225 protein-coding genes, 5 tRNA genes and 3 pseudogenes (1 of these 233 running past the window's edge) are annotated in these 227780 nt (G+C 57.1%); 91 read left to right on the top strand and 142 right to left on the bottom strand.

Annotated features, from left to right (window positions below):
* From FJW00_RS12140 to exaC, 16 genes and pseudogenes are all read right to left on the bottom strand, one after another.
* Positions 1-640, bottom strand: a pseudogene (locus tag FJW00_RS12140) (hypothetical protein); the annotation flags it as partial.
* A gap of 10 nt (positions 641-650) precedes the next feature.
* Positions 651-1442, bottom strand: coding sequence for a PP2C family protein-serine/threonine phosphatase (locus FJW00_RS12145; RefSeq protein ID WP_046101647.1), 792 nt, complete (start codon positions 1440-1442; stop codon positions 651-653).
* Positions 1439-3310 (bottom strand): type VI secretion system-associated FHA domain protein TagH, encoded by a 1872-nt coding sequence (tagH, locus tag FJW00_RS12150; RefSeq protein ID WP_140924259.1) that lies wholly within the window; start codon positions 3308-3310, stop codon positions 1439-1441. The genes FJW00_RS12145 and tagH overlap by 4 nt, the downstream gene beginning before the upstream one ends.
* Positions 3311-3745: 435 nt before the next feature.
* On the bottom strand, positions 3746-4105 hold the full coding sequence (locus tag FJW00_RS12155) for a T6SS amidase immunity protein Tai4 family protein (protein WP_009090747.1): 360 nt from the start codon (positions 4103-4105) through the stop codon (positions 3746-3748).
* A complete protein-coding gene (locus tag FJW00_RS12160) occupies positions 4102-4593 on the bottom strand; it encodes a type VI secretion system amidase effector protein Tae4 (protein WP_009090749.1) in 492 nt (163 codons plus the stop codon). The genes FJW00_RS12155 and FJW00_RS12160 overlap by 4 nt, the downstream gene beginning before the upstream one ends.
* Before the next feature lie 48 nt (positions 4594-4641).
* Positions 4642-5124, bottom strand: a complete 483-nt coding sequence (locus FJW00_RS12165; RefSeq protein ID WP_009090751.1) for an Hcp family type VI secretion system effector — start codon at positions 5122-5124, stop codon at positions 4642-4644.
* A gap of 661 nt (positions 5125-5785) precedes the next feature.
* Positions 5786-7285: a type VI secretion system contractile sheath large subunit gene (gene tssC, locus FJW00_RS12175; protein WP_140924263.1), complete on the bottom strand. Its 1500-nt coding sequence runs from the start codon at positions 7283-7285 to the stop codon at positions 5786-5788.
* Positions 7282-7815, bottom strand: a complete 534-nt coding sequence (gene tssB / locus FJW00_RS12180) for a type VI secretion system contractile sheath small subunit (RefSeq protein WP_009090754.1) — start codon at positions 7813-7815, stop codon at positions 7282-7284. Before tssB ends, tssC begins: the two co-directional genes overlap by 4 nt.
* Before the next feature lie 79 nt (positions 7816-7894).
* Positions 7895-8917, bottom strand: coding sequence for a type VI secretion system protein TssA (tssA, locus tag FJW00_RS12185; RefSeq protein WP_140924265.1), 1023 nt, complete (start codon positions 8915-8917; stop codon positions 7895-7897).
* A gap of 10 nt (positions 8918-8927) precedes the next feature.
* Positions 8928-9644: a type VI secretion system-associated protein TagF gene (gene tagF, locus FJW00_RS12190; RefSeq protein ID WP_009090756.1), complete on the bottom strand. Its 717-nt coding sequence runs from the start codon at positions 9642-9644 to the stop codon at positions 8928-8930.
* A gap of 14 nt (positions 9645-9658) precedes the next feature.
* Positions 9659-13288: a type VI secretion system membrane subunit TssM gene (tssM, locus tag FJW00_RS12195; RefSeq protein ID WP_140924268.1), complete on the bottom strand. Its 3630-nt coding sequence runs from the start codon at positions 13286-13288 to the stop codon at positions 9659-9661.
* Between the two features lie 3 nt (positions 13289-13291).
* Positions 13292-14530 carry a DotU family type VI secretion system protein gene (locus FJW00_RS12200; protein ID WP_046101641.1) on the bottom strand — a complete coding sequence of 413 codons (1239 nt, stop codon included), beginning with the start codon at positions 14528-14530 and terminating at the stop codon, positions 13292-13294.
* Positions 14531-14547: 17 nt separating this feature from the next.
* A complete protein-coding gene (gene tssK / locus FJW00_RS12205) occupies positions 14548-15888 on the bottom strand; it encodes a type VI secretion system baseplate subunit TssK (RefSeq protein WP_140924625.1) in 1341 nt (446 codons plus the stop codon).
* 5 nt (positions 15889-15893) lie between these two features.
* Positions 15894-16388, bottom strand: coding sequence for a type VI secretion system lipoprotein TssJ (tssJ, locus tag FJW00_RS12210; protein ID WP_009090760.1), 495 nt, complete (start codon positions 16386-16388; stop codon positions 15894-15896).
* A 23-nt stretch (positions 16389-16411) separates the two neighbouring features.
* Positions 16412-17005: an SH3 domain-containing protein gene (locus FJW00_RS12215; RefSeq protein WP_140924270.1), complete on the bottom strand. Its 594-nt coding sequence runs from the start codon at positions 17003-17005 to the stop codon at positions 16412-16414.
* Positions 17006-18072: 1067 nt separating this feature from the next.
* Positions 18073-19593 carry an acetaldehyde dehydrogenase ExaC gene (exaC, locus tag FJW00_RS12220; RefSeq protein ID WP_009090762.1) on the bottom strand — a complete coding sequence of 507 codons (1521 nt, stop codon included), beginning with the start codon at positions 19591-19593 and terminating at the stop codon, positions 18073-18075.
* 232 nt (positions 19594-19825) lie between these two features.
* On the opposite strand from exaC, the gene FJW00_RS12225 reads away from it, so the two are divergent.
* Positions 19826-20389 carry a class I SAM-dependent methyltransferase gene (locus FJW00_RS12225; protein WP_009090764.1) on the top strand — a complete coding sequence of 188 codons (564 nt, stop codon included), beginning with the start codon at positions 19826-19828 and terminating at the stop codon, positions 20387-20389.
* On the opposite strand, the gene FJW00_RS12230 is transcribed toward FJW00_RS12225, so the two are convergent.
* Positions 20377-21099 (bottom strand): glutamine amidotransferase, encoded by a 723-nt coding sequence (locus FJW00_RS12230; protein WP_140924272.1) that lies wholly within the window; start codon positions 21097-21099, stop codon positions 20377-20379. The two genes, FJW00_RS12225 and FJW00_RS12230, sit on opposite strands and share 13 nt — an antisense overlap.
* 163 nt (positions 21100-21262) lie before the next feature.
* On the opposite strand from FJW00_RS12230, the gene FJW00_RS12235 reads away from it, so the two are divergent.
* The 3 genes from FJW00_RS12235 (at position 21263) to FJW00_RS12245 (ending at position 24122) form a co-directional block, all read left to right on the top strand.
* Positions 21263-22147, top strand: coding sequence for a DMT family transporter (locus FJW00_RS12235; RefSeq protein WP_140924274.1), 885 nt, complete (start codon positions 21263-21265; stop codon positions 22145-22147).
* A gap of 43 nt (positions 22148-22190) precedes the next feature.
* Entirely contained in the window at positions 22191-23570 is a 1380-nt protein-coding gene (locus tag FJW00_RS12240) for a CoA transferase (protein ID WP_140924276.1), read from the top strand.
* A 186-nt stretch (positions 23571-23756) separates the two neighbouring features.
* Positions 23757-24122: a helix-turn-helix domain-containing protein gene (locus FJW00_RS12245; RefSeq protein ID WP_058958361.1), complete on the top strand. Its 366-nt coding sequence runs from the start codon at positions 23757-23759 to the stop codon at positions 24120-24122.
* Between the two features lie 81 nt (positions 24123-24203).
* Here FJW00_RS12245 and FJW00_RS12250 read toward each other — a convergent pair whose 3' ends face one another.
* From FJW00_RS12250 to ghrA, 5 genes and pseudogenes are all read right to left on the bottom strand, one after another.
* Entirely contained in the window at positions 24204-24770 is a 567-nt protein-coding gene (locus tag FJW00_RS12250) for a TorD/DmsD family molecular chaperone (protein ID WP_009090772.1), read from the bottom strand.
* A gap of 28 nt (positions 24771-24798) precedes the next feature.
* Positions 24799-24993 (bottom strand): annotated as a pseudogene (locus tag FJW00_RS12255) (phosphatase); the annotation flags it as partial.
* Positions 24994-25044: 51 nt separating this feature from the next.
* Positions 25045-25248: a hypothetical protein gene (locus FJW00_RS12260; protein WP_046101635.1), complete on the bottom strand. Its 204-nt coding sequence runs from the start codon at positions 25246-25248 to the stop codon at positions 25045-25047.
* A gap of 157 nt (positions 25249-25405) precedes the next feature.
* Positions 25406-26143, bottom strand: coding sequence for a phosphatase (locus tag FJW00_RS12265; protein WP_046101634.1), 738 nt, complete (start codon positions 26141-26143; stop codon positions 25406-25408).
* A gap of 38 nt (positions 26144-26181) precedes the next feature.
* The gene (ghrA, locus tag FJW00_RS12270) at positions 26182-27123 is read right to left on the bottom strand and encodes a glyoxylate/hydroxypyruvate reductase GhrA (RefSeq protein ID WP_140924281.1); all 942 of its coding nucleotides are present in this window, start codon (positions 27121-27123) and stop codon (positions 26182-26184) included.
* A gap of 210 nt (positions 27124-27333) precedes the next feature.
* On the opposite strand from ghrA, the gene treA reads away from it, so the two are divergent.
* The 3 genes from treA (at position 27334) to FJW00_RS12285 (ending at position 32258) form a co-directional block, all read left to right on the top strand.
* A complete protein-coding gene (gene treA / locus FJW00_RS12275; RefSeq protein WP_058958366.1) occupies positions 27334-29019 on the top strand; it encodes an alpha,alpha-trehalase TreA in 1686 nt (561 codons plus the stop codon).
* A 193-nt stretch (positions 29020-29212) separates the two neighbouring features.
* The gene (locus tag FJW00_RS12280) at positions 29213-31312 is read left to right on the top strand and encodes a TonB-dependent siderophore receptor (protein WP_140924283.1); all 2100 of its coding nucleotides are present in this window, start codon (positions 29213-29215) and stop codon (positions 31310-31312) included.
* 262 nt (positions 31313-31574) lie between these two features.
* Positions 31575-32258: a class I SAM-dependent methyltransferase gene (locus FJW00_RS12285; protein WP_140924285.1), complete on the top strand. Its 684-nt coding sequence runs from the start codon at positions 31575-31577 to the stop codon at positions 32256-32258.
* An 88-nt stretch (positions 32259-32346) separates the two neighbouring features.
* Here FJW00_RS12285 and FJW00_RS12290 read toward each other — a convergent pair whose 3' ends face one another.
* Positions 32347-32595, bottom strand: coding sequence for a GlsB/YeaQ/YmgE family stress response membrane protein (locus FJW00_RS12290; protein ID WP_009090782.1), 249 nt, complete (start codon positions 32593-32595; stop codon positions 32347-32349).
* 208 nt (positions 32596-32803) lie between these two features.
* Between FJW00_RS12290 and FJW00_RS12295 the strand changes: the two genes are divergently transcribed.
* Complete coding sequence (locus FJW00_RS12295) at positions 32804-33538, top strand: flagellar brake protein (protein WP_033736567.1); 735 nt, start codon at positions 32804-32806, stop codon at positions 33536-33538.
* Between the two features lie 96 nt (positions 33539-33634).
* Entirely contained in the window at positions 33635-34765 is a 1131-nt protein-coding gene (locus FJW00_RS12300; protein ID WP_046101629.1) for a mechanosensitive ion channel family protein, read from the top strand.
* A 65-nt stretch (positions 34766-34830) separates the two neighbouring features.
* Here FJW00_RS12300 and FJW00_RS12305 read toward each other — a convergent pair whose 3' ends face one another.
* From FJW00_RS12305 to FJW00_RS12315, 3 genes are read right to left on the bottom strand one after another with little or no spacing between them, the layout of a single operon-like run.
* Positions 34831-36318 carry an FGGY family carbohydrate kinase gene (locus FJW00_RS12305; protein WP_046101628.1) on the bottom strand — a complete coding sequence of 496 codons (1488 nt, stop codon included), beginning with the start codon at positions 36316-36318 and terminating at the stop codon, positions 34831-34833.
* Between the two features lie 2 nt (positions 36319-36320).
* A complete protein-coding gene (locus FJW00_RS12310) occupies positions 36321-37265 on the bottom strand; it encodes a transketolase family protein (protein ID WP_009090787.1) in 945 nt (314 codons plus the stop codon).
* Positions 37258-38088 carry a transketolase gene (locus FJW00_RS12315; protein WP_009090788.1) on the bottom strand — a complete coding sequence of 277 codons (831 nt, stop codon included), beginning with the start codon at positions 38086-38088 and terminating at the stop codon, positions 37258-37260. The genes FJW00_RS12310 and FJW00_RS12315 overlap by 8 nt, the downstream gene beginning before the upstream one ends.
* Before the next feature lie 398 nt (positions 38089-38486).
* Between FJW00_RS12315 and FJW00_RS12320 the strand changes: the two genes are divergently transcribed.
* Entirely contained in the window at positions 38487-39437 is a 951-nt protein-coding gene (locus tag FJW00_RS12320; protein ID WP_046101627.1) for a sugar-binding transcriptional regulator, read from the top strand.
* 36 nt (positions 39438-39473) lie between these two features.
* Here FJW00_RS12320 and emtA read toward each other — a convergent pair whose 3' ends face one another.
* Positions 39474-40103: a membrane-bound lytic murein transglycosylase EmtA gene (gene emtA / locus FJW00_RS12325; RefSeq protein ID WP_072215488.1), complete on the bottom strand. Its 630-nt coding sequence runs from the start codon at positions 40101-40103 to the stop codon at positions 39474-39476.
* A 166-nt stretch (positions 40104-40269) separates the two neighbouring features.
* Here emtA and ldcA point away from each other — a divergent pair, with 166 nt between their 5' ends.
* Complete coding sequence (gene ldcA / locus FJW00_RS12330; protein ID WP_009090791.1) at positions 40270-41193, top strand: muramoyltetrapeptide carboxypeptidase; 924 nt, start codon at positions 40270-40272, stop codon at positions 41191-41193.
* Positions 41194-41215: 22 nt separating this feature from the next.
* Positions 41216-41878 (top strand): MBL fold metallo-hydrolase, encoded by a 663-nt coding sequence (locus tag FJW00_RS12335; protein WP_140924288.1) that lies wholly within the window; start codon positions 41216-41218, stop codon positions 41876-41878.
* Here the strand turns inward: FJW00_RS12335 and FJW00_RS12340 are convergent, their stop codons facing one another.
* The 3 genes from FJW00_RS12340 to FJW00_RS12350 all read right to left on the bottom strand — a co-directional run bounded on the left by FJW00_RS12340 (position 41879) and on the right by FJW00_RS12350 (position 43067).
* Positions 41879-42292: a GNAT family N-acetyltransferase gene (locus FJW00_RS12340; RefSeq protein WP_058957481.1), complete on the bottom strand. Its 414-nt coding sequence runs from the start codon at positions 42290-42292 to the stop codon at positions 41879-41881.
* A 21-nt stretch (positions 42293-42313) separates the two neighbouring features.
* Positions 42314-42697 (bottom strand): hypothetical protein, encoded by a 384-nt coding sequence (locus tag FJW00_RS12345; RefSeq protein ID WP_009090796.1) that lies wholly within the window; start codon positions 42695-42697, stop codon positions 42314-42316.
* Between the two features lie 190 nt (positions 42698-42887).
* Positions 42888-43067 carry a hypothetical protein gene (locus tag FJW00_RS12350; RefSeq protein WP_009090798.1) on the bottom strand — a complete coding sequence of 60 codons (180 nt, stop codon included), beginning with the start codon at positions 43065-43067 and terminating at the stop codon, positions 42888-42890.
* Between the two features lie 214 nt (positions 43068-43281).
* On the opposite strand from FJW00_RS12350, the gene FJW00_RS12355 reads away from it, so the two are divergent.
* The 7 genes from FJW00_RS12355 (at position 43282) to FJW00_RS12380 (ending at position 47770) form a co-directional block, all read left to right on the top strand.
* Positions 43282-43611, top strand: a complete 330-nt coding sequence (locus tag FJW00_RS12355) for a hypothetical protein (protein WP_009090800.1) — start codon at positions 43282-43284, stop codon at positions 43609-43611.
* 61 nt (positions 43612-43672) lie between these two features.
* Positions 43673-44230: a hypothetical protein gene (locus FJW00_RS12360; RefSeq protein WP_046101621.1), complete on the top strand. Its 558-nt coding sequence runs from the start codon at positions 43673-43675 to the stop codon at positions 44228-44230.
* A gap of 23 nt (positions 44231-44253) precedes the next feature.
* Complete coding sequence (locus FJW00_RS12365) at positions 44254-45264, top strand: Ppx/GppA phosphatase family protein (RefSeq protein WP_009090803.1); 1011 nt, start codon at positions 44254-44256, stop codon at positions 45262-45264.
* Positions 45265-45420: 156 nt separating this feature from the next.
* A complete protein-coding gene (locus tag FJW00_RS12370; protein WP_046101619.1) occupies positions 45421-45669 on the top strand; it encodes an ElaB/YgaM/YqjD family protein in 249 nt (82 codons plus the stop codon).
* 166 nt (positions 45670-45835) lie between these two features.
* Positions 45836-46006, top strand: coding sequence for a YgdI/YgdR family lipoprotein (locus FJW00_RS22340; protein WP_181405378.1), 171 nt, complete (start codon positions 45836-45838; stop codon positions 46004-46006).
* A 364-nt stretch (positions 46007-46370) separates the two neighbouring features.
* Positions 46371-47432: a glycosyltransferase family 9 protein gene (locus tag FJW00_RS12375; protein ID WP_009090808.1), complete on the top strand. Its 1062-nt coding sequence runs from the start codon at positions 46371-46373 to the stop codon at positions 47430-47432.
* On the top strand, positions 47432-47770 hold the full coding sequence (locus tag FJW00_RS12380) for a DUF1493 family protein (protein ID WP_140924290.1): 339 nt from the start codon (positions 47432-47434) through the stop codon (positions 47768-47770). The genes FJW00_RS12375 and FJW00_RS12380 overlap by 1 nt, the downstream gene beginning before the upstream one ends.
* Here the strand turns inward: FJW00_RS12380 and FJW00_RS12385 are convergent.
* From FJW00_RS12385 to icd, 3 genes are all read right to left on the bottom strand, one after another.
* Positions 47698-48774, bottom strand: a complete 1077-nt coding sequence (locus FJW00_RS12385) for a glycosyltransferase family 9 protein (protein ID WP_140924292.1) — start codon at positions 48772-48774, stop codon at positions 47698-47700. The genes FJW00_RS12380 and FJW00_RS12385 overlap by 73 nt on opposite strands.
* A gap of 276 nt (positions 48775-49050) precedes the next feature.
* A complete protein-coding gene (locus FJW00_RS12390; protein ID WP_111207915.1) occupies positions 49051-49248 on the bottom strand; it encodes a hypothetical protein in 198 nt (65 codons plus the stop codon).
* A gap of 231 nt (positions 49249-49479) precedes the next feature.
* On the bottom strand, positions 49480-50730 hold the full coding sequence (icd, locus tag FJW00_RS12395) for an NADP-dependent isocitrate dehydrogenase (RefSeq protein WP_009090813.1): 1251 nt from the start codon (positions 50728-50730) through the stop codon (positions 49480-49482).
* Between the two features lie 104 nt (positions 50731-50834).
* Between icd and rluE the strand changes: the two genes are divergently transcribed.
* From rluE to FJW00_RS12435, 8 genes are all read left to right on the top strand, one after another.
* A complete protein-coding gene (gene rluE / locus FJW00_RS12400) occupies positions 50835-51497 on the top strand; it encodes a 23S rRNA pseudouridine(2457) synthase RluE (protein WP_140924294.1) in 663 nt (220 codons plus the stop codon).
* A gap of 44 nt (positions 51498-51541) precedes the next feature.
* On the top strand, positions 51542-52015 hold the full coding sequence (locus FJW00_RS12405) for an NUDIX domain-containing protein (RefSeq protein ID WP_140924296.1): 474 nt from the start codon (positions 51542-51544) through the stop codon (positions 52013-52015).
* A 42-nt stretch (positions 52016-52057) separates the two neighbouring features.
* Entirely contained in the window at positions 52058-53170 is a 1113-nt protein-coding gene (mnmA, locus tag FJW00_RS12410) for a tRNA 2-thiouridine(34) synthase MnmA (RefSeq protein ID WP_111207917.1), read from the top strand.
* A gap of 42 nt (positions 53171-53212) precedes the next feature.
* Positions 53213-53854, top strand: a complete 642-nt coding sequence (hflD, locus tag FJW00_RS12415) for a high frequency lysogenization protein HflD (RefSeq protein WP_009090821.1) — start codon at positions 53213-53215, stop codon at positions 53852-53854.
* A 44-nt stretch (positions 53855-53898) separates the two neighbouring features.
* Positions 53899-55269, top strand: a complete 1371-nt coding sequence (gene purB, locus FJW00_RS12420) for an adenylosuccinate lyase (RefSeq protein ID WP_140924298.1) — start codon at positions 53899-53901, stop codon at positions 55267-55269.
* A gap of 104 nt (positions 55270-55373) precedes the next feature.
* Positions 55374-56042, top strand: a complete 669-nt coding sequence (gene phoP / locus FJW00_RS12425) for a two-component system response regulator PhoP (RefSeq protein WP_009090826.1) — start codon at positions 55374-55376, stop codon at positions 56040-56042.
* 2 nt (positions 56043-56044) lie between these two features.
* Positions 56045-57505: a two-component system sensor histidine kinase PhoQ gene (gene phoQ / locus FJW00_RS12430; RefSeq protein ID WP_046101611.1), complete on the top strand. Its 1461-nt coding sequence runs from the start codon at positions 56045-56047 to the stop codon at positions 57503-57505.
* A 57-nt stretch (positions 57506-57562) separates the two neighbouring features.
* Entirely contained in the window at positions 57563-58687 is a 1125-nt protein-coding gene (locus FJW00_RS12435; protein WP_140924300.1) for a ribosomal protein uL16 3-hydroxylase, read from the top strand.
* Positions 58688-58746: 59 nt separating this feature from the next.
* Here the strand turns inward: FJW00_RS12435 and pepT are convergent, their stop codons facing one another.
* The 5 genes from pepT to lolC all read right to left on the bottom strand — a co-directional run bounded on the left by pepT (position 58747) and on the right by lolC (position 64297).
* On the bottom strand, positions 58747-59976 hold the full coding sequence (gene pepT, locus FJW00_RS12440; RefSeq protein WP_009090830.1) for a peptidase T: 1230 nt from the start codon (positions 59974-59976) through the stop codon (positions 58747-58749).
* Positions 59977-60176: 200 nt separating this feature from the next.
* On the bottom strand, positions 60177-61010 hold the full coding sequence (gene cobB / locus FJW00_RS12445) for a Sir2 family NAD+-dependent deacetylase (protein WP_140924303.1): 834 nt from the start codon (positions 61008-61010) through the stop codon (positions 60177-60179).
* A 146-nt stretch (positions 61011-61156) separates the two neighbouring features.
* Entirely contained in the window at positions 61157-62401 is a 1245-nt protein-coding gene (lolE, locus tag FJW00_RS12450; RefSeq protein WP_009090832.1) for a lipoprotein-releasing ABC transporter permease subunit LolE, read from the bottom strand.
* The gene (gene lolD / locus FJW00_RS12455; protein ID WP_111207919.1) at positions 62401-63105 is read right to left on the bottom strand and encodes a lipoprotein-releasing ABC transporter ATP-binding protein LolD; all 705 of its coding nucleotides are present in this window, start codon (positions 63103-63105) and stop codon (positions 62401-62403) included. The genes lolE and lolD overlap by 1 nt, the downstream gene beginning before the upstream one ends.
* The gene (lolC, locus tag FJW00_RS12460) at positions 63098-64297 is read right to left on the bottom strand and encodes a lipoprotein-releasing ABC transporter permease subunit LolC (protein WP_140924306.1); all 1200 of its coding nucleotides are present in this window, start codon (positions 64295-64297) and stop codon (positions 63098-63100) included. Before lolC ends, lolD begins: the two co-directional genes overlap by 8 nt.
* Positions 64298-64545: 248 nt before the next feature.
* Here lolC and FJW00_RS12465 point away from each other — a divergent pair, with 248 nt between their 5' ends.
* Together FJW00_RS12465 and mfd are read left to right on the top strand one after the other, a co-directional pair.
* Positions 64546-64755, top strand: a complete 210-nt coding sequence (locus FJW00_RS12465; RefSeq protein ID WP_009090835.1) for a hypothetical protein — start codon at positions 64546-64548, stop codon at positions 64753-64755.
* A gap of 225 nt (positions 64756-64980) precedes the next feature.
* Complete coding sequence (gene mfd / locus FJW00_RS12470; protein ID WP_009090836.1) at positions 64981-68424, top strand: transcription-repair coupling factor; 3444 nt, start codon at positions 64981-64983, stop codon at positions 68422-68424.
* A 135-nt stretch (positions 68425-68559) separates the two neighbouring features.
* Here the strand turns inward: mfd and FJW00_RS12475 are convergent, their stop codons facing one another.
* The 9 genes from FJW00_RS12475 to hinT all read right to left on the bottom strand — a co-directional run bounded on the left by FJW00_RS12475 (position 68560) and on the right by hinT (position 76027).
* On the bottom strand, positions 68560-69102 hold the full coding sequence (locus FJW00_RS12475; RefSeq protein WP_140924308.1) for a glycine zipper 2TM domain-containing protein: 543 nt from the start codon (positions 69100-69102) through the stop codon (positions 68560-68562).
* Positions 69103-69500: 398 nt separating this feature from the next.
* Entirely contained in the window at positions 69501-70064 is a 564-nt protein-coding gene (locus tag FJW00_RS12480; protein WP_140924311.1) for an Ail/Lom family outer membrane beta-barrel protein, read from the bottom strand.
* A 632-nt stretch (positions 70065-70696) separates the two neighbouring features.
* On the bottom strand, positions 70697-72001 hold the full coding sequence (locus tag FJW00_RS12485) for an NAD(P)/FAD-dependent oxidoreductase (RefSeq protein WP_009090841.1): 1305 nt from the start codon (positions 71999-72001) through the stop codon (positions 70697-70699).
* 213 nt (positions 72002-72214) lie between these two features.
* Positions 72215-72757: an alpha/beta hydrolase YcfP gene (ycfP, locus tag FJW00_RS12490; protein WP_140924313.1), complete on the bottom strand. Its 543-nt coding sequence runs from the start codon at positions 72755-72757 to the stop codon at positions 72215-72217.
* 40 nt (positions 72758-72797) lie between these two features.
* Entirely contained in the window at positions 72798-73838 is a 1041-nt protein-coding gene (gene nagZ / locus FJW00_RS12495) for a beta-N-acetylhexosaminidase (RefSeq protein WP_140028342.1), read from the bottom strand.
* 39 nt (positions 73839-73877) lie between these two features.
* Positions 73878-74660, bottom strand: a complete 783-nt coding sequence (gene thiK / locus FJW00_RS12500; RefSeq protein ID WP_140924628.1) for a thiamine kinase — start codon at positions 74658-74660, stop codon at positions 73878-73880.
* Positions 74661-74676: 16 nt separating this feature from the next.
* Positions 74677-75276, bottom strand: a complete 600-nt coding sequence (gene lpoB / locus FJW00_RS12505) for a penicillin-binding protein activator LpoB (RefSeq protein ID WP_009090848.1) — start codon at positions 75274-75276, stop codon at positions 74677-74679.
* Between the two features lie 11 nt (positions 75277-75287).
* A complete protein-coding gene (locus tag FJW00_RS12510) occupies positions 75288-75656 on the bottom strand; it encodes a YcfL family putative periplasmic lipoprotein (RefSeq protein ID WP_009090849.1) in 369 nt (122 codons plus the stop codon).
* Between the two features lie 20 nt (positions 75657-75676).
* Complete coding sequence (gene hinT / locus FJW00_RS12515) at positions 75677-76027, bottom strand: purine nucleoside phosphoramidase (RefSeq protein ID WP_009090851.1); 351 nt, start codon at positions 76025-76027, stop codon at positions 75677-75679.
* 359 nt (positions 76028-76386) lie between these two features.
* On the opposite strand from hinT, the gene FJW00_RS12520 reads away from it, so the two are divergent.
* On the top strand, positions 76387-77988 hold the full coding sequence (locus tag FJW00_RS12520) for an MFS transporter (protein ID WP_009090854.1): 1602 nt from the start codon (positions 76387-76389) through the stop codon (positions 77986-77988).
* Positions 77985-79124, top strand: a complete 1140-nt coding sequence (gene bglB / locus FJW00_RS12525) for a beta-galactosidase BglB (protein ID WP_140924315.1) — start codon at positions 77985-77987, stop codon at positions 79122-79124. Before FJW00_RS12520 ends, bglB begins: the two co-directional genes overlap by 4 nt.
* Positions 79125-79178: 54 nt before the next feature.
* Here the strand turns inward: bglB and ptsG are convergent, their stop codons facing one another.
* The 14 genes from ptsG to yceD all read right to left on the bottom strand — a co-directional run bounded on the left by ptsG (position 79179) and on the right by yceD (position 91389).
* Positions 79179-80615, bottom strand: a complete 1437-nt coding sequence (gene ptsG, locus FJW00_RS12530; RefSeq protein ID WP_009090856.1) for a PTS glucose transporter subunit IIBC — start codon at positions 80613-80615, stop codon at positions 79179-79181.
* Positions 80616-80907: 292 nt separating this feature from the next.
* A complete protein-coding gene (locus FJW00_RS12535; protein WP_111207925.1) occupies positions 80908-81699 on the bottom strand; it encodes a metal-dependent hydrolase in 792 nt (263 codons plus the stop codon).
* Between the two features lie 18 nt (positions 81700-81717).
* Positions 81718-82707, bottom strand: a complete 990-nt coding sequence (gene holB, locus FJW00_RS12540) for a DNA polymerase III subunit delta' (RefSeq protein ID WP_111207926.1) — start codon at positions 82705-82707, stop codon at positions 81718-81720.
* Positions 82707-83339 (bottom strand): dTMP kinase, encoded by a 633-nt coding sequence (gene tmk, locus FJW00_RS12545; protein WP_009090858.1) that lies wholly within the window; start codon positions 83337-83339, stop codon positions 82707-82709. The genes holB and tmk overlap by 1 nt, the downstream gene beginning before the upstream one ends.
* Positions 83329-84348 (bottom strand): endolytic transglycosylase MltG, encoded by a 1020-nt coding sequence (gene mltG / locus FJW00_RS12550; RefSeq protein ID WP_140924318.1) that lies wholly within the window; start codon positions 84346-84348, stop codon positions 83329-83331. Before mltG ends, tmk begins: the two co-directional genes overlap by 11 nt.
* A complete protein-coding gene (pabC, locus tag FJW00_RS12555) occupies positions 84345-85160 on the bottom strand; it encodes an aminodeoxychorismate lyase (RefSeq protein WP_009090860.1) in 816 nt (271 codons plus the stop codon). Before pabC ends, mltG begins: the two co-directional genes overlap by 4 nt.
* A gap of 91 nt (positions 85161-85251) precedes the next feature.
* Entirely contained in the window at positions 85252-86493 is a 1242-nt protein-coding gene (gene fabF, locus FJW00_RS12560) for a beta-ketoacyl-ACP synthase II (RefSeq protein ID WP_009090861.1), read from the bottom strand.
* An 84-nt stretch (positions 86494-86577) separates the two neighbouring features.
* On the bottom strand, positions 86578-86814 hold the full coding sequence (gene acpP / locus FJW00_RS12565) for an acyl carrier protein (protein ID WP_003849865.1): 237 nt from the start codon (positions 86812-86814) through the stop codon (positions 86578-86580).
* Between the two features lie 154 nt (positions 86815-86968).
* Positions 86969-87703, bottom strand: coding sequence for a 3-oxoacyl-ACP reductase FabG (gene fabG, locus FJW00_RS12570; protein ID WP_009090862.1), 735 nt, complete (start codon positions 87701-87703; stop codon positions 86969-86971).
* Between the two features lie 10 nt (positions 87704-87713).
* Positions 87714-88646: an ACP S-malonyltransferase gene (gene fabD, locus FJW00_RS12575; protein WP_140924321.1), complete on the bottom strand. Its 933-nt coding sequence runs from the start codon at positions 88644-88646 to the stop codon at positions 87714-87716.
* Positions 88647-88662: 16 nt separating this feature from the next.
* On the bottom strand, positions 88663-89616 hold the full coding sequence (locus FJW00_RS12580; RefSeq protein ID WP_009090864.1) for a beta-ketoacyl-ACP synthase III: 954 nt from the start codon (positions 89614-89616) through the stop codon (positions 88663-88665).
* Positions 89617-90657 (bottom strand): phosphate acyltransferase PlsX, encoded by a 1041-nt coding sequence (plsX, locus tag FJW00_RS12585; protein ID WP_009090865.1) that lies wholly within the window; start codon positions 90655-90657, stop codon positions 89617-89619.
* Between the two features lie 25 nt (positions 90658-90682).
* Entirely contained in the window at positions 90683-90853 is a 171-nt protein-coding gene (gene rpmF / locus FJW00_RS12590) for a 50S ribosomal protein L32 (RefSeq protein WP_003849870.1), read from the bottom strand.
* A gap of 14 nt (positions 90854-90867) precedes the next feature.
* Complete coding sequence (yceD, locus tag FJW00_RS12595; protein ID WP_009090867.1) at positions 90868-91389, bottom strand: 23S rRNA accumulation protein YceD; 522 nt, start codon at positions 91387-91389, stop codon at positions 90868-90870.
* Positions 91390-91529: 140 nt separating this feature from the next.
* Here yceD and FJW00_RS12600 point away from each other — a divergent pair, with 140 nt between their 5' ends.
* Positions 91530-92117 (top strand): Maf family protein, encoded by a 588-nt coding sequence (locus FJW00_RS12600; protein WP_140924324.1) that lies wholly within the window; start codon positions 91530-91532, stop codon positions 92115-92117.
* Between the two features lie 11 nt (positions 92118-92128).
* Here FJW00_RS12600 and rluC read toward each other — a convergent pair whose 3' ends face one another.
* Entirely contained in the window at positions 92129-93085 is a 957-nt protein-coding gene (gene rluC, locus FJW00_RS12605; protein ID WP_140924326.1) for a 23S rRNA pseudouridine(955/2504/2580) synthase RluC, read from the bottom strand.
* 572 nt (positions 93086-93657) lie between these two features.
* On the opposite strand from rluC, the gene rne reads away from it, so the two are divergent.
* On the top strand, positions 93658-97092 hold the full coding sequence (gene rne, locus FJW00_RS12610) for a ribonuclease E (protein WP_140924328.1): 3435 nt from the start codon (positions 93658-93660) through the stop codon (positions 97090-97092).
* Positions 97093-97271: 179 nt separating this feature from the next.
* Here the strand turns inward: rne and flgL are convergent, their stop codons facing one another.
* The 11 genes from flgL to flgB all read right to left on the bottom strand — a co-directional run bounded on the left by flgL (position 97272) and on the right by flgB (position 107239).
* Positions 97272-98237, bottom strand: a complete 966-nt coding sequence (flgL, locus tag FJW00_RS12615) for a flagellar hook-associated protein FlgL (RefSeq protein ID WP_009090872.1) — start codon at positions 98235-98237, stop codon at positions 97272-97274.
* Between the two features lie 14 nt (positions 98238-98251).
* On the bottom strand, positions 98252-99901 hold the full coding sequence (gene flgK / locus FJW00_RS12620; RefSeq protein WP_140924330.1) for a flagellar hook-associated protein FlgK: 1650 nt from the start codon (positions 99899-99901) through the stop codon (positions 98252-98254).
* 125 nt (positions 99902-100026) lie between these two features.
* Positions 100027-100986 carry a flagellar assembly peptidoglycan hydrolase FlgJ gene (flgJ, locus tag FJW00_RS12625; RefSeq protein WP_140924332.1) on the bottom strand — a complete coding sequence of 320 codons (960 nt, stop codon included), beginning with the start codon at positions 100984-100986 and terminating at the stop codon, positions 100027-100029.
* Complete coding sequence (locus FJW00_RS12630; RefSeq protein ID WP_009090875.1) at positions 100986-102095, bottom strand: flagellar basal body P-ring protein FlgI; 1110 nt, start codon at positions 102093-102095, stop codon at positions 100986-100988. The genes flgJ and FJW00_RS12630 overlap by 1 nt, the downstream gene beginning before the upstream one ends.
* Positions 102096-102104: 9 nt before the next feature.
* On the bottom strand, positions 102105-102815 hold the full coding sequence (locus FJW00_RS12635; protein ID WP_033736336.1) for a flagellar basal body L-ring protein FlgH: 711 nt from the start codon (positions 102813-102815) through the stop codon (positions 102105-102107).
* Positions 102816-102875: 60 nt separating this feature from the next.
* Positions 102876-103658 carry a flagellar basal-body rod protein FlgG gene (flgG, locus tag FJW00_RS12640; protein ID WP_009090877.1) on the bottom strand — a complete coding sequence of 261 codons (783 nt, stop codon included), beginning with the start codon at positions 103656-103658 and terminating at the stop codon, positions 102876-102878.
* Positions 103659-103675: 17 nt separating this feature from the next.
* Positions 103676-104431 (bottom strand): flagellar basal body rod protein FlgF, encoded by a 756-nt coding sequence (locus FJW00_RS12645; RefSeq protein WP_009090878.1) that lies wholly within the window; start codon positions 104429-104431, stop codon positions 103676-103678.
* A gap of 20 nt (positions 104432-104451) precedes the next feature.
* Positions 104452-105708, bottom strand: coding sequence for a flagellar hook protein FlgE (gene flgE / locus FJW00_RS12650; RefSeq protein ID WP_009090879.1), 1257 nt, complete (start codon positions 105706-105708; stop codon positions 104452-104454).
* Positions 105709-105734: 26 nt separating this feature from the next.
* Positions 105735-106406: a flagellar hook assembly protein FlgD gene (gene flgD, locus FJW00_RS12655; RefSeq protein WP_009090880.1), complete on the bottom strand. Its 672-nt coding sequence runs from the start codon at positions 106404-106406 to the stop codon at positions 105735-105737.
* 12 nt (positions 106407-106418) lie between these two features.
* Complete coding sequence (gene flgC / locus FJW00_RS12660) at positions 106419-106823, bottom strand: flagellar basal body rod protein FlgC (RefSeq protein WP_009090881.1); 405 nt, start codon at positions 106821-106823, stop codon at positions 106419-106421.
* 2 nt (positions 106824-106825) lie between these two features.
* A complete protein-coding gene (gene flgB, locus FJW00_RS12665) occupies positions 106826-107239 on the bottom strand; it encodes a flagellar basal body rod protein FlgB (RefSeq protein WP_009090882.1) in 414 nt (137 codons plus the stop codon).
* A gap of 154 nt (positions 107240-107393) precedes the next feature.
* Here flgB and flgA point away from each other — a divergent pair, with 154 nt between their 5' ends.
* From flgA to flgN, 3 genes are all read left to right on the top strand, one after another.
* A complete protein-coding gene (gene flgA, locus FJW00_RS12670; protein WP_009090884.1) occupies positions 107394-108053 on the top strand; it encodes a flagellar basal body P-ring formation chaperone FlgA in 660 nt (219 codons plus the stop codon).
* A gap of 104 nt (positions 108054-108157) precedes the next feature.
* Positions 108158-108460, top strand: a complete 303-nt coding sequence (flgM, locus tag FJW00_RS12675; protein WP_009090886.1) for a flagellar biosynthesis anti-sigma factor FlgM — start codon at positions 108158-108160, stop codon at positions 108458-108460.
* Between the two features lie 5 nt (positions 108461-108465).
* Positions 108466-108897, top strand: a complete 432-nt coding sequence (gene flgN / locus FJW00_RS12680; protein WP_009090889.1) for a flagellar export chaperone FlgN — start codon at positions 108466-108468, stop codon at positions 108895-108897.
* Positions 108898-108961: 64 nt separating this feature from the next.
* Here the strand turns inward: flgN and murJ are convergent, their stop codons facing one another.
* The 4 genes from murJ to rimJ form a co-directional block, all read right to left on the bottom strand.
* Positions 108962-110500, bottom strand: a complete 1539-nt coding sequence (gene murJ, locus FJW00_RS12685; protein ID WP_009090890.1) for a murein biosynthesis integral membrane protein MurJ — start codon at positions 110498-110500, stop codon at positions 108962-108964.
* 120 nt (positions 110501-110620) lie between these two features.
* Positions 110621-111541 carry a Gfo/Idh/MocA family protein gene (locus FJW00_RS12690; protein ID WP_140924334.1) on the bottom strand — a complete coding sequence of 307 codons (921 nt, stop codon included), beginning with the start codon at positions 111539-111541 and terminating at the stop codon, positions 110621-110623.
* A 1-nt stretch (position 111542) separates the two neighbouring features.
* A complete protein-coding gene (locus tag FJW00_RS12695) occupies positions 111543-112181 on the bottom strand; it encodes a YceH family protein (protein WP_140924336.1) in 639 nt (212 codons plus the stop codon).
* Between the two features lie 13 nt (positions 112182-112194).
* Positions 112195-112788: a ribosomal protein S5-alanine N-acetyltransferase gene (rimJ, locus tag FJW00_RS12700; protein WP_009090895.1), complete on the bottom strand. Its 594-nt coding sequence runs from the start codon at positions 112786-112788 to the stop codon at positions 112195-112197.
* A 295-nt stretch (positions 112789-113083) separates the two neighbouring features.
* On the opposite strand from rimJ, the gene grxB reads away from it, so the two are divergent.
* From grxB to FJW00_RS12745, 9 genes are all read left to right on the top strand, one after another.
* Positions 113084-113731 (top strand): glutaredoxin 2, encoded by a 648-nt coding sequence (gene grxB / locus FJW00_RS12705; RefSeq protein WP_140924339.1) that lies wholly within the window; start codon positions 113084-113086, stop codon positions 113729-113731.
* A gap of 115 nt (positions 113732-113846) precedes the next feature.
* Positions 113847-114410 carry a lipoprotein gene (locus FJW00_RS12710; RefSeq protein WP_140924341.1) on the top strand — a complete coding sequence of 188 codons (564 nt, stop codon included), beginning with the start codon at positions 113847-113849 and terminating at the stop codon, positions 114408-114410.
* A 134-nt stretch (positions 114411-114544) separates the two neighbouring features.
* Entirely contained in the window at positions 114545-115588 is a 1044-nt protein-coding gene (gene pyrC / locus FJW00_RS12715) for a dihydroorotase (RefSeq protein WP_140924343.1), read from the top strand.
* 62 nt (positions 115589-115650) lie between these two features.
* Entirely contained in the window at positions 115651-115896 is a 246-nt protein-coding gene (gene dinI, locus FJW00_RS12720; RefSeq protein ID WP_003849907.1) for a DNA damage-inducible protein I, read from the top strand.
* 145 nt (positions 115897-116041) lie between these two features.
* The gene (locus tag FJW00_RS12725; protein WP_009090903.1) at positions 116042-116314 is read left to right on the top strand and encodes a hypothetical protein; all 273 of its coding nucleotides are present in this window, start codon (positions 116042-116044) and stop codon (positions 116312-116314) included.
* A gap of 241 nt (positions 116315-116555) precedes the next feature.
* Entirely contained in the window at positions 116556-116810 is a 255-nt protein-coding gene (gene bssS, locus FJW00_RS12730; RefSeq protein ID WP_009090905.1) for a biofilm formation regulator BssS, read from the top strand.
* A 93-nt stretch (positions 116811-116903) separates the two neighbouring features.
* Positions 116904-118016, top strand: coding sequence for an N-methyl-L-tryptophan oxidase (gene solA, locus FJW00_RS12735; RefSeq protein ID WP_058957510.1), 1113 nt, complete (start codon positions 116904-116906; stop codon positions 118014-118016).
* Between the two features lie 294 nt (positions 118017-118310).
* Positions 118311-118886, top strand: a complete 576-nt coding sequence (locus FJW00_RS12740) for a cytochrome b (protein WP_033736338.1) — start codon at positions 118311-118313, stop codon at positions 118884-118886.
* Positions 118887-118890: 4 nt separating this feature from the next.
* Positions 118891-119463: a YceI family protein gene (locus tag FJW00_RS12745; RefSeq protein ID WP_009090908.1), complete on the top strand. Its 573-nt coding sequence runs from the start codon at positions 118891-118893 to the stop codon at positions 119461-119463.
* 47 nt (positions 119464-119510) lie between these two features.
* On the opposite strand, the gene trhO is transcribed toward FJW00_RS12745, so the two are convergent.
* Positions 119511-120560, bottom strand: coding sequence for an oxygen-dependent tRNA uridine(34) hydroxylase TrhO (gene trhO, locus FJW00_RS12750; RefSeq protein WP_009090909.1), 1050 nt, complete (start codon positions 120558-120560; stop codon positions 119511-119513).
* Positions 120561-120813: 253 nt separating this feature from the next.
* On the opposite strand from trhO, the gene FJW00_RS12755 reads away from it, so the two are divergent.
* From FJW00_RS12755 to FJW00_RS12765, 3 genes are all read left to right on the top strand, one after another.
* The gene (locus FJW00_RS12755; protein ID WP_009090910.1) at positions 120814-121737 is read left to right on the top strand and encodes a Kdo(2)-lipid IV(A) acyltransferase; all 924 of its coding nucleotides are present in this window, start codon (positions 120814-120816) and stop codon (positions 121735-121737) included.
* A gap of 542 nt (positions 121738-122279) precedes the next feature.
* Positions 122280-122546, top strand: coding sequence for a hypothetical protein (locus FJW00_RS12760; RefSeq protein WP_009090911.1), 267 nt, complete (start codon positions 122280-122282; stop codon positions 122544-122546).
* A 118-nt stretch (positions 122547-122664) separates the two neighbouring features.
* Positions 122665-123066 (top strand): MysB family protein, encoded by a 402-nt coding sequence (locus FJW00_RS12765; protein ID WP_009090912.1) that lies wholly within the window; start codon positions 122665-122667, stop codon positions 123064-123066.
* Here FJW00_RS12765 and FJW00_RS12770 read toward each other — a convergent pair.
* The 3 genes from FJW00_RS12770 to FJW00_RS12780 all read right to left on the bottom strand — a co-directional run bounded on the left by FJW00_RS12770 (position 123057) and on the right by FJW00_RS12780 (position 127507).
* The gene (locus tag FJW00_RS12770) at positions 123057-123296 is read right to left on the bottom strand and encodes a YceK/YidQ family lipoprotein (RefSeq protein ID WP_033736571.1); all 240 of its coding nucleotides are present in this window, start codon (positions 123294-123296) and stop codon (positions 123057-123059) included. The two genes, FJW00_RS12765 and FJW00_RS12770, sit on opposite strands and share 10 nt — an antisense overlap.
* A 130-nt stretch (positions 123297-123426) precedes the next feature.
* Positions 123427-125979, bottom strand: a complete 2553-nt coding sequence (gene mdoH, locus FJW00_RS12775; RefSeq protein ID WP_009090914.1) for a glucans biosynthesis glucosyltransferase MdoH — start codon at positions 125977-125979, stop codon at positions 123427-123429.
* Positions 125972-127507, bottom strand: coding sequence for a glucan biosynthesis protein G (locus FJW00_RS12780; RefSeq protein ID WP_181161904.1), 1536 nt, complete (start codon positions 127505-127507; stop codon positions 125972-125974). The genes mdoH and FJW00_RS12780 overlap by 8 nt, the downstream gene beginning before the upstream one ends.
* A gap of 268 nt (positions 127508-127775) precedes the next feature.
* Here FJW00_RS12780 and mdoC point away from each other — a divergent pair, with 268 nt between their 5' ends.
* Positions 127776-128906 (top strand): glucans biosynthesis protein MdoC, encoded by a 1131-nt coding sequence (mdoC, locus tag FJW00_RS12785; protein WP_111208047.1) that lies wholly within the window; start codon positions 127776-127778, stop codon positions 128904-128906.
* Between the two features lie 282 nt (positions 128907-129188).
* Here the strand turns inward: mdoC and FJW00_RS12790 are convergent, their stop codons facing one another.
* Positions 129189-130649: a phospholipase D family protein gene (locus FJW00_RS12790; protein ID WP_140924345.1), complete on the bottom strand. Its 1461-nt coding sequence runs from the start codon at positions 130647-130649 to the stop codon at positions 129189-129191.
* 155 nt (positions 130650-130804) lie between these two features.
* Here FJW00_RS12790 and FJW00_RS12795 point away from each other — a divergent pair, with 155 nt between their 5' ends.
* Positions 130805-131968: a glycoside hydrolase family 1 protein gene (locus tag FJW00_RS12795; RefSeq protein ID WP_046101584.1), complete on the top strand. Its 1164-nt coding sequence runs from the start codon at positions 130805-130807 to the stop codon at positions 131966-131968.
* On the opposite strand, the gene FJW00_RS22345 is transcribed toward FJW00_RS12795, so the two are convergent.
* From FJW00_RS22345 to FJW00_RS12900, 23 genes are all read right to left on the bottom strand, one after another.
* Complete coding sequence (locus FJW00_RS22345) at positions 131956-132129, bottom strand: hypothetical protein (protein ID WP_009090919.1); 174 nt, start codon at positions 132127-132129, stop codon at positions 131956-131958. The genes FJW00_RS12795 and FJW00_RS22345 overlap by 13 nt on opposite strands.
* Positions 132130-132169: 40 nt before the next feature.
* Positions 132170-132313, bottom strand: coding sequence for a hypothetical protein (locus FJW00_RS22350; protein WP_009090920.1), 144 nt, complete (start codon positions 132311-132313; stop codon positions 132170-132172).
* A gap of 133 nt (positions 132314-132446) precedes the next feature.
* Positions 132447-133682 (bottom strand): beta-ketoacyl-ACP synthase, encoded by a 1236-nt coding sequence (locus FJW00_RS12800; RefSeq protein WP_181405379.1) that lies wholly within the window; start codon positions 133680-133682, stop codon positions 132447-132449.
* The gene (locus FJW00_RS12805) at positions 133679-134410 is read right to left on the bottom strand and encodes a 3-ketoacyl-ACP reductase FabG2 (protein ID WP_111208049.1); all 732 of its coding nucleotides are present in this window, start codon (positions 134408-134410) and stop codon (positions 133679-133681) included. The genes FJW00_RS12800 and FJW00_RS12805 overlap by 4 nt, the downstream gene beginning before the upstream one ends.
* The gene (locus FJW00_RS12810) at positions 134407-134883 is read right to left on the bottom strand and encodes a hotdog family protein (RefSeq protein ID WP_009090925.1); all 477 of its coding nucleotides are present in this window, start codon (positions 134881-134883) and stop codon (positions 134407-134409) included. Before FJW00_RS12810 ends, FJW00_RS12805 begins: the two co-directional genes overlap by 4 nt.
* Positions 134873-136033: a beta-ketoacyl-[acyl-carrier-protein] synthase family protein gene (locus FJW00_RS12815; RefSeq protein ID WP_140924347.1), complete on the bottom strand. Its 1161-nt coding sequence runs from the start codon at positions 136031-136033 to the stop codon at positions 134873-134875. The genes FJW00_RS12810 and FJW00_RS12815 overlap by 11 nt, the downstream gene beginning before the upstream one ends.
* Complete coding sequence (locus FJW00_RS12820; RefSeq protein WP_140924349.1) at positions 136030-136602, bottom strand: DUF3261 domain-containing protein; 573 nt, start codon at positions 136600-136602, stop codon at positions 136030-136032. Before FJW00_RS12820 ends, FJW00_RS12815 begins: the two co-directional genes overlap by 4 nt.
* On the bottom strand, positions 136599-138905 hold the full coding sequence (locus tag FJW00_RS12825; protein WP_140924351.1) for an MMPL family transporter: 2307 nt from the start codon (positions 138903-138905) through the stop codon (positions 136599-136601). The genes FJW00_RS12820 and FJW00_RS12825 overlap by 4 nt, the downstream gene beginning before the upstream one ends.
* On the bottom strand, positions 138892-139500 hold the full coding sequence (locus FJW00_RS12830) for a LolA family protein (protein ID WP_058957989.1): 609 nt from the start codon (positions 139498-139500) through the stop codon (positions 138892-138894). The genes FJW00_RS12825 and FJW00_RS12830 overlap by 14 nt, the downstream gene beginning before the upstream one ends.
* Positions 139494-139907 (bottom strand): acyl-CoA thioesterase, encoded by a 414-nt coding sequence (locus FJW00_RS12835; RefSeq protein ID WP_009090934.1) that lies wholly within the window; start codon positions 139905-139907, stop codon positions 139494-139496. The genes FJW00_RS12830 and FJW00_RS12835 overlap by 7 nt, the downstream gene beginning before the upstream one ends.
* Complete coding sequence (locus FJW00_RS12840; RefSeq protein ID WP_058957990.1) at positions 139900-141609, bottom strand: glycosyltransferase family 2 protein; 1710 nt, start codon at positions 141607-141609, stop codon at positions 139900-139902. Before FJW00_RS12840 ends, FJW00_RS12835 begins: the two co-directional genes overlap by 8 nt.
* Complete coding sequence (locus tag FJW00_RS12845; protein ID WP_140924354.1) at positions 141603-141950, bottom strand: 3-hydroxyacyl-ACP dehydratase FabZ family protein; 348 nt, start codon at positions 141948-141950, stop codon at positions 141603-141605. The genes FJW00_RS12840 and FJW00_RS12845 overlap by 7 nt, the downstream gene beginning before the upstream one ends.
* Positions 141937-143256, bottom strand: coding sequence for an AMP-binding protein (locus FJW00_RS12850; protein ID WP_140924356.1), 1320 nt, complete (start codon positions 143254-143256; stop codon positions 141937-141939). Before FJW00_RS12850 ends, FJW00_RS12845 begins: the two co-directional genes overlap by 14 nt.
* Entirely contained in the window at positions 143253-143816 is a 564-nt protein-coding gene (locus FJW00_RS12855; RefSeq protein WP_140924358.1) for a COG4648 family protein, read from the bottom strand. Before FJW00_RS12855 ends, FJW00_RS12850 begins: the two co-directional genes overlap by 4 nt.
* 7 nt (positions 143817-143823) lie before the next feature.
* Complete coding sequence (locus FJW00_RS12860) at positions 143824-144078, bottom strand: acyl carrier protein (RefSeq protein ID WP_009090944.1); 255 nt, start codon at positions 144076-144078, stop codon at positions 143824-143826.
* A gap of 16 nt (positions 144079-144094) precedes the next feature.
* Positions 144095-144352, bottom strand: a complete 258-nt coding sequence (locus tag FJW00_RS12865; RefSeq protein WP_009090946.1) for a phosphopantetheine-binding protein — start codon at positions 144350-144352, stop codon at positions 144095-144097.
* 13 nt (positions 144353-144365) lie between these two features.
* The gene (locus tag FJW00_RS12870) at positions 144366-145166 is read right to left on the bottom strand and encodes a lysophospholipid acyltransferase family protein (protein ID WP_140924361.1); all 801 of its coding nucleotides are present in this window, start codon (positions 145164-145166) and stop codon (positions 144366-144368) included.
* Positions 145159-145890, bottom strand: coding sequence for a beta-ketoacyl synthase chain length factor (locus FJW00_RS12875; protein WP_046101573.1), 732 nt, complete (start codon positions 145888-145890; stop codon positions 145159-145161). Before FJW00_RS12875 ends, FJW00_RS12870 begins: the two co-directional genes overlap by 8 nt.
* A gap of 228 nt (positions 145891-146118) precedes the next feature.
* Positions 146119-146505 (bottom strand): hypothetical protein, encoded by a 387-nt coding sequence (locus tag FJW00_RS12880; RefSeq protein WP_009090952.1) that lies wholly within the window; start codon positions 146503-146505, stop codon positions 146119-146121.
* Positions 146506-146771: 266 nt separating this feature from the next.
* On the bottom strand, positions 146772-148154 hold the full coding sequence (locus tag FJW00_RS12885; protein ID WP_111208057.1) for an efflux transporter outer membrane subunit: 1383 nt from the start codon (positions 148152-148154) through the stop codon (positions 146772-146774).
* Positions 148151-149245, bottom strand: coding sequence for an HlyD family secretion protein (locus tag FJW00_RS12890; protein WP_140924363.1), 1095 nt, complete (start codon positions 149243-149245; stop codon positions 148151-148153). Before FJW00_RS12890 ends, FJW00_RS12885 begins: the two co-directional genes overlap by 4 nt.
* Complete coding sequence (locus tag FJW00_RS12895) at positions 149242-150927, bottom strand: MFS transporter (RefSeq protein ID WP_140924365.1); 1686 nt, start codon at positions 150925-150927, stop codon at positions 149242-149244. Before FJW00_RS12895 ends, FJW00_RS12890 begins: the two co-directional genes overlap by 4 nt.
* 2 nt (positions 150928-150929) lie before the next feature.
* Positions 150930-151361, bottom strand: coding sequence for a MarR family winged helix-turn-helix transcriptional regulator (locus tag FJW00_RS12900; protein WP_009090959.1), 432 nt, complete (start codon positions 151359-151361; stop codon positions 150930-150932).
* A gap of 145 nt (positions 151362-151506) precedes the next feature.
* Here FJW00_RS12900 and FJW00_RS12905 point away from each other — a divergent pair, with 145 nt between their 5' ends.
* The 4 genes from FJW00_RS12905 (at position 151507) to FJW00_RS12920 (ending at position 155089) form a co-directional block, all read left to right on the top strand.
* The gene (locus FJW00_RS12905; RefSeq protein ID WP_009090961.1) at positions 151507-152355 is read left to right on the top strand and encodes a helix-turn-helix transcriptional regulator; all 849 of its coding nucleotides are present in this window, start codon (positions 151507-151509) and stop codon (positions 152353-152355) included.
* 41 nt (positions 152356-152396) lie between these two features.
* Entirely contained in the window at positions 152397-152804 is a 408-nt protein-coding gene (locus tag FJW00_RS12910; protein ID WP_009090963.1) for a DUF2000 domain-containing protein, read from the top strand.
* Between the two features lie 379 nt (positions 152805-153183).
* Positions 153184-153438: a biofilm/acid-resistance regulator YmgB/AriR gene (locus tag FJW00_RS12915; protein ID WP_033736573.1), complete on the top strand. Its 255-nt coding sequence runs from the start codon at positions 153184-153186 to the stop codon at positions 153436-153438.
* 145 nt (positions 153439-153583) lie between these two features.
* Positions 153584-155089 carry a SulP family inorganic anion transporter gene (locus FJW00_RS12920; RefSeq protein WP_140924367.1) on the top strand — a complete coding sequence of 502 codons (1506 nt, stop codon included), beginning with the start codon at positions 153584-153586 and terminating at the stop codon, positions 155087-155089.
* 38 nt (positions 155090-155127) lie between these two features.
* Here the strand turns inward: FJW00_RS12920 and FJW00_RS12925 are convergent, their stop codons facing one another.
* The gene (locus tag FJW00_RS12925; protein WP_009090969.1) at positions 155128-155325 is read right to left on the bottom strand and encodes a DUF6404 family protein; all 198 of its coding nucleotides are present in this window, start codon (positions 155323-155325) and stop codon (positions 155128-155130) included.
* Positions 155326-155506: 181 nt separating this feature from the next.
* Here FJW00_RS12925 and FJW00_RS12930 point away from each other — a divergent pair, with 181 nt between their 5' ends.
* The 4 genes and pseudogenes from FJW00_RS12930 to FJW00_RS22585 form a co-directional block, all read left to right on the top strand.
* Positions 155507-155704 (top strand): hypothetical protein, encoded by a 198-nt coding sequence (locus tag FJW00_RS12930; RefSeq protein WP_009090971.1) that lies wholly within the window; start codon positions 155507-155509, stop codon positions 155702-155704.
* Between the two features lie 585 nt (positions 155705-156289).
* Positions 156290-157036: a glycosyltransferase family 25 protein gene (locus tag FJW00_RS12935; RefSeq protein ID WP_140924369.1), complete on the top strand. Its 747-nt coding sequence runs from the start codon at positions 156290-156292 to the stop codon at positions 157034-157036.
* 28 nt (positions 157037-157064) lie between these two features.
* The gene (locus tag FJW00_RS12940; RefSeq protein ID WP_140924371.1) at positions 157065-158144 is read left to right on the top strand and encodes an acyltransferase family protein; all 1080 of its coding nucleotides are present in this window, start codon (positions 157065-157067) and stop codon (positions 158142-158144) included.
* A gap of 382 nt (positions 158145-158526) precedes the next feature.
* Positions 158527-158731: pseudogene (locus FJW00_RS22585) on the top strand (site-specific integrase); the annotation flags it as partial.
* 104 nt (positions 158732-158835) lie between these two features.
* Here FJW00_RS22585 and FJW00_RS12945 read toward each other — a convergent pair.
* From FJW00_RS12945 to uvrY, 6 genes are all read right to left on the bottom strand, one after another.
* Positions 158836-158922, bottom strand: a tRNA-Leu gene (locus tag FJW00_RS12945).
* 10 nt (positions 158923-158932) lie between these two features.
* Positions 158933-159006: transfer RNA gene (locus tag FJW00_RS12950), tRNA-Cys, on the bottom strand.
* A gap of 40 nt (positions 159007-159046) precedes the next feature.
* A tRNA-Gly gene (locus FJW00_RS12955) sits at positions 159047-159122 on the bottom strand.
* 152 nt (positions 159123-159274) lie between these two features.
* The gene (gene pgsA / locus FJW00_RS12960) at positions 159275-159823 is read right to left on the bottom strand and encodes a CDP-diacylglycerol--glycerol-3-phosphate 3-phosphatidyltransferase (protein ID WP_140924373.1); all 549 of its coding nucleotides are present in this window, start codon (positions 159821-159823) and stop codon (positions 159275-159277) included.
* Positions 159824-159892: 69 nt separating this feature from the next.
* Positions 159893-161725: an excinuclease ABC subunit UvrC gene (gene uvrC, locus FJW00_RS12965; RefSeq protein ID WP_111208065.1), complete on the bottom strand. Its 1833-nt coding sequence runs from the start codon at positions 161723-161725 to the stop codon at positions 159893-159895.
* Positions 161718-162377 carry a UvrY/SirA/GacA family response regulator transcription factor gene (uvrY, locus tag FJW00_RS12970; protein ID WP_009090981.1) on the bottom strand — a complete coding sequence of 220 codons (660 nt, stop codon included), beginning with the start codon at positions 162375-162377 and terminating at the stop codon, positions 161718-161720. Before uvrY ends, uvrC begins: the two co-directional genes overlap by 8 nt.
* 430 nt (positions 162378-162807) lie before the next feature.
* On the opposite strand from uvrY, the gene FJW00_RS12975 reads away from it, so the two are divergent.
* Entirely contained in the window at positions 162808-163032 is a 225-nt protein-coding gene (locus FJW00_RS12975; protein WP_003849983.1) for a DUF2594 family protein, read from the top strand.
* A gap of 37 nt (positions 163033-163069) precedes the next feature.
* Here the strand turns inward: FJW00_RS12975 and FJW00_RS12980 are convergent, their stop codons facing one another.
* The 3 genes from FJW00_RS12980 to FJW00_RS12990 all read right to left on the bottom strand — a co-directional run bounded on the left by FJW00_RS12980 (position 163070) and on the right by FJW00_RS12990 (position 166385).
* On the bottom strand, positions 163070-163681 hold the full coding sequence (locus FJW00_RS12980) for an acyl-homoserine-lactone synthase (RefSeq protein ID WP_033736343.1): 612 nt from the start codon (positions 163679-163681) through the stop codon (positions 163070-163072).
* Between the two features lie 119 nt (positions 163682-163800).
* A complete protein-coding gene (locus tag FJW00_RS12985) occupies positions 163801-164523 on the bottom strand; it encodes an autoinducer binding domain-containing protein (protein ID WP_009090985.1) in 723 nt (240 codons plus the stop codon).
* A 1166-nt stretch (positions 164524-165689) separates the two neighbouring features.
* Positions 165690-166385, bottom strand: coding sequence for an extensin-like domain-containing protein (locus FJW00_RS12990; protein ID WP_140924375.1), 696 nt, complete (start codon positions 166383-166385; stop codon positions 165690-165692).
* Between the two features lie 287 nt (positions 166386-166672).
* Here FJW00_RS12990 and cycA point away from each other — a divergent pair, with 287 nt between their 5' ends.
* The gene (cycA, locus tag FJW00_RS12995; protein ID WP_046101562.1) at positions 166673-168073 is read left to right on the top strand and encodes a D-serine/D-alanine/glycine transporter; all 1401 of its coding nucleotides are present in this window, start codon (positions 166673-166675) and stop codon (positions 168071-168073) included.
* Positions 168074-168117: 44 nt separating this feature from the next.
* Here cycA and FJW00_RS13000 read toward each other — a convergent pair whose 3' ends face one another.
* Both FJW00_RS13000 and rutR read right to left on the bottom strand, forming a co-directional pair.
* On the bottom strand, positions 168118-169092 hold the full coding sequence (locus FJW00_RS13000; protein ID WP_058958002.1) for a metal-dependent hydrolase: 975 nt from the start codon (positions 169090-169092) through the stop codon (positions 168118-168120).
* 38 nt (positions 169093-169130) lie between these two features.
* The gene (rutR, locus tag FJW00_RS13005; RefSeq protein WP_009090993.1) at positions 169131-169766 is read right to left on the bottom strand and encodes an HTH-type transcriptional regulator RutR; all 636 of its coding nucleotides are present in this window, start codon (positions 169764-169766) and stop codon (positions 169131-169133) included.
* 306 nt (positions 169767-170072) lie between these two features.
* Between rutR and rutA the strand changes: the two genes are divergently transcribed.
* Genes rutA through rutG form a run of 6 tightly spaced genes read left to right on the top strand, consistent with a single transcriptional unit; the run spans position 170073 to position 175002 of the window.
* Positions 170073-171164 carry a pyrimidine utilization protein A gene (gene rutA / locus FJW00_RS13010; protein ID WP_009090995.1) on the top strand — a complete coding sequence of 364 codons (1092 nt, stop codon included), beginning with the start codon at positions 170073-170075 and terminating at the stop codon, positions 171162-171164.
* On the top strand, positions 171164-171877 hold the full coding sequence (gene rutB / locus FJW00_RS13015) for a pyrimidine utilization protein B (RefSeq protein ID WP_140924632.1): 714 nt from the start codon (positions 171164-171166) through the stop codon (positions 171875-171877). The genes rutA and rutB overlap by 1 nt, the downstream gene beginning before the upstream one ends.
* A 17-nt stretch (positions 171878-171894) precedes the next feature.
* Positions 171895-172290 (top strand): pyrimidine utilization protein C, encoded by a 396-nt coding sequence (gene rutC / locus FJW00_RS13020; protein ID WP_009090999.1) that lies wholly within the window; start codon positions 171895-171897, stop codon positions 172288-172290.
* The gene (gene rutD / locus FJW00_RS13025) at positions 172290-173096 is read left to right on the top strand and encodes a pyrimidine utilization protein D (RefSeq protein ID WP_140924377.1); all 807 of its coding nucleotides are present in this window, start codon (positions 172290-172292) and stop codon (positions 173094-173096) included. The genes rutC and rutD overlap by 1 nt, the downstream gene beginning before the upstream one ends.
* A gap of 18 nt (positions 173097-173114) precedes the next feature.
* Positions 173115-173627: an NADH-dependent FMN reductase RutF gene (rutF, locus tag FJW00_RS13030; RefSeq protein WP_033736345.1), complete on the top strand. Its 513-nt coding sequence runs from the start codon at positions 173115-173117 to the stop codon at positions 173625-173627.
* A 49-nt stretch (positions 173628-173676) separates the two neighbouring features.
* On the top strand, positions 173677-175002 hold the full coding sequence (gene rutG / locus FJW00_RS13035; RefSeq protein WP_058958004.1) for a pyrimidine utilization transport protein G: 1326 nt from the start codon (positions 173677-173679) through the stop codon (positions 175000-175002).
* On the opposite strand, the gene FJW00_RS13040 is transcribed toward rutG, so the two are convergent.
* Both FJW00_RS13040 and FJW00_RS13045 read right to left on the bottom strand, forming a co-directional pair.
* The gene (locus FJW00_RS13040; protein ID WP_140924379.1) at positions 175003-175917 is read right to left on the bottom strand and encodes a DMT family transporter; all 915 of its coding nucleotides are present in this window, start codon (positions 175915-175917) and stop codon (positions 175003-175005) included.
* Between the two features lie 98 nt (positions 175918-176015).
* Positions 176016-176189 (bottom strand): con-10 family general stress protein, encoded by a 174-nt coding sequence (locus FJW00_RS13045; protein ID WP_009091008.1) that lies wholly within the window; start codon positions 176187-176189, stop codon positions 176016-176018.
* Between the two features lie 301 nt (positions 176190-176490).
* On the opposite strand from FJW00_RS13045, the gene wrbA reads away from it, so the two are divergent.
* From wrbA to FJW00_RS13060, 3 genes are read left to right on the top strand one after another with little or no spacing between them, the layout of a single operon-like run.
* Positions 176491-177090, top strand: a complete 600-nt coding sequence (gene wrbA, locus FJW00_RS13050) for an NAD(P)H:quinone oxidoreductase (protein ID WP_009091010.1) — start codon at positions 176491-176493, stop codon at positions 177088-177090.
* Positions 177091-177110: 20 nt separating this feature from the next.
* Entirely contained in the window at positions 177111-177341 is a 231-nt protein-coding gene (locus FJW00_RS13055; RefSeq protein ID WP_009091011.1) for a YccJ family protein, read from the top strand.
* Positions 177342-177395: 54 nt separating this feature from the next.
* Complete coding sequence (locus FJW00_RS13060; RefSeq protein WP_140924381.1) at positions 177396-178769, top strand: NAD-dependent succinate-semialdehyde dehydrogenase; 1374 nt, start codon at positions 177396-177398, stop codon at positions 178767-178769.
* Positions 178770-178833: 64 nt separating this feature from the next.
* Here the strand turns inward: FJW00_RS13060 and agp are convergent, their stop codons facing one another.
* The 3 genes from agp to FJW00_RS13075 all read right to left on the bottom strand — a co-directional run bounded on the left by agp (position 178834) and on the right by FJW00_RS13075 (position 181078).
* A complete protein-coding gene (agp, locus tag FJW00_RS13065) occupies positions 178834-180564 on the bottom strand; it encodes a bifunctional glucose-1-phosphatase/inositol phosphatase (protein WP_140924383.1) in 1731 nt (576 codons plus the stop codon).
* 265 nt (positions 180565-180829) lie between these two features.
* Positions 180830-180917 (bottom strand) — tRNA-Ser (locus FJW00_RS13070).
* A gap of 73 nt (positions 180918-180990) precedes the next feature.
* Positions 180991-181078: transfer RNA gene (locus tag FJW00_RS13075), tRNA-Ser, on the bottom strand.
* A gap of 220 nt (positions 181079-181298) precedes the next feature.
* On the opposite strand from FJW00_RS13075, the gene yccA reads away from it, so the two are divergent.
* The gene (gene yccA / locus FJW00_RS13080) at positions 181299-181952 is read left to right on the top strand and encodes an FtsH protease modulator YccA (protein WP_009091017.1); all 654 of its coding nucleotides are present in this window, start codon (positions 181299-181301) and stop codon (positions 181950-181952) included.
* Positions 181953-182056: 104 nt separating this feature from the next.
* Positions 182057-182383, top strand: a complete 327-nt coding sequence (locus FJW00_RS13085; RefSeq protein WP_009091019.1) for a TusE/DsrC/DsvC family sulfur relay protein — start codon at positions 182057-182059, stop codon at positions 182381-182383.
* Here FJW00_RS13085 and yccX read toward each other — a convergent pair whose 3' ends face one another.
* Positions 182384-182662 (bottom strand): acylphosphatase, encoded by a 279-nt coding sequence (gene yccX / locus FJW00_RS13090; RefSeq protein WP_140924385.1) that lies wholly within the window; start codon positions 182660-182662, stop codon positions 182384-182386.
* Positions 182663-182747: 85 nt separating this feature from the next.
* Here yccX and rlmI point away from each other — a divergent pair, with 85 nt between their 5' ends.
* The gene (gene rlmI, locus FJW00_RS13095) at positions 182748-183938 is read left to right on the top strand and encodes a 23S rRNA (cytosine(1962)-C(5))-methyltransferase RlmI (RefSeq protein ID WP_009091023.1); all 1191 of its coding nucleotides are present in this window, start codon (positions 182748-182750) and stop codon (positions 183936-183938) included.
* 58 nt (positions 183939-183996) lie between these two features.
* A complete protein-coding gene (gene hspQ, locus FJW00_RS13100) occupies positions 183997-184314 on the top strand; it encodes a heat shock protein HspQ (RefSeq protein ID WP_009091024.1) in 318 nt (105 codons plus the stop codon).
* A 36-nt stretch (positions 184315-184350) separates the two neighbouring features.
* Here the strand turns inward: hspQ and FJW00_RS13105 are convergent, their stop codons facing one another.
* Complete coding sequence (locus FJW00_RS13105) at positions 184351-184764, bottom strand: CoA-binding protein (protein ID WP_009091026.1); 414 nt, start codon at positions 184762-184764, stop codon at positions 184351-184353.
* Between the two features lie 176 nt (positions 184765-184940).
* On the opposite strand from FJW00_RS13105, the gene FJW00_RS13110 reads away from it, so the two are divergent.
* Positions 184941-185582 (top strand): YccT family protein, encoded by a 642-nt coding sequence (locus FJW00_RS13110; protein WP_140924387.1) that lies wholly within the window; start codon positions 184941-184943, stop codon positions 185580-185582.
* Positions 185583-185650: 68 nt separating this feature from the next.
* Complete coding sequence (mgsA, locus tag FJW00_RS13115; RefSeq protein WP_009091029.1) at positions 185651-186109, top strand: methylglyoxal synthase; 459 nt, start codon at positions 185651-185653, stop codon at positions 186107-186109.
* 1 nt (position 186110) lies between these two features.
* Here mgsA and helD read toward each other — a convergent pair whose 3' ends face one another.
* Positions 186111-188165: a DNA helicase IV gene (gene helD, locus FJW00_RS13120; protein WP_140924389.1), complete on the bottom strand. Its 2055-nt coding sequence runs from the start codon at positions 188163-188165 to the stop codon at positions 186111-186113.
* Between the two features lie 123 nt (positions 188166-188288).
* Here helD and FJW00_RS13125 point away from each other — a divergent pair, with 123 nt between their 5' ends.
* Both FJW00_RS13125 and yccS read left to right on the top strand, forming a co-directional pair.
* Positions 188289-188729, top strand: coding sequence for a YccF domain-containing protein (locus tag FJW00_RS13125; RefSeq protein ID WP_009091033.1), 441 nt, complete (start codon positions 188289-188291; stop codon positions 188727-188729).
* A 1-nt stretch (position 188730) separates the two neighbouring features.
* On the top strand, positions 188731-190872 hold the full coding sequence (yccS, locus tag FJW00_RS13130) for a YccS family putative transporter (protein WP_370528393.1): 2142 nt from the start codon (positions 188731-188733) through the stop codon (positions 190870-190872).
* On the opposite strand, the gene FJW00_RS13135 is transcribed toward yccS, so the two are convergent.
* Complete coding sequence (locus FJW00_RS13135; RefSeq protein ID WP_058958010.1) at positions 190869-191498, bottom strand: TfoX/Sxy family DNA transformation protein; 630 nt, start codon at positions 191496-191498, stop codon at positions 190869-190871. The two genes, yccS and FJW00_RS13135, sit on opposite strands and share 4 nt — an antisense overlap.
* A 210-nt stretch (positions 191499-191708) precedes the next feature.
* On the opposite strand from FJW00_RS13135, the gene sulA reads away from it, so the two are divergent.
* Positions 191709-192200 carry an SOS-induced cell division inhibitor SulA gene (gene sulA / locus FJW00_RS13140; RefSeq protein WP_111208080.1) on the top strand — a complete coding sequence of 164 codons (492 nt, stop codon included), beginning with the start codon at positions 191709-191711 and terminating at the stop codon, positions 192198-192200.
* A gap of 351 nt (positions 192201-192551) precedes the next feature.
* Positions 192552-193622, top strand: coding sequence for a porin OmpA (gene ompA, locus FJW00_RS13145; RefSeq protein WP_046101549.1), 1071 nt, complete (start codon positions 192552-192554; stop codon positions 193620-193622).
* Between the two features lie 95 nt (positions 193623-193717).
* Here ompA and matP read toward each other — a convergent pair whose 3' ends face one another.
* Complete coding sequence (gene matP, locus FJW00_RS13150) at positions 193718-194185, bottom strand: macrodomain Ter protein MatP (RefSeq protein WP_009091043.1); 468 nt, start codon at positions 194183-194185, stop codon at positions 193718-193720.
* A gap of 53 nt (positions 194186-194238) precedes the next feature.
* On the opposite strand from matP, the gene FJW00_RS13155 reads away from it, so the two are divergent.
* Positions 194239-196107, top strand: coding sequence for an AAA family ATPase (locus tag FJW00_RS13155; protein ID WP_140924393.1), 1869 nt, complete (start codon positions 194239-194241; stop codon positions 196105-196107).
* Positions 196108-196175: 68 nt separating this feature from the next.
* Positions 196176-196694, top strand: coding sequence for a bifunctional 3-hydroxydecanoyl-ACP dehydratase/trans-2-decenoyl-ACP isomerase (gene fabA / locus FJW00_RS13160; protein WP_009091047.1), 519 nt, complete (start codon positions 196176-196178; stop codon positions 196692-196694).
* 68 nt (positions 196695-196762) lie between these two features.
* Here the strand turns inward: fabA and rmf are convergent, their stop codons facing one another.
* The 6 genes from rmf to rlmKL all read right to left on the bottom strand — a co-directional run bounded on the left by rmf (position 196763) and on the right by rlmKL (position 204725).
* A complete protein-coding gene (rmf, locus tag FJW00_RS13165; RefSeq protein ID WP_008925875.1) occupies positions 196763-196930 on the bottom strand; it encodes a ribosome modulation factor in 168 nt (55 codons plus the stop codon).
* Positions 196931-197208: 278 nt separating this feature from the next.
* A complete protein-coding gene (gene pqiC / locus FJW00_RS13170) occupies positions 197209-197778 on the bottom strand; it encodes a membrane integrity-associated transporter subunit PqiC (protein WP_009091049.1) in 570 nt (189 codons plus the stop codon).
* Positions 197775-199418, bottom strand: coding sequence for an intermembrane transport protein PqiB (pqiB, locus tag FJW00_RS13175; RefSeq protein ID WP_009091050.1), 1644 nt, complete (start codon positions 199416-199418; stop codon positions 197775-197777). The genes pqiC and pqiB overlap by 4 nt, the downstream gene beginning before the upstream one ends.
* Positions 199405-200673 (bottom strand): membrane integrity-associated transporter subunit PqiA, encoded by a 1269-nt coding sequence (gene pqiA, locus FJW00_RS13180; protein ID WP_140924395.1) that lies wholly within the window; start codon positions 200671-200673, stop codon positions 199405-199407. The genes pqiB and pqiA overlap by 14 nt, the downstream gene beginning before the upstream one ends.
* A gap of 14 nt (positions 200674-200687) precedes the next feature.
* The gene (locus tag FJW00_RS13185) at positions 200688-202604 is read right to left on the bottom strand and encodes an ABC transporter ATP-binding protein (RefSeq protein ID WP_058957434.1); all 1917 of its coding nucleotides are present in this window, start codon (positions 202602-202604) and stop codon (positions 200688-200690) included.
* 6 nt (positions 202605-202610) lie between these two features.
* Positions 202611-204725 (bottom strand): bifunctional 23S rRNA (guanine(2069)-N(7))-methyltransferase RlmK/23S rRNA (guanine(2445)-N(2))-methyltransferase RlmL, encoded by a 2115-nt coding sequence (rlmKL, locus tag FJW00_RS13190; RefSeq protein WP_140924397.1) that lies wholly within the window; start codon positions 204723-204725, stop codon positions 202611-202613.
* A gap of 111 nt (positions 204726-204836) precedes the next feature.
* Here rlmKL and FJW00_RS13195 point away from each other — a divergent pair, with 111 nt between their 5' ends.
* Positions 204837-205946 carry a YcbX family protein gene (locus FJW00_RS13195; protein ID WP_140924399.1) on the top strand — a complete coding sequence of 370 codons (1110 nt, stop codon included), beginning with the start codon at positions 204837-204839 and terminating at the stop codon, positions 205944-205946.
* Here FJW00_RS13195 and FJW00_RS13200 read toward each other — a convergent pair whose 3' ends face one another.
* The 4 genes from FJW00_RS13200 to FJW00_RS13215 form a co-directional block, all read right to left on the bottom strand.
* On the bottom strand, positions 205947-206489 hold the full coding sequence (locus FJW00_RS13200; protein WP_140924401.1) for a cell division protein ZapC: 543 nt from the start codon (positions 206487-206489) through the stop codon (positions 205947-205949). It lies immediately after the preceding gene.
* Between the two features lie 153 nt (positions 206490-206642).
* The gene (pyrD, locus tag FJW00_RS13205) at positions 206643-207653 is read right to left on the bottom strand and encodes a quinone-dependent dihydroorotate dehydrogenase (protein ID WP_111208088.1); all 1011 of its coding nucleotides are present in this window, start codon (positions 207651-207653) and stop codon (positions 206643-206645) included.
* Positions 207654-207787: 134 nt separating this feature from the next.
* Positions 207788-209089 carry a flippase gene (locus tag FJW00_RS13210; protein WP_009091062.1) on the bottom strand — a complete coding sequence of 434 codons (1302 nt, stop codon included), beginning with the start codon at positions 209087-209089 and terminating at the stop codon, positions 207788-207790.
* A gap of 101 nt (positions 209090-209190) precedes the next feature.
* A complete protein-coding gene (locus FJW00_RS13215) occupies positions 209191-210171 on the bottom strand; it encodes a glycosyltransferase family 2 protein (protein ID WP_140924403.1) in 981 nt (326 codons plus the stop codon).
* A gap of 738 nt (positions 210172-210909) precedes the next feature.
* On the opposite strand from FJW00_RS13215, the gene ssuE reads away from it, so the two are divergent.
* Genes ssuE through ssuB form a run of 5 tightly spaced genes read left to right on the top strand, consistent with a single transcriptional unit; the run spans position 210910 to position 215170 of the window.
* The gene (gene ssuE, locus FJW00_RS13220; RefSeq protein WP_009091065.1) at positions 210910-211461 is read left to right on the top strand and encodes an NADPH-dependent FMN reductase; all 552 of its coding nucleotides are present in this window, start codon (positions 210910-210912) and stop codon (positions 211459-211461) included.
* A 10-nt stretch (positions 211462-211471) separates the two neighbouring features.
* The gene (locus tag FJW00_RS13225) at positions 211472-212425 is read left to right on the top strand and encodes a sulfonate ABC transporter substrate-binding protein (RefSeq protein WP_009091067.1); all 954 of its coding nucleotides are present in this window, start codon (positions 211472-211474) and stop codon (positions 212423-212425) included.
* 9 nt (positions 212426-212434) lie between these two features.
* Complete coding sequence (ssuD, locus tag FJW00_RS13230; protein ID WP_140028305.1) at positions 212435-213583, top strand: FMNH2-dependent alkanesulfonate monooxygenase; 1149 nt, start codon at positions 212435-212437, stop codon at positions 213581-213583.
* Positions 213584-213593: 10 nt separating this feature from the next.
* Complete coding sequence (ssuC, locus tag FJW00_RS13235; protein ID WP_140924405.1) at positions 213594-214385, top strand: aliphatic sulfonate ABC transporter permease SsuC; 792 nt, start codon at positions 213594-213596, stop codon at positions 214383-214385.
* Positions 214382-215170: an aliphatic sulfonates ABC transporter ATP-binding protein gene (ssuB, locus tag FJW00_RS13240; RefSeq protein WP_009091072.1), complete on the top strand. Its 789-nt coding sequence runs from the start codon at positions 214382-214384 to the stop codon at positions 215168-215170. Before ssuC ends, ssuB begins: the two co-directional genes overlap by 4 nt.
* A 41-nt stretch (positions 215171-215211) precedes the next feature.
* Here ssuB and pepN read toward each other — a convergent pair whose 3' ends face one another.
* A complete protein-coding gene (gene pepN, locus FJW00_RS13245) occupies positions 215212-217827 on the bottom strand; it encodes an aminopeptidase N (RefSeq protein WP_140924407.1) in 2616 nt (871 codons plus the stop codon).
* 243 nt (positions 217828-218070) lie between these two features.
* Between pepN and pncB the strand changes: the two genes are divergently transcribed.
* From pncB to FJW00_RS13265, 4 genes are all read left to right on the top strand, one after another.
* Positions 218071-219276: a nicotinate phosphoribosyltransferase gene (gene pncB, locus FJW00_RS13250; protein WP_140924409.1), complete on the top strand. Its 1206-nt coding sequence runs from the start codon at positions 218071-218073 to the stop codon at positions 219274-219276.
* A gap of 158 nt (positions 219277-219434) precedes the next feature.
* A complete protein-coding gene (gene asnS, locus FJW00_RS13255; RefSeq protein WP_009091079.1) occupies positions 219435-220835 on the top strand; it encodes an asparagine--tRNA ligase in 1401 nt (466 codons plus the stop codon).
* Between the two features lie 300 nt (positions 220836-221135).
* Positions 221136-222305, top strand: coding sequence for a porin OmpF (gene ompF, locus FJW00_RS13260; protein WP_285064648.1), 1170 nt, complete (start codon positions 221136-221138; stop codon positions 222303-222305).
* Between the two features lie 233 nt (positions 222306-222538).
* Complete coding sequence (locus FJW00_RS13265) at positions 222539-223729, top strand: amino acid aminotransferase (RefSeq protein WP_009091082.1); 1191 nt, start codon at positions 222539-222541, stop codon at positions 223727-223729.
* A 62-nt stretch (positions 223730-223791) separates the two neighbouring features.
* Here the strand turns inward: FJW00_RS13265 and FJW00_RS13270 are convergent, their stop codons facing one another.
* The 4 genes from FJW00_RS13270 to mukB all read right to left on the bottom strand — a co-directional run.
* On the bottom strand, positions 223792-224421 hold the full coding sequence (locus FJW00_RS13270; RefSeq protein WP_140924414.1) for an MBL fold metallo-hydrolase: 630 nt from the start codon (positions 224419-224421) through the stop codon (positions 223792-223794).
* A gap of 39 nt (positions 224422-224460) precedes the next feature.
* On the bottom strand, positions 224461-225009 hold the full coding sequence (mepK, locus tag FJW00_RS13275; RefSeq protein ID WP_009091085.1) for a peptidoglycan L,D-endopeptidase MepK: 549 nt from the start codon (positions 225007-225009) through the stop codon (positions 224461-224463).
* Positions 225010-225194: 185 nt separating this feature from the next.
* A complete protein-coding gene (gene ldtD / locus FJW00_RS13280) occupies positions 225195-227006 on the bottom strand; it encodes a L,D-transpeptidase (protein ID WP_140924416.1) in 1812 nt (603 codons plus the stop codon).
* A gap of 149 nt (positions 227007-227155) precedes the next feature.
* A protein-coding gene (mukB, locus tag FJW00_RS13285; protein ID WP_140924418.1) for a chromosome partition protein MukB crosses the window boundary here: on the bottom strand, positions 227156-227780 show its 3' portion. The gene runs 3863 nt beyond the window's last position; only the last 625 of its 4488 coding nucleotides appear in the window; its start codon lies off the right edge, out of view; it ends in the stop codon at positions 227156-227158.

Consider the following 227780-nt stretch of genomic DNA (forward strand, 5'->3'; position numbering starts at 1 on the left):
GCCCCATGACCGGGAAGCCCTGCAGGAAGGTCACACCCACCTGCGCCGTCGCGCCGTTACCCTGCTGCGTCAGGCTGCTGTGTCCGCTGAGCCAGCCATCCGACCCGCAGACCAGCCCCTGCTTTGCCGGAACAAACAGCGCGCTACCCTGAGCCGGGTGCTGCCACCAGGTGCGGAAATGGCAGCCATCCAGCAGACTGAACTGCAGCCACGGCGAGGTGTCTGCCTGCGCGGCGTTGACCAGCGGATCGGCAGGCACGGCGGCGGCCGTGGCGGCCGGTGTCGCAGGCGGCGTAACCACGGTTTTCCACTGCTGCGCTCTGGCAGCGCTGCCGGTCGCGATTTCACTGCCCTGCGCGTCGGTGAGCTGCCAGTGCAGCTGTTGCAGCGGTTTACACTGGGACGCCATCAATCCGGCAACGCGCGGCAGGAAGGTTTTCAGCACCGCCGGGTCTTTTTCACCCAGCGTGACGATCCGCAGAGAGATCGTGCTGTTACACCAGCTCGACAGCTGATTGTTTTTTACGTTATCGATCCAGACATCCAGTTTCTGTGCCGGGGACTGGACGATGCGATAGTTTTCAGCATAAGCGTGCGTGCTGAGCAGCAGCGCTGCCAGACCCAGTAATCCATATTTCATGTTGGCGTTCTCAATCTCGCAGAGGGAAGAACTGCGCCGCTTCAGAGAGCGAGTGCAGTAAAGTGGTGTCCTGAGGTGACCCAATCCAGACGGCCAGCGCACTGAAGTTATCCTGCTGTCCTGCATCCGGCTGGTCGTTTTTAATGATCTGCTGCATCAGCGTCAGCCACTCTTCCGGCGTATTCACCATGTGCAGCGACTGCTGCATCTGCTCCAGCGACACGCCGTGCCAGAAACCGTCGGTGCAGAGCAGAAAGGCATCACCATCTTCAATCTCCACCACGTCGCTGTAGCTGGCGTCGCGCTGCTCATCACCCATCCCCAGCGCAAAATAGAGCAGATTGCTGTTGATCCCTTCGGTACGGTGTCCGGCATCCTTCATCTGCTGCACCAGACTGTGATCGGTGGTGACCAGATAGAGATAACCGCGCCGGAACAGATAGAGGCGGCTGTCCCCGGCGTGGGCCCAGCAGGCCAGATGGTAGTCCCGGTCGATAAACAGGCTGACCATCGTGGTCCCCATCCGGCTGTGTTCACTGCTGACTTTCTGCTGCTGACGAATGGCGTGGTTGGCGTGATTGACATAGCGGCGAATCGACTGCGCATCAAGATGCGCATTGCCATCAAAGGCCTCCAGCAGGCTGCTGCGGGCGATCGACGCGGCAATCTCGCCGCCGGGGAATCCCGCCACGCCATCACACACGACAAAGCAGGCGGAGCGCTTGCCGATCACATCACCGATTTGGTCCTGGTTACTGGCGCGATCGCCCTGATTCGACGTCGAGGCAATAGTGATATTCATGCGTCATCCGTGTGGGTTTGTGAGTCTTTGTACTGATTGACTTCCAGGTCATAGGCGTGCAGGAATGCTTCGCCAAACAGGGTGTGAAAATCGTCCTCGATTTCGCCCGCCGTCTCGCCGTAACGCTCAACAAAATGTTCCCACAGGGCGGCTTTGCGGCTGCCCGGCAGGCCGATACGTGACACCGATCCCGCCTGGCGCGCCTCCTCCTCCAGCTGTTCCGGATTAAAGGATTGCAGCATGGAGGCGATGATGGCGCGGATCCCGGCGATCATCCCCAGCTGGTGGGCCTGCAGGTCGATCAGCGCATCGCGCACGGCCTGACGCGGCGGCATAAAGCCCGGCATCCGGCTGCCGAACATCTGCATCAGGACGGTCTTGCCTGACGGCAGCAGCTTGAACGGGTTGTTAGCGTCGTCGAGGATCACCGTCATGTCGGCCTTGACGCCGCGCTTGAGGATCGAACGCGATGAGAGCAGCGCGACCGTCCCCTGCGAGAACATACTGAGCATCTGACCAAACTGCAGCATCTGTTCCCGGTCAAACTGGGGCGTCGGCTGCAGGTCACGCAGACCCATCCCTTCCAGCAGCGCATCCAGCAGTTCCCCCTTCAGGGCGTCGCCGCTGTTCTGGCCGGCGGTCAACGGCTGTTCCGTGGCGGCAGGCTGATATCCCGAGGCGACCGGATCGATACGCAGCCGCCCTTTTGGCGTCGGTGAAGGTGCGCGCTGTACGGCCTGCGGCGTAGGCAGCGTAATCCCGCCATACTCATTTTGCGGCGTGACCGCGTCGGGCTGAGCGGCGTCTTCATCTTCGATCAGGGGCGTCTGGCCCGGCGCTTCAGGGTGATGCTGGCTCTCTGCTGCCTGCTGAGGTGGTGGTGCGTCACTGAACAGCATCGAAAAATCCTGCGCATCCGGCGTGGCAGGCACCGCTTCCGGCGGACGTCCGGTCGCCGGTTTCACGCTGGCCGGGGCTTGCGGGGGCACATGCAGGGTGGCCGGTTTCGCGGTCTGCGGCTCCGGCTGTGCCAGTGGCACCGCGTTGCCCATCATCAGTCCCAGCGGATCGTCATGGTTGCGGGCATCCATGCTGCTTTCACCCTCAAACAGGCTCAGCGGGTCCAGTTCAGCGGCGGGCTTTTCAGCCTGAGGTGCCGCCGTCTTCGTCTGAGCAGAGAGCGTACTTGGCGTTCTGTCGTCAAAAATGCTTTCCCGGGCGAACAGCGCATCGCCTTCATCAAACAGGCTGCTGTTTTTAGGCTGCTGACCAAAATCGAGCGGCGCGTCATTAGCCAGCTGGGAGAGCGGATCTTCCGGATTACGCTCCGGCGCGGCAGGCGCGGTCAGCGGATGTGCCTCCGGCAGTTCCGGCGCGGCTTTGCGCTTAGAGAGATCATCCGAGATCGAAAACTCTTTCGCCAGGCTGTCCCAGATTTCGCTGGGAATGGCCGCCGTCGCGGTTTTTTCCACCGGCGGCTCAGGCACTATCGACGCAGGGCGCACCGGCTCAGGGCGCGGAGCCGTCCTCTCCGTCTGCGGCGGCTGCGCACTGTTGAGGTCACTGACCCGCAGCTGATAATCATCAATGCCCAGAATGTCCCCATCCTGCAGCTCGACCTGACGGCCACGCTCAAGCGGAATATCGTTGAGCAGCACCCGCGTCACATTGCCACGGTTGGTCAGGCGGCACTCACCGCTGGCGGTGATATGCACAATCGCCTGCAGTCGGGAGAGTGTACGGTCGTCATCTGGCAGGACCAGATTGTTGTCCACGCCGCGACCAATGGTGCCGCCGGGCGGAAAGAAGTCACAATGGGTCTGCGGCGGCTGTTGGCCCGGTTTAGTCGTTATTATCGTAAAGCGCATAACGGATTCCTGCGGTTAGCGGTTCGGCATCTATAGTGCGCACCTCTCAGGGAAAGGTGCGGGGTATAGGGAGCGGGAAGGTTTTTATTGGCAGACAGTATTAATCGGGAACGTATTGATGGCAGCACGGCTTACTGGGCAGAAAAATATATCGTCGTTAATTCATTACATAAATAAACAGAGACGATAGCGCCATCCATAATAAGCTGATTGTGAAAACGATCTGGGAAAGCACCCAACTCTCAGACATCCACGATGTATCAGCAGCAGGAGATTGCTGGACAACAGCATACGCCTCTCGCCTGACATTTTCAGTGCGAACGAAACGCATCATCTTTATTTTATATTCTGTTAGCAGCCTCATTAACAGGAAATAATACCCACTGTTTTCTTTAAAATGAGCACGGCAACATCTGTAATTTTTTGAGGGAATGCTTACTTTTTATATTTATTGTAGAGAGCGTTCGCATCCTGACTTTGAGACAGCAAAGTGCATTTCATCATATTAAAATTTCCTGCCACTGAGCCGGTCAGGTTCATCTTCAGATAAGCGCTAATCAATTTATCCCCGTCGGTGAATGCGTCCACGGGAAGATGACTTGCCTCCAGCCAGGCTGATGCGCTTTTAAAGGCATCATCAGTGAATGCTTTTTCAGCAGAAACCTTCCCTGCACAACGACTCAGCAGCCAGTTACTGAAAATTTGAGATTGCGTAAAGGAGTTGACAGCAGGTGGCGTGATTGCCAGCGCTGCAGGGGATGAGATCAAAGCCAGTAGTATCAGAACCTTTTTCATTTCAGTATCCACAGAGAGGCAACATCAGGAACAAAAGTACCATTTTCCGCACCCCCCAGGAAGTGACAGCTATCAGAGCAGATATTTCCGTTCCAGAGTGTTACGTGTCCCCGGGCATTGCTCCAGCCATTCCCCTGAAAGACAATCAGCCCCTGCTTACCATTAAATGAAGCGGGTTTCGGCGATCTTACAGTCAGGTCGGGTTTGCCAAAAACAGATACCAGAAAGTCCATCATATCGTTAACGCGAAACATGTATCGCTTTTTATCTTTTCCCGTCACGGTAGCGTAACGACTGTTAGCCGGAACAGGAACGCCCGTGTAATTAAGAACATAGCTCATTCTGATTGGGCATGCATTCTGGAAAATCCCGGAGGCAATGTTAGCTTCCACATTGCCACCCAACTTTTCCCCTACCTTTTCTACCGAAACATTGACTTCAGAGAAGCGGTTCCAGGCGGCAGAAAATTGAGGTCTTAAATGTGCCATAGCAAAACTCCTGATAAAGCCTCCCCGAGGGGAGGCGGCATAAAGCGATTACGCTTCTTTGTTGCCTTTGATGTCCCAGCCTGCGCTGCTTTCTGCGCCCTTGCCGCCGGAAGCACTCTGCTCCCAGTACTGCTGCTTCACTTTAGAAGCCTGGAAGGAGTAGGTCATGCCCAGCGTATCGCCGTTGTCAGAACCGTTGTAATTAACGGTGGTCACCAGCACATCTTCCAGAGTAATGCGTGCATACTCAACCTGAGTCCCACCCGCTTTACAGATAGAGAGTTCAACTTTAGCGAGATGCTTACCGCTGGCACAGTTCTTCAGCAGTGCCGTGGTCGATTTGTCGATCAGGGCGTTAACGTGCAGGTCGTTAAAGTTAACTTTACCGGCACCGCCGCCGCCGCCAACAGACATGTTGCCTGGCTGAGAGGCACCCCATGAGAAAGAGGTAATATCGGTCCAGCCAGTGTGGTTAGAGTCTTTAGACTCGCCGGTGACACCGTCAACCTTCATAAACATATCAATAGCCATTATCTTTCACTCTTTATTGGTTGAGATTATTGCTTTCAAAAAAGCAAGGATATGGCAAAAAGAAAAGCATGGGGCTGAATAAAACAGTCCATATTTTACCTTTGCCTTGCTTCTGAAATAGCGTCATTAACGCTATTTCAGACTTCTTGCTGCCCGTTTTTTAAATCGGACAAATACTTTTATTTCTCGCTTATTCATAGCGAAATCTGACATGCGAATTAATGTTCTTCCATTCGCCTGAGATTGCAGCCGGCCATTCTGTAGACAGTAATATCATGCAAAGTTTATAGTAGCGGGCCTGTCAATTGCTCAAAAAAGGAATGAGCGTGAAGAAAATCATCTTACTTTTCCTCGCCATATTAATGTCACTACTTTCACTTTATTCGATCACTGATCTTGTCGGGTCGCTATATCTCATTTCTCGCTATGAGCATTTCATTGCCTGTTCACTCGGATTGATTGCCGGTAAAGCCGTTTTCATCGCAGTTTGCGTCGCGGTGACTTTTATACTGGTAAAAATCGTACGCAGATGCACTCAGTCTGAAAAAGACCGGGCATAGCATTGCCCACCTGGCTCAGGCAAACATCCGGTTAATAGCCTCATCAGCAGGGAAGCGCGCGATGCGGATCCAGACTCCAGCATCGCGCCTCTTCTCACCCTTTAGGCGTTGTCATTTTTCAGTGACGGCAGCTTAGAAACCAGACGCAGTGACACCGTCAGTCCTTCCAGCTGGTAGTGCGGACGCAGGAAGAACTTCGCGGCGTAGTAGCCTGGATTATCCTCCTGCTCTTCCACATTGACCTCAGCCGCCGCCAGTGGCTTACGTGATTTGGTCTCCTGGGAGGAGTTAGCCGGATCGCCATCGACATAGTTCATCACCCAGTCGTTCAGCCAGCGCTCCATCTCATCGCGCTCGCGGAAGGAGCCGATCTTGTCACGCACGATGCACTTCAGGTAGTGCGCGAAGCGGCAGCAGGCAAACAGGTAAGGCAGGCGCGCCGCCAGACGGGCATTGGCCGTGGCATCCGCATCGTGATACTCCGTCGGCTTCTGCAGTGACTGCGCACCGATAAAGGCGGCGAAGTCAGAGTTTTTGCGATGCACCAGCGGCATAAAGCCGTTTTTCGCCAGCTCCGCTTCGCGGCGATCGCTGATGGCGATTTCGGTCGGACACTTCATGTCCACGCCGCCGTCGTCGCTTGGGAAGGTGTGGCACGGCAGGTTTTCAACCGCCCCGCCTGACTCCACGCCGCGAATCGCGGTGCACCAGCCATACTCTTTGAACGAACGGTTGATGTTGGCTGCCATCGCGTAGGCGGCGTTGCTCCACGCGTAGTTGCTGTGATCGGAACCGTCGGTCTGCTCTTCAAAATCGAAGCTGTCGACCGGGTTGGTGCGGATGCCATAGGGCAGACGCGACAGGAAGCGCGGCATGACCAGCCCCAGATAACGGGCATCTTCCGATTCACGCAGACTGCGCCAGGCGGCATATTCGGTGTTCTGGAAGATCTTGGAGAGGTCACGCGGATTCGCCAGCTCCTGCCAGGACTCCATCTGCATCACTTCCGGCGCGGTACCGGTAATAAACGGACAGTGCGCTGCCGCCCCGATACGTGCCATCTCACCCAGCAGCTCAACATCCTGCGGACTGTGATCGAAATAGTAGTCACCTACCAGACAGCCAAACGGCTCGCCGCCGAACTGACCATACTCCTGCTCATAAATCTTCTTGAACAGCGGGCTCTGGTCCCAGCCAGCGCCTTTGTAGCGCTTCAGGGAGCGACCCAGCTCCTGTTTGGAGATGCTCATGAAGCGGATTTTCAACATCTCGTCGGTTTCGGTGTTGTTCACCAGGTAGCTCAGGCCACGCCAGGCACTCTCCAGCGACTGAAATTCCGGATGGTGAATAATCTGGTTTACCTGCTGCGACAGCTTTTCATCAATCTCCGCGATCAGTGCCTGGATGGTGCGATAGGCATCGCTGGAGACGGTCACGGTATTTTCCAGCGCCTGCTGCGCCAGGGTTTTTACCGCGCTTTCCACGGCAGCGCGCGCCTGATCGCTTTTTGGCCGGAACTCTTTGTTCAGCAGCGCGCTGAACTCATCCTGACTGAAGCTGGCCGCGCCCTGGGACTGCGGCTGTTGTGAAGTCTGGGTCATGCTTTAGGCTCCTCTGCGTCAGTGGTGTCACCCTGCTTTGGCAGATGGGTCAGGGCCTGCAACAGCGTCGGGTCCTGCAGCACTTTACCAATCAGCTCTTCCGCGCCGTTTTTGCCATCCATGTAGGTCAGCAGGTTGGCCAGCTGGGTACGCGCTTCCAGCAATTTGCTCAGCGGCTCAACGTTGCGGGCCACGGCATCCGGCGAGAAGTCATCCATGCTGTCAAAAGTCAGATCAATGTTCAGTTTGCCTTCGCCGTTCAGGGTGTTATCCACCTGGAAAGCGGCGCGCGGCTTCAGGGCTTTCATGCGCTCATCGAAGTTATCAATGTCGATCTCAAGGAATTTACGCTCGTCGATGCCCGGTTGCGGCTCCAGCGGTTTACCGACCAGATCCGCCAGCACGCCCATCACAAACGGCAGCTGAATTTTGCGTTCCGCGCCATAAATTTCCACGTCATATTCAATCTGAACGCGAGGCGCGCGATTGCGGGCAATGAACTTCTGCCCACTGGATTTGCTTGTTGCCATGGTTTTCTCCATTAATGATGCGCGGATAAAGTGTCACAGCAGGCGCGCAGGTCCCGCTGTGTGAGTGCGTTATGTCTGCTTAATCGCGACGGCCGAAAATGGTTTCCAGCTGATGCACCCCATCAGGGGCCAGTTCACGAATGATCTCCAGAAAGTCGCGTTCGATTAAACGCTGAACCCGGTCGATCATCAGCGGTGCCGGATGGCTCGGCTCGTGCTGGGTAAAATAGAGCTTTACCTTTTCCAGCATCAGCTGAGCGTCGGCGCGGGAGCCAATCTGCACACTGCGCCAGTCAGTCGCCGCACGGGGTGCCGCCGGTGCAGGCGCTGCTGCGGTTTCAGCCGGCTGTTCCGTCGCCGCTGCCGTGGGGACCAGGGCGCTGAGGTCGGTGGCCTCGCCGCGCTCGGCGATCAGTGCAATCTGCCTGCGCAGCTGCGTCAGTTCCGGCACGGCGGCGTCGCCCAGCCGTTCGGCCACGGTTTCGCAGATGGTCTGCAGCCGCTCATGAATCTGCAGCACCGCCTCAATGCCGGGCTGATCGCCCCGCGCCAGTTCGTCGATCAGACGCGGCAGGCCACCCGGATAATCAGCCACCTCCGTTTTGCTGCCGTCGCACAGCGCAGCGGCATCACGCAGCGTGATCCCATCTGAGGGGTAGCGCAGCAGCCAGCTCTGGCGCACCGCGCTGCTCAGGGGCGACTTGTCACCCAGCAGCGCCAGCGCGTTGATGCGGTAGAAAGGATCCTGTTCGCCATACTCTTCCAGCCGCGGCCACAGCGGCTCCCAGTAAAGCAGTAAGGCCTGCTCAATCAGTTTCAGGCCCTGTGCGTAGCCCGGCAGCCCTTTCAGCTCGGTCCAGGCGTGAGTCAGCGCCAGCATCACCCGCAGATCTTTGCTGCGTTCCAGCAGCGCGATCGCCAGTTTCTCCACTTTGTTCCAGTCCGCCGGTTCCGCCGGAATGATCGTGCTGCCGAACTGCTGCTCCGCTTTACCGGCGCTGGCCTGCTCCATCGCCAGAAAATCGGCGTGATACTCCAGGTTATCCCCACCGGGATTGTCGTCGCTGACCGGAGCCAGCAAAGCCTCAATATTGGTCGTCATGCGTGTCGCCTCAGGATTCAAACATCGGGGGATAAAGTCCGTTTCGTCCCGGCTTTGCCCCACCGGCCGGATCAAACAGCAGGGAAAAAAGCTGGGCGGTGAAGTTACCGCTGTGCACCTGGGTATAAAGCGGAAACCCGTCGCTCTGGTTCGTCCACCAGAAGCTGGTGTAGAACTGCGGGTCAAAGTTCTCGCCCGGCAGCGTCCAGTTCAGCGTCGAAGGTGTATCGCCATGCCCGATCACGTTGAGAATGTCTGACGATTCGTCTGACGCCTGAGGAGGCTGCGGCTGCGGGATACTGAGCAGCGCCTGGTCCAGCTGCTCCGGTGAGCCGCCGCCCTGCACCACCCGCAACAGCGTATTGCCCACCTGCTGATACCACTCACCGGAACGCGCCAGCAGCGCGGGTGACCACTCGGCCGGGGTGAAATGACGCAGCGCACAGAGCGGGTAGTTACGCCCCACACTGTCACGCGCGGCAATCAGGCAGCCCATCTGGATGAGCTGGCTGCCGAGCATCGGGGGAACCACAAAGTTCCACACCGGCGCATTGAGAAACGGCCGTGAAGGCGCGTTATCGCCTTCCTGATTGCTCTGCCAGTGGTGGAGCCCCACCTGAAACCAGCTGGACCACTGGCGATAGAGCACGTCCGGAAAGCGGCGCTTTACAAAGTCACCCGCGCTGGGCAGTTTGCCGTACCAGCAGGGTGCAGCGTATTGAGTCATTGTCGGATCCTGTTTCAGGGGCAGCTAAAGCCGGGAAGCTGGAACGGGTTACGAATGCTGCCAGGGGTAAACGACAGCGTCACCTGATGGCCTTCCACGCTGAACGTTGCTTCGCGGGTCAGTCCGCCAGCCGCGGTCACCCGGGCACGGTCGAAGAAGCGATTGAGCGCCCACGGGCCGCTGGTAACCAGGGTGGACGTGGTGCCGTTGGTCAGACCGAGCTGCATCCGCACCTGGCTGGTGCCGCCGGGACCGGGCCAGCTGACCAGCTGAACCGCCTGCGGCCCGTGGCTGTAACGCAGAATCTGTCCATCCACATCCAGCGTCAGGTTAAGAATATCGTTGTCCATCCTGACGGTGCGCAGCGTCACGCGGAAGCCTGGGGTGGTTGCGCCGTTGGCAAAGAAGGCATCGCGAATCGACTGTGCCTGCTGGAAGGGACGCAGCAGGGCTTCGCCGCCTGGCAGGGTTTTACCGTCGATGCCCGGCGTAAAGCGCCACGCTGCGCGGGTGGTGTCCACCTTGCTCGCCAGGTTGTCACGGAAGAAGCTGTCCATCATGCCGCTGCCTGGCGCAAACATGCGGGCCAGGTCGTCGGGCGTTACCTCGCTGCGCGCAGAGCGCACCAGCGGATAGCGACCGGCAATCGCCTGACGGCAGAAGCTGCCGACCTCCATGGTGATGCGTTTGCGGACGTTATCCATGTCGCGACGCTGAGCATCGCTGCTGGCCCCCACGGCCATGCTGGAAACCATGTTCTGCAGCGACCCCGGCAGGCGACCGGCGCTGGCCTGCAGACGGCTGATGGCATCGCTGGCCGGTGGCGGCATCCCGCTGTTGGCGGCATCCTGCACCGCCGTGAGGTAACGATAAAGATCGTCAATCTGGTGCAGGAAATCATCGACTGCCAGCACCTTGCTGCCCTGCTGTAACGGCTGCGCCAGCTCCAGAATCGGCGCAAAGTGCAGCGCTACAGCCTGCTCCGGTGCGGCCTGCGCGGCAGCCTGGCCCCGCGCGGCGCTGGCGTCGGGCGAGGTAAACAGCGCTTCCAGCGTGCGGGTGGCGCTGTTATCTGACGGCTGCTGCGGCTGCGCAGTTTTCTCATCAGGCTGTGCCCGGTTCAGCGTCAGCAGTTTACTGAGGTTGATGACCATCTGGCGCAGCGGTGAGTGATTGCCTGAGAGCAGGCGCGCCGTGTTGATACGCTGTGACAGATCGGCGCTGCTGTTGAGCTGGATATCGCTGAGGAACTGCTCCCACTGGCGGATATAGTCCTGCACATAGAGCTGGCGCACCGCGAGGTCGATCTCCTCACTTTTCTGCTGCGGCGTGGCCCCATCCAGCACCCAGAGATCGTCCTTATAGAGCGCCTGCGTCACCGGCGCGATCTGCTTATCCACCTGCTGCCAGTAGCCGTCCGGCGTGTAGAGCCCCTCTACCCCGTCGTTGACCGACTTGCCGCTTTTGCGTGAAAACACCAGCTCGCTCTGCGGCCCACCCAGCGCCGACAGCGTGACCGGCTGTAGCGTGCCGTTGCGCTGCAGCAGTCGCTTCAGTCGGCCATAAACCCGCTGTGAGAGCGGCATCTGGTTAATCAGCGTCTGTTCGCGCCTGACCAGCGCCTCATCCTTCGCGTAAGGCGACGACTGGATCTGCGTCTCTAGCAGCTGTTGCAGGTGCCATGCCAGCTGTTTGACCTGCTGCTGGGTGACGTTCTGCGGCAGTTCGCGGGAGAGGTTAAGCATCAGCCACGCCTGCAGGAACTTGCCATCGTAATGCTTTGGCTGGTAGAGCATCTGATACGCCTTCAGCGCCTCATAGCTGTAATCAGCGTCGCTGCCATTGTCATTGCGCAGCCAGCGGGTAATGTTCTGTGCCACCTGCGGCAACAGCAGCTGCTTCAGCGCTTTGTCATAGAGCGCCCGGGTTGCATCGCTGACCTCGGTGCCGCGATAGAGTCCCATACGGCGCGTCAGCGGTGGCGAGTCGAGCGAGAAGTCGGCGCTCTCCGGCAGGTGCAACAGGGTGTTGAGATAGGGCACCAGCGCAAACAGATCGCCATTGACCTGCTGCTGTAACCGATCGCCCAGCTGCTCCACCTGCGGCGTTTTGGCAGCCATCTCCTGCAGATAGGCTTTGTTTTTGCTGTAGCTGGTGAGCCACAGCGCGCCAGCCACCAGTAACAGCACCAGCAGGGCCAGATAGCCCGACCACAGACCGGCGCGGTTGCGCAGCTCCCACCAGCGGTTGCTGCCCGCCAGACCAGACTCCTGGAAAATCACATTTTCCAGCACCCCTTTCAGGAAGAAGCTCTGCCCTTTGTTCTGCGGGATCGGCGCCTCTTTATCGACATGGTCCCAGCTTCCCGACTCACCCGCCTGCTGGTTCGGCAGATTGAGTGCGCGGTTCAGCTCCCCCATCACCCGGTCAAACGGCAGACCTTCCTGGGTGCCGCTGGCAAAATAGATACCGCGCGGGGCGAACTGGGTTTCAAAATCAGAGCGGGCAAACAGCGTGTCGAGCGCCTCTGCCAGCACCGGACGCAGTGCCGCAAACTCCTGCGGGAACAGATAGCTCTCGGCCCGCGCCTGCGCGTCGCTCTCCGTCAGCAGCCGATCCGCCAGCCCCGCTTCCAGCCGCTGCTGCAGCAGGGAGTACTCCTGCTGAAACTGGTTATTCAGCTCAAAATCGGCGGCGGAGGCCTGCGCCCACGGGAAGGTGAACCCCCACACCTGTTCACGCTGCGCTTTATCCAGCGCGGCAAAGTAGCTGCGGAACCCTTTGAGCAGGTCCGCCTTGGTCACCAGCACATAGACCGGGAAGCGGATGCCGAGACGGTCATGCAGCTCCATCAGGCGCTGACGCAAAGCCAGCGCCTGGTTGCGCAGCGCTTCAGGCGACTGGGTCAGCAGATCGGAGACGCTGAGGGTGACGACCACGCCGTTGATCGGCTGACGCCCGCGATATTTGCGCAGGAGTCCGAGAAAGTGGTGCCATTCGCTGGCGTCGCGCTCCTGCTGACTCTCCTGGGTGCTGTAACGCCCCGCCGTGTCGAGCAGAACAGCTTCATTGGTAAACCACCAGTCGCAGTTGCGTGTGCCGCCAATCCCGCGCAGCGCCGACTTCCCGAACTTATCCGCCAGCGGAAACTGCAGGCCGGAGTTGACCAGCGCGGTGGTTTTACCGGCACCGGGTGCGCCGATAATCATGTACCACGGCAGCTGGTAGAGATACTGGCGGCCAAAGCGCTGCGCCCAGAACGGTGTTCCTTTGCTGCTGTGACGCTGGAAGTGCGCCTTTTTCAGCATCTCTGTGGCTTCTGAGAAGCGCCCTGCCAGCACCTGCTCTTCGCTGGTCAGCCGCTGCCGGTCCGCTTCCGGGGCGTCACTCTTACCGGTTTCCAGGCTCGACATCAGTTTGCGGTTAAGCCAGAAGTTATAGAACCGCGGGATCGCCTGCCCCAGGCCCCACACCAGATAGAGCAGCGCAATACTGATGATGCGATTCTGCTCCGGCTCAAGCGGACGCGAGTCCACGATAGAGAAGACCGGGCCGATGACCCAGATGATAAAAGAGAGCGCGGTGATGCCGACAAAGCCCCACGCAAGGCGGCTGGTCAGTACCGCAAACAGGATATTCAGCATGGATCAGTTCCCTCTCGCCAGGCCGTTAAGTTCGGCATGGGTCGCATCCGGTGCTACCAGCAGCGTGATTTCAACCCGACGGTTACGTGCACGATTTTCTGCGCTGGTGTTTGGCACCAGCGGATTGCTTTCACCGCGCCCTTCCGCTTTCACCCGTGAAGGCTGCGCCAGCTGCTGTTGCAGCAGGCTCTGCACCGACTCGGCACGCGCCAGAGAGAGTTCAAAGTTGGAAGCGAAGCGCGCACTGCGAATCGGCACGTTGTCGCTGTAGCCAATCACCTGAATCTGGCCGCTGACGTTATTCATGGCGGCGGCGATACGCCGGATGACGTCGGTATAACGTCCGCGCACCTCGGTGGCCGCCGAGGCAAACAGCCCGTCCCCTTTCAGCGTCACGACGCTGCGGTCCGCCTCGTCGCGCACCGCCACCAGCCCGGCATCAATTTCCGGTTTCAGGAAGGCGCGCAGGTTCAGCGTGGCAGGCGGAGGCGGCGCCGGATTACCGATCTTCACTTCCGGCAGGGCCGTCTGGTAGATACGCGCCAGCACCGGCGAGGTGTAATCGCCCAGACGCCAGTTGAGCACGATATAAAACAGGCAGGCGGCCAGCCCCGCCACGGCCGCGCAGGCCCACAGCGGAATCATCGGTCGCCAGAGTTTGCGCAGTACCGGCTGATCGGTCGGGTGCGGTGACAGCGCCGCCGCGTAACTGCCGCGCACGCTTTTAATCATCTGCAGCAGCCGCTGTTTGATGGTCTCCAGCTGCGAACGCCCGTTGTCCAGCACCCGATAGCGCCCTTCGAATCCCAGCACCAGACAGAAGTAGATCAGTTCCAGCATCAGAATGTGACGACGCGGGTTCTGTGACAGCTTCGCCAGCAGCTGGAAAAACTTTTCGCCGCCCCAGGTTTCGTTGTGAAAGGTGACCAGCAGACCGTTGCTGGTCCAGACGCCGCGACTGCCCCAGGGGGTCAGCGCCGCCGCCTCATCCAGCGCCGTGCAGAGGCAGTAACGCGCGCCGATAATCACTTCATAGCCGAGCCCCGACTGCTGGCAGCTCAGTTCAAAGCGCCGGATCTGATCGATCAGCTGCTGGCGCAGTTGGGCCGGATCGTCATGGGTGACGGAATGTCGGATCTGGGGAATGGCATTAATCAGGGGATTCGCCGCCGCGACCAGCACATTCTGATGGCTGGCATCCGGCGCAATGTCGCTGTGTGATTTTTCGTGTTCCTGCATCATGCTGCGTGCTCAGTTTATTATTCTGACTGACTGCGGATGGCCCAGAACTCCATGTTCAGGCCCGGAAACTCACCGGCAAGGTGCAGCGCAAAAGCGCCTGAGCGCTCCATCTCTTTCCATAGCTCGCTGTTCTTATCCAGTTCGAAATAGTTGTAACCGGCATGCCACGGGATCTGCGGCGGCGCGCCGGGCATTGCCCGCAGGGCCAGCCCCGGCAGCTGCAGCTGCACCAGATCGCGGATTTTGCTGACCGGCGCGACTTTCATCTGCGCCGGGAAGTGAGTCTGCAGGGTGTCGGCCGGGACGCTGGCTTTAACCGCCAGCACAAAGCCAAACTCATGCACCATGCTGCTTTCCGGCACGGTCGCGACATTGAGACCGTGTGAGCGCTGGATCAGCGGCAGCTGAATGGCGCTCTCCTCCATCACCTGTGACAGTCCCTGACGCAGCAGCAGTAACAGGCGGCTGAAGCAGCCCTGCAGATCGTCATGATCGTAAAGCGGCAGCCCGTCCGGGGCGCGGGCGGGCGTCCAGGTGCTGAGTTCTGCCGCCAGTTGCACCCAGTGGCTGTAGAGCGTCTCCGGATGAAGCAGCGGCAGATGCTGCAGATGGCTGTGCAGGCCAAGCTGACGATTGAGCAGCGCCAGCAGCATAAAATCGACCATATCGGCGCTGTTGAAGCGGCCTGTGCCGGGCGCCCGCTGGCTCAGCTGCTGGCTGCGTTGCTGGATCAGCCCGTGCAGATCGTTGAACATGTTCTGCAGCGGACGGCTGCTGTTGAGGGTCAGCATCGGTGGAATGTAGTCGCTGTCGAGCCGGATATGGTTGTCGCTGCGTTTTTCAATCACCTGCGCCACGCCCATTGCGGTCCACTCAGCGGTCAGGTCCTGCTCCAGCATCAGACGCAGGCGCAGTTTGCCAAACTGCACGGTCGCGCTGCCCACCGCCTGAGCGTTGTCATCTTCCACTTCCGCTTCCCAGGCCAGATAGCGCGCCAGAGAATCCTGAGACTCCTGGAAGGCAACCGCCTCACGTCCGTTGCGGCGGGCCGGTATCGCCAGCACGACCTTGCTGCGGTCAATCGTGGCAGGCAGATCGAGCGGTGCCGGGCCATGCCGGGGCTGACTGAACGCAAAGAAGGTGCCGTCCGGCAGGCAGCCGCTGGCGGCACTCAGAGCCAGTTTGCCCTGACGCATCAGCGCCTCATCAAACTCCAGATCGTAAAAACCCCAGGTGAAGGGGCGCTGGGACTGACCCCATTCACGCAGGGTACTGAGAAGATAATTTTCTGACTGCTGGAAATGGTGAGGACGCAGAAACATCCCCTCGGTCCAGACCACCTTTTCGGCTCTGTTCATAGGCATCACTGTTTTTCCACTCGTAGGCCGTTAACGCCCGCGACGATGCGGGCATTCAGCTCGCCATCGTTACGTTTCCAGAACGCCCAGAATGCGGGGGCATCGCCTTCCGGGACCGGCAGCGACAGCCGCCAGACTTTGCCATCCAGCGCCTGGTATTCCGCCATGATGCCGATGAAGCGCGCCTCGGGCAGACTCCGGATGCGCAGCGTTTTGCTGCGCTGGTCCGGCGTCAGGAAGAACTGTTGCGTATTCAGTTGCGCACTACCCAGCGCGGTCGCCGGCTGGTTTTGCAGGGAGTAGAAATCGGCCGACATGAAATCCGCGTCGGAGGTCAGTAACATGACCCGCACTTTCAGCGGCGCACCGCCGTTGACCTGGTTCTGCGCCTGCACATCCAGGTTGTAGTAGGCCACTGGCGGCGTACTGCTGCTGCAGCCTGCCAGCAGCCAGGCCATCACGCCGATCAGCGCCGCGCGCAGTTGTCGTGTCATCATCATCCTGCCCTCCCTGCTCAGTGCGATTAGTTAATGATCCAGGTTCCGCTGCTGCTGTTCTGGCAGGCAGTGCTGTCACCGTTGACCGCGACGCAGGTCTTCTTCTTGCTGCTGCTGCGTGCACGGCGTTTTGGCTGATCGGCTTTCACGGTCTGATCGTAAAGCTCGCTTTTCACGACGGCGCGGAACGGCACATAGCCTGCCAGCTTAACGGTGGCCTGTGGCGCAGCCGGTGGCGTCGCCTCTTTCGCGATAGTGGCATCCTTTTCCGGTTCCGCAGCGGCCTGAGCCGGTTCACCCAGCGCCAGCCAGTTGTTCTCTACCTGACCAATGACGGTGTAGCTGTCACCGCTTTTCAGGGTCTCAACCACTTTGCCGCCAAAGCTGGGCTGACTCATTACCGAGGCAGGATAGAGCGCACGGTAGGGCTGATTCACCGGCGTGAACTGGGCTGGCGGTTTAATCGCATAGCGGTGGCTGATCGCCACGCCATCGACTGTGCTGGTCACCAGCGTGTCATCCGTCATTTTTGGGGGCGTTTTACAGCCCGCAAGAGAGAAAACAACCATCAGGCCTAATGCAATGCGGAGCTTCACCATATTTTTCATGTTGTGTTCCATTCGTACCTAGAAGAGTGGCCGGGGGCCGGGTGTCAGTAATGAAAATCGGAGGGTGTTAAATGTCTGGCCGCTGATTAGTACCAGACCAAAAAGCAATCATTAAGCAGATTGCGCTGAATTAGCGTCTGCACTGCTGAAAAACGATCAACAAAGATTAAGTATGAAAAGCGACTTCGGCAGGCTAAGGCAGAGACGGGAAGAAATTACGCCTGAATGCAAATGATCAAATTGTTGATCTATTTCTTTCCGACAAAATTCCTGAGGCAGGGTAAATCCAGAGATTACTTAAGCCATCCATGACAGAAAAACTTTCGCGCTGACAATTCAGACGTCGCTGAAAGTTTAAGCAGACCGCACCAGCCACCCTTCCCTGACCGCTGTTAGTTGTTCATTTTAAACACTTTATCAATCCATGATCTCTCATAGCTACCGCACGAGTCAGGAAAATCCTGCCCGTGAGCCTGAAACCAAAATCCATTTGTAAATATTAGCTGCAAGTTTACATAAGACTGACGAAAATTCAACGGCACGGTTTTGGTGCAAAAAACATCAGATTTAGTTAACTAATTTTGTTAATACAAATCTGCCTCACTTTTAACCATCTACATAGGAGTAATCTTAACAAGTTGCGTTAATATGAAGTATTTTTACTCAAAAATATGACAGGGCTGAAATCAGCATTAATACCTCTCATGTAATGAGTGGCGCTATTAAGGAAAGATCAGAATGATTCGTGCCCCGGAAGCAGAGAGGCATCGGGCGTAGGTTCGCAAAGGAGAATTCGTATAAATGCCAGTTTATCAATACGTTAATATATTGATGTAGTGCCTGGCTGCAGCCAGGCACCCGGCGTGAGGAGAGGAAAGTAAGCGAAACGTTAAATAAACATGTTAAATTTTTTAACAGACTGATTAATTGTTCTTTACCGGGCCGTCTGACGGTTCCCGAAGGCAAAAATCACCCGGTACATTACATCCTCTAATCGTACAAAAACCACGCCGTAGCGTGGTTCAGCGGTGATAGCGGAGACGTCGGGGAGCCGCAGGCAGCGGCTCCCCGCGTCAGGTTCAGAAGAAACCGAGCGGTTCGATACTGTAGCTGACCAGCAGGTTTTTGGTCTGCTGATAGTGATCCAGCATCATTTTGTGGGTCTCACGCCCAATCCCCGATTTCTTATAGCCACCAAAGGCCGCGTGCGCCGGATAGAGGTGATAGCAGTTTGTCCAGACGCGTCCGGCTTTGATTGCCCGGCCGACCCGATAAGCGCGGTTGATATCGCGGGTCCAGACGCCTGCCCCCAGCCCATAGATGGAGTCGTTGGCGATGCGGACGGCTTCAGCTTCATCCTTAAAGGTGGTGATGCCGATAACCGGGCCAAAGATCTCCTCCTGGAATACCCGCATGCTGTTGTTGCCTTTCAGCAGGGTCGGCTGAATGTAGTAGCCACTGTTGAGGGAATCATCCAGTTTCTCGACGCCTCCGCCCACCAGCACCTCCGCGCCCTCCTGCCGGGCCACGTCCAGATAGGAGAGGATTTTATCAAACTGCTGCTGTGACGCCTGGGCACCCACCATCGTCTCTGTATCCAGCGGATCGCCCCGTTTAATAGTTTTCACCCGCTTCATGACAGCCGCCATGAACGGCTCATATATCGACTCCTGTACCAGCGCCCGTGACGGGCAGGTACAGACTTCGCCCTGGTTCAGGAAGCCCAGCACCACGCCTTCGGCTGCTTTCTCAATAAAGCTCTCTTCCGCCTGCATGATATCTTCAAAGAAGATATTGGGAGATTTCCCCCCCAGCTCGACCGTAGAGGGGATCAGGCTCTTCGCCGCCAGCTCCAGAATATGGCCGCCGGTGGCGGTAGAACCGGTAAAGGCAACTTTGGCAATGCCGGCGTGGGACGCCAGCGCCTCACCCGCCTCTTTACCATACCCGTGCACCACGTTCAGCACCCCCGGCGGCAGCAGGTCTTTGATCAGATCGACAAACACGGTGATCGACAGCGGCGTCTGTTCCGCCGGTTTCAGTACCACACAGTTCCCTGCGCCCAGCGCCGGGGCCAGTTTCCAGGCCGCCATTAACAGCGGGAAGTTCCACGGGATAATCTGCGCCACCACGCCCAGCGGCTCATGGAAATGGTAGGCGGCGGTGAACTCATCGATCTCCGCCGCACTGCCCTCCTGCGCCCGGACGCAGCCGGCAAAATAACGGAAGTGGTCGACAGCCAGGGGCAGATCCGCCGCCAGCGTTTCGCGCACGGGCTTACCGTTATCCCAGGTTTCATAAACCGCCATCGTCTCCAGATTCGCTTCAAGCCGATCGGCAATTTTCAGCAGCAGCAGCGCGCGTTGCTGCGGAGAGGTTTTGCCCCAGGCTTCTGCGGCCGCCGCGGCCGCTGCCACCGCGTTATCCACATCAGCCACGTCTGAGCGCGGGAACTCACCGGCCTCAGACCCGTTTACCGGCGAGGTATTGGTGAAGTAGTTGCCGTTCACCGGCGCGACGAATTCACCATTAATAAAGTTGCCATAATTCTTTTGTAACGTGATCAGAGAACCCTGTTCTCCCGGGGCGGCATAACGCATGGTCATTCTCCTGACAGGTGACTGATGTAACAATGACGAAACTTATTATTAACATGAATGATCATCGCCAGCCTGTCAGTTCCGATGACCGGAAACTGTGACCGCGCCGAAGGAATCGTCGCTTCCGCTTCGTTTATAGAAAATTCCGACTTTTTTCGGAAAGGCTGGCAAATAAGAAACTAGTGCGTCACAAAGGGGTCAACGAGAGGATGAATTCATTCGGGAGATAAGCATGCTGGCTTCGGCTTTTACCCAGATGCGCGCTAAAGCCAATTTCGTGCATCAGTTTATCCGCAATCCGCGCATGATGGGCAGCATAACGCCGTCCTCAGAGGCGTTATGCCGCACCATGATTGCCTCGGTGGCGTGGCCTGAAACGTTACGGATTGCCGAGCTGGGCGCGGGCGATGGCGTCCTGACACGGCGGATACTGGCAGAGATGTCCCCTGACGCCACGCTGGATGCCTTTGAGATCAGCGCTGCGCTGGCCGACCAGCTCAGCGCGCTGGACGACACGCGCATGACCGTGCGCACCTGCTCCGCGGAGTACCTGAACGGGGAATATGATGCGATCTTCTCCGGCCTGCCACTGCTGTCCTTACCGCCCGCGCTGCGCGAAGCGATCCTGCGGGCGGTGTTTAATGCCCTGGGGCCGGATGGGATCTTCGTGCAGTTTCAGTACACCTCACTGACCCAGCCCGACCTGTCGCGTTACTTCACCTGGGAACGCGAGCGGGTGCTGAAAAATGTGCCACCCGCCTGGGTCTATCGCTGCCGGCGTCACTACGCGCCCTGAGCCTGCGCTGCGGCCGGGCGCGTCTGTTGCCAGAACTCTACCAGCAAGGCACGCGCCCAGTCTTTCCCTTCTATAACATCCCCGCCATCAGACAGCCCTTCCGGCAGACAGACGTTCATAATCTGCCGTGAAAATTCGGGATGAAACTGCACCGACAGCGCCTGCGGAGCGTAACGCACAATCTGGCAGCCATCCTGCGCCGACGCCGCCAGCACCTGCGCCTGAGGCGGCGGAGTGATGACCGACTGCCGGTGTGACAGCCAGACGCTGAACTCGGCTGGCAGACTTTGCAGCAGCGGATCGCGCTGCGCCTGAGCGCTGCAGCGGATTGGGAGCAGGCCGCGCTCCCAGCCATGCGGATTATCCGCCACCTCGCCACCCAGCGCATAGGCCATCAGCTGGTGACCATAGCAGACACCCAGCAGCGGCAGCTCCTGCTCAATGGCTGCCCGGACCCAGGCCGCACTGCGCTCACTCCACTCCTCATGATCGGTGACCATCGCCCAGGAGCCGCTGAGGATCGCCCCGGAGATCTCATCAAAAGCCGGTAACGCTTCACCGAGATGGGGCCGCACAATCAGGTACTCATGGGGTTGCAGATCGAGGGCGTCGATAAACCAGCGTGGCTGTTCACCAATCTGCGAAACAACGTTAGCGGGCGGGACTTCAAGCTGAATCAGGGCAAGGGGTAAAGCGGGCGTCTGGGTCATACCGAATCGGGTCCTTTTCAGAAGTCGTGTCAAATCAGTCTGCCAGCATCACGTCCGAAAGTCTCACCGCTGCGCGCAGAAAATTTTTTCCGGCATTGGCTGGAATGCCGCAGTTCGTGCCATCATTAGCGGGCTAAGCAAAAAACATCGAAAGGATATTATCGTGGCTGTGCGGCATTTTTTTCTGATTCTGATGGTGGTCTCTGTCTGGGCCTTCAACAATGTGGCGGTGAAATGGGGCCTGCTGGAGCTGCCGCCCCTGTTTCTGACCTTTATGCGTTTTCTGGTCGTCGCCGTGGTGCTGGTGCCGTTTTGCCGTATTGAACGTAAGCAACTGCCCTGGCTGCTGCTGCTGGCTTTCACCTTCGGGTTTATGCACTTCTCGCTGCTGTTCGTCGGCCTGCGCTATACCGATGCCGGCACCGGGGCAATTGTGGTGCAGCTGGGCACGCCGATTGCCATGCTGCTGGCGATGCTGGTGCTGAAAGAGAAGCTGAAGCTGGTGCAGCTGATGGGCATTGTGATCTCGCTGAGCGGTGTGGTGGTGCTGTCAGGCAGCCCGACGATTCCGTCGTGGTGGGTGCTCTGCCTGCTGTTGTGCAGCGCCACCGGCTGGGCTGTCAGTAACCTGATTGTGAAGAAGTCGCCGCCGATTAAGCCACTGACCATGACCGGCTGGATTGCCTTTCTGGCGATGCCGATTGTCGGTGCCTCCAGCCTGGTGATGGAGTCGAATCAGCTTTACGCCCTCGAACATGCAGGCTGGCACGGCTGGTTCGCCATTCTTTACAGCGCCATCGCCTCGTCAATTATTGCCTACACGCTCTGGTATGTGCTGCTGAAGAAATATAACGTCAACCTGATCATGCCCTACTCCCTGCTGACGCCGGTGTTGTCGGTGCTGATGGGCATCGTCGTACTGGGAGACAGTCTCAACCGCTTTAAGATTATCGGTGCCTCGCTGGTGATCCTTGGCACCGCCATCGCCGTGCTTAACCTGCGTAATCTGCGCATGCACGCCCGCTTCCCGCGCCTGCGGCGGCGTTAATCCGGCGTGCTATGCTTGAGAAAACGTACTCAGGGAGCACAACATGGATTCAGCGCGCACCGCCTCACTCTGGCAACAGATGGTGCAGGGATTGCAAGGCAGCGATAACGTCTGGCCTCTCCCCGCTTTTATTGATCGTTCAACATTCTCTTCCGCGTTTGCCGTCAGTGAACTGGCGGCCACCAGCCTGGGTCTGGCAACCCAGGCGGTGGCGGCGCTTCTCGCCACCGCCCGCCCGACTTATCCCTCCCCACCTGTTACCGTCAACGTCAGGCAGGCGTCACGCTGGTTTCAGCAGAGCTTTCATCCGTTAAACCGCCCGGGCCCGGCAATGTGGGATGCTTTTGCCGGAGACTACCGCAGTCGCGACGGCTGGATCCGCCTGCATACCAACGCGGCTCATCACCGGCTGGCGATGGAGCAGGTACTGGGCACCCACGCCGATCGCCCGGCGCTGGCGCAGCAGGTTCAGCAGTGGCAGGCCAGCGAACTGGAGCAGGCAATTATTGATGCGGGAGGCTGTGCCGCCAAAATGCGCAGCGCTGAAGCCTGGCAGCAGCATCCCCAGGGTCAGGCGGTGCAGCGCGAGCCGCTGTTTGACTGGCACACGACGGATGCAGCGCCTGCGCCCGCATGGCCGCTGGCTGAAGCGCGTCCGTTACAGGGGATCAGGGTGCTGGATCTGACGCGGATTATTGCCGGGCCCGTCGCCACCCGCTTTCTTGCCAGCCTGGGTGCCACGGTACTGCGCATCGATCCCCCTGGCTGGGCGGAGCCGACGCTGGATGAAGAGATGAGCTGCGGCAAGCGACGTGCGCTGCTCGACCTGACACAGCCGGTCGATCGCGACCGGTTTATCCGCCTGCTGCGGGACGCCGATGTTCTGGTACACGGCTATCGGGCCGATGCGCTGGAGCGGCTCGGTTTTGACGCCGAAACCCGCCAGTCACTCTCACCGGGGCTGGTCGATGCCAGCCTGAATGCCTGGGGCTGGCAGGGGCCGTGGCGCAACCGGCGCGGTTTCGACAGTCTGGTGCAGATGGGCTGCGGCATTGCCGAACGGGGCATGCAGTGGCAGCAGAGCGATAAACCGTGCCCGCTGCCGGTCCAGGCGCTGGATCATGCCACCGGCTATCTGCTGGCGGCCGCGGTGCTGGAGGGATTACGGCGGCGTCTTACCGGAGGGCACGGCAGCCAGGTCCGGCTGTCACTGGCCCGCACCGCATGGCTGTTGCAGCAGCATCCCGCAGGCCAGCACACCGGCTCGGGCATTGTGCCTCAGGTGAAGGACAACCTGCCCTTCCTGGAGCTGACGCCATGGGGGATTGGCGTCCGGCTGCGCGCCGCCGCCTGGCTGCCCGGCACACCACAGTTCTGCGCAACGCCGGGGTGTGTGCCGGGTACGCACCCGGCGGCGTGGTGAACGGCACGGATGAGCGCCTGACAAACCGGGCATTAGATAATTAGAAAATAACCTTGAAAACATTAGACTTTGCCATTATCCTCCTCCGGAACTCAGGGACGGTGTTTACAGGTATTGTGCCAGCCCGTCAGGATATGCCCTGCGCTACTGTTGCATTTGCTGCACAGAGAAAATCCCGGATAAATTATGTCAAAACAATATATTTATGATGAAAGCGGTAAACCACAGTTTGTGGTTCTGCCCGTTGCGGAGTACGAAAAGTTGCTTTCAGCCAGCGAGGGCGAGTGGGAATCGCTTTCTGCTGAGGCGGATGAGCATGATGACGAAACGATCCCCCATGACGTAGCAGGGATCATGATTGAGCAGGAAGTGAGCCTTCAGGCAGCCTGGCGCATCTATCGGGGTCTGAGTCAGCATGAGGTGGCTCAGCAACTGGGCACGACACAAAGTGCGATTTCGCAACTCGAACGACCCGACAGTAAGCCCCAGAAGAAAACACGCGAGCGACTTGCAAAGTTATACGCCTGCCGACCCGAGCAGCTGATTCTTTAAACTGCTCGGATAGCGACCACAGGGCCTTAGCAGAAACTCACATTCTCAGGCAGTCCCGGCAGAACCCGGCGACGCAGGCAATCAGGCGTCGGGCTGCTGTTCGTTACTCTCAAGCAGCTCGTTGTACATCACCTGAATGGCTTCGCGGCTCAGCATCGCCAGCGTGCGGTAAAACGCGGTGGTGGCATGCGCTTCCACTTTACCCAGGAAAGCCCCGCACCACGGCAGCAGATACTCTTCGAACAGCGCCAGCTGCGCCGCGCTCTCATCTTCCGCCGACTGATCTTCCAGCCATGACGCAGAGAGCAGCAGAACACCAAAGTGATCCGCGGGCGCATCGCTCAGTGGCATACCGCGCGAGGAGAGAAACGCCCGCACTTCCGGCTCGGTTTTTCCTTCAGGCCACTGTGAAGCGTAAGGCGGCACGTTACAGTCGCTGCCGACAAACAGCGCGTTGTAATCAGCGGCCAGCGCCTGAGGATCGCTGTTCTGTTGCAGACGGGTCAGCAGCTCATCCTGCTCCAGCGGCCACTGTGACTGCAGCTTACCCTCGCGTAGCAGGGTAAACAGCGGGACCAGCAGCGGGTCCTGCGGCTGACGATTAAACAGAGAGCCGATCACGCGGCACAGAATGGAAAACTCATTCATGAGTCAGATTTCCTTGAGGCAAAGTAAGTTAAAAGTCAGCCAGTTCAGCAATATGTTTGCCGCTGCGCTGCTCCAGAAAGTCGAGCAGGCGGCGCGGCGTGACATTTAACACCCGATCCTCCGGAAAATCCACTTTACGGGCGATGCGCAGGCAGTGTTCAAAATGGCCCAGCGTAAATGCAGTGTGGGAATCGGAGCCAAACACAAGCCATCCACCGGCATTATAAGAGACTATCTCACAGGGTGTTCAGGGGAAGGAAATAGCTATGCACTGTCATTCCCTGTGCTCCCCTCTGGCTTTACCAAGGAAATAAGCGGCTCCATACCCCATCAAAACAGAACCAAAAAAGCCGCATAGCTTCAGAGCCAGACTATCAAACAAAAATAGCGAAGCGAGAGCCAGGAAACTCATCGCTGCTGTTATCGTCCCCTCAAGAAGGTGTGCCGAAAATTTACCCAGCCATTTTGCAAATTTCATTATTGATCCTTCGGCACGTCTGCGGGTGACTATTGATATAACCGAGGCAGGGCTGTTTAGATATGCTGGATAATATCTGAACATAGGCGTGCTTTTCAAACCAGAGAAAGGTGGCCCTGAAAAGCCCCTATGCGGGGCTGAGTTCCCGACGAAGCAGTTAAAAGTCAGCCAGTTCAGCAATATGTTTGCCGCTGCGCTGCTCCAGAAAGTCGAGCAGGCGGCGCGGCGTGACATTTAACACCCGATCCTCCGGAAAATCCACTTCACGGGCGATGCGCAGGCAGTGATCGAAATGGCCCAGCGTAAATGCAGTGTGGGAATCGGAGCCAAACGCCAGCCGTCCACCGGCGTCGCGCACCGCGGCGGCAATCGCGCGACAGTTAGGTTCGCTGCCGGGACGCGAGTGGGTAAAGGAGGAGTTGTTCAGTTCCAGCGCCACGTCATAATGTGCGGCAGCTTCAGCGATAGCCGGGATATCGACCGGAAATTTCGGGTTGCCCGGATGGCTGATGATGTGAACCTGTCCGCTGGCCATCGCGGCGATCATCGCGTCAGTGTGCTGTTTTTTGTCGCGCGGCGCATAAACCGGCTCGTGAAAGCCGGCAACGATCAGATCCAGCGCATCAAGCATCGGGCCGGAGCAGTCGATCTCGCCCTGCTGATTTTTAATGTTGGCCTCAATACCGCGCAGAATCGCCACGCCATCGATCACCCGCGGCCAGATGCGCATATTCACAAAATGCCAGTAGTGCGGCGCGTCAGCCATATCAGGGCCGTGATCGGTAATGGCAAACAGTTTCAGGCCCGTTTGCTTCGCCTGAGCCACATAGTCGTGCAGCGTGCTGTAAGCATGTGTGCTGGCAACAGTGTGCATATGCAAATCTACCGGATACATTCTTCTCTCCTCCTGAGCGGCCTTGCAGGGCCGGTTAGTTAATAGCCGCGCTGCCGATCCACCCTGCCCTGCGGCGTTTCGCCTGCCTGGTCCTGAGTAATGGCGCGGGCAATATAGTCGATCGCTTCGTCGATCAGCGTGACCGCCGCATTATGGGGGGTAATTGTGACGCGCGGATGGGACCAGAGCGGATGCGCTTCAGGAAGCGGCTCCACCTGAAACACATCCAGTGCCGCCGCTTTCAGCTGACCACTCTCCAATGCCGCCAGCAGATCCGCTTCTACCACCTGTGCACCGCGTGCGATGTTGAGGAAGAACGCGCCGTGCGGCAGCTGTGCTAAAAAGTGCTGGTCGATCAGGTTAATCGTCTCCGGCGTACTCGGCAGCAGGTTGATTAACACCTGCGTCCCCTGCAGGAACGGCTGCAGAGCATCGCGACCGGCGAAGCTGGTGACGCCGTCAATGGTTTTCGGCGAACGGCTCCAGACGCGCAGCGGGAATCCCCAGGGCTTCAGGCCCTCGGCGACGCTCTGCCCCAGCACGCCCGCCCCCAGAATACCGACGGTAAAGGTTTCACGCGCATAGGGAGGCAGCGGCTGCCAGCACGCCTGCTGCTGCTGAAGCTGGTAGTCGTCAAAGCGGCGGAACCAGGTCAGGACACTATGGACAGCATACTCCTGCATCTGGCGCGCCATGCCGGTATCTTCCAGCCGATAGAGCGGCACGCTGTCGGGCAGCATCCCCGGATGCTGCTCCAGCTGTTTCAGAATCTCATCGACGCCCGCGCCGAGGGCAAAAACGCCGCGCAGGGTGGCCCGTCCCCGCAGCATCTCTGCGGGAGGAGAACGGACCAGCGCATAATCGGCCGGCCCCTCATCGCCTGGCTGCCAGGCACGCACCCGCGCCTGTGGCAGACGCTGTTGTAAACCCCTAATCCAGGCCGTTGCAGACTGCGACGGGTGATACCAGATGATCTCCATCCTGCTCTCCTTTTTTTCTTTCAGCGTCAGGGAAAATCCCGGTCAGCGCAAGAAAAAACCCGCGTCGGGCAGGGCTTTTTACCCTAAAAATAATTCCCGTGGCTTCACATTTCCGGCTCGCTTCAGGGTGAAGTGTCAGGATACGGTCTAAAGTTGGTCCTGTGGTCAATGCGTTACGCGCGGCCGCATTTCGGACAAGGAGAAAAACCGATGACAAAAATTGAGGTAAACGCCGCCCCACGGCGTCAGCGTTATGCGCCCTTTCTGCTCACTCTGCTGCTGAGCGTACCCGCCTTCACTGCTCATGCCGACGATCACAGCCGCATGCTGGATAATCAGCCGCAGCCGCCAGACGTTCGTCTGGGGCCGCTGTTTAATGCCGTGCAACAGGCGAAGTTCTACCCGGACCAGAAAACCTTTGCCGATGCGGTGCCGAAATTTGATCCCGCGTCGATACTTGCCGACTGGCAGATGCAGAAGAAACAGCGCAATTTCGATCTGAAGCGTTTTGTTGATGCCAACTTTACCCTGCCCGCCGCAGGCGACAAATATGTGCCGCCAGCCGGGCAAAACCTGCGTGACCACATTGATGGCCTGTGGCCGGTGCTGACGCGCACCACCAGCAGCGCCGGACAATATGACTCGCTGCTGCCGCTTCCCAAGCCCTATGTGGTGCCGGGTGGTCGCTTCCGCGAGATCTATTACTGGGACAGCTACTTCACCATGCTGGGGCTGGCCGAGAGCGGACACTGGGATAAAGTGCAGGATATGGTGGATAACTTCGCCTCGCTTCTTGACCGCTACGGTCACATTCCCAACGGCAACCGCAGCTACTATCTGAGCCGCTCGCAGCCGCCATTCTTCAGCCTGATGGTCGATCTGCTGGCGACGCATGACCAGGGCAAAGCGTACAGCCACTACCTGCCTGAACTGCAGAAAGAGTATGACTACTGGATGGCGGATAGCGACAAAGTGGCGGCGGGCGCGGCCAGCAAGCGGGTGATTAAGCTGGCGGATGGTACGCTGCTTAACCGCTACTGGGATGCCCGTGACGTGCCGCGCACCGAGTCCTGGATGGATGATATTGCCACCGCGCAGAAAGCACCGCAGCGCAATAAAGCGGAACTTTACCGCGAGCTGCGCTCCGGGGCAGCGTCGGGCTGGGATTTCAGTTCACGCTGGTTTACCGATGCGCATAACCTCTCCACCATCCGCACGACGCAGCTGGCCCCGGTTGACCTGAACAGCCTGCTGTTCCATCTGGAGCAGACGCTCTCTAAAGGGTACCAGATGAACAAACAGAGCGATCTGGCGAAGCAGTATGCCGATCGCGCAGAGAAGCGCCAGGCGGCGATTAACCGCTATCTGTGGGACAGTAAACAGAACTGGTATGCCGACTATGACTGGCAGAAAAAGCAGGTTCATCCGCAGCTGACCGCGGCCACACTGTTCCCGCTCTATCTGCAGGTCGCCAGCGATAAGCAGGCGGAAAGTACCGCCAGCGCGGTAGAGAAACAGCTGCTGAAGCCAGGCGGGCTGGTCACGACTACCGTGAACAACGGTCAGCAGTGGGACGCCCCTAACGGCTGGGCACCGCTGCAGTGGGTTGCAGTGGAAGGACTGGAGCATTACAACCAGCCAGAACTGGCTAAAAAGGTGGGATTACGCTTCCTGCAAAATGTCCAGAGCACCTATGACCGTGAGCATAAGCTGGTCGAGAAATATGTCGTTGAAGGCAAAAATCTCGGCGGCGGCGGCGGCGGTGAGTACCCGCTGCAGGATGGCTTCGGCTGGACAAATGGCGTGACGCTGAAACTGCTGGATAAGTACTGCCCGAAAGATAAAACCTGTAACAGCGCCCACGATATTCCTCAGGCGTCAGCCTCTCAGCCCTGATTAGTCTCTGAATACCTCTGGCCTGGCCGGAGGTATTCTTTCCTTACTTCAGCGAATTTTACTTGACGTTCTCTCATCCACAGGCAAAATTGCAGCGTTTTTACAAAAGGTAATAATTCTCATTATGATAATGAGATTATGTATCAACAAACTGACTACACCTGCCTGAACCTTTGTTAAGAAAGGAATTTCGATGAAACTGTCATTGCCGCTGAAAGGTTATGTTCCCCTCTGCACTCTGGTGCTGGCCGCGCCTGCCCTGAGTTACGCTGCCGATATGGTCGTGACTGCGCAGCCGCAGGAAGATGCGACCTCTCCCACCCAGGGCTATCTGGCAACCACCAGCCAGGGCGCAACTAAAAGCGATCGGCCGCTGGTGACCACACCGCAGTCAATTTCGGTTGTGACCCGTCAGCAGATCCAGGACCAGGGGGCACTGACCCTGAATCAGGCGCTGGGCTACAGCTCCGGTGTCTTTACTAACTTTGGCGGTGCCGCCACCCGTTACGACACCATCGCGCTGCGCGGCTTCCACGGCGGCGATGTCGATAACACCTTCCTCGACGGCATGCGGCTGATGAGCGACGGCGGCAGTTTCAACATTCTGCAGGTGGATAACGCCTTCCTTGAGCGCGTCGACGTGATCAAAGGCCCCTCTTCGGCCCTTTACGGCCAGACGGTGCCTGGCGGGCTGGTAAACCTGGTCACTAAGCGTCCTCAGTTCGCGGAAGAGGGTCACATTCAGCTGCAGGCGGGAAGCAATGCCACCACCGGCACAATGTTCGACTACACCAACGCCATCAACGACCAGTGGGCGTACCGTCTGACCGGCGTGACCCGCAACAGCGACACCCAGTACGATCACACCCGCGAAGAGAAATATGCGCTGATGCCGCAGCTGATGTGGCAGCCGGATGAAGATACCCATCTGATCCTGAAAGCCTATCTGCAGAAAGATCCCTCTGGCGGCTATCACGGCTCCGTCCCGGGTGACGGCAGCATCACCGAACACAACGGCTACAAGCTGAGCAAGGGATTCTATGAGGGCAACAGCGACCTCGACCAGTTCAAACGCCGCGAGCAGATCTACAGCTTCGACTTCGCTCATCGCTTTAATGACGTCTGGTCCTTCTCCTCAACAGGCAGCTACAGCCACTCGAATGTCGATCTCGATCAGGTCTATCAGATTGGCTGGGATAAAAATAATCCCGATCTGCTGAACCGCTACTATTCAGGTGAGCGCTCTTCTCTGGCGGCATGGGCTACCGATAACCGTTTACAGGCGGAGTTTGCCACCGGTGAACTGGAGCATCGCGTGACGCTGGGTGCTGAATATCACCGCTACAAAAATGAGATCTCCGCGGCAGGCGGCTCGGCTTCACAGCTGAATGCCCTGACCGGCGAGCAGGTCGGTGACATGCCAGCCTATACCTGGGCGGATAAAACCCGTCGTTACTACCAGACCGGCCTCTATCTGCAGGATGAGATGAAGCTGGACCGCTGGCATCTGGATCTTTCTGGCCGGTACGATCGCATCGTCGCGAATAACAGCGGCAGCGATCGCCGTCAGGATGATCACATCAGCGGGCGCGCCGCCCTGCTCTATGCCTTCGATAACGGCATCTCACCCTATGTCAGCTGGAGCCAGGCGATTACGCCCACCGCCCTCACCGACCGCAACAATAATCTGCTGAAACCGACCACGTCAGAACAGTATGAGGCCGGGGTGAAATATCAGCCGGTTGGCACACGCGATCTCTATACCGCTGCGATTTATGATCTGACGCAGAAAGATGTGGCGAACCGCGACGTGCTGACGGCGACCTATACGCCATCGGGCAAAGTTCATTCCCAGGGTATTGAGCTGGAGGCGCGTAATCAGCTCACCTCACGCCTGAGCACAGTGGCGAGCTATACCCTGAATCATCTGCGCTACAAGGATTCGGTAGATGGTAATGATGGTCACACGCCTTACGTGGCGCCAAACAGCATGGCGTCTCTCTGGGGCCACTATCAGTTTGATTACGGTCTGAGTGCCGGCGCGGGCGTGCGCTACATCGGCAAGCAGTGGGCGGACAACGAGAACACCACTCGTCTGCCGTCGGTCACGCTGTTTGATGCCTCCGTTCGCGCCGATCTCGGTGTCTGGAATAACAGCTTGAAAGGAGCCTGGGTGCAGGTTAACGCGAATAACCTGACCGATCGCACCTATGTGGCCGCCTGTTACGGCACCGGCTACTGCTACCGTGGCGCTGAACGCAGCGTGATGGCGAACGTCGGTTACGACTTCTGATAAGAGCCTTCGTGATGCAACCCTCCGGCCAGCCCGGAGGGTTTTCTCCTCTGATAACCCGCCTTTTTCAGCCTCTTTCAATCCGCTCAGAATTATCTTTCTCTGCCTGCAGACCTTTCCCTCCCGAACGTTCCTGAAATCCGCCCGGCCTTTTTTCTGCCGCTTCGCTCACAGATAGAACTATGGCCGAAATGGTGCGATGACACGCAGGCGGCCCTGACGTATAAAACAGAGGGTCCGGCGTTGAAAAGGAGTCTCTGACATGAACCCCTATGAACAACATTACAGGCAGCTTCTGGCAAACGGCGCGGTGGCCTGGGCAGGAGAAGGTTATCTCAGAGCCAAAAAACAGCAGGAAGAAATCTTTCAGTGGCTCCGTACTCACCACTATTTACCGGAGCCTGGCGCACCGGTACTGGAGATGGGATGTGGTAATGGCGCCATGGCCGCGCAGTCTCTCGCTGAGCAGGGATATTCAGTCTGGGGGGTAGACTGGTCAGAGACCGCGATAGAGTGGGCCGAAAAGCGTTTTCAGCAAGCCGGACTCACCGCGACATTTCTTGTCGGCAATGTCTGTCATATCGATCGCTGCCAGGCGGCAACATTTGAGCTCATTATTGACGGCAGCTGCTTACACTGCCTGATCGACGACGATCGGCAGCGCTTCTTTGCCGAGGTAAGAAGGCTGCTCAGCCCGGAGGGACGCTTTGTGATCGGTTCAATGTGCGGCACACCTCGTCATTCAGCAGACATTGCGGCCTATGATCCCTGCAGCCACCATTTATGGAAAGCCGGCAAGCCCTGGCGGACCCTGAAGACGCTCCCTGATTTACGGCGTGAAGTCGAGAGTGCGCATTTCACGGTGGAGGCAGTCAGCGTTAATGAAAATGCATGGTGGGATCACGCTACAATAGTCTGTTCGCAGCAAAAGAGGCTCACAGCATGACGGACAAGGGCGCTAAAAAGCGATCCGGTCTGAGTCATAAAAAAGGGGACGAATCACTTCGTCCCCTTTTTTGTTTAAACCGTTACGGTCAACTGCGTACCTTGCGGTAGATAAACAGCACCACGATGGCACCGATCACTGCGACCACAAAGCTTCCGAAGTTAAACCCATCGACGCGGCCGAAGCCAAACAGCGTACTGATCCAGCCCCCGACCACAGCACCGATAATACCCAGCACCACCGTCAGAATGAAACCGCCACCGTCTTTACCCGGCATAATCCACTTCGCCAGAATACCCGCGATCAAGCCAAAGACGATCCAGGAAATAATACCCATCTGTTGCTCCTTCCTTTTTTGATTACATCGTGAACGCCTGATTAATCAAGCGGTTTACTGCGCTAAGTATAGCGAGCTTTTCGGAAAGTGCCTGCCTGCCCTCACGATTTTTTCGGCGTACCGCGGCTAAAGCTTTTTTCTGCTGCGCCGATAACCGTAATGAGGTAGTCAGAACGTAAAAATAATAAAACCCCTTGTGGAGCAGGATGTGAAAGAAGCCGACCAGGAACAATATTTAAAACGTGGCACGCTGGCGGTTCTGGGCGTAATGAAAGATCTGCTGCGACTGCAGACACCATTACTGGTGCGTTTTCCGCGCGGGCAGTTTATCAGCCGGATGCTGGCTGCCGACGCAGACCGCCTGCTGTTTGACCTCGGCAGTAATAATCTGGATAACGACTACGCCCTGACCAGCGACGATCTCAGCATCACGGCGGAAACCTACGGCGCAAAGGTAGAGTTCAGTCTCGCCTCGCTGGAGAAGGTCGATTTTGACGGCCTGCCCGCCTTCAGCGCGCCGCTGCCCGAGCTGGTGTGGCAGATTCAGCGACGGGAATTTTTCCGGGTCACTGCCCCGCTGGCGCCGGAGTTCTGGTGCCATACCGTGTGGCCGGATGGCCGGAAAACGCGTCTGCGCCTGCAGGATCTGTCGCTGGGCGGGATCGGTGTGCTGGTGGACGAGGCACTGCCGGAAGGATTGCAGAATGGCGACAGTTTCAATCAGTTTCGCGTGGAGCTGGGTGAGTATGGTCATTTTGAGGTGCCGGTTAAGCTGCTGCACATCGGCGAACGAACTGTCGTGACGCATAAAAATGAAACCCGCGTGACGCCCCGTCTCAGCTTCCGGTTTGCCACGCTGAACCCAACGCAGGAGCGACAGCTTCAGCAGATTATCTTCTCCCTTGAGCGACTGGCCCGCGATAAATCGACCCGATTCCAGTAACCGCTTTCCGGATGCGCGCCCCCAGGGGGCCGCATCCAGGCTATGCTTCCTGCTTGATTTCTTTTAAACCGGAACCCAGCAAGGAGACCTTCCCCAATGGAAAACTGGCTCTCATCACGTCATTTTCACTCCCTCTTTTTTAACCAGACGTTCTGGCTCAACAGCGCCATCGTGGTGGTCGCCACCCTGGTGATCTACTGGGTGTTGCGCACCCTGATTCGCTTTATCTCCAACCGGATTGCCCTTTACAGCGAACACCGCCACGTTCGTGTCACGGCGATCCTGGTGGAGATCCTGCGAAGCACCAGCCAGACCCTGCTGCTGATCTTTTCGCTACTGATCGCCCTGAAATTTGTCGATCTGCCCGCCTCATGGAGCGCCACCATTGCCCACGGCTGGTTCCTGGCGCTGATTGTGCAACTTGCCCTGTGGATCGACAGCGGCATCCGGCTGTGGCTGAAGAGCCTGATGCGCGATCCGCTGCACGTGCGTAATCCTGTGACCACGGTGATCCTCGGGATTCTGCTGCGGGTCGTGGTCTGGATCATGATGTTCCTCGCCATTCTGTCGAACATGGGTATCAATATTACCGCACTGGTCGCCAGCCTCGGGGTCGGCGGTATCGCCATTGCACTGGCCATTCAGACCGTGCTGAGCGATGTGTTTGCGTCACTGGCGATTGGTTTTGATAAGCCTTTTGAGCATGGCGATTTTATTGTCTTTGGCGACATTGCCGGTTCCATCGAGCATATCGGCCTGAAAACGACCCGGCTGCGCAGCCTGAGCGGAGAGCAAATCGTCTGCTCAAACACCATTCTGTTGCAGCAGACCATTCACAACTACAAGCGTATGCAGCAGCGCCGCATCGTCTTTAAGTTTGGCATCAGCTACGCCACCCCGTCGGAGCAGGTTCGGGAGATTAGCCCGCTGGTTAAGGCGATCATCGAGGGTGTGGAAACCACGCGTTTTGACCGCGCCCACTTCCTGGCGTTTGAGGATTCGAAGCTGACGTTTGAAGTGGTCTATTACGTGCTGGATGCGGATTACAACAAATATATGGATATTCAGCAGGAGATTAACCTGCAGCTGATGGCGGCCTTGGAAGCGCGCAATATTCGCTTCGCCTTCCCGATCCGTCAGGTCGAGTTCAGCGGCGGCAATCTGCCGCCGGTGGATCTGGTTGCCGTGGAGAATGATAAGGGCGAGGTTCGTCAAATGGCGCGCTGAAGTGTTGCCTGGCCTCAGGTGGTTTCAGGCCAGGCAAACCGTCACGCCGCTGCGCCGGATCGCGCTTAACGCGGCTGAAAACGGCAGCGGGCAACAGCGTCGAGCCAGCCTTTGTAATTTTCCTGCATAGCGTGCGCGCGTGCGTCACGGGGCAGGATAACGCTGCCCCCCTGCAGCGCCTGCATATCACTGCCCTGCTGCCACCATCCCAGCACTTTGCCGGCCAGCAACGCTGCGCCCAGGGCGGAGACTTCGGCGGTGGGCACCCGGTAGAGCGGGCGCTGTAACACATCGGCCTGTAGCTGCATCAGCCAGCTGTTTTCCGTGGCGCTGCCATCCACACACAGCGCCGGAAGCTGCTGACCGCTCGCCTGCTCCATCGCAAAAAAGACATCGGCGATTTGCCAGACGATCGACTCCAGCGCCACCCGCGCCAGCACCGCGGGGGTGGCGGCATCCGTCAATCCGCACACCATGCCGCGCGCCTGTAAATCCCACCAGGGCGCACCCAGTCCTGAGAGCGCCGGGACGAAGTAGATGCCCTGATTGTCATCGCAGCCCTGCGCCAGTGCGGTCAGTTCACGTGGGTCCTGCACGCCGAGCAGCTTACCCAGCCAGGCCGCGCCTGAGCCGGTGTGGGTAATATTGCCTTCAAAGGCATAACGCAGCGTACCGTCGTGCCAGGCCACGGTAGTGCTGAGGCCATTTTCGGTCAGTAACGGCGTCGCCATGGACATCATCAGGGAGGAGCCGGTGCCGTAGGTGGCTTTTACGACTTCAGCGTCTCCGCGTCGCTGCGCCTGCAGGGCGGCATGCGAATCGCCGATGCGCGCCAGAATGGGGGTGCCCGGCGCTAAGCCGGGAATGGTGTTCACCGCCACCACACCCTGCTCACTGGCGGAGGCGATGATGCGCGGCAGCGCGGCTCGCGGCAACTGAAACAGCGTCAGCAGCTCGTCGTCCCAGTCGTTCAGGTGCAGGCTGTAGAGCTGCGTACGGGCGGCATTAGCATGATCGGTCACAAAGCATTCGCCCGCGCTGAGCTGCCAGCTGAGCCAGCAATCAACCGTGCCGATGCAGAGCTCGCCGGCTGCGGCCCGTGCCGCGCCATCGGGGATGGCAGCCAGCATCCCGGTCAGCTTCGCCGCCGGAAACATCGGATCGACGGCCAGCCCGGTCAGGCCGCTGATCCGGGGGGCTTTGCCTGCCTGGTGCAGATCGCGACAGAACGACTCAGAACGGCGATCCTGCCAGCTTACCAGCGGCGTCAGTGGCTGCCCGTCGCGCCGCTGCCAGATCAGCACCGACTCCCGCTGATTACTGATCGCGACGGCGGCGACAGGCGCGCCCCCGCATGCCGCCAGACACCGGGTGATCGCCTCCCTCACCGCCTGCCAGATCGCCATCGGGTCCTGCTCAGCCAGCCCCGGCTGGGGATGGTGCAGGGTTAAACTCTGGCTGCCACGCGCCACCACCCGCCCGGCACGATCAACCGCTATCGCCTTGGCATTAGTCGTGCCTTCATCGATTGCCAGAATCAGAGGTCCCGCCATGTTCACACTCCTGCGCAGATGCGCGCTGCACTCTTCACCACGCTGCTGGCGTCAATGCCGTGACGGGCCCGCGTGGCGGCCCGATCGCCGGCAATCGCATACTCCCCATCGGCAATGCCGAGCCGGACCAGCGGAATGCTGCAGCCGCCTTCTGCCAGCACTTCCGCGACCAGGCTGCCGACACCGCCATTGACGTTATGCTCCTCCACGGTCACGACCGCCGGATAGTGATTTAACAGGTTGCGCAGCTGTTGGGTATCACAGGGTCGAATCGATGGAACCGCGATCACGCCCGCTGAAATACCCTGCTCAGCCAGTTGCGCAGCGGCGTGAACCACCTCATGAACTGTGGATCCCATCGCCACCAGGGCGATGTCGCGGCCTTCGCGCAACAGATCGATCGCACCCGGTCTGAAGCGGTAGGTGTCATCATGCAGCTGCGGCAGATCTTTGCCATCAAGGCGGATATAGACCGGGCCGACGTGCTCCAGGGCGTAATCAATAATCTGACGACACTCCAGCGGACAGGACGGTGCGTAGATCTCGATGTTGCCAAAGCCGCGCATTACGGCGATATCGTCAATGCTGTGATGGGTGCTGGCTAACGGGCCATAACTGGCACCGGCATTCAGCCCGAACAGTTTGACGTTGGTGTTGTTGTAGCAGACATCAACTTTTACCTGCTCATTGGCGCGTGAAACCAGAAACGGCGCGGCGTTGCAGGTCACGGCGATTTTGCCGCCCAGCGCCAGGCCTGCTGCCGTTCCCACCAGCGTCTGCTCCGCGATGCCGACGTTAATCAGCCGGTCGGGAAACGCCTTGATAAAAGGCGCGATTTTGGCGGTGGAGGTGGAGTCCGCGACCACCGGTACCAGATCGACGCCGCGATTAACCGCGTCGATAAAGGCCGTAACCATGACGTTTGCCAGGTGTTGTGCATTACTCATCTTTCAGTTCCTCCAGCGCCAGCGCGATCTCTTCGCCTTTCGGCACCCGGTGATGCCACTCCGCCTTGCTCTGAATAAAGGAGACGCCGAAACCTTTCTCGGTATGCGCCACAACCACCTGCGGCTTGCCGTTCTGCGGCAGGTTTTCAAGGGTGCTGACGACCGCCGCCATCGCATTGCCGTTACATTCGCTGACCTCCAGCCCGAAAGCGCGCCATTTTTCCGGCAGCGGGTCCGTGTTCATGATGTCCCGGGTGGCGCCCGCCAGTTGCAGTTTGTTCTTGTCATTGATGATGATCAGATTGTCGAGCCCATAGTGCGCCGCCACCAGAGCGGCCTCCCAGTTGCTCCCTTCCGCCAGTTCGCCGTCACCGGTCACGACAAAGATGCGGCGGGAACTGCGATCTTTTTTCGCCGCGAGGGCGATGCCTACCGCCACCGGCAGGCCGTGCCCCAGCGCACCGGTATTCAGCTCAACGCCCGGTGTCTTCTGGCGCACCGGGTGGCCTGGCAAAGGAGAGTCAGCGTGCTGATAGGTGGTAAGCCACTCCGTCGGAAAATAGCCCGCTTCCGCCAGTACGCAGTAGTAGCCCCCTACCGCATGCCCTTTGGACTGAATGTAGATGTCGCGATCGTTATCTTCTGTGCGATCCGGTGCGCAGTTCAGAATACGGAAGTAGAGCGCGGTCAGGATCTCGACCTGTGACAGGTCAGCACCGGTGTGCCCGCCTGCCGGACTGCCCGCGTTAAGCTGGATAATGCGGCGGCGTATCGCCCGCGCCCGGCGTTCAAGCTCATCGACTGAAAGATTGAAAGGGTTCATGTTCTGCCTCTGAATTTTAAATCGACCGTGAATATATATTCACGATGGGTAAAAAAATTAACCGTTAACGTATCCGGTCCGGAATCGGCCGCCTGTCATCCTGTATAAATGCGTCGTTAAACAGCGTGTCAGCTCGGTTCATCACCTGACGGCTATCTCCATCCCCCCATGATCCCTACAGCCTGACAACCGGCACGATAGGGACAAAAGGGCCTGCTCACGAATTTCAATGAATATATATTCAGTGACGATTTTATATGCATAATGACTATGCGCCTCTGCTGAGGCATCGTCCAACAGGCGATCGTCAAAAAGCGAAAACGATCACAAATTCGCCTGCGTTGTGATTTTGATGATCATGGTTAACAATACCGGGCAGACTCTGAGAGGGAAAACTGATGGCCAAACAGGATGAACAGCGACTGATGGTGAAGATCGCCACCCTGTACTATATCGAGGGGCTGAAGCAGTCGGAGATCGCGCAGTCGCTGTCCCTGTCGCAGTCCTTTGTCTCACGCATCCTTAATCGCAGCGTAAAAGAGGGCGTGGTCAAAATCAGCGTTGTGCCGCCGGCCAATGTCTATCCTGAGCTGGAAAAAGCGATTGAGCAGACCTACCACCTGCCCCAGGCGATTGTGGTTGATGTGCCGGACCAGGCTTCTCCGCTGCAGATCAAACAGGCGATTGGATCGGCGGCAGCGCACTATCTCGAAACCCGCCTGCGCAACGATGAACTGATTGGCATCTCCTCCTGGAGCGGCACCATCCGGGCGATGGTCGATGCGCTGCATCCGCTCAACATCGCCTGCAAAGGGGTTATTCAGCTGCTGGGCGGGGTTGGCGCTAACGGCAATGTGCAGGCCACCATTCTGACGCAGAATCTGGCGGCGCTGCTGAACTGCCCCGCCTGGCTGCTGCCGTCACAGTCAATCGAACATTCGGTCAGCGATCGCCAGCGGCTGTCAGCCAACGCGGAGGTGGCGGAGGTACTGGATCAGTTTGAGCAGGTCGATCTGGCGATTGTCGGTATTGGCGACCTTGAGCCGTCAGCCCTGTTGCGCAATTCGGGCAACTACTACGATGGTGAAATGCTGCAGACCCTGGCGGCACGCGGTGCCGTGGGGGATATCTGCCTGCACTACTTCGATGCCTGCGGGCAGCCGGTGCTGCAGCCGGAAGAAGATCCGGTGATCGGCATGGAGCTGGCGCAGGTTAAGCAGTGCCCGCAGGTAGTGGGACTGGCAGGCGGACGCGAGAAAGCGCCGGCGATTCGTGCGGCGCTGCTGGGCGGCTACATTAAAGTGCTGATCGTCGATTATCCGACGGCGCGGCTGCTGCTCGCGCCGTAAGGAGTGCGCCCGCTGCCATGCCGGGGCGCTTTCCGGTCAGATCGTGCGGTAGGCGGTGGTAACCTTCCACAGATAGCGCGGAGCCTGCGCCGCCGGATGTTTGTTCTGAACATGCTGGTAAAACTCATCCGGCGACATCGCATTGATCATCGCAATGGCACGATCGCGGTCGCGGGAGAAGGTTCGCAGCAGCGCACCGGCACCATTGGCATAGGAGACGATGGTGGCATAACGCAGCGTCAGCGGATCGCGAATCCCTGACAGAGCGGAATCCTGCAGGATGCGGATATAGGCGGTGCCGATATCGATATTTTTAGCCGGATCTCGCAGTTCGGCATTCGATGGCTGACCGCGGCGACCCTGCGTCCGGTAGACTTCACGCCCGGCGGTCGAGGCTTTGATCTGCATCAGGCCCACCGCATTCGAACGGCTCACCACGCCAGGATTTCCCCCCGACTCGACACTGATAATGGCGCTGATAAGCTTCTCATCAACGCCATAATGACTGGCGGCATCTTCGGTAAACATTGACCATGCGCTGTTAACGCTGGAAGGCGGTGCCTGAGTGAGTGGCGTATTACGCTGTTTCACTGCGTGGTGCGGTGGCTCGCTGGCACAGCCGGTCAGGAGTAACGCTGAGAGTATAAGGTGTCGGATTTTCAGCAATTTTTCGTCTCATAGCGGTAGTGGCGAATGCTATCATACCCAGACAGCCTGAGAGCAAAATTACCGTTTATCCTAAATGCACGAAAAAGCGGCCCGTGTCGTGACTTCAGGGGTGTATTTCGTCATCATCGCCTCAGGTCAAGGGCGCTAACAGCAGGAAAGTATGATGATTTCACGTTCAGTTCGTCTTATCTCCCCCTCCGGTTACTGTCACAATCAGCCTGCGGCACTGTGCGGCATTGCGCGACTGCGCGAGGCGGGCCATCGGGTAGAGAATGAGCAGATCATTACCCGGCGTTTTCAGCGCTTCGCCGGGACAGACGCCGAACGGCTGGCGGATATTAACCAGCTTGCCACACTCAGCACGCTGCCCGATGTGGTGCTGGCGGTGCGCGGCGGTTATGGTGCCAGCCGGTTACTGGAATCGATCGACTATGTCGGCCTGCAGCGTCGCCTGCTGAATCAGCCGCTGGCGCTGTGCGGGCACAGTGATTTCACCGCCATTCAGCTGGCGCTGCTGGCGCAGGTCGGCTTAATCACCTTCAGCGGTCCGATGCTGGCCGGCAACTTCGGTGCCGCGACCTTATCTGAATTTACCCTGCATCACTTCTGGCAGGCTCTGACATCACCTACAGTAGACGTGGCATGGCAGAGCGAAACGCCTGATGAGGGTGAGTGGCAGGGGACGCTATGGGGCGGTAATCTGGCGATGCTCTGCTCGCTGACTGGCACGCCGTGGATGCCACAGATTGAAAACGGCATTCTGGTTATTGAGGATGTGAATGAACATCCGTTCCGCATAGAACGTATGCTGATTCAGCTGCAGCAGAGCGGCATTCTGGCGCGCCAGCGGGCGCTGGTCACCGGCAGCTTTACCAGCACCGCACTGACAGAGTATGACAACGGGTTTGACTTCAGCACCGTCTGGCAGCGGGTGCGTGAAACCACCGGCCTGCCGGTGATCAGCGGTCTGGATTTTGGTCACGCGGCTGACACCGTGACCCTGCCCCTGGGGGCCAGCGCACGATTAGCGGTCCGTCAGGGCCAGGCCAGTTTACAGGCAAGCGGGCATCCCGTTCTGCGGGAATAAAGAACGTTTCAGGAGATCGACATTGAAGCCGTTGTATGACGATTTGTGGATCTCAACCCCGGAATTTCCGGTGGAAGATGCCGTTAATGACCTGATGATGCATGGCTTTATGCTGCGTCACCCTCGCGGCAATCTGCTGATTGGCCGCGTAGAAAATCCGCTCGATCATGAAGTGCTGGCCGATAGCGGTGGCGTGATCCGCCACTATCTGACCCACTGGCACGAGTCTGCGCCGGGGGCGGCGGTGATCCAGCAGCGCTTCAGCAGCGCACTTTACTGCCATAGCCGGTCGCTGGGCCCCATCAGCCGCTTCGCGGAGCCTGATGACACCTTTTCGCAGCAGGAGACGCACTTCGGGGATTTTCATCTGCTGCCGACGCCAGGGCACACGCCGGGCAGCAGCAGTTACCTCTATACCTCGCCGCTGGGGCTGACCTATCTGTTTGTCGGGGATACGGTGACGCGGTCGCACGATAACTGGATCACCGTGCTGGTGCCGGACAGTAATCCCGCGGAGCTGAGTCAGACGCTGGAATTTTACCGTTCGCTGCGTCCCGACGTGGTGCTGATGAGCACCACGCGTGGACATCTCTCGTGGAAAAAGGTCACCCTGCAGAGCTGGCTGGCGGCGATCGATGAAGCTGAGCAGCACCCGCTCGATCTGCGTCAGCAGCCGCTGTTCTGATTACAGCGTTTTCGTCAGATAGTGGCGCTGGTGGTGGCGTGGATAGTTATCCAGGCTGAAACGCAGCGTATAGCCAAGCTTTTCATAAAACGGTCGCGCCTGAAAACTGGCGGTATCCACTTGGGCAAAGCGGCAGCCGCGATCCCGCGCCTCCTGCTCGGCGGCCTGAATCAGCGCGCTGCCCGCCCCCTGCCCGCGCAGCGCCTCACTGACCCACAGCATATCAATCCGCAGCCAGTTTCCGGCCGTTGACCCGGTCAGACCCGCCAGCTTTTTGCCCTGCTCATCACGGATGAAGACGCCAATTGAGCGGATCTCATCCACATTAATAAACTTACGGTTGAAGGCGGTCAGACCCAGTCTGACCTCATCCAGATCCTGTGCGGTAACCGTGTCAGTAATTTCAGGTTTCATCGTGGCTTCCGGTGTCAGGTATCAGGTGTCAGAGCGCGCTCTGTCGTCGTAGCGCTCCAGCGTCAGTGCATCCACATCGCGTTTTTCACTGCGGCTGCAGGGCAGCAGTTTATCGCTACCGCGATAAACAAAGAAGGTCGCCTGGGTGCGCTGATTCACAATCAGCTGATCGCCATTGCGAAAGCGGGTAATCGCCACTTTGTCGCCCGCCTCCAGACGGGTACGCTGCTGGCCTGCGGCAATCTGGAAGTGTCCGGGAGGCCACATCAGGGTGGATAATCCATATTCGGCGCGTGAAATGGTCATGGTCGCCCGACCGGGACAGGTGAGCTGAAATTCAGTTTCGCTCCATGCGGGCGCGACGTGGCAGGCCATCAGGCCCAGAGCAATCAATGCTGCCTTCATGCTGTGTCTCCACTGAAGAGGATTTCTACAGGAATGAATAGCTTAACATATCCCTGCCCCCTGATGAGGCACGGGCGCGTCGGGAACAAGACCACGAAAAGATAGAATCGGGGTGAGAAAAAGCGGAAAGTTGAGAAAAGATAAAGTAATCCGGTCAGCATATCAGCGCCGCATGCTGACCGGATAACGGTTATTCGGCGGCAACCTCTGCGGCCACCAGCATCAGCGCCAGCCCGGCATTCTCGCTGTCATACGCCTGCATCGCTGCGCGAATACGCTCGGAGCAGGCAACGACCTGTTGCTTCTTATCGGCATCTAACTGGTCAATCGCGTGGCGAATAATCATTAGACTGGCTTCTTCTTCTTTCATCATTTATCCCTGGATTTGCCTAAGTGGTGCGCAAAGGAGCCAAGAATACCGTTTATTGATAAGCAAAGTCACCCTTTTACATTCCTGTTGCTTAACGATTAAACAAATCGCAAACAGGAAGCGCAGCGGAAACTGCTATGATTAACAAAATGATGGCCTGGCAGAAGAGACGCCACGCCACGACACGCCCAGGGATTGAAGCAGGTAGAAAATCATGATGCGACTCAGCATTTTTATCCTCATCACCATACTGACTGGATGTTCATCTGGCCCGAAAGGGGTCGACTGTCCGGGTGAGGTTTCGACAATTTATGGTCAGCCGATGGGGCAAACGCAGGGGCGGATTTTTGATCTGGTCAGCGCCTTCACCGTGACCCGGGATGACGTCAGCGTGGAGAGTGGGCCGCTGCAGTCGCTGGATCGCTTTAAATATGTCCCCTCCGCCGTGACGCGGGAAGGCTACTATGCGCAGCGCCTCTCTGATAAGCAGTTCCGGCTGATCAATCCCTACCAGGATACCCAGATCACCTGGACCTGTCCGTAAGGGGTGAATCCTGCTGCCAGATGGTTTATTGTCAGGAAACGTCAAGCAGCAGGTTTCCCCGATGGAAAAGCGTCTGGATAACAACGGTTATATCGACTTCCCCTTTCCGGCCACCCGCAATGCGGATGGCTCCGTCAATCCGTGCGGTATTGATTTAACGCTGGAAACCAGCCGGCTGGAGGAGATTGCGGTCCTGAACCGCTCAGAAAACCTGCGCCGTCTGGTCGAAGAGGTCAATCTGCAGGAGGGGCTGTTTATGACGCTCGCCTGCGACTGGCAGCAGCAGGCCGATGCGGTCTGTGGCTTTATCGATGTGGCCTTTCGTCCCGATCTGCCGCAGCACGGTCACGACGAGGCACTGGCGCTGGAAGCGCATTTCATCCGCTACCTGGCCGGGCAGGAGAAGCAGCATAACCTGCCTGCTGAAACGCTGGTAAATTATGCCCGCTCGGTGCTCGACTGGAGCTGGTCGCCTCTGCGCCAGCGTCAGCGCGACTATGAAAAGATCACCGTTCAGTTCTATTGTCCGCAGGCTGACGACGCCGAATGGTGTTTCGATCACCTGCGTCATTTTCTGGTGAGCGTTTATCCGGCCTGCGTCACGGCCCGCTCACGCTGATCCCCCTGGCATCCGGAGTCGCTATGCGTTCTGCTGCACTGTCTGCTGTTACCCTCTTCTGTTCGCTCTTTTTCGCCACGTCTGCCCTGGCCGATCGCTGCCAGCAAATTCGCGCCGGCCTTGATATCGGTTCCGGCACCACCAAAATCGCGGTGGCCCGCGTCAATGTCTGCCAGTCGCGCATTGAAAAAGTGCTCTATCAGGATCAGCGCGCCGTCGCCTGGAACGATGCGCTGGCACATGCTCCCGACAATCAGCTCACCCCGGCGATCGCCCGCCAGGGCGCCGCTGCGCTGCAGCAGCTTCTGGCCCATGCTCAGCGCTTTCATCCTCAGCGGATCAGCGGCGTGGCGACCGCCGTGTTTCGCAACGCCCGCAATGGCCAGGCGGTCATTGACGATCTGCAGCGGCAGACCGGGGCGCAAATCAGCCTGATCTCACAGCAGCAGGAGGCGAAGCTCGGCTTCCTCTCCGCCAGAGCCGCGCTGAACGATCCCGCGATCCGTGATGAGCAGTTGCTGGTCTGGGATATTGGCGGCGGATCGATGCAGATGACCGCCTGGCGACAGCAGGCCGGTCAGCCGGTAGCTGATATCTATCAGGGGAAGCTGGCTTCCGTGACGCTGAAAAACTTTATCCTGCGCGTGCTGAAGAACAGCCCGGATGCCCCGTCACCCAACCCGATTGGCTCCTGGCGGCAATCTGTGCTGCGCTTCGTGCAGTTTTATGCCACTAACGAGGTCAGCCCGCAGATCAAACAGGATGTGGCGGGTCGCCGGGTCATCGGTATTGGTGGTGTGCACGGGTTTTCCATCCGCAATCAGTTACCGGGCAGACCCCATCACTACACACTGGCAGCATTGCGCCAGCTCTCTCAGCAGCAGGTCTGGAAGGGTGACAGTGAACTGTCAGGCGACTATCGCGCCACGGACGTCAGCAACCTGTTGCTGGTTGAAGGCTATATGGAGGCGCTGAAAATCAACGAGGTGACCATCGTGGAGGCCAGTCTGCTCCAGGGCGTGCTGCTGCAATAGCCCTGTCTCTGCCCTGCTTCGCCTCCAGCTGAGCCGCTGACACCGCGCCATTAACAGCCGGACATAATTTTTTAGCCTCTGATTTGCCTCTGACGGAGCAGGATTCACTATCTTTGCTACGCTTTGAGTGTCTCACTTAAAACCAAGGAGCAACAGATGTCAGGAAAAATCGAAGATAAAGTAAAAGAAGCCGCTGGCGCAGTTCAGGAACAATGGGGCGCAGCAACCGGCTCTTCTGAGCATCAGGCTAAAGGCGCCGCGCGCCGTTATGCCAACCAGGCAAGCTACGCGGCACGCGATGCTGCTGACTGCATCAAGGATCAGGTTCAGTCTAATCCTGTTGCCGGTCTGGCTGTTGCGGCAGGCGTTGGTGTTATCCTCGGCTTTCTGCTGGGCCGTAAGTAATCCTGCAGAACGTCAGCAGAACGGAAGCCGGTGGCTTCCGTTTTTTTTCGCTCACAGCGACGTGCCGCTGAGAAACATCTGAAAAATAACCCTTTTCAGGCCAGATCGCGGTCAGTCACTATGATTAAGAGAGCTTCCCTTTTTCTGACAACATCAAGGTGACCTTATGAAAACGATTCCTGCCCTGCTGCTCGTTGCAGCAACGCTGACCTCTCTGGCGGGCTGCTCACACCAGAGCAGCGCGATTAAAGAAGATGGACGTCCTCATGCGCCAAGCGGTCAGGCCTCACCAGGCGGCACGCTCGGCTCCGGCCCGGTGGGTCAGCCTCAGTCCTGATTCCCGGCCCCGGCTCTGACGCCGGGGTCTGTTTATTGGCGCGGCATTAACCGATAGTGCGCATAAAATAATGTCACTCATTGTTATCCTGCTATTAGTTATTACTGCAATTAACATCACATGCAAAATAAAATAATTTTTTAAGATTCATCCCAGTCCTTTTCAATAAACCCCTACTCTCTTTACGCAATCCTGTAAATACACCCTGAATAAACAACACAGAAATTGTGGAAACAATTTAAACAGATCCTCTACAGCGTTTAAAAAAACATTTCCGTAATGAACTTTCTCGCTGAAACTATTCTCTAATCACGCATAATGATTTTTTGTTTAATATAATTGCTACGTGAAAGAGAATTGAGACGTGAAGAAAAAAAAGATTTATCTGATAGACCGCCTTTTAACGCTTTATTCTCGATTTTCCGGCAGAAGACAACCGCAGGCCCTGCAGCAGCTGAACCCGGAGACCGTTGTCATCTACTCCACCACCGCGCTGGGCGATTTCCTGATGAATACGCCCGCTATCTGGAGCCTGAAAAAACGCTTTCCTGCCAGTAAATTTATTCTGGTCTCCAGCCTGAAAAATAAGGATCTCGTCAGCCGCTATCCCTGGTTCGATAAGATTTATATCTGGGATAACAAACTGGCAAATTTTCTGCCGTTATTTTTCAAACTGCGTCGCCATAAACCAGAACTGTCCGTCATATTACACGCACATTTCCCCTACGATATTATGAGCTCGGTACTGACCGGCAGTCAGGCTATTTTACGCGACCATTACGGCAGCGAATCGCCGGTACTGAATAAATATCTCGACCACTATTCGGGTTATTTCGACGACCACACCATCAAGCGTAAGCTGAAATTAATTGAAGCACTGGGCGCAGAGACGCAGCAGACCCGGATGCATCTGCCAGAGCTGAATAGCAGTGCCACGGCAAACGCGTCGCATCGCCGCATCGGGTTTCAGCTGGGGGCATCGAAAGATATCCGCCGCTGGCCGCTGGAGTCGTTCAGTCAGCTGGCCACCGCCCTGCTTGCGCGCTGGCCTGACAGTGAAATCGTTGTGACCGGTACAGCGGCTGAGCAACCGCTTGAGCAGGCGTTTATCGCCAGCCTGCCGCCGCACTGCCGGAAAAATGTGACGCCAATGGCGGGCAAAACAAATCTCAGTGGCCTGATTACCCTGATCCGCTCGCTGGATCTGCTGGTCACCGGCGATACCGGCCCGCTGCACATCGCCGTGGCAGCGCAGACGCCGACCGTCAGCCTCTTCTCCACCGCTAACCCGCGCTATACCGGCCCCTGTCAGGACAGCGATCGCCACATTATCATTCACCGTCCGGATAAGACGGCGACGCAGCATCCCATGGCGTCGATTAAGGCGGAAGAGGTTGAGCAGGCCGTGGCGCAACTGGTGGGATAATGAACCGCTTATCTATCGCCATTATTACGCTGATTGAATATCATAATCAGCCGACCCCCCTGGGCTGGTTCCGCAGAGTGGACCGGCCGGGTTTTTACCTGCAACAGCTTCCGCTGAATGAGGTGGAATTTGCGCTGCTGATGAGCGACTTTTTTCTCACGTTTAACGTCAGCGCCGACCATTATGATGAGTCCCGCTATTTTCCGGCAGCGCAACGGCGACGCTTTGCTTTCACTCCCGGATTCAGAGCCGGCGCTGAACCGGCTTACCGCCCTGTCACCGTCGCGATGCTGTCTGAGGCGGCCAGCCGGGGATGCTGGCCTGAAGAGGATGACTGAATCAGGGTATGGACAACGGCGTCATAGACTTCACAGCTGTTCAGCGCGTTAACATTCCGTGACGCGGGCTGCAGCACCTGATAATTCACCTGCCAGGGATGCCAGCACGCCGGGTCGCTGTCGCCGAACAGCGCCACCACCGGCAATCCCAGCGCCGCACCGATGTGCATCGCCCCGCCATCACTGCTCACGAGCCCCTGACATAACGACATCGCCGCGATCAGTTGCGGCAGGCTGGTTGTTGACACCGCTCTGATCGGCAGGTGCGGACAGAGCGCCATGATGTCTGCGGCTTTTTCATCATCACCCGGATGACGCGGATTATCGCGACTGCCGGGTGACCACAGCAGCATGATCTGGCAAGGGTGGTGAGCGGCAATCTTCTCAGCCAGTCCGGCAAAACGTGTCGCTTCCCACTGCTGGCTCGGCTTACGGGCGCTGATTTGCAGCGCATACACCGGGAGGCCGGCATCAATTGCGTAAGTGTCGCGCAGGCTGGCGGCAAGAGCGGCGTCAGGCCGCAGCGTCAGTCTGCCCGGTCTGTTTTCACGGAGATTGAAGGGGCGTCCCAGGCTGAACAGCGTTTCGCTGATATGGCACGGCGACGGGTCGGGCGGTGGCAGCAGGTCGGTAATCAGAGGATGCGACTGCTCCCCCAGGGCGATGACTCTTGCCGGACGCAGGCTCTTTACCCATTTCAGGCCATGCTGATCCCAGCGGCTTTTCGCCAGTATCACCACCTCATAGCGTTGCTTTTTCAGGGTCAGCATCAGCTTCAGCCGCTGCAACAGGCAGGTCACTCTTCCCTGCCCTGACTCCCGGTGATGCAGTTTGGTGTAAAAGAAGAGCTGCCGGATGTCGGGGTTATGCGCCAGCACAGGGGCGGCGTAGTTGTTCGTCAGTACATCGACCTGATACTGTCCCGACTGCGCCAGCGCACTGATGAGCGGCGTGGTCAGTAACGTGTCGCCAATATTATCCCTGCAAATAATTAAAACCCGCATGTCTGACATCCTCTGCGCACAGTCTGTGCTGGCTGGCTAAAAATAAGACGTCCCCGTTAACGCTCGTGGAATGCTAACGTAACGGTACAGTCAGCTGATTAGTCAGCGAAGTGTCAGATTGGTTCAACAGTTGCCATATTGTTAAAATATGAGGCCGGGCAGAGCGGATGAATACGCTTAACGGGTTTGGACAGTTAGCCGGTTTCCGGCAGGGAGAGCGTCAGGATCATTCGGCCCGGCACAGAGTATGCCGGGCACGCAGTTTTCAGGACGGGATTAATGGAGCCTGTCGTCTAACAGCTCAAGGGCGACCCGATAAATCAGCCCAGGCTGGGCATCGGGTAACATCCGCTTGATTTTCTCCTCCAGGGCGCGGTTCGTGACGGCCTGATTATCCGCCAGTAATTCCAGCACAGCCTGACCGAACATCAGGCGACAGATATAAATCGCGTCTTTGGTATATTTTGCGTCCATAAATCCTCCTTATGAATGAGTGTTTACAGTAACGGGTTCAGACGCTGAAGAATGGCCGATGCAGGGGCGCAGCCTTTTTTTTGCAGTGGCATCAGACAATCCGATTTGCAGAAATATTAAAACGCGATGATGTCATTGAAGGGTCAGGTGCGGCGGAGAAAGAGAAAAGCGTGGAACGCGGGCACAAAAAAGCCGGCACAGAGCATGACCCTGTGCCGGCCGCATCAGACATTACATATTTTCGATGATCGCGTCACCAAACTCTGAACATTTCAGCAGTTTAGCGCCATCCATCAGGCGTTCGAAATCGTAAGTCACGGTCTTGTTAGCGATAGCGCCTTCAACACCTTTAACAATCAGGTCAGCCGCTTCGAACCACTCCAGATGACGCAGCATCATCTCTGCCGACAGGATTACGGAACCTGGGTTCACTTTATCCTGGCCTGCATACTTCGGCGCAGTGCCGTGCGTGGCTTCAAACAGCGCGCACTCGTCACCGATGTTGGCGCCAGGTGCGATACCGATACCCCCCACCTGAGCCGCCAGGGCGTCAGAGATGTAGTCACCGTTCAGGTTCATACAGGCGATAACATCATATTCAGCCGGACGCAGCAGGATCTGCTGCAGGAACGCATCCGCGATCACATCTTTAACGATGATCTCTTTGCCGGTGTTCGGGTTTTTGAACTTCATCCACGGGCCGCCGTCGATCAGTTCGCCGCCGAACTCTTCTTTCACTAACTGGTATCCCCAGTCTTTGAAAGAGCCTTCGGTGAACTTCATGATGTTGCCTTTGTGAACCAGGGTCAGTGAATCACGATCGTTGGTGATGGTGTATTCCACTGCCGCACGCACCAGACGCTTGGTTCCCTCTTCGGAGCATGGCTTAACGCCGATACCGCACTGCTCAGGGAAGCGGATTTTCTTCACGCCCATCTCTTCGCGCAGGAACTTGATCACTTTGTCCGCTTCGGCAGAGCCCGCTTTCCACTCGATACCCGCATAGATATCTTCGGAGTTTTCACGGAAGATCACCATGTCGGTCTCTTCAGGACGTTTAACCGGGCTTGGCGTGCCTTTGTAGTAACGAACCGGACGCAGGCAGACGTAGAGGTCAAGCTCCTGACGCAGGGCCACGTTCAGTGAACGAATACCGCCGCCGACCGGGGTGGTCAGTGGACCTTTGATCGCAACGCGATATTCTTTGATTAAATCGAGGGTTTCCTGAGGCAGCCAGACGTCCTGGCCGTAGAGTTCGACTGATTTCTCACCGGTGTAAATCTCCATCCAGGAGATTTTACGCTCGCCGTTGTAGGCTTTCTTCACCGCCGCGTCGACCACTTTCAGCATGACCGGGGAAACATCAACACCGATACCGTCACCCTCGATGTAAGGAATGATCGGATTGTTTGGCACTGTCAGCTTGCCCTGATTCAGGGTGATTTTTTGACCTTCCGCCGGAACAACTACTTTGCTTTCCATTAACCTCTCCTGGGCGTTTGTTAATGATTTGTAAGATGCGCGTCAATACTACTTGAATATTTACGCCACGCCAATCACCGCAATTTCACGTTATAATGCGCCGAATGTTTCTGACTGCAAAGCCCATGCGAAAAACTTCTCAACGAATTCACCAGGATAAACGATTCAGCCGTCCGGCGCGTGATGCGCGACGTACGCCTGCCCGCCCTGCGGCCCCGCGCCGCGTGATTCTCTTTAACAAACCCTTCGACGTTCTGCCGCAGTTTACGGATGAAGCGGGCCGCCGCACCCTGAAGGATTTTGTTACTGTTACCGGGGTCTATGCCGCAGGCCGCCTCGATCGTGACAGTGAAGGCCTGATGGTGCTGACCAACGACGGCGCCCTGCAGGCCGCGCTGACTCAGCCCGGCAAACGCACCGGCAAAATCTATTATGTGCAGGTCGAAGGCGCGCCACAGGAGGCGGATCTGCAGCCGCTGCGGGATGGGGTTAATCTGAAAGATGGCCCGACCCTGCCCGCTGGCGTGGAAAAAGTCGATGAACCCGAATGGCTCTGGCCACGCCAGCCGCCGATCCGCGAGCGAAAAAACATTCCGACGCAGTGGCTGAAGGTCACGCTGTATGAGGGGCGTAATCGTCAGGTTCGCCGCATGACCGCCCACATCGGCTTTCCTACCCTGCGCCTGATTCGCTATGCCATGGGTCACTACAGCCTCGACGACCTGGCCCCCGGAGCGTGGCGGGAGATCAGTACAGACCCTGTCTGACAACCGAACTTTCATAACCTCAGGTTAACAATTGCGGAGAAGGGATGTTTAAACCTCATGTTACGGTCGCCTGTCTGGTTCAGGCGGAAGGTGAGCTGCTGGTAGTGGAAGAGACCATCGACGGACGCGCCACCTGGAACCAGCCAGCCGGCCATCTGGAAGCGGATGAAACGCTGCATGAAGCCGCGGCGCGTGAACTCTATGAAGAGACCGGCATCGTGGCGCAGATGGACTATTTCATTGCGATTAACCAGTGGATTGCCCCCGATAACACGCCTTTTGTGCGTTTTCTGTTTGGGGTCGATCTGCCGGAAAAAGTGGTGACGGAGCCGCAGGACAGCGACATCGACTGCTGCTGGTGGCTGCCGCCAGCGCAGATTCTCACGGCTTCTAACCTGCGTTCGCCGCTGGTGGCGGAGAGCGTCCGCCTGTGGCAACAGGGCACGCGTTACCCGCTTCATCTGATCAGCCCGTTCCGGTGGCCGTTTCACGAGGGTGCGCGTCTGCCTTCTGCATGATAGAATGCGCCGCCTGTTTTTTTATCGTAATGCGAGCGTGTCATGTCTGACAACAGCCAGAAAAAAGTGATCGTCGGTATGTCCGGCGGCGTCGATTCTTCCGTTTCCGCCTGGTTACTGCAGCAGCAGGGTTACCAGGTTGAAGGCCTGTTCATGAAGAACTGGGAGGAGGACGATGGCGAGGAGTATTGTACCGCCGCGGACGATCTGGCGGATGCGCAAGCGGTGTGCGACAAGCTGGGTATGAAGCTGCACAAGGTTAACTTTGCCGCGGAATACTGGGATAACGTCTTCGAGCATTTCCTCGAAGAGTATAAAGCGGGCCGCACCCCTAACCCCGATATTCTCTGTAACAAAGAGATCAAATTCAAAGCGTTCCTGGAGTTCGCGGCTGAGGATCTCGGCGCTGACTTCATCGCTACCGGTCACTATGTGCGCCGTCAGGATGTTGCTGGCCAGAGCCAGCTGCTGCGCGGCCTGGATGGCAACAAAGATCAGAGCTACTTCCTCTACACCCTGAGCCACCAGCAGATTGCGCAGAGCCTGTTCCCGGTCGGCGAGCTGGAAAAGCCGGAAGTGCGCCGCATCGCTGAAGAGCTGGACCTGATCACCGCGAAGAAGAAAGATTCGACCGGCATCTGCTTTATCGGCGAGCGTAAATTCCGCGACTTCCTGGCACGCTATCTGCCGGCCCAGCCAGGCGAGATTGAAACCACTGACGGTCAGATCGTCGGTGAGCACCAGGGGCTGATGTACCACACCCTGGGACAGCGTAAAGGCCTGGGTATCGGTGGCCTGAAAGAGAGCAAAGATGATCCCTGGTATGTGGTCGACAAAGATGTGGCGCGGAACCGCCTGATTGTCGCTCAGGGCGGCGATCATCCGCGTCTGATGTCTGTGGGACTGATTGCGCAGCAGCTGCACTGGGTCGATCGTCAGCCGATCACCGCCCCGCTTCGCTGCACCGTAAAAACCCGTTATCGTCAGACCGATATCCCCTGTGAGATTATTCCTCACGGTGACGATCGGATTGAAGTGCGCTTCGATGAGCCGGTTGCTGCGGTGACGCCCGGCCAGTCTGCGGTCTTTTATCTTGGCGATGTCTGCCTCGGTGGCGGTATTATCGAACAGCGTCTGCCTTTCGTGACAGAGTAAGCGGGCGCAGCCCCTATTGATGACGCGTAAACAGGAGTAACCGTGGCGAAAAATTATCAGGAAATTACGCTGGCGCTGGCGGGCATCTGTCAGTCCGCGCATCTGGTGCAGCAGCTGGCTCAGCAGGGTCACTGCCAGCCAGAGGCGCTGACCGTTTCGCTGCGCAGCGTGCTGGATCTCAATCCTGACTCCACGCTGGCCGTGTTTGGCAACAATGAAGCCAACCTGCGTCTCGGACTGGAAACCCTGATGGCGGTGCTGAACAGCAGCAGTCGCCAGGGCGCCGGTGCCGAACTGACCCGTTACACCCTGAGCATGATGGTGCTGGAACGTAAACTCAGCGCCAGCAAGTCTGCCATGGCGACCCTGGCGCAGCGCATCAGTCAGCTGGATCGCCAGCTGGCGCATTATGAGCTGGAATCCGATACCATTCTCAGCGCCATGGCGGGCATCTATGTCGATGTCATCAGCCCGCTTGGCCCGCGGATTCAGGTGACCGGTTCACCTGCCGTGCTGCAGAACAGCCAGGTTCAGAGTAAAGTGCGCGCCACCCTGCTGGCCGGTATCCGCGCGGCGGTGCTCTGGCAGCAGGTCGGTGGTGGCCGACTGCAACTGATGTTCTCGCGTCAGCGTTTGCTGCGTGAAGCGAAAACCCTCTTATCCCGGCTGCCACTGACCTACTAAGTCGGTGTGGCCAAACACTGCTAAATGATTCAGGAGTTGCACTGATGGAATTATCCTCTCTGACCGCCGTCTCACCTGTCGATGGTCGTTACGGCGACAAAGTCAGCCCGCTGCGTGCGATTTTCAGCGAATTTGGTCTGCTGAAATTCCGCGTTGAGGTTGAAGTTCGCTGGTTACAAAAACTGGCCGCGACCGCAGAGATCAAGGAAGTTCCTGCATTTGACGCTGACGCAAACGCTTTCCTTGATGCGATTGTCGCCGGTTTTTCCGAAGAAGATGCTGCGCGCATCAAAACCATCGAACGCACCACCAACCACGATGTGAAAGCGGTCGAATACTTCCTGAAAGAAAAAGTCGCCGACACGCCTGCGCTGCACGCCGTCTCAGAATTTATCCACTTCGCCTGCACCTCGGAAGATATCAACAACCTGTCGCACGCGCTGATGCTGGAAACAGCCCGCCGTGACGTGCTGCTGCCTTACTGGGCGCAGCTGATTGGCGCGGTGAAGGGTCTGGCCAGCGAATACCGTGATATTCCGCTGCTCTCCCGCACCCACGGACAGCCGGCAACGCCGTCAACCATGGGTAAAGAGATGGCAAACGTGGCGTACCGCCTTGAGCGTCAGTTGCGTCAGCTGAAGCAGATCGAAGTGCTGGGCAAAATCAACGGCGCAGTGGGCAACTACAACGCCCACATTGCTGCCTACCCGGAAGTGGACTGGCACGCGCTGAGCGAGGATTTTGTCACCTCGCTGGGGATCACCTGGAACCCCTACACCACGCAGATCGAGCCGCACGACTATATCGCCGAGATGTTCGACTGCATCGCCCGCTTTAACACCATCCTGATCGACTTTGATCGCGATATCTGGGGCTACGTGGCGCTGAACCATTTTAAACAGAAAACCATTGCGGGCGAGATTGGCTCGTCAACGATGCCGCATAAGGTCAACCCGATCGACTTCGAAAACTCCGAAGGCAACCTGGGTCTGGCGAATGCAGTCATGCAGCATCTGGCCAGCAAACTGCCGGTGTCGCGCTGGCAGCGTGACCTGACCGACTCTACCGTGCTGCGTAACCTTGGCGTCGGCGTCGGTTATGCGCTGATCGCCTATCAGGCGACGCTGAAAGGCATCTCAAAACTGGAAGTGAACCGCGAACGTCTGCTGGACGAACTGGATCACAACTGGGAAGTGCTGGCGGAGCCGATCCAGACGGTGATGCGCCGTTATGGCATCGAGAAGCCTTATGAGAAGCTGAAAGAGCTGACGCGCGGCAAACGTGTGGATGCCGCCGGTATGCAGGCCTTTATCGACAGCCTGGCGCTGCCGGAAGAGGAAAAAGTGCGTCTGAAGCAGATGACGCCAGCAAACTATATCGGTCGCGCTGTCCGGATGGTGGACGATCTGAAATAATGCCCGCCGCAGACCGGCTCACTCCGGTCTGCGTTAACATCCTGTTTAATACATTTCGCGTATACTTTCTGCAGGTTGACTCAAACAGAGTGTAAGGACTTTCTATGCGTGTTCTGGTTGTTGAAGACAATGCCCTGCTGCGCCATCATCTCGCCGTCCAGTTACGTGACATGGGCCATCAGGTCGATGCCGCCGAAGACGCCAAAGAAGCCGACTATTTTCTTCGGGAACATCTGCCCGATATCGCGCTGGTGGACCTCGGTCTGCCGGATGAAGATGGCATGTCGCTGATCCGTCGCTGGCGCGGCGACGCCGTGCGCCAGCCCATTCTGGTGCTGACAGCCCGCGAAGGGTGGCAGGCCAAAGTCGAAGCGCTGGAAGCCGGTGCCGACGACTACGTGACCAAACCGTTTCATATTGAAGAGGTGGCCGCCCGGCTGCAGGCGCTGATGCGTCGCAACAGCGGTCACGCCTCGCAGATTATCGATATGGCCCCCTTTCAGGTCGATCTCTCCCGCCGGGAACTCACCGTCAATGAACAGCCGGTGAAGCTCACCGCCTTTGAGTACACCATCGTCGAGACGCTGATTCGTAACGCGGGCAAAGTGGTCAGCAAAGATTCGCTGATGCTCCAGCTCTACCCGGATGCGGAACTGCGTGAAAGCCACACCATCGACGTACTGATGGGCCGCCTGCGCAAAAAGATTCTAGCGCTGCACCCCACTGACGTGATCGCCACCGTGCGTGGCCAGGGTTACCGCTTTGATCTCTGACCATGTCCTGGTTTAATCGTTATCGCCCGATTTCGCTGCGCGCCCGCTTTCTGCTGGCCTCCGCAGCGATTGTTCTGTTTCTCTCCCTCTCTTACGGCATGGTCGCGGTGATTGGCTATGTGGTGAGCTTTGATAAAAACACCTATCGCGTCATGCGTGGTGAGAGCAACCTCTTCTTTACGCTGGCGCAATGGCATGACAACAAGCTCACCATCGCCCAGCCGGAGCGGATGACGCTCAACTTCCCGACGCTGGTGTTTATCTACGACGAGCGCGGCAAGCTGCTGTGGCAGCAGCGCGACGTTCCGGATATCCGCAAAAAGATCCGCCATGAATGGCTGCTGAAGCCCGATTTTTACGAGATTGACACCAGCAACCGCACCAGCATGCTGGCGATGGGGAACAACCTGAATGCGCAGCGACGCCTCAACGACTGGGATAACGACAGCAACGATACCTTTACCCACTCGGTGGCTGTCAACCGTTACGATGCCACCACCAATCTGCCTGCGCTCACCATCGTGGTGGTCGACTCGATCCCGCAGGAGCTTCAGCACTCGGACGTGGTCTGGTCGTGGTTCAGCTACGTGCTGGCCGCCAACCTGATCCTGATTGTTCCGTTGCTGTGGCTGGCCGCGCACTGGAGTCTGCGGCCAATCGGTGCGCTGACTCAGCAGGTGCGTGAACTGGAGACCAGTCAGCGCGAAAACCTGGACGACAATCCCCCACAGGAGCTGCGCAGCCTGGTGCGCAATCTCAATCTGCTGCTGACCAATGAGCGGCAGCGTTATACCCGCTATCGCACCACCCTCTCAGACCTGACCCACAGCCTGAAAACGCCGCTGGCCGTGTTGCAGAGTACGCTGCGCTCGTTGCGCAACGGCAAAGAGCTGACGGTGGAAGAGGCAGAACCGGTGATGCTGGAGCAGATCAGTCGTATCTCGCAGCAGGTCGGATATTACCTGCACCGCGCCAGTATGCAGGCCGATCACAATCCGCTGCAGCGCGATCTGCATTCGGTCTCTGGCCTGCTCGACAGCCTCTGTTCGGCCCTGAATAAAGTCTATCAGCGTAAGGGCGTGGCGATTACCCTGGATATCTCCCCGGAGCTGACCTTTGTGGGTGACCAGAATGACTTTATGGAAGTACTGGGCAACGTGCTCGATAACGCCTGCAAATATTGCCTGGAATTTATCGAAGTGAGCGCGTTTCAGAGCGACAAGGCGCTGCATCTCTATATCGATGACGATGGCCCGGGCATCCCTGAAAGCAAGCGTGACCTGGTGTTTGTTCGCGGACAGCGGGCCGATACGCTGCGTCCCGGCCAGGGATTAGGTCTGGCCGTGGTGCGCGACATTCTTGAGCAGTATGAAGGTAACGTCATCGCCTCCGGCAGTGCACTCGGCGGAACCCGCATGGAAGTGATCTTTCAGCGGCAGGAAGTCGAACATCGCCGCGAGTAGAAAAGCCGCCGGGCTGTTATACTTGCTGGCATTTACAGCCCTAAGCGGAACTCTTTTATGGACTATCAGCTCGATCTTAACTGGCCCGATTTTATTCAGCGCTACTGGCAGAAACGCCCGGTGGTGCTGAAGCGTGGCTTTAAAGACTTTGTCGATCCGATTTCACCGGATGAACTGGCCGGACTGGCGATGGAAAACGAGGTGGATAGCCGCCTTGTCAGCCATCAGGATGGCAAATGGCAGGTCAGCCACGGCCCGTTTGAGAGCTACGATCACCTGGGCGAGAACAACTGGTCGCTGCTGGTACAGGCGGTCAATCACTGGCACGAACCCTCTGCTGCGCTGATGCGCCCTTTCCGTTTCCTGCCTGACTGGCGCATTGATGACCTGATGGTGTCATTTGCTGTGCCTGGCGGCGGCGTCGGCCCCCATTTTGATCAGTACGATGTCTTTATTATTCAGGGAACCGGTCGCCGTCGCTGGCGTGTCGGTGAAAAAGTGCCGATGAAGCAGCACTGCCCGCATCCCGATCTGCTGCAGGTTGAGCCGTTCGACGCCATCATTGATGAAGAGCTGGAGCCGGGCGATATCCTCTACATTCCACCAGGATTCCCGCACGAAGGCTATTCGCTGGAGAACGCCCTGAACTACTCTGTCGGTTTCCGTGCCCCCAGTGGCCGGGAGCTCATCAGCGGCTTTGCGGATTATGCTCTGGCGAATGAGCTGGGCGGCCTGCGCTTCAGCGATCCGGATGTCCCGGCGCGTGAATGCCCGTCGCAGATCCTGCCACAGGAGATTGAAGGTGTGCGTCAGCTGATGCTGGATGTCGTTAACCAGCCGGAGCATTTCGCGCACTGGTTTGGCGAATTTATTTCGCAGTCGCGCCATGAGCTTGATGTGGCGCCGCCGGAGCCGCCTTATCAGCCTGATGAAATTTATGATGCGCTGCAGCAGGGCGATGCCCTGAGCCGCCTGGGCGGCCTGCGTGTATTAACGGTTGGCGATGCGGTGTATGTCAACGGTGAGCGGGTCGAATGTTCACGCCCTGAGGTGATGGCGGTGCTGGCGCATCACTCCCGCATCACGCTGGATGACCTGGGCGATGCGCTGGATGATCCGGCAGTGCTGGCGCAGATCGCCGGTCTGGTGAATGCCGGATACTGGTATTTTGGTGACGAATAACCGGTAGGCCGCTTACGGAATCAGGCTCTCTGCCCCTCAGGTCAGAGAGCCTTCTCTCATTATCCCTTCTTCTGCGCTGCCAGTTCTGACAGACGCACAATCACTTCCACCGTTTTCGCCATGATGTTCAGCGAGGCGAACTCGTGCTTGCCGTGATAGTTGTAGCCCCCGGTAAAGATGTTCGGACAGGGCAGCCCTTTCCACGACAGCGACGACCCATCAGTGCCGCCACGAATCGGTTTCACCACCGGTTCAATGCCGCAGTCACGCATCGCCTGCAGGGCCAGGTCAATGATATGCGGGAACGGCTCGACCTTTTCACGCATGTTGCGATAGCTGTTGGTGATCTCAACGGTGACGGAGCAGTCAGGATGCAGGGTTTTATTGATCTCCGCAGCGATCTGCAGCAGCGTCTGTTTCCGCTGTTCAAAGCTTTCCGTTTCAAAGTCACGGATAATGTAGAGCATCTCGGCGTGCTCGACGCTGCCCTTGATCTGATGCAGATGGTAGAAGCCCTCGTAGCCGTCGGTGAACTGCGGTTTCTCACGGGCCGGTACCGCCGCGTGGAACTGATTTGCCAGCTCCAGCGCATTCACCATCACCCCTTTGGCGGAGCCAGGGTGGACGTTGTTGCCGACGATGCGGACCGTGGCCGAGGCGGCATTGAAGTTCTCATATTCGAATTCACCCAGATCGCTGCCATCAATAGTGTAGGCCCAGTCGGCGGCGAAGCCTTCCACATCAAAGTGAGAGGTGCCGCGTCCGATCTCTTCGTCAGGCGTAAAGGCCACGCGGATCGCCCCGTGCGGCGTATCACTCGCCGCCAGCTGCGCCATCGCCGTCATAATCTCTGCAATGCCCGCTTTGTCATCCGCACCGAGCAGGGTTTTGCCGTCGGTGGTAATCAGCGTATGACCGATCAATTTGTGCAGCACCGGGAACATGACCGGCGACAGGATCTCATTGCCACTTCCCAGCGCGATGTCACCGCCGCGATAGTTTTCAATGATCTGGGGATTCACATGCTTCGCCGTGAAATCAGGCGACGTATCCATGTGGGAGATGAAACCGATGACCGGGGTGGGCCAGTCGACATTGGCGGGCAGCGTGCCCATAACACAGCAGTGATCGCTTAAGGTGACATCGACAAATCCCAGCGCCAGCAGCTCTTCCTGCAGCTGCCGTGCCAGCGTCCACTGCCCTTCGCTGCTGGGCACCTGGCGCGCCTGCGGCTTAGCCTGAGTTTCAACGGCCACATAACTTAAAAAGCGCTCAAGTAACTGTTCCATATCCCATCCTTTAAAAGTGCTGTGCGGTATTATTCACCGATCGGCCTGTCACAACGTTGCGTAAAATCATCAGCAGACAGGTTAGCGCTGTCGCTGACCTTCAGCAAAGTAATAAGCCCGAAAAAAACGCCGGATGACGAGATTGTTGCATCGGGTCAGACATCGTCGATAACAACAGGGGCGGCCATCGCCGCCCCTGTTTATTTATAAAGACCGCGCAGTAGCTTATGCACGAACTCCGGCACCACTTCACTCGCCAGGCCGTAATGCCGCTCGGCAAACTCGTTGCCCACCTGGCTCGGCTCCAGGTTCAGCTCAACGGTATGCGCGCCCTGCAGTCTGGCTTCGTGAACAAAGCCCGCCGCCGGATAGACGTGGCCCGAGGTGCCGATGGCGATAAAATAGTCGGCCTGCTCCAGCGCCTGATAAATCTGCTCCATGCCCAGCGGCATCTCACCAAACCAGACCACGTGCGGTCGAAGTGCGGAGGGAAACTGGCAGCAGGTGCAGCGATCGTCAGGGGTGATATCGCCGCTCCACTCAATCACCTGGCCGCTGGTCACACAGCGCACTTTTAACAGCTCGCCGTGCATATGCAGCACCCGGCTGTTTCCGGCGCGCTCATGCAGGTTGTCGATGTTCTGCGTGACCAGCAGAAAATTATCGCCTAACACCTGCTCCAGCTCCGCCAGCGCCAGATGGGCCGCGTTCGGCTGAATCTCTGGCTGCTGCAGCTGCTGACGGCGCGCATTGTAGAAGCGCTGCACCAGCGCGGGATCGCGCTGAAAGCCTTCCGGTGTCGCCACATCTTCTACGTGATGCTCTTCCCACAGACCGTCAGCCGCGCGAAATGTACGAATGCCGGACTCGGCGGAAATACCTGCGCCGGTCAGGATCACCACATGCGGCAGAGGGTGGGCGGCCAGTTCGGCCTGACGATCGCGCTCAAATATGCGCTGACGAAAGCGCTGATGCACTTTTCGCCGGGTTTTCTTCAGGCGGGCAAGTCGTATGCGGCGACGTGGTGTTCGCATAAAATCTCCTGGCGTAGCAGCTGCGGCGAGCTGCTCTGAACAGATTCCGGGTAAACATCACCCGATAGTAACGGTTGCCGGGGGCAGAACCCCATAGCAAAGGTCTTAAACAAAAGCGGCGCGATAATCACTCGCGCCGCATTGTGCTACTGACCGCTTAAAACCCGAGCCGGGTCAATGCGGCTGGCGCGTCTGGCGGGATACCAGCTCGCCAGCAGACTCAACAGAATCGCAGTAATCAGTACTGAGAACACATCAATCCAGTGCAGTTCCGACGGCAGAAAGTCGATGAAGTAAATATCGCCCGCCAGCAGATGATGACCGGTGATCGACTCCAGTCCGCGCACCAGTTTCGTCAGGTTCAGCGCCACCAGCACGCCCGCGACCACGCCGCTGACGCTGCCCAGCAGACCTGCCAGCAGCCCGTACCAGATAAAGATGGCACGGATCAGCCGGTCTTTGGCACCCAGGGTACGCAGGACCGCAATGTCGCTGCTCTTATCTTTCACCGCCATCACCAGCGTGGAGACGATGTTGAAGCAGGCGACGCCAATCACCAGTACCATCGCCAGATACATAATGGCGCGGATCATCTGAATGTCGCGGTACATGTAGCCGTAAGTGCCGATCCAGCTCTTAATGTAGACGTAAGAGCGGGTCGCCTCACCGGCCTCGCGCACCAGCTTAACGGCCTGGAACGGGTCGGTCATCTTCAGGGCGATGCCGGAGACGCTCTCCCCCATCTCCAGATAGTGCTGGGCATCAGCCAGCGGCACCAGCGCCAGGCTGTGATCGAGCATACCGCTGAGTTGCAGGATGCCGCTCACCTGCAGCCGGATGCGTTTTGGCTGCAGCAGTTTATTATCACCATCGTTATTCGGGATCATGATGGTGATCCAGTCGCCCTGCTTCACATTCAGCGATTTGGCAATGCCGCCGCCGAGGATGATCTGCTGTTTACCGGCGGCAAAGGAGGACCAGGCGTTGTCTGCCACAAACTGCGGCAGCGCGCTCAGGCGCGGCTCCTGTGCCGGATCGACGCCCTTGACCTGCAGCGCTTCCAGCCGGGCTCCGCTCTCAATCAGGCCGGTGAAGTTAACGTAGGGGGCGGCGGCGGCAATGCCGGGCACCTTTTCAATCGGAGCGATCATCGATTGCCAGTGCTGAAACGGCTGATTCACCGCCTCGATCTCACCGTGCGGCACCACCGCCAAAATGCGGTTATTCAGTTCACGCTCAAAGCCATTCATGGCGCTCAGACCGATAATCAGCACCGCCACGCCCAGGGCAATACCGATGGTGGAGATCACCGAAATCAGCGACACCATGCCGCCCCGGCGGCGTCCGCGGCTGAAGCGCAGGCCCAGCAACAGGGATAACGACGAACCCATTACACCGCTCCTGCCAGGGTGAGCCGATCGCTTAACTGCCCGTCACGCATCTCCATCTGACGCGTCATGCGTTTTGCCAGCATCAGATCGTGGGTCACCACCAGAAAGGCGGTGCCCTGACGGACGTTCAGTTCGCCCAGCAGTTCAAAAATGGCGTCGGCGTTGCGCGCATCGAGGTTGCCGGTAGGCTCATCCGCCATCACCAGTCGGGGACGGTTGACCAGCGCACGGGCAATCGCCACACGCTGACGCTCGCCGCCGGAAAGCTCAGAGGGCCGGTGCGCGGCGCGATGGTCCAGCCCGACCGCGGCCAGCATTTCACGGGCGCGATCCTGCGCTTCCGCTTTGGCGGTTTTGCCAATCAGCAGCGGCATCGCCACATTCTCCAGCGCGCTGAAGTCCGGCAGCAGATGATGGAACTGATAGATAAAGCCCAGCTCGCGGTTGCGCAGTTCGGCTTTGGCGGAGGAGGACATCGCATTGAGTGACTGGCCGTCGAAGACCACATCGCCAGAGGTTGGCGCATCCAGGCCGCCGAGCAGATGCAGCAGCGTACTCTTACCGGAACCGGAGCTGCCGACAATCGCCATCAGTTCACCCGGCTGGAGGCTGAAAGCCACGTTGCGCAGCACATCGGTCTGCACGCTGCCTTCCTGATAGCGTTTGCACAGGTCGCGACACTGCAACAAAGGAGAGTTACTCATAACGTAAAGCCTCAGCGGGTTGAACGGCGGCAGCGCGCCATGAAGGATAAAGCGTAGACAGCAGCGCCACGACCATCGCGCTGAGGGCGATGGTCACCACCTGCCACGGATTAATATCGACCGGCAATGCTGCGCCATCCAGGAACAGGCCAATGACCGGCATTAAGGTGTTGAGCTGGCTGGCGAGCAGCACGCCCAGCAGGGTGCCGAGCAGCGTGCCGATAATACCGGCGCTGGCTCCCTGAACCATAAACACCGCCACAATCTGCCGGCGCGTCAGGCCCTGGGTTTGCAGGATCGCCACTTCGCCCTGCTTCTCCATGATCAGCAGGCCCAGCGATGTAATGATGTTAAAGGCGGCGACGGCGATGATCAGGCTCAGCAGCAGGCCCATCATGTTCTTCTCCATACGCACCGCCTGAAAGAGATCGCCTTTGCGCTCGCGCCAGTCTTTCCAGACCAGGCCCGCCGGCAGCGTCTGCTGGCTCAGGCTGTCAACCTCAAGCGGTTTGTCGAGCCAGAGTCGCCAGCCGGTGATATTCCCGGCCGGATAGCGCATGACACGCGACGCATCCTGAAGATTGACCAGGATCTGATAACCATCGACTTCGCTGTTGGCAGCATAGGTGCCCGCCACGGTAAACAGGCGCTGGCTCGGCACGCGGCCCATCGGCGTAAACTGGCTGACAGACGGCACCATCAGACGCAGCTGGTCGCCGCGTTTAACGCCCAGCTGAGAGGCCAGCTGTTCCCCGAGGATGACATTGTACTGCCCGGCCTGCAGGACGCGCTGATCGGTGTTGACCAGAAACGGCGTCAGCGGATCTTTCTCATCCGGCGCGATACCGAGCATCACCCCGACCGAGACGCTGTGCGGGCTTTGCAACACCACATTCGCCGTGGTCAGCGGTGCAATACGGCTGACCCCGTTGAGGTTGAGGGAACGGGCGGGTTGCTGTTGCGGATTAATGCTGCCTTTGTCGCTGGTGATCAGCGCCTGAGGCATCAGGCCAAGAATATTGCCTTCGAGTTCACGCTCAAATCCGTTCATGACCGATAACACGGTCACCATCGCCAGCACGCCGAGCGTAATGCCAATCGTTGAGAGCCAGGAGACAAAGCGACCGAAGCGATCCGATGCTCGTCCGCGCATGTAACGCAGACCGATAAATAGCGCGACAGGTTGATACATGGAATCCAGTAAGCCGTTGCCTGAAAATAGGTAGTGGGATGATAAAGGAGAGGCTGGCTTTATGAAACCTCTAACCCTCTGAGTCGGCAGCAAAGTTGCATCAGAATGCGTCACATTCCCTGCCAAAGCCGGGGAATAGAGCATAAAGCCGCCGCTTATTGGCTGATTATCGGCCACCACAGGGGGTAGACTACAATCAGTAACAGGATAAGAAGCGAGGTTATCGCCCGGCCACAGAGGTAGCGACCATGTTCAGATTTCCCAAAGGCAGCATCGTGAAACATCAATCCGGGGAGATCCGGGGCGAGATTATCAACGTCTTTGAGCAGGGAGCGGCATCGGCTGGCTACTACGTAAAGTGGGACGACGGCAACCTCAGTTTTCATCCTGAGCAGGAGTTATCCTGGGCGAATATCGACCGCCCACGCATGCATTACACACAGCAATCCATAAAATAACTGCCCGTTTAACCCCGTCGCTGCATGGCGACGGTGGTTTTTTCCGATCCCCCGCCCGACTCCGTCTATTCTCTTTTTAGCCGCTGCATTACCGCTGACACCCGGTAAGCACTGCCCGATTCGGGTTGAGCACGGTGCGGCAGGAAAATTGTGCCGCAAAGGTGATCCCCCTGACATAATATGGAATGATTACGTCCTGGAAAAATGGAGCAACCCCGAGATCCCATGCCCGAACAGACTCGTTATACCCTGCCCGTTAAATCCGGCGATCACCGGCAGCTTGGTCAGCTTATCGGCGCTGCGCACGCGGTAGAGTGTGCCAGCATTACCGAGCGACATGCCGGTCCGGTGTTGATGATTACGCCCGATACCCAAACCGCCCTGCGTCTGCTGGATGAAATCCGCCAGTTTACCGATCTGCCAGTGGCCCATCTCGCCGACTGGGAAACGCTGCCCTACGACAGCTTTTCACCGCATCAGGATATTATCTCCTCCCGCCTGTCGACCCTTTACCAGCTGCCGGTGATGCAGCGCGGGTTGCTGATTATGCCGGTCAATACGCTGATGCAGCGCGTCTGCCCGCACAGCTTCCTGCACGGTCACGCGCTGGTGATGAAACAGGGACAAAAACTGTCGCGCGACAGGCTGCGCGACCAGCTTGAGCAGGCGGGTTACCGCCATGTCGACCAGGTGATGGAGCACGGTGAATACGCGACGCGCGGCGCCCTGCTCGACCTGTTCCCGATGGGCAGCGATCAGCCCTACCGCATCGACTTCTTTGATGATGAGATTGACAGCCTGCGTCTGTTCGACGTTGACAGTCAGCGTACGCTGGAAGCGGTGCCGGAAATCAATCTGCTGCCCGCGCATGAATTTCCCAGCGACAAGGCAGCCATTGAGCTGTTCCGCAGCCGCTGGCGCGAGATCTTCGACGTGCGCCGCGAGTCGGAGCATATCTATCAGCAGGTCAGCAAAGGCACGCTCCCGGCGGGCATCGAATACTGGCAGCCGCTGTTTTTTGAGCAGCCCCTGCCCAGCCTGTTCAGCTATCTGCCTGACAACACCCTGATTGTGAACTGCGGCGATCTGGAAGGCAGTGCCACCCGCTTCTGGCAGGATGCGGAGGCGCGTTACGAGAATCGTCGCGTCGATCCGATGCGTCCGCTGCTGGAGCCAGCCACCCTGTGGCTGCGTCCGGACGGTCTCATGGGCGAGCTGAAAGCCTGGCCGCGCATCTCCATGACCAATGAGGTGCTGCCGGCGAAAGCCGCCAACACCAATCTCGGTTATACCCCGCTGCCGGATGTGGCCGTTCAGGCCCAGGCAAAAGCGCCCCTTGACCCGCTGCGTCAGTTTATCGACACCTTCAGCGGTGCCGTGGTCTTCTCGGTTGAAAGTGAGGGCCGCCGGGAAAGCCTGCAGGAGCTGCTGGCACGCATCAAACTGCGTCCTCAGCCGGTGCACCGCTTCGATGAGACCGGTGAGGATCGTTTCAGCCTGATGATCGGGGCCAGCGAACGGGGTTTTATCGACACCGTGGGGAACCGGGCGCTGATTTGCGAAAGCGATCTGCTGGGCGAACGCGTCAGTCGTCGCCGTCAGGATACCCGCCGTACCATTAACCCGGATATCCTTATCCGTAACCTGGCGGAGCTGCATCCCGGTCAGCCGGTGGTGCATCTGGAACACGGCGTGGGCCGCTATATCGGCCTGACCACGCTGGAAGCGGGTGGCATCCAGGCGGAATACCTGATGCTCTCCTACGCGAACGACGCCAAACTTTACGTGCCGGTCTCCTCGCTGCATCTGATTAGCCGCTATGCCGGTGGGGCTGACGAAAACGCGCCGCTGCACAAACTGGGCAGCGATGCCTGGTCGCGCGCACGGCAGAAAGCCGCCGAAAAAGTGCGCGACGTGGCGGCGGAGCTGCTGGACATCTATGCGCAGCGCGCCGCCAAAACCGGCTTTGCCTTTAAGCATGACCGTGAACAGTATCAGCTGTTCTGCGAAAGCTTCCCGTTTGAGACCACCCCCGATCAGGCTCAGGCCATCAACGCGGTGCTGAGCGATATGTGTCAGCCGCTGGCGATGGACCGCCTGGTGTGTGGTGATGTGGGCTTCGGTAAAACGGAAGTGGCCATGCGCGCCGCGTTTCTGGCTATTGAGAACCACAAGCAGGTTGCCGTGCTGGTGCCGACTACCCTGCTGGCGCAGCAGCACTACGATAACTTCCGCGATCGCTTCGCCAACTGGCCGGTGCGCATTGAGATGCTGTCCCGCTTCCGCACCGCGAAAGAGCAGGCGCAGGTGCTGGAACAGGCCAGCGAAGGCAAGATCGACATCCTGATCGGCACGCATAAGCTGCTGATGAGCGATCTGAAATGGCACGATCTGGGTCTGCTGATTGTCGATGAGGAGCACCGTTTCGGGGTGCGTCACAAAGAGCGCATCAAGGCGATGCGGGCCGACGTGGATATCCTGACCCTGACCGCCACGCCTATTCCGCGTACCCTGAATATGGCGATGAGCGGCATGCGCGATCTCTCCATTATCGCCACACCGCCTGCCCGCCGCTTAGCGGTGAAAACCTTTGTGCGCGAATATGATGATCTGGTGATCCGCGAAGCGATCCTGCGTGAGATTCTGCGTGGCGGCCAGGTCTACTACCTCTACAACGACGTCGAAAATATTGAGAAAGCGGCACAGCGACTCAGCGAACTGGTGCCGGAGGCGCGGGTAGCGATCGGCCACGGGCAGATGCGTGAGCGTGAGCTGGAACGGGTGATGAACGATTTCCATCATCAGCGTTTCAACGTGCTGGTCTGCACCACCATTATCGAAACCGGGATCGATATTCCGACCGCTAACACCATCATCATCGAGCGGGCCGACCACTTTGGCCTGGCGCAGCTGCATCAGTTGCGCGGCCGCGTCGGGCGTTCGCACCATCAGGCTTATGCCTGGCTGTTAACGCCACATCCGAAGGCGATGACCACCGACGCGCATAAGCGACTGGAGGCGATCGCCTCGCTCGAAGATCTGGGGGCCGGTTTTGCGCTGGCAACGCACGATCTGGAGATTCGCGGGGCTGGTGAACTGCTGGGTGATGAGCAGAGCGGGCAGATGGAGACGCTGGGCTTCACGCTCTATATGGAGCTGCTGGAGAACGCCGTCGATGCGCTGAAAGCGGGGCGTGAACCTTCACTGGAGGATCTCACCAGCAATCAGACCGAGGTAGAACTGCGGATGCCCGCGCTGCTGCCGGAGACCTTTATACCGGATGTCAGCACCCGTCTGTCGCTCTATAAGCGCATCGCCAGCGCGGAAGCGGAAGAGGAGCTGCAGGAGCTGAAAGTGGAGATGATCGACCGCTTTGGCCTGCTGCCCGATCCGGCGCGCAATCTGCTGGATGTCGCCATCATCCGGCTGAAGGCCCGCGCGGTGGGGCTGCGCAAGATTGAAGCCAGCGATAAAGGCGGCTATTTCGATTTTGCGCCGCAGAACAAGGTGGATCCGGCCTGGCTGATCAGCCTGCTGCAGAAAGAGCCTCAGCAGTGGAAGCTGGATGGCCCGACACGGCTCCGGTTTACGCGTGAGCTGACGGAAAGAAAGATTCGTATGGATTGGGTGCAGAGCTTCGTTTCACAACTGGCTGAGCATCAGGCGTAACCGGTTCTTCCGCGCCTCGCCCGTTTTCCGGCGAAGCGCGGCGCGCAGAACGCCACGAAAAAAGGCGCATCCTGAGATGCGCCTTTTTTATTACGTCGTGCTGTGTGGCCGCGAGTGCGGCAAAGCTTTGCCCAATTACGCCTGGTCGCCGTTAAGGATCAGCTGACCATTGCGGTCCAGTGGAATACGGGTGCCGGGATCATTTTCCATACGGATTTTGCCCTGCTGGTCGCCTATTTTATAGGTCACGTCATATCCCAGTTGTTTCTCTTGTTTGTCGTAAACTGTTTTGCAGCGCTGCTCGGTTGTGGTGTAGGTATCCCGATCCTGCAGTCCGCCCTGGACCTGATTACCGGCATAACCGCCCGCTAACGCACCTGCGACGGTTGCCACGTCCCTGCCGCGTCCGCCACCAAACTGGTGACCTAACACGCCCCCGGCTACTGCACCCAACACCGAGCCAGCAATACGGTTCTCATCCTGAACCGCCCGGCGATGCGTCAGCGTGACGTTACGGCACTCCTGACGTGGCTGTTTGATGCTCTCTTTGATTGGCGTTGCAGCCAGTACCTGAGCGTATTGAGGACCGCGATCAAACACGTTCATGCCTGCTACGGCGGCAACACCCAGTGCTGCTGCCACACCAATACCGATACCCGCTAACATTGATTTATTCACAGGAAGTCCTCCTGAAAAGTGTTACCGCGCATTCCTGCCGTAAAGCATCCTCGTAAACTGAGGCATAACCGACGTGCGCGACTCGCCGTGTTTGTTGGGATGAAGTTTTACAGATGGACCGAAATTGCAACATCAGATAAATGGAGGAAATCGGTCACTTTGCTTTCAGGACCAGTTTTTAGGAGAGTTCTGAGGAGAGAAAAGCAGCAGTATCCGCTTTTACAGGCTATGGATAAATTTATTTAAATCAATGGGATAACAGAAACCACCCTGCACGCTGTCAGGCACTGGCGTTATCCGGTAACACAGGGCGCGCGTCTGGCGTCTGAACGTTGTTTATCGGGGTGAATGTGGAATAACCCCGGCCAGAGGACCGGGGTCAGAGAACCAAAGGTGGCTCAGAAACGGTAACCGATACCGATGTTAAAACCATTGATGGCAACATCTTCACTATATTTCACGCGAGTGCCTTCATAGCCAACACTTACCGAGAGGTTGCTGACTGGATTCACGACGATACCTGCGCCCCAGGCCAAAGAGGTTTTATTTTCGCTGTATTTTTCGGACCAGCCATCGAGGTAGGTCACGTTCTCATCCACTTTGGTATGGGCAGCACCAATCAATGCATAAAGACTGACATAGTCATTGAGGCGATAGGCCGGACCTGCCATCAGTGAATAATATTTCACGTTGGTTTTGCCGTCATATCCGCTGATATCACCATAAAAATCTTCGCGCTCAGAAAAACTTTCATCGCCTTTCAGGTAGCTGAATGAGCCAATCACGCTGAGGGGCGAGTCCCACTCATAGCGATACTGAACGTTAACGCCGCGTAGATTTTTAAAGTCTTCAACTTTGCTTTGAGCATAGCCGATGGAGACGGTGTGGTTATTTGCCAGCGCAGTATTGCCGGCTAACAGCCCTGCGCAGAGCACTGCCATGAGGGTAATTTTGCTTTTCATCTGAATCATCCTTTTAATAATTTCATACCTTATTTCCCTGCGCCAGGCGCAGGACTTCATTCCCTGAATTACCCACATCGGACAGAAAGACAATGCTGCCTGCCTCACCGCCTGTGTCGGACAGGAATTTATTCACATGATCCGTGCAGGACGCTTGCATGGCCGGTTGCCTGTCAGAAAAACAGGCAGGCCATTATTTAACGCGCGTCAGATTTGATCCGAGAAATTCTGGCCATGACGGCATAAAGCGTCAGGCTGTAATTTACGTTAACCGGCGAATTTATTCAGACCATTCCGTTGATTAATGACGTTAACGAAGAGAGAAGTCTGCAACAGCACAGCCGTTATTTAATGATTTAATGTCAGAAAAAACAACCTGCCGCGTGCGCTGGAAATGCCTGAAATGACCCTCAAACAACAACGCAGGTAATGAAAATATTAATTATTATGCAACCTGATAACCTTTTATTCGACTATGCCGGAACCAGGATGCGTGTCAGGCCATTATTCACCTGTACACTTCCCTCTCTTTTTATCATCGCGGGTTGGTTTAATCAGGTCATGTAAAAAGCAAAAAAAAAGCCCCCTGCCATGAGGGGGCTGATAGCAAAACGGTACTCGCCTGTGGCGAATCAGTGCAGCTTAAGCCGCGGACGGATCACCCGGTTGATGCTGCCGACCAGCATCATCAGGCCGGTTTTAAAGTAGCCGTGCAGTGCGATCTGGTGCATACGATAGAGAGAGATGTAGACAAAGCGCGCAATGCGCCCTTCCACCATCATGGAACCGCGCATCAGGTTGCCCATCAGGCTGCCGACGGTACTGAAGCGGGAAAGCGACACCAGCGAGCCATGATCTTTATAAACATAGGCTTTCAGCGGTTTACCGTGACGCTGCGCCAGGATATTTTCCATCGCGCGTGAAGCCATCTGGTGCGCCGACTGAGCACGTGGCGGGACAAATCCGCCACCCGGCAGGGCGCAGGAGGCGCAGTCGCCAATCGCATAGATGTCATCATCCAGCGTAGTCTGCAGTGTCTCTTTCACCACCAGCTGGTTGATACGGTTCGTTTCCAGTCCGCCAATCTCTTTCAGGAAGTCTGGTGCTTTGATGCCCGCCGCCCAGACCATCAGATCGGCTTCGATAAACTCACCGCCTTTGGTGTTAAGACCGTTGCGCTCGGCACTGGTCACCATAGTCTGTGTCAGTACCCGCACGCCCAGCTTGGTCAGCTCCTGATGGGCGGCGGCAGAGATGCGCGGTGGCAGTGCAGGCAGAATGCGCTCGCCCGCTTCAACCAGCGTCACGTTCAGCGCTTCGCGTCCCAGACCTTTAAATCCGTAGCTGTGCAGCTGTTTCACCGCGTTGTGCAGTTCGGCTGAGAGCTCAACGCCCGTTGCGCCGCCGCCAACAATGGCGATATTCACTTTCTCGACCTTACCTTCGCTGGCAGAGAACTTCAGAAACAGGTTGAGCATCTCGTTATGGAAACGACGCGCCTGATGCGGGTTATCCAGGAAGATACAGTGATCTTTCACGCCAGGCGTGCCGAAGTCATTGGAGGTGCTGCCCAGCGCCATAACCAGCTGGTCATAGGCCACTTCGCGCTGTGGCACCAGCACTTCACCGTGCGCATCAAGCACTTCGGCCAGGCGGATCACTTTACGACTGCGATCGATATCGGTGAGCGATCCCAGCTGGAACTCGAAACCGTGATTGCGGGCATGGGCCAGATAGCTCAGTGCATCAATGCCTTCGTCCATCGAGCCGGTCGCCACTTCATGCAGCAGCGGCTTCCACAAATGACTGTGGTTGCGATCGACCAGAATAATCTCGGCCTTCTTTTTACGGCCCAGTTTATGGCCCAGCTGCGTCGCCATTTCCAGGCCGCCTGCTCCCCCGCCGACGATAACAATTTTCTTAACAGATGTAGTCAACAAAGACCCCCTCAAATTGTGAACCAAAAGTTAACTGAAGGTTAAATTAAACCTTAATAAACATAGGGTTGGCGAAGTTAAAAATCGCAATCTGCTGGCAGAATAGCATGGCAGGAAGAGGAGGACATAAGAATATTGATATACATCAAAGAAGACGAATAAAACTCAGAGAATTACGCAATGAAAACAGGCACCCTGCGGTGCCTGCTCTGCTTAACCTGCTGTTTTAAAGGCTTTTATCCGCTGAAGGTGTGGGGATATATTTTTGAATTTGTGCCCTTCCGTCTCGTCCCAGACAATCTGATAAAAGGGATGCAGCTCATTGGCGATGCGCTGCGTATCCAGCGCCTCATCCTGACGGGAAAGAAAAGTCAGGCAGCGATCGCGGTTACGCTCGCGAAAGTCACTGACGCATTTCGTGGCGATATCCTGATACTCCTCTGGCCGGTCGATCTTCCCCTCCATGTTCTCCTGCGGGAAAAGGTTAGGGTTGAAGATCGCCTGCCGGATGCCACATAAAAATCCGATGCGTTCTGACCAGTAGCCGCCCAGCCCGACACCGCAAATCAGCGGACGGTCATCGTCAGACAGGGTCAGCATTTTGTCCGTCACTTTCAGCAGAAACTGCATGTCATGTTTAGGATGGCGGGTGCTGTAACTGATCAACCTGACGTCAGGGTCAATGAACTGCAGTTGCAGCACTTTTTCGTGATTGCCTGGACTGTTTGAATCAAAACCGTGCAGATAGATGATCATGTTAATCCTCAAGGTATCGATAGCGCCGGGCAATCCCTCCTTACCACGACGCTTTATGAGCCAGCCAGCGTTCCTGAAGTGCACTCAGTTGCCGGGCATTCTCTTTCCAGCGAGACGTTGCCTGCAACGCATCGCGGGTCAATCTGCCCTGATGATACAGCTGTGTAACCCGCTCTGACCCGACCGGGATCAGGTTATCAAGCACACTGATAGCCCCCTGACGCTGATTACAGACCAGAATCATGTCGCAACCGGCAGAGAGAGACTGCTGTGCCCGCTCAGGATAGCTGCCCATGACCGCGGCGCCCTCCATCGAGAGATCGTCGGAGAAAATCACCCCGCTGAAGCCCAGCTGCTCGCGCAGGACGGTTTTCAGCCAGTAAGGCGAACCACTGGCAGGCAGCGGGTCCACGTCGGTGTAGATGACATGCGCGGGCATAATGGCATCCAGCGCCTGCTCGGTTATCAGCTGGCTGAAGATCGCCATGTCATGTTCACGCAGCGTTTTTTCATCGCGCGGATCGCGCGGGGTCTCTTTGTGCGAATCGGCACTGACCGCACCATGCCCCGGAAAATGTTTCCCGGTGGTTTTCATGCCCGCCTCATGCATCCCGGCGATAAAACGACGGGCGACGGCAAGCGCGATAGCCGGATCGTCATGGAAAGCGCGGTCGCCAATCGCGGCGCTGATATGACCCACATCAAGCACCGGCGCGAAGCTGATGTCGATGTCCATCGCGATCATTTCTGCCGCCATCTGCCATCCTGCCTGCTGTGCCATCTCACCGGCGCGCTCAGCGTCGTGAAGGGCGGCAAAAGATTGCATGGCGGGCAGCTGGGTGAAGCCGTCGCGGAATCGCTGCACGCGCCCCCCCTCCTGATCCACCGCAACCACCAGCCGGGTGTGCGAGGCGGCGCGAATCTGGCGCACCAGCTCGGCCAGCTGAGCGGGATCGTGATAATTGCGGGCAAATAATATCAAACCGCCGACCAGCGGATGCTGCAGGATGTCGCGCTCTTCGCCATCCAGTTCATAACCCTCAACGTCGAGCATCAGTGGGCCGGGTAAATGTGATTTCATAACCTGAATCCTGTAGCGTTACGCCTCTGCGTGACGCGATTAAATCTGTTGCCAGCTCTGTCGAGCCATCTGTTGTAGTGCTTCATCGTCACACTGAGCGGCACGGAGCTGATACCAGCTGGCTATCAGTAACCGCAGCCAGGGCTGCCAGCGTCTGACCTGCCTTACCAGGGCATCAGGCGGCAGCCGCATTGCCGCAGCATAGTCGGCCAGCCAGTCAGCCTGGTTTTGCGGATCGCTGGCGCAGAGTGCGGCCAGCTCCAGCGCCACATCACCATCCGCGGCATACTCCCAGTCAATCAGATGCAGCCCTGTCTCACCCTGGATAATATTCCCGGCATGCACGTCCATGTGCAGCGGTGCCAGCCTCAGCGGCTGAGGTTCCCCCTGCTGCGTCAGCCGCCGGAGCGCCCGCAGCCAGCGATGATTGCGCTGAGGAACCTGCTGCCAGTACCGCCAGAGCAGCGGCAGCAGCGACAGACGGTAGCCGGTCAGCGGCTGCTGGTGCAGCTGTTGCAGCAGAGTGACAATCTGCGGACGCTGCTGGCTGAAGCGCTGTTCATCCAGCGCCTCGCCAGGACACCAGCTCAGCACATTCCCCTGCCGGTGGCCTGCAACGGGCTGAGGGGCCACTCCGCTGGCGCGCAGTTTTCGTAACAGACGAAACTCGCGCTGTCGGTCAACAAAGGGAATCGGCGGCTGAGGTGCCGCCCGCGCGATAAAGAGACCACGCGGGCTGACGATTTTCTGACTGTGCCCGGTCAGTCCGGCGAGCGGAAGCGATGTCGTCCTCTCTGGCTCGCCGGTGACCTGATGAATCATCCGCGAAAATGCGGAATCAATGCTGTGCAATGCCGTTGCCAGACCAGATGATTTCGCCGGTCTGCACCAGCATCAGCTGCATCTGCAGGGTCGGCGCTTTCACATCGCCGCGTGCATTGCTGTAAAGCACATACTGCGCGTTAACATTGCGTGCCAGGCCAATCGCTTTACTGCGCGAGTTCAGGCTGTCATCCGGTGACAAACCCAGCGCCTGCTTGGCCTGTGCCAGTTGATCGGCTGAAACCAGAGTGAATTTGCCGTTGTTGTTCAGCGCATTCTGGATCGCCGCTGTGGCTTTCTCGCTTTGCAGCGATCCGTTGGTGCTGTTTTTAATCCGATCCACCAGCAGCACGCTGCCTGGCTCGGCGCTGGTCGCCTGGAGCATCTGCGCCACCAGCGGCTGAACGCTGGCGTCCCAGTTGATCGTCACCAGCTTCGGTGGCTGCGGCACCGGCTGTGGCTGCGGTTGCGGCACCGGTTCAGGTTGCGGAACGGGCTGCACGGGTTCAGAAGGCTGGGTCGGTTCAACCGTGGCGGGCTGCTGCTGCTTCACGACACAGCCGGTGAGAATGAGCGCCATCAGGAGCGCTCCGGTACGATTAATACTGCGTATCACGTCGAAAATCCTTAAAGATAGAGATAGAGACGAACCTTGCTGGCAGTCAGGTTACCCAGTTGCGATGTGGCGACAATGCTCCCCTGTGCCGGAACGGTGACGGTCTGCGCCGGTTCCTGTGGGGTGATTTCCAGCCCCTTGTCGTCATACCAGTAGTAACGATAGTGCACAATGACCGGGGTTTCGCGCTGATTATAGAGCACGCTGGTGGCGCGTTTCAGCCCATCGTTCTCATCCAGCGTCGGCTCATCGGTGATGATCCCTGCCGACAGCACAGAGGACTCCATCACCAGCGATTGCGAGGTATTGATCATCGGTTTATCACTGCTACAGGCCGTCAGGCAGAGCAGGATCGGCAGGCCAGTCAGCCAGGATCGCATAGCACGTTTCCGTTGTCAGTTCAGTTTGAAAGCATCGGGCCCAGCGGTTCGCCACCCAGCAGATGCATGTGGATATGATAAACCTCCTGACCCCCATGTTGATTGCAGTTCACAATCAGCCGATAACCATTCTGATCGATGCCTTCCTGACGGGCGATTTTCGCCGCGGTGGTGAACATGCGGCCCAGCGCATGCTCATGCGCCGCTTCCGCCTCGTTAACCGTCGGGATAAGTACATTCGGCACGATCAGGATATGGGTCGGGGCTTTGGGCGAAATGTCGCGGAAGGCAGTGACCAGCTCATCCTGATAAACCACATCAGCGGGGATTTCGCGGCGGATAATTTTACTAAAAATGGTTTCTTCAGCCATGGTGCAATTCCTTTAGCATGAGTCGTAATCAAGCAGTATGAGGGAGAAATTTGTTTTCTTTCAACCTCGGTGCCACTTTTCTTGTTTTGTTAGCCTGCCTTTGTAGCAGCGCGCTATCTTCCTGGCCAGTATGCCGTTTTGCTGGTCCTGCTGACCACCGCCTCATTATAAAAATGAAACGCTGTTTCATAAATAAGAGTTTCGCCCCCCTTTTCTTCATCTGGTTGCCATTCTGGCGCCATCCCTTGCCAAATCACGAAGGTTTACCCCTCCGGTCAGTTCTACTTTGCTAACCAGTCCGGTTGAGATGTCCGGCGTCACCAGAGTTAACCGCCATACAACCTCAAGGAGCCTCTGCTATGCGCTCACGTAAAATTGGTCCGGGCCACTATCTGGCCTATGGTTCTGGAGATTTTCTTGGAGCCGGCACGACGGCACTGACTGCCGCCTGGTTGCTCTATTTTTACACCACCTTTTGTGGATTGACCCCGATTCAGGCCACCCTGATTTTCGCCGCCGCCCGCGTTCTGGATGCGATAGTCAGTCCGCTGATGGGGTTTATCACCGATAACTTCGGTTCGACCCGACTGGGTAAACGCTTTGGCCGCCGCAAATTCTTTATCCTGCTCGGCATTCCCGCGGTGTTCAGTTACAGCCTGATGTGGGTCAGCGACATGAGTTTCTGGTGGTATCTCTCCACTTATCTGCTGTTTGACATCGTCTACACCATGATCCTGGTGCCTTATGAAACGCTGGTCCCGGAAATGACGGACGATTTCCGCCAAAAAACGCACTTCTCCGGTGCACGCATCGGGCTGGCACAGCTGTCGGCCATACTGGCAGCGTTTTTGCCTGGCCTTTTGCTGGGCTGGCTGGGGAAAGATAACCCTCTCTCCTTTTTCTACGCCAGTCTGGTCTTCTCCGTCATCTGTGCGCTGGTGCTGACACTGGTGTGGTGTTTTACCTGGGAGCGTCATCCTGATGATTTTTCCGCGGAGTCGCGCCGGGCCGGGCTGGAAAAACAGCAACTGACGCTCCGGCAGAGCCTGAAACGGCTCTATGTTGAGCTGGCTTCTACCCTGCGCATCCGCATCTTCCGCCAGCACCTGGGCATGTATCTCGGTGGCTATATCGCTCAGGATATCTTTAACGCCGTCTTTACCTGGTATGTGGTATTTGTGCTGATGCAGAGCGCCCAGGTCGCCTCAAGCCTGATGGGCACGATGGCGGTGCTGCAGTTCATCGCGGTGATGGTGATGATCCCGCTTTGCATCCGTCTTGGTCCTGCGCCTGCCTACCGTATGGTGGCTCTCCTGTTCGCCCTGGCAGCGCTCTCCTATGCCGGATTGTGGTATGCCGGCCTGAACGACAACATGTCATTGCTGCTCGCCGTTTCTGCCCTGGCTGGGCTGGGACGTGGCGGCATCAATTATGTGCCGTGGAACACCTACACCTATATCGCCGACGTGGATGAGGTGATCACCGGTCAGCGACGGGAAGGGATTTTTGCCGGCATCATGACGCTGACGCGGAAAGCGTCGCAGGCGGGTGCGGTGATGCTGGTTGGCATCATTCTGCAACTCTCGGGCTTCGTCTCTGGTCAGTCGACGCAGTTACCCGGGGTCAGCCACACCATCCTGGCGATTCTGAGCATCGGCACCGTCGCCGTTCTGGCCTGCGGCTTTATGGTGTCACTGCGCTTCAGGCTGAATCTGCAGACCCATACTGTGCTGCGTCAGGAGACGCAGAAAATGCGTGAAGCGGGCCGTATCGTGCCGGAAAGTATCACCCCGGACGCGCGCAGGATCGTTGAAATGCTGGCGGGCATGCCCTATGAGAATCTGTGGGGTAACAATAATATTGGCTTTCTCAATCGCAACAAGCCCGCTCCCGGCAAACTCCCGGCCCCCTCTCTGATCTCCCCTTCTTTAAACCCGACCTTAAACAGGAATAAATCATGATGCTCTTTCCCGTTAAACAGAGTCCGCTGCTGCGCCAGCCTGAGTATCTGCTGCCACGCCGTGAACTGGTACAGCTGATTGAGAAGCTGACACAAAATCTGATTAACATCACCGATGAAACCGGCGAATTTTTGCTGCGGCTGGATGATGGCCGGGTGATTGATACCAAAGGCTGGGCAGGCTGGGAGTGGACTCACGGCATTGGTCTCTATGGGATGCTGCACTACTACCAGCAGACCGGTGATGAGCAGACGCTGTCGATTATCGATACGTGGTTTTCGCAGCGGCTGGCGGAAGGCACGCCGACCAAAAATGTCAATACGGTCTGTCCTTTTCTGACTCTGGCCTATCGCTATGAGGAGACCGGTAATCCGGTCTGGAAGCCGGTACTTGAGCGCTGGGCGGAATGGGTCATGTATGAGATGCCGCGCACCGAACAGGGTGGCCTGCAGCACATTGTCTATAACAGCGAAAACAGGCAGCAACTCTGGGACGATACGCTCATGATGAGCGTGATGGCGCTGGCCAAAATCGGGCAGCTGCTGAAGCGCGACGCGTGGATTGAGGAAGCGATTTATCAGTTCCTGCTTCATACCCAGTATCTGATGGATCGGGAGACCGGGTTGTGGTTTCACGGCTGGAACTTTGACGGCCGCCATCATTTCGCGAATGCGCGCTGGGCCCGAGGCAACAGCTGGGTGACGATAGTGATCCCCGACTTTCTGGAGATGATGGACTGGCCTGAGCATCACGCCACCCGCCGTTTTCTGCAGCAGGTGCTGGAAAGCCAGGTCAGGGCACTCAGCGCCTGTCAGCACAGCAGTGGATTATGGCACACCCTGCTCGATGACCCGCACAGTTATCCGGAAGCCTCTGCCACGGCTGGCTTTGCCTATGGGATCCTGAAAGGCGTCCGTAAGCGTTATCTGCCCACTGAATATCGTGAGGTCGCTGAAAAAGCACTGCGCGGTGTGATTGCCAACATTGATGATGATGGCGAGCTGAAACAGGTTTCGTTTGGCACCGCGATGAGCAGCGATCTCGATGACTATCGCAACATTCCTCTGACCTCAATGCCGTACGGCCAGGCAATGGCGCTGCTCTGTCTGACCGAGTATCTGCGGGTTTACCTCTGAGCGGTAATAAAAAAAAAGCCCCGCAGTGCGGGGCTTTCTCATCAGCGTGTCTCGTTACATGCTGCGGATGTAATCATCCATATCGGTTTTCAGGTTATCGGACTTGGTGCCGAAAATGGCCTGCACACCTGAACCGGCCACCACCACGCCGCGGGCGCCGAGGTTTTTCAGTTCTGACTGATCCACTTTCGCCACATCGGCCACGCTGACGCGCAGACGGGTGATGCAGGCATCCAGGTTAGTGATGTTCTCTTTACCACCAAACGCGGCAACCAGTTTGCCAGCCATCTCTGTACCGGTCGCAGAAGATTGCTCGCTGCTGCTGCTCTCTTCACGGCCAGGCGTTTTCAGGTTCAGCTTAACAATCAGTACGCGGAACAGTGTGTAGTACACCAGACCGTAGATGATACCGATAATCGGGAACAGCCAGATTTTGCTGCTGTTGCCGCTCAGCACGATAAAGTCGATCAGACCGTGTGAGAAGCTGGTGCCATCACGCATCCCCAGCAGGATACAGATTGGGAACGCCAGACCCGCCAGAATCGCATGGATCACATACAGGATGGGTGCCACGAACATGAATGAGAATTCAATCGGTTCGGTGATACCGGTCAGGAACGAGGTCAGCGCAGCAGAGATCATGATGCCGCCGACTTTGGCACGGTTTTCAGGTTTCGCGGAGTGCCAGATAGCAATCGCAGCAGCCGGCAGGCCGTACATTTTGAACAGGAAGCCGCCTGAGAGTTTACCGGCAGTCGGGTCACCCGCCATGTAGCGTGGGATATCGCCGTGGAACACCTGGCCTGCGGCGTTGGTGTACTCGCCAATCTGCATCTGGAAAGGCACGTTCCAGATGTGATGCAGACCAAACGGCACCAGAGCGCGTTCTACGACGCCATAGATACCAAAGGCCACAACCGGGTTCTGGTAGGCCGCCCACTGCGAGAACTCCTGAATCGCGGCACCCACCGGTGGCCAGATGAAGGAGAGCAGCACGCCCAGCACAATCGCCGCCAGGCCGGAGATAATCGGCACAAAACGCTTACCGGCAAAGAAGCCCAGATACTCAGGCAGCTTGATGCGGTAAAAACGGTTAAACATATAGGCGGCGATGGAGCCGGCGATAATTCCGCCCAGCACCCCGGTGTCGGCGAGGTGTTTAGCCTCGATCTCTGCCGCCGGCAGATGCAGAACCAGCGGCGCCACGACCGCCATGGTTTTCACCATGATGCCATACGCGACCACAGCGGCCAGTGCGGAAACGCCGTCATTGTTGGTAAAGCCCAGCGCCACACCAATCGCAAAAATCAGCGGCATATTGGCGAACACCGAGCCGCCCGCTTCTGCCATCACATGCGAAACTACTGCAGGTAACCAGCTGAAATTAGCTGAACCGACCCCTAATAAAATCCCGGCAATCGGCAGAACCGATACCGGCAGCATCAGCGATTTACCGACCTTTTGAAGGTTGGCAAAAGCATTTTTGAACATAGCGTGAAGCTCCTGAGTATGAGTGCATATTTGCGCAGTGCGCGTGGTAAAGAGGGAGGATTCTTTACCGGGGTGGCGGTAACCGCCTTTTGATTTATTACGAAGGGTAAAATAATTACTGATTTTTTACTTTGACGGCTATCACGTTTCAACAATTACAGCGGCATGATTTGCGAAATTTCTGATTAATTCAGCGCTGCAACACGCAATAAAAAACTGACCCTGTTCAGAAAAACAGGGTCATTCGGGAAGATTGCAGATTAATTACAGAGACTGAAATAAACCGGCCGACTCAGGCACCCAGCTGGCTCATCGGGATATGAAACAGCGTGGAGAAGTTGCGGGTGGTCGCCTCCGCCAGCGTTTCGATATCGACACCTTTCAGCACGGCCAGATAGTCGGCAACGTCGCGCGTATAGGCGGGCTGGTTCTCTTTGCCGCGATAAGGCACCGGGGCCAGATACGGGGAGTCGGTTTCGACCAGCATCCGGTCCAGCGGTACATAGCGTGCAGCCTCACGTAACTGTTCGGCATTACGGAAGGTAACGATACCGGAGAAGGAGATGTAGAAGCCCATATCCAGCAGTTTAGCCGCAGTGGGCTGATCCTCTGTGAAGCAGTGCAGCACGCCGCCACAGCGCTCAACCTGCTCTTCCCGCAGGATCGCCAGCGTATCGTCACGCGCATCGCGGGTGTGAACAATAATCGGTTTGTTCAGCGCAATACCGGTTCGGATATGTTCCCGGAACGAGCGCTGCTGCTGCTCCCGCGTCTCAGGCTGATAGTGATAATCCAGCCCGGTTTCACCCAGCGCGACCACGCGGGGATCGGCAGCGAGCCGGCGAAACTCCTCAACATCGTACGCCTCTTCCTGATTCAGCGGATGCACGCCGCAGGAGAGCGCAATGTTTTTTCGTTCCCCCACCAGCTGCTTCAGGGTATGAAAACCCGGCAGCGTGGTGGCGATGGCCAGCATAAATTTCACATCACGCGCCGCCGCTTTGGCGAGCACATCATCCAGGTCACGGTGGTTCTTTTCATAATCCAGGCCATCAAGATGGCAATGGGAATCGACAATAAACATAAAGACTCTCAGAGTGATTTAGCCGATCAGGGCGGGCTTCTGGTTATCTGCCCAGCTCAGGAGCTGATCGGTCAGCAATAATTCACGGTTGACTGACGCCACATGCAGTAGCTGTTCACGGCAGCGCATCCAGGTCCGGGCCGTGTTGTTAAGCGCGCTGGCTGAAAAGTGGCTGGCCAGTAAGGCCACCACATCCTGGCGATCGATGTTGCTCAGCCACTGCTCCGCATTCTGCTGCCATTTCATGGCGTCCAGCAGTAATGAAATCAGCCAGCCAATGCGTGCTGCCGCATCATCTGCATTCAGCACCGGCAGCAGTTGCAGGATGTCATGCTGCAACGCCGCAGGCAGCGCGTCGCAGAGCTTCTGTCTGGCCTGCCATGGCCCGGTGTCCAGCAGGCTCAGCGCCGCACCAGGCGCGCCCGCGCTCAGGCGTAACGCCGCCAGCAGCATCGCTTCATCCTGTGAGGCGTGCTTCTTCAGCCAGAGCAGGCTCTGCCCTTCATCCGGTGGCGTCAGGTGCAGCGTCATGCAGCGACTGCGTAGCGTTGCCAGCAGCCGTGACGGATCGCGGCTGCTGAGGAAGAACCAGCTGTTAGCGGGCGGCTCTTCCAGCGTTTTCAGCAGGGCGTTGGCCGCCGCTTCCGAAAGCTGTGCCGCATCCGGCAGCCAGACGACTTTTGCCCCCCCCTGCTGACCAAAGTGGTACATTTTTTCTGTCACCTGCCGCACTGCATCAATGCCCAGCGTGGATTTACCTTTCTCCGCCTCAAGCCGGTACCAGTCCGGGTGCGTATTAGCCTGCATCAGCTGGCAACCGTGGCACTGGCCGCAACTTTTCAGGCCATCCGGCTGCTGACACATCAGCCAGCGGCTCATTCCCCAGACCAGCGCCTCATCGCCCATGCCCGTCATCGCATGGATCATCAGCGCATGGTGAGCGCGATTCTCCTGATGCTGACTAATGATCTGGCGATAAGGCTGGTTCAGCCACGGATACCAGTTCATCACGCCTGCTCCGCCAGCCACGTATCCAGCGCTGCCTGAAGTGACGCCGTCACATCAGGCAGCGCCTGTGTGGCATCAATCGTGAGGATGGCCGGATCCGCGGCTGCCAGCGCCAGGTAGCGCGCCCGGGTGCGTTCGAAGAAGCGCAGCGACTCCTGCTCAATGCGGTCCAGTTCACCGCGTGCCCGGGCGCGCTGCAGACCGATCTCAGGTGTCACATCCAGATAGAGCGTCAGATCCGGACGGAAGTCGCCGAGTACCGCACTGCGCAGCGTCTGCATCAGATCGCTGTCGAGTCCCCGTCCGCCCCCCTGATAAGCCTGAGAGGAGAGATCGTGACGATCGCCGATCACCCAGGCCCCGCGCGCCAGCGCCGGTTTGATCACGGTTTCCACCAGCTGAACCCGAGCAGCGTAGAGCATCAGCAGTTCCGCTTTATCGGTAACCTGTTCACCCTCAATCCCCTGCTTGACCAGCACCCGCAGCTGTTCCGCCAGCGGCGTTCCGCCCGGCTCCCGGGTAAAGACCAGATCGGTGATGCCCCGGGCGCGCAGCGTGGCGACGATAGCGTCGCGCGCGGTGGTTTTTCCGGCGCCTTCCAGGCCTTCAATGACGATAAACTTACTGTCCATTTTTTTCCTTAAGCGTCTGCCGGTAGACCTGCACCGCCTTATTATGGCTGGCAAGATTCGTGGTAAAGGTATGCCCGCCCTTGCCATCCGCCACAAAGTAGAGATAGTTGGTTTTTTCCGGATGGGCCGCTGCCTGCAGCGAGGCTTTACCCGGTATGGCGATCGGGCCAAGCGGCAGGCCATTAATCATATAGGTATTGTAACTGCTGGCCGTCTCCAGATCTTTGCGGGTCAGCGTACCGGTGTAGCTGTCGCCCATGCCATAGATCACGGTGGGATCGGTCTGGAGGCGCATCCCGGTGCGCAGACGATTGATAAAGACCGACGCAACCCGCGCACGCTCGGCGCTGACGGCGGTCTCTTTTTCAATAATAGAGGCCATCGTGACCAGATCCTGCGGCGTTTTATAGGGCAGATTGTCTGCCCGGCCCTGCCACACTTCCTCAATGGTTTTTTTCATGCGTTCATGTGCACGCTGCAGCAGCGAAACATCGGTGGTGTTCGCCGTGTAGAGCCAGGTATCGGGGAAAAAGTTGCCCTCCAGCTGATCCGCTGGCACGTTAAGCGCGCTGGCAACGGTAGCGAACTGATCGTCTTTCAGGGTATGCCGGATATAGGGTGCCTTGCGCAGTTCACTCAGCCACTCTTTCAGCCGCTGACCTTCCACGAACCGCAACGGGAACTGTGCTTCTTTACCGCTGGCCAGCAGCTGTAACAGCGAACGCACCGTCATGGTCGGCTCAAGGCGATAGGTTCCCGCCTTAAACGTCGCCAGTTCCGGCTCCAGCTTCAGCAGCGCACCGAACCAGATGCTTTCAGGTATGATCTTCTGCTCTTCCAGCTGCGCTTCGAGCGCCACCCGCCCCGTACCGGCAGGCAGCGTGTAGATCGTTTCCTGATGCAGTGTTAAAGGGGTGGCCGCAAACTGCTTAACCTGCCAGTAACTGACAACCGCGGCGAGACCCACTATCGCCAGCAGAGCGGCGAGAATTTTTTTGCTTCGACTCATGATGCATCCATTATCTTTTCACAGCTTGCGAGCAACTGATTAAACAGCGAGCGTTCAGTAAAGTGCGACGCTTCTATCTGTCGGACCGGCAGAACCGGCATCAGCGCATTACATATCACCACTTCATCGGCGTCCAGCAGCTGCGCCGGTTCGCTTTTTATGACCTGGCAAGCCTGACCTGCCGCCGCGAGTTGTGCCATCAGACTCCGCCGCATAATGCCATCCACGCCCGATTCTGACAGATCGGGGGTGTAAATCTGCGTGCCGTGACGCCAGAATAAATTGGCCGCACAGCATTCCACCACCCAACCTTCAGTGTCAAGCACCAGCGCCTCGTCGGCGTCTGTCTGGTCAAGATGAGCCCTGATCAGCACCTGCTCCAGGCGATTAAGATGTTTGATACCGGCAAACAGAGGATTACGCGCCAGACGAACCGGACTGAGGCTGAGAGACACACCGCGCTGCTGCAACGTGGCGTAATGGTGCGGCCAGGGCGCGAGCGAAACAATCCGTGTGGGTTCGGCGCAGCCCTGCCGGCTGTATCCGCGTCCGCCGCTACCGGCGCTGATAATCACTTTCAGAACGGCCTGCTCCTGCCCCTGCGCGGCCTGTTTCATCTCAGCCTCAAGCTGAAGCCAGTCAGTGCCGCCGATCCATAACCGTTCGCAGCCCTGCCTGAGCCGCTGAAGGTGGTTCTCCAGCAGCAGAATGTTACCCTGACGCACAGCCGCGGTGGTAAAGCAGCCGTCGCCAAACTGCAGGCCACGGTCGCTGGCTGCCAGCGTTGATTGTTTGATACCGTTAATCCACATCGTTCTCTCCCGGGGATGACGTGTGATTTCAGCGCATTCTGCAGGATAAAAAAAGGCCCGCATCGCGGGCCTTTTTACGCATCAACACCGATTACACTTTACGGAAAATCAACGAACCGTTGGTTCCGCCAAAGCCAAAGGAGTTACACAGCGTGTATTCCAGGCCGGTAACCTGACGTGCGGTATGAGGCACGAAGTCGAGATCGCAGCCTTCATCCGGATTGTCGAGGTTGATGGTCGGTGGAATCGCCTGATCGCGCAGCGCCAGAATCGAGTAGATCGCCTCCACCGCGCCTGCCGCACCCAGCAGGTGACCGGTCATCGACTTAGTCGAGCTGACCATCACGCTCTGTGCCGCCGCACCAAACACGGATTTCACTGCCTGCGCTTCCGCTTTGTCACCGGCCGGCGTTGACGTGCCGTGCGCGTTAACGTAGCCGATCTGCGCCGGATCCAGCTGAGCGTCACGCAGCGCGTTGACCATCGCTGCCGCCGCACCAGAACCGTTTTCCGGTGGTGATGTCATGTGGTAAGCGTCGCTGCTCATGCCGAAACCGACGATTTCTGCATAGATTTTCGCGCCGCGTTTTTTCGCGTGTTCGTACTCTTCCAGCACCACGATACCGGCACCGTCGCCCAGCACAAAACCATCCCGATCTTTATCCCACGGACGGCTTGCCGCCTGCGGGTTGTCGTTACGGGTTGAGAGCGCACGTGCAGCACCAAAACCGCCCACGCCCAATGGCGTACTGGCTTTCTCTGTGCCACCTGCCAGCATCACGTCAGCATCGTTATAGGCGATGATACGTGCAGCATGACCGATGTTATGGACGCCAGAAGTACAGGCTGTCGCAATAGAGATGCTCGGACCTTTCAGGCCATACATGATGGTGAGATGACCCGCCACCATGTTAACGATGGTTGAAGGCACAAAGAATGGACTGATTTTGCGCGGGCCGCCGTTGACCAGGGAAGTATGATTCTCTTCAATCAGACCCAGGCCACCGATGCCGGAGCCAATCGCTGCGCCCATACGGCCTGCATTTTCCTCGGTCACAACCAGACCGCTGTCCTGCATGGCCTGAATACCAGCCACGATGCCGTATTGGATGAATTCGTCCATCTTGCGCTGATCTTTGCGCGAGATGAAATCATCACAATTAAAATCTCTTACCAGACCTGCAAAACGCGTTGCATAAGCACTGGTATCAAAATGGTCGATCAGGGTAATGCCGCTCTGACCGGCAAGGAGAGCACTCCAGGTAGACTCTACGGTATTGCCGACAGGAGACAACATGCCAAGACCAGTCACAACTACACGACGCTTAGACACGTTCGTCCTCCAGGGAGGGGAAATAGGAACTATGTGGGACAAACAAAAAAATCAGGCGGTCGAGCGACCGCCTGAAGATATTCATTAGCCTTTATGGCTATTGATGTAGTCGATCGCTGCCTGAACGGTAGTGATTTTCTCAGCTTCTTCGTCTGGAATCTCAGTATCAAACTCTTCTTCCAGAGCCATCACCAGCTCAACGGTATCAAGAGAATCGGCACCCAGGTCTTCTACGAAAGATGCAGAGTTGGTGACTTCTTCCTCTTTCACACCCAGCTGCTCACTGATGATTTTCTTAACGCGTTGTTCGATATCGCTCATACTATTTAATTTCCTATCAAAACTCGCTTTCGCGATGGTTTTCGTAGTGTATAAAATGGTGAAAAAGATGCAACAAAATCCCGGCTGGTCTAACCACGATTTTGCGTTATTTTGCGGTTTTAACCGCAAATAATGCAAATGATTTCGTGATTTATCAGACCATGTACATTCCGCCATTGACGTGCAGCGTTTCACCTGTGATGTAGGCTGCTTCGTCAGAGGCTAAAAATGCCACAGCATTGGCGATTTCCTGCGCTTCGCCTAAGCGACCCGCTGGCACTTCCGCCAAAATACCGGAACGTTGATCTTCGTTCAGTGCCCGCGTCATGTCAGTCTCAATAAAGCCTGGAGCCACGACGTTGACGGTAATGCCACGTGACGCGATTTCGCGCGCCAGTGATTTGCTAAAGCCAATCAAACCCGCTTTTGCTGCTGCGTAGTTTGCCTGGCCCGCGTTACCCATGGTGCCGACAACGGAACCAATGGTGATGATACGGCCCACGCGCTTTTTCATCATGGCACGCAGAACCGCCTTAGAAAGGCGGAATACCGATGTGAGGTTAGTATCCAGGATATCCTGCCACTCATCGTCCTTCATGCGCATGAGAAGATTGTCACGCGTAATGCCTGCATTATTGACTAAAATATCCACTTCGCCAAATTCAGCGCGAATATTCTCTAAAACGCTGTTAATGGAGTCAGCGTCAGTCACATTCAGTAACAGGCCTTTGCCCTTGTCGCCAAGGTAAGCACTGATGGCGTCGGCGCCACTCTGGCTGGTTGCAGTTCCGACGACTCTGGCACCGCGTGCCACCAGGGTTTCTGCAATCGCACGACCAATGCCGCGACTCGCGCCGGTAACCAGCGCAACTTTACCTTCAAAGCTCATGATTTTCCTCTTATTCCTTTCCGAGTGCAGCGTTCAGTGAAGCCGTATCGTTCACGGCAGCAGCGGTCAGGGTATCGACAATGCGTTTGGTCAGACCGGTCAGGACTTTGCCCGGACCCATCTCCAGCAGGTGTGTCACGCCCTGTGTTGCCATCGCTTCCACGCTCTCGGTCCAGCGAACCGGGCTGTAAAGCTGACGAACCAGCGCATGGCGGATAGCCGACGCATCGGATTCTGCTTTGACATCGACATTATTAATGACCGGCACCGCTGGCGTATTAAACGTTATGCCTTCAAGCGCCACCGCCAGTTTGTCGGCAGCAGGCTTCATCAGTGCGCAGTGGGAAGGCACGCTGACCGGCAGCGGTAAGGCACGCTTGGCACCCGCTGCTTTACAGGCAGCGCCTGCACGTTCAACGGCTTCTTTGTTACCCGCAATGACCACCTGGCCTGGCGAGTTGAAGTTTACCGGCGAAACAACCTGGCCCTGAGCACTCTCTTCACAGGCCTGACGGATAGCGGCGTCATCCAGGCCAATAATCGCCTGCATTGCGCCCGTGCCTTCCGGCACCGCTTCCTGCATCAGTTTGCCGCGCAGCTCAACCAGTTTCACCGCGTCAGCGAAGTTGAGCACGCCTGCACACACCAGTGCCGAGTACTCGCCCAGGCTGTGACCAGCCATCAGAACGGGCTGTTCGCCGCCCTGCGCCTGCCAGACACGATAGATAGCCACGGAGGCGGCCAGCAGGGCTGGCTGAGTCTGCCAGGTTTTATTCAGCTCTTCAGCCGGACCCTGACTGACTAACTGCCACAGATCGTATCCCAGCGCGTCAGAAGCCTCACGGAAGGTCTCTTCAACCTGCGGATAAGTGGCTGCTAATTCAGCCAGCATGCCCACGGTCTGTGAACCCTGACCGGGAAAAACAAATGCAATTTGCGTCATCTTTCGTTCCTGTCAATCAAAAGCGAACCAGCGCAGAACCCCAGGTGAATCCACCACCAAAGGCTTCCAGCAGAATAAGGTGTCCGGGTTTGATGCGGCCATCACGAACCGCTTCGTCCAGTGCGCTTGGCACCGAGGCGGCAGAGGTGTTGCCGTGGCGATCCAGTGTGACGACCACTTTATCCATGGTCATGCCGAGTTTTTTCGCGGTGGCGCTGATGATGCGCAGGTTAGCCTGATGCGGCACCAGCCAATCCAGCATTTCACGATCGAGATTATTGGCCTGCAGCGTTTCGTCAACGATGTGGGCCAGCTCGGTTACGGCGACTTTAAAGACTTCGTTGCCCGCCATGGTGACATAGGCAGGCTGATCCTGATGCGCGCGATCCTGATAAGGCAGGGTCAGCAGCTGCGAATAGCGACCGTCGGCGTGCAGATGGGTAGAGATGATCCCCTGCTCTTCGCTCTGGCCCAGCACAACCGCACCCGCGCCATCACCGAACAGGATGATGGTGCCGCGATCTTCCGGATCCAGCGCACGCGCCAGCACATCAGCACCAATCACCAGCGCATGTTTTACGGCGCCATTTTTGATGTATTGATCGGCCACGCTCAGTGCATAGGTGAAACCGGCGCAGGCGGCCGCAAGGTCAAACGCCGCGCAGTCTTTGATCTCCAGCATTTGCTGGATCATGCAGGCGGAGCTCGGGAAGGCATGGCTGGAAGAGGTTGTGGCGACAATGATCAGCCCAACGTCGTTCGCCTCAATGCCGGCCATTTCCAGCGCGCGCTGAGCGGCGCTGAATCCCATGGTGGCGACGGTTTCGTCAGGTGCAGCAATGCGACGCTCACGGATGCCGGTACGGGTAACAATCCACTCGTCCGACGTCTCCACCATTTTTTCCAGATCGGCATTGGTGCGAACCTGGCTGGGCAGATAACTGCCCGTACCGATAATTTTGGTATACATCTAGGCTTTGTCACTCCTGGCTAATACAGCATCAAGGCGCGCAGCAATTCGTTCGGGAATTTGCTGCCTCACCGCCTGCTCTGCCTGTTCTATCGCCACGGCGAAGGCGTGTTGATTTGCTGCGCCGTGACTCTTGATCACTGTTCCGCGCAATCCTAACAGACAAGCGCCATTGTACTGGTCGGGGTTGAGATGCCCGAAGCGCTTTGCCAGACGTTTCTGAACCCAGCGCCCCAGCAACTGAAGCCACCATGACCGTTTTTTGCCTTCCCCTGAGGACTTCAGCAGAGAAAGAAACATTCTTACCACGCCTTCCATCGTCTTCAGCGTGACGTTCCCGACAAAACCGTCACAGACCATGACATCGGTTTTACCGGTCAGCAGCTCGTTACCTTCGAGGTAACCAATATAGTTGATGTGCGGTGATTCTCGCAGCATAACCGCGGCGTCACGGATCGTTTCCAGCCCTTTGGTCTCTTCATGACCGATGTTGAGCAATGCAACACGGGGCTGTGAAATCCCCAGTACATACTCGGCCATCACGGAACCCATCACGGCAAACTGCACCAGCATCGCACTGTCTGAGTCCACATTCGCGCCCAGATCGAGTACCACCGTTTTACCCTGCTGCTGATGCGGTAAAACGGACATCAGCGCCGGACGCTTAATGCCATCCAGCGGTTTTAATAAGAGTGTCGACAGCCCCATCAAAGCCCCGGTGTTACCGGCGCTGATGCAGGCCTGGGCACGTCCCTCTTTCACCATCTCCAGCGCCACACGCATTGAGCTGCCGCGACTGTTCCGGATGGCCTGAGCGGGCCGCGCATCACTTGCAATAACCGATTCGGCAGGGATAACCTGCAAACGCCCCATCAGGGAGGAATCCGCTTTGGCAAGCAATGGCATGAGAGTGTCGGGATGTCCGACAAGAAGAAGGAATAGTTCCGAATGAGAGGCCAGTGCCTGCAATGCTGCAGGCACTGTCACGCAGGGACCGAAGTCCCCGCCCATGGCATCAATCGCCAGGGTCAAACGTGTCAAGGTATCGCCTTGCTAAGCAAGAAACTTACTTAACGATAACCTTGCGACCGCGGTAGTAACCGTCCGCAGTGATGTGGTGACGCAGATGAGTTTCGCCAGAAACTTTATCTACTGACAGAGCAGCAGTGGTCAGCGCATCGTGCGAACGACGCATACCACGCTTAGAACGGGTGGGTTTATTCTGTTGTACGGCCATGGACCTTACTCCTATTACTTACGCTTTAAACTGGCTAATACGGCAAATGGATTTGGTTTCTCCGCCTCTGCAGGCAGTTTGCCAAAGACCATGTCCGCCTCGGACACTTCACAGTGTTCAGAATCGTGCACCGGAACGACCGGCAGCGCGAGGATCAGTTCATCCTCAACAACCGCCAGCAGATCGATCTCACCAAATTCGTTGACATCGACCGGCTCGTACGCTTCCGGCAATGCTTCGGCCTGCTCTTCAGAAGAGACGGGACTGAAACAAAAACTGACTTTTACGTGATGGGGAAAGGTCTGGTTGCAGCGCTGACAACGTAACGTCACCTGAACTTCAGCAGTACCCGTCAGTACCGCCAGACGTTGGCTATCAACCGCGAACGACATGGCACAATCCACATCACTGTCCACACTAACGACCGACTCGGCCACACGCTCCACCTGTGCAGATGTGTAGACACCCTGATAATCAAGGCGCTTCTGAGCGGTGCGGACAGGGTCCAGCGTTAGGGGTAATTTTACCTTTTGCATAGGGCGCGCATATTAACTTTGTAATGTCATAGAGTCAAAGAAAAAGGCCGTTAAACAGCATCTTTCAACCACTATTCGCATCCAGTGCGGCGCACAGTTTAAAATGACTGTCACCAATTCGCTATTACTATTGAAAAAAAATGACGCCATCGATTCTTTTAGCTTCGACCTCCCCCTTCCGACAGGCGCTGCTGCGCAAGCTGGGGCTGCCTTTTATTACGGCTGCGCCAGAAGTAGATGAGTCGCCGCTGCCGGGTGAATCGGCGCAGGCGCTGGTGACGCGACTTGCCAAAGCCAAAGCGCAGGCACTGGCAGAAACCTACCCCGGTCACTGGATTATCGGCTCTGACCAGGTCTGTGTACTGGATGGCGTGATTACCGGAAAGCCTCACACCGCAGAGAAGGCGCGGGCGCAACTGCGTGCCGCCAGCGGCAAAGCGATTACGTTTTATACCGGCCTGGCACTCTGTCATCCCGCCAGTGGCACACTGCTGCAGGCGTGTGAACCTTTTGTGGTGCATTTCCGCACCTTAACCGAGGCAGAGATTACCGGCTATGTTGAGAAAGAGCAGCCGCTTCAGTGTGCGGGCAGCTTTAAAAGTGAGGGGCTGGGAATTTGTCTGTTTGATCGACTGGAGGGGCGCGATCCCAACACGCTGGTCGGCCTGCCGCTGATTGCGCTCAATGCAATGCTGCAGCAGGCCGGCATCAATCCTTTAACCGCGTGATGCCGGAGCACTCACCCTTTACGCTGACGTAACCTGAGCAGACACTGCTTCAGGCCTTCGTCCAGCGGCGCTTCCACCCGCATCACGTCGCCCGTGCCAGGATGGGTAAAGGTCAGGGCCGCCGCGTGCAGGAAGAGGCGATTTAAGCCGGTTGCCGCCAGCTGACTGTCAAAGTCACGTTCGCCATAGCGATCGTCAAAAGCGATAGGATGACCGGCGTGCAGCGTATGCACACGAATCTGGTGCGTGCGACCGGTTACCGGGCTGGCCTTCACCAGCGTGGCAAACTCAAACCGCTCTTCCACTTTAAAGCGGGTTTCAGAGGGTTTGCCTTCGCTGCTGACGCGCACCACGCGTTCGCCGCTCTGCAGGATGTTTTTCAGCAGCGGAGCCTGAACCACTTTCAGATGTGACGGCCAGTTGCCGCGCACCAGCGCCAGATAATCCTTCTGCATCCCCTTTTCGCGCAGTTGCTCATGCAGAGAGCGCAGCGCCGAGCGCTTTTTCGCCACCAGCAGAATACCGGAGGTGTCACGGTCCAGGCGATGCACCAGTTCCAGGAAGCGTGCTTCGGGACGCAGTGCGCGCAGGCCTTCAATGACGCCGAAGGTCAACCCGCTGCCTCCGTGAACGGCGGTGCCGGAAGGCTTGTTCAACACCAGCAGCGCCTCATCTTCATACAGAATGGCGTCAGCCAGCGAGGCCACTTTTGCCAGTTTCGGTGACACGGCCTCGTCATCGCGTTCGGCGACCCGCACCGGTGGAATGCGAACCTCATCGCCCTCCTCCAGCTTATATTCGGGCTTGACGCGCTTTTTATTCACCCGCACCTCGCCTTTGCGAACGATGCGATAAACCATGCTTTTTGGCACACCCTTGAGCTGGGTGCGCAAAAAGTTGTCAATGCGTTGTCCGGCATTTTCAGCCGTGATGGCGACAAATTGTACGCCCGGATTCTCTGTTTTCATGGCGGCGATTCTAAATAGTGTCCCCTGATAGCGCCACCCCTTTTTCTGTGCTTAACTCTGGGGTTGATGTGGCGGCAGGTCGCCTCCCTGCTGACTTTTTCAGCAAACCGCTGCTTTGTCCGACACATTAATAAGTTAAATGTAAAGAAACTTCACAAGCTGGCTAAAGTCGCCTTGCTATATGAAGGTTAGCAGTGGAATAATGCTTGAGTTTCTTACCTGAAGCATTTCAGGGCAGAAAAAGAGCGAAATTGTCATTTTGCCGGATTGAGCAGACACGCAGCAATGGCGTAAGACGTAATGCGAAATCAGGCACTTAGCGGGCTGCGGGTTGCGGCCTGGACAACAGTATGGGATGCACGGGTTTTTTAATTGTCTCAGGCATTTCCACTATCTGGTGCTGTTTTCCCTTATGAAAAACAGGCCACCGACGTTATTTGCGCCCCTCGCGCGGTCGACAGCCGTGAGGTTGACGACATTGCACTAAGTCACGGGGCCATCGGTTGATACTCGTCCAGGGTAACTATGCCCGCAGCTGTAATCACTCATGAAAGAATAACGAGTAAGTCACGATGAAAAGAATGTTAATAAACGCAACTCAGCAGGAAGAGTTGCGCGTTGCCCTGGTTGACGGTCAGCGTCTGTACGACCTGGATATCGAAAGCCCCGGACACGAACAGAAAAAAGCCAACATCTACAAAGGTAAAATCACTCGCATTGAACCCAGCCTTGAAGCTGCGTTTGTCGACTACGGCGCAGAGCGTCACGGTTTCCTCCCGTTAAAAGAAATTTCCCGCGAATACTTCCCCTCCAGCTACAACGCGCATGGCCGTCCCAACATTAAAGATGTGCTGCGTGAAGGTCAGGAAGTCATTGTTCAGATCGATAAAGAAGAGCGCGGCAACAAAGGCGCGGCGCTGACCACCTTTATCTCGCTGGCGGGCAGTTATCTGGTGCTGATGCCGAACAACCCGCGTGCAGGCGGTATCTCCCGCCGCATTGAAGGTGACGACCGTACCGAGCTGAAAGAAGCCCTGTCTGCGCTGGAACTGCCGGAAGGTATGGGCCTGATCGTCCGTACCGCAGGCGTCGGCAAATCTGCCGAATCGCTGCAGTGGGATTTAAGTTTCCGTCTTAAGCACTGGGATGCGATCAAAAAAGCCGCAGAGAGCCGTCCGGCGCCCTTCCTGATTCATCAGGAAAGTAACGTGATTGTGCGTGCCTTCCGCGACTATCTGCGTCAGGACATCGGTGAAATCCTTATCGATAACCCGAAAGTCCTGGAGCTGGCGCGTCAGCACATCGCTGCGCTGGGCCGTCCGGACTTCAGCAGCAAAATCAAGCTCTACACCGGTGAAATCCCGCTGTTCAGCCACTATCAGATCGAATCGCAAATTGAATCGGCGTTCCAGCGCGAAGTTCGCCTGCCGTCCGGTGGCTCCATCGTCATCGACAGCACGGAAGCATTAACCGCTATCGATATCAACTCAGCCCGTGCGACACGCGGCGGTGACATCGAAGAGACGGCGTTTAACACCAACCTGGAAGCGGCCGATGAGATTGCCCGTCAGCTGCGTCTGCGCGACCTGGGCGGGCTGATCGTTATCGATTACATCGATATGACTCCGGTTCGCCATCAGCGCGCCGTCGAGAATCGGCTGCGTGAAGCGGTCCGTCAGGATCGTGCCCGTATTCAGATCAGCCACATTTCACGTTTTGGCCTGCTGGAGATGTCACGTCAGCGTCTGAGCCCGTCACTGGGCGAGTCCAGCCACCACGTCTGCCCGCGCTGCAGCGGCACCGGCACCATTCGTGATAACGAATCACTGGCGCTGTCGATTCTGCGTCTGATTGAAGAAGAAGCGCTGAAAGACAACACCAAAGAAGTGCACGCGATTGTTCCGGTTCAGGTGGCCTCTTACCTGCTGAACGAAAAACGTGAAGCGGTCAACGCGATTGAAAAACGCCAGGGCGGCGTGCGGGCGATCATCGTTCCTGATGACAAGATGCAGACCCCACACTACTCCGTGCTGCGCGTGCGTAAAGGCGAAGAGACGCAGACCCTGAGTTATCACCTGCCGAAGCTGCATGAAGCCGAGATGGCGATGCCGTCGGATGAGGAGCACTCTGAGCGTCGTCGTCCTGAGCAGCCAGCTCTGGCCGCCTTTGTGATGCCTGATGCGCCACCGGCCCCGGTTGAAGTCGCCCCTGAAGCGAAGCGCACCGAAAGCAAACCCGCAGCAAAAGGCGCGCCGGCGGTGGCACCGTCAGCGACTGTCAGCACCGGTTTCTTCGGACGCCTGCTGGGTGGCCTGAAAAAAATGTTCGCGGGCGAAGAAGCCCCTGCTGCCAAGCCTGAGGCCGCTGCCGTTGCTGAACCGCAGAAAGCCGCAGAAAGTGAGCAGGAGCAGAGTTCCTCCCGTGGCGGCGAGCGTCGCAACAATAACAACCGTCGTAACAACAATCGTCGTGAACGCACGCCGCGTAACGGTGACAATGCACAGTCACGCGAAGGCCGTGAACCGCGTGAAAGTCGCGAGCCACGTGAACCGCGTGAGAGCCGTGAGCCACGCGAGAGCCGCGAGCCGCGTGATGGCAACGATAATCGCCGCAACAAGCGTCAGTCTCAGTCTGGCGAGGCTCGCGAAGAGCGTCCGGCACTGAGCGAAGAAGCGCGTCAGCAGCGTGAAGAGCAGCAGCAGCAGCGCCGTGAACAGCGTGCAGAACGTCAGCGTCGTCGTCAGGAAGAGAAGCGCGCGGGTGAAGAAGCCGCCAAAGCCGCTGAGCAGTCAGCCGTGGCAGATGCGCCGGAAGCGACTGACACACAGGAAGAGGAACGCGTTCAGGTTATGCCGCGTCGTAAGCCGCGCCAGCTGAATCAGAAGGTACGCGTTGATGACAACCGCCAGCCTGTGGCAGCGGATGCCAGCGACAATGCGCAGCCTGCCGAAGTGCGTCAGCCTCAGCCGGCCGACGTTGCTCAGCCGCAGCCCGAACTGCAGAGCCCTCAGACTGACGATCAGGATGACAACGAGAACCGCGACGGTGCGAATATGCCGCGTCGCTCACGTCGTTCACCGCGTCATCTGCGCGTCAGCGGACAACGTCGTCGTCGTTACCGTGATGAGCGTTATCCGACGCAGTCTGCAATGCCTCTGGCTGCGGCAGCAGCCTCACCTGAGATGGCGTCCGGTAAAGTCTGGGTTCGCTACCCGGTAAGCCAGGCCAGCGAAGAGCAGGTTCAGAATGTGACGCATGAGACACCGGCGTACAGCCCTGAAGAGAGCGCAGAAGCCACTGCGCTGCCGGTCGCGGCTGCGGCTGAATCCGCAGTACAGGCAGACGTCTCTGCAGAGCAGGCTGCGCCGCAAGCCGATGCGCCAGTTCAGCAGGCTGACGCCGCAGTACAGCAGGCCGAGCCACTGGCAGAAACACCCGTGCCGGTGGTGAACACTGACGACACCCGTGCTATTGAAGCACCGGTTGATCAGCAGCCTTCTGTGGTTCCTGCTGCAGACGAAGCAAAAGCAGAAGTGGTCGCGGCTGAAGCCGTTCCTGCTGAGCCGGTCACGGAAACCCCGGTTGCGGCCTCTGCGGATACCGCACAGCCAGCTGACGTTGCTGAGCACGCTGCCGTTGATGTCAGCGAAGCGATTGCCGCCGAGGTTGAAGAGGTTCTGAAGGCTCCGGTCGCAGCCGATGCTGACACCGCGCCGGTTCAGGAACCTCACGCACCGGTTGCCGCGCGCGATGTTGCGCCTGCAGCTCCCGTGAACGCAGCCGAGCCGGCAGCAGCCGCGCCTGCTGCTGATGCGGTAGCCAATGACGGCACGCGCTGGAAGCACTTCGCCTCTGCGCCAATGACCAAAGCCCCGGCGCCAGCCTGGCAGTCAGAACCGGCCCCGCACAGTGACTGGGTACGTTCACCGTATCAGTTCGACGGTCGCGGTTCGGCAGGCGGTCACAGCGCCACGCATCAGGCAACAGCCCCGGCAACCAAGCCGTAATCTCTCAGCAGTTGTCATCTGAACCCCGGCCTTAGCCGGGGTTTTTTTATGGCTGCCATTCTGTCCCCCTGCTCCGCCAGTCGCTAAATCACAGGCAAAAAAAATCCCACCCTCCCTGAGGGGAGAGTGGGAAAAACTAAGCGTATCCGGTTAAAGTACGCTCAAATTTTCAGGTCAGATTACGAGTTCATCTTAAACAGTGACATCTTCGACATGTCGGTAAAGGTCTTATAAGAAGCCTGTAGTGCCGTCTGCTGCATGGTGTAGCTGGAAGCGGCCTCGGTGTAATCCACATTCACCAGGTCACTCATCTGGGAGTTATAGATCACGTCGCGGTCATCACCCTGCGCATTCAGCGTATCGATTTCAGACAGCTGGGTACCAATCTCAGCACGCACGGTTAAAACATTATTCAGCGCATTGCCCAGGCCGCGGTTGGTTTTATCCATGGCGTCCTGGAAGGTCTTTTTGGTTGCGGCGTCAGCATCATTCTGCGGCACTTTCAGTGCGGCAATCGCGCTATCCAGCATCTTAAACAGGTTGGTTTCGCTGGCGCTGCCATCCGGCTCTTTGGTTGCGTTGCTGGTGATAGACATAAAGACATTGTCACCGGTGTGCGCCACGGTCATGGTACGGCTGGTATCGACCTTCTGGGTGATGGCTTCTGTGCCGCCCGTGTAGGTGACGCCGGTTCCGGCACCATCAACAAAAGGTGCGCTGTCGGTTTTATAACCTGCAAAGATGTAGCGTCCGTTGGCATCCTGGCTGTTTGCCTGGTTCAGCAACTGAGCACGGATCCCCTCCAGCTGGGTGGCGATCGAGCCACGGTCATCGTCGCTCAGCGTACCGGTTGAACCGTTGATGATCAGCGTCTGTGCGCTCTGAATACTGCTGGTCACGCCTTTCAGCGCATTCTCTTCCAGGGAGAGCCCCTGCTCAGCAAAGGTACGCGCCAGCGCATACTGACTTCCCTTCTGCTGGGTCTGTGACAGCACCACCGCGCGTGACGCCGCAATCGGGTCATCCGAGGGATTCGTTACACGGCGACCGCTGGAGAGCTGCTCACCCACTTTCAGCCAGGAGGCCTGCGAGTCGGTAATGCCGCGCACCTGCTGGTCAAAAATCATATTTGTACTGATTCGCATGTTATCTCCTGCCCTTAGCGAATATTGATCAATGCGTTAAACACGGTGCTGGCCGTCTGCAGCACCTGCGCATTAGCCATGTAATATTGCTGGTATTTAGTCAGGTTGGCGTACTCCTCATCGAGGTTTACGCCAGAGACCGACTGCTGGCGATCGGTCAGCTGACTGACCACGCTTTTCTGGGTGGTGCTGGTGGTTTCCAGCGAGCTGGTTTTGTTACCCACGGTGCTGACGATGCTCGCATAAGCCTGCGACAGCGTGGCATTTCCGCCCACCAGCTTCACATCCTGCAGGTTCAGCAGCTTCTGCGCATTGCGGTTATCACTTTCACCGCCCGCGGCGCCCGCCGCGGCTACCTGGGATTCACTGGTAATCGCTACGGACATGTCGTTAATGACGTTCTGAACCGGCTTCACCAGGAAACTGTCTTTTGCGGCAGGTGCCGGGGTGGCCGCGACGGTCAGTTTCAGACCATCAAAGCTCAGCGTCGTGTTGCCACTGGCGTCGGTTCCCTGCGCAATGGTGACCGCCGTGCTGTCTGAAGCACGGGTGGCAGTCCATTTAGTGCCGTCATAGCTGACGGTGTAGTTAGAGGCTTTCAGCGCGCTGGTATCGGTCCATTCGGCGGTGACCGACGCAGCGGTGCTGTTTTTGCTGTTGCTGACTACCAGCGGAGTGCCGATGTTAAAGAAATCGACACCCTGGTCGCCGTTGCTGTCAAAGCCCTGCTTGTGCACGTCGTTAAAGCTGGTGGTAAAGGCCGCCGCCAGCTGTCCGAGCTGATTCTGTGCCAGATCGAGATCCTGAGAGCGGAACGCCAGCAGACCGCCCAGCGATCCGGTGGTGATCAGCTTTTCCGGGATCTCGACGTTGCCCGCCTGTTTGTCGACATAGCCGATGGTGGTGCGTGTCGGATCGCTGCTGGAGTTCATTGCCACCAGATCGCTGGATTTGTAGCCGTTGACCAGCGTCAGGCCGTTGGCCATGGATACGGTGTAATTGCCATCCTGCTGCGAAACCGTGACGCCAACCACGTTATTCAGCTCGTTAACCAGCTGATCGCGTTTATCCAGCAGATCGTTAGGTTCGGCACCGTTGCCGTTTGTCAGTTTGGCAATCTGCTGGTTGAGGTCGGCAATCTGCGAGCTGTAGGTGTTGATCTGTTTCACGCTGGAGGCGACATCAGAATTGACGCTGTTCTGCATGTTGTTCAGATACTGCGCCGTGGTCTGAAACTGGCTGACCAGCCCCTGAGCGTTACTGAGCATAGACTGACGCGCCGAGGGATCGTTGGCGTTGCTGACCACGTTCTGCAGGTTGGTAAAGAAGCCCTGCAGGGAGGTGGAGAGACTCGTGGTCGAGGTCGACAGCAGATCGTCAATGTTAGAGATCTGGCTATGCTGGAGATCGACAGCACTGTAGCTGGCACTGGCACCGCGCAACTGCGTTGCGATGAAAGCATCATACTCGCGCTGTACACCGGAGATTTTTACGCCGTTGCCGTAATAGCTGTTGCCCTGCAGGGTACTGTTTGCCTGCGCCAGCACCGTTGTCTGACGGGAGTAGCCCGCCACGGTGTAGTTCGTGATGTTATTACTGGTGGTGCTCAGGGCGGCCTGTGCGGCACTCAATCCGCTCATCGCGGAGTTAATTATGCTGGACATCTCGGTTCCTTACGTTCCCCCGTCAACCGGGCTGGCAGAGATCTGAATGAATGCCAGCGGGCGAAAACGCATCTGGCTTATGGTGATGTTATCGGCTTGCTTAAGTGAAACTTGAGGCGCAATGATCAGAACAGGTCGCCAATATCCTGGTTGTACGCTTTAACGACTTTGTCGCCCATGCTTTTGAATTGCTGAATCATTCCCACCAGCTTCTGCGCATATTTAGGATCGGTGGCATAGCCCGCCGCCTGCAGCGCCTGCGCGCCCTGCTCTGCACTGGATGCGGTAGTGACCGCCGCATAGCGTGGGTTTTTCGTCAGGAGCCGGACGTAGTCGGTCAGCGCCTCGAAATAGGAGTTATAGACCCGGAAGCTGGCCCGGACTTTTTTCGCTTCGCCCTGCTCATATTCGGTGGTCATGATGTCGGTGGTGTCACCCTTCCAGTCGCCACTCGCTTTGATGCCGAAGACGTTATAGCTCGGTTTGCCGTCGCGGGTCAGGATCTGACGCTGGCCCCAGCCCGACTCCAGCGCCGCCTGCGCCAGAATCAGGTGATGAGGGATACCACTCTGCTGACTGGCCGCCTGCGCGGGCTGCGTCAGCTGCGCGATAAACTCGCGGCTGTCGCTGGGCAGGCCGGTTGGCGAAGCGGCAGGCAGACGCGGCATAGCTTTACGCACCATCTGCTCCAGCTGCTGCGCCGGCATCGGCGTCGCCCCGCTGGTGCTGAGGATGAAGCTGTTATCCAGCTTCATCGGCACCGTTCCGGCTTTCTCATCCGGCGCGACAGCGGGCTGCATCTGTTTGACGATGGTTTCCGCCAGGCCAAGCCCGCGTTTCCCCATCTCCTGCGCAATCTGCTGGTCATACATAGAGGTGAAGAGTTTGGTCTGTTCGTTGCTCATAATGCCGTCCTGCGGCAACGCCTCGCGCATACTCTTCAGCATCATCTGTACAAACATCCCTTCGACCTGACGCGCCACCTGCAACGCATGCCCTTTCGGGTCGTTGCTGGCCTGGTGTTTCAGTTCATTAAGGGAGCGGCTGTCGTAAGCCGCACTCATCACAGATTGCATATCAGCCATCAGATAATTTCCAGTTTGGCACGCAGACAGCCGGCACTCTGCATTGACTGCAGAATCGACATCAGCTCGATAGGTGACGCGCCCAGCGCATTCAGCGCACGCACCACGTTGTTCAGGTTGGCGCTGGCGTTGACGCGTTGCAGCGCACCGCCGCTCTGACGCAGATCGATCTGGGTCTGCGTTGTCGCCACCGTCTGACCACCGGCCAGCGGGGTATCAGGCTGGCTGACGTTCTGCTGCTGGTTGACCGTCACAGAGAGGTTGCCCTGCGCCACCGCACACTGATTCAGCGTCACTTCGCGGTTCATCACCACCGAGCCGGTACGGGAGTTGATGATCACTTTGGCATCTTCAACCGGAATCGAGACGTTAATGTTCTGGATATCGGCCAGCAGACGCACCTGCGCACCATTGTTTGGTGAGACGCGGATCTGCACGGTACGCGCATCCAGCGGCTGAGCCGAGCCATATCCCCCACGCGCGTTAATGGCATCAGCAATCCGCTGCGCCATGGAGAAGTCTTCGTTGTTCAGCTGCAGGTTAATGGTGTTCTGCGAACCAAAGTTGCTCTGCAGTTCACGCTCTACCGTGGCGCCGCCGGTAATCCGGCCGCCGTTAAGCTGGTTAACCTGAACACTGCTGCCGCCTGCCGATGCGCCTGCACCGCCCACGAGGATATTTCCCTGCGCCAGCGCATAGACCTGGTTATCGACCCCTTTCAGCGGCGTCATTAACAGCGTGCCGCCGCGCAGGCTTTTGGCGTTACCCAGCGAAGAGACCACCACATCCAGGTTCTGTCCCTGACGGGCAAACGCGGGCAGTTTTGCGGTAACCATAACCGCCGCCACGTTTTTCAGCTGCATGTTGGTGCCTGCGGGCACGGTAATCCCCAGCTGTGACAGCATGTTGCTGACGGTCTGAGTGGTAAACGGCGTCTGGGTCGTCTGGTCACCGGTACCATCAAGACCCACAACCAGGCCATAGCCCAGTAACTGGTTCTCGCGAACCCCCTGGATGGTGGTTAAGTCACGGATCAAATCGGCTTTTGCCAGCAGGCTGACGCCCAGCAGCAGCGCCAGCCCGGCGCGCAACAGCGTTAACTTTTTCATTGAAACCTCTTACATCGGCGAGATGTTCAGGAAGAAGCGCTGTAACCAACCCATGGTCTGCGCCTCATTGATATAGCCATTTCCGACGTACTCAATACGTGCATCGGCGACAGCGGTAGATAACACGGCGTTGCTGGCGCTGATGGTGCGTGGGTTGACTACACCTGAGAAGCGAATGAACTCCGTGCCCTGATTAATGGCGATCTGTTTTTCACCGACCACGTGCAGGTTGCCGTTCGACAACACCTGATCCACCGTGACGGTAATGGTGCCGGTAAAGGTGTTGTTGGCAGATGCGCCCCCTTTCCCGGCGAAATCGTTTTTGCCTTCCGCACTGATATTGGCTTTTTCGCCACCGGCACCCACCAGGCCCGCCAGACCGGTCGGCACGGCGTTCAGGCCAAAGCTGTTGCTGCCATCGCGGCTGGCATTGGCGGAAGAGCTTTTGCTGGCACTGACGTTTTCCTGCAGCGTGATGGTCAGGGTATCGCCAATGTTGCGTGGACGGCGGTCTTCAAACAGCGGCTGATAGCCGTAGTTAAGCGGCGCGACGCCCTGGAAAATGGAGCCGTTTACCACCGGTGGCGCGGACGGCATCGGCTGTGCTGTGGTTGCGCCTTCGACCAGCGGGGTCCGGGGGACCAGGGCACAACCGTTAAGAGTTAGCAGCAGCGAGGCGACTAACCAATGTCCAGGCTTGAGAATCTGTTGCTTCGCCACGGCGTCACGACCTTATTAATGTCTGTCATTCAGGCCAGCATGGGCTGGCCCTGTTCGGGATTAAATCTGCGTTAATTTCGCCAGCATCTGATCAGAGGTACTGATCGCCTTGCTGTTGATTTCGTAAGCGCGCTGCGTCTGAATCATGGTGACCAGCTCTTCCGCCACGTTAACGTTTGAGGTTTCGGTATAGCCCTGATAGAGCAGACCCGCGCCGTTCTGGCCTGGGGTGCTGTCAGTTGGTGCGCCCGATGCCTGAGTTTCCTTGTAGAGGTTTTCACCCACGCTATCGAGACCGGCATCGTTCATGAAGGTGCTCAGGGTTAACTGACCCACCTGCGCAGCCTGGGCCTGGCCCTGCTGCGTCACGCTCACCACACCGTCACGCGAAACCGTGATGCTGGTGGCGTTAGCCGGAATGGTAATACCGGGCTGCACCGGGAAACCGGAGTTGGTCACCAGCTGGCCGTTCTGATCCACCTGAAACGCGCCGTCACGGGTATAAGCAGAGGTGCCATCCGGCATCTGAATCTGAAAATAGCCCTGGCCATTAATGGCGATATCTTTTGAATTGCTGGTCTGTGACAGGTTGCCCTGGGTGTGCAGACGCTCGGTGGTGACCGGACGGACACCGGTGCCGATCTGCAGACCGGAGGGCAGCGTCGTCTGTTCGGACGACTGCGTGCCCGGCTGGCGCATGGTCTGGTACATCAGATCTTCGAACACGGCACGCGAACGCTTAAAGCCATTGGTGCTGACGTTAGCCAGGTTGTTGGCAATCACGTCCATGTTCATCTGCTGCGCATCAAGACCGGTCTTAGCGATCCATAAAGAACGAATCATGTTGTTATCCTCGCGCCTTAGCTCATGTTCAGGAGCTGATTGGCTTTTTGTTCATTTTCGTCGACGTTAGTGATGACTTTCATCTGCATCTCAAAACGTCGGGCGTTGGCGATCATATCGACCATGGTTTCCACCGGTTTGACGTTGCTGCCTTCCAGCACGCCAGGCATCACCTGCATGGTGGCGTCAGCCTGCAGCGCCGCACCGCGGGTTGCCTGTGTCGCAGCCGTGGGACGGAACATCCCGTCATCACTGCGCTGCAGCTCCTGGCCGGTGGCCCTGACCAGCTTCAGCTTACCCAGCTGAACCGTGGCGTTAGGCGAGTCACCGGCATTCAGGCCGGTGATGGAGCCGTCAGCCGCGATGGTGATTTCGGTGCCCTGCGGGATCACAATCGGACCGCCGTCGCCCATCACAGGATTGCCCTGAACCGTCAGCGTGCCGTTCGGGCTGATCTGCATATTGCCGTTGCGGGTATAAGCTTCGCTGCCGTCAGCGGTACGCACCGCCAGCCAGCCATCCTGCTGCACCGCCACATCGAGTGGACGCTCGGTGTAATCCATCGCGCCCTGGCTCATGTCGGCGCCGGGTGTGGAGGCGGCGACCAGCGTACGGGTTGGCAGTGACCAGCCATTCACCGGCACCGCGCGCAGCGCATTGAGCTGCGCACGAAAGCCTGGTGTTGAGGCGTTGGCGAGGTTGCTGGCGGTGACCGCCTGCTGATCCAGCGTCTGGCTGGCCGCGCCCATCGCGGTATATATCGCGTGATCCATATGGCAATCCTGTTAGCGAATTAACGTAAGTTAACCAGCGTGTTGAGAATCTGGTCCTGAGTTTTGATGGTCTGCGCATTCGCCTGATAGTTACGCTGCGCCACGATCATGTTCACCAGCTCTTTACTCATATCGACGTTTGAGGACTCCAGGGCGCCCGCCGTCAGAGAACCAAAGGTTCCGGTGTTGGCCAGACCGATTGCTGCCTGACCGGATGCGCCTGACGCAGACCAGACGTTGTCGCCCTGTGACTGCAGACCTTCCGGGTTAGAGAAGCTCGCCAGCACAATCTGACCCAGCAGCTGGGTTTTCTTGTTGGAGTAGGTGCCAGTGATGGTGCCGTCATCATTGATGGCGTAGCTGGTCAGATCGCCAGGTGCATAACCATCCTGCGTCGGGCTGCCAAAGGTGGTGGCGCCGGTGTTCTGCTGCAGACTGCCCAGCATGCTCAGGGTGATCGGCTGGTTCGCGACCGCGCCATTGGCGCCGCCCACGTTCAGCGTCAGGCCAACGGTACCGTCGTTGGTGGTGCTCACTACCGCACCGTTTGCATCCAGCTTAGAGACGCCTGTCAGCTTACCGCTGGTATCAAACGTCATGCGGAAGTCGCCCGCCGAGCTGCCGGTGTTACCGTCGATGGTATGAACGGTCCAGCTGTTGCTGGTGGTGTCTTTCACGAAGTACATGTCGAGCGCATGGTCATTACCCTGCGAGTCGAACACGGTTGCCGTGGTTTTCTTGTTGTAGCTGTCTGCGTTCGCCGTCGAGAAGGTGGTCACAGATGGCGTGGTGTCCGTTGAGTTCAGGTTGGCAATCAGTCCGGCCGTGGTGGTGGCGCGGGCTGGCATCTGCTCGGTCGGAATACGGATCGCCACCGGGTTTGCACCCGACTGGATGGTGGCCGGTGAACCGCTGGCCGGATAGCCGGTCACGTTCAGGCCCTGGGTGTTAACCAGGTTACGGTTGGCATCAAGGGTGAACTGACCATTACGTGAGTAGAACACGCCGCCGCTGTTGTCGGTCATGCGGAAGAAACCGTTACCGCTCAGCGCCACATCCAGGCCACGGCTGGTGGTGGTAGTCGCACCGTCGTTGAAGTTCTGGATCACGGCCGCCACTTTCGTGCCGAGGCCGACGTTAGAACCGGCAAACATATCGGCAAACGCGATGGTGCTGGATTTAAAGCCCGCGGTGGCGGAGTTGGCGATGTTGTTACCGATGACATCAAGGTTACTAGAGGCAGCGCCAAGGCCGCTGACCGCTTGGGAAAATGACATGTGTGTGTCTCCTGTCTACAGGTTAATCAGAGAATCTGACGTACGTCGTCAAGGGTGGCGGAGCCCATGGTGCCGAGATCCAGTTTGGTGGTGTCGTTCGCGGTACTCACCCCATTGACGTAGGCGTAGTTCAGCGGTTGTGCCACCAGTTGTGTGTTGCCATTGCTTGCAGCAATCGCAACGCTGTATTTACCATCCGGGGCCACTGAACCATCCGTCAGCTTGCCGTCCCACGAGAAGGTGTGCACGCCAGCGCTCAGCGCGCCCAGATCGACGGTGTCGATCACCGCGCCACTGGCATCTTTAATGGTGGCAGTGGCGCCGGTCGAGGCGGAGCCGAGCTCAACACCAAAAGGCGTTGTGGTGCCGTTGCCGACCAGAATCTGGCTGCCGTTGACCATCACGCCATGCCCGATCAGCGTGGAGCTCTGCAGCGACTGGCTGGTGCTGATCTGGCCGGAGATCGATCCCAGCGTGGTGTTCAGTTTTTCAATCCCGCTCAGGGTATTGATCTGTGCCAGCTGCGTGGTGAGCTGGCTGTTATCCATCGGATTGGTGGGATCCTGGTTCTGTAACTGGGTGACCAGCATGGTCAGGAACTGATTCTGCAGATCCTGCGCATTGTTGCCGGTGCCGGTGCTGGAGGAGCTGAGAACCGACGGATCCAGTTTTTCATTAACGCCTACCGCGATAGCCATGGTTTTTCTCCGTTATTGCCCAATCGTCAGGGTTTTCATCATCATCGACTTCACGGTGTTCAGCACTTCCACGTTGGCCTGGTAGCTGCGTGACGCCGACATGGTGTTGACGCTTTCGGAGACCACATCCACGTTCGGCATCTTCACGTAGCCTTTGGCATCGGCCATCGGGTTGCCCGGGTCGTAAACCAGTTTCGCTGGCGTCGGATCCTCGACAACCCGGGCGACTTTCACCCCGCCGGTCGCTGAGCCCGGCGCAGCATCGGTCTGGAAGACCACCTGCTTTGCCACGTAAGGCTTGCCATCGGGACCGGTGACGCTGTCGGCGTTCGCCAGGTTACTGGCACTGACGTTTAATCGCTGTGATTGCGCGGTCATCGCTGAACCGGCAATGTCAAAAATATTCAGCAAGGCCATAATTATTGCCCTTGTAACACGCTCATCATGCCTTTGATCTGGCTGCTGATGAGGGTGAGGTCGGTTTGATATTTCAGGCTGTTATCCGCGAACTGCGTACGCTCACGGTCCATATCTACGGTGTTGCCGTCGGCAGAAGGCTGATCGGGAATGCGATAAAGCATGTCCATCGAGGGTACGCCGTTTGTCTGTGCTTCAATGTGGCGAGCTGAAGTGACCTTCAACGCCATGCTGCTGCCTTCCGCACGGCCATTGGACATCACCCGACTCAGCTCGCTGGCAAAGTCGATATCCCGGGCCTGATAACCAGGGGTATCGGCGTTGGCAATATTTGACGCCAGGATCTCCTGACGTTGAGCACGCAGGTTGAGGGCCTCCGTACCAAATTTCAGCGCCGCATCCAGTTTGTCGAGCATGTTTCCTCCGCGTATGAGAATTTCGAGCTGGCAGCTTAATTTGAAAAAGCAAGGGGTCATCGTCTGAATAAGGCCTCAAATGACCGCTATTTTGACAATTGAGGATTTTTCTTAACGGTTACACTCGTTGCCATCATCAGTGAGGAATTGCACCATGCGTCGATATCTGACCCTGCTGACCAGCCTGCTGGTCGCGATCGCCCTGCCGGCTTCTGCGGGAGATCTCAATGCACAACTGAACCAGTTTTTTAAAGCGCGTGACGCCCAGCATGCTCAGGGCATGACGGTGGTGATCCGCACGCCGCAGGCGCAGTGGCCCACCTGTGAGGCGCCTCAGTTCACCCTGCCCGGCAACAGCCGGTTATGGGGCAACATGAGCGTGGCGGCTAACTGCGGTGAAAACCGTCGTTATCTCCAGGTCCAGGTCCAGGTGACCGGGACCTATCTGGTGGCGAACCGGCTGCTGAGCCGGGGCAGCAGCGTCAGCGAAAGCGACTTCACGCTGCAGACGGGGCGTCTGGATACCCTGCCCGCACGCGCCCTGCTGAACAGCGACTCGGTGGCCGATGCGGTCGTCCTGCGTGACATCCCACCGGGACAGCCGATTAACCCCGCCATGCTGCGTCAGCCTTGGCGCGTTAAGGCAGGTCAGAGTGTGATGGTGATAGCCAGCGGCGACGGCTTTGACGCCAGTGGTGAGGGCAAGGCGCTGAACAACGCCACCCGTTCACAGTGGGTTCGCGTCAGGATGGGGAATGGTCAGATTGTCAGCGGTAAGGTGCGCGAGGATGGGAATATTCTTATAACGCTGTAAAGTGTTAAAGAAGCCCATCGTGCTGCCGATAGAAGAATCAACAAAGCGATAACGCTATTATGATTCAGGTGGCAGACTTCCCCTGACCGTACAGGAGCCCGAATATGAGCATTGACAGAACGCAACCTCTGAAACCCGCCAGCACCGTACAGAGCCGCGACACCAGCGAGCCAGGCAGCAGCAAAGTGCGTCAGAGTGCCAGCCCGGCGGCAGCGCCGGCGGCGGCCGCTCAGGTCAATCTGAGCAGCGCGCAGTCTCAGCTGATGCAGCCGAGCAGCAAAGACATCAACGTCGAGCGCGTTGAACAACTGAAAACCGCCATTCGTAATGGCGAACTGAAGATGGATACCGGCAAAATCGCCGATGCGCTGATTGCCGATACTAAGGCGTATTTAGAGGGTAATTAGTTACCATGAGTAATTTGCAGACCACATTAGATAAGATGCAGGACGTGCTGGCATCGCTTTCTGCGGTGCTGGAAGAAGAGCAGCAGCAGCTGGCAAGCGGCAACATTAACAGCAACCTGCTGCAGCGCATCACTGAAGATAAAAGCGCGCTGCTCAGCACGCTGAACTATCTGGATGAGATGCGACGCACCGCTGAAAAGAGTCAGTCCGTGTCGGCACCTTATCGTGGTCAGAACGACATGGCACGCCGCTGGGACGTCATCCAGCAGCATAGCCGTCGTCTGCAGGATGCCAATGTGCATAACGGCATGCTGCTGCAGCATCAGATTCGCTACACCCAGGATGCCCTGGAGGTGCTGAAGCCGCATCAGACCCAGGCGTTTTATGGCCCGGATGGGATGGGTAAAGGCCAGGCCACGTTAAGCCGTAAAGCCTGAGCAGAAAAGTAGCAAAAAAAATCCCGCTGATGCGGGATTTTTTTATGGCAGAAGAGGAACCGCGTCAGGCAGCGGTGCGGCGCGCATAGTCGCGCAGCCGGAATCCCAGCAGCGCCAGCGCCAGGAAGTAACTTCCCCCACCCACTGCACAGACCAGCGCCAGACGCAGCAGTCGCCACAGCATCGAGCCCTGCTCCCAGGCGGGCATCCATTGCAGCATGGCAAACAGCGCCCCGGCCATCACCGCCACGGCGATCAGCAGACGCACCAGAAAGCTGCTCCAGCCCGGCTGAGGCATAAAGATCTGCTTCTTGCGCAGCTGCCAGTAGAGCAGCGAGGCATTCAGACAGGCCGCCAGCCCAATCGAGAGAGAGAGACCGGCATGTTTCAGCGGGCCGATAAACGCCAGGTTCATTACCTGCGTCATGATCAGCGTGATAATCGCGATTTTAACCGGGGTTTTGATGTCCTGCCGTGAATAGAAGCCGGGTGCCAGCACCTTGACCACAATCAGGCCCATCAGGCCAACAGAGTAGGCGATCAGCGCACGCTGCGTCATCAGCGCATCAAAGGCCGTGAATTTGCCATACTGGAACAGCGCCACGGTGAGCGGGCCGGAGAGCATCCCCAGCGCCACAGCGCAGGGCAGCGCCAGCAGGAAGCAGAGGCGCAGTCCCCAGTCCATCAGCCGGGAATACTCATCGTGATTGCCGCTGGAAAAACTTTTGGCCAGCGACGGCAGCAGAATGGTACCCAGCGCCACGCCCAGTACGCCGGAGGGGAACTCCATCAGGCGATCGGCGTAGTACATCCAGGAGACGGAACCCGACACCAGGAACGAGGCGAAGATGGTATTGATGATCAGCGAGATCTGACTGACCGAAACGCCAAGAATTGCCGGACCCATCTGACGCATTACGCGCCAGACGCCTGCGTCACGCAGATTGATGCGTGGCAGCACCAGCATCCCCAGCTTCTTCAGGTGTGGAAGCTGATAGCCGAGCTGCAGCACCCCGCCCACAACGACCGCCCAGGCGAGCGCCATCACCGGCGGATGGAAATGCGGCGCGGCGAACAGGGCGAAGCTGATCATGCTGACGTTCAGCAGGGTCGGCGCAAAAGCTGGCACCGAGAAGCGGTTCCAGGTGTTCAGCACAGCACCCGCCAGCGACGCCAGCGAGATCAGCATAATGTAGGGAAAGGTCACCCGCAGCAGGGAACTGGTCAGGGCAAATTTATCCGCATGGTCGCTGAAGCCCGGTGCGGTAATCATGATCACCCAGGGCGCAGCGAGCATCCCCGCGAAGGTCACCAGCGCCAGCGCCAGTGTCAGCAGGCCTGAGACATAGGAGAGGAACAGACGTGTCGCCTCCTCACCCTGTTTGCTTTTATATTCCGCGAGAATGGGCACAAACGCCTGGGAAAACGCGCCTTCGGCAAAAATACGCCTCAGCAGATTCGGCAGTTTAAACGCAACAAAAAACGCATCGGTCGCCATTCCGGCGCCAAACACCCGCGCCACGATGGCATCACGGGCAAAGCCCAGAACGCGGGAAAACAGGGTCATGGAACTGACCGCTGCCAGCGATTTCAAAAGATTCATAATTGACGGCGCATCCTGAAAAAATCAGTAAAAAGGAGAAGTCGCGCGGGCACCTGAAAGATGCCCGGCGACAGTCTACTGCCACGGAGGGAAATGACCAGCACGGAGTGTTACAAGGCGTTATTCCAGAATGGCACTACGCCAGAGGTTTTCCACCACACGCTGCGCCATCAGCGCCTGTTCACCGCTGGTTTCAGGCGTCGTCTGATTCTGCACGCAGTCGATAAAATGGCGTGCGGCCCCGCTGAACCCGCGCTGGGTCAGATGGCTCTGCCAGGCGGCAGGCGGAGCGATCAGCACGCCGTCGTTCCGCTCTTCCTGCCAGTCGCGCATCTCACTGATGTCGATACATTTACCGTCGCCTGTCGCACTGACCCGCTCACGCTGACTGCCTGCGCGCCGATGCATGCTGGTGGTGATCGACAGGCCCTCCAGGGCGAAGTGGTGCTCAGCGTAGAGCATCTGTCCCTGTTCGTTGGTGTCGATGCGCCCCTGAACATGCTGAACAGGCTTGCCGCCGAGCCAGAGTGCGGTGTCGACGACGTGCAGGTAGTCATCGAGCAGGGTAAAGCGGAGATCCTGAGGCCCGACGCTGTCGCTGCGGTGCTTTTCAATCCGTAGGGAAGCGACGTGTCCCATCTCCGCCCGCAGCTGCTGATAGCGCGGGGCGAAGCGGCGATTAAAGGCGACCATCAGCTTACGCTGCTCTTTCTCCGCCAGCGCCACCAGCGCCTCAGCCTGATCCAGGGTTTCCGCCAGCGGCTTATCGACGCAGACATCTTTTCCGGCCAGCAGCAGCGCCTTCACCACCTCATAGTGCGTGGCGGTGCTGCTGTGGACAAAAACGGCGTCGCAGGCCGCGGCCAGCGCATTCAGGGAACTGAAACAGTCCATACGGTAACTGTCGCAGAGTGGCCGGGCTTTGGCCTGATTCGGTGAAAATGCCCCCACCAGCGTCCAGTCCGTCGCTGCCGACAACACCGGCAGCCAGGCTTTCTGTGCGATACCGCCGAGTCCCACCACACCAATACGTAAAGTCATCTTAATGCTCCGGCTGCAGCAGTTGAGTGAGCTGAGCCTGAAGCCGGGCGACCTGCTGTTCCAGGGTGGCCACACGCCTCGCCAGATCGCCCTGCTCTTCCGGCTCATCGGCGGACAGTGGCGTGTCGCTCTCCCCGGGCAGCAGATGCATAAAGCGGCTTTCGCGCTTGCCCGGCTCGCGCGTCAGGCGGATCACCCGGGCGCTGTCGTCACGCTGCATCAGGCCTTCCAGCGTCTGTTCTGTTTCGCTGACGTCACTGAACTCATGAAGACGGCCGCTGCGGGTGCGCAGTTCGCCTGGCGTCTGCGGACCGCGCAGCATCAGTAACGTCAGCACGGCAACTTCGGCGCTGTTCAGCTTCAGCGTACCAAAGGCGGAGTTACAGAAACGCTGCTCATATTTCACGACCCGCTGACCGGACGCGCTGCTGGCGGTAACCAGATGCCGCTTCACCAGCTGATCGAGTTCATCCTGTACCGCGCTTTCACTCAGCTCCATCACCGGCTCGCGGTTTGATTTCTGGTTACAGGCCACCACGACTCCATTCAGTGACAGCGGATACTGTTCCGGCGTGGTGACCTGCTTCTCCAGCAGGCAGCCCAGCACGCGCAGCGCCTGCGCCGATAAAGCCATCTTCATGCTTGCGTCCTCATTATTGTCCACGCCGATCAGGCGTCCATTCCCGCTGGGTTAATGCTGTCAGCACGTGATCCTGCCAGCGTCCGTCAATCAGCAGATAGTCTTTCGCATATCCCTCTTTCTCAAAACCAAGGCGCGCCAGCAGGTCGCCGCTGCGCTGGTTGTGCGGCATGTAGTTCGCCATGATGCGGTGAATATGCTGCTGACGCTGCATGTAGCGGATAGCAGACTGTAACGCTTCAAACATCAGCCCCTGTCCCTGCCACTTTTCGCCCAGCGAATAGCCGAGATAACAGGCGTGAAAGGAACCGCGCAGTACGTTGCTGAAGTTGGCTACGCCGCGCACTTCGGTTTCTTCGCTGTCCATCAGAATAAAATAGAAGGCCGAGCCCTGCTTATGCATGTCGGCGATCAGCCCCAGCCGCGCCTGCCAGCCGGAGGGATAGCAGTGACTGTCATCGCGCACGGGCTCCCACGGTTTTAAAAACAGGCGGTTTTCCGCGTAGTAATCTGCCATTCGCCAGGCGTCACGTTCGTGAACCAGACGGACCACCAGCCGATCGGTGGTTAAGCGCACCCTGGGCGCGGCAGAACGATAGCCAAACATCCTGACTCCTGAAATCAATGGCTGAGAGTGAAAGCCGTCATTATCTGGCTTTCACTATAACCGCCGCCTGGGCTGCGGTAAAACATTACGGATTTTTTGCCGTAAAGAGGTTGATTTTGTTGTGTTATCACCGCCCAGACGCTCCTGCTCAGGCGTCATCAACGCCCGTTCAGCCCGGCCATCTGTCGGGCTGGTTTGCCGGGAGGGGGAATCTCTTCCATACTTTTCAGGCGCCCGGAACAGGATGAAATGATTCACTCTGTTAAACATTAACCTGTAAACGAGGGAGATCAGGATGAAGCTCTATATCTACGACCACTGCCCCTTCTGTGTGAAAGCGCGCATGATTTTTGGTCTGAAGAACTTGCCGGTTGAGCTGGTGGTCATGCTCAATGACGATGAAGAGACGCCTCAGCGACTGATCGGCCAGAAAATGGCGCCTGTCCTGCAGAAAAAGGATGGCAGCGCGATGCCGGAAAGCATGGAGATTGTGCACTATGTCGACCAGCAGGATGGCAAACCGCTGATTACCGGTGCGCTCGATCCGGCCATTGGCGACTGGCTGCGTCACATGAACAGCTACGTGAATAAGCTACTGCTGCCGCGCATTGCCGAGGCCCCTTTTGCGGAGTTTGCCACCCCGGCGGCGCGTGACTATTTCCGCGCGAAAAAGCAGGCCAGCATCGGTGATTTTGAGGAGCTGAAAACGCATTCGGCCGGACTGATTAAAAAAGTCAGCGGCGATCTGCGCAAACTGGACGGCCTGATCGTCCAGCCTAATGCGGTTAACGGCGAGCTGTCGGAAGATGATTTCAGCCTCTTCCCGCTGCTGCGCTCCCTGACGCTGGTTCCGGGCATCGACTGGCCAGCACGGGTCGCTGACTACCGTGACAATATGGCCAAACAGACCCAGGTCAATCTGCTCTCTTCTATTGCGCAGTAATCCCGCCCGGATGAGAGACGCCGCGGCGTTTCTCATCCCTTTTCTGATGACACCTCTCACGCATTCAGGCAGGCTATATCCTGTTAACTGACTTTGTTATTCAGGATCTAGAAAGATGAAAAATGTATTTTTCGGGCTGACTGCCCTGATGTTTGTGCTGCTGGCAAGCGGCTGCAATCAACTGACCCAGTACACCATCAGCGAACAGGAAGTGAATCAGGCGCTGCAAAAGCATAACAACTACGAGAAAGACATTGGCGTGTCCGGTCTGGTCAATGCGCATATTGTCCTGAACAATCTCACCAGCCAGATCGGCCGCACAGAACCTGGCAAAGTGTCGCTCTCCGGCAATGCAAAGATTAACGTCACCTCTCTGTTCGGCCCGCAGCAGGCTGACATGCAGCTGACGATGCGCGCACAGCCCGTCTATGACCCACAGCAGGGGGCGATCTTTCTGCGCGATCTGGAGATAACCGACGCACAGGTGGCGCCGGAGAAAATGGCCGCCATCATGAAAACCCTGACGCCTTATCTGAATCAGTCGCTGAAGAGCTATTTCGATCAAAACCCGGCTTACCGTCTCAGCGCTGACCGCAGTAAAGGTGAGTCACTGGCGAAAAAATTTGCCAAAGGACTGGAAGTCAGACCGGGCGAACTGGTTATCCCCTTCACGCAGTAATCCCGTTTGCCGCGCCATCCGGCGCGGATTTTTGCTGTCAGCAGAAAAAGCAGGTGCAAACGGTTGCCTGAATCCTTATGCTTAGACCCCGGCCAAAACATGCCTTCTGTTTCCTTTCTGCCGGAGCTTCACTGATGACAGCACAACCTCAGCAACTTACCCTGCGTCGCCCTGACGACTGGCACATTCATCTGCGTGACGATGAGATGCTTAAAACGGTCCTGCCCTACACCAGCGCGGTTAATGGTCGTGCCATCGTGATGCCTAACCTGGTGCCGCCGGTGACCAGCGTGGCGGCAGGAGAAGCGTACCGCGACCGCATCCTGGCCGCGCTGCCCGCCGATCACGCCTTTACGCCGCTGATGACCTGTTATCTTACTGACTCACTGGATCCGGATGAGCTTGAGCGTGGCTTCACATCCGGTCTGTTTACCGCCGCCAAGCTCTATCCGGCTCATGCCACCACTAACTCCAGCCACGGCGTCACCAATATCGCCTCCATCGCCCGCGTGCTGGAGCGGATGCAGCAGCTGGGTATGCCGCTGCTGGTTCATGGCGAAGTCACCGATGCCCATATCGACATTTTTGATCGCGAAGCCCGCTTCATTGACACGGTGATGGTGCCGCTGCGCAGTCAGTTTCCGGGGCTGAAAGTGGTGATGGAGCATATCACCACCCAGGATGCCGCGGATTATGTCGCTGCTGCCGATGAGACGCTGGGCGCGACCATTACGCCGCAGCACCTGATGTTTAACCGCAACCACATGCTGGTGGGCGGAATTCGCCCGCATCTTTACTGCCTGCCGATTCTCAAGCGCAATGTGCATCAGGACGCGCTGCGCAGGGTCGTAGCCAGCGGTCATCCGCGTTTCTTCCTCGGCACCGACACCGCTCCGCATCTGCAGCATCTTAAAGAGTCTGCCTGTGGCTGCGCGGGCGTATTTAATGCGCCGACCTCGCTGGCGGCCTACGCGACCGTGTTTGAAGAGCTGAATGCGCTGGACCATTTCGAAGCGTTCTGTTCTGAAAACGGCCCGCGTTTCTATGGCCTGCCGCTGAATGAAGGCACAATTACCCTGGTGCGTGAGCCCTGGCAGGTGCCGGCGTCCATCGCGCTGGGCAGTGACGCTCTGATTCCTTTCCTCGCGGGTGAAACGCTCAACTGGCGCGTTGCATAATTTTGCTTGCCTCCGGCGGATGAATACTGTAAATATATACAGTATCTTATCCGGAGGCTGCTATGCGTGTTGAAATTACCGTATCAAATACCCGACCTCTTCCTGCTGGCGCGATAGAGGCGTTAAGCGATGAACTGTCGCGCCGCATTGACGAACAGTTCCCTGACTCGACCAATCACGTCAAGGTGCGTTATGCCAGTGCCAACAATCTCAGCGTGCTGGGCGGTGGAAAAGAGACGCGCGACCAGATCAGCGAAATCCTGCAACAGACGTGGGAGAGTGCTGACGACTGGTTCATTACTGATTAACCGCCACTGTGCTTTTTTTCCGGGTGTCGCCACCCGGTTTTTTTATCTTTTCTCCCCTCTCGCACTTCCCTCTTCCTGCATCTAGACTCTTACTGATCAATGCCCTATCCTTGCGCTCGTCACGCATAACAGGAGGTGCGACACCATGACTACTGATAAACCGGAAGAGGCGATGACCTTTGGTGAGTTGTTAGCACTGATTGGTGATCAGCAGCGTCGTTTAACGGTGCTGGAAAATGCCTTTTCCAGTCTGATTTTCTGTCTTGACGATCGTGCCAGCCAGCTGCTGGTGCACAATCTGTCGCTGGAAGCCCAGAATCAAAACCATGATGAACAGCTTCAGCAACATTTTGCCCGTCTGGCAGAATCCCTGCAGAAACGCGTCGGCGGCATCGTACCAGACAGCCCGGCGCTCTGAACCGGCGGCCTGCCCCGCTTTTTGGCCTGCCCACTGAATCGTAAAAAAAATGCCTGCCTGCCAGGCATTTTATTTTTTGACTCCTGCCTGTTAAAAGCGAATATTCTGTGAGAAGCTGACTCACGGCATTTTTTAAACAGTGACACCCGGGTTTACTGTTATAATTGTTTCGCTATCGGAATAAAAAAGCCGCATTGAACCTCATCATGCACTTCGTTTAACGAGTAATAAGGAGGTTATAATGGACAGAAGAAAAGACGTTATTCAGACTCACCCGCTGGTGGGCTGGGATATCAGTACCGTTGATAGCTATGACGCCATGATGATCCGCCTGCACTCGCTGTCGTCGCAGGATCAAAAAGAAGAAGAAGCGGATGTTGGCCCCACCTACTGGCTGACAACGGATGTGGCAAGGCAGTTCATCTCGATCCTCGAAGCAGGCATCGCCAAGATTGAATCAGCCGAGCAGATGGAACGACTCCTCAGTAAGCATTAGTTTCTGCCACATCAAAGGGGCACCCTCAGGGGTGCCTTTTTCGTTTCTGTTTCGGTATGCTGTTGATTATCTGACTCTTAGAGCGTAGTTACCATGATTTATGATCTTATCGTCGTTGGCAGCGGCTCAGTAGGTGCGGCGGCTGGCTACTATGCCACCCAGGCAGGCCTCTCGGTATTAATGATCGACAGCGCCCACCCTCCTCACAATCAGGGCACGCATCATGGCGAGAGCCGTCTGATTCGTCACGCCTACGGCGAAGGCGAACGTTATGTGCCGCTGGTGCTGCGGGCGCAGACGCTGTGGGATGAACTGGAACAGCGAGCCGGTGAGCGCATTATGCATCGCAGCGGCGTGCTTAACCTCGCCCCTCACGACTCCCCTTTTATCCGCAACGTTATCGACAGCGCAAGCCGCTGGCAGCTTAACATTGAGGTGATGCAGCCCGGGGAAGTGCGTCAGCGCTGGCCACAGATTAACGTACCAGAGGGCTATCTGGGCGTATTTGAGCCGCAGTCGGGCTTCCTGAAATGTGAACAGGCGGTGCGCAGCTGGGTTCAGCTGGCGGAACAGGCAGGCTGTGCCCAGCTGTTCAACTGCCCGGTCTCAGAACTGGGACGGGATGGCGACCTTCAACAGGTTACAACGCTGGATGGTGTCTATCGCGGCCGTAAAATGGTGGTCAGCGCCGGTACGTGGGTCGGAAAACTCATCCCGAATCTGCCGGTTGCCCCTACCCGTAAGGTGTTTGCCTGGTATCAGGCTGATGGTCGCTACAGTGAGAACAACAGGTTCCCGGGCTTTACCGTCGAGATGCGTGATGGCAGCCAGTTCTATGGCTTCCCGGCCGACAATAACGCCCTGAAAGTGGGTCGTCACGATGGCGGACAGCCGATGCAGCAGCCTGAAGATCGTAAACCCTTCGGTGCCGTGGCGGCAGATGGCAGTGAAGCTTTTGGCTTCCTGCGCCAGTTCTTACCGGGCGTCGGTGTCTGTCTGCATGGCGAAGCGTGCAGCTACGACTTCAGCCCGGATGAAGATTTTATTATTGATACGCTGCCGGACGAACCCAATCGCCTGCTGATAACCGGACTCAGCGGACACGGCTTTAAATTTGCCAGCGTGCTGGGCGAACTGGCCGCGGAATTTGCGCAGCAGAAACCTTTTTCCTTTGATCTCTCTCCGTTCCGCCTTTCGCGTTTCTGACTCTGCAAACGGATGGCATCACAGGGTGGCATCCTGCTGACAAAGATTGACGCAACCTGAATTTCACTGACAAAAATTCGCCCTTATTTCGCCCTGATTGTTCATTTGGGCGGAATGAGGTTGACCGTTTTCCCCTCATCAAAATTATTATTCAGTAATATTGCCCATTTCCCTGCCTTTTTATTCAACCTTTTCCGATGATTTTTTTAAGTTTATAGAAGCGTAAGGGCGATTGCTTTTATATTTCATAATGTGGATGCTTATTTCATATTATTTCTACGTGACGCTCAGATTATGTTATTACGTAATACACCGCATCAGTTTGGCCGGGTTGCTGTGCTGCTGCACTGGTCGATGGCGCTGGCCATTTATGGCATGTTTGCGCTGGGATTATGGATGGTCGGTCTGGGCTATTACGACAGCTGGTATCACGACGCCCCGGAAATTCATAAAAGTATTGGCGTGCTGCTGTTACTGACGCTGATTATCCGCCTGGTGTGGCGCGTTATTTCGCCGCCGCCCAGGCCCCTGAGCAGCCATTCCCCTCTGGTGCGCATCAGTTCTGTCGTGGCACACCTGTTACTTTATACCCTGCTGCTGGCCATTCTGATCAGCGGCTATCTCATCTCCACCGCCGACGGTAAACCCATCGCCGTGTTCAGCTGGTTTACGCTGCCTGCCCTGTTCAGCGGTGCAGGCGAGCAGGCCGACCTCGCAGGCGATATTCACCTCTGGCTGGCCTGGAGTGTGGTGATCCTGTCGATCCTGCACGGTCTGGCTGCGATAAAACACCATGTTATCGATCGCGATAACACCTTAAAACGGATGTCAGGTTTACGACTCCCCTTACCCTCTGAAAAGGACAGATAATATGTTGAAGAAAAGTCTGCTGACGATGACCGCGGCCAGCCTGCTGCTCGGTTCCCTGAGTGCCAGTGCCGCTGACTACAAAATTGATAAAGAGGGGCAGCACGCCTTTATTCAGTTTCGCATCCAGCATCTGGGTTACAGCTGGCTCTACGGTACCTTTAAAGATTTCGATGGCCGCTTCACCTTTGATGAGAAGAACCCTGCCGCCGATAAAGTCGAGGTGACGATTAATACCAGCAGCGTGGATACCAACCATGCTGAACGTGACAAACATCTGCGCAGCGCGGATTTCCTGAACAGCAGTAAAAATCCGCAGGCGACTTTTAAATCCACGTCAGTGAAGAAAGAGGGCGATGAATTAGAGATTACCGGCGATCTGACGCTGAACGGCGTCACGAAGCCGGTGACGCTGGAGGCGAAGAAGCTGGGTGAAGGCAAAGATCCGTGGGGCGGTTATCGTGCAGGCTTTGAAGCGGAAGGTGAAATTGCGCTGAAAGATTTTAATATAACGAAAGATCTGGGGCCAGCCTCGCAGAAGGTTCAGCTGATGATCTCGGTGGAAGGTGTGCGTCAGTAAAGCCGCAGGCCGCCTGAATCAGCGTTCAGGCGGCCACGTTTACCGCTTTATGACTTCTTCGGCGCGGGAATGGTCATGTTTAACAGGCCACGCGACTTGTTAAAGATTTTATTGCCATTCTCTCGTCCGGCACGACGGGCGCGCTGCTCTTCCGGAGAGAGCTTCGCCTCTTCCTGACAGATCGGACTGCAGCAGTTCTCAAACTTCTCGGCGCAGCTCTTGCACTGAATAAACAGCAGATGACAGCCGTCATTCACGCAGTTGACGTGGGTATCGCAGGGCTCACCACACTGATGGCAGTTTGCCAGCACATCGTCAGAAATCCGCTCCCCCATCCGCTCATCAAAGACAAAGTTTTTGCCTTTGAATCTGACCGGCAAGCCCTGTTCACGGGCGCGGCGGGCGTACTCGATGATGCCACCCTCGATATGGTAGACATCTTCAAAACCGTTATGCCGCATCCAGGCACTGGCCTTTTCGCAGCGGATGCCGCCGGTGCAGTACATGACGATCTTTTTATCTTTCTGCTCCCTGAGCATATCCACGGCCATTGGCAGCTGGTCACGGAAGGTGTCTGCCGGCACTTCCAGCGCGTTGTCAAAACGGCCCACTTCATATTCGTAGTGGTTTCGCATATCGACAAACAGCGCGTCCGGATCGTCCAGCATGGCGTTGACTTCCGCCGCTTTCAGGTAGTGACCAACATTGCTTGCGTCGAAGCTGCTGTCCTCAATACCGTCCGCCACGATGCGATCGCGCACTTTCAGGCGCAGTACCCAGAACGACTTTCCATCATCATCCAGAGCAACGTTCATACGCAGGTTGTTCAGCGCCGGATCGAACGCATACAGCCAGGCCTTCATCTTTTCATACTGGCTGGCGGGCACGCTGATCTGCGCGTTGATGCCTTCATGGGCAACATAGACGCGACCAAACACCTTGAGGGCGGTCAGGCCAACATAGAGCGCATCGCGGAAGGCTTTAGGATCGGCAATCTGGAAATACTTATAAAAAGAGACAGTGGTGCGCGGCTCAGTTTCAGCCAGCATGCGCGCCTTCAGCTCTTTATTGGAAACGAGGTTATGTAACACTGGCATGGTGTTCTTTCCTGTTATCAATAGGAGAAAATTAGCGAGCACATGATACCTGATTTCAGGTGTATGCAAAGCGTTGCGTCAGGACCGATAGTCAGTTGCTGTTTTTTCCGGCACTCGCGGCGGCTTTCTCCCCGCTCATTGAGGCCCGGTTCCATCAGCGATATTTAAGCGAACGTTAAAAACTGGCACAATAGTGTAAATCAATGAGATATCAGCACCGCAGGGTGCATGACGCAGGAAAATTAACCTTCACATGACTCAGTTGCCTCAGTTTTCACGAGAACTGCTTCACCCGCGCTATTGGCTGACCTGGCTGGGTATCGCTTTTCTTTATCTTTTGGTGCTCCTTCCTTATCCCCTGCTCTATGTGCTCGGCTGCAATATTGGCCGTATCGCCATGCGCTTTATGAATCGTCGCGTCAGCATCGCCCGGCGTAATCTGGAATTAAGTTTTCCGGAGATGCCGGTCAATGAGCGCGAGGCGATGGTGAAACACAATTTCGAATCCGTCGGCATGGGCCTGATTGAAACCGGCATGGCGTGGTTCTGGCCCGACTGGCGTATTAACAAGTGGCACAAGCCCTCCGGGCTGGAGCATATTCAGGCCGCGCGCGACAACCAGCGCGGTGTGCTGCTCATCGGCATGCACTTTCTGACGCTGGAGATCGGCGCGCGCATGTTTGGCATCCACAATCCTGGCATTGGCGTCTATCGCCCCAATGACAATAAGCTGATTGACTGGCTGCAGGTCAAAGGTCGCATGCGGTCAAACAAAAGCATGCTCGACCGTAAGGATCTCAAAGGAATGATCCGCGCCCTGAAGCAGGGGGACATTATCTGGTATGCCCCCGATCACGACTATGGCCCGCGCAGCAGCGTCTTTGTGCCCTTCTTTGGCGTGGAAAAGGCGGCAACGACGGTGGGGACCCATCTGCTGATCCGCGCCGGTAACCCCGCTGTCATTCCGTTTGTGCCGCGTCGTCTGCCTGGTGGCCGGGGCTATGAACTGATGATCCTGCCCGACATCCGCAGCGAATTTACGCTGGAAAACGATGAAGTTACCGCGGCCAGGATGAACAAAGTGGTTGAAGAGGGTGTGCTGCTGGCACCTGAGCAATATATGTGGCTGCATCGCCGCTTTAAAACCCGTCCGCAAGGCGAACCCTCCCGCTATTAATCTGTCACGCTAAACGGTCTCACGGCCGTTTAGCGCCTCTTCTGCTGCAATGCTCTGCCCCGATAAATCAATCGCGCGGCTGCCCGATATTGCGGCTTCCCGGTTTAACGATCCAGCTATTATCAGATACGCTCGCAGGAGACGCTGATTTCCACCGCATTCAATCAGCCCGGCTTATTTATTAAAACCACAAAGAGCCGCCTGCTGCATATTCTGGCAGACATTCATCAGATTTTAATTATCCTGCTTTAATTTCCGCTGGCGCTAATTATTTTTATCACCAGGCCTATTCCTATTTAGCCAGGCTTAATGCTTTCTGGTCGCTTATCAATCCACTAAAATTAACTTAATTAACAAGGCATTGTCATACAAGCCGCCGACATATTCATTTTTACAAAAATTTAACAGCCCGATATGCCGTTATTGCATTTGAACCTGTTCCGACTTAACGGTAATTTCAGCAGTGACATTCAGGCTTTTAACGACTTCAGCTCAATTATAAAAAAACGATTTCACACAGCGAACCTCAGGGGATCCCTAATATGAGTAAAGGTCTCTACTATTACGTCACCATTACGACCGATCAGGAGAACTACCATTTTCTTCATCGTCAGGGATGCAGACGGATGCCCGGCAAGGAGCAGATGATTTTTATCGGCACCCTGTATAATCTCAGCCAGGCCTTATCCATCGCCAGAATCAATTTTAAGAAAGTTAAACCCTGCATCAAATGCTGTATTCGCTACGCGGCACCGGTTATTCATGAGTCGGTACAGCCGGTTCTGCACTTCCCGCAAAAAATGCGTTAATCCCGCTGCTGGCGGGAAGTGGTTTATTTCCCGCCAGTTACACGCCCCCGCCCTTTCCCTCCGGCAAATTTCGTCTATTCTTCACTGAAATCAAGTGAACCCGGTAAGGAGAAGATCGATGAGCATGTACAGTACCTTAGAGGAAGCGATTGATGCTGCACGTGAGGAGTTTCTCGCAAATAACCCTGAAGTGGATGAAGAAGAGGCGTCGGTCAGCCAGTTCGGCCTGCAAAAGTATGTGATGCAGGATGGCGATATCATGTGGCAGGCTGAGTTCCTGGTCGACGAAGGTGACGCAGGCGAATGCCTTCCTTACCGCACCGGTGAAGCTGCTCAGGCTATTTTTGACGCTGATTTTGACGAAGTGGAACTGCGTCAGGAGTGGTTAGCGGAAAACACCCTGCACGAGTGGGACGACGGCGAGTTTCAGCTGGAGCCGCCGCTGGACACCGAAGAGGGTGAAGCCGCGGCTCAGGAGTGGGAAGATGATAACAGCGACTCCGATCGCGGTTATTCGTAAGGACCATGGCTGGCATCCACTGGCAACAGCAGGGTGTCCAGCACCAGCGACAGGGGCAGATCAAGGATGGTCAGCACCCGCCATCCGCTGTCGCGTACATCCCACTGTACGCCCGGATAGTACTGATTACCGTGTCCCTGTCCGGGCACGGTTCGGCTGATAATACTGCCGCATCCGCTTAAGCAGAGCACCGCGAGAGCGATAACACCTGCCTTTAAAACTCGTTTCACCACAAAAACCCGCCTTTACCTGCCCCAGAGAGTGTCACGCGCGGCATGCGGTGACGGCCTGCGAGTAAATTATCATCCCCGCTCTGTTTTCATCCCATAAAAAAAGCGGCATCGCTGCCGCTTTTTCAGATTACGCGTTTTTTGCCAGCGCGTTAGGGTTGAGCGTCAGTTTCTGATAACTCTCTACCCACTGGTGATACTTCTCCGCATTTTCCCACAGTCGGGTATGGACGCGGGCCAGCACCACCGGATCGCTGATCAGCTGCAGACGCTGGTCGCGGCTGAGTTTTTCCGGTGCATCGCTCAGCGCCTGATCGACACGACGGTCGCGGGCGTAGTCGAGTAGCTGACTCTGCCGGTGACGTGAAGTCGCCAGCGCTGTCGCCAGCGCGTTAAACGCCGGATGGAACAGCGCGTGCATAAAGCCGTTCTCCAGTACACGCTCGCGGTTGAGCTGCAGATAGCGGTCGGTGTCCACCAGCTCCTGCGGCGGTGAAGACTCTTCCGGGATCAGGAACAGCTTCGCGCGCTTGCTCTTCAGGCCCAGCGTTGCACGGCTCGACATCACCGACACAAACGGTGACAGGATCAGGGAGAAGACGATCGGTGCCAGCCACCACAGGAAGTTGAGATCCAGCAGTCCCATACCAATCGCCCACACCAGACCCAGAGCCATCTGTGAACCGTGACGTTTAAACGCCTCGCCCCATGGCGTCGCATCGTCATCACGCTGCGGGGAGTTCCAGACGACTTCCCAGCCAAGGAAGGCGCTGACCACAAACACGGTGTGGAACAGCATGCGCACCGGGGCCAGCAGCACCGAAAACAGCGTTTCCAGCACCAGTGACAACAGCACGCGTAGTGCGCCACCGTAAGGCTTCGCCCCTTTAAACCAGATCAGCACCACGCTCAGCAGCTTCGGCAGGAACAGAAGCACCATCGTGGTCGAGAACAGCGCTATCGCCAGCTCCGGACGCCACTGCGGCCAGACCGGGAAGAGCTGTCGCGGCTGCAGGAAGTAGGTCGGCTCCATAAGCGTATGCACGACCTGCAGGGCCGTGGAAAGCGCCAGGAACAGGAACCATAACGGAGCTGACAGGTAGGACATCACGCCGGTCAGGAACACCGCACGGTGAACCGGGTGCATCCCTTTTACCAGGAACAGACGGAAGTTCATCAGGTTACCATGGCACCAGCGGCGGTCACGCTTCAGCTCATCCAGCAGGTTCGGCGGCAGTTCTTCATAAGAACCTGGCAGGTCATAGGCGATCCAGACGCCCCAGCCGGCACGACGCATCAGTGCCGCCTCGACGAAGTCATGCGACATGATCGAGCCCGCAAACGACCCTTCGCCCGGTAATGGCGCCAGCGCACAGTGCTCGATGAAGGGTTTCACGCGGATAATGGCGTTGTGACCCCAGTAGTGCGACTCGCCCAGCTGCCAGAAGTGCAGACCGGCGGTAAACAGCGGACCATAGACGCGGGTCGCGAACTGCTGACAGCGCGCATAGAGCGTATCCATTCCTGAGGCTTTCGGCGACGACTGGATGATCCCGGCGTTCGGGTTAGCCTCCATCATACGCACCAGGCCGGTCAGGCACTCGCCACTCATGACGCTATCGGCATCCAGCACGACCATGTAGCTGTAGTTGCTGCCCCAGCGACGACAGAAGTCATCGATGTTGCCGCTTTTACGCTTCACACGACGACGGCGACGGCGATAGAAGATCTTGCCTGCCCCGCCGACGTCACGGACCAGTTCCATCCAGGCTTTCTGTTCGGCAACGGCGATATCCGCATCGTAGCTGTCACTGAGGATGTAGACGTCAAAGTGCTCTGCGTTACCGGTGCGAACCACAGACTCCCAGGTCGCACGCAGACCGGCGTAAACACGCTCTACGTCTTCATTACAGATCGGCATAATCAGCGCGGTGCGATGCGCCGGATTCAGCGGCTCATCCCCGACCGTGGAGTAGGAGATGCTGTATTTATCGCGCCCGATCAGCAGCTGCAGGAAGCCCATCAGGGCGGTCCAGAAACCGGCTGACACCCAGCAAAACAGAATGGCAAACAGGAACAGGATGCCGGTCTGAAGCACATACGGCAGGATCTGCATCACTGACTGCTGCCAGTTCTGGTTGATCATCTCCATCGGGTCCAGCAGCGTCCAGCCCTGATAGGGCAGAATGCTCTTCATGTACCAGGTGGCGACCACGGTCTGGAAAATCGTCAGGATCAGCAGAATGTAGCGACGAATCGAACCGACATGACGCCACTTCTCTTCGGCTCGCTGCTCTTCCGCACTGGCGTAGCGCGGCACAGATTTGCGTCCACGCAGAGAGTCCCAGGCGCGGGCAACCGGGTTGGTGCGCCACGCTTCCGGGAACATCAGTGAACGTTTGACTTTGGGCATCGCCTTCAGCGTGGTGCGGTCGAGGTAATCTTTACCTAGCTGCTGACCGCCCGCCAGTGCATCGGGCCAGGCCATTTCCACCCGCGATGAGACCGATTTTAATGGCGCATCGTCGGGACGGTCACTGGCTGCGACATCCCTGCCCAGCACATCATGAATGAAGTGGAACGCACTGGCATTCTGCAATGAGACGCTCAGGCGAGACTTCCCTGCCGCATCCAGCGGCAGAGATTCCACATAACGTTGAGGTGTAAAAGTCGATTTATTCATTGGCAGGTAACTGATAGCTCCAGGTTTCCGTCAATGTCTTGTCGCCGCTAACCAGCGCCGCACGCATTTCGGTGGACTGCTTGGCATCTTTCACACGCAGACGCAACACCAGACGCCAGCCTTTAGTGACCGGGTTATAACGTACGCTCTGCTCAACCACTTCAGCGTTTTTACCGACGCTGACCTGCGGGGTCACCTGACTGTTTTCCGCCATCTTACTCATGTCTTTACCCACGAAGTCGATGGTGAAAGCCACGGTGCCATCCGGCTGACGCACCAGGTTCGACTGCTTCACGTCACCCGCTGAGCGCAGGGTGTTTTTGACCCAGGCAATGTCATCCGAGTGCAGCTGCTTCTCGTCGCGCGAGAAGTGCAGGCGATATTTGAAGTTCATCTCTTTGCCAGGCTCTGGCAGCGTCTCCGGCGTCCAGAACGCAACGATGTTATCATTGGTTTCATCGGCCGTCGGGATCTCAACCAGTTCAACCCGGCCTTTACCCCAGTCGCCTAATGGCTCCACCCAGCCGCTTGGGCGCAGGTCATAGCGGTCATCCAGATCCTGATAGTTGCTGAAGTCACGCCCGCGCTGCAGCAGACCAAAGCCTTTCGGATTCTCGATGGTGTAGGTGCTCACCGCCAGATGGCGCGGGTTGTTCAGCGGACGCCAGATCCACTCTCCGTTGCCATTGTGGATAGAGAGGCCGTCAGAGTCATGCAGCGCCGGACGGAAGTTATTCACTGTCGATGGCTGGTTCTGGCCAAACAGGAACATACTGGTCAGCGGAGCAATACCCAGTTTGCCGACGTTGTCACGCAGGTAAACTTTGGACTGCACATCCACGGTAGAGGCTTCACCCGGACGCAGTACGAAGCGATACGCACCCGTCGCACGAGGCGAATCGAGCAGCGCATAGATCACCAGCTGTTTGTCCTGAGGTTTTGGACGCTCAATCCAGAACTCTTTAAAACGCGGGAACTCTTCACCGGACGGCAATGCCGTATCGATGGCGAGTCCACGCGCCGACAGGCCATAGACCTGACCGGCACCGATTACACGGAAATAGCTGGCGCCCAGGAAGCTGGCGATCTCATCGTTTTTACCCTTGTTATTAAGCGGGTAAAGCACTTTGAAACCGGCAAAACCGAGGTTTTTAACGGCGTCAGCGTCATGTTTTACGTTACCGAAATTGAAATAATCGGGGCTGTATTTGATCTCACGCACCGCGCTGGCGGTCACTTCGTTGATCTGCACCGGGGTATCGAAATACATCCCCTGGTGATAGAACTCCAGCTTGAACGGCGTGCGCAGTTTGCCCCAGTACGCTTTATCGTGGTTAAACTGGATCTGCTGATAGTCAGCAAATTTCATTTCACGAAATTGAGAGGGTAAATTGCTTTTAGGCGCTTCGAAGCTTTTCCCTGCCAACGCTTTGGCTTGTGTGGCAACATCATCAATGTTAAACGCCCAACTGTTATTGGCATATAACGCCAGCAGAACCGCAGTACCAATCCAGCGTACCTTCATCAGTCCGGCTTTATTTTTTTCTTTAGTCAGCACATCCCCCCCTTTCGTGTGCTTAAATCAAACCCGTTTATCTTAAAGGATTATTCGGTTTTCCGACAGCTTATGCGCAACATTGTTCCCGCATTTCGTCAGGCTTAACGCTACTTTTAGGACAATTAGACACTACGGATTCCACTGATAGTATACCCGGTTTATGGCAGGTAGAATTTTACCCGGACATAATCCGGTTTCAGGGTGAAACTGGCTAACCGTACTAACGAACTGGAACTTTATGAGTACTGTAAAACCTGAACGTGAATATTTCCTCGACTCTATCCGCGCCTATCTGATGTTGCTGGGGGTACCGTTTCACGTTTCCCTCATCTACTCCGCGCAGAAATGGGCAGTGAACAGCCAGGAAGCCTCGTTATGGCTGACGCTGCTGAATGATTTTATTCATGCATTTCGCATGCAGGTGTTCTTTGTTATCTCGGGTTATTTCTCCTACATGCTCTATTTGCGCTATCAGCCGCGGCGTTTCCTGAAGGTGCGTCTGGAGCGCGTCGGGATCCCCATGCTCACTGCGGTGCCGCTGATTACGCTGCCACAATTTTTCATGCTGAAAGCCTGGACAGATAAGCTGGCCGACTGGCCCCGCTTCACCCCCTATCAGAAGTTCAATAACCTGATGTGGGAGCTGATTTCACACCTGTGGTTTCTGGTGGTGCTGGTGATGCTGACTACGCTGGGTATGGTGACGTTTCGCTGGCTGCGCGACCAGCACCGCGCAATCGACTACACGCGGGTCGGCTGGGGTACGCTGACGGTGGGTGTACTGGCCTGGGCCCTGCTCTGGTGTGTGTTCCGCCGTCTGGTGTTTATCTTCCAGCCCGCCTGGCTGATGGATGGTCTGTTCAATATCATCGTGATGCAGACGCTCTTCTACCTGCCCTTCTTTATGCTGGGCGCACTGGCGTGGAAACATCCGCCGCTGAAAGCGCTGTTTGTGCGGTTTAATCCGGTGATGTGGATTGGCGCGCTGCTGCTGTTTATCGCCTACTGCACCAATCAGCGTCTGAGCAGTGGCGATGGCTGGCTGTATGAGCTGGATGCGCTGATTACCACACTGATGGGTCTCTGCATGCTGAATGTCTGCTTCTGCTTTGGTCATAAGCTGCTGAATGCGCATTCGCCGCGCATTATGTATCTGGTTAATGCGTCGCTGTTTATCTATCTGGTGCACCATCCGCTGACGCTGCTGTATGGCATTTATGTCACGCCACGGATTGAAAACAACACGCTGGGGTTCTTTGTCGGCTTACTGATGGTGTTTGGCATCGCGTTTCTGCTGTATGAGATCCACCTGCGCATTCCACTGCTGCGGTTCCTGTTTTCGGGAAAGTTTGAGCGTAAAGAGGTCTGACGAAGCATGTGAGGCAGGGCGCACCGGCTTTCATCGTCGGGCGCCTGGTGAGCAGGCTCAGGGAGGCTGTACCTTACGCAAAGACGCAAAACCGCCATCCCTGGCAGGCTCAGCGCGGGCCATCCCTGGCCCGCTATGCTTTGCTACAGGTACAGCCTCCCATCGCTTTACGTCGGGCAGTCGCCTGTAAGAGTCCCGCCCTGAAGTAATGGTCGCCATGAAGCAACGCCTCCGGGATGAGCCTGCGCATGTGCCTGTACAGGTGCGCACGCAGGCGCAGGCTTACAGCAGCCACTCAATCGGCAGTCGCCACACCAGCCGCACCTGCAGTCGTTGCCACCAGGAGCAGTCCGGTTCGTGCTTATGCACAATCTGCTGCGGCTCGTCCGGATACTCCAGCCAGTTCACCCGCCCCCACTTATCCAGCCGCAGTGTCCAGGCCCGATCACGCATCGACTGACTGAAGCGCTGGTGCGTTTCTCCGGCCAGTGCCGCACTCTCAATCACCAGCCCCATTTCAGTATTCAGCACCGCTGAGCGCGGATCGAAGTTAAAGGAGCCGATAAACAACGTCTTTTGATCCACCGAGAACGTTTTTGCGTGCAGGCTGGAGCCCGAGTTACCGGTTAACCCCCGGTCGTGCGGCGCATCCTGCATGGCCGCCTGCGGTTTCAGCTCATAAAGCGCAATGCCGTGACGCAGCAGCTTTTTGCGCCACCGGGCGTAACCGGCATGAACAATCGACACGTCATTGGCCGCCAGCGAATTGGTCAGAATGGCGATCTTCACCCCTTTGCGTTTCAGCGCCAGCAGCTGAGCGACGCCCGCGCGGGTCGGCACAAAGTAAGCTGAGATAATATCGAACTGTTCTTGTGGCGTGCCAATCACCTCCAGCATACGCTGCGGCAGCAGGCTTTTCGCGCGCGCTTTACCCAGCCCCTTGCGCGGGTCATCACTCAGCAGACGTGCTTTTGCCCAGGTCAGATCCAGCGTGCCCTGCGCCATCTCCTGCAGCAGCGACGCGTTTTCCAGCCGCTGAAGATAGCGCTGCACCGGCTCACTGTGACGCCATTCGGAGGGCAGGCTCACGCTATCCTCGTCCGGTTCATCATCATCCAGCACCTGCTGCAGCGGCGCGACCGGCTTACTGTGCCAGTAGCGTTCAAAATCCCCGGCCACCTCGCTGACCACCGGCCCAATCGCCATGACGTCGAGATCGGCAAACAGCGGCTCATTACCGGTGCCAAAATATTCATCGCCAATGTTGCGCCCGCCCACAATGGTGGTGACACCATCCACGGTGAAGCTTTTGTTATGCATCCGCCGGTTCAGACGGGCGAAGTCAGTGAGATAGCCCAGTGCGCGCAGGGTGCGAAAAGAGAAAGGATTGAAGAGCCGCACCTCAATATTGGGGTGGCGGTTGAGCTGAGCAAGGGTGTCATCCAGGCCTGGCGTATTGTTATCATCCAGCAGCAGTCGTACCTTTACGCCGCGGCGCGCCGCCTCCAGCATGGCGCTGAACAGCAGGCGGCCAGAGAGATCGTTTTGCCAGATGTAGTACTGAATATCGAGTGACCGCGCCGCCTTTTGCATCAGCAGATAGCGTGCAGCGAACGCATCCAGCCCGTCGCTGAGAGGATGGATGCCGCTCAGCCCCGGATGGCGCTGACACTGAGGGGCCAGCTTTGTTTCCAGCCAGCTGGCAGGCTCCGGTGAGTGGGCGAGTTCAAACGCTTCGGTCATGACAATTCCCTGTATATGGCAGTTATTTTTATTATTCCCCGGTCCCACCGCTGAGGCTATACCTCTGTTCCGACTTAGCAAAAAGTCGCGGGCGTTTTTTAGTCTAGACTTAACCGGACGATCTGTGACCGGCAATGCTCCGGCAGGAGAGGAATATGTCTCATCACCCCCTTTTTGATGCCAGCCAGCGCCACCATCCCCGTCTGTTTCGCAGTTTTTTCCAGGGCAGCTTCCCCTGCTCCACGGCCTGCCGCACGCCCGGAAAACGGCTCGATATGGTCATCAGCAGTGGGCATGACATGCTACTGGAAAAGGATTATGCGGCCCTGGCTGAGCAGCATCTGCTGACCGCCCGCGACGGCGCACGCTGGCACCTGATTGAGAAGGTGCCGGGTCACTATGACTGGCAGAGCTTTCTGCCGATGGTTGAGGCAGCGCGGCGTCAGCAGGTAGAGATCATCTGGGAGCTGGCTCACTTTGGCTATCCGGATCATCTTAATATCTGGAAAGCGGAATTTGTTGACCATTTTAGCCGTTTCGCCCGCGCAATGGCGCAGCTAATGCGCGATGAAGGCATTGAAAATCCCTTCTTTACGCCGGTTAATCAAATCTCATTCTGGTCATGGGCCGGGGCGGAGGTGGCCTGGTTCAATCCGCATGCCGCAGGGCGCGGCAAAGAGCTGAAGCGCCAGCTGGTGCGAGCGTCTCTGGCGGCGATCCATGCCATCCGGGAGGTCTATCCGGGGGCGCGGTTTGTGCTGACCGACCCGCTGGTGCAGATCGCCCATCATCCCACTAATCCGGACAGCAAACCCTACGCCGATGCCCAGCATCAGGCGCAGTTCGAAGCCTGGGATATGCTGGCCGGTCGCGTGGATAAAGAGCTGGGCGGCAGCGAAGATTGCCTGGATATTCTCGGCCTCAACTACTATCCCGATAACCACTGGTTTTTCCCCGATCAGCCGATGTCGCTGGAGGAGCCGGAGCGGGTGCCGCTGCACATTCTGCTGGCGCAGTGCTGGCAGCGCTTCCAGCGCCCGATGCTGATTGCCGAAACCGGCGCGGAGGGCGAGGCCCGTGCCCCCTGGCTGCAGGAGGTCAGTGAGAACGTGGCGGTGGCGCTGGATCAGGGGATTGCCGTAGAAGGCATTTCGCTCTATCCCGTGGTGGAGTATCCCGCGTGGGCGGATGACCGCCGTTCGCCTGGCCCGCTGCTGGGATTAGCGGACCCCAATGGCAACCGTAATCTGCATGAAGCCCTGGCGCTGATACTGCGCAGCCAGCAGATCAGGTTCACGGCACGCGATCAGACATGCTGAGCGGGTGGCTTTTTGGGGTGGCAGGACTGAACGTCGAGTGAAGGATCGGCAGGATGCCGGACATCGGTCAGCCAGACCATGGTAAACAGGAAGGTAACGCCGATCAGGCAGGCCGCCAGCAGACCGATAATGGCGATCAATTTGTCATCTCTGGATTCCATTGCCCTCTCCTTATTCCCTGCGCTGACGCAGCGGTCTCTGTCAGCTCATCCAGAGCGTAATCATCAGGACGAAGATTATAAGCGTTACCGAGGTCACCGCAAGCACCACTATCGCAAAGTGCGCATCGTCCATGGAGTGGCGAATCGGCTCATCGTGATCATCGGGCGGCAAAGGTAACGACATAACTATCCTGTGAAAAAGCATGGGCCGCCGGGAGTGATGCGGTGCGTGACAGTGTAGATGAAAGGCGGAGTGACGTCTGTTTCTTTCGTCCGGGAAATAAACCCGCCCGTGCCAGGACGGCACGGGCCGGTGATCAGGCGCCGCGCCAGCGTCTGAAGATCAGTGAGGTGTTGATGCCCCCAAAGGCAAAGTTGTTGCTCTGAATGTAGTCGGTATCAATCTCACGAGGCGCGCCCATGATGTAATCCAGCTGCCCGGCGTCAGCGGCAGGCTGCGTCAGGTTCAGCGTCGGCGCAAACCACCCTTCCCGCATCATCTCAATGCTCATCCAGGCTTCCAGCGCGCCACAGGCCCCCAGCGTATGGCCGAAATAGGATTTCAGCGATGAGACGGGTGTCGTGTCGCCATAGACCGCCGCCGTGGCGAGACTTTCGGCCATGTCGCCCCGCTCAGTGGCGGTTCCGTGCGCATTCACATACCCGATTTCAGCGGCGGTAATCCCGGCGCTTTGCAACGCCCGCTCGATACAGATCTGCATGGTTTCCCGCTGCGGCTGGGTGATGTGCGCCGCGTCGCAGTTGGTATGAAAGCCGGTAAGTTCCGCGTAAATGGTTGCGCCACGCGCCTGCGCATGTTCCAGCGACTCCAGAATGAGCGTTCCGGCGCCTTCACCAATCACCAGGCCATCACGCTGCTGGTCAAAAGGTGCCGGCGTGGTGTGGGGCGCATCGTTGCGCTGACTGGTGGCAAACAGGGTGTCGAACACCGCTGCTTCTGACGGGCAGAGCTCCTCTGCCCCGCCAGCAACCATCACCGTCTGATAGCCGTGACGAATCGCCTCCCAGGCGTAGCCAATCGCCTGGCTGCCGGAGGTGCAGGCGCTGGACGTCGGGATCACCCGGCCGCGCAGGCCGAAAAAGAGTCCGGCATTGACGGCGGTGGTGTGTGGCATCATCTGAACATAGGTGGTGCCGGTAATATTGTTGGTGTGCTTTTCCGTCAGCATGGTGGCGAACTCGCTGACCGGCCCGGTGCTGCCGGTCGACGAGCCGTAGGCGATACCGGTTTCGCCGCTGGTCAGCACCGGATGGTCAATCAGGCCCGCCTGGGTCAGCGCCAGCTCGGTAGCGCGCGTGGCCAGCAGCGACACGCGACCCATCGCGCGGATGCGCTTGCGGGTGTAATGCGCCGGCAGCGCAAAGTCATCAATCGGTGCACCCAGCAGCGTATGCAGCCCGTCATAGACCTGCCACTCCGGCATAAAGCGCACGGCATTACGCCCCGCCCGGATCCGCGCCGAGACTTCAGCCCAGGACTCCCCGAAGGCGGTGACGCCGCCCATGCCCGTCACGACGACACGATGGATCACAGCATGCCTCCATTGATCGAAATGACCTGACGCGTCACGTAGCCCGCGATATCGGACATCAGATAGCTCGCCAGCCCGGCGACCTCTTCAGCCGCCCCCATGCGCTTCATCGGCACGATCTTCATCGCCTCATCGATGACCTGCGGGGCCAGCCCCTCCATCCCGGTGTCGATCAGACCCGGTGCAATGCAGTTAACGGTGATTTTACGCTTAGCCAGTTCAATCGCCAGCGCTTTGGTGGCACCGATAATGCCCGCTTTCGCCGCGCTGTAGTTGACCTGACCGCGGTTGCCCATCATCCCCGACACCGAGGAGAGCGTGATGATACGCCCCCCGCGTCGCAGCGCGATCATCGGCATCACGCAGGGCTGGATCACGTTATAAAAACTGTCGAGGTTAGTGTGGATCACGCTGTCCCACTCCTCATCCGTCAGCGCCGGGAAAGCGGCATCTCGGGTGATGCCCGCGTTGCTGACCACACCGTAGTAGGCACCATGCTGCTCAATGTCAGCTTCCAGCGCGGCGCGGGTGGCGGCGCGATCGGCCACATCAAATCCCAGAACGCGACCGCTGCCGCCTGCGGCGACGATCGCCTCAAGGCACTGCTCAGCGCCAGCCCGATCGCGGTTGAAATGGACGATAACCTGAAAGCCATCCTGGGCGAGACGCAGCGCAATTGCGCGGCCGATGCCTTTACTGGCACCCGTCACCAATACCGAATCTGTCATGGTTGATTTCCTTGTGACATTAATTGCTGTAACTCTGCTTCATTGGGTTGATAAGTATTCAGACGACCGCTGGCCAGCAGCTGCGAGCCGTGGCGAATGTCGCCCTCAAAACTGCCCATGCGGTCGTCGCGCATCAGCAGCGTCATTCTGATATCCAGCGTGGCGCGGGCGGGAAAATGGGGCTGATGCGCCCGCCAGCCGCGTCCGCCGAGCAGCATACCGGGGGGGATCAGGGTGGCACCGCCCTGCTTTGCATGCCAGCCTGACCAGACGCCCACGGTCTGCGCCATCATCTCAACGCCAAACCAGGCGGGCAGTTCGCCCTGCGGCGTCAGAAAGGGCGTCAGGACGCCACCGGTGCAGGTCGAGACCTGACAGTGAACCTGATCATCGTCAACGCTAATCAGCTGATCGAGCAGCAGCATGGGTGCGGCGTGAGGCAGCCAGTGCGCGGCGGGAGAATTAAATGTCATCGGGGCGTCCTAGTATCAGACAGGTGTTATTGCCGCCAAAGGCGAATGAATTTGAGGCGATGATCGGCCGCTCCAGCGCCTGCGGCTGTAACAGCAGGCCACAATCCGGCAGCGTCTCATCCTGTGCCGCCGCCCGGAAATCCTGGGCAGGCAGGGGCAGATTCTCCTGCAGGATCAGGGCGCTGAGCGCCGCTTCGCAGATACCTGCCGCGCCGAGCGTATGGCCGGTCAGGTGCTTGGTCGAGCTGCACGGCACACGGTTACCAAACAGACGCGCGATGACACCGGCTTCCATCTGGTCGTTGAGCGGCGTCGCCGTGCCATGCAGATTGATGTAGCCGACCTGCTGCGGCGACAGCGCCGCCTGATGCAGCGCCATACGCATCGCCCGTTCAGCGCCTTCGCCCTGCGGATGCGGCGCGGACATGTGCCAGGCGTCAGACGATTCGCCTGCGCCCAGCAGCGCCAGCGGCTGCGGTTCACGCGTCAGCAGCATCAGCGCCGCCCCTTCACCGATAGAGATGCCGTCACGATCGCGGCTGAAAGGCGCGCAGCGACGTTCAGAGAGCGAGGCCAGGCTGTCGAATCCGTTAATCGGCATCCGGCTCAGCGAGTCCGCCCCGCCCACCAGCGCCACATCCACCAGACCGGCTGCGATGAGTCGCTCACCGCTGATCACGGCGCGGGCGCTGGAGGAGCAGGCGGTCGAAATGGTATAGGCCGGGCCATTCAGTTGCAGGTAGTGCGCCAGAAATCGGGAAGGATCGCCCAGCTCCTGCATCTGATAGTGATAGTCAGGCTGAGGCGCACCAATCTGGCGATCGCCCTCATCCACACCCGAGGTACTGGTGCCGAGCACGATCGCGACCCGGTCAGCCCCATAGCGCGCCACGGCCGCGTCGAGTGCCGGGCGGATCTGCGCCAGCGCCGCCAGCAGCAGCTGATTATTGCGGGTGTTGTGCGCGCGTAAGGCAGCCGGAACCGGCGGCAGCTCGCCCACAACTTTGCCAAGCCAGCAGCTGCGCTCACCGCTCAGCCAGCCGTCACAGCGCTGCATGCCGGGCGCGATGCCCTGTTGCAGATGGGTGGCAATTTCCCGGTTGTTGTTGCCCAGCGCATTCAGCATGCCGAAGGCGGAGAGGTAAATCATGAAGCGTCCAGATGTTGAATGCGGATCTGATAGCCAAACGCATGCTGGCGGATGCTGATCGGCTGGCGCAGAGAGCCGCGTTGCAGGTAATCAATTTCAGTCACCAGCTGGTTATCGGCATCGAACAGCTGGCGCTTTAGCCCCCGGTCCTCCAGCCGCCAGCCGGACGGCAGCTGTTTCAGCCACACTTCCCGCGGCCAGTAGCTGAGCATGATGTCAGCCAGCACCTGGCTGGCTGGCGGCATCTGCGGCAGCGGCATCAGCTGCTGGGTGTGAATGCCACCGGCATCATAGCGCAGGCTGAACAGGCGAATGCCGACCGAGGAGAGTCCGGCCAGATCGATCTGCTGCTCATCGGCGCTGAGCAGCACCAGCAGCGACTGACTCTGACCTTTGACCTGTCCGGTCAGTAATTGCTGCTGCTGAAAAGCGGGATGAATACCCGGCGGCGGCAGCGTAACCTTTACGCCCGGTTTCAGCCAGGCGGTGGGACGGCTGCTGTCAGGTGCCGGTCCGGCGCAGGCGCTGAGCAGCAGCGCCGTCAGCAGAAGAGAGGCGGCGCGGATCATCGTTTACTCCTTGATCGGGTGGGTCGCATCGCCAGCGGCGACAGCAGGAAAGCGCTGAAAATGCCGCTGCATAAAACAGTGCCAAAACTGGCAATCGCGCTGGTGCTGCTGAAGACCAGCATGCCCAGCGTCAGTAACGTCGTGATCATCGCCAGCGACACCGCCAGCAACGACGTCAGGGGCGTCCCCTGCGGATTGCTGAAAAAGAGCGTGTAGTTAATGCCGATGCCCAGCACCAGAATCAGCGCCAGCAGCGCAAAGAGATTCAGTGACGCGCCGATCCAGCCCAGCGTGGCCAGCGCCACCGCCAGCGACAGCGCCGACGGCAGCGCGCTGCGTAAGCCCGCGCGCAGGCCCAGACGCAGCACAAACGTCAGCATGATGAACAGCAGCGCCAGCGCCAGCAGGCCGGTCAGCAGGGTGCGCCAGAAACTGAACAGCCTGTCGTAACCCGCCTTGCGGTCAATCCAGCTGACGCCAGTATGCTGCGCCGCGAGCGCCGCTAGGGCGGCGCTGTTTCTGACGCCGCTGGTGGGGATCAGTACGCCGCTGCGGCCATCCGGCAGCGTCAGCCACAGCAGTCGCCACCCCTCACTCAGCGGACTGGCCAGCCACGCCGCGGGCGTCACCGGCATCGGGGAGAGATCGGGCGCAGCCAGGGCAATTCCCGCCTGCTGCAGGCGGCTCGTCACGGTGGGCACGGCCTGTTGCAACAGCTGGCGATCCTGCTGCTGCTGCGCCAGCGATCGCAGCGGCAGCAGACGATAGCCCTGCAGCCAGCCCTGCTGCTCTGCCCTGTAAAGATCCGGTGCCAGTTTTTCCAGCCGCTGCAGAGTCTGCTGCGCGTCATCGCCCCAGACCACAAACCAGGTCTGATCGGCTCGCTGCCCCGTCAGGGCAGCCAGCTGGCGATCCTGTGCCAGCAGCGAGGCCGGCGCACTCTGCAGATGGGCGATATCATCATCCACATTCAGCCGGGCGATACCGGTGGCGGCGAACATCGCCAGCGCCAGCGGTAAACCGACGCGCAGCCCGCGCTGCCGTCGCCAGGCGGCGAGCCAGCGAGCCAGCGGCACCATCAGCGGCACCGGACGCACCGGCAGACCGCGCACCAGCCATGGATAGATCAGAATCACCGTCAGGCACGAGGCCGTTAAGCCGCTGGCGGCAAACACCGCCAGCTGACGCAGTCCGGGAAACGGAGCCAGCAGCATCAGCAGCCAGGCGATCGCCGTGGTGCCCAGCGCCAGCAGCAGCGTGCCGCGCACTTTACGCAGACTCTCCCACGGCGTCTGCTGATCGCCGTGAACCATCCGCTCGGTGAGATAATAGAGGGTGTAGTCGGCAGAGATGCCGACAATGCTCAGGCTCATCACCAGCGTCATCAGATGCAGTTCCCCGAAGCAGAGCAGCGTCACCACCGTGCCGGTCATGGCTCCCACCGCTACGGAGGTCACCGCGAGCAGCAGTGGTCGCAGTGAGCGGAAGACCAGCAGCACCAGCAGGATGACGCCCCCCAGCGTCACGCTGCCCAGCGTTCTGACATCATGCTGCGCCCGCTGGCTGGCGTTGTCGCTGAACTGTACCGTGCCGCGCGTCAGCAGTTTCGCCTGCGGCCAGCGGGCTTTCAGCTGCTGCTCCAGCGCGCTGAGCCGTGTCACCAGCGCATGACTTTGCTGCATACTGAAAGCGTTATTCGCCAGTTCAGCGTGCAGGAAATACCACTGCCGTCCCTGCGCATCGCGCACCGTCAGCCAGCCGTTGTGCAGCGTCAGACGTCCGGCATTCTGCGCCAGCGCCAGCTGCGCCCCCCGCACCAGCATCAGCGGATCGCCCTGCAGCTCTTTGCTGCTGACACCCGAAAATGCCGAGAAGAGCTGCGCCAGCAGCCACTCCGCCTGCGCCCCGCCGCCGTTCTGCAAGCGGCTGCGCGTCGCCTCGTCGATCAGGCCATTACGGTGTTGCCAGGCAAACCGGCCCCACGCCTCCTGCTGCCCGGCATCAAGGTCGCCCTGCACCTGCCTGAGGTCAGGCAGCGCGCGCAGCTGCGCCTGCCACCAGGCCGCGATGCCGGGATCGTCCTCTTCACCGGGTGAAACCAGCCACACCAGCTGGCGATCCAGCCGCTGCATAAAGGCCTGCTGCAGCGCGGGCGGCGCAGCCCCCAGATTCTGCTGCGGCAGCAGTGCCAGCACGCTGCTGTTGAGCTGGCTGCGCGGCAGCAGAAAAGAGAGCGCCGCCGCCAGCAGCAGGCAAATGGCGAGCCAGAGGATGGCAAGCCGTCGATCGTTACGGCCCGGCAAAACGCGCCTGCTCCTCGTCGCTCAGCTGCGGCGGTTCAGTACGGGTATTGCTGAGCTGAATCAGCGTTTTATCACCCTGCTTATCGTCCAGCCGGATGCTGTCCAGAAACGCATTGCCCGCCAGCGAGATACGGTTAAAGATTCTGTTAAGCGGCGCCGCTTTCGGGGTCAGCTCCAGCGCCCAGGCACCGTTGCCGCGATCGCTGAAGGCCACCGTGAAGTTCTGATTCAGCACCTTCTGATCGGCCTGGAACAGCGCCCGCAGCAGATGGTTGAACTGGAACATCTGCGGGTTACTGTCGGCAGTGATAACCTGCGGCTTCTGCCCGCTCAGGCTCTGCACCATGCGCTTATCATCCAGCAGCAGCGTCATCACAAAGGGGGTCTGCTGATGCCACCACAGTCCCTGCTGACGCGCGATCAGCATCTGCCCGTGCGACACCAGCGGCTGACGCATCCCGGCAATGGTGCGCGTCTGGGTAAAGTCTGCCCGGATCACCGGCTGGCTGGCAAAACGCTGCTGCAGCTGATCCAGCGTGACCGCGCTGGCGGCACTGGCCCACAGCAGCAGGCCGGTTAGCATGATTTTCAGCATCCTTTCACTCCTAAACGTTCCAGTAAGATATCGGGTGAAACAAAGCACATGGCCTGACTCTCCTGCTCCACCGCCACCTGCAGGGTGTGTGCCTTAGTGGTAATCTGACCGGCGGCGTTTCGCACCTCATAGTCGATGCGCAGGCGGTTCTCAAACTCCGTGATCCGGGCGCTGACGCGAATCGTCTCTTCACAGCGCAGCGGATGACGGTATTTGACCCGGGTGTCGACCACCGGCCAGACGTAGCCGCTGGCCGCCATTTCGGCATAGCTGTAGTTGATGCTGCGCAGAAGGGCTTCGCGCGCGACTTCAAAGAAGCGGAAGTAGTTGCCGTGCCAGACCACCCCCATGGGATCGCAGTCGTGAAACGAGACGGTCAGGACGACGTCAGCCTGATGTTCAGTCATGGTCAGACTCCTTGTGGTGCGCCTGCGGATCAGGCAGCGTCCAGAAATCGAAAAAGTTAAACCAGTCGAGCGGTGCCAGCAGCGCGTAATGGGCCAGCCGCGCCGCATAGCGATCCACCGCCTCCTGCAGCGCCTGCTGACGTTGCGCACGCGGCAACAGCAGCGGATCGGCAAAGCGCTCACAGTGAATGCGCAGTTTACCCTGTTGCTGCAGGGCAAACATCAGCAGCACCGGACAGCGCAGCGCGGCCGCCAGCACAAAGGGCCCCTGCGGAAAGGGGGCGGGACGGCCGAGAAAGTCGCTCCAGATCACCCGTCGCTCGCCGCCACGCTGCGGATTGACCGCTGTGCGATCCCCGACGATCGCGACCCACTCGCCCGCATCCAGTTTCTGTTGCAGCAGGATCGCCGTCTCCGGCCCGATGTCGCTGACCGGCATCAGATTCACCCCGGCCTGCGGAGCAATGGTCTCCAGCACCGCGCGGAAACGGCGGGCGTTGTCGGTAAAGACCAGCGCGTTAATCACCAGACCGCTGACCTGCTGCGCCATGGCGCGGCAGGCTTCGATATCCCCCAGGTGGGAGGCCAGAATCAGCTTCCCCTGCGGTGCGGGCGTGCGGATCACCGCTTCCGCACCCGGGGCAAAATCGATATCACGCCCCCAGCGCAGATCGCCACGCCAGCTGGCCACTTTATCCAGCATCGCGCCGCCAAACCGCAGGAAATGGCGATAGCTGTTAAGCCGGGCCGGCAGCGCAATCTGCCGCTGCTGCGCGGCGTGGCTGACCTGCGCCAGCCACTGCCGGGAGGCGCTGCGCGCACGCTGGCCACTCAGCCAGTAAACCGCCACCACCGGCCAGAGCAGCAGGGTAAAAGGCAGGCGTCCACCGTAGCGATAGACGGCCAGCATAAAGCGCAATCCCCACTGCCCGCGCCGTTCCGTTTCCACAGACCAGTGAGTCTGCGGCCTGCGCATCGCCAGCAGGCGGGGGATGCGCGGCAGCATGCCGAAAAAGAGCCGGGTGTGCATCCAGGAGATGCGCAGGTTGTCATAGAGGGCATCGAAGTGCGACAGCCCGCTGACCGGATAGGTGACGCGGGTCGGGATAAAGCGACTGCGGGTGCCCTGCCAGTAGAGCCGCACCATGATTTCAGTGTCGAAATCCATGCGCTGTCCGACAGGCCGGCGGTCGCACAGTGCCAGCGTGGCGGCCAGCGGATAGACGCGGAAGCCGCACATGCTGTCGCGGATCGACAGCGACAGCGTCTCAATCCAGACCCAGAAATGGGTAATATAGCGGCCATACAGGCGCGATTTGGGGATGGAGTCATCGTAGAGCGGCTGACCGGAGATCAGCGCATCGGGATAACGCGCCGCTTCCGCCAGCATTAACGGCAGATCTTCCGCCTGATGCTGACCGTCCGCGTCGAGCTGAACCGCGTGGGTGAAACCGCGCGCCGCAGCAGCCCGCAGGCCGTGGATCACCGCCGCCCCTTTGCCCTGATTGGTGTCGAGCCGCAGCAGGCTGAGCTGCGGGGCGTGCAGCGTCGCCAGCTGCAGCTGGGTCGCCGCATCGCTGCCATCATCCACCACGATGATCGGCAGGTTAAAGGGTGCCAGCCGCGCCAGCACCGACGCCATCATCGCGCCGTGGTTGTAGCAGGGGATCACGACGCAGGGTGAGAACGCAGTCGTTAACACAGCGCGATCTTCCCGCTGCTGGCACTCTGCTCGCCCGCTTCACTCAGCAGGCTGTAGCGAAAACTCAGGCGCGATTTTTCGGCGTGCCACTCAAGGTGCAGCTGCAGCAGCGCGCCGGGGGGCACCGGCTGCTGAAATTTAATGTTATCGATGGCCGCAAACTGCCTGCCGGGAGCAAGCAGCAGCAGACCATAGTGCATCACCCAATCCAGCTGTGCCACGCCGGGCAGAATGGGCAGGGTCGGGAAGTGACCCTGAAACCAGAACAGTTCCGGCTCAACCTCTAACGTCAGCGTGACGCTGTTCGGCTGTAACGTTCGGCTGCGTTCAATCGGCAACATGAAAAAGTTCCTCTATTTGCGGCCAGGCGCGTTTGCTCTGGGAGGTGACCGGAATGGTGGCCACAACCCGCCAGTAGCGTGGCATGGCCAGCGGCTCCAGCCAGCGTTGCAGCTGCTGTTTCCACTGCTGACGGCGCTGATGCAGCGCCGCCTCATCCAGCGGTCGGGTGGGCGAAAGCACGACGCCTATCGCCTGCCGTTCATGGCGGGTCACCACCAGCGCCACGGCATCCTCTATCTCCGGCAGATCCCGCAGACGGCGCTCAATCTCACTGAGAGAGATGCGCTTGTCCGCGATTTTGACAATGCGGTCATGGCGGCCTGCCAGCTGAAAACCGCCGTCCGGCTGTTTGTGCAGGCGATCGTCCAGCGGGATGCCGTCCGCTGCGGCAATCAGCGGCGACCAGACCTGCCAGCGATCGGGCCTCACCTCCTCCAGCCGGACGCCGGGGAAACAGCGCCACGCCTCCCCGGGCCGCGCCCACTGACGCCAGGCCAGGGTGCCGGTTTCGGTGCTGCCATAGATCTCACTGACCCGACAGCCAAAGCGCTGCCAGACCTGCTCAGCATCCGATGCGCGCAGCGCGCCACCGGCGGAGACAATCAGTTCACAGGCGGGCGTCTGCAGCGACCTGTCCAGCCGCGACAAAAAAGCGGGACTGCTGATAAAGGCATAGCGCCAGTGACGCGGAAGCTGAGCCAGCTGTTCGCCATAAAACAGCGGCTGGGCGGCGAACGGGCGCGCCAGCGTCATCGGCAGAAAGATCCGGAACGATAAACCGTACAGGTGCTGATGGCTGACCGAAGCAATCACCCGGCACGCCCGGAGCTGTTCACCCCACAGGGCGCAGAGCCAGCGGCTCTCCTGCTCCATCACCGCCAGGGACTTTACCACCTGACGTGGCGTGCCGGTTGAACCCGATGTGAACAGCACCAGCTCAGCCCTCTCCGGCAGCGGCGGCAGCGCGCCCTGCGCTTCGGCCTCATCCCACGCCAGCCGTGGCAGGCTGACCGCCAGCGGCATGTCGCACAGCACGCCATCCAGCCGATCCTGCATCTCATCGAGCAGTGCGGCGCGGGCATGACCCGGCATCACCGGCGTTTTACCGGCATACCAGCTCGCCAGCAGCGCCACGCAGAAGCGGTAGCTGTCGTCAAAACAGAGCGCCCAGTGTGTGCCCGCCTCTGCCGCTAAGCGCTGGCTGAGCGCCAGCACCTGACGGCGCATGGTGCTGAGCATCAGCGTCTGATCGCCCCGCCAGGCGACTTCCCGGTCGGCGCCTGTCAGCCAGTCGGCCACCCTCATGCTTTGCGCCTCACGCGCTGACGGACGCACCACTCCGCGCCCATCAGCGCGGCGATAAGCAGATAGCTGATCGCGCCGTTCCACAATGTCCAGAGTCGCAGATTCCCCAGCAGGCAGGTTAAGAGCGCCATGCTGCCATTGCCGATAAAGAACAGGCACCAGATTTGGGTGACGCGGCGGGTATAGCGCACCGCAGCAGGCGGAAGCACGGGCTCACGCAGTCGGGCGATACGTTCCACCAGCGGCATCGCGCTCCAGAGCGAGGCGCCAAACAGCAGCAGCATCGCCAGATTGACCGCCACCGGATACCACAGCAGCAGATGCTGCGAGCGGAGCAGCTGGCTGCTGATACAGAGCAGCGCGCCGAGCAGGGCCAGCCAGCCCATCACAGCCCCCATGGCCGTATGCTGACGACGCAGCTGGAGCCAGCGCAGCCCAAACAGCAGCGCCAGCAGCCAGAAAAGTCCCTGCCAGCGCGGCTGGGTGAGCGCCAGCCAGACCAGCAACGGCCAGGCCAGCAGCGTCAGCAGATTGAGCAGGCGAAGAGTGGCAGCAGGCACGGCGGGATCAGGCGTCTTCGCGCATCAGTTGTTCGACCGCATCGACCACGTCCTGCACGGTTCGCACCGCGCGGAAGGTTTCCGGTTTGATTTTACGACCGGTGCGTTTCTGCAGGTGAACCACCATATCGACGGCATCGATGCTGTCGAGTTCGAGATCTTCATACAGGCGGGCCTCAGGATGGATATCCTCCGGCGCAATTTCAAACAGGCTGGTCAGCAGGGCCGACACTTCCTGATAAATCTCTTCTTTATTCATCATAAAATGGTCTCCGCGTTCAGCTGCGCTGTTGGTTGACGAACGCTGCCAGCGTCGCAACAGAGAAGAAGTGGGCACGCAGGGTTTCACTCTCCGCAGAGAGCGTTACGCCGTAGCGATTTTTCACCGCCAGGCCAAGCTCCAGCGCGTCAATTGAGTCCAGGCCGAGGCCGTCGCCAAACAGCGCATCTTCGGTCTCAATATCCTCGGGGCTGAGATCTTCAAGGTTCAGCGTGTCGATAATCATCTGTTTGATATCGTTGATTAATACATCCATACCGGTTTTCGTCTTACCTGTTCTGGGGGACCAGCGCCTGTTGTAAATGGCGGGTCAGGCGACGCGCGGCCAGCGGCTGCGCATCGGGATTACTTTCACAAAACGACTGAATGTCGATTCGCGGTTGTACACGCACAGTAAACAGCGGTTTAACTGGCGGAATCTGATACCAGCGGCTCTGCTTATCGAGCATGCGCTGGCTGCAGGTGATGTGGACGACGCGCAGATCGCAGCCGGCGCGCACGGCGATATTGGCGGCGCCCCGCTGCAGGGAGAGCGGCTGACCGTAGCGGGTGCGGGTGCCTTCCGGAAAGATCAGAATATTGTCGCCGCGCGCCAGGCGCTGCTGACTGTCGGGCAGCAGCGTCTCCGCTTCACTGTTGATCAGATAGTCGGCTGCGCGGATCACCCCACGCATAAAAGGATTCTTCTGCAGATCGGCCTTCACCAGACAATCCATCTCCGGCAGCACCGAGGCGATCATCACGTAATCGATCAGCGAGGGATGGTTGGCCACGATGAGGCAGCCGCGATCCTGCTGCAGCAGCTCAGCGCCTTCGATGCGGTAGTCGTAGACCCCGGTCAGCCGGCAGAACCGCAGAAAGCAGCGGAAGCTGAACGCGATAGCGCGTCGGGCCAGCAGACGGCGGCGCAGGGAATCACGCTGAACCAGCAGCAGCAGATTGAAGCCCACCAGCGACAGCAGCAGTCCACCCAGGCCAAACAGCGTGAAACTCAGCGCGGTCATCACCAGACGCCAGCAGTAGTTCAGGCGGCTGCCCGCGCAGAGTGCCGGTTGTGAACAGTCAGCCATGTTCTCTCTCCCAGTGCCATGTCAGGCGTTCACCCGGCAGGCTGAACGCGGGCGACGCCGCCAGCCACTGCTGCAGAAAACGCAGGCTCTGCGGCCACAGCGGCGCGTGGGTCTGCGCCGGTTCAGGGCGACCGCTGCAGCGCAATGCCTCGCCTTTACCCAACAGCAGCGCCACCGCATAAGGCACATTCATGCCCTGCTCCGGCAGCCAGTGTTGATAATAATCGGGCACGCAGCCGTCGAAATCGACCAGCAGCACCTGCTGATAACCCGCCTGATGCAGGGCGCTGACTTCAATCAATCCCTGCTGGAAAGAGTCGATGCCGGCGGCGATGGAGGTGGAAACCAGTGGCGCTTTGGCCGCAATAGTCAGGCTGCCCACCGCCGAGTTGTGAACCGACATGGCAAAATCAGTGGGTGACATCATCTGCTGATCGGCCAGCGTGGTGAGGATGCGCAGATTACGCTCCAGTTCGCCGTGACGGCTGGTGAAGACGATCGCGTCCACCCGCTGCCGGGCCAGCAGTGCCAGCCCGCACTCAACCGCCGCACGACTGCCGCCGCTCAGACGACGCGCGGTCATCATCGGTAAAAACTGCGGTTTCGCCATCTCTCCTGCGGGATCGATAGCGGTGCCCTGTCGCGCCCAGTCCTGCCAGGCCTCGTGCCCCTGTAATCCTGGAGCCAGGGCCTGCCAGTCGAGCAGTGAGTAAGCGAGTCTCATCTCAACATTCTTTCGTCAAACGTGTGGTGTCAGCAATTATCAGGACGTTACGCCTGCCCGGTGCAGAAAAGTGCATCGCTGAACGCCTCTGCCGATCGCGCCACGGGCGTTCACGGTAGAGGTTTATGCTGAGGTTCAGCAATAGCAGCTCATCTGATTTGTCGGCCGGGTGGAGCCAATCTTTATACTCAGGTCCTCTGACGGGACGTTATTGCGACGGAAGACGCCTTATTGCGCCGCCAGCGCCGACAGGCGCAACTGAATGTCCTGATCCAGATTGGCGATCCAGCGGTTGTAGTTACTGTGGATCTGCCCCTGCCCTGCTTTCAGGTTTTCACTGCTGACATAGTCGATGCGGTAGTTCTGGCTGGTGTAGGTGATGCGAATGGTCGCCGCGAAACCACGCTGGGCCAGGCGGCCAGTGATCACGCCTGGCGATACGGGGGTCATCACCCATTTACGGCCAATGCCGGCTTCAATGATCGCCGTTTTCATCTGGTTATCGCTGTAGCGCTGCGTCAGGCTCTGATTCACATTGTGAATCGGTGCGGTGCGGGCACAACCGGTCAATAACGCAGCAACCACGGCCAGCGTGAAAATCGTCTTCTTATTCATCAGGAATCCCTTCTTTTATGATATTTATCAGTAATATAAACGGATAATTCGCCGTGCGCAGCCTGCGCTTTTCGTGCGCTTTTCCGTCTGGCTGGTGTAAAACCCGCGCATGATACCATCGAATGTAAAGACAGGTAAGCAGAAGTATGCATCGCTTTATAGCGGATATTCGGGGGATTGCGGCGGAGGAAACAGGCTCTCCTGCTGTCGTCAGGGGGCCGATCCGCGCCGTAAAACTCTGGCGACGGCTGGATCGGCCTGGACGATTATGGCGTTGCGGCGGGCGTCCAGCCTCCCCCCAGCGCACGATAGAGATCGATCTGCGCCAGCAGGAGGTTATTTTTGACGGTAACCCGATTAAGCTGGGTGGAAAACAGGGTGCGCTGCGCATCCAGCTCATCCAGATAAGAGGCATAACCGTTCTGATAGCGGTTGCGGGCAATGCGCAGCGCCTCGGTCACGTAGGCCTCCTGCTTTTGCAGCTCCTGAAGCTGGGCCTCTCGCTGCCTGATGGCGTCAACCGCATCGTTGACTTCCGAGAAGGCGTTGCGCACCACTTTTTCATAGCTGTAAAGCGCCTGGTTCCGCGTGGCCATTGAGACATCGACCTGCGCCGTCAGCGCTTCACGGTTCAGCAGAGGCGCCAGAATGCTGCCGCCCACGCTCCAGAGCCGGAACGGATTATCCGCTAACTGATGCAGCACCGAACTCTGCAGGGTGCCGCTGGCGGTGAGGTTAAGCGACGGCAGCAGCTTCGCCTGTGACGACGCCAGGCTGGCATCGGCCGCCAGCAGCTGACGCTGCGCCTGCACGATGTCGGGACGGCGGTTGAGTAGCGCAGAAGGCAGCAGCGACGGCATCTGCTGCGGCAGAATCTGGTCAAACTGCTGACGCCGGGCAAGGGTACGCGGGTTCATTCCCACCAGAATGCTCAGCGCATTCTCCTGCTGGGCGATCTGATGCTGCAGCTGCGGAATCTGCGCTTTGGCCGACTGATATTCTGAGGCCGCCTGCATCCACTCCAGCCGGGAGGTGTAGCCGGTTTCAAACTGACGCCGGGCCAGCTTCAGCGAATTATTGCGGGTGGCGAGCGTCGCCTCGGTGACCCGCAGCTGCTCATCCAGCGCACACAGGTTGAGGTAACCCGACGCGACCGAGCTGGCGATGGTCAGCTCAGCGGCAGACGCCGCCGCCTGCTGCGCCGCTAAGGTCGCCTGCGCCGCCGTGATGCTGCTGCTGCGCGCGCCCCACAGATCAACCTCGTAGCTGCCCTGTAACACACCCTGAAACACATCGGTCTCATAAGGCTGTCCCGTTACTGACGAGAGCGTGCGTTCACGGGTTGCGGCCACACCGGCGCTGACGGTGGGAAAGTTATCACCCTGCGTGGCGCGCAGCTGGGCGCGATACTGATCGACCCGGGATCGCGCCGTAAGAATATCGGGATTGTTGCGCAGCGCCTGGCTGACCAGCCGGTTGAGATACTCATCATGAAAGGCACGCCACCACTCTGCCTCCGGCGCGGCGCCGGGGCCGACACTCTCCCGCCAGGCCGCCGGGATCGGCAGCGAGGCCGGTGCCTTTTCAACCTGTGTGGCGCAGCCTGACAGCAGCAGTGACAGGGCAGCGATCGCTACGCGGCCCCTCATGGCGCAGCCTCACCGGCGGGCCGGGCGGCCGTATCGATGCTGACCTCCACGGACATGCCGGGACGCAGCTGTGCCATATCCTGCTCCTTCAGGCGGATGCGAACCGGAATGCGCTGTGCGATTTTGACAAAGTTGCCGGTGGCGTTGTCGGGTGAAATGGCACTGAACTCTGAGCCTGCAGCCGGGGAGATAAACTCCACCTCGCCGCTAAAGCGCTTGCCGTCCAGCGCATCGACCCGAATCGTCACCGGCAGGCCGGGACGAATATGGGCCAGCTGGGTCTCTTTCAGATTGGCGATAATCCATTTGTGATTGGGCACCACCGACGTCAGGCGGGTTCCGGCAGTGACATAGGCGCCGGTGCGGACCGACAGCTGACCGAGCTGGCCGTCATCCGGTGCGGTAATCCGGGTATTCGCCAGGTCGATCTCCGCCAGTTCCAGAGCGGCACGCGCGCTGGCGACATCCCCCTCCAGCGCATCACGGTTTACAATGACCGTTTGCAGATTCTGCTGTGCCACGGCAATCTGTGCCGCCGCCTGACGCACCTGCGCCTGCGCCTGGGCGCTGGCGGCACGGGCGGCATCACGCTCACGTACCGAGAGCGATCCATCCGCCGCAAGGTTCTCAACCCGCTTCAGATCGAAGCCGCTTTTTAGCGCCTGGGCTTTGGCATTCTCCAGTGCCGCTTTGTTGCTCTGAATCGTCGCTTCTGCGCTGCGACGCTGCTGCAGGTTATTGTTCAGCGCCGCCTGCTTCATCGCCAGCTGCGCCTGCGCCTGGTGCACCCGCTGACGATAGATCCGATCGTCAATCGTCATCAGTAACTGCCCTTTTTTCACCGGCTGCAGATCGATCACCTCCACCGAGGTGAGATAGCCACTGACCTGCGGGCTGATAAAGGTCACCTGACCGCGCACATAGGCATTTTCGGTGCTCTGCACCGCGCTGGTAAAGGGCCAGAGTTGCCAGGCGTAGAGAATAACCAGCACGCCCAGCACCACAATGCCGCTACCCACGGCGACAGAAAGAATACGGCGGCGATTAACACGTTCGCGTTCTGCAGCTTGAAGCTCATCCTGCTGACTCATTGTTTCTCCCTTAAATCCTGTAATGCGGCCAGCTGTTGCTGCTCACGCAGGTTAAATCGCGCCTGACGCCACTCCAGATAACGGCGACGGGTTAAACGCCAGATTACCCACATCAGCGTTGCCAGCGCCAGCGCGGCGGTGAGCAGATAGGTGTCGTTATAGGCGAGCACGTTCGCCTGCAGTGTGGCGACCGTCTGAAGCTGGCTGGTGCTCTGCGCACCGCGCAGCACGCTGTCACCCACCAGCGGGTTAAACAGCGCATTATACTGGCTGAGCCGCTCGGTGACATTGGGATCGAGCAGGGAAAGCTGATCGCCCAGCAGGCTGGAGTGATATTTTTCCCGCCAGACCTGAAAGGTGCCCAGAATGGCAGAACCGATCAGACCGCCGAGGTTCTGGCTCATGCCAAACAGCACCACAAAACTGACCAGATTCTTCGGCTGGGTCACGACGCTGCCAATCCCCATCAGCATGGCGGGCGCCATAAAAAAAGCGCTGCTGAAACCCAGCAGGAACTGGCTGAAATACATTTCGGGACCCCGGGTCACCGGGCTGGATTGCGAATCCATCAGTGACGCGATAATCATCACCACCAGCGAGGCGACAATCGGCCAGTTCAGATGATTGGGTTTAATGGTCAGCGCGCTGGCAGCAATGCCGACAATGACCCCGGCGATAATAGCCAGCGCCAGACCACGCATCTGATCGTTCTGCAGGCCAAGCTGCTGTAAGAAGCCGACCGCGCCGGTGTTCTGTTCGGCCAGGACGATACGGATCATGATCATCACGATGCCCAGCCGCACCATGTTGCCGCTGCTGAGCCAGCGGGTATTGATCAGCGGATTGCGCCGGTTATGTTCGATCACCATCGCCGCGACAATCAGCGTCAGCGCTATCGCGGTACAGATACCGAGCCAGGGCGTGGTGAACCACCACTCAATCCGCCCCAACGACAGCACGCCGCACAGCAGCGCCATGCCAGGTGCCAGCAGAATGAAAGTAACGAAATCCATTTTCTCAAAAGTTTTGATGCGGTCACCCGGTGGCAGTTTCACCATCAGCACCCCGCCCAGCGCAATCATCGCCAGACCGAGTTCAAACAGATAGAGACCGCGCCACTCGTTGAGCTGCAGCAGTTCAGAGGAGAAGAGTCGGGCCAGCGGAATGGCGAGCTGCGACACCGTCAGGCCGATAACCAGCGCTTTCAGGCGATGTTTTGCGGGCCAGGCCTGCACCTGATAGTAGATGCCGAGTGAGCTGAGGGCGGCCGCCACCATGCCGTGCGCGGTGCGCACAATAATTGCGGAACTGAGGTCGTTGGCAAACAGATGAAAGAACGCCACCAGCACATAGAGCACCAGAAACGCCTCGGTAAAGACCCGCAGTCCAAACTGCTGGCGGAACTTCACCAGCAGCAGGTTGATCGAGATATTGCCCATCACATAGACCGCAGGCAGCCAGGCAATTTCATTCGACCAGGCACCAAAGGTGCCCTGCAGATTGACCAGATTTGCTGTGACCAGCGCGTTACTCAGCGCACCGGTCAGGGAAATCAGCAGACCGATCAGGCCAAACGCCAGGCGTTTGGGCATCGGGTGCAGCGGGGTCGAGGGCGAGCCCGGCAGCATGGGTTTTTCGTGCGGTAACCACTCGCGTGCAGCGTAGGGATTTCGCTTTGCCACTGCTACATACTTCCCATACGACTCAGCAGTTGTTGCAGCACACGTTCGGTGACGGCCAGATCCTGCGGGTCGATGTCAGCCAGCATCTCCGTGCGCAGCGCATCGGCCTCGGTTTTCACGCGGGCAAACGCCTCGTTGCCTTTTTCGGTCAGCACCAGATGGCGCTTGCGGCGATCTTCCGGCGGCTGCACCCGCGTCAGCAGCGACTGTTTGACCAGCCGATCCACCAGCGGAACCATGCTGGCATCTTCCAGCCCCAGCAATTGCGCCAGTTCGGTTTGCGTCATGCGTTCCGGTTCGCTGGCGATGAGGCCAATAGCCATCCAGCTGCTCATACTTAAGCCGCTGTCTCTGAGATGACGATCTACCGCCAGGCGCCAGGCATGTGCGGTCAGGTGCAGTAAATGGGTGAAGGTACGGGTATGCTGAGACAAATGTTAGCAGCCTAATGGTTAGGATTCTGATTAAATAGAAAGGTTATTATACGCAAAGCAAAACGGGATTGAAAAGCGCCAGTTCTGTTAAAAACTAGTGGATCGCGGCAGAATGTCCAGAGTCCGCTATCGGGAGCCCGATAATATGAAACAGCCAGCAGCAAACTGGGTGGATCTCCGCCGTGACGCCATCAGCGGTATTGAGGCGCTGCGCGCTCATTTTACCGGTCACGCCTATGATCCGCACTGGCATGACAGCTATCTGATCGGTGTGACTGAGCAGGGAGTACAGCAGTTTCACTCGCGGCGCAGACAGCACCGGAGCCGACCCGGCACGGTGTTTATGCTGGAACCGGAAGAGCTGCATGATGGGGATGCCATCAACGAACAGGGTTTCACCTACCGTATGCTCTACCTTTCTCCACAGCAGATTGCACAGCACCTCAACCCGGCCGGGCGTGACGCGCCGCCCTCCCCCGCATTACAGTTTGCTGCAACGCTGCGCGACGATCGGTCGCTGGCCTATGCCGTCTGGCATGCCTTCGAGGCGCTTTGGCACAACCATCCCGCCCTGATCAAAGAGGCGGTGCTGGATCGGTTATTCGCTCAGCTTACGCCGCACCAGCAGATCTTCCTGCCCGATCGCCACCCGGATAAAGATACGGTGCTGGCATTACAGGCGCGTGACTGGCTGATCGCCCATCATGCGGAAAATCCCGGCCTGGCGCAGATGGCACAGCAGCTGCAGGTGGACCGCTTCCGGTTATCACGCCTGTTTCAGGCGCACTGGGGCCTGCCGCCTCACGCCTGGCTGGTGCAGTGGCGGCTGAGCCAGGCGCGCCGGCAGCTGGCGCAGGGCCAGCCGGTTGCGGACGTGGCCGCCGCGCTGGGTTTTGCCGATCAGAGCCATCTGGGGCGCTGGTTTAAACGCGCCTGCCAGCTCACGCCGTCACGCTATCAGCACGCCTGCACAAATCTTCCAGACCCGAACTGACACCGTTGCCACAATGCGTTTTTTGAGTGAGGAGAAACGCAATGCAGGACTTACGATGTGTGATGATACTGAATGCCGCGCTGCCAGCCGGTAAAGCCACCAACGCCGCTGCCGTGCTGGCATTAACGCTGGGGCAGCGCCATCCGGAGCTGGTTGGTGATGCGCTGGAAGATGCGGAGCGCCATCCCTCCCCCGGTCTGATCAGCACCGGTATTCCCGTGCTGGCGGCCACCGATGAGCAGCTTCGGGCACTCCTGCTGCAGGCCGAAGAGGCCGGATACGATCGGGTGCTGTTTCCCGAAGAGGGACAGACCACCACCGATTATCAGGCGCTCAGCATCGCCCTGCGCCAGCAATCGCGGCGGCAGTGGCGGCTGCTGGGTCTCGCCATCGTCGGTGATAAAAAAGCGCTGCGTAAGCTGACGGCAAAGCTGGCGTTATTTGCCTGATCACCCTGCGGGGTGCCTGACTGTTTTTATCTGTCCGGTCGAATCTGCGGGTTGTATAGGTTCTCTGTACAGTTTTTTTCTCGGAATAATCCTTATAAGCTGCTGAAAAGCGGCAAATAGCACATTTTGCAAAAGGATTCGATTGTACAGATTGGCTTTCATTGTATAACTTTACTGCCACGAGTTGTCATGCGACTCTGTAACGAATGATGCACTTGCGTCGCCTCTGAAGGTGTCAGTGGATTTCCACCTTCAGAGGTTATTTTTTATCTGCGTTATGCTAACGCTGGCACCATCGCATCTGTCCATGCGATGGCTTTTTTGATCGATTTTGTCCTGACATCCGAACCGGAATCGGGCTGTTATGAAGGGCTTACACATGCAAAATACACTTCCCCGGACTGACCAGGAAATTGCCGACTATTTCAATCCTGCAGCGAATAAACCCGCCAGCGAAATGGAAATGCTGGGTGTGCTGATCGCAGAAATCCTGCAATCGGGTATGCCTGTCAGTAATAAGGCCATTATTTCAAAGCTGATCCACCGACTGGAACTGGAAAGCGACAGGGATTCGCTGGATATCTACCGTCAGCTGCTTGACCTGGTGGTCCATAAAACCCCGGATGACTTTTAACTGTAGTCGCGATTCCAGGGAGGGAATCCACCGCCTTTTTCTGGTATCTTCGTCGATCCCCCGGTAATATCTGCCTCTCACTGTTTATCCCATTCTTTCCGCCTTTCGCGCGGGAGCAAAATAACTAAAGAGCCTGCAATCCTTTATGACCCAGACTAATGATGTTACCGCAACTGACGTTGTGGCGGGCGATATCAGCACGGGGCGCGTACTGCGTTCGCCTGCGCTGCTGACCCGCGAATGCCTGGCCGGTGTGATTACCGCGCTGGCCCTGATCCCCGAAGTGATCTCCTTTTCCGTGATTGCCGGTGTCGACCCGAAAGTCAGCCTGGTGGCTTCGGTGGTACTCTGCCTGACCCTGTCTATTCTGGGCGGTCGCCCGGCCATGGTCACGGCTGCCGCCGGTTCCGTGGCGCTGGTCATCGGGCCGATGGTGCATCTGCATGGCGTGGAATATATTCTGCCCGCCGTTGTGCTGGGCGGCATCATCCAGATTCTGTTTGGCCTGGCCGGTCTGGCGCGCATGATGCGTTACATTCCCCGCTCGGTAATGCTGGGGTTCGTGAATGCGCTTGGGGTCCTGATTTTCTTTGCGCAGGTGCCGCACGTCTGGGGTCAGTCACCCCTGGTGTGGATCTTCTTTGCCGTCACCCTGGCTATTGTGCTGCTGCTGCCGCGCCTGATAAAAAGTGTGCCCTCTCCGCTGGTCGCCATTGTGGTGGTGACGGCGGTGGCACTGCTGATGGGCTATCGCATGCCGAACGTGGGTGACGAGGGGCCGATGAGCCCTGGCCTGCCCGGGTTGAATACGCTGCTGGTGCCCCTGAACCTGCAGACGCTGCAGATTATCTGGCCCACGGCACTGAGTATCGCGTTTGTCGGGCTGATGGAGTCGCTACTGACCGCCAAACTGGTCGATGATCTGACGGATACCCCCTCCAGTAAGCGCCGTGAATCCTGGGGCCTGGGCGTGGCGAATATCCTGGCGGGCTTCTATGGCGGTATTGCGGGCTGTGCGATGATCGGTCAGACCATCGTCAACGTGGAACTGGGTCGGGCACGCAGCCGGGTCTCTACCGTCGCGGCCGGCCTGGTGCTGCTGTTACTGGTGACCGGACTGAGCCAGATTATGGCGCAGATCCCGATGGTGGTTCTGGCGGGCATCATGATGGTCGTCGCGGTGAAAACCGTTAACTGGCACAGCCTGCAGCCCGCCACCCTGAAGCGTATGCCGTGGTCAGAAACGCTGATTATGGTGCTGACGGTGGCGGTCACGGTCTGGACGGGCAATCTGGCGCTGGGTGTGCTTGCGGGGGTGATCCTTGCCATGCTGCTCTTTGCCCGCCGCATTGCGCATGTTATCCATGCAGAGCGTCAGCTGAGCGATGATGGTCAGTCGGTGCGCTATGTCGTGCGCGGCCCGCTCTTCTTCGCCAGCAGCAACGACCTGTTTGAGCATTTCGATTACGCTCACGATCCCAAAAAGGTCACGATCGATTTAACCCACGCGCAGATCTGGGATGCGTCCAGCGTCGCAGCGCTGGATGGTATTGAGTATCGCTATCAAAGATATGGTGCCGAAGTGACGATTGAGGGGCTGGATTCACGCAGTACCGACTTCCATCAGCGTCTGACCGGTAACTTCGGTTAACATGCGTGGTTCTGCTGCCTCTGCGGCAGCAGAACCTGTTATGCCTGCTGACGCCGCGTCCGGTAGCGGCCAACCATCGTCATCAGAGCCTGATAGATTAATCCCGCATAGAGACTCATCAGAATTGCCAGACCCGGCGCTTTGCCCTGCTCCTGCCATGACATAAACCACATGAACACGCCCCATAAGAGAGAAAAGACCAGCCAGCCGCGGACGAACTTCATTATGCCATTCATAACCACTCCTCTTAATTGAAGCGCTACCTTAGCGATCTCTGATCTGAAACGCATGGTTACCGTGCACAAGTTGCGAAGCATCTCAAATAATCGACAATAACATTGCCGTCTGCTTCACGTCAGGCGTTTTGACGGCGCTTATCTATACTTAACGCTCCGCTTAACCGATCAGGGAATTACGATGAAACGTACTGCTTATCTGTTATCGACGCTGACCATCCTTGCTACGCTGACCGCCTGCGCACCGACCCCACCGCCCAGACATGCACCGCCGCCGCCTCCGCCAGGCAAAGATGCCCCGCCACCGCCGCCGCCGGGTGGACAGGCACCGGTGGGCGCACCCGGTGGCGTCGGTCCGGCAGGTCAGCCTCAGGCCTGATATTAATCAGCCAGCCTGCCCTGCAGGCTGGCTGATGCCGCCCCCGCATGGGACGTTACCCAGTCTGCCGGCAGGCAGCGACGCTATTCCCCCATTATTCCCCTGTTTACTCTCATTACCCGGCGGCTGATCTGGCAGCGAAAGCGTTACGCCTGACACAACACTGATAACGCGATGCTGTCCGCTACATCAGGTCGGTGCTCTGCGAGTGTTCCAATCATGCTGGCTATGGCCTCACCCGTCATCGGCATATCATTGGCTATTAGTTGCCAAACAGCCTCACCCATTGCCGTGCATGCTGCGTCATATACTGCGCTTCGAAGTTATTATCCATAGAGCCTCCTGTTAAATGTGAGGCATCATACTAAAAATAAAGCGTACAAATTAAAGTGCGCATCTAAAAATTTTCGAGGCTCATTCCGTGATTTTCTATCTTATGGCGAGGCATGGCATTCCCAAAAGACAATTCTTTATTTAGAACATCAAACAGATTGCGAACCTGAATCAAAAAAAACCTCTAACACAGCGGTTATGTTCGGTGCTGATATAAAAACCAGCAACCATTGGTTCACAAAGGTTTAAATTATGAAAATATTTGTTATAAATTTAGCTCGGTCCCCCGAAAGGCGGGCATCCATCGAACAGCAACTGTCCCTGCTTCAGCTTGATTATGAAATCGTTGAGGCTGTAGACGGTTCTCAACTTAATTATGATGAAATCGTGAAGCATACCAAAACACTTAATTACGCGGTAACCTCTGGCGAAATAGGTTGCGCTCTAAGCCACATCAAAATTTATAGAAAAATTGTCAGCAACAATATACCCTTCGCGTTAATACTTGAAGACGACGCACAACTTGATTACCAAATCATTCAGGTTATGCATCATTTAAAACAAAAACAAAACCCATACCCTACGGTTACCCTGCTAACTGAAGTCTCACAATATATCTCCAAGCCAAGATGCATATTAGACCAAAAATTAAGCATTCATAGTGTGCTTGAAGCATCGTGCTCACATGGATACATCATCAATAATCAAGCAGCTAAAAATCTCGCCACTTTTCTTTATCCCGTTTGGATGGTGGCTGACAGATGGCAAATACTAAAAGAGTATTCCGTTTGCAATGTTGAAGCTGTAACACCATCAATAATAAGAAAGACAGAACACTCTCACTTTTCGACAATACAATCGCATAAAAATTGCAAATGGATAATTGAAAAAAAAGAATATGCCTGGAGTGAAATAAAGAAACGCAGACCATTAAAAATCAAACTCAGGCGTTTAATCTGGACATCTTTTATGAGAGCTTTTATCAAAATAATTAAGTAAACCATTATTTAAAAGGATTTTGCATACAATGCATTTTGAACAGAAAAAACTTCACTCAATACAATCTATGCGCGGTCTCGCGGCGATGCTGGTCGTAATGTTTCATTTCCGAACCGATTTGGCATCGGACATTCCTTTGGCTAATTGGATTTTTGCTCAGGGTGCAATCGGCGTTGATGTGTTTTTTATTATAAGTGGGTTTATTTTTTATTATATTTCTCTAACCGAAAATGGTGGAATTAAATCCTCAGCCGTATTCTTCACAAAAAGAATTTGCCGTATTGTTCCACCATACGTCATAGCGACAATTTTTATAGCAGGTAACTCATGGGATAAATGGTATTCAGCCCTGCATGCTTTCACTTTTCTTCCAGCTGACATTATGCAACCTGCCCCCTTCTTTGGTTATCCGCGGCTTTTTGTTGGTTGGTCGCTTAACTATGAATTTGTCTTTTATAGCATCTGTGCTCTCGCCTTAATTTTTAGGAATTATAAAAACCTAGTTATCACTTTAATTATTGCATGTTCCGTCTCACTTCCAGTCGCTACTCATGGTTATAGGACTTCATTGACCAGCATGAATTATGGATATTATGGGTATTTGGCACTGATAACTAATGGGATGATGTTAGAGTTTTTAGCTGGTCTGTTTATCGGATACATAGCAATTAACTTCAGACTATATCACTCAAAAATAGTTGGCAGAGCAGCAGTATCACTAACCGCGCTATATTTTACATATATTACTCTAGGCTTTGGCAGCCTTCCGGGAAACGGTAGTAACGATTTCTTTGCCGCTTCTTTTTTCTTAATACTAACAACTATCAGTTATGAATATCAGTATGGAATCAGACCTCCTAAAATTCTAACATCGATTGGTACCGTATCGTTTTCTGTTTATTTGATGCATCCACACGGTTTATCAATAGCCAGAAAAATTATAGCCCAACACTATCACGGGCTATATTCAGGTTTAATAGCATTTTTGTTAGCTCTGACCCTTACGGTTTTATTTTCTATAATATTCTATAAGCTGTTTGAAACTAATCTTTGCAACCTTATAAGAAATAGACTCATCCCCAAACCTGATAAGCAAGCAGTTTTATAGGGTTTAAATTGATCCGTTAGAAATAGCGGTGATTTTAAATTTTAGGCTGGCTCGTCCATGAGGTCGGGCTTACTTTGTCCTCGTCGCTGATCATGTCCAATTGTAATTCTGTTCGCTAATCGGCTGTTACCTCACTGGTAGTGATTAGCAAGTTCTGACGCTGTTGCTCACCCCTCGCCTGCCAGTCAATCGCAGGTCTGTTGAAACAGGTCTGACGCTGTCATCCGTAGTGAATATTCTGCCACTAGCCTGCCCTTCAAACAGTTTTTCATATTGACTGCCCGAAATCAGAATCGCATCGCTGGACCAGCCAGTTAACGACGCCGTGTTAATATCCCGATCATACCCACGAGAAATCCGTCGGGCTGAGCACTTTAGTACTGCGCGTGAGGCGGCAATGTTAAAATTTCCGGAGTTACTGTTTGATCTCACATTCCATGATCCGAAGACTAAGGGAGTTTCCGATCTGGAGGGTACCTTTACGAGAAAAAAGCAATAACGGGGCATAAAAACGTGGAGCAGAATGCGGCTTATGACAGAAAATAGTAGCGGTTCCCGTCGTTGGCGGACAGGTGAAAGGGAAATAATATCAGGAATGGATATCAGAAAGCTGAATTCATGCACAAAAAAACCGCCCTTATGAGGCGGTCATACGACACTGCTTATCATTGATTTTATTGGTAAATCGATATGGTGCCCGGGGCGGGACTTGAACCCGCACGACCTTACGATCGAGGGATTTTAAATCCCTTGTGTCTACCGATTTCACCACCCGGGCAGGGTGTAACTGGAGGCGCGTCCCGGAGTCGAACCGAGGTACACGGATTTGCAATCCGCTGCATAGCCACTCTGCCAACGCGCCTTAAACTGATGTGCCGCCAGGTTAACCTGACCTGCGAATCTGGAGCGGGAAACGAGACTCGAACTCGCGACCCCGACCTTGGCAAGGTCGTGCTCTACCAACTGAGCTATTCCCGCAATTTTCAGCAATTTCGTCGAACCTGCTGATTTTACTTATCTTCTGACAGACACGCTGCCTTTCGATGCGTTGCATTCTACTGACCTGACGCGATGAGTCAATAAAATTATCCTCACCGCCTGTCCGTTTGCTGCTTTTTAAATCGTATCGATCACGGTTCGAGCAGATCGCCGCGCGCCGCGCTTAAATACTGGAACATTGACCAGAAAGTCAGCACCGCAGCCACATACAACGCGACGACGCCCACCGCCACAATGGTGGAATCCGGACGCCACAGCAAGGCAAACAGTGAGAACATCTGAGCCGTGGTTTTGACTTTACCAATCCAGGACACCGATACGCTGCTGCGTTTGCCAATCTCCGCCATCCACTCACGCAGCGCAGAGATAATGATCTCGCGCGCAATCATGGTTGCGGCAGGAAGAGTAATCCACCAGGCGTGGAAATATTCTGCGACCAGCACCAGCGCAATCGCGACCATGACTTTGTCCGCCACCGGATCGAGAAAAGCCCCGAAACGCGTCGTCTGCTTCCAGCGGCGCGCCAGGAAGCCATCAAACCAGTCGGTGATGGCTGCAAAGACAAAAATCAATGCGGTAGCAAGCGGTGCCCAGGTGAACGGCAGATAGAAAGCCAGCACAAAGAACGGGATGAGCACGACTCGAAACAGGGTGAGACACGTCGGAATGTTTAATTGCATATGCCGGTAACTGTCTGGATATAGGTAGAATTTAGCCTATGTTCCTACATTGCCCCCCCCGTTTCAATGCTAGTGTTTCAGTGAGTAGTATATTTTTTCTGCCAGCGCATGAGAGATACCCGGCACATTGGCGATCTCCTCCACCGACGCATTCATCAGCGGTTGCAGGCCCCCCATGTACTTGAGCAGTTGCTGACGTCGTTTTGGCCCCACCCCTTCGATGCTCTCCAGTGCACTGGTGTTCTTCACTTTCGCCCGTTTTTTACGGTGGCCCGAAATCGCATGATTGTGAGCGTCGTCACGAATGTGCTGGATCACATGCAGCGCGGGCGAATCAGGCGGCAGCGAAACGCCCTCACCTTCTGCTTCAAAGAAGAGCGTCTCCAGTCCGGCTTTGCGATCGCTGCCTTTAGCCACGCCGAGCAGAATCGGCCGCGTCTTATCCCAGGGCACGTCCAGTTCCGCAAAGACCTGTATCGCCTGCGCCAGCTGCCCCTTGCCGCCATCAATCAGAATGACATCCGGGATCTTCTCTTCTTCAATGGCTTTGCCATAGCGGCGACGCAGCACCTGGTTCATGGCGGCGTAGTCATCGCCCGGTGTAATGCCACTGATGTTATAGCGGCGATAATCGGCGCGCAGCGGACCGTTCTGGTCAAAGACCACGCAGGAGGCGATGGTCTGCTCACCCATGGTGTGACTGATATCGAAACACTCCATGCGCGTGATCCGGTCAAGCTCAAGGAACTCCGCCAGCGCCATCAGGCGTTGATGAATAGTGGAGTGCTGAGAGAGACGCGTGGTTAACGCGGTCGCGGCATTGGTGCGCGCCAGCTTCAGGTAACGGGCGCGATCGCCGCGCGGCTTGCTCTGAATGTTAACCCGGCGTCCCGCCAGTTCACTCAGAGACTCAGCCAGCAGCTCGCGCTCTGGCAGGGTAAAGTCCAGCAGGATGTCACCTGGCAGGGTGCGAGCCTCACTGCCCTGCAGATAGAACTGCCCGACAAAGGTCTGCACCACCTCGGCCAGATCGGTATCCACCGGGACTTTCGGGAAGTAGCTGCGGCTACCCAATACTTTACCCTGACGAATAAAGAGCACGTGAAGACAGGCCATACCGGCGTCGTAGGCCACGCCCATGACATCGAGGTCATCACCCTGATTTGAGACAAACTGCTTCTCAGTGATCCGCCGCACGGCCTGAATCTGGTCGCGCAGTCTTGCCGCCTCTTCAAAACGCAGCCCGGTACTCGCCTCTTCCATGCGTCTGACCAGCTGATTAAGCACCTGATCGTCTTTACCGGCCAGGAACAGGCGCACATAGTCGGTCTGCTGCGCATACTCCTCTTCACTGACCAGCCCGGCCACACAGGGACCCAGGCAGCGGCCTATCTGATATTGCAGACAGGGCCGGGAGCGATTGCGGTAGACGCTGTTTTCGCACTGGCGGATAGGGAACACTTTTTGCAGCAGGCCCAGGGTTTCACGCACCGCGTAGCCATTCGGAAACGGGCCGAAGTATTCGCCTTTGGCATGTTTTGCGCCACGGTGCATCGCCAGACGTGGATGGGTATCGCTGCTGAGGAATATGTAGGGATACGATTTATCATCGCGCAGCAGGACGTTATAGCGCGGCTGATAGAGCTTGATGTAGTTATGCTCAAGCAGCAGCGCTTCGGTTTCGGTATGGGTTACGGTGACATCGATGTGCTGGATATTGCTGACCAGCGCTTCGGTTTTGCGGCTGCCGACCTGCGTGCGGAAGTAGCTGGTCAAACGCTTCTTCAGGTCTTTGGCTTTGCCCACATAGATGACGGTGCCTGAGGCGTCATACATGCGGTAAACACCGGGCTTGCTGGTTACCGTACTCAGAAAAGCTCTGGAATCAAAAACGTCATTCACTACTGATTAACGGCTCCGCATTGTAGAGGCCATGTCGAATGGCCAGATGCGTTAACTCGACGTCGCCACTGATATTCAGTTTGCTGAACATCCGATAGCGGTAACTGTTAACGGTTTTAGGACTGAGATTTAACTGCTCGGAAATTTCCGTCACCTTTTGTCCTCGGGTGATCATCAGCATAATCTGCAATTCCCTTTCCGACAAACAGCTGAAGGGAGATTCCGCTTTTTGTGGTTCAATCTGGCTCAGAGCCATCTGCTGGGCGATGTCTGACGCGATGTAGCGCTGGCCGGCATTGACCGAACGAATCGCGTTGATAACTTCCTGCGGCGCGGCCCCTTTACTGAGGTAACCCGCAGCCCCCGCCTGCATGACTTTGGCAGGCAGCGGATTTTCGGTATGGATAGTCAGCATGATAATTTTGATATCAGGGTTGTAGCGCACGATTTTTCGCGTCGCTTCCAGCCCGCCAATACCCGGCATATTCATGTCCATCAGAATGACATCCACCTGATTGGACCGACACCATTTGGCCGCATCCTCGCCGCAGTTAACCTCTCCGACCACGGCCAGCCCTTTAACATCCTCCAGGATACGACGGATCCCGGCACGGACAAGTTCATGGTCATCAACAAGAAGCACACTGATCAACGGGGAAACTCCAGAGGCTAAAAAGAGGAAGCAATCAGGTAATGTGAGCGGTAATCATACCCGCTTTTGCCCCAAAAGCACATCAACAAAGCAAAACAGTGGACGCATTGCATCATTACCCTCAGCCGGACGTGGCGCGTCGCATCAGACTTTTCTGCTCATCATCAGCATCGTTGCATATTGATTAAATTCTCTGTATTTCAGAAGATTAACAACCACGTTCGGTAAACATGTCTACAACGCATTGCTGTCCGCTCCGGGCCAGTCAATCGTGTGATTACTTTCAGCGATTGATTAGTTGTGCTGGACGAAACAGCCTTTAAAGGCAAAGCGGACCGGCACCATCAGCAACTTACCTCCCCTGTGGTATACTCACGCACTGCTGTGTGGACAGATTGCCGACACATTGTCATTCACCAAGGAGAAACTCATGAGCGATGAAGATTTTGCAACTTCCCAGGAAGCCCGGAAATTAGCGGATGAAATCGCGGGGCTGAAGATGATGATCACCCTGATTCTGAAAGGGATGGGTCAGGCTGATGCGGGAAAAGTGATTATTAACATGGAACGCTATGTACAGACGCTGGGCGACAAACCGCAGGCGGAAGTGTTCAGCAATACCATCAAGCAGATTAAAACCGCCTACCGTCAGTAAGCGTGTTGTGTTGCCCCCAGCCGCGGGGGCAATTGACCTAATTATGCGACTGCCAGTTGACCGACACACCCAGCGTCGGCAGCACCTCTTCCGGGCTGAAGCGTCGGGTGCCCCGATACTTCTCTGCCAGCGCAGGCTGAGTCACCGGAATACGGATCGCAAACAGATTATCTTCTGACAGAATCAGGCCGGGTGTGAGTGGCTCATAGACCACCTGATGCTGCTCAAACATCTTCTCCAGCATTGGCGTTGCCGAACTGATGATGTACTCCATGCCGTGCAGTTCCGCCAGCTGTACCGCGTGCCAGAGTATGTTCAGCGGCAGTTCGGCATCCACATCCAGGCGTGCAGAGAAGCGCGACATTTCCCAGACTTTCTCATGGCTGAAGGGCAGCACGATGCCTTCACTCTGCTCAGGCTCAAACCAGGGCATCAGGCGGGCACAGCCGCAGATCCCTGCACGGGCATTCCATGCGATCAGCCAGGTCACATCTGAACGATCGTAGCGATCATACTCCTGTCCTGGCGTGCTCAGGCGCGGGGGAATAGACCACCCTTCGCCGCGCGCAAAGACGCTGTAACGGTAGCTGCCCAGCTCGGCGAGCAAAGAGGATGGCATATCCTTTAACTGCGTTTGCACTATTTTCATCATGCGCCTCTGACATCCCCATGTTGCAATGATTTTTTGCGCCAGCCTGGCAAAGTTCCGGCGCAGGGTAGACAACTGACCCGTACAAAGAAACTGCCAAAGGTGGCAGTTGTTGATGTTCAAATCAGTCCGATTGCGGCTGCATAACAGGCAATCTGCGTTTTATTGGAAACATTGAAACGCTTTTGCATATTTTTTTGATGAAAGTTAACGGTATGTTCAGAGATGGATAAAATAAGTGAAATCTCGACCGCCGTTTTTCCTTCGGCTGTCCATTTCAGAATTTCCAGCTCGCGCTGACTTAACGCATTTTTCAGTACCATCATCGCATCATCGCTAAAGCGTTCCAGCGTATCCAGGCTTAGTTCCGCTAAAAGGTGGAGTTTCACCTCCAGCTCAGCATGGCAGAGCTGGACAGAAATGGGCTGTTGGGACGATATAGATAATATACCAATGACGCGATTTGGTGCCATTGCAGAGCAAGAAAAACCGCTCTGAAGCCCATATTCCCGCGACTCCCGCCACAGGTTGCCTGCGTCAGCAAACTGCGCCTCCGTCCATGCCATCCCCCTCCCGGGTCGCTGACACAAGCTGAGCACCGGGTCCACCGCGTAATAATTCTGCTTCTCATATCGCTTAACCCATAATGTGGGATAGGTGCTGTATAAATGAATGCGCGGTCGGGTAAATGGCACCGGGTGCTGAATCAAAAAAGCAAAATAATCGAAGCCTAATGATTCCGTAAAATGTTGCAATAACGCCTTCAATTCAGATGAGGTCGTTAATGCCTGAAATTGTTCTTTCACACTGCTTCGCCAGGCGAAATAATTTTCACTACTCATATTGCCTCAGCATTATTTTCACCCGCCCTTCCGATGCTATTCAATCAGACTCATCAGAGAGTTTAAATTTTTCAGAAAAAATGAATATATCGTCAGAGATGAATCCGTTGCCTGATGAAGCGCCTTTTACCTTTCATCGTCATGGCGGAGTGAAAACGTGTCCCTGTCCGGGCAATGTGAGGTCAGTCACGCCATTTTCAATCACACCCTAAGAATAAGATTTTTCTTATAGGATTTCAATGCCTGTCACCTGGTGACACTTTATCGCAAATTTGCAAATGGAGCGGAAATAATAAATAGCGCTACTGCTTATTGAGTAAATAATGAGTAAACAAGACGTTAATTCAATTCGATTAACGCTGCCTCCCCAGGAACCGCCAACATATTTCTCATCAGGAAATAAGATCGGCGTTTTTAAACCTCTCCGGCATGCAGCTGGCTGCCGGATCATCCAGCCGCTGGGAAACGCGGCGAGGCAGGCGGAGAGGCTCGCTGGCCTGCCGCTGCGGGCTCAGGAGCGCAAATGTTGTGCTGCGTTTTTCTGCAGACCTGCGCCAGTTCTGTTGCTTAAGTTAACCCGCGGCTCCTGACCACCCTCTATTTTCTTCTGCCATCCGGCGGCTTTTTGCTGTTTATCATCCTGACAGCCTGCAAAAGAAAAGGTCAGGCAAAAACCGCTTCCTGATAAGCCTCACTTATCTCTTCAGCCTGATTTCGATCCCGTTAAAAGCGAAGCGGCTGTTTCAATAGCAGGCTCACCCTTTATCGTAGTTTAGTCAGCAGAATGACATTAAAGGTAGTCACCGGGTTAAACTATCTGAAAAATAATCCTGCCTGTAAAAAAAACAGAGATGGCGTCCCAGCGCATCTGTTAATTTTCCCTTCTCATTTCACTTAATTCGGCTGTCTGCATGGTGAAATATTTTCATTCTGTCGCTCAGTGACGAGAATTTGATGAGAGAAGAGAAAAAAGGGAATAGCGCATTTATTCGGCGGACAGTTTTACTCTTTAAATAGATGGCACTAAAATCAAATGCCTTAATGTTGTTCTGTCAGCGAATGAATGATTAGCGGCCGGTGCCAGATTCCAGCAGATAACTGGACTGAATTTTTACAGATAGCCGATCAATTATTAATCAAAGATGGTATTAGTCCTGACTGATGATTTACCGGCAATAGCCCGCGCCCCGCATCCCCAGATGAAAATGTGAAGCGTGTGCCGTGTTGTAATCCGGGCCCAGCGCATTGCCAAACACCTCACATCCCCCCCGCCACAAGGTATGCAGCATGGCCGATTTTTGCCCGGGCTGCTGCCAGTGACGACTGACCTCAAGCCGCTGACCATCCGCCAGCTGGAAGCCGGTCACATCCCAGGCATCGGCGGTGGCATGTTCACTCAATCGCCCCTGCGCGCGATGATAAATGTTACGGCAGGCGTAGCTGCCAACATGCGTAATCCGTACCAGTGGACTCTGCATATCCCTGGCGGTCTGTTGACGACTGCGCAGGGCATACATCGTACTGGCAACCGCCATCGGACAGCTCGCCAGAAAGCTGCTGCTGAGGCTCACCGGACCAAATCGCTGAATGCGCAGCGGGTCGCTGAGGGGACAGTTGCCCGACACTGCCGGTCGTTCGCTGAACGTCACCCACCCGGCCTGCTGAGCGCGGCGCATCACGGCAAGGCAGGCATCGGGATCGCTGGCCAGCCGTTTCATCTTAATCCGGGTCATCCAGCCCGGAGGATCGGTAACGGCGAGCGGGGTAAAGGGATTGAACTGCGGTGGCAGATGCTGCTTCAGCCATGGCAGACTCATCCAGCCCAGCGCGATTAACAGCAAAAACAGGATAAGCGTGCGCATAACCCCTCTCGCAGCATGATGATTAGCAAACAAAAAGTGTAGAAGCCAGATTCACGCTGCGCTGTGCAACTGACATAACGTGATGAATCCTTACCCTGGCTGACGCACGATTAACCAGAATGCGCAACGATTGCTCTGGCTGACCATGGCCGGTGTCACATCAGGTAAAAAACTGTTACCGGCTTTGGGGTGACTTCCTCTATCTTATGCCGACCAGCCCTTCGGGTAAGGCTATTCATTATCAGCCAGCAGAGCTGACACAACATCAAGACAGGAAAGAGTATTCTATGGTCGATCAATCTAAAGATGCCCCCTTGACGCAGGAAGGCCCTGACAAGCTACGGCGCAACCTGCACAACCGACACATTCAGCTGATCGCCATCGGCGGCGCGATCGGAACCGGCCTGTTTATGGGTTCAGGTAAAACCATCAGCCTGGCCGGCCCCTCGATCATTTTCGTCTATATGATCATCGGCTTTATGCTGTTCTTTGTCATGCGCGCGATGGGAGAACTGCTGCTCTCCAATCTGGAGTATAAATCGTTCAGCGACTTTGCCGCGGATCTGCTCGGCCCCTGGGCAGGCTACTTTACCGGCTGGACCTACTGGTTCTGTTGGGTGGTCACCGGCATCGCTGACGTGGTGGCCATCAGCGCCTATTTCCAGCTCTGGTTTCCGGGCTTCTCGATCTGGATGAGCGCCCTGCTCTGCGTGGTGGTCTTTCTGGCACTCAACATTGCGACCGTCAAGCTGTTCGGCGAGATGGAGTTCTGGTTTGCGATTATTAAAATCGTCGCCATTGTCGCGCTGATCGTGACGGGCATTGTGCTGGTCTCCATCCACTACCCCTCTCCGGGCGGCGGTACGGCGGCACTGAGCAACATCTGGGATCATGGCGGACTGTTCCCGAAAGGGCTCAGCGGCTTCTTTGCCGGATTCCAGATTGCGGTGTTCGCTTTTGTCGGGATTGAACTGGTTGGCACGGCGGCGGCAGAGACTCACGATCCGCATAAAGTCCTGCCACGCGCGATTAATGCCATCCCGCTGCGGGTCATTATGTTTTATGTGCTGGCGTTGATGGTCATTATGGCGGTGACGCCATGGACCCAGGTGATGGCCGATCGCAGCCCGTTTGTTGAGATGTTTGTCCTGATTGGCCTGCCCGCTGCCGCGAGTATCGTCAACTTTGTGGTGCTGACCTCAGCTGCCTCCTCCGCGAACAGCGGCATCTTCTCCACCAGCCGGATGCTCTATGGTCTGTCACAGCAGGGGGTTGCCAGCCGCGCCTTTGGCCGGCTCTCAGCCCGCGCCGTCCCGACCACCGGTCTGTTTTTCTCCTGCTTCTGCCTGCTGGCGGGCGTGGCGTTAATCTACCTGATCCCGGATGTGATGACGGTCTTCACCCTGGTAACCACCGTCTCGGCGATTCTGTTTATGTTTGTCTGGACTATCATCCTGTGCAGCTATCTGGCCTATCGCAAAAAGCATCCGCAGCGTCATGCGGAATCCGGCTTTAAGATGCCGCTGGGCAAGCTGATGTGCTGGGTCTGCATGGCCTTCTTTGCCTTTGTGCTGGTGCTGCTGACCCTGCAGGATGATACGCGCCAGGCGCTGATGGTGACGCCACTCTGGTTCGCCCTGCTGGGTGTGGGCTGGTGGCTGCGTCATCGCGGCTCACGCAGTCGCTAGTTCTGCCTGTCAGAGAGGAAGCCCGGTCAGATGACCGGGCTTTTTTACAGGCGTTCGCCCAGCGCAGAAAAGCTGGCGGACAACGAAGGCCGTTCAGAAGGTAAGCGCTGCGGCCGGGGATCGGGCTGCTGAGGCGTGCCGAGACCAAAGGTAAAGGTATAGTTTTCCCCTTCGCCCATACGCAGGTCAGCTATCGTCGTCTGCCCATCTTGCTCACGCAGGGCATAAAAACCGTGGCTGAACCAGGCGACGCGTTCTGCATACCAGCTGCCACGAAACCCTTTGTAAAGTTCGGGATGACGCGGATACCACGTCACCTGTAGCGGTCGCGAAGGCGACAGTAACGACCAGTAAGCTTCGCCATAACGGTCGCCGGTCAGGATCACGCTGCGCCAGACCAGCGTATTGAACGCCGTTGGCGTCACCAGAACCTTATCGGTCGGTATCCCCTGCCCGGTCAGCGACTGCCGGATCTGCCAGCCTGCCACGCCCTGAATCACCACGCTCCAGACCAGATAAAGCGAGCTCAGCGTTAATCCCAGCCGGTTGCCGCGCAGCCCCCGTTCGCCGCCACGCCAGAGCGCCACAGCCAGCCCCACCAGCAGCGGCAGTGTATAGAGGGGATCGATAATGTAGATGCTGCCAATCGCATAGGGAAAGTCGGTGAGCGGCAGGCCAAGCTGGGTGCCATACACCGTCATCAGGTCGAGCAGCGGGTGCGTGATCAGTGCCAGCCAGATGGCGGGCCACCACGCCCGCCATGCCACCCGTTGACGACATAGCCCCGCCACCAGCCAGGCAACCAGCGGGGAGATCAGCGTGAGCCAGAGCAGCGCATGACTTTCAGTGCGATGCAGCGTCATGTTGCGTATTGCATCGCCATGATCGATAAAGACATCCAGATCGGGCAGGGTGCCGCAGACACCCCCAACCAGTGCCGCCTGCCAGATCGGAACCCGACGCCCCATCACCGCGACGCTGACGGAGGCGCCCAGTACCCACTGCGAAACAGAATCCATAGATTAACTCCGTTACCGAACCGTGAACCTGGCCGGAATCAGCGTACGCGAATGCCTTCAATGATCATGCGCTGAACGTTCTCAACAGTCTGCTCAAAGAACGCGGCGTCGCTGAGGGTCTGTCCGGTCACCGCCTCCACCTGCGTGGCGAAATCGGCATAGTGCTGCGTTGTGGCCCAGAGCATAAAGATCAGATGCTGCGGCTGGACGCCAGCCAGACGCCCTTCATCAATCCAGCGCTCAATTATCGCCGCCTTATCATCCACCAGTTGCTTGAGGTCGCCCGCCAGCTCCCCTTTCAGCAGCGGTGCGCCCTGCAGCATCTCCAGGCAGAACAGCCGGGAGGCCTGAGGATGATCGCGCGACACCTCCAGCTTCAGCCGGATATAGCGCCGGATGGCCATCAGCGGATCCTGATCGTGTGCCAGCGCGCGCAGCGGCGCCAGCCAGACATCCAGAATCTGTTTCAGCACCGCCACATAGAGCGCCTCTTTCGAGGGAAAATAGTAGAGCAGATTGGTTTTGGAAACGTCTGCCAGTTCGGCCACCTTATCGAGGCTGGTGCCATGAATACCAAACTGCGAGAACAGGGTCAGCGCCGCATCCAGTATCGCCGCTCGCTTTGCCGCCACCGCGCGTGAACGACGCGTTGGCTTTTTTTCATCGGTTTTCACTGCCTTACCTCATCCGTCAGGTGTCATCGCATCATAGCAAAGGGATCTCTGGCTGCCTAACCAGCGTGCTGCACCTTTTTTGCTCAGCCTGCATGGAAAACGTGCAGCGAATTTTGACCAAACGGTCTGAAATGGACCAGTCACTCCACTTTTATTTTTCCTCTTCATTTTAACCCATTGTTATATAAACAATTAAAAATTGTGGCACAGGGTTTGCAAAATTGTGACTGAGCGCAGCCCACAGGGATGAGGCAGGATGCAGTGCCGCGCGTGAAACACCTTTCCCCCATCGCAACGAGGTTTCACATGAAGATAGGCGTCTTTATTCCGATTGGTAACAATGGCTGGCTGATCTCCTCCAATGCACCGCAGTACATGCCAACCTTTGAACTCAATAAGGCAATCGTACTGAAAGCAGAGCATTACCATTTCGACTTTGCGCTTTCGATGATCAAACTGCGCGGCTTCGGCGGAAAAACAGAATTCTGGGATCATAACCTGGAGTCATTCACCCTGATGGCTGGTCTGGCAGCCGTCACCTCACGTATTGAAATTTATGCCACTGCCGCCACCCTGACGCTGCCACCGGCCATTGTGGCGCGCATGGCGTCCACCATTGACTCCATCTCTGGCGGCCGTTTCGGCGTCAACCTGGTCACCGGCTGGCAGAAACCGGAATATGAACAGATGGGTATGTGGCCTGGCGATGAGTACTTCAGCAGCCGCTACGCCTATCTGACCGAATACGTTACCGTGCTGCGCGACCTGTGGGGCACCGGAAAATCGGACTTTAAAGGTGAATTCTTCACCATGAACGACTGTCGCGTCAGTCCGCAGCCGCAGCGCCCGATGAAGGTCATCTGCGCCGGTCAGAGCGACGCCGGTATGGCCTTCTCCGCACAGTATGCCGATTACAACTTCTGCTTTGGTAAAGGGGTAAACACCCCTGCCGCGTTCAGCTCAACCTCGATTCGCATGAAACAGGCGGCGGAGAAAGCCGGTCGCGACGTCGGCTCCTACGTCCTGTTCATGATCATTGCCGCGGAAACCGATGAGGAAGCGCGGGCGAAGTGGGAACACTATAAAGCCGGTGCCGATGAAGAGGCGCTCTCCTGGCTGACCACCCAGAGTCAGCAGGATACCAAATCGGGCAGCGACACCAACGTGCGCCAGATGGCCGACCCCACCTCTGCCGTCAACATCAATATGGGTACCCTGGTCGGCTCCTGGGCCAGCGTGGCGCGGATGCTGGATGAAGTGGCTCAGGTTGAAGGCACCCACGGCGTGCTGCTGACCTTTGATGATTTCCTGGAAGGAATCGAGAACTTCGGACAGCACATCCAGCCGCTGATGCGCTGTCGCAGCGCCCTGCTGGATGCACAGAAGGAGGTGGCATGATGAATACCGTTTACTGCGCTCACACGCCTGACGTGACTCAGGTCGAACTGCCAGCCCGGCCAGAGCCGATTGCTTTTCCACCCGGTCAGAGTGCGCTGATCGTGGTCGATATGCAGAACGCCTACGCCACTGAAGGGGGTTATCTTGACCTGGCGGGCTTTGATGTTTCCGCCACGCAACCGGTGATAGCGAAGATTCATCAGGCAGTGACGGCGGCGCGTGCCGCAGGCGTGCAGATTATCTGGTTCCAGAACGGCTGGGACAGTGACTATGTTGAAGCCGGTGATGCCGGTTCGCCCAACTTCCACAAATCTAATGCGCTGAAAACCATGCGCAAACGACCTGAACTGCAGGGCACGCTGCTTTCTAAAGGCGGCTGGGATTACGCACTGGTGGATGAACTGGTGCCGCAGCCCGGGGACATTGTGCTGCCTAAATCGCGCTACAGCGGCTTCTATAACACGCCGCTCGACAGCATGCTGCGCAGTCGCGGCATTCGTCATCTGATCTTTACCGGCATTGCCACCAACGTCTGTGTGGAATCGACGCTGCGCGACGGCTTCTTTCTGGAGTACTTCGGCGTGGTGCTGGAAGACGCAACCTACCAGGCAGGCCCGCCATTTGCCCAGCAGGCGGCGCTGTTCAATATCGAAACCTTTTTTGGCTGGGTATCGGATGTCGAGACCTTCTGCGAAAGCCTGAAAGCCCCCTGATCACCGAGGATGACGCTATGCCAAAAAGTATCATTGTTCCGCCGGGTACCACGACGCCCATCGCCCCGTTTGTCCCTGGCACGCTGGCAGATGGCGTGGTCTATGTTTCGGGCACGCTGCCGTTTGATGCTGACAACAACGTGGTGCATGTCGGGGATGCCGCCGCGCAGACCCGCCACGTACTGGAAACCATTAAAAAGGTGATTGAAACCGCGGGTGGCACGATGGCGGATGTCACCTTCAACTCTATTTTTATCACCGACTGGGCAAACTATGGTGCGGTGAACCAGGTCTACGCCGACTACTTTCCCGGCGATAAACCCGCCCGATTCTGTATTCAGTGCGGGCTGGTCAAACCGGATGCGCTGATTGAGATCGCCAGCGTGGCCCACATTGGCAAGCCGGAGGTCTGATGCAGCTGGATATTCTGGGCCTGCAAAATCCCGATGCACCGACGCTGGTGCTCTCCTCCGGGCTGGGCGGCGTAGCCGGTTTCTGGCAGCCACAGCTGGCGGCGCTGACGACACGCTATCGGGTGGTCTGTTATGACCAGCGCGGCACCGGACGCAGTGCTGACACGCTGCCGGAGGGCTACAGCATGGCGATGATGGCGGCGGAGCTGGCCGATGCGCTGGCGCAGCACGGCATCCTGCGCTTCAGCCTGATTGGTCATGCGCTGGGTGGCCTGCTGGGGATGCAGCTGGCGCTGGATTACCCGGAGCGGATCGAGCGGATCGTGGTGATCAACGGCTGGCTGTCGCTGCATCCCCATACCCGCCGCTGCTTTCAGGTGCGCCAGGATCTGCTGCTGAACGTCGGCGTGGAGGCCTTTGTCCGTGCTCAGCCGCTGTTTCTCTATCCGGCAGAATGGATGGCGCAGCATCAGACGCGGCTTGAGCAGGAGGACAGTCATCATGTCGCCCATTTTCAGGGCATGGAAAACCTGATGCGCCGGCTGCACGCCCTGATGAGCGCAGATTTCAGCGCCCGGGTAGCCGCAATCCCGCAACCGGTGCTGGTGATCGCCAGTGAAGATGACCTGCTGGTGCCGTGGAGCTGCTCATCCGTGCTGGCTGCCGCACTGCCCAACGCCACGGAGCAGAGAATGGCCTGGGGCGGACACGCCATGAGCGTCACCGACGCCGAAACCTTTAATGCCCGGCTGCTGCAGTGGCTGGATCAGACCGATGACGTGCAGCCCCTGCAGCGCGTCGTCTAAGCTTTTGCGGAGAAGATTATGAGCCTGGATACCCTTACCCCTGCCGTTGACAAAACGGCCTTTCGTCATGCGATGTCGCGCCTGGGCGCGGCGGTCAACATCATTACCACGGAAGGTCCTGCCGGACGCGCAGGCTTCACCGCCTCTGCGGTGTGCAGTGTCACGGATGCGCCCCCTACACTGCTGGTCTGCCTGAACCGTTCGGCCTCGGTTTATCCGGTGTTCCGCGAAAACATGCAGCTCTGCGTCAACACCCTGGCGGCGGGCCATGAAGCGCTCTCCACGCTGTTTGGTGGTAAAACCCCGATGGCTGAGCGGTTTGTGGCTGCAGAGTGGTCGACGGCCGTTACCGGCTCGCCGGTGCTGAGCGGCGCGGTCGCCTCCTTTGACTGCCGGATCACTCAGATTGTCAGCGTCGGCACCCATGACACCCTGTTCTGTGAAGTCCTGGCCGTGGTGCGCAACGACGATTCTCACGGCCTGGCCTGGTTTGACCGGGGATACCATCCCCTGATGCGGCAGGAAGCCTGATAACCCTTCCCTGAAACCCACCGGCATTCATAACGCTCTGGAGTAGACGATGGCACGATCCTGGTTTCCGCAATGGCAAAAGAAGTCGGCTTTAACAGAAAACGGTATTATCGCCCCGGATGAGACACTGCCTGCGGGGCAGACGCTGGTGCTGGGTTTACAGCACGCGGTGGCGATGTTTGGCGCAACGGTGCTGATGCCGCTGCTGATGGGACTGGATCCCAATCTGGCGATTCTGGTCTCCGGAATAGGGACCCTGCTGTTCTTCTTTATTACCGGCGGTCGCGTGCCCAGCTATCTCGGGTCGAGCGCCGCGTTTGTGGGCGTTGTGATTGCGGTGACCGGTTTCAGCGGTCAGGGACTGAACCCCAACCTCAGCGTGGCGCTGGGTGGCGTCATCGCCTGCGGCCTGCTCTATACGCTGATAGGCGTGGTGGTAATGAAATCCGGCACCCGCTGGATTGAGAATCTGATGCCGCCCGTGGTGACCGGAGCCGTGGTGATGGCTATCGGGCTGAATCTGGCGCCGATTGCGGTGCACAGCGTCTCCGCCTCCGCCTTCGACAGCTGGATCGCGGTGATGACCGTGTTATGTATTGGCCTGGTGGCTGTCTTTACCCGCGGAATGGTTCAGCGCCTGCTGATTCTGGTGGGGCTGATTCTGGCGTGGGCGATCTATGCCCTGCTGACTAACGTTCTGGGACTGGGCAAGCCGGTGGATTTTACGGCGCTGTCACAGGCGGCGTGGTTTGGTCTGCCGCATACCACCTCGCCGACCTTCGATCTGCATGCGATGGTATTAATCGCCCCCGTCGCCATTATCCTGGTGGCGGAGAACCTCGGCCACCTGAAAGCGGTAGCGGGCATGACCGGACGCAACCTCGACCCGTATATGGGACGCGCCTTTGTGGGCGATGGTCTTGCCACGATGCTCTCCGGTTCAATCGGCGGCAGCGGGGTGACCACCTATGCGGAAAACATCGGGGTGATGGCAGTGACCAAGGTCTACTCGACGCTGGCATTTGTTGCTGCGGCGGTCATCGCGATCCTGGCCGGTTTCTCGCCGAAGTTCGGTGCGCTAATCCACACCATTCCGGCGCCGGTGATCGGCGGTGCCTCGATTGTGGTCTTCGGACTGATTGCGGTGGCGGGCGCGCGCATCTGGGTACAGAATCAGGTCGATTTAGGCCAGAACAGTAACCTGATCATGGTGGCGACGACGCTGGTCCTTGGCGCAGGTGACTTTGCGCTTAAAATCGGTTCATTCACGCTGGGCGGCATCGGCACGGCGACCTTTGGGGCGATTATCCTCAATGCCATTCTGCGCCGTAACCGCGCCATGCAGCAGGATAAGCTGGCGCGTCAGCAGGGTTAACTACTCCAGCGGTGTGGCAGCAGGCTGCACCGCTTTCTTTCGTTTCAGCCGCAGTTCACTGACAATCACGCCACAGACAATCAGCGCCCCACCTACCAGCGCCAGTGCAGGCAGTCGCTCACCGGCGATACGTCCGACCACACCCGCCCAGACCGGCTCACCGGCGTAAATAACCGTGGCACGCGTGGGTGACACGCTGCGCTGCGCCCAGTTCATCGTGACCTGAATCAGTGCGCTGGCGGCGCCCAGTCCCAGCGCACTGAACAGCAGCGGCATGGAAATCACAGGTACCGTCTCCCCATTGGGGATCATCAGCGCAAAGGCGCACAGCGACGCCACCGCGAGCTGGATCATCGTCACGCGACGCACATCGACCCGACTGGCAAAGCGGCTGATTAAGATAATCTCAGCGGCAATCGCCAGCGTACTGAACAGGGTGGCTATCTCCCCGGCATTCAGGCTGATACGGCCATCCTGCGGCCCCGCCACCAGCAGCAGACCGGTGAAGGCCAGCACAATCCCCAGCCATGACATGATGCCCGGCGGACGTCGTAAAAACAGCCATTGCAGCAGCGGCACCACCGGCACGTAGAGCGCAGTGAGAAACGCGGACTGACTGCTGGAGATGGTCTGCATTCCCCAGGTCTGCAGACCGTAACCGCCGGCAATCGACAGGCCAATCAGCGTCCCGGCTTTCACTTCCAGCCAGGTTATTCCTTTGAGATAGCGCCGGAAAAAGAGCGCCAGCAGCAGTGCGGCGGTGGCAAAACGCAGACCGACGAAAAAGAAGGGTCCCGAGTGCTGCATCGCCCGATGCACCACCAGAAAGGTCCCGCCCCAGATCATAGTTATAAAGATTAACACCAGCTCCTGCCGCGTCAGGCGCAGGGATAAGCCGCGGAGAGTGTCCGACATAATTCACCTGATAAAAGATTCGGACAACATTGTGGAGGAGAGCGAGGGGGAAAAGCAACGACGTTAACCGCCGGATCTTACCGGCGGCTATCAGGGGATTAAGCGTCCGTTTTCTTCGGACTGCTGCGTCCGCCCTTTTCGCCGGCACGCGCGGCACGCTGCGGATCGTTTTTAAAATTACCGCCGCTGTTTTTGCCCCCTTTGCGTCCCGCTTCTGCGGCACGTTCACGGTTTTCAGCAAAATTACCTGAACCGCCACGATGTGTTGTCATGATGTGCTCCTGTCGCGTAGTGCGATAAATAAGAATGAGAAAGTCGAGAGCTGACGGCCCGGGGCCTGGATTCAACCCATGGTTAAAGAATAGCCAGATTCTGCTTTCATCCCGCGCACAGTCACATTTAGCAACAGACTATTCACCACCGATTTGACTAAATAACGAACATTCCTCTGGCTTACAACCGATTAGCTGCGGAATTATTACACAGCTAAACCCGCCCATTCCTTCCCTCCCCTGCGTAAAACGAAAGCTCTTCTATACTTTTTCTGGACGTCTAAACCACCTGGAGAGATCAATGGCTAAGATTCTGGTGCTTTATTACTCAATGTACGGACATATCGAAACGATGGCGAACGCGGTTGCTGAAGGCGCTCGTCGGGTTCCCGGCGCGGAAGTGGATATCCTGCGGGTACCAGAAACGATGGAGGCCAGTCGCTTTGCGGAGGTGGGCGGCAAAACCGATCAGCTGGCGGCAGAGGCGACGCCGGATGTGCTGCCGCAGTATGACGCCATTATCGTCGGCACCCCGACCCGCTTCGGCAACATGTCCGGTCAGATGCGCACCTTCTGGGATCGCACCGGCGGCCTGTGGGCATCAGGTGCCCTGTTTGGCAAGGTCGCCAGCGTCTTCACCTCAACCGGCACCGGCGGCGGTCAGGAACAGACCATTACCTCGGTCTGGACCACCCTGGCGCATCACGGCATGGTGATCGTGCCCATCGGCTATGGCACCAAAGAGTTGTTTGATATCTCTCAGGTGCGCGGCGGAACACCTTATGGTGCGACCACCCTGGCAGGCGGGGATGGCTCACGTCAGCCCACGGAAGCGGAGCTGAACATCGCCCGTTTTCAGGGCGAACATGTTGCCAGCCTGACCACTAAACTGCAGGACTGATTTAATCAAAGGAGAAAAGTATGTCTACTGAACAATCAAAAGCACATCACGTTGGCGAATGGGCCAGTCTGCGTCATACCTCCCCTGAAATTGCTGAGGCCATTTTCGAAGTGGCTGATTACGATGAGAGACTGGCAGAAGAGATCTGGCGTCAGCAGGGCAGTGACGATGTACTGATTCGCGCCTTTGAAAAAACCGATAAAGATCTCCTGACCTGGGATGACAAACCCGTAGAACGTAAAAACGTCTGATTCAGGGGCGGGATCTTCCCGCCCTCAATTTTTTCGCTCACCAAGGAGAACGCTATGTCTTCCTATCAAAGCATTAATCCCGCCAACAACCAGTTGCTGAAGAGCTGGCCATCCCATGATGATGCCGCCGTCAGCCATGCCCTGAAAGTCGCCGACCAGCTGTTCCACTCCTCCTGGAGCAAAGGGGACATTCAGCCGCGCCTGCAGGTACTGAAAAAGCTGGCTGACCTGATTGATAGCCGTGCGGAAGAACTCGCCACCATCGCCAGTAAAGAGATGGGTAAACTGATTGGTCAGAGCCGGGGCGAAGTCAAAATCTGCTCGCAGATTGCCCGCTACTACGCTGAGAATGCTGAGCGCATCCTGCAGCCGCACACCTACCACAGTGAGCTGGGCGAAGCCTGGGTTGAGTATCACCCGATTGGTGTTCTGGTGGCCGTTGAGCCGTGGAACTTCCCCTACTATCAGCTGATGCGCGTGCTGGCGCCTAACCTCGCGCTGGGTAACCCGGTGCTGGCAAAACATGCCAATATCGTACCGCACTGTGCCGATGTCTTTGAAAAACTGGTTCGCGAAGCAGGTGCGCCTGAAGGAGCCTGGACGAACCTGTTTATCTCTACGGAACAGGTCGCGGATCTGATTGCTGACGATCGGGTTCAGGGGGTTGCCCTGACCGGTTCCGAGCGCGCCGGTAGTGCCGTGGCCGAACAGGCCGGTAAGCACCTGAAGAAATCGACGCTGGAGCTGGGCGGCAACGACGTCTTTGTCGTACTGGATGATGCCAATCTTGATGAAGCCGTGCGTCAGGGTGTGCAGGCGCGCCTGAGCAACTGCGGTCAGGTCTGTACGGCGGCAAAACGGTTTATTCTGCATGAGAAAATTGCCGATCGCTTTATCAGCCAGTTCAGCGCGGCGCTGAGCGCGGCGACGCTGGGTGATCCGCTGGATGAGAAGACCACGCTGGGTCCGCTTTCCTCGGCAGATGCACGCGACCGTCTGGTTAAACAGGTTGATGAAGCTGTTGCCAGCGGCGCAAAACTGCTGACCGGCGGTAAAGCCGTTGACGGCGTGGGCTGTTATTACCAGCCCACGATTCTGACCGGCATCACACCCGATAATCCGGCTTACTATCAGGAGTTCTTTGGCCCGGTGGCACAGGTCTATGTGGTGGCAGACGACCAGGCCGCGGTAGCGCTGGCCAACGACTCTCACTATGGTCTTGGCGGCTCCGTCTGGACGCGGGATATTGCCCGTGGCCGCAGGCTCGCTTCTGCCATTGAAACCGGCATGGTGTTTATTAACTCGCAGAGCGACACCTCCGCAGAGCTGCCTTTTGGCGGCGTGAAACGTTCCGGCTATGGTCGTGAACTTTCCGATCTGGGCATCAAAGAGTTTGCTAACCAGAAACTGGTTGTTGTGGCGGGATAGGCTGCCGCAGGTATAAAAAAACCCCGTCTCGACGGGGTTTTTTATTGTCAGCAGGATAGGGATATTACGGTGTCGCTTCAGCCGCTGACTTTGTTTTATCGTTCTGCGCGCTGGCAGACGGTGTTGCAGTATCAGCCTTGTCAGCCGTGGCGTTGTCACCGGCTGATTTCGCCGCTGCGTCATCCGCTTTGGCAGCAGCCGCGTTCTCCGCTTTGGCCTTCTCAGCCGCCGCTTTATCAGCGGCAGCTTTATCCGCTTTAGCCTTCTCCGCTGCGGCTTTGTCAGCGGCAGCTTTCTCCGCTCGGGCCTTCTCTGCTGCGGCTTTGTCGGCGGCAGCTTTCTCCGCTCTGGCCTTCTCCGCTGCGGCTTTGTCGGCGGCGGCTTTATCTGCGGCAGCCTTATCCGCATCCGACTGCGCTTTGTCTGCGGTCGCCTTATCGGCTTCCGCTTTGTCAGCGGCAGCATCCTGCGTCGCAGCGGCTTTCGCACTGTCGTCATCAGATGGCGTCGCGGCGGCTGGCTGTGGTGCAGCGGCTGGCTGCATTGGCGTGCCCTGCAGCGCCGCGTTCAGCGCCTGAGAGAACTGATCCCAGCTGCAATAGCCGTTAGCATCCGTCGGGCAGCCCGCCAGTTGCAGCGTCACACGTTTCGGCGGGTTTTTCAGACTCAGCACGTCCGCATTGCGCAGCTGATCGGCACTCTGATAGACATATTCGACTTTGAGCAGGTCTTTGTCATTCTTTGCGTCGTGCCAGCGTTCAAAGACAACCTGACCGCCAATCGGCGTTTTTTCCCAGGTATCAGGCAGCTCATACGGCTTCACCTGCAACGCGCTCAGCAGCGAGGCAATGTTTGAATCGTGCCCCACCATCAGCGTAATAGCTGGTGCGCTGGCTTTATCCTGATCGACCAGCTGACTGCGGATGTAATCCACCAGCGGGGCCGCTACTTCGCGCGAGATATCCGGACTGGTAAACAGCGCGTCCTGATAGCCATTTTTAATGGCCGACAGCTCTTTCCACTGTTCAGGCGTCTTGATCTGTCCCCACGCCACCTGCTCCAGCGGGAAACCTTCATAATATTGCAGGGTGAACGCATCCATCAGCGAGTTACCCACTTTCAGCGGGCCACTGACATTCGGCTCTTTGCCATTTTCCGCGCTGAAGGTGTTCTGACCGCTGCTCAGATCGCACTGCTTTTTATTGTTACAGGCAGGCGAAGATTTATAGTCAACAATCTTCTCAAGACGCTGGAAAGCAGGCTTCAGCGAGAGTTTTTCATTTTCGGCAGCCATCGCGGCCAGCGCTTTCTTGTTGAAGGCTTCGCTGCCATCCGTGATGACCGGATTAAAGATAGGATCCATGGTGCCCATCGCATCCTGATGCGTGACCGCGATGTCACAGCCCGGGAAAGCGCCATTGACAAAGAACTGGGCGGTCGCAACGGTACGCTGCAGGCTGTTGGCATAGACAAAGACATTATTGCTGTCAGGACAGCTGCCGTTCTTCGCCAGTCCCTGCTGGGCCAGCCACTGACGGGTATAATTACCCATGTAGATTTCCAGCACGCCACCTTTGGTGGTCAGCTGACCGCCAGGAACGTCCCACTGTGGCCAGCTTTTTTTGGTGGACTGCTCCAGCACGCTGCCGTTATCGGCCAGCGGCGCACGCAGATTGTGACGGCTTAGCATCAGGACCTGCTGCAGCTGCATATCACCTTCAGCCGCCAGCGCGACGGTTCCGACCGGCAATGCTGCGAGCACTGACAATGCGCAAAGACTCAGTTTCTTGATCATTGTGCCTATTCCATTCATTCAGTAAAGAAACACTCTGGCTATCAACCGATTAGCTCGCCTCAGAGCGATGTAATCCCTAGTGTAACTCAGCTCGCCTCAGAAAAGCGCCAGATGTTTGCAAAAACGGTGAGTAGACTATAGCAGAGAGGATAAAGAGAGATGAATGCAAAGCCGGATGCGGCTCAGTGCGCCTTTTCGGCATGGCAGAAGAACAGAGGAAGGCAGAAACGAAACAGGCCAGCACTCAGTGCTGGCCTGTAAAATCTGGCGGAGGAGGAGAGATTCGAACTCTCGGATGGTTTCCCATCGGCGGTTTTCAAGACCGCTGCCTTAAGCCACTCGGCCACCCCTCCGTTTTGAAACAGTACTGCATTGGCAAAATAATCAGCTGACATTTTGCCACTTTATTGCCCGAGGCAGATAAAGTGGCGGAGGAGGAGAGATTCGAACTCTCGGATGGTTTCCCATCGGCGGTTTTCAAGACCGCTGCCTTAAGCCGCTCGGCCACCCCTCCGCAATGACGCGCACTATAAACATCCCGATTATCGATGTAAAGCCTGTATCTGACTGTTCGCATGAAAAACAGCCATTTCCTGTTTTTTCGCTGTCAAAATCACCACCCTGCTCAAACAATTAGCAGATTAGCGCGTAAAGAAGGGTAAAACGGCTTTTCCCTCTTTAATGGCCTGCGTATTCTCGGCTCATATCTAGTGTTCTGCTTAAAGGAGCGCAACATGGAAAGAATTGTCACCTCATCGCAGTCCTCACTGCTCTCAACGCACAAAGTTCTGCGCAATACCTATTTTCTGCTGGGATTAACCCTGGCTTTCTCAGCCGTGACGGCCACAGCCAGCACCCTGCTGGCGTTACCCGCTCCCGGTCTGATCCTGATGCTGGTCGGCTTCTATGGTCTGATGTTTTTAACCTACCGTCTGGCTAACAGCCCGATGGGCATCCTGGCCGCCTTTGCCTTCACCGGCTTCCTGGGTTACTGCCTGGGTCCGATCCTGAGTTCTTTCCTGACCGCAGGGATGGGGGATGTGATCGCGCTGGCGCTGGGTGGAACGGCGCTGGTCTTCTTCTGCTGTTCCGCGTATGTGCTGACGACCCGCCGTGATATGTCCTTCCTTGGCGGAATGATGATGGCGGGCTTTGTGGTGCTGCTGGTCGCGGTAGTGGCTAACCTCTTCCTGCAGTTACCTGCTCTGCATCTGGCTATCAGCGCCCTGTTCATTCTCTTTTCAGCCGGCGCGATTTTGTGGGAAACCAGCAATATCATCCACGGCGGAGAAACAAACTATATCCGGGCCACGGTCAGCCTCTATGTTTCACTCTATAACATCTTTGTCAGCCTGCTGAGCCTGCTCGGTTTTGCCCGCAGCAACTGACAGACACGTGCATCAGCGTTGAAAACCCCGCTCCGGCGGGGTTTTTGCTTTTACTGTTACGCCAGTTTGCTACACTGCGCCGTCATTTACAGAGAGGAAGTCACGTGAATTTTAACGGTAACGAAATCGCCGTCGATGCCGAAGGCTATCTGAAAAATCCCAGCGACTGGAGTGCAGCGCTGGCTGAACATATTGCCGCGCAGGAAGGCCTTACGCTGACCGACGCCCATTGGGAGGTCGTCCATTTTGTACGCGCCTTCTATCTGGAATTTAACACCTCCCCCGCCGTACGAATGCTGGTGAAGGCGATGGCGAAGAAGTATGGAGAAGAGAAAGGCAACAGCCGCTATCTGTTTCGTCTTTTCCCTGACGGGCCGGCTAAGCAGGCGACGAAAATCGCAGGCCTGCCCAAACCGGCCAAATGTCTCTGACTATCCGGTCGTAAAGCCGCGTGGGGTTGATGACGGCTGGTGCGGCTCCACCCGTACACTGTCTACCCGCGCGCTGCGTGGCCCGCCCGCTTTGAGCCAGTCGATGAGGGCCCCGACCTTTTCCGCCTCGCCCCAGGCCAGCACTTCGACACTGCCATCCTCCAGGTTACGCGCATAGCCCAGCACGCCCAGCGCGCGGGCTTCGGCCTGGGTGCTGTAACGGAATGCGACGCCCTGCACGCGGCCATAAACCCATGCTTTAAAACAGGCTGCTGACATACTGCCCTCCTGCTGCTGTTCGTTGCAATTTCCCGTTATCCACCGGACAATGGCACCTCATTTTTTCAGGTAAGCATAGCAAACTATGACAGTCAGATTGATTCTCGCAAAGGGACGTGAAAAGTCCCTGCTCCGTCGCCATCCCTGGGTCTTTTCAGGCGCTGTCGCGCGTCTGGAAGGTAAAGCGCAACTGGGTGAAACCATTGACGTGTGTGACAGTAACGGCAAATGGCTGGCGCGCGCCGCCTATTCTCCTCAGTCACAGATTCGCGCCCGTGTCTGGAGCTGGCAGGCCGATGAATCCATCGATATCGCCTTCTTTGTGCGCCGTTTTGAGCAGGCGCAGCAGTGGCGCACATGGCTGGCAGCGCGCGACGGTCTGGACAGCTATCGTCTGATCGCCGGTGAATCTGATGGTTTACCGGGCGTCACCATTGATCGCTTTGGCAATTTTTTTGTTCTACAGCTGCTCTCCGCTGGAGCCGAATATCAGCGTGCGGCGATCATTACTGCCCTGCAGCAATGTTTCCCCGGCTGTGCTGTCTATGACCGATCCGACGTCGCCGTGCGGAAGAAAGAGGGGCTGGAACTGACGCAGGGCACGATTACCGGCGAACTGCCGCCACCTCTGCTGCCGATTACTGAGCATGGCATGAAGCTGCTGGTTGATATCCAGGGCGGCCATAAAACCGGCTACTACCTCGATCAGCGAGACAGCCGTCTCGCCACCCGCCGTTACGCTCAGGATGCCCGCGTACTTAACTGCTTCTCCTATACCGGTGGATTCGCCGTCTCGGCATTGATGGGCGGCTGTAAAGAGGTGATCAGCGTTGATACTTCGCAGGAAGCGCTGGATGTGGCACGTCAGAACGTCGAACTGAATGAACTCGACCTCTCCCGCGCGCGCTTTGAGCGTGATGATGTCTTCAAACTGCTGCGTCGCTATCGTGACAGTGGGGAGAAATTTGATCTGATCATTATGGATCCGCCGAAGTTCGTCGAAAACAAAAGTCAGCTGATGGGCGCCTGTCGCGGCTATAAAGATATCAACATGCTCGCCATTCAGTTGCTGAATCCCGGTGGCGTTCTGCTGACCTTCTCCTGTTCCGGTCTGATGGCCACCGAACTGTTCCAGAAGATCATTGCCGATGCCGCACTGGATGCCGGCCGCGAGGTGCAGTTTATTGAACAGTTCCGTCAGGCAGCGGATCATCCGGTGATCGCCAGTTACCCGGAGGGACTCTACCTGAAAGGTTTCGCCTGCCGCGTCATGTGACTTGAAAAATTGGCTCCTGCCCCCATATTGGAAAGAGAGCTTTTTTTCGGAGGTCACTATGATTGCCAGTAAATTTGGTATTGGTCAGCAGGTTCGTCATCGTTTGTCCGGCGTACTGGGCGTTATTGTTGATGTCGATCCTGAGTACTCGTTAGATGAGCCTAAAATTGAAGAGGTTGGCGCGGAAGAGAAGATGCGTTCGGCACCCTGGTATCATGTCGTGATGGAAGATGAAGAAGGCGATCAGGTGCATACCTATGTTGCTGAGATTCAGCTTTCGGGCGAAACCAGCGTTGAACACCCTGAGCAGCCCTCAATGGATGAACTGGCGGCCTCAGTGCGTCAGCAGCTTCAGGCGCCTCATCTGCGACATTAATCTGTGGCGGCACCCTCTGCCGCCACACATCTCTTCTCAGCGCGTGATCCCCAGCCGCGGAATCTCAATCTTCGGACAGCGATCCATAATCACCGTCATACCCGCATCCTGTGCCAGCACGGCCGCCTGCTCATTAATCACACCCAGCTGCAGCCATAGGGTTTTTGCGCCCACTGCAATCGCCTCCTGGGCGACGCCCCACGCGGCTTCAGAATTGCGAAATACATCCACCATATCGATATGGCCCGGAACATCTGCCAGGCTGGCATACGCCTGCTGCCCCAGCAGCGTCTTGCCCGCCAGCTTCGGGCTGACCGGAATCACGTCATACCCCTGATCAAGCAAATATTTCATCACGCCGTAGCTGGGACGCTCAGGGCGATCGCTTGCCCCGACTAAGGCGATGCGTTGGGTGCGGGTCAGCACCTCGCGAATTGTCTGGTCGTTCATCGTTATCTCCTTTCAGGCCAGAGTTGAGTGTAGATGGGCACACCCCCGAACGGTTAAGTCAGTGACGTAATTAATTGAGCCAGCGCACGATTAAATATGTTTAAATGTAAACTCACTGCCATAATGTAAGAATTTGCTACACATAATCCTGTGTGTCATCAGTTACCGGAGTTGAAATGAAGCTGTCGCTGGCTGTAATGGGGTGGGTCGCTCTCCTCGTTTCGGCGTCCTGTTCTGCCATCACGTTAAAGCTCGATCCGCAAATCGATCTGCTGGTGCTGGATGGCCGTAAGATTTCAGGCTCGCTCCTCAAGGGCGCAGACAGTTTAGAGCTGGACCGGGGTCAGCATCAGTTTCTGTTTCGGGTAGAGCAGCAACGAAAAGGTCAGAAAGAGAGCACCCTCGCCTATCAATCGGTGCCGATGATCGTCACCTTCACTGCCGTGGCTAAAACCATTACCATCCGGCTGCCTGCGCTGGAGACAAAACGCGAGCGCTATCACTTCGATCGCAGCCTGAATTTTCTGCTGGTGGATGAGAAAGGGAACGAAATCACCACCCTGCGCGATCGTCTGCCTGCCGCGCCCGCTGTCGACATGGAAAAAGCGATGGTGAACTACAATCGCACCGGTCAGATAGCCTCTGTGCCTCGTTTTGCCCATTCGGCCTCTGAGACGCCTTCTGCGGTCAGTCTGACCGCCGATCTCGACTGGACGATTGAGGCGGAGCATCCCTCACTTCACCGCTGGTTTCAGCGCTTTGACGAAGCGACGCGTCAGCAGTTTCTGACGCTGGTCAAAATGCTGCGCACCAGTTGAAAGCGCTGAAAGCGCAGAGGTAAACTCGCGCTATCGCTTTTTCCGCATGACCCTGAATGGAGACGTTTGTGGAGCAGACTACCCGTACCCTTGGCAAACAAAAACATATCGCACTGGTCGCCCATGACCATTGCAAAGCCGCTCTGCTTGAGTGGGTTAAACAGAATCAGCCTGCACTGGAATCCCATATCCTCTATGCGACCGGCACCACCGGGAATCTGATCAACCGTGACACCGGCCTGAATGTCACGGCCATGCTGAGCGGCCCGATGGGCGGCGACCAGCAGGTAGGCGCGCTGATTTCAGAAGGAAAGATAGATGCGCTGATCTTTTTCTGGGACCCGCTCAATGCGGTACCCCACGATCCCGATGTCAAAGCGCTGCTGCGTCTGGCAACCGTATGGAATATCCCGGTCGCCACCAATCGCTCCACCGCAGATTTTATTATTCAGTCGCCGCTGTTTGCACAAAGCAGCGAGATCATGATCCCTGACTATGCGCGCTATCTGGCTGGACGGCTGAAGTAACTCAGGCTTTACGCAACACCGGTACACCCAGCTCACGGAAGTGCCCGACAAAAGGTGACGGCGCGCTTTTATCAAACAGCAGAAAAACCTGCTGGCGCGCCCGTGTCAGGGCGACGTAGGCCAGGCGGCGCTCTTCTGCATCCGGGAACGCTTCCGGCTGCGGTAACAGGCCCTGTTCGATAATCGATTCGCGCACGTTTGCCGGAAAGCCCTCTTTGCCCTGCTGCAACCCCAGCAGAATGACGTAGTCCGCCTGCTGGCCTTTACTGGCATGGATGGTCATAAATTCCAGATTGAGTTTCGGCCAGCGGGTTTTGGCTTTGTCCAGCACATCCGGTCGCAGGTAGTGATAGCGCGCCAGCAGCAGGATGCGCTCATCAGGCTTTACATAGCCGCTGAGTTTATTCAGCAACGGCTCCAGCTGATCGTCCGCCAGCAGTGAAATCGACTTTTTATTCCCTTTGGTGATGCTGTTAAGCGGCTTCGCCAGCTGCTGCGGATTCTGCTGGATAAAACGGTTCGCAATGTCGCCGATGCGATCGTTAAAGCGGTAAGTGGTATCCAGCACACAACGGTCACCCTCACCAAAGTAGTGATGAAACGCCGTCGTCAGCGTCATCTCTGCACCGCTGAAGCGGTAGATGGCCTGCCAGTCATCGCCAACGGCAAACAGGGCGGTGCGCCTGTTCTGCTGGCGTAAAGCGCTGAGCAAGGCGGCGCGCTGCGGTGAGATATCCTGAAACTCATCCACAAGAATGTGTTTCCAGGGGCTGATAAAGCGCCCTTTTTCCAGCAGAGCAATCGCCTGATGAATCAGCCCCGAAAAATCGACCGCGCCCTCCTCTTTTAACGCACTCTTCCACGCTTTCAGCAGGGGAGCCATCAGCCTGATACGTTTGCTGAACAGATCGCGCATCTCTTCAGGCACTTCTGCGATCATCGCGGCCTGCGCGCCGCCATGCATGCGCATCAGACCCAGCCAGCGTTCGAGCCGGGACGCCAGGCGCTTAGCCAGTTTGTCATCCTCCCAGAATGGCCCCTCCGGCACCTCCCACTCCAGCTCGTCACGCAGCCATTGGCGCCAGCCGTTGGCCTGGGCCTTTTTTTCATGACACTGCTGCCGCCATTCCTGAATCAGCAGTGCACGACGTGCATCGGCATCGCTCTCCAGCTTGCTGATGACCGGCTGTTTGTTGCTGCCTTCACGAATAATATGCAGGGCCAAAGAATGGAAGGTTCGCGCCTGAATGTCACTGGCTGACAGTCGCGACTGGATACGGGCGTTCATCTCTTCTGCAGCCTGTCGGCCAAAGGCCAGCAGCAGAATTTGCTCGGCGCTGGCGAGATTGCGCTGCATTAACCAGCCCGCACGCGCCACCAGCACGGAGGTTTTACCGCTCCCGGCGCCCGCCAGCACCAGCAGAGAATTTTCGCCGTTGACTACCGCCTCGCATTGCGATTGATTGAGAGGCGTACTCTCGACCGTGTCGAAGAATGCCCGGTAACGGGTCAGCATTGCGGCGGTCCAGTCACGGTTTCGCTGCCGCAGGGCCGCCTCGCCCTGCTCCAGCCAGCGCTGACAGAAAGCCTGGTTTTCACGACAGTCAGCAAAATCCTTTAGGCGGGAGAGCGGCAGCGGCAACGCATCGAACTGCTGAATAATGGTGTTTTTCAGCGCCTGCAGTTCATGCCGGTTCAGCCAGCGATCCTGCGCACTGAATGCCTCAATGTCATCACGCAGGGTCTGCAGCACGTCGCGGCACACCGCACTCATCTCCAGGCTCCAGCTCTGCCAGGCCTGCAGCAGATAGTGATAAAAGCGCTGCGTTTCCTGCCATTCCGTGCCATGCAGCCGCACCACTTTTTCATCAGCCAGCAAAAATTCAAGTTCGCCCCACACCACGCCGCGTTTGCAGGCGATATCCAGCAACTGATTAAAAGGGATCAGGTACTCATGCTTATCGCCACTGACTTCGACGCCCGCTGCCATCAGACGGACACGATTATAGGGATGCCGGGCAAGTCGTTTGCCCATCGAAGTTGCTTTCAGTTCCACGCCGACACTCACGTCAGAGAATAGGATTCGGGGAAGTTTACCTGTCAGACCCTTGGCGCTCCAGCCTTAAAACAGGCTAAACTTGGCGTCACATCTTGCGGAATGCAAAAGGAAAAGAAGATCATGCGCACCGTCTTAAACGTTCTCAATTTTGTCCTGGGCGGTTTTTTCACCACCCTGAGCTGGCTGTTTGCCACCCTGATCAGCATTGTACTGATTTTTACCCTGCCGCTGACCCGCTCCTGCTGGGAAATTACCAAACTCTCGCTGCTGCCATTTGGTAACGAGGCGGTGCATGTGGATGTGCTTCGCCCTGAAAACAAAAGCCACATCATGAACACCGGCGGAACCTTTCTGAATATCTTCTGGCTGATTTTCTTCGGCTGGTGGCTCTGCCTTTCCCATATCTCTGTCGGGATTGTTCAGTGCATCAGCATCATCGGCATTCCGGTCGGGCTGGCTAACTTCAAGATCGCCGCGATAGCACTCTGGCCGGTTGGACGCCGGGTGGTGTCAGTGGAAGAGGCGCAGGCTGCGCGCGAAGCCAATGCCCGCCGCTATTAATATGATGTCAGCTACGCTGCCGGGCTGGCGCAAATATCTGTTTAACAGCGCCTGGCGCTATCTGCTGCGCATCCTGTTTGCGCTGAGCGGATGCGCCGCTATTCCCTGGTGGCTGCACCAGATTGAGTGGACCATCCCGCTGACGCTGGGCGTGGTAGCGGCGGCGCTGGCCGATCTCGATGATCGTCTGGCGGGCCGCCTGAAGAATCTGCTGATTACCCTGCTCTGCTTCTGCATCGCCTCGGTTTCCGTCGAGTTACTGTTTCCCTGGCCTCTGGCCTTTATCACTGGCCTCGCGATCTCAACCTGGGGTTTTATTCTGCTGGGCGCGCTGGGTCAGCGTTACGCGACGATCGCCTTTGGCGCGCTGCTGATTGCGGTCTACACCATGCTTGGCATCGGGTTGTTCAGTCAGTGGTACATGCAGCCGATCCTGCTGCTGGTCGGCGCGCTCTGGTACAACCTGCTGACACTGCTGGGTCACCTGATGTTCCCGGTGCGACCGGTGCAGGAGCAGCTGGCCGGCAGTTTTTCACAACTGGCGCGTTATCTGGATGCGAAAGCAAATCTGTTCGACCCGGATGCGGGTGAACAGGATGATGCCGCCTTTGTCGAGGCGGCAATGGTCAACAGCCAGTTAGTGGCCCAGCTCAACCTGACCAAAACCACGCTGCAGAGTCGTCTGCGCGGCGATCGCGGCTCTCGCGGAACCCGCCGCAGCCTCCACTACTACTTTGTGGCGCAGGACATTCATGAACGGGCCAGCTCATCTCACCTGCAATATCACCTGCTGCGGGGTGACTGGCGCTATAACGAAATTCTGTTTCGCTTCCAGCGGCTGCTGAATATGCAGGCTCAGGCGTGTCGGCAGCTGGCGCATTGCATCCTGATGCGCGAAAGATGGGTGCATGACAGCCGGTTTGAGCGCGCGTTTGAACGTCTGCAAAAAGCCATAGAGCGTCTGGAGCAGCGTGAACCGGAAGCCGCCCATACGCGTGCGCTCTTCTGGCTGCTGCGTAATCTGCGTGCCATCGACGCTCAACTCGCCTCGATTGAATCTGAACAGACCCTGTCAGGGGAAGACACTCAGCACAGCGACAATCTGCTGTCGCGAGAAGGGCTGAGTGGCTGGAGTGATATCCGGCTGCGCTTCAGCCGACATCTCACGCCCGCGTCGGCGCTGTTCCGGCATGCTGTCCGGATGTCTGTGGTGCTCTGTATCGGCTACGGTTTTATTCAGGTGACCGGACTGGAACGCGGTTACTGGATCCTGCTGACCAGTCTGTTTGTCTGTCAGCCTAACTACAACGCAACCCAGCGACGGCTGGCGTTGCGTATCGGCGGGACGCTGGCCGGTATTGCGATTGGACTGCCCGTTTTATGGCTGGTGCCCTCCATAGAAGGTCAGTTAATCCTGATCGTTATCTCCGGCGTGCTCTTTTTTGCCTTCAGACAGGTCCAGTATGCGCAGGCCACGCTGTTTATTACGCTGCTGGTGCTGCTCTGTTTTAACCTGTTAGGTGAAGGATTTGAGGTCGCCCTGCCACGGGTGGTGGATACCTTACTGGGCTGTGGGCTGGCCTGGCTGGCTGTGGCCTTTATCTGGCCTGACTGGCGTTTCCGTCAGTTACCGGCCGTGGCAGAACGGACTCTGCAGGCCAACTGTCGTTATCTTGACGCCATCATGGAGCAGTACCATCAGGGCAAAGACAACCGACTCGCCTATCGCATTGCGCGTCGTGATGCGCACAATGCCGATGCTGAGCTGGCGTCGGTGGTGTCAAATATGAGCAGTGAAAGTCGCACCAGCCAGAAACTGCGTGAATCCGCTTTTCAGCTGCTCTGTTCTAACCACTCGTTTCTGAGTTATATCTCAGCACTGGGTGCCCACCGCGATAAGATCAGCGATCCGGCACTGCTGACGCTGCTGGATGACACCGTATGCTACGTGGAGGATGTGCTGCAGACGGAGGTGGTCAGTGATGAACAGGCAGAGGCGATGCGCCAGCCGTTAGCTCAGCGCATCAGCCAGCTGGCTGCAGATGCAGACACGCGTGCGCCACTGGTGCTCCAGCAACTCGGTCTGCTGGTGGCACTGATGCCTGAAATGGCTCGCCTGCGCCGCACGCTACTCGCCGACTAACCTTTGCTGCTTCCGGGCGCTGTGTCAGACAACAGCGTACGCTGAAACCAGGCGTTCAGCTCGGCCCGGGTTGCCTGCGGCAGTGCAGCAGCATGATGACCGGTGATTGCGCCCTGCAGCGCCAGCAATGTCTGAAATCCGACGTGCTGGTTGATGGCTTTCAGCTTCAGCCAGCACTGTTTGGCCCCCATCTGGTAAAGATGGTTGACGCTCATGATACCCGCGTCATACAACATCATCTCCAGACGGACACTGAGGTTGGGCAGATCTTTGAGTCGCGGTGAACCCTGCCTGTCCTGCAGCTCCAGCTGCGCCGTTTCCAGTGAGGCGGCGGAGAGCGCCAGCAGGTGCTCAGGATCGCGCCATAACGTCTCATCGACGCGGTAGTAATTGAGACTGACCAGCTTACCCCGCTTGCGAAACACCAGCGGCTGCAGAGGCCGATCGGTGATGTACGCCTGCAGGGGTTCACTGGCGCGCAGGTAGAGCTCACCCTGATTGATTAACGCGAAAACCACACTCTCTACCGCCAGTGCATACCCGCCAAACTGGGTACGGGACTCAATGGCTCCCAGTGGGGCCAGATGCGCTCTGGAGCGCTCTACAACCGGATTCACCTTTTTCATTGCACCACCTCCATGTCAGAAACAGACCGTAAATTGCCTTGGGTATCAGGCAATTAGAAGATAGGAAAAAGCGTAAGCGGGTTCAACGAATAAATAGGGGTTCGCCTAATCTTGTCGCGTTTTTGCGAGGCGTTTTCAGAAATTTGGGTTGATCTTTATCCAGGATGACAGTACTGTATATTCATACAGTCAACTGCTGGTGATTAACTTATGCGAACCCAACATCCTGATAATGCACGCTATGCTCATCGTTATGCGTCCTCTTCTGTTCCGGCGGCTCAGCCTGGTGGAATTACAGAGTTACGTTACAGTGAGCAGCCCGGAATGATGCAGATGTTACTGCTACCGTTATTGCAGCAATTGAGTCAGCAATCACGCTGGCAGCTGTGGTTAACCCCCGCGCATAAGCTGAATCGCGCCTGGCTACAGGAATCGGGATTACCGCTGAATAAAAGCATGCACATCGCCGATTCAGAACGACTGAATGCGGTTGAGGCGATGGTCAGGGCGTTACGCACAGGCAATTACAGCGTGGTACTGGCATGGATCCCCTACGAGCTGGATGAAGATGAGCGTCGTCAACTGGAAAATGCGGCAGCAGAGGGTGAAGCGCTGGGGCTGATTTTGCGTTCAGGCGGGACATCGGAAGCGCCTCTCAGACCACAAAACCCCATAAAAATTCAGTCGGATTTGTTTCATTAAGTAAAAATAAGAAGTTTCTCAAGCTATTTTTCTTATCTGTCGTCGCTAAACCACTGATTCTGTTAGTTCGAGCATTGACAATGGTTTAGCAGGTTTTTCAGGCTTGCTGCCGCGACAATACTACCAGGCTAATTGTTAGAAATTGTGTATAAATCGCTGTTTTTTTACAGAAGCGCCTCACATCATACTTGTAAGTTTCCAATCTCGTTGTAGACTTTATCTCGCCAGGGTGCTCAATAACCTCCGTTTTTTTGCGGTAGAGTCATAAGCGAGCGTTTTGACCCGGCGAAGGATTTAAACCAAGAGCAACCTTTTTGCTCATTGCCTATTTGGATGATAACGAGGCGCAAAATGAAAAAGACAGCTATCGCAATTGCAGTGGCACTGGCTGGCTTCGCTACCGTAGCGCAGGCCGCTCCTAAAGATGACACCTGGTACACCGGTGCTAAACTGGGCTGGTCTCAGTATCACGACACTGGTTACTACGGTAACGGTTATGAGAACAACAACGGTCCAACTCATGAAAGCCAGCTGGGCGCAGGTGCGTTCGTTGGTTATCAGGCAAACCCATACCTGGGTTTCGAGCTGGGCTATGACTGGCTGGGTCGCATGCCTAACAAAGGCACCGTGACTAACGGCGCATTCAAAGCACAGGGCGTTCAGCTGGCAGCTAAACTGAGCTACCCAATCTATGACGATCTGGACGTGTACACCCGTCTGGGCGGCATGGTATGGCGTGCAGATGCTACGCAGACTAACCCAACTACTGGCCGCATCAGCGACCACGACACCGGCGTATCTCCGCTGGCTGCTGTAGGTGTTGAATACGCACTGACCAAAAACTGGGCTACCCGCCTGGACTACCAGTGGGTTAACAACATCGGTGATGCACAGACCGTTGGTGCACGTCCAGACAACGGCATGCTGAGCGTAGGCGTTTCTTACCGCTTCGGTCAGGATGACGTCGCTGCACCAGCTCCGGCTCCGGCCCCAGCTCCAGCACCCGTTGTTGAAACCAAGCGTTTCACTCTGAAGTCTGACGTTCTGTTCACCTTCAACAAAGCGACCCTGAAGCCAGAAGGCCAGCAGGCTCTGGATCAGCTGTACAGCCAGCTGAGTTCAATGGATCCTAAAGATGGTTCCGTTGTCGTACTGGGCTTCACTGACCGTATCGGTTCAGAGCAGTACAACCAGAAACTGTCTGAGAAACGTGCTCAGTCAGTCGTAGATTACCTGGTTTCTAAAGGTATCCCTTCTAACAAGATCTCTGCACGTGGCATGGGTGAATCTAACCCAGTCACCGGCAACACCTGTGACAGCGTGAAAGGCCGTAACGCCCTGATCGACTGCCTGGCGCCGGACCGTCGCGTAGAAATCGACGTTAAAGGCATCAAAGACGTTGTAACTCAGCCACAGGCTTAAGTTAACACGTAATAAAAAACCCCGCTCAGGCGGGGTTTTTTTATGCCGGTAATAAAGGGATGTTCAGAGCTGGCCACCCTGCTCCACCTGCCCGGCTAGTCGTTTTCTGAACCTGATTTACCCAGAATCGCCTGCAGGTCCTGCTTCAGACTCGACATCTGCGTAGCATATTTCTCTTTGCGTTCCGCATCCTCGATCAGCTGAACAATGGTCTCAGAGAGGGTACAGCCGCGCCGCTGTGCCAGTCCGGCCAGTCGCTGCCAGACCAGATACTCCAGGTCGATCGATTTTTTTCGGGTATGCTGATGTTCTGCATTAAAATGGCGTTTCCGCCGTGCACGGATGGTCTGTTTCAGCCGGTTATCAAGATCGGCATGGATATGTTCAGCAATCCATTCATTCACCGTCACCGGATTATTTTCCATCGCCAGCAGTTTATCGACTGCCGCCTGCGCCGCACTCAATTCAAGGTGACGCGTGATCAGTTCACCTTCCCGATGTTTTTTCACCAGGTATTTCCACTTCCATCCACTTTCAAGATTTTCGAGTTGCTGGTATTTCATCGGAATCTCATCGTGATCACGTAACGAGCTAAGAATAACAGCTTTTTTCCCGGATGCAGCAACGAAAAACATGCTGTCAGCTTCACAACTTCACCAGGAAGTCTGCAGTGCTTAACCAGGGTGAATCCTGTATAATCTCGCTTTTCTTAAAACAGATAAATGCGATTATTTTGACCAGCACCCAACTTACGTGGCAGACCCTACAGCCGGATAGCGCACCATACCAATCCGTTTTCTCCCGAATTGCTGATGAAGAAACTGATGCTCTGGCAACGGTACAGCCCCGGTTGCTGAATGCGCTGGCGCATTTACATCATCAGTCGCAGGGATTCCCGTTACTGCTGGTTCGAAGCCAGGAGAATCGCGATTATCTGACCTTCATTGCCCAGGCCGCGCAGCGGGTGATGTCCGACAGTACCACGCTGTACGGCGGTGATTACCATATCATGGGTGACACTATCACGCTCCTGCCGCCCTCCGATCCTCAGCGCCCGTTCACCAGTCAGGGTGGCATTCATTTTGCTGAATGGGTTGAGATGGAGCAGCTGTTTGGCTGCGTACGCCAGTATAAAGATCGCCTCCAGCCTGAACCGGGCCTGATCCATCGCGCCAATGGCGGTACGCTGGTGCTCTCACTGCGAAGCCTGATGACCCAGCCGATCCTCTGGTTGCGCCTGAAAAAAGCGATTGAGCAGGGCTACGTGGAGTGGACTTCTCAGGACGAGCGCCGGCCCCTGCCCGTCTCTGTTCCGCCTGTGCCGCTCAGGCTGAATCTGGTGCTGTGCGGAGACCGCGAGGTGCTGGCCGATTTTCAGGAGCTCGATCCTGAAGCGCATGAAATGGCAATTTATACCGAATTTGAAGAGAACATTCAGATTCTGGATGAAGATGACATGCTGGCCTGGTGTCGCTGGAACGAAGAGCTGGCGCGTCAGGCGGGTCTGCCGGTTCCGGAAGCGGACTTCTGGCCGGAACTGATTAAAGAGGGTGTACGTTATAGCGGCGATCAGGAGACATTGCCCCTCTGTCCGCGCTGGCTGCAGCGCCAGATGCGCGAGTCAGCCCTGATGGGTGACACGCTCAATGCCGAAGCGCTTCGCGACGCACTGGAAGCCCGCTTATGGCGTGAGAACTATCTCAATGAGCGGATGCGGGATGAAATCCTGCTGCGACAGATTCTGATTGAAACCGAAGGTGAAGTGGTCGGTCAGATCAACGGCCTCTCGGTCGTTGAATATCCTGGCCATCCCCGCGCCTGGGGCGACCCGACACGGATTACCTGCGTCGTTCACCCCGGTGATGGGGAGTTCATGGATATTGAGCGTAAGGCGGAGCTAGGCGGCAATATCCACGCTAAGGGCATGATGATCATGCAGGCTTACCTGATTGCAGAGCTGGAGCTCGATCAGCAACTGCCCTTTTCAGCGTCAATGGTATTTGAGCAGTCATACTCTGAGGTTGATGGCGACAGCGCCTCTCTGGCCGAGCTCTGTGCATTGATCAGCGCGCTGGCTAACCAGCCAATCAATCAGCAGATTGCCGTCACCGGATCGGTAGATCAGTTCGGCAACGTCCAGCCGGTAGGCGGCCTGAACGAGAAGATTGAAGGTTTCTTCGAGATCTGCCATCAGCGTGAACTCACCGGCCAGCAGGGCGTCATTATCCCGGCCTGTAATGTGCGTCATCTCAGCCTCAGCCAGGCAGTGGTCAGTGCGGTAGAACAGGGCCGTTTCCACATCTGGGCTGTAGAACGTGCTGATGAGGCCCTGCCACTGCTGACCGGTAAAATATGGCGTACGGAGGATGGCGAGGGCGATTGCCTGCTGCACACCATCCAGGAACGCATCAGCCTGTTCAACCAGCCGGATGTCCCGCAACGTCCCTGGGCGCTGCGCTGGCTTAACTGGTTCAACCAGCGTTAATCCGATTTGCTCAGCGTACAACTGTTCGCTAATATTCGTGATTCACTAAAACAAGGCTTATTGAAAACATGGTAGATAAACGCGAATCCTATACCAAAGAAGATCTGATTCTGTCAGGTCGTGGTGAACTGTTTGGCGAAAATGGTCCGCCGCTTCCTTCCGGCAACATGCTGATGATGGACCGCGTGGTCAAAATGACCGAAGACGGCGGCAAATATGACAAAGGCTTTGTTGAAGCAGAACTGGATATCAATCCCGATCTCTGGTTCTTCGGCTGCCACTTTATTGGCGATCCGGTGATGCCAGGTTGCCTGGGTCTGGATGCCATGTGGCAGCTGGTGGGTTTCTATCTGGGCTGGCTGGGCGGCGAAGGTAAAGGTCGTGCACTGGGCGTGGGTGAAGTGAAATTCACTGGTCAGGTCCTGCCGGACGCGAAGAAAGTCACCTACCGCATTCACTTCAAACGCGTGATCAACCGCAAGCTGGTGATGGGCGTGGCAGATGGCGAAGTGCTGGTTGACGGTAATCTGATCTACACCGCCAGCGATCTCAAAGTGGGTCTGTTCAAAGACACCGCGGCATTCTGAGCATTCTGCACAGAAACAAAAACCTCCGCGCCAGGCGGAGGTTATTTTCCTTTTTCAGTGACATCCGGTTATGCTGCTACCGACCTGTCCTCCATGGCTTGTCGCCAACCTCCCAACCAGTGAGACTTAGCGTCAATCAACTGATACGGACACATCTCTTTTGAGCGTCCAGTAATGCCTGCCTGATAACCACGTGAATGGGCGCGTTCGAGGCGGTCTCGTTTCTGTCTCTTCATACTCCGTGTCCCTCATGTAAGGTCTGTGGAATCTGGTGGAAAGAAAAGTGGTGAATTAATGTTCAACCACTCTTACGTTCTACCCCCTGCGCACCCAAAGATCAATGCGCAATCTTCATGCCACTGTCATAAATGTGACCTTAATCGGAAAAGAAAGCGCGGTTTTGTGATGGAGATGGCAACACTATCGCCCTGATTAAGCTAATAAAAAGCCCCTGAATCATGCCGTTACATCGCGACATTTCATCTGGGGCTTAGCTTATTTATTCATAATATTCTTAATTTAGCGCAACCACACTATTGGCGATCTGCTGCGCCGTCTGCTGCCAGCCGGTGGCCAGCGTTCTGACCATGGCATCGTAGCCATCTTCAGTTTGCGGCAGGACAATATTAAATGCCTGTTTGGTCAGACGGCCCTGATGCTCCAGCGTCCATTCACCGCTGACAATCGCCTTGCCGTCGTAGCGCCCCTGAAAGCCTGTGATAGTGACATTCAGCGTGTCGTGCTGCGCGCCCAGCGGCGATCCGGCTACAAGACGGCCAGGCAGCGCCTTGCTCAGATTGGTGATCAGCGTCTGCTGCAGCTGCTGATCAAGCGGACTGGCCCAGAGGTTGTTGGCGGCAATGACATATTTGACGTCACTGGTCTGGTAGACCAGCCCGTTGCCGGCCAGATAATCCGGCACCGTCACCTGCTGCACCCACAGCATCGGCTGAGCTTCGTTCATCTGGCTGCTGCTGACCTGCATGGAAGCCGCCCCGGAGGGCAGCTGATACCAGGTATTGTCAACGCTGCTGCTGCATGCGCTCATCACCAGCGCGGCACAAAGTATCAATCCTTTTTTCACTGTTTCGCCCTCTTCGGCTGGGGATCCTGTCCCGGTTTCGCCTCAAATACCAGCGCATTGCTCTTGGTGTTGAGTGTCCTCAGTACCGGCTGAAGTTCACGCAGCACCTGATCCAGTCGTTGCATATCCCCGACCAGCTTACTGTAAGCAGGCGAACCGGGCTGCAGTCCTTTCATGCTGCGATTCAGCTCACGCAGCGTCTGCTGCAGATCTTCCGGCAGGGTCTTCATTGCCGGACTGGCGGTCACTTTGTTGATATTGTCGATAGTGCGCTGCAGATCGCGCATCGTCTTCTGACTCTCTTTCAGCGTACCGGTCGCTTCATTGACCATGCCGTTCAGAGGCAGGCTGTTGATCTTATCCAGGGCCGCCATCAGTTTCTGCTGAATCTGGCTCAGTCCGCCGCTGACGGTTGGGATCACTTCATAGCCTGAGACTTTCTGCGGGCCTTTGTAGGCTGGCGCATTGTCATAGAAGTCGAGATCGACATAGAGCGCACCCGATAGCAGGTTGCCGGTTTTCAGCGTGGCACGCAGGCCACGTTTCTTCCCATCCTGCAGATGCTGCTCCAGATCGAAATTCTCACCCAGTCGGCTGATAAAGCGATCCGGCTCAATGCGAATCAGCACCGGAACGCGGTAATCGTTGTTCAGTGCCTGATCCAGACCCGCTTTCATCAGCGGTGCCTGTGACACGGTACCGAGGCGAATGCCGCGGAATTCAACCGGTGCACCAGCCTGCAGACCGCGAATGGAGTCTGAGAAGAAGAGCACATAGTCGACGTGATTGGTGTAGAGCGAATCCTGAATGCTGCGCTGATCGTCAAACAGATGATAGTCGGCATGATTTGTCGCCGCTTCACCCAGATCCCAGCCATCCGGCACATCGAAACTGACGCCGCCACTGAACAGCGTGGTCAGCGATCCCATTTCGACCCGCATGCCTGACGCGGACATATCCACGGCGATGCCGCTGTCTTTCCAGAAACGCACGTTGGTGGTCACCAGGCGGTCGTAAGGCGCGGCGATAAACAACTGATAGGTCATCATGCGTTTATCGGTGTCAAACGAACTGGTTTCCACTGTACCGACCCGGTAGCCGCGGAACAGAACCGGATCGCCCGGATTAAGCTGACCGGCTTTTTTGCTGTCCAGTATGATGCGGATGCCTTTGGCATCCGGTGGCGCCAGCGGCGGAGCATCCAGCAGCTTGTACTGCTCAGGTGCCTGGTTTTTCGTGCCGGGCTGCAGTTCGATGTAGGCGCCTGACAACAGCGTGCCAAGGCCGCTGATACCTTCACGGCCCACCTGCGGTTTCACTACCCAGAACACGCTGTCGCTGTGCAGCAGCTTGTCCATGCCCGCGTTGAGGCGCGCTTTAATTTCCACATGATGGAGATCGTCGCTTAGCACCGCGCTTTCCACCACACCGACATCCACGCTGCGGCTTTTAATGGTGGTTTTACCCGCCACGATGCCCTCAGCGTTTTCAGTAATTAATGTCACTTCCGGCCCCTGATGGCTGAAGTGATAGAAGAGGATCCATCCGCCGATAAGCAGCGTGACGATGGGGACAATCCAGACCGGCGACCAGCGCTTAATCTGTTCCACCTTTGCATGGCCGTGGTTAGTTTCCGTCAAGGCGCGACTCCTTCATTGTATTTTCACGTGCACGATCCCAGAGTAATCGCGGGTCAAAGGTCATGGCAGCGATCATGGTGATGATCACCACCATCGCAAACAGAACTGCCCCCCACGCGGGATACACATTCATTAATTGCCCCATACGCACCAGCGCAGAGAGCACGGCAATCACAAACACGTCGATCATCGACCAGCGGCCAACAAACTCGACCACTTCATAAATCTTGTGCATTTTGTGGCTGTCCCGCCGTCCGCGTCCGCTGGCATCCCAGCAGAGCCAGCCAATTGCCAGCATTTTCAGCGTCGGCACCATGATGCTGGCAATAAAGATCACCAGCGCCACCGGATAGGAGCCATCAGCCCACAGCACAATCACCCCCGCCATGATATTGGAGGGATAGGCGCTACCCAGCGTCTCCGTGACCATAATCGGCATCAGGTTAGCCGGAATATAGAGCAGCACCGAGGTGAGCAGCAGCGCCAGCGTCCATTGCAGGCTGTGCTTACGCCGGGCCTGCGCCTGGACGCCACAACGCGGACAGGCGGGCTCATCCGCAGGCAGAATGGCGGTGCAGCAGGGACAGGATCGCAGGCCCTGCGCCAGGCCACTGACGCCCACCTCGGGCTCATGCGGCAGTGCGGGTCGGGGTGAGAGGCGATCCCACAGCGCACGCCGATCGACGCACTGAAAGGCACGCAACTGCAGCAGACAGAACAGAACCCAGGGCCAGAAGCTGGTTTCCAGTCCGATTTCACCATAGGCCATCAGCTTGACGAAGCTGACCAGCACGCCAGCCATGAAGATTTCTGACATGCCCCAGTTGCGCAGATGAAACAGGATTCGGGCGAGACCGACTCTGAGCGATGTGGGTAACGGTATCGGATTGACCAGCAGAAGGATGGTTATCATGCAGAAGGCGGGAACCGCCTGCACGAACAGCAGAAACAGCGTGGCGAGGCTGCTGTAATCTTCCGACACCATCACTCTGGGTATCTGCATCAGGGTGATCTGGCTGGTCAGCCCGGCCACCTTCATGGAGACGAATGGAAACAGGTTCGCCAGCACCAGCATAAACAGCGCTGCCAGCGCGTAGCCCGTTGGTCGTTTACGCGGTTCATGCCAGTTCGCCGTCAGAGCAGTGTGGCAGCGCGGGCATGATGCCCGGCTGCCAACGGGAATGTCCGGCAGCCTGATCGTTAAATCGCACTGTGGACAGAGCATCCACGCGTTACTTTTCACTGCTGAACACATCCGCTAGCCCTGCCCTACGCGCCGTTTTTCAGTGACTCAAGCTCTTCCCAGCGCGCAAACGCGGTTTCCAGCTCCTGCTCGGCCTGAGCAAGGTTATCCAGCACCGGTTGCGTCTGATCGTGTGGCTGACTGAAGAAGTCCGGATGACTCATCTTCGCCTGCAGTTCACCGATGCGCGCTTCAAGCTGCTCCAGTTTTTGCGGCAATTGTTCCAGCTCACGCGCCAGATTATAGCTGAGTTTATTCACGTTACGCTTCGCCTCGCTCTTCTCTGCGGCGGGCTTCGCGGTGCTGGTTGCCGCTCTGGCTGGGGCTGAGGCCTTGTGCTGCCGGTAGGCTGCACGCTGCTGTTGTGCATCGTGGTAGCCGCCAACAAAGGTGCCAATCTCGCCATTCCCTTCGAAAATCCAGCACTCGGTCACGGTATTATCGACGAACTGACGATCGTGGCTGACCAGCAGTACTGTGCCCTGATAGCCATCAATCAGCTCTTCCAGCAGTTCCAGCGTTTCGACGTCGAGGTCGTTAGTCGGTTCATCAAGAATCATCAGGTTGCTGGGACGCAGGAACAGACGCGCCAGCAGCAGGCGGTTACGTTCACCACCAGAGAGCGCGCGCACCGGGGTCATGGCCCGTTTCGGGTGGAACAGGAAGTCCTGCAGATAACCCAGAACGTGGCGCGGTTTGCCGTTGACCAGGACTTCCTGCTTGCCTTCGGCCAGGTTGTCCATCACGGTGCGATCCGGGTCCAGCTCCGCACGGTGCTGGTCAAAGTAGGCCACTTCCAGCTTGGTGCCGGAATGCACGCGGCCATGATCGGCCTTAAGCTGTTGCAGCATCAGGCGCAGCAGTGTGGTTTTACCGCAGCCGTTTGGCCCGATCAAAGCAATCTTATCGCCACGCTGCACCTGGGAAGAGAAGTCCTTCACCAGCACTTTGCCATCGACCGCGTAATCGACATTTTCCAGCTCAAAGACAATTTTGCCCGAGCGGGAGGCTTCACCCACCTGCATGTTCGCTTTGCCCATCACTTCACGGCGCTCAGAACGCTCGCGACGCAGGGCTTTCAGCGCACGCACGCGACCTTCATTGCGGGTACGACGGGCTTTAATGCCCTGACGGATCCACACCTCTTCCTGCGCCAGCTTGCGGTCAAACTCCGCGTTCTGCATCTCTTCGACGCGCAGCGCTTCCTCTTTACCCGCCAGATACTGATCGTAGTTGCCCGGCCAGGAGACCAGTTTGCCGCGGTCAAGGTCGACGATCCGCGTCGCCATGTTGCGGATAAACGAACGGTCATGGGAGATAAAGACGATGCTGCCGCTGAAATTCTTCAGGAAGGTTTCCAGCCAGTCGATGGTTTCAATATCCAGGTGGTTCGTCGGTTCATCCAGCATCAGAACGCGCGGATTGCTCACCAGCGCACGGCCCAGCGCCGCTTTACGCAGCCAGCCACCCGAAAGCGATGAAAGCTCGGTATCGGGCTTCAGGCCAATCTGCTCCAGTACATCATGGATGCGGCTTTCCAGCTGCCACAGATTCTGATGGTCAAGAATGCTCTGCAGACGCGCCATCTCATTGAGGTTTTTATCGCTTGGATCGTCCATTACCAGATGGGAAATGGCGTGATAGGCTTTCAGATGCTCTGCCTGCTCTTCAACGCCTTCAGCCACGAAGTCATAGACCGAACCGGTAATATTGCGTGGGGGGTCCTGTTGCAGACGCGCCACGACCAGGTCGGTTTCATAAATAATGCGACCATCATCCAGGGGCTGTTCACCATTGATGATCTTCATCAGGGTGGATTTACCTGCACCGTTACGGCCGACCAGACAGACGCGCTCGTTCTCTTCGATATGCAGTTCGGTGTTGTCTAGCAGCGGCGCATCGCTGAAGGAGAGATAGGCGCCGTGGATACTGATTAATGACATGTAATCTTATTCCTTACCGGCGTGTGTGATCAGCCAGCAGTTGTGAATGTGTCGGTTGCGCGCGAAATCCTGCGACTGCGTTTTCTGGGTAATATCCTGCGCCTGCAGGCCCAGAGATTTCAGGCCATCCATGTCCATTTTAAAACCGCGTTTGTTGTTGGAGAACATGATGGTGCCGCCGCGACGCAGCAGGCGCTTCAGGTTACGCATCAGCATCATATGATCGCGCTGAACGTCGAAGCTCTCTTCCATACGCTTGGAGTTGGAGAAAGTTGGCGGATCGATAAAGATCAGGTCAAAATTCTCATCACTCTCATGCAGCCAGCTCAGGCAGTCGGCCTGCATCAGACGGTGCTGACGACCGGTCAGCCCGTTGAGACGCAGGTTGCGTTCCGCCCACTCCAGATAGGTGCGTGACATATCGACCGTGGTGGTAGAGCGTGCCCCGCCCAGACCGGCATGCACACTGGCGGTGCCGGTGTAAGCAAACAGATTCAGGAAATCTTTACCCTTGCTCATATTACCGAGCATTTTGCGGGCAATGCGGTGGTCGAGGAACAGACCGGTATCGAGATAGTCGGTCAGGTTCACCAGGAAACGCGCATTAAACTCTTTAACTTCGAAATAGTCGCCCTTCTCACTCAGCTTCTGATACTGCGCTTTGCCCTTCTGGCGTTCGCGGGTTTTCATAATCAGACGGTCTGCAGGCAACGCCAGTACGGTGAGCGTCGCACTGATCACATCGAACAGGCGCTGACGCGCTTTGTTGGGATCGATGGTTTTCGGTGGCGCATACTCCTGGATAATCACCCAGTCAGCGTAGCGGTCAACAGCCACGTTGTAGTCTGGCAGATCGGCATCATAAATGCGGTAGCATTCAATGCCTTCCTGACGCGCCCACTTCTCCAGCTTCTTCACGTTTTTACGCAGACGGTTTGCGTAATCTTCCGCAATCTGCCCGGCGCTTTCGCTGCTGTTCACCGCGAGCTGATAGTTTTTCTGCACGCAATCCAGCGGGCCGTTTTTGGCTTTAAACTGACGGTCGGCGCGCAGCTGCAGGCAGCTCAGCAGCTCAGGTGAAGCGCTGAACAGGGAAAGCTTCCAGCCGCCAAAATGCTGTTTCATCAGGCGTCCAAGCTGACTGTGCAGCGCGATCAGCGCCGGTTCGCTCTCCAGGCGCTCACCGTAAGGGGGGTTGCTCAGCACCGTGCCGTGAACCGCCGCATCCACCGGATTGGTCAGCTTCAGCAGATCCTGCTGTGCAAAGGTAAAGAGCTCTTCCACACCCGCACGGCGGGCATTCGCCTGCGCCCACTCCAGCACCCGGCCGTTCGTGTCATAGCCAAAGAAGCGCGCCTGCGTATTCGCCGTGCCGGTGCGGGCACGATTATGCGCTTCGTTTTTCACGTCCTGCCACAGCGCAGCATTAAACTGGCTCCAGGCCATAAAGCCCCAGTGACGGCGCAGCAGGCCAGGCGCACGATCGCAGGCGATCAGCGCAGCTTCAATCAGCAGCGTACCTGAACCGCACATCGGATCGATCAGCGGGGTGGATGGCTCCCAGCCAGAACGCAGCACAATCGCCGCCGCCAGATTCTCTTTTAACGGTGCCTGACCGGTCTGCTGGCGATAGCCACGCTGATGCAATGAACTGCCGCTCAGATCCAGCGCGATGCTGGCGCGATCGTCATTCAGCCAGACGTTGATACGGATATCCGCCTGCTCACGATCGACATTGGGACGCTCCAGATTCTTACGGGTAAAGCTGTCCACAATGGCATCTTTGACTTTCAGCGCACCAAACTGGCTGTTGCGAATCGAGTCATTGGTGCCGCTGAAATGGACGACAAAGGTTTTGTCGCTGCCGAACATGGACGGCCAGTCCACGCCCTGCACACCCAGATAGAGATCGAGGTCGCTATAGACACCAAACTCTCCCAGCGGCAACAGGATGCGTGATGCTAAACGGCTCCACATCAGGCTTTGGTACATGACGCGATCGTCGGCTTCGTAGTGAACGCCTCCCTGCACCACTTGCAAATCCTGCGCGCCCAGCGCGTCCAGCTCACTTTTTAACAGCTCTTCGAGCCCACGCGCCGTGCTGGCAAACAGAGAATTCATATCGTCACTTTTTAACTCTTGAGAAAATTGTCGCGCATTATAGCGAATCACAGACCTATGTCATAAAGTTAGCTTCTTTTGTCTTGCGCGTCGGGTTTCAAGGAGAACACCATGATCACGCTTTCCCGCTTATTTATTCATCCTGTGAAGTCGATGCGGGGGCTGGCACTGTCACACGCCCGGGTTTCTGGCAGCGGGCTGGCTTTTGATCGTCTGTTTATGGTGACGGAACCTGACGGCACCTTTATTACCGCCCGGCAGCATCCGGAGATGGTGCGCTTTACACCCGCTATTTTACCTGAGGGGCTGTTACTGGAAGCGCCTGACGGCAGTCACATGCTTATCCGCTTCAGCGATTTCGGGGAGCAGGAACACCCGACCGAGGTCTGGGGCAATCGCTTCGGCGCACGCATCGCCCCGCCCGCCATTAATCAGTGGCTGAGCCAGTTCTTTCCCCGTGACGTCCAGCTGCGCTGGGTCGGACCTGAACCCAGTCGCCGGGTCAAAGCATTTGACCATGTCCCGCTGAGTTTTGCCGATGGCTATCCGTTTTTGCTGGTGAACACCGCCTCGCTGCATGACCTGCAACAGCGCTGCCCGGCCAGCGTACGTGCCGAACAGTTTCGTCCCAATCTGGTCGTGAGCGGTGCGGCTGCATGGGATGAAGACAGCTGGGCGGAGATCCGGATAGGTGAAGTCATCTTTGAAGTGCCGAAACCCTGCAGTCGCTGCGTGCTGACCACGGTCAGCCCCGAAACCGGACGCAAACATCCTGCCGGTCATCCGCTCGCCACTCTGCAGACGTTCCGCAGCGCCCAGGATGGCAGCGGGGATATCGATTTTGGCCTGAATCTGGTGGCCCGTAATCAGGGTGTGGTACGTGCCGGTGACGAAATGGTGATCCTGAAGCGCCATGCTCCGCGCCTCTACGGTGCCGGAGAGGTCATTGAGACGCTGAAACCGCAGCCGCAGACCCCTGATGATGTGGCTATCACCTTTCAGGGACAGACCTTCCGCGGGGATAATCAGCAGGTGTTACTGGATCAGCTGGAGATGCAGGGATTTCGTATCCCCTACTCCTGTCGTGCGGGACTGTGCGGCAGCTGTAAGCTGAATCTGGTGTCGGGCGAAGTTAAAGCGCTGAAAAAAGGCGCCGTACGTCAGGACGGAACGCTGCTGAGCTGCAGCTGTATTCCGGCAGGCGATGTCGAACTGAAATAGTCAGACCGCGCGGGCATAGCGCGGCGCGACATCCTGATACCAGGGCTGCAGGCGGTCGTTCATCACCTTAATGGCATCGCCGAGCACCATATTTTTGCCAGCCAGCGTCAGCGCTGGCTGAGCCAGCAGGCAGAGCGCCGCGTTACTGCCGCTTTCAACCACCAGCAGACGCGCCTGCGTTCCCTCTTCTGCCAGCGTAACCTGCACCATCTCACCGGGCCGCGGCTGCATTGCCGGGGCATACGCGGTGAAGTGCCAGCTTTTCGGCATCAGCGGTTTCAGGAAGCGCGCGGCGACCAGGGCATTCAGCACCAGTTCAGCGCGATGGCTGCCACTGAGTTTGCACTGACGGCAGGTCTCTTCAAAGGTGTAATAGAGGGCGGCATCATCAACACAGAAACCCGACTCTGAGAACGCATCGGGCGTCAGCATTTTGCGGGAATAGCGGGAGCGAAAAAGCATACCGTCTGCCAGGTCGAGCATCATTCGGTCGTGGCTGTGGTCAAAATACCAACGCCAGTTATCGTCGGGTTTAATGTTCATCGTCTGCCCTGTCTTTTACCGCTGCGCCATACGTCACGCAGAATTCAGCGAAAATAGAATATAAGGAAAAGCTGAAAAATCGTGCAACAGGACAAAATATAAACGAGCCGAGGGGATAAATAAACCCCCCGGCGAAGCATTGTGAGAATTGTCTTAGAGATGTGTGACGATATCTTTAATTAATCCTGGCCCCTGATAAATAAAGCCTGAATAGATCTGAACCAGCGTAGCCCCTGCCGCAATTTTTTCACGCGCAGCGGTCAGAGAATCAATGCCGCCTGCGCCGATAATCGGCAGGCGTCCCTGCAGTTCCTGTGAGAGGCGCTGAATGACCGCCGTGCTGCGCGACTGGACAGGCCGTCCGCTTAAGCCACCGGCTTCCTCAGCATGCTTAAGCCCCGTTACCAGGGAGCGATCGAGCGTGGTATTCGTAGCAATCACGCCATCAATCTGGTGACGTACTAAACTGTCCGCTACCTGAATTAACTCCTCTTCAGAGAGGTCCGGAGCAATTTTTACGGCCAGCGGAACATATTTGAGATGACGCTGTTCCAGCGCTTTTTGTTTCTGTTTAATGGCGGAAAGCAGATCATCCAGAGCCTCACCATATTGCAGTGAGCGCAGACCGGGAGTGTTAGGTGAGGAAATATTGATGGCGATATAACCGGCGTGGGCATACACCTTTTCCATGCAGATCAGGTAATCCTCTTTTCCCTGCTCAACCGGCGTATCTTTATTTTTGCCGATATTAATCCCCAGTACGCCGTTAAAACGCGCTTTTTTCACGTTTTCGACCAGGTGATCGACCCCCAGATTATTGAATCCCATGCGATTGATAATCCCGCCCGCTTCAACCAGTCGGAACATGCGCGGCTTATCATTGCCTGCCTGAGCGCGCGGCGTGACGGTGCCAACTTCAACAAACCCGAAGCCCATCGCCGCAAAGGCGTCAATGCACTCCGCGTTTTTATCCAGGCCCGCGGCCAGGCCAAGGGCATTTTTAAAGGTCAGTCCCATACAGGTGACCGGACGCGACGGCAGATTCTGGCGATAAAACCGTTCCAGCGGGGTGCCATTCATAAAGCGCAGTTGCTGAAAGGTGAGTTCGTGCGCGCGTTCGGGGTCGAGCTTAAACAGCGCCGGTCGGACGATAGGATAAAACATGCACTCTCCTGAAGGACGGAAGCAATCGTGAAAGTCGGTGCACGGGAAATTGTGCGCCAGAATGGTAAAGTGCTCTGGCGCAAAAGTAAATCGAAGGGCGGAAAGGCGGAAAATTAAGTGAGTTTGCTTTGATCTTACGCAGCGGAATCGTTTACGGGGCGATTTTCCACCTGAGAGGGAAAGAGATATTCCCGCAGGATACCGTGACGATGCATGATGCCAAAAATGCCGAGGCAGACAAACGCTTCCGCACCCACCATCGACCATGCCGCGCCGATTGCGCCAAACTTCCAGGCCAGGAAACAGCAGAGCGGTACGTTAATCACCCCCGCCGCCATCATGACCCACATACGCTGGCGCGCCAGACCGTGTGGGATCAGGATCTGTAATCCGGCCGGATAGGCGATGTTGCCAAACAGGAAGCAGAGTACGAAGACGCGCAGCACATCCGCCGACGGAATAAAGTCTTTACCCAGTAAAATCGAGACGACCAGGTCAGCAAAAAACCAGGTAAAGATGACAATCGACAGACTCAGAGAGAATGAGAGCAGCAGACTTTTGCGTGTTGCGGCAATCGCGGCGCGTTTATCCCGGCCAAACAGGTGGCTGACGCGCGGAAAGAAGGCGCTCCCGATCTGCTCCGGCACGGAGTTTGCCGCTTTACGCAGGCGATCGGCACCGTTATAGATCCCCACCATATAGGTAGAGGTAAAGGTCGCCAGGATCACCACGTTGACGCTGTTAAACAGGTTGGCCCCGGCAATGGCAATAAAGACATCCATGCTGTCGGTGATGCGCTGTTTAATTTCACGCGGTTCAAAGCGGTAATGGCCAATGACTTTCATCTCCAGCACAAACTTCAGCGTTATCGCCGCACTAATCATAGAGACGACGCCAGGGATCAGCGCAGCCAGCCAGGTGTCCTGCGGAGATTTCACCAGCAAAAAGGTCAGCGGAATGGCGCAGAAATTACCGAAGGTGGCGATAACTGCGGTTTTGCCCAGCTTCTCAAAGCCCTGCATCAGCCAGCCAAAGGAAAACAGCGAGCCAACCAGCGTCGTGCAGTTCGCCAGCACAATAAAGAACAGTGAGTGCCAGGCGGGATTAAACCAGGTGGCGGTGAGCAGCGTGCCACTGGTCAGCAGCAGCAGCATCAGCTTGGCGTTAAAAGTGGACCAGAAGAGCTGACTGACACGCTCCTTGTCGTCACGATGGTGAGCAATATCTTTGGTGGTAAAGACATTGAATCCCCAGTCGGAAATGGTGCTGCAATAGAGCACGCAGGCGATCGCCAGCGCCAGCGTACCCATCTGTTCTACCCCCAGAACACGGGCCAGATAGGGCAGCGTAGCCAGCGGAAACAGAAACGACGCGCCGCGATACGCCAGCAGCGAAAAAATATTAATAATCAGACTTTTATCGAGTACTTTTGCCATGACGCAACAACCTTATACACATTGCATGTCTCACCTTCTCATTTCGCTAAGGCATAAACAATATCGCTTCAAATTTTTCAGAATCCGGCTGCTTTACAGGATCAGGCGGCGCGACTGAGCTCTTTTTTAACTTTGTAATGCTGTAACGCAATAAAGAGTTCAGGGCGATTGAACAGTAGCCACTCCTTGACGTTTTCTGTTTTAACATTACGGCCCAGGAAGCGGATGGCATTCAGGACATATTCCGGCACGGCGGTACCATTATAGAGTGACAGATAGATCATCAGGCGAAACGAATGAACTAAATAGGCTTTCTCCAGCGAACTGCGCCAGGCGGATTTCGTGACCGAGCTGTTTAACGTACTGTAGGCGTGCATAAAAGCGTTATAGCGCTGATAGAAAAACTCATTACTTTTGGTACTGTTGGTCAGCGAGCCATTACGGATACGCTGTTTATAATAAACCTGACGGCTGACCCATGCCTGCTGACTTTTTACAAACACGGAGAGCGTGAAGTTGTGATCTTCATGAACGCGTCCAACAAAGCGTAATTTATGCTGCTCGACAATTCGCTTACTGACAATATAACTCCAGGCCGCCGAGGTATATCTGCCGTTTCGCAGCAGATGCAAAAAGACCTCCTGCGATTTTTGCTGGCCAAAAATTTCGTGTCTGACTTTAGGTGAGGTGACATCAATCTGCCCATCCCGAAAAACGCAGGAGTTGAAACAGAACAGGTCGGTCTCCGGGTGCTGTTCCGCGACCGCCGCAAGTTCCGCCACCAGCCCATCAACCACGACATCATCCGGGTCGCAGAAAAAGAGGAACTGGCCTCTGGCCTGCTCAATGCCCACATCGCGAGCACGACCGGCGCCGCCGTTTTCCGTAGTAATTATTTTCACCTGAGAAAGATGCGCATAATTCTGTTCAAGTAAGGCCAGCGTTCCGTCGGTGGAGCCATCATTCACAATGAGAATTTCATTGGGAGATTTAACCTGGCGCAATAAGGAATCAACGCACTCGACAATATATTTCTCAACGTTGTAGGTTGGAATAATTACGGATAACAGGATGTCAGACATAGGTAATTCTCAGCTGTTAAAAATAACAAAACGATTCACCTGCCTGATGCAGGTCCTGACCAGAGGCGAAGCGATGAAAAGAGTGAGAGGCTGATATTCTGTTTCTTTGATTCAGCCCGATTATCTTAAACCGGCTTCGTAAAAAAAGACCAGTCGTAAAAAATATCTTAACGTTTCACAGGACTATCACTGTTAAAAGACGTGCATCAATATCCTGCTGAAATGTTAAAACCGTTGAGGATTGATTTAAATACGGCTGATAAAGCAGACGTAACCAGATTCGGGAATCTGTAAGCGAACGTCTGAATCCGTGAAAAACGTCACCATTCCTTCATTTTTATTACACTCTGCCTTATGGCATAAATCCTAATAACAGACGAAGGAAGCTCACCACCAGTCAGTTTCCGTGCTGCTTCTGACCCGGCCGCTGCGCTTAATAGGGTTATTGGCCACAATCAGAATGTTCAGGCAATCAGACAAGAGCGAATTTTTTTGGGCATTCCGCCTGTTTTCGCAATCTTGTATCACCCTCCTTAATGAATCGTTTCTCTGTTTGCCCTGAAATTAAGAATATTCGGAATGTCCCCGGATGCGCCCCGGTTTCTGCCGCTTCTATTTGCAGTTTTTACGCTTACTTTGCCGGATAAATCATTTAAGCCCACTGCGCTGCTCTGACAGTATGAAGGCATAAGTTCTCAACATTTGATAATCAATAACTTTTAGTTATAAGGAGTGATGATGCGAGTTATTACGCTGGCAGGCAGCCCACGGTTTCCCTCCCGCTCAACTTCCCTGCTGACGCTGTGTCAGCACAAGCTGGAGGCGCGTGGCGTTGAAGTCATTCCCTGGAATATTCACAACTTTCAGCCTGACGATCTGATCAATGCACGCTTTGATGCGCCTGCCCTGCTGGCATTACGCGAGGACCTGGCCTCAGCGGATGGGCTGATTGTGGCGACCCCGATCTATAAAGCCTCATTTTCGGGGGCGCTGAAGACACTGCTTGACCTGCTGCCGGAACGCGCGCTGGAACATAAAGTGGTGCTGCCACTGGCCAGCGGCGGCAGTGCCGGTCATATGCTGGCGCTCGACTACGCCCTGAAGCCGGTTCTCAATGCCCTGAAGGCGCAGGAGATTCTGCACGGCGTTTATGCCGAGGATCATCAGGTGGTTCATTATGACCGGCAGCCTGAATTGCAGGCCTCTCTGGCAGAGCGTCTGGATGAAGCGGTTTCCGCCTTCTGGCTGGCGCTGACCCGTCACCACCACCCCGTTGCGCAAGCGGTTTAAGGAAAGAGCAATGAAGCAGAGATTAGGAAAGTGGCTGGTTGCGGGACTTCTGCTGGCGGGCCTTCAGGTTCAGGCCGCTGAATCCGACCCGGCTGAGATTCGTATCGGTTATCAGAAAGGCTCAGTCAGCATGGTGCTGGCAAAGTCGCATCAGTTACTGGAGAAGCGTTTTCCCCATACGCATATTAAGTGGGTCGAGTTCCCGGCGGGCCCTCAGATGCTGGAAGCGCTGAATGTGAACAGCATCGATCTCGGCAGCACCGGCGACCTTCCGCCGCTGTTTGCGCAGGCCGCGGGGGCTGATCTGCTCTACGTAGGTTCTGAGCCGCCGAAACCGAAATCAGAAGTGATTCTGGTGCCGAAAAACAGCCCCCTGAAACAGGTGGCGGATCTGAAAGGGAAAAAAGTCGCCTTTCAGAAAGGCTCCAGCTCGCACAACCTGCTTCTGCGCGCGCTGCAGCAGGCGGGACTCTCCTTTAACGATATTACGCCGGTCTATCTGACGCCCGCCGATGCCCGCGCCGCTTTCCAGCAGGGCAACGTTGATGCCTGGGCTATCTGGGACCCCTACTACTCCTCCGTGCTCCAGCAGGGTAACTCGCGCCTGCTGATCGATGGCAGCTCGCTCAACCTGACCGGCTCGTTCTATTTAGCGACCCGCAGCTATGCCGAAGCCCATGGCGCCTTTATTCAGCAGGTGCTCGACACGTTCAGTGCGGCCGATGCGCTCACCATCAGCCAGCGGCAGCAGAGTACCACCCTGCTGGCTCAGGCGATGGGCCTGCCCGAACCGGTTATCGCCAGCTATCTGGATCACCGGCCGCCGACCCGCATTTCACCGGTCAGTGCCGAAACGGCCGCCGCGCAGCAGCGCACCGCCGATCTCTTTTATGCCAATCATCTGTTGCCAGTCAAAGTGACGATTCAGGATCGTCTCTGGCATCCCCACACCGTCACGCAATAAGGAGCAACAATGAGCGTATCTGTTTTCTGGTTCCTGCCAACCCATGGCGACGGACACTATCTTGGCACGGCTGAAGGGGCGCGACCGGTTGATCACGCCTATCTGCAGCAGGTGGCGCAGGCCGCTGACCGTCTTGGCTTTGGCGGCGTCCTTATCCCGACCGGCCGCTCCTGTGAAGATGCCTGGCTGGTGGCCGCCTCGCTGATTCCGGTCACTCAGCGTCTGCGGTTTCTGGTGGCGCTGCGGCCGGGTGTGATTTCACCGACGCAGGCCGCCCGTCAGGCCGCCACCCTGGATCGCCTCTCTAACGGGCGGGCGCTGTTCAACCTGGTGACCGGCGGCGATCCGGAAGAGCTGGCGGGCGACGGGGTGTTCCTCGATCACCGCGAGCGTTACGCGGAATCCGCCGAGTTTACCCGCGTCTGGCGTCGGGTTCTTGAGGGGGAAACCGTCGATTATGAAGGCAGGCATGTGCACGTTCGCGGGGCGCGGCTGATGTTTAAACCGGTCCAGCAGCCTCGTCCGCCGCTCTGGTTTGGCGGCTCCTCGGAACCGGCGCAGGATCTGGCCGCCGAGCAGGTTGATGTCTACCTCACCTGGGGCGAGCCGCCTGCGCAGGTTAAAGAGAAGATTGAGCAGGTGCGCGCGAAAGCGGCCGCTCAGGGCCGGACGGTGCGGTTCGGTATCCGTCTGCATGTAATTGTGCGTGAAACTAATGAAGAGGCCTGGCAGGCGGCTGACCGGCTGATTGCCAATGTGGATGACGCAACCATCGCAAAAGCGCAGGCGGCATTCCAGCGCGCCGATTCTGTCGGGCAGCGTCGCATGGCCGCGCTCCACGGGGGTCGCCGCGACAAGCTCGAAATCAGCCCGAACCTCTGGGCAGGTGTCGGTCTGGTGCGCAGCGGTGCCGGAACCGCACTGGTGGGTGATGGCCCGACCGTTGCCGCCCGGATCAAAGAGTATGAAGCGCTGGGTATCGAGACCTTTATTCTGTCAGGCTACCCGCATCTGGAAGAGGCTTATCGCGTCGGGGAACTCCTGTTCCCGCATCTCGACCTGCAGGTGCCGCTGGTCCCGCAGCCTCGCGTTGTTCAGGCGCACGGTGAAGCGGTAGCCAACGATTTTACCCCTGAGAAAAAAGTCGCCCGGGGCTGAGGAGAGCAGAATGGCCAGAACCCGAAAACGTCTTGCCGATACGCTGGTGCCGTGGCTGCTGCCTCTCCTGCTGATCGTGGTGTGGCAGATTGCCTCACAAACCGGCTGGTTATCAACCCGCATTCTGCCCGCGCCGGAGAAAATCGTGACCACTTTCTGGCGGCTGACCGTCAGCGGCGAACTGTGGCAGCACCTGGCGATCAGCAGCTGGCGGGCGCTGGTCGGTTTCGCTATCGGCGGCTCCATCGGTCTGATACTTGGACTGATTACCGGCACCTCAAAAACCGGTGAGCGTCTGCTCGATACCTCGGTTCAGATGCTGCGCAACGTGCCGCATCTGGCCCTGATCCCGCTGGTGATCCTCTGGTTCGGTATTGATGAGTCGGCCAAGATTTTCCTGGTGGCGCTGGGTACGCTCTTCCCTATCTACCTCAACACCTATCACGGCATCCGTAATATTGACCGCGGGCTGGTTGAGATGGCCCGCAGCTACGGTCTCTCCGGCTGGAGTCTGTTTATCCAGGTGATCCTGCCCGGCGCGCTGCCGAATATCATGGTCGGCGTGCGTTTCGCCCTCGGCCTGATGTGGCTGACGCTGATCGTCGCGGAGACCATTTCCGCCAACGCCGGCATCGGCTATCTGGCGATGAATGCGCGGGAATTTCTGCAGACGGATGTGGTGGTGGTCGCCATTATTCTCTACGCCCTGCTCGGTAAGCTGGCGGATGTCGCCGCGCTGCTGCTGGAGCGTGTCTGGCTGCGCTGGCATCCCGCTTATCAATTAAAGGAGGAGAACGCATGAGTCCGATTCTCTCACCGGCACGCCTCAACACCGGCACCCCGGTTGGCGTCAACGGCGTCAGCAAACAGTATGGCAACCGCACTATTCTTAATAAAATTGACCTGCATATCCCTTCCGGTCAGTTTGTGGCGGTCGTGGGCCGCAGCGGCTGTGGCAAAAGTACCCTGCTGCGCCTGCTGGCCGGACTGGAGCACTGCTCCAGCGGTGAGCTGCTGGCGGGCAATGCGCCGTTGCAGTCGGCGCGCGACGATACCCGTCTGATGTTCCAGGATGCGCGACTGCTGCCGTGGAAAAAAGTGATCGACAACGTCGGCCTGGGGCTGCGCGGACGCGAATGGCGCGGCGCGGCGCGGGATGCGCTGGCGGCAGTCGGACTTGCCGATCGGGCGGATGAGTGGCCTGCTGCGCTGTCGGGAGGCCAGAAACAGCGGGTTGCGCTGGCCCGGGCGCTGATCCATCGTCCCGGTCTGTTGCTGCTGGATGAGCCACTGGGGGCGCTGGATGCCCTGACCCGCATCGAAATGCAGGGACTGATTGAGTCGCTGTGGCAGCAGCATCACTTTACCGTGCTGCTGGTCACGCACGATGTCAGTGAGGCGGTTGTGATGGCGGATCGGGTGCTGTTGATTGAGGAGGGAGAGATCGGGCTGGATCTTCAGGTTGATTTGCCCAGGCCGCGACGCCGGGGATCGGCACGACTCGCCGAGCTGGAAGCGGAGGTGCTGGATCGGGTGATGCAGCGTACAGAGCGCACTCCACCGGTGCGGCTGGCGCAGCAGCGTTAAAAAAAGGCGGAGGCCGTCTCAGACGCTCCGCCTTTTTATTATCAGGCGTTCAGCGCCCGGGTGATTTTCTCGTAGAGATCGCCAGAGAGTTTATCCAGCGTCAGCAGTTCTTCCAGCGCCTCGCGCATCATCGCCTGACGCGTTTCGTCATAGCGTTTCAGGCGAATCAGCGGCTCCACCATCCGTGCCGCCACCTGCGGATTACGGGTGTTGAGATCAGTCAGCATCTCGACCAGGAACTTATAGCCGCTGCCATCTTTTGCATGGAAAGCAGGAGGGTTCGCTGAGGCAAAGGCACCCACCAGCGAGCGAACGCGGTTCGGGTTACTCATCGTGAAGGAGCGATGCGTCAGAAGCTGACGCACGCTGCGCATCACGTTGGCAGCCGGACTGGTCGCCTGCAGCACAAACCATTTGTCCATGACCAGACCATCCTGATGCCAGCGCTCATCATACGCCGCCAGCAGCGCATCGCGGCACGGCAGCTGCGCCGCCACAGCGGCAGAAAGAGCGGCCAGCGCATCAGTCATGTTGGTCGCCTGCTGATACTGCGCCTGCACCAGTTTGTCCGCCAGCTGCGCATCGCTGAAGGCGAGATAGGTCAGGCAGATATTTTTCAGGCTGCGCTGACCAATCGCCTCATGCTCCACGCGGTACTCAGGCTGCTGATTGGCGTTGTAAATCGCAAAGAATTCATCGGCCAGTTCGCGCGCCAGCGTACGCTGCAGCGCATCCCGCACCAGTGAGATGGCCTGCGGATCGATAACGTCAAACAGCTCGGCAATCTCATTTTCTGACGGCAGCGTCATGATCAGCGCGGTCAGTGCCGGGTCGCAGTCGGTATCAAGCAGCACTGCGCGGAAAGCGTCGGCGACGTGCAGCGGCAGCGACAGATGCTGACCCTGCTGATAGCGGGCGACATTGAGGCGGATATAGGTAGCCAGCAGGCTCTGAGCCGCATCCCAGCGGGAGAAGTCGTTGCGGGCATGGCGCATCAGGAAGGTAAGCTGCGCGTCACTCCACTTATAGTCGAGCTTCACCGGCGCAGAGAATTCACGCAGCAGCGACGGCACCGGCTGGAAGTAGACGTTGTCGAAAATAAAGGTCTGGAACTCCTCGGTAACATTCAGCACATGATGCACCGGCTGCCCATTATGCTGCAGCGGGATCACCTTGCCTTCGCCATCATAGAGTTCGATATCCAGCGGAATGTGCAGCGGTAGCTTCTCTTTCTGGTCGGCGGTGGCTGGCGTGTGCTGGGTAACATGCAGAGTGTACTGTTCCAGCTCCGGATTATAGTCGTCACGAACCGTCAGGACCGGTGTACCCGACTGGCTGTACCAGCGGCGGAACTGCGACAGGTCGACGTTAGAAGCATCTTCCATCGCCTGAACAAAATCATCACAGGTTGCCGCGCTGCCGTCGTGGCGCTCAAAATAGAGCTGCATGCCTTTCTGGAAATTCTCCTCACCCAGCAGCGTGTGCATCATGCGGATCACTTCCGATCCCTTTTCATACACGGTCAGGGTGTAAAAGTTGTTCATTTCGATCACCTGATCCGGGCGGATCGGGTGCGCCATCGGGCTGGCATCTTCGGCGAACTGGGCACCACGAACGATGCGCACATTATCGATGCGGTTCACCGCGCGCGAACCCAGATCGGAGCTGAACTCCTGATCGCGGAAGACCGTCAGCCCCTCTTTCAGGCTGAGCTGGAACCAGTCGCGGCAGGTCACACGGTTACCGGTCCAGTTATGGAAATATTCATGACCAATCACGGCTTCGATACCGAGATAATCTTTGTCGGTCGCGGTTTCAGCTTTGGCCAGCACATATTTGGCGTTAAAGACGTTGAGGCCTTTGTTTTCCATCGCCCCCATATTAAAGAAGTCCACTGCCACGATCATGAAGATGTCGAGGTCATACTCCAGACCGAAACGCTCCTCATCCCACTTCATGCTGTTTTTCAGCGAGGTCATCGCCCAGTCAGCGCGGTCGAGATTGCCGCGGTCGACGAAGATCTCCAGCGCCACATCACGGCCTGAGCGGGTGGTAAAGCTGTCGCGCAGCACGTCGAAGTCGCCCGCCACCAGCGCAAACAGATAGCAGGGTTTCGGGAACGGGTCCTGCCACTTCACCCAGTTGCGCCCCTGATCGTCCTGGCCGCCGTCGATCCGGTTACCGTTGGAGAGCAGGTAGGGATAGCGATTGCCGTCGGCATAAATGGTGGTAGTAAAACGCGCCAGCACATCCGGGCGATCGAGATACCAGGTAATATGACGGAAGCCTTCAGCTTCGCACTGGGTGCAGAGCGCCTCACCCGATTTGTACAGTCCTTCCAGCGCGGTGTTCTGATCCGGATGAATATCGTTGATGATTTTCAGGGTGAAGCTTTCCGGCAGCTGACTGATGACCAGCGCCCCCTCTTCTTCACGGAACGCCGTCCAGGGCTGCCCGTCGATTTCCAGCGCAATCAGCGTTAACGCCTCTCCGTCCAGGCGCAGCTCAGTCTGGCTGTCGCCCAGCCGTTTGACCTGGCTGATGGCCGTTACGCGGGTTGTCGACGCATCCAGTTCAAAGGTTAAATCGATGTCGGTGATGGTGTAATCAGGCGCACGGTAGTCGTGGCGATACTTGATTTGGGGCTGTTGCGTCATATTCCGTCTCGCGTTGTTATAAGTTTACCGGCAAAGTCTAAGCTTGTTACAACAAGCTTGCCACGCACAATGCAGCTAAAGGGTGAAATGTCTACAGTTTGTTAACAAAGGCACAGATTGGCCTCGACCCGCCGGACTGAAATATGCTGTGATCGGCTTCAGATAGTGAATTATACTTTTGCGTCTTTATGACTGTGTACAACACCGGGCTCTGCGCCACCGAACAGGATGCTGAAACGCGCCATGACAGGACATGCTTCCCCGATACTGACCTCGCTGCTGGATACGGACGCCTATAAGCTCCATATGCAGCAGGCCGTTTTCCACCGCTACCACGACGTAACGGTGACGGCGGAGTTTCGCTGCCGCGGCGACGAACTGCTGGGTCTCTACGCTGACGAAATTCGTGACGCGATAACCGCAATGCAAAATCTGGCGCTGACTGAAGATGAAGCGACCTGGTTGTCTCATCTTCCCTTCTTTCGCGAAGATTACCTGAGCTGGCTTCGCCAGTTCCGCTACAAACCGGAGCAGGTTGAGGTGCGCAATCACCACGGCAAGCTGGACCTCCGTATTCAGGGGCCGTGGCGTGAAGTGATACTGTGGGAGGTGCCGCTGCTGGCGCTGATCAGTGAGATTGTGCATCGTCATCGCACACCTCAGGTCACCACTCAGCAGGCGATTGACCACCTGCATCATAAGCTCAGCGACTTTAAAGCGCAGGTGGCCGACCTCGATATGTCACGCTTCCGCCTGATGGATTTCGGCACCCGCCGTCGCTATTCACAGGATGTACAGCAGTCGATTGTCGCAACGCTGAAACAGGATTTCCCCTGGCTGATTGGTACCAGTAACTATGACCTGGCGCGCCGCCTGTCACTCACGCCAGTGGGCACCCAGGCGCACGAGTGGTTTCAGGCGTTCCAGCAGATCAGTCCCGTTCTGGCGAACAGCCAGCGGGCAGCACTGCAGGCGTGGCTGGATGAGTATGACGACCAGCTGGGTATTGCGCTGACCGACTGTATCGCCATGGATGCGTTTCTGCGCGACTTTGGCCCGGTGTTCGCCCGCCGTTATCAGGGTCTGCGCCACGATTCCGGCGATCCGGTTGAATGGGGTGAGAAAGCGCTCGCCCACTATCAGAAGCTGGGTATCGATCCCTTAAGCAAAAATCTGGTCTTTTCTGACAATCTGAATCTCGATAAAGCGCTGGCGCTTTACCGCCATTTTGGTCAGCGAACGAATGTGGTTTTCGGTATCGGCACCCGTCTGACCTGCGATATTCCGGGCGTCACGCCACTGAATATCGTCATTAAACTGGTGCAGTGCAACGGTAAACCGGTGGCAAAACTCTCCGACAGCCCGGGTAAAACGATCTGTCAGGACAAAGCTTTTGTCAGAGCGCTGCGTAAAGCCTTTGACCTGCCGCTGGTGAAAAAAGCGAGTTAAATCCCCTCTTATCGGGGCGTCAATACGCCCCGCCTCTGCTGTAATAAATCTGTTTTCAGCCTGAATTTTGCTTGTTTCCTGAAGACTCGCAAGTAACATAGCAAAACCCCGGATGGGGCAACTTTTTTTACTCACTTCTTCTATATAGAGAGATATTTATGAGCGTAGTGCCTGTAGCGGACGTACTGCACGGTCGCGTCGCGGTTGACAGTGAAGTCACCGTACGTGGTTGGGTGCGTACCCGAAGAGATTCCAAAGCCGGTCTTTCCTTCATCGCCGTGTATGACGGCTCCTGCTTTAATCCCGTTCAGGCTGTCGTCAATAATTCTCTGAATAATTATCAGGATGAAGTGCTGCGTCTGACCACGGGCTGTTCGGTTATCGTCACCGGTAAAGTGGTGGCTTCGCCGGGTCAGGGCCAGGCGTTTGAGATTCAGGCGACCCATCTGGAAGTGGTGGGCTGGGTGGAAGATCCGGACAGCTACCCGATGGCGGCTAAGCGCCACAGCATTGAGTATCTGCGTGAAGTGGCTCACCTGCGTCCGCGCACCAACCTGATTGGCGCGGTTGCCCGCGTCCGCCATACTCTGGCGCAGGCGCTGCACCGTTTCTTCCATGAAAATGGCTATTTCTGGGTCTCCACTCCACTGATCACCGCGTCAGACACCGAAGGCGCAGGCGAGATGTTCCGCGTTTCGACGCTGGATCTGGAAAACCTGCCGCGTGACGATCAGGGCAAAGTCGATTTCGCTGAAGATTTCTTTGGCAAAGAGGCGTTCCTGACCGTATCAGGTCAGCTGAACGGTGAAACCTATGCCAGCGCCCTGTCGAAGATTTACACCTTTGGTCCGACCTTCCGCGCCGAAAACTCTAACACCAGCCGTCACCTGGCGGAATTCTGGATGCTGGAGCCGGAAATTGCGTTTGCTTCGCTGGATGATGCCGCAGCACTGGCCGAAGCCATGCTGAAATATGTGTTTAACGCGGTGCTGGAAGAGCGCGCTGACGACATGGCCTTCTTTGCTGAGCGTGTCGATAAAGAGGCTGTTGAACGCCTGCAGCGTTTCATCACCACCGATTTTGCTCAGGTCGACTACACCGATGCGATTGAGATCCTGAAGAACTGCGGTCAGACCTTCGAGAATCCGGTTTCCTGGGGTATCGACCTCTCTTCTGAACACGAGCGTTATCTGGCAGAGAAACACTTCAAAGCGCCAGTGGTCGTGAAAAACTACCCGAAAGATATTAAGGCATTCTACATGCGCCTGAATGAAGATGGTAAAACCGTGGCGGCGATGGACGTTCTGGCTCCGGGCATTGGTGAGATCATCGGCGGTTCACAGCGTGAAGAGCGTCTGGATGTGCTGGATGCGCGTCTGGAAGAGATGGGGCTGAATAAAGAGGATTACTGGTGGTATCGTGACCTGCGTCGCTATGGCACCGTTCCGCATTCTGGCTTTGGTCTGGGCTTTGAACGTTTAATCGCCTATGTTACCGGCGTACAAAATGTCAGGGACGTTATCCCCTTCCCACGCACCCCACGCAATGCGAGTTTCTGACATTCGGCATTAAATATAAGAAAATCATATATATAAAGAGGTCGGCACAGCCGGCCTTTTTTTATTTTTGTAAATTTTGAGTTCTCTCACAAAGTTCCGTCTTTTTTACATTTTGTAATACATATTTTCCTTTAGAAACCAGATTACGAGTTTAGTAGCATTTTCGCGCTAGAATTACGGCGGGGGGGATGGAAAGATGCGTGCAGACACAGGAAGACACCAAACTTCGTTGAGGGTTCTGTAAAGATTTCCTTACGGCAGTGGCAGGTGTACAAATAACTCCAATGAGGGTAATGAATAATGATGAAGCGCAATATTCTGGCAGTGGTTATCCCTGCTCTGTTAGCCGCCGGCGCAGCCAATGCTGCAGAAATCTATAACAAAGACGGCAACAAACTGGACCTGTACGGTAAAGCAGTTGGCCTGCATTACTTCTCTGATAATGATGGCAACGATGGCGATAACACCTATGTTCGCTTCGGCTTCAAAGGCGAAACTCAGATTAATGACCAGCTGACCGGTTACGGCCAGTGGGAATATAACGTTCAGGCGAACAACTCTGAAGGTTCTGACGCGCAGAATGGCAACAGAACCCGTCTGGGCTTTGCCGGTCTGAAATTCGGTGATGCAGGTTCAATCGACTACGGCCGTAACTACGGTGTGGTTTACGATGCAATCGGCTGGACCGATATGCTGCCAGAATTCGGTGGCGACTCAGGTTACTCTGATAACTTCATGAACGGTCGCAGCACCGGCCTGCTGACCTACCGCAACACCAACTTCTTTGGCCTGGTTGATGGCTGGGACTTCGCTCTTCAGTATCAGGGTAAAAACGAGCGCACCGGTACCGACGCCCTGCGTCGCTCCAACGGTGACGGCTACGGTGTGTCAACCAGCTACGTTTCTCCAATCGGTGTAGGCTTCGCAGCCGCATATAGCAACAGCGATCGTACTAACGCTCAGTCAGCAGGTGCGCGGACTACTGTCACTCCTTCCGAAGCGAATGGCGGCGGTGATGCAACGACCACTGTTACCGGTCAGGGCGCGGGCAAACGCGCTGAAAACTGGGCAACTGCTCTGAAGTACGATGCAAACAACGTTTACCTGGCTGCAATGTACGGTGAGACACGCAACTCAACACCATTTACTGCTACCGGTACTCTGGCTAACGGTAACACCTTCTCCACAACTGGCTCTGCAAACAAAGCTCAGAACATTGAACTGGTTGCACAGTATCAGTTCGACTTCGGTCTGCGTCCATCCATTGCCTACGTTCAGTCTAAAGGCAAGGACATCGAAGGCGTGGGCGATGCTGACCTGGTTAAATACATTGACGTCGGCGCAACTTATTACTTCAACAAAAATATGTCTACCTATGTGGACTATCAGATCAACCAGCTGGATGACAACAACCGTCTGGGTCTGAACTCTGATGACACTGTAGCAGTGGGCCTGGTTTACCAGTTCTAATCCTGCTTTCAACATGTTGAAAAACGGGGCCACGGCCCCGTTTTTTTATGGCTGTTAATTACAACCTCTGCGCTGCTTAACTCCCTCCCGCCCCACGTTAACGTCTTTATCTCCCCGTCGCGCAATCCGCACAGCAAAATAGAGCATTTTGATTCGCAAACGGTTGGCATTTGCCTGGCCGGACGTTAACCTGAGAGCCCTCTTGCAAATGTTCACGCTAATGGACCTGACACATGTTTGAATCGATCTCTGCTGCACCCGCCGATCCTATTCTCGGGCTCGCCGATCTGTTTCGTGCTGATGACCGCCCTGAAAAAATCAATCTGGGTATCGGCGTCTATAAAGACGAAACCGGCAAGACCCCGGTGCTGACCAGTGTTAAAAAGGCTGAGCAGTATCTGCTGGAAAACGAAACCACCAAAAACTATCTCAGCATTGATGGTCTGGCGGATTTCGCGCGCTGCACGCAGGCCCTGCTGTTCGGCAATGACAGCCCACTGATTAGCGCGCGCCGTGCACGTACGGCACAGACGCCAGGTGGCACAGGCGCGCTACGCATTGCGGCAGATTTTCTGGCCACGCAGACAGCGGTAAAACGGGTCTGGATCAGCAACCCCAGCTGGCCGAATCATAAAAATGTGTTCAATGCTGCCGGTCTTGAGGTGTGTGAATATCACTATTATGACGCGGCAAACCACACGCTTGATTTTGAGGGAATGCTGGCGTCGCTGAGTCAGGTTCAGCCTGGCGACGTGGTACTTTTCCACGGCTGCTGCCATAACCCGACCGGTATCGATCCGACAGCGGAGCAGTGGCAGAAGCTGGCAGAGATCTCACAGGCGAATGGCTGGCTGCCGCTGTTCGACTTCGCTTACCAGGGCTTTGCCCGTGGTCTGGACGAAGATGCCGAAGGCCTGCGTATTTTCGCCGCGTCACATCAGGAGCTGATCGTCGCCAGCTCATACTCGAAGAATTTTGGTCTCTACAATGAGCGCGTGGGGGCCATCACGCTGGTAGCGGCCGACGCCGGCGTAGCAGAAACCGCATTCAGTCAGGTGAAATACACCATTCGTGCCAACTACTCCAATCCCCCGGCGCATGGTGCGGCCGTCGTCGCGACGATTCTGAGTAACGACGCACTGCGGACGATCTGGGAGCAGGAGTTGTCGGACATGCGTCAGCGCATTCAGCGTATGCGGCAGCTGTTTGTTAACACGCTGGCAGAGAAAGGTGCGCAGCGTGACTTCAGCTTTATCATTAAGCAAAACGGCATGTTCTCATTCAGCGGCTTAACTAAAGAGCAGGTTATTCGCCTGCGTGAAGAGTTCGCTGTGTATGCCGTTAACTCTGGCCGCGTGAATGTGGCGGGCATGACGCCGGACAACATGTCGGCGCTGTGCGAAGCGATTGTCGCGGTGCTCTGAGGCAGGCGATAAAACAAGAATGGGCCTGAGGGCCCATTTTTTATGGCAGCAAAAGGTCTGATTTACTGCAGGAAAGGATTGCTGATGCGTTCCTGTCCCAGTGTGGAGATCGGGCCGTGGCCGGGCAGAAAAGTCACATCATCGCCCAGCGGCAGCAATTTAGTGTGAATCGCATCAATCAACTGCCGATGATCGCCCTGCGGGAAGTCTGTTCGTCCCACGCCGCCATTAAAAATCACATCACCTGAAATCAGCAGCCTTCCGGGAAGGTCAAAGAACACCACATGACCAGGGGAATGGCCCGGGCAGTGCAGGACCTCCAGCGTAGTCAGCCCGACCTGCACACTCTCCCCCTCCTCCAGCCAGCGATCCGGCGTAAAAGGGGCGCACTCTTCCAGTCCGAACATCCGGCTCTGCGTGGGCAGCGCCTCCAGCCAGAAAGCATCCCGCTTTTGTGGCCCGACAACAGGGATCTGATAGTAAGCCGCCAGTTCGACCGCGGCTCCGACATGATCGAGATGCCCATGGGTCAGCAGAATCTGAGCGGGCTTGAGTCTGAGCTGTTCCAGCGTTTGTTTGATCAGATCGGCATCGCCGCCTGGATCGACCAGAGCCGCTTCACGGGTGGTGTCGCACCAGATAACGGAACAGTTCTGGGCAAAGGCTGTAACAGGAATAATGTGGTAGTTCATAACGCTCCATGACCGGCTCACGCAGCGTCGCCGGTGTCGTTACCAGTGCCTGATCGGACCGGTATCAATATGTACAAAGTTACTGCGGGGATAATATCCTACACCACCCGCACGCAGAGATAACGCCGCTTTGCGTACATTGGCTAATGAAACCCCTTCAATATGGAAATCCATCGCCTGGCCTTTGGTGTGATAGCTATGCTTCGCGACTCCCGGACCGCTCTCACGTAACATATTGTTGGTCGCCAGTGAACGGTAGCCCGAGACCAGCTGGACAGGTTTGCGCGTACCGAGCAGTGCCTGCAGGCGGAAAATCTGATCGAAGAGGTGCGGATCAATGCTTTTCACTTTATTGGCGCGGTAGTCACGGAAAAAGTGATTTAATCGTGTCAACTCATCCTTGTCGTAACTCTTACCATTAAAAAATTCAGTTTTAAGGGTTTCACCGGTGTGAAGATTGTTAAGCATCAATACACGCGGGCGAGATGTTGAAAGCGAAGCCCTTGCAGAAGCGGGCAATAATGCCAGTCCGGCGGCGGCACTACCGCAAAGCAGCAGGTTGCGACGAAAAGAATCAATAGTAGACATGTAGCGGTTTACCTGAGAGTGAAGCCATAGAAATGTGCAAAAAGCGCACAGGCCGAACCATAACTTTCTCTCAGGTAAGCGTCAACCCATCTGGGGCGTGTTTGAGAGGCGATTCCCGAAGGAATCGCCCTCAGAGGATATTTCTTACGGTGCCAGGTGCGCCGCTAACGATTTAAAATCAATCACTAGAGCAGTAACTGTTTCGCCCGGCTCAGTGCCTGACTGCCCGAACGGGCGGTGTCATCATAATTGTAAATATCTGTGCGGAACTGCGGCTTGCCATCATCAGCAACCCAGGCCGTAAGGTAATAGAGATTGACCGGGATGCGATGGCGAATCGGCACATAACGGGTATCCCCCTCTTTCAGGGTGCTGGAAATACGGGAGTCGTTCCAGCCTGCATCCTGCAGTAACAACCCGGCCAGTTCAGATGCCTTATTCACACGCACGCAGCCTGAGCTGAGCGCACGAATATCACGCTGAAACAGGTTATGGTTTGGCGTGTCATGCAGATAGATGGCATCCGAACTAGGCATGTTGAATTTGTATCGGCCCAGCGCATTCGTCTGACCCGGAGCCTGAATCATCCGGTAAGGGAAGGATGCAGCGGAAACCATGCGCCAGTCGATCATACTGGGATCGATCACTTCAGCGTCAGCACTCCAGCCCGACAGCAGGGTATAACCGTGCTTGTAGAGATAGGTGGGGTCCTGTTTTACTTTAGGGATGATATCTTTACGCACCAGCGTCGTCGGCACATTCCACGGCGGATTGAGCACCACATTATTGAGCGCGCTGCGCATCAGTGGTGTTTTACGATCGGGACGCCCGACAATGACCCGGGAAGAGAGGATCTTGTTGCCGTTGTTGTAATAGATCAGCGAGTAGTTGGCGATGTTGACCATAATGCCGTTGTGCATATCATCCGGCAGCAGGCGCAGCCGCTGAATATTCAGCGCCAGTAACGAAGCGCGCATCTGGGGTGAGACGTTCAGCCACTGCCGCGTTCTGGCACCGATAGCGCCATCACCATCCAGTCCCTGCCACTGCTGAAAACGTTTAACCGCCGCCACCAGCGTCTCGTCATAGACATTGGCAGTGTTGCCTTCCAGCGTCTGGATCTGAACGTTACCGGGTGACTGCGGCGATGGCGCAGGCAGATCGTTGACAGGGGTGGCGGAAGGACTCACTGCCACCAGCTGATCGCTATGGGTTACCGGCGAAGGAGCGACTGGCACGGCATCATCATCCGGAGCCGGTGCGTTGCTCTGTGCGGTCAGCATGCCGCTGCGCTGCAGAATTTCACGCAGTGCGGGCACATCGTCACTGACCTGCCCCGGACGCAGCGTTTCGCTGTTCTTCAGCTGCGGCCAGGGTTGTTTATCACTGAGCAGCGCTTTCAGCGCAGCGTGCATCGGCTGATACTGAGGATGCTGCGGCTGCAGGGAAGCAACAAACGTACTGCTCGCGCCCGCATTGACCGCATTCTGCCACTGATTTACCACGGCCACCGACGGCTGTGTCAGCCTGTAGGGAACATTACTGTAGAGCCAGGTTTCCCCCTGCGTCGGCACGTTAGAGACAAACTGAAGGTAGCCCAGCATGGCGTCGGAGAGGGTCACGTCACGGGCAAAACCAGTGATAGCCGGGTTAGTCAGACGGTCAACCCAGCGCGTGAACTGCGGCTGAACGCCAGAGAGCGCCACCTCAGCCAGCTGCTGCTGAAACTTCTGAACCGCCTGCTGATCCTGCCAGAGCGGCTGCATGTGGCGGGACGCATACAGCGTCGCCAGCGGTGCAAGATAAAATGGCTGATCGGCGCTGGAAAACGCCTGGCGGATACGTTGCTGACTGTCGGAAACCGAAACTGACGCGTGCGCGGTGCCGGGCATCGCGGCGATAACAGCGGCCTGTGGTAGCGTAAATGGAACAACCGTTAGCGCCAGCGCTAACAATGATATAACACGATGATGATTAACCTTTTTTGCCAGCAACATCCCTGCCCCCTTATCTTCTTAACTGCGCAGCGTTCCCTGTATCCGCTGCGATCGGGCTGTGACTCATTATGTTGAGTATACAAACAAAAACGGCATTTGCCTCATGCGACAAATGCCGTTTCCAGATTAACCAATGGTTCGGTTTTTGACTACGTCTCAGCCTGAGATTTTTCAGTGGTCAGATCGGGCAGAGCGGCCTCCCCGCTCCCGGCACGAGTGGGCACGGGATCGGCCGCAAATCCACGCAGGCCGACAACATGCACGTGCTCGGTGTTGTTAAACACCTTACGCACCAGTTTGTAGGTCGTGCCTTTCTCCGGGCTGATGTTCTCCGGCGCAGCAATCACCAGCTGCATCTCCAGACGTTCACATAGCTCAAACAGCGTGGCGATAGAGCGGGCATCCAGACGGGCCGCCTCATCCAGGAACAGCAGGCGGCAAGGTGAGATATCCTTGCCACGCAGACGGCGTGACTCCTCTTCCCAGCTCTGCACGACCATCACCAGAATCGACATCCCGGTGCCGATCGCTTCACCGGTTGAGAGTGCGCCACTTTCTGCACGCAGCCAGCCATCCGAACCGCGGTTAACTTCCACCTCCATCTCCAGATAGTTGCGGTAGTCCAGCAGCTCCTCACCGATAGTCTGCGGCGTCCGCTGACCCATATCGATATGCGGGTTCAGACGCTGATAGAGCTTAGCCAGCGCCTCTGAGAAGGTCAGACGGTTACTGTTGAAGAGGTCCTGATGCTGTTCATGCTCTTCCGACAGCGTA

Source organism: Pantoea anthophila (assembly GCF_006494375.1).
In the GTDB taxonomy this organism is placed as follows: domain Bacteria; phylum Pseudomonadota; class Gammaproteobacteria; order Enterobacterales; family Enterobacteriaceae; genus Pantoea; species Pantoea anthophila.

What these genes read in the sequence shown, in the direction of transcription:
- ssuC (WP_140924405.1), top strand. Translation starts at nt 213,594, where the DNA reads ATGGCCAGAACCCGAAAACGTCTTGCCGATACGCTGGTGCCGTGGCTG.
- icd (WP_009090813.1), bottom strand. Translation starts at nt 50,730, where the DNA reads ATGGAAAGCAAAGTAGTTGTTCCGGCGGAAGGTCAAAAAATCACCCTG.
- FJW00_RS12315 (WP_009090788.1), bottom strand. Translation starts at nt 38,088, where the DNA reads ATGAACCCTTTCAATCTTTCAGTCGATGAGCTTGAACGCCGGGCGCGG.
- flgA (WP_009090884.1), top strand. Translation starts at nt 107,394, where the DNA reads ATGCGTCGATATCTGACCCTGCTGACCAGCCTGCTGGTCGCGATCGCC.
- FJW00_RS12805 (WP_111208049.1), bottom strand. Translation starts at nt 134,410, where the DNA reads ATGACAGATTCGGTATTGGTGACGGGTGCCAGTAAAGGCATCGGCCGC.
- FJW00_RS12860 (WP_009090944.1), bottom strand. Translation starts at nt 144,078, where the DNA reads ATGATGAATAAAGAAGAGATTTATCAGGAAGTGTCGGCCCTGCTGACC.
- pepN (WP_140924407.1), bottom strand. Translation starts at nt 217,827, where the DNA reads ATGACGCAACAGCCCCAAATCAAGTATCGCCACGACTACCGTGCGCCT.
- lolC (WP_140924306.1), bottom strand. Translation starts at nt 64,297, where the DNA reads ATGTATCAACCTGTCGCGCTATTTATCGGTCTGCGTTACATGCGCGGA.
- rutF (WP_033736345.1), top strand. Translation starts at nt 173,115, where the DNA reads ATGAGCCTGGATACCCTTACCCCTGCCGTTGACAAAACGGCCTTTCGT.
- FJW00_RS12290 (WP_009090782.1), bottom strand. Translation starts at nt 32,595, where the DNA reads ATGGGTATTATTTCCTGGATCGTCTTTGGCTTGATCGCGGGTATTCTG.
- FJW00_RS12925 (WP_009090969.1), bottom strand. Translation starts at nt 155,325, where the DNA reads ATGAATGGCATAATGAAGTTCGTCCGCGGCTGGCTGGTCTTTTCTCTC.
- sulA (WP_111208080.1), top strand. Translation starts at nt 191,709, where the DNA reads ATGCGAACCCAACATCCTGATAATGCACGCTATGCTCATCGTTATGCG.
- tagH (WP_140924259.1), bottom strand. Translation starts at nt 3,310, where the DNA reads ATGCGCTTTACGATAATAACGACTAAACCGGGCCAACAGCCGCCGCAG.
- pepT (WP_009090830.1), bottom strand. Translation starts at nt 59,976, where the DNA reads ATGGAACAGTTACTTGAGCGCTTTTTAAGTTATGTGGCCGTTGAAACT.
- FJW00_RS22350 (WP_009090920.1), bottom strand. Translation starts at nt 132,313, where the DNA reads ATGTCGTTACCTTTGCCGCCCGATGATCACGATGAGCCGATTCGCCAC.
- yccX (WP_140924385.1), bottom strand. Translation starts at nt 182,662, where the DNA reads ATGTCAGCAGCCTGTTTTAAAGCATGGGTTTATGGCCGCGTGCAGGGC.
- rne (WP_140924328.1), top strand. Translation starts at nt 93,658, where the DNA reads ATGAAAAGAATGTTAATAAACGCAACTCAGCAGGAAGAGTTGCGCGTT.
- FJW00_RS12835 (WP_009090934.1), bottom strand. Translation starts at nt 139,907, where the DNA reads ATGACTGAACATCAGGCTGACGTCGTCCTGACCGTCTCGTTTCACGAC.
- FJW00_RS12740 (WP_033736338.1), top strand. Translation starts at nt 118,311, where the DNA reads ATGTTATTACGTAATACACCGCATCAGTTTGGCCGGGTTGCTGTGCTG.
- pabC (WP_009090860.1), bottom strand. Translation starts at nt 85,160, where the DNA reads ATGTGGATTAACGGTATCAAACAATCAACGCTGGCAGCCAGCGACCGT.
- lolD (WP_111207919.1), bottom strand. Translation starts at nt 63,105, where the DNA reads ATGAGTAACTCTCCTTTGTTGCAGTGTCGCGACCTGTGCAAACGCTAT.
- trhO (WP_009090909.1), bottom strand. Translation starts at nt 120,560, where the DNA reads ATGCCAGTGTTACATAACCTCGTTTCCAATAAAGAGCTGAAGGCGCGC.
- rpmF (WP_003849870.1), bottom strand. Translation starts at nt 90,853, where the DNA reads ATGGCCGTACAACAGAATAAACCCACCCGTTCTAAGCGTGGTATGCGT.
- rlmI (WP_009091023.1), top strand. Translation starts at nt 182,748, where the DNA reads ATGACAGTCAGATTGATTCTCGCAAAGGGACGTGAAAAGTCCCTGCTC.
- FJW00_RS12225 (WP_009090764.1), top strand. Translation starts at nt 19,826, where the DNA reads ATGCTGGCTTCGGCTTTTACCCAGATGCGCGCTAAAGCCAATTTCGTG.
- matP (WP_009091043.1), bottom strand. Translation starts at nt 194,185, where the DNA reads ATGAAATACCAGCAACTCGAAAATCTTGAAAGTGGATGGAAGTGGAAA.
- dinI (WP_003849907.1), top strand. Translation starts at nt 115,651, where the DNA reads ATGCGTGTTGAAATTACCGTATCAAATACCCGACCTCTTCCTGCTGGC.
- FJW00_RS12145 (WP_046101647.1), bottom strand. Translation starts at nt 1,442, where the DNA reads ATGAATATCACTATTGCCTCGACGTCGAATCAGGGCGATCGCGCCAGT.
- treA (WP_058958366.1), top strand. Translation starts at nt 27,334, where the DNA reads ATGACAAAAATTGAGGTAAACGCCGCCCCACGGCGTCAGCGTTATGCG.
- grxB (WP_140924339.1), top strand. Translation starts at nt 113,084, where the DNA reads ATGAAGCTCTATATCTACGACCACTGCCCCTTCTGTGTGAAAGCGCGC.
- bssS (WP_009090905.1), top strand. Translation starts at nt 116,556, where the DNA reads ATGGACAGAAGAAAAGACGTTATTCAGACTCACCCGCTGGTGGGCTGG.
- FJW00_RS12360 (WP_046101621.1), top strand. Translation starts at nt 43,673, where the DNA reads ATGGAAAAGCGTCTGGATAACAACGGTTATATCGACTTCCCCTTTCCG.
- ompA (WP_046101549.1), top strand. Translation starts at nt 192,552, where the DNA reads ATGAAAAAGACAGCTATCGCAATTGCAGTGGCACTGGCTGGCTTCGCT.
- FJW00_RS12695 (WP_140924336.1), bottom strand. Translation starts at nt 112,181, where the DNA reads ATGAAGATGGCTTTATCGGCGCAGGCGCTGCGCGTGCTGGGCTGCCTG.
- fabA (WP_009091047.1), top strand. Translation starts at nt 196,176, where the DNA reads ATGGTAGATAAACGCGAATCCTATACCAAAGAAGATCTGATTCTGTCA.
- rluE (WP_140924294.1), top strand. Translation starts at nt 50,835, where the DNA reads ATGTTTCTGACTGCAAAGCCCATGCGAAAAACTTCTCAACGAATTCAC.
- rutA (WP_009090995.1), top strand. Translation starts at nt 170,073, where the DNA reads ATGAAGATAGGCGTCTTTATTCCGATTGGTAACAATGGCTGGCTGATC.
- holB (WP_111207926.1), bottom strand. Translation starts at nt 82,707, where the DNA reads ATGAACTGGTATCCGTGGCTGAACCAGCCTTATCGCCAGATCATTAGT.
- FJW00_RS12645 (WP_009090878.1), bottom strand. Translation starts at nt 104,431, where the DNA reads ATGGATCACGCGATATATACCGCGATGGGCGCGGCCAGCCAGACGCTG.
- FJW00_RS12690 (WP_140924334.1), bottom strand. Translation starts at nt 111,541, where the DNA reads ATGACTTTACGTATTGGTGTGGTGGGACTCGGCGGTATCGCACAGAAA.
- pgsA (WP_140924373.1), bottom strand. Translation starts at nt 159,823, where the DNA reads ATGCAATTAAACATTCCGACGTGTCTCACCCTGTTTCGAGTCGTGCTC.
- FJW00_RS13210 (WP_009091062.1), bottom strand. Translation starts at nt 209,089, where the DNA reads ATGGCAAAAGTACTCGATAAAAGTCTGATTATTAATATTTTTTCGCTG.
- rutG (WP_058958004.1), top strand. Translation starts at nt 173,677, where the DNA reads ATGGCACGATCCTGGTTTCCGCAATGGCAAAAGAAGTCGGCTTTAACA.
- FJW00_RS13185 (WP_058957434.1), bottom strand. Translation starts at nt 202,604, where the DNA reads ATGTCATTAATCAGTATCCACGGCGCCTATCTCTCCTTCAGCGATGCG.
- FJW00_RS13270 (WP_140924414.1), bottom strand. Translation starts at nt 224,421, where the DNA reads ATGAACTACCACATTATTCCTGTTACAGCCTTTGCCCAGAACTGTTCC.
- thiK (WP_140924628.1), bottom strand. Translation starts at nt 74,660, where the DNA reads ATGATTCATCAGGTCACCGGCGAGCCAGAGAGGACGACATCGCTTCCG.
- flgD (WP_009090880.1), bottom strand. Translation starts at nt 106,406, where the DNA reads ATGGCTATCGCGGTAGGCGTTAATGAAAAACTGGATCCGTCGGTTCTC.
- ssuE (WP_009091065.1), top strand. Translation starts at nt 210,910, where the DNA reads ATGCGAGTTATTACGCTGGCAGGCAGCCCACGGTTTCCCTCCCGCTCA.
- FJW00_RS12340 (WP_058957481.1), bottom strand. Translation starts at nt 42,292, where the DNA reads ATGAAACCTGAAATTACTGACACGGTTACCGCACAGGATCTGGATGAG.
- solA (WP_058957510.1), top strand. Translation starts at nt 116,904, where the DNA reads ATGATTTATGATCTTATCGTCGTTGGCAGCGGCTCAGTAGGTGCGGCG.
- FJW00_RS12725 (WP_009090903.1), top strand. Translation starts at nt 116,042, where the DNA reads ATGACTACTGATAAACCGGAAGAGGCGATGACCTTTGGTGAGTTGTTA.
- ssuD (WP_140028305.1), top strand. Translation starts at nt 212,435, where the DNA reads ATGAGCGTATCTGTTTTCTGGTTCCTGCCAACCCATGGCGACGGACAC.
- nagZ (WP_140028342.1), bottom strand. Translation starts at nt 73,838, where the DNA reads ATGAAATCACATTTACCCGGCCCACTGATGCTCGACGTTGAGGGTTAT.
- tssM (WP_140924268.1), bottom strand. Translation starts at nt 13,288, where the DNA reads ATGCTGAATATCCTGTTTGCGGTACTGACCAGCCGCCTTGCGTGGGGC.
- FJW00_RS12250 (WP_009090772.1), bottom strand. Translation starts at nt 24,770, where the DNA reads ATGAATGAGTTTTCCATTCTGTGCCGCGTGATCGGCTCTCTGTTTAAT.
- FJW00_RS12985 (WP_009090985.1), bottom strand. Translation starts at nt 164,523, where the DNA reads ATGAGTAGTGAAAATTATTTCGCCTGGCGAAGCAGTGTGAAAGAACAA.
- FJW00_RS12630 (WP_009090875.1), bottom strand. Translation starts at nt 102,095, where the DNA reads ATGAAAAAGTTAACGCTGTTGCGCGCCGGGCTGGCGCTGCTGCTGGGC.
- FJW00_RS12580 (WP_009090864.1), bottom strand. Translation starts at nt 89,616, where the DNA reads ATGTATACCAAAATTATCGGTACGGGCAGTTATCTGCCCAGCCAGGTT.
- FJW00_RS12940 (WP_140924371.1), top strand. Translation starts at nt 157,065, where the DNA reads ATGCATTTTGAACAGAAAAAACTTCACTCAATACAATCTATGCGCGGT.
- lolE (WP_009090832.1), bottom strand. Translation starts at nt 62,401, where the DNA reads ATGGGTTCGTCGTTATCCCTGTTGCTGGGCCTGCGCTTCAGCCGCGGA.
- rmf (WP_008925875.1), bottom strand. Translation starts at nt 196,930, where the DNA reads ATGAAGAGACAGAAACGAGACCGCCTCGAACGCGCCCATTCACGTGGT.
- FJW00_RS12215 (WP_140924270.1), bottom strand. Translation starts at nt 17,005, where the DNA reads ATGGAACACAACATGAAAAATATGGTGAAGCTCCGCATTGCATTAGGC.
- mepK (WP_009091085.1), bottom strand. Translation starts at nt 225,009, where the DNA reads ATGTCTACTATTGATTCTTTTCGTCGCAACCTGCTGCTTTGCGGTAGT.
- tssB (WP_009090754.1), bottom strand. Translation starts at nt 7,815, where the DNA reads ATGGCAACAAGCAAATCCAGTGGGCAGAAGTTCATTGCCCGCAATCGC.
- pyrC (WP_140924343.1), top strand. Translation starts at nt 114,545, where the DNA reads ATGACAGCACAACCTCAGCAACTTACCCTGCGTCGCCCTGACGACTGG.
- tagF (WP_009090756.1), bottom strand. Translation starts at nt 9,644, where the DNA reads ATGACTCAATACGCTGCACCCTGCTGGTACGGCAAACTGCCCAGCGCG.
- FJW00_RS12310 (WP_009090787.1), bottom strand. Translation starts at nt 37,265, where the DNA reads ATGAGTAATGCACAACACCTGGCAAACGTCATGGTTACGGCCTTTATC.
- FJW00_RS12245 (WP_058958361.1), top strand. Translation starts at nt 23,757, where the DNA reads ATGTCAAAACAATATATTTATGATGAAAGCGGTAAACCACAGTTTGTG.
- FJW00_RS12155 (WP_009090747.1), bottom strand. Translation starts at nt 4,105, where the DNA reads ATGAAAAAGGTTCTGATACTACTGGCTTTGATCTCATCCCCTGCAGCG.
- FJW00_RS13060 (WP_140924381.1), top strand. Translation starts at nt 177,396, where the DNA reads ATGTCTTCCTATCAAAGCATTAATCCCGCCAACAACCAGTTGCTGAAG.
- FJW00_RS12355 (WP_009090800.1), top strand. Translation starts at nt 43,282, where the DNA reads ATGATGCGACTCAGCATTTTTATCCTCATCACCATACTGACTGGATGT.
- FJW00_RS12230 (WP_140924272.1), bottom strand. Translation starts at nt 21,099, where the DNA reads ATGACCCAGACGCCCGCTTTACCCCTTGCCCTGATTCAGCTTGAAGTC.
- FJW00_RS12875 (WP_046101573.1), bottom strand. Translation starts at nt 145,890, where the DNA reads ATGAGACTCGCTTACTCACTGCTCGACTGGCAGGCCCTGGCTCCAGGA.
- FJW00_RS12920 (WP_140924367.1), top strand. Translation starts at nt 153,584, where the DNA reads ATGACCCAGACTAATGATGTTACCGCAACTGACGTTGTGGCGGGCGAT.
- tssA (WP_140924265.1), bottom strand. Translation starts at nt 8,917, where the DNA reads ATGACGACCAATATTGAGGCTTTGCTGGCTCCGGTCAGCGACGACAAT.
- exaC (WP_009090762.1), bottom strand. Translation starts at nt 19,593, where the DNA reads ATGCGTTATGCCGCCCCGGGAGAACAGGGTTCTCTGATCACGTTACAA.
- mdoH (WP_009090914.1), bottom strand. Translation starts at nt 125,979, where the DNA reads ATGAATAAATCGACTTTTACACCTCAACGTTATGTGGAATCTCTGCCG.
- FJW00_RS13105 (WP_009091026.1), bottom strand. Translation starts at nt 184,764, where the DNA reads ATGAACGACCAGACAATTCGCGAGGTGCTGACCCGCACCCAACGCATC.
- rimJ (WP_009090895.1), bottom strand. Translation starts at nt 112,788, where the DNA reads ATGTTTGGCTATCGTTCTGCCGCGCCCAGGGTGCGCTTAACCACCGAT.
- FJW00_RS12160 (WP_009090749.1), bottom strand. Translation starts at nt 4,593, where the DNA reads ATGGCACATTTAAGACCTCAATTTTCTGCCGCCTGGAACCGCTTCTCT.
- tssK (WP_140924625.1), bottom strand. Translation starts at nt 15,888, where the DNA reads ATGAACAGAGCCGAAAAGGTGGTCTGGACCGAGGGGATGTTTCTGCGT.
- FJW00_RS12865 (WP_009090946.1), bottom strand. Translation starts at nt 144,352, where the DNA reads ATGGATGTATTAATCAACGATATCAAACAGATGATTATCGACACGCTG.
- mnmA (WP_111207917.1), top strand. Translation starts at nt 52,058, where the DNA reads ATGTCTGACAACAGCCAGAAAAAAGTGATCGTCGGTATGTCCGGCGGC.
- FJW00_RS12930 (WP_009090971.1), top strand. Translation starts at nt 155,507, where the DNA reads ATGAAACGTACTGCTTATCTGTTATCGACGCTGACCATCCTTGCTACG.
- fabG (WP_009090862.1), bottom strand. Translation starts at nt 87,703, where the DNA reads ATGAGCTTTGAAGGTAAAGTTGCGCTGGTTACCGGCGCGAGTCGCGGC.
- FJW00_RS12935 (WP_140924369.1), top strand. Translation starts at nt 156,290, where the DNA reads ATGAAAATATTTGTTATAAATTTAGCTCGGTCCCCCGAAAGGCGGGCA.
- FJW00_RS12465 (WP_009090835.1), top strand. Translation starts at nt 64,546, where the DNA reads ATGTTCAGATTTCCCAAAGGCAGCATCGTGAAACATCAATCCGGGGAG.
- FJW00_RS12300 (WP_046101629.1), top strand. Translation starts at nt 33,635, where the DNA reads ATGGAAAACTGGCTCTCATCACGTCATTTTCACTCCCTCTTTTTTAAC.
- FJW00_RS13125 (WP_009091033.1), top strand. Translation starts at nt 188,289, where the DNA reads ATGCGCACCGTCTTAAACGTTCTCAATTTTGTCCTGGGCGGTTTTTTC.
- bglB (WP_140924315.1), top strand. Translation starts at nt 77,985, where the DNA reads ATGATGCTCTTTCCCGTTAAACAGAGTCCGCTGCTGCGCCAGCCTGAG.
- FJW00_RS12765 (WP_009090912.1), top strand. Translation starts at nt 122,665, where the DNA reads ATGAGCATGTACAGTACCTTAGAGGAAGCGATTGATGCTGCACGTGAG.
- FJW00_RS12305 (WP_046101628.1), bottom strand. Translation starts at nt 36,318, where the DNA reads ATGGCGGGACCTCTGATTCTGGCAATCGATGAAGGCACGACTAATGCC.
- flgJ (WP_140924332.1), bottom strand. Translation starts at nt 100,986, where the DNA reads ATGGCTGATATGCAATCTGTGATGAGTGCGGCTTACGACAGCCGCTCC.
- FJW00_RS13215 (WP_140924403.1), bottom strand. Translation starts at nt 210,171, where the DNA reads ATGTCTGACATCCTGTTATCCGTAATTATTCCAACCTACAACGTTGAG.
- FJW00_RS12760 (WP_009090911.1), top strand. Translation starts at nt 122,280, where the DNA reads ATGAGTAAAGGTCTCTACTATTACGTCACCATTACGACCGATCAGGAG.
- murJ (WP_009090890.1), bottom strand. Translation starts at nt 110,500, where the DNA reads ATGAATCTTTTGAAATCGCTGGCAGCGGTCAGTTCCATGACCCTGTTT.
- wrbA (WP_009091010.1), top strand. Translation starts at nt 176,491, where the DNA reads ATGGCTAAGATTCTGGTGCTTTATTACTCAATGTACGGACATATCGAA.
- FJW00_RS12810 (WP_009090925.1), bottom strand. Translation starts at nt 134,883, where the DNA reads ATGACATTTAATTCTCCCGCCGCGCACTGGCTGCCTCACGCCGCACCC.
- FJW00_RS22345 (WP_009090919.1), bottom strand. Translation starts at nt 132,129, where the DNA reads ATGGAATCCAGAGATGACAAATTGATCGCCATTATCGGTCTGCTGGCG.
- tssC (WP_140924263.1), bottom strand. Translation starts at nt 7,285, where the DNA reads ATGACCCAGACTTCACAACAGCCGCAGTCCCAGGGCGCGGCCAGCTTC.
- mdoC (WP_111208047.1), top strand. Translation starts at nt 127,776, where the DNA reads ATGAGTACTGTAAAACCTGAACGTGAATATTTCCTCGACTCTATCCGC.
- FJW00_RS12830 (WP_058957989.1), bottom strand. Translation starts at nt 139,500, where the DNA reads ATGCTGAAAATCATGCTAACCGGCCTGCTGCTGTGGGCCAGTGCCGCC.
- hspQ (WP_009091024.1), top strand. Translation starts at nt 183,997, where the DNA reads ATGATTGCCAGTAAATTTGGTATTGGTCAGCAGGTTCGTCATCGTTTG.
- ssuB (WP_009091072.1), top strand. Translation starts at nt 214,382, where the DNA reads ATGAGTCCGATTCTCTCACCGGCACGCCTCAACACCGGCACCCCGGTT.
- fabD (WP_140924321.1), bottom strand. Translation starts at nt 88,646, where the DNA reads ATGACGCAAATTGCATTTGTTTTTCCCGGTCAGGGTTCACAGACCGTG.
- FJW00_RS12285 (WP_140924285.1), top strand. Translation starts at nt 31,575, where the DNA reads ATGAACCCCTATGAACAACATTACAGGCAGCTTCTGGCAAACGGCGCG.
- FJW00_RS12265 (WP_046101634.1), bottom strand. Translation starts at nt 26,143, where the DNA reads ATGTATCCGGTAGATTTGCATATGCACACTGTTGCCAGCACACATGCT.
- yccA (WP_009091017.1), top strand. Translation starts at nt 181,299, where the DNA reads ATGGAAAGAATTGTCACCTCATCGCAGTCCTCACTGCTCTCAACGCAC.
- rutD (WP_140924377.1), top strand. Translation starts at nt 172,290, where the DNA reads ATGCAGCTGGATATTCTGGGCCTGCAAAATCCCGATGCACCGACGCTG.
- flgE (WP_009090879.1), bottom strand. Translation starts at nt 105,708, where the DNA reads ATGTCATTTTCCCAAGCGGTCAGCGGCCTTGGCGCTGCCTCTAGTAAC.
- FJW00_RS12820 (WP_140924349.1), bottom strand. Translation starts at nt 136,602, where the DNA reads ATGATCCGCGCCGCCTCTCTTCTGCTGACGGCGCTGCTGCTCAGCGCC.
- pqiA (WP_140924395.1), bottom strand. Translation starts at nt 200,673, where the DNA reads ATGTGTTCAGCAGTGAAAAGTAACGCGTGGATGCTCTGTCCACAGTGC.
- FJW00_RS12200 (WP_046101641.1), bottom strand. Translation starts at nt 14,530, where the DNA reads ATGATGCAGGAACACGAAAAATCACACAGCGACATTGCGCCGGATGCC.
- purB (WP_140924298.1), top strand. Translation starts at nt 53,899, where the DNA reads ATGGAATTATCCTCTCTGACCGCCGTCTCACCTGTCGATGGTCGTTAC.
- FJW00_RS12850 (WP_140924356.1), bottom strand. Translation starts at nt 143,256, where the DNA reads ATGAGGGTGGCCGACTGGCTGACAGGCGCCGACCGGGAAGTCGCCTGG.
- FJW00_RS12165 (WP_009090751.1), bottom strand. Translation starts at nt 5,124, where the DNA reads ATGGCTATTGATATGTTTATGAAGGTTGACGGTGTCACCGGCGAGTCT.
- FJW00_RS12370 (WP_046101619.1), top strand. Translation starts at nt 45,421, where the DNA reads ATGTCAGGAAAAATCGAAGATAAAGTAAAAGAAGCCGCTGGCGCAGTT.
- FJW00_RS12385 (WP_140924292.1), bottom strand. Translation starts at nt 48,774, where the DNA reads ATGCGGGTTTTAATTATTTGCAGGGATAATATTGGCGACACGTTACTG.
- FJW00_RS13040 (WP_140924379.1), bottom strand. Translation starts at nt 175,917, where the DNA reads ATGTCGGACACTCTCCGCGGCTTATCCCTGCGCCTGACGCGGCAGGAG.
- tmk (WP_009090858.1), bottom strand. Translation starts at nt 83,339, where the DNA reads ATGGACAGTAAGTTTATCGTCATTGAAGGCCTGGAAGGCGCCGGAAAA.
- pncB (WP_140924409.1), top strand. Translation starts at nt 218,071, where the DNA reads ATGACAGGACATGCTTCCCCGATACTGACCTCGCTGCTGGATACGGAC.
- FJW00_RS13000 (WP_058958002.1), bottom strand. Translation starts at nt 169,092, where the DNA reads ATGGATTCTGTTTCGCAGTGGGTACTGGGCGCCTCCGTCAGCGTCGCG.
- FJW00_RS12880 (WP_009090952.1), bottom strand. Translation starts at nt 146,505, where the DNA reads ATGAATAAGAAGACGATTTTCACGCTGGCCGTGGTTGCTGCGTTATTG.
- phoP (WP_009090826.1), top strand. Translation starts at nt 55,374, where the DNA reads ATGCGTGTTCTGGTTGTTGAAGACAATGCCCTGCTGCGCCATCATCTC.
- rluC (WP_140924326.1), bottom strand. Translation starts at nt 93,085, where the DNA reads ATGAAAACAGAGAATCCGGGCGTACAATTTGTCGCCATCACGGCTGAA.
- hinT (WP_009090851.1), bottom strand. Translation starts at nt 76,027, where the DNA reads ATGGCTGAAGAAACCATTTTTAGTAAAATTATCCGCCGCGAAATCCCC.
- FJW00_RS12890 (WP_140924363.1), bottom strand. Translation starts at nt 149,245, where the DNA reads ATGAGTCAGCAGGATGAGCTTCAAGCTGCAGAACGCGAACGTGTTAAT.
- FJW00_RS12240 (WP_140924276.1), top strand. Translation starts at nt 22,191, where the DNA reads ATGGATTCAGCGCGCACCGCCTCACTCTGGCAACAGATGGTGCAGGGA.
- ycfP (WP_140924313.1), bottom strand. Translation starts at nt 72,757, where the DNA reads ATGATCATCTATCTGCACGGTTTTGATTCAAACAGTCCAGGCAATCAC.
- tssJ (WP_009090760.1), bottom strand. Translation starts at nt 16,388, where the DNA reads ATGATGATGACACGACAACTGCGCGCGGCGCTGATCGGCGTGATGGCC.
- FJW00_RS12380 (WP_140924290.1), top strand. Translation starts at nt 47,432, where the DNA reads ATGAACCGCTTATCTATCGCCATTATTACGCTGATTGAATATCATAAT.
- FJW00_RS12980 (WP_033736343.1), bottom strand. Translation starts at nt 163,681, where the DNA reads ATGAAAATAGTGCAAACGCAGTTAAAGGATATGCCATCCTCTTTGCTC.
- ldcA (WP_009090791.1), top strand. Translation starts at nt 40,270, where the DNA reads ATGATTTCACGTTCAGTTCGTCTTATCTCCCCCTCCGGTTACTGTCAC.
- FJW00_RS13200 (WP_140924401.1), bottom strand. Translation starts at nt 206,489, where the DNA reads ATGAACATTAAACCCGACGATAACTGGCGTTGGTATTTTGACCACAGC.
- cycA (WP_046101562.1), top strand. Translation starts at nt 166,673, where the DNA reads ATGGTCGATCAATCTAAAGATGCCCCCTTGACGCAGGAAGGCCCTGAC.
- FJW00_RS12600 (WP_140924324.1), top strand. Translation starts at nt 91,530, where the DNA reads ATGACGCCATCGATTCTTTTAGCTTCGACCTCCCCCTTCCGACAGGCG.
- FJW00_RS13195 (WP_140924399.1), top strand. Translation starts at nt 204,837, where the DNA reads ATGATCACGCTTTCCCGCTTATTTATTCATCCTGTGAAGTCGATGCGG.
- ldtD (WP_140924416.1), bottom strand. Translation starts at nt 227,006, where the DNA reads ATGTTGCTGGCAAAAAAGGTTAATCATCATCGTGTTATATCATTGTTA.
- flgC (WP_009090881.1), bottom strand. Translation starts at nt 106,823, where the DNA reads ATGGCCTTGCTGAATATTTTTGACATTGCCGGTTCAGCGATGACCGCG.
- FJW00_RS12990 (WP_140924375.1), bottom strand. Translation starts at nt 166,385, where the DNA reads ATGCGCACGCTTATCCTGTTTTTGCTGTTAATCGCGCTGGGCTGGATG.
- FJW00_RS13265 (WP_009091082.1), top strand. Translation starts at nt 222,539, where the DNA reads ATGTTTGAATCGATCTCTGCTGCACCCGCCGATCCTATTCTCGGGCTC.
- flgK (WP_140924330.1), bottom strand. Translation starts at nt 99,901, where the DNA reads ATGTCCAGCATAATTAACTCCGCGATGAGCGGATTGAGTGCCGCACAG.
- FJW00_RS12480 (WP_140924311.1), bottom strand. Translation starts at nt 70,064, where the DNA reads ATGAAAAGCAAAATTACCCTCATGGCAGTGCTCTGCGCAGGGCTGTTA.
- FJW00_RS13225 (WP_009091067.1), top strand. Translation starts at nt 211,472, where the DNA reads ATGAAGCAGAGATTAGGAAAGTGGCTGGTTGCGGGACTTCTGCTGGCG.
- FJW00_RS12365 (WP_009090803.1), top strand. Translation starts at nt 44,254, where the DNA reads ATGCGTTCTGCTGCACTGTCTGCTGTTACCCTCTTCTGTTCGCTCTTT.
- FJW00_RS12280 (WP_140924283.1), top strand. Translation starts at nt 29,213, where the DNA reads ATGAAACTGTCATTGCCGCTGAAAGGTTATGTTCCCCTCTGCACTCTG.
- FJW00_RS12815 (WP_140924347.1), bottom strand. Translation starts at nt 136,033, where the DNA reads ATGATTTACCTCTCCGCCTTCGGCATGCTGAATGCGCTGGGCAACAAC.
- cobB (WP_140924303.1), bottom strand. Translation starts at nt 61,010, where the DNA reads ATGCGAACACCACGTCGCCGCATACGACTTGCCCGCCTGAAGAAAACC.
- FJW00_RS22340 (WP_181405378.1), top strand. Translation starts at nt 45,836, where the DNA reads ATGAAAACGATTCCTGCCCTGCTGCTCGTTGCAGCAACGCTGACCTCT.
- FJW00_RS12790 (WP_140924345.1), bottom strand. Translation starts at nt 130,649, where the DNA reads ATGACCGAAGCGTTTGAACTCGCCCACTCACCGGAGCCTGCCAGCTGG.
- yccS (WP_370528393.1), top strand. Translation starts at nt 188,731, where the DNA reads ATGATGTCAGCTACGCTGCCGGGCTGGCGCAAATATCTGTTTAACAGC.
- FJW00_RS12510 (WP_009090849.1), bottom strand. Translation starts at nt 75,656, where the DNA reads ATGCGATCCTGGCTGACTGGCCTGCCGATCCTGCTCTGCCTGACGGCC.
- FJW00_RS12260 (WP_046101635.1), bottom strand. Translation starts at nt 25,248, where the DNA reads ATGAAATTTGCAAAATGGCTGGGTAAATTTTCGGCACACCTTCTTGAG.
- ghrA (WP_140924281.1), bottom strand. Translation starts at nt 27,123, where the DNA reads ATGGAGATCATCTGGTATCACCCGTCGCAGTCTGCAACGGCCTGGATT.
- ptsG (WP_009090856.1), bottom strand. Translation starts at nt 80,615, where the DNA reads ATGTTCAAAAATGCTTTTGCCAACCTTCAAAAGGTCGGTAAATCGCTG.
- FJW00_RS13155 (WP_140924393.1), top strand. Translation starts at nt 194,239, where the DNA reads ATGCAGCAACGAAAAACATGCTGTCAGCTTCACAACTTCACCAGGAAG.
- flgN (WP_009090889.1), top strand. Translation starts at nt 108,466, where the DNA reads ATGAGTAATTTGCAGACCACATTAGATAAGATGCAGGACGTGCTGGCA.
- FJW00_RS12345 (WP_009090796.1), bottom strand. Translation starts at nt 42,697, where the DNA reads ATGAAGGCAGCATTGATTGCTCTGGGCCTGATGGCCTGCCACGTCGCG.
- FJW00_RS13045 (WP_009091008.1), bottom strand. Translation starts at nt 176,189, where the DNA reads ATGACAACACATCGTGGCGGTTCAGGTAATTTTGCTGAAAACCGTGAA.
- FJW00_RS12910 (WP_009090963.1), top strand. Translation starts at nt 152,397, where the DNA reads ATGCAGGACTTACGATGTGTGATGATACTGAATGCCGCGCTGCCAGCC.
- pyrD (WP_111208088.1), bottom strand. Translation starts at nt 207,653, where the DNA reads ATGTTTTATCCTATCGTCCGACCGGCGCTGTTTAAGCTCGACCCCGAA.
- phoQ (WP_046101611.1), top strand. Translation starts at nt 56,045, where the DNA reads ATGTCCTGGTTTAATCGTTATCGCCCGATTTCGCTGCGCGCCCGCTTT.
- ompF (WP_285064648.1), top strand. Translation starts at nt 221,136, where the DNA reads ATGATGAAGCGCAATATTCTGGCAGTGGTTATCCCTGCTCTGTTAGCC.
- rutC (WP_009090999.1), top strand. Translation starts at nt 171,895, where the DNA reads ATGCCAAAAAGTATCATTGTTCCGCCGGGTACCACGACGCCCATCGCC.
- agp (WP_140924383.1), bottom strand. Translation starts at nt 180,564, where the DNA reads ATGATCAAGAAACTGAGTCTTTGCGCATTGTCAGTGCTCGCAGCATTG.
- FJW00_RS12320 (WP_046101627.1), top strand. Translation starts at nt 38,487, where the DNA reads ATGGCCAAACAGGATGAACAGCGACTGATGGTGAAGATCGCCACCCTG.
- FJW00_RS12405 (WP_140924296.1), top strand. Translation starts at nt 51,542, where the DNA reads ATGTTTAAACCTCATGTTACGGTCGCCTGTCTGGTTCAGGCGGAAGGT.
- mltG (WP_140924318.1), bottom strand. Translation starts at nt 84,348, where the DNA reads ATGAGTCGAAGCAAAAAAATTCTCGCCGCTCTGCTGGCGATAGTGGGT.
- FJW00_RS12915 (WP_033736573.1), top strand. Translation starts at nt 153,184, where the DNA reads ATGCAAAATACACTTCCCCGGACTGACCAGGAAATTGCCGACTATTTC.
- FJW00_RS12710 (WP_140924341.1), top strand. Translation starts at nt 113,847, where the DNA reads ATGAAAAATGTATTTTTCGGGCTGACTGCCCTGATGTTTGTGCTGCTG.
- FJW00_RS12795 (WP_046101584.1), top strand. Translation starts at nt 130,805, where the DNA reads ATGTCTCATCACCCCCTTTTTGATGCCAGCCAGCGCCACCATCCCCGT.
- FJW00_RS12755 (WP_009090910.1), top strand. Translation starts at nt 120,814, where the DNA reads ATGACTCAGTTGCCTCAGTTTTCACGAGAACTGCTTCACCCGCGCTAT.
- FJW00_RS12520 (WP_009090854.1), top strand. Translation starts at nt 76,387, where the DNA reads ATGCGCTCACGTAAAATTGGTCCGGGCCACTATCTGGCCTATGGTTCT.
- asnS (WP_009091079.1), top strand. Translation starts at nt 219,435, where the DNA reads ATGAGCGTAGTGCCTGTAGCGGACGTACTGCACGGTCGCGTCGCGGTT.
- acpP (WP_003849865.1), bottom strand. Translation starts at nt 86,814, where the DNA reads ATGAGCGATATCGAACAACGCGTTAAGAAAATCATCAGTGAGCAGCTG.
- FJW00_RS12885 (WP_111208057.1), bottom strand. Translation starts at nt 148,154, where the DNA reads ATGAGGGGCCGCGTAGCGATCGCTGCCCTGTCACTGCTGCTGTCAGGC.
- flgL (WP_009090872.1), bottom strand. Translation starts at nt 98,237, where the DNA reads ATGCGAATCAGTACAAATATGATTTTTGACCAGCAGGTGCGCGGCATT.
- FJW00_RS12870 (WP_140924361.1), bottom strand. Translation starts at nt 145,166, where the DNA reads ATGGCTGACTGTTCACAACCGGCACTCTGCGCGGGCAGCCGCCTGAAC.
- FJW00_RS12390 (WP_111207915.1), bottom strand. Translation starts at nt 49,248, where the DNA reads ATGGACGCAAAATATACCAAAGACGCGATTTATATCTGTCGCCTGATG.
- FJW00_RS12905 (WP_009090961.1), top strand. Translation starts at nt 151,507, where the DNA reads ATGAAACAGCCAGCAGCAAACTGGGTGGATCTCCGCCGTGACGCCATC.
- FJW00_RS12535 (WP_111207925.1), bottom strand. Translation starts at nt 81,699, where the DNA reads ATGTTTATTGTCGATTCCCATTGCCATCTTGATGGCCTGGATTATGAA.
- FJW00_RS12845 (WP_140924354.1), bottom strand. Translation starts at nt 141,950, where the DNA reads ATGTTGCCGATTGAACGCAGCCGAACGTTACAGCCGAACAGCGTCACG.
- mfd (WP_009090836.1), top strand. Translation starts at nt 64,981, where the DNA reads ATGCCCGAACAGACTCGTTATACCCTGCCCGTTAAATCCGGCGATCAC.
- yceD (WP_009090867.1), bottom strand. Translation starts at nt 91,389, where the DNA reads ATGCAAAAGGTAAAATTACCCCTAACGCTGGACCCTGTCCGCACCGCT.
- FJW00_RS13055 (WP_009091011.1), top strand. Translation starts at nt 177,111, where the DNA reads ATGTCTACTGAACAATCAAAAGCACATCACGTTGGCGAATGGGCCAGT.
- FJW00_RS12435 (WP_140924300.1), top strand. Translation starts at nt 57,563, where the DNA reads ATGGACTATCAGCTCGATCTTAACTGGCCCGATTTTATTCAGCGCTAC.
- flgG (WP_009090877.1), bottom strand. Translation starts at nt 103,658, where the DNA reads ATGATTCGTTCTTTATGGATCGCTAAGACCGGTCTTGATGCGCAGCAG.
- rutB (WP_140924632.1), top strand. Translation starts at nt 171,164, where the DNA reads ATGAATACCGTTTACTGCGCTCACACGCCTGACGTGACTCAGGTCGAA.
- flgM (WP_009090886.1), top strand. Translation starts at nt 108,158, where the DNA reads ATGAGCATTGACAGAACGCAACCTCTGAAACCCGCCAGCACCGTACAG.
- FJW00_RS13135 (WP_058958010.1), bottom strand. Translation starts at nt 191,498, where the DNA reads ATGAAAAAGGTGAATCCGGTTGTAGAGCGCTCCAGAGCGCATCTGGCC.
- FJW00_RS12350 (WP_009090798.1), bottom strand. Translation starts at nt 43,067, where the DNA reads ATGAAAGAAGAAGAAGCCAGTCTAATGATTATTCGCCACGCGATTGAC.
- FJW00_RS12975 (WP_003849983.1), top strand. Translation starts at nt 162,808, where the DNA reads ATGAGCGATGAAGATTTTGCAACTTCCCAGGAAGCCCGGAAATTAGCG.
- rlmKL (WP_140924397.1), bottom strand. Translation starts at nt 204,725, where the DNA reads ATGAATTCTCTGTTTGCCAGCACGGCGCGTGGGCTCGAAGAGCTGTTA.
- FJW00_RS13110 (WP_140924387.1), top strand. Translation starts at nt 184,941, where the DNA reads ATGAAGCTGTCGCTGGCTGTAATGGGGTGGGTCGCTCTCCTCGTTTCG.
- flgB (WP_009090882.1), bottom strand. Translation starts at nt 107,239, where the DNA reads ATGCTCGACAAACTGGATGCGGCGCTGAAATTTGGTACGGAGGCCCTC.